228 protein-coding genes, 1 other RNA gene, 3 pseudogenes and 2 riboswitches (1 of these 234 cut by a window edge) are annotated in these 230,686 nt (G+C 38.7%); of the genes and pseudogenes, 24 read left to right on the top strand and 208 right to left on the bottom strand.

The window, feature by feature from the left end:
* From EO127_RS01150 to dapA, 8 genes are all read left to right on the top strand, one after another.
* A protein-coding gene (locus EO127_RS01150; RefSeq protein ID WP_127447662.1) for a TlyA family RNA methyltransferase crosses the window boundary here: on the top strand, positions 1 to 28 show its final stretch. 776 nt of this gene lie to the left of the window's left edge; the window shows 28 of its 804 coding nt (coding positions 777-804); its start codon lies beyond the left edge, outside the window; the stop codon is at positions 26 to 28.
* 8 nt (positions 29 to 36) lie between these two features.
* Positions 37 to 915, top strand: a complete 879-nt coding sequence (locus EO127_RS01145) for an NAD(+)/NADH kinase (RefSeq protein ID WP_127447661.1) — start codon at positions 37 to 39, stop codon at positions 913 to 915.
* Positions 912 to 1,487 (top strand): class I SAM-dependent methyltransferase, encoded by a 576-nt coding sequence (locus EO127_RS01140; RefSeq protein WP_127447660.1) that lies wholly within the window; start codon positions 912 to 914, stop codon positions 1,485 to 1,487. Before EO127_RS01145 ends, EO127_RS01140 begins: the two co-directional genes overlap by 4 nt.
* On the top strand, positions 1,487 to 1,942 hold the full coding sequence (gene argR / locus EO127_RS01135) for an arginine repressor (protein WP_127447659.1): 456 nt from the start codon (positions 1,487 to 1,489) through the stop codon (positions 1,940 to 1,942). Before EO127_RS01140 ends, argR begins: the two co-directional genes overlap by 1 nt.
* Before the next feature lies 1 nt (position 1,943).
* On the top strand, positions 1,944 to 3,620 hold the full coding sequence (gene recN, locus EO127_RS01130) for a DNA repair protein RecN (protein WP_127447658.1): 1,677 nt from the start codon (positions 1,944 to 1,946) through the stop codon (positions 3,618 to 3,620).
* Between the two features lie 8 nt (positions 3,621 to 3,628).
* The gene (gene dapB / locus EO127_RS01125; RefSeq protein WP_127447657.1) at positions 3,629 to 4,423 is read left to right on the top strand and encodes a 4-hydroxy-tetrahydrodipicolinate reductase; all 795 of its coding nucleotides are present in this window, start codon (positions 3,629 to 3,631) and stop codon (positions 4,421 to 4,423) included.
* A 91-nt stretch (positions 4,424 to 4,514) separates the two neighbouring features.
* Entirely contained in the window at positions 4,515 to 5,546 is a 1,032-nt protein-coding gene (locus EO127_RS01120) for an aspartate-semialdehyde dehydrogenase (protein ID WP_127447656.1), read from the top strand.
* Between the two features lie 24 nt (positions 5,547 to 5,570).
* On the top strand, positions 5,571 to 6,452 hold the full coding sequence (dapA, locus tag EO127_RS01115) for a 4-hydroxy-tetrahydrodipicolinate synthase (protein ID WP_127447655.1): 882 nt from the start codon (positions 5,571 to 5,573) through the stop codon (positions 6,450 to 6,452).
* A gap of 65 nt (positions 6,453 to 6,517) precedes the next feature.
* Here the strand turns inward: dapA and lexA are convergent, their stop codons facing one another.
* The gene (gene lexA / locus EO127_RS01110) at positions 6,518 to 7,198 is read right to left on the bottom strand and encodes a transcriptional repressor LexA (protein WP_126940308.1); all 681 of its coding nucleotides are present in this window, start codon (positions 7,196 to 7,198) and stop codon (positions 6,518 to 6,520) included.
* 197 nt (positions 7,199 to 7,395) lie between these two features.
* Between lexA and EO127_RS01105 the strand changes: the two genes are divergently transcribed.
* Positions 7,396 to 7,713, top strand: coding sequence for a LysM peptidoglycan-binding domain-containing protein (locus tag EO127_RS01105; RefSeq protein ID WP_127447654.1), 318 nt, complete (start codon positions 7,396 to 7,398; stop codon positions 7,711 to 7,713).
* 245 nt (positions 7,714 to 7,958) lie between these two features.
* Here EO127_RS01105 and EO127_RS01100 read toward each other — a convergent pair whose 3' ends face one another.
* The 11 genes from EO127_RS01100 to hrcA form a co-directional block, all read right to left on the bottom strand.
* On the bottom strand, positions 7,959 to 8,954 hold the full coding sequence (locus tag EO127_RS01100) for a site-specific integrase (RefSeq protein WP_127447653.1): 996 nt from the start codon (positions 8,952 to 8,954) through the stop codon (positions 7,959 to 7,961).
* A gap of 282 nt (positions 8,955 to 9,236) precedes the next feature.
* Complete coding sequence (gene pepD / locus EO127_RS01095; RefSeq protein ID WP_127447652.1) at positions 9,237 to 10,748, bottom strand: beta-Ala-His dipeptidase; 1,512 nt, start codon at positions 10,746 to 10,748, stop codon at positions 9,237 to 9,239.
* Positions 10,749 to 10,762: 14 nt separating this feature from the next.
* A complete protein-coding gene (locus tag EO127_RS01090; RefSeq protein ID WP_127160120.1) occupies positions 10,763 to 11,113 on the bottom strand; it encodes a histidine triad nucleotide-binding protein in 351 nt (116 codons plus the stop codon).
* A gap of 77 nt (positions 11,114 to 11,190) precedes the next feature.
* A complete protein-coding gene (locus EO127_RS01085; RefSeq protein WP_127069231.1) occupies positions 11,191 to 11,871 on the bottom strand; it encodes a DUF4357 domain-containing protein in 681 nt (226 codons plus the stop codon).
* Between the two features lie 47 nt (positions 11,872 to 11,918).
* Positions 11,919 to 13,226, bottom strand: coding sequence for a tRNA (N(6)-L-threonylcarbamoyladenosine(37)-C(2))-methylthiotransferase MtaB (mtaB, locus tag EO127_RS01080; protein WP_127447651.1), 1,308 nt, complete (start codon positions 13,224 to 13,226; stop codon positions 11,919 to 11,921).
* 7 nt (positions 13,227 to 13,233) lie between these two features.
* Positions 13,234 to 13,974 (bottom strand): 16S rRNA (uracil(1498)-N(3))-methyltransferase, encoded by a 741-nt coding sequence (locus EO127_RS01075; RefSeq protein ID WP_127447650.1) that lies wholly within the window; start codon positions 13,972 to 13,974, stop codon positions 13,234 to 13,236.
* Between the two features lie 12 nt (positions 13,975 to 13,986).
* Positions 13,987 to 14,868, bottom strand: a complete 882-nt coding sequence (locus EO127_RS01070) for a 50S ribosomal protein L11 methyltransferase (RefSeq protein WP_127447649.1) — start codon at positions 14,866 to 14,868, stop codon at positions 13,987 to 13,989.
* A gap of 24 nt (positions 14,869 to 14,892) precedes the next feature.
* Complete coding sequence (gene dnaJ, locus EO127_RS01065) at positions 14,893 to 16,080, bottom strand: molecular chaperone DnaJ (protein WP_127447648.1); 1,188 nt, start codon at positions 16,078 to 16,080, stop codon at positions 14,893 to 14,895.
* A gap of 18 nt (positions 16,081 to 16,098) precedes the next feature.
* Positions 16,099 to 17,925: a molecular chaperone DnaK gene (dnaK, locus tag EO127_RS01060; protein WP_127162384.1), complete on the bottom strand. Its 1,827-nt coding sequence runs from the start codon at positions 17,923 to 17,925 to the stop codon at positions 16,099 to 16,101.
* Positions 17,926 to 17,979: 54 nt separating this feature from the next.
* A complete protein-coding gene (gene grpE, locus EO127_RS01055; RefSeq protein WP_009352775.1) occupies positions 17,980 to 18,483 on the bottom strand; it encodes a nucleotide exchange factor GrpE in 504 nt (167 codons plus the stop codon).
* A gap of 20 nt (positions 18,484 to 18,503) precedes the next feature.
* On the bottom strand, positions 18,504 to 19,508 hold the full coding sequence (gene hrcA, locus EO127_RS01050; RefSeq protein ID WP_127447647.1) for a heat-inducible transcriptional repressor HrcA: 1,005 nt from the start codon (positions 19,506 to 19,508) through the stop codon (positions 18,504 to 18,506).
* Between the two features lie 573 nt (positions 19,509 to 20,081).
* Here hrcA and EO127_RS01045 point away from each other — a divergent pair.
* Positions 20,082 to 20,438: a hypothetical protein gene (locus tag EO127_RS01045; RefSeq protein WP_127447646.1), complete on the top strand. Its 357-nt coding sequence runs from the start codon at positions 20,082 to 20,084 to the stop codon at positions 20,436 to 20,438.
* Positions 20,439 to 20,651: 213 nt separating this feature from the next.
* On the opposite strand, the gene EO127_RS01040 is transcribed toward EO127_RS01045, so the two are convergent.
* From EO127_RS01040 to sigH, 16 genes are all read right to left on the bottom strand, one after another.
* Positions 20,652 to 21,242: a nitrite reductase gene (locus tag EO127_RS01040; protein ID WP_127447645.1), complete on the bottom strand. Its 591-nt coding sequence runs from the start codon at positions 21,240 to 21,242 to the stop codon at positions 20,652 to 20,654.
* 40 nt (positions 21,243 to 21,282) lie between these two features.
* Positions 21,283 to 22,443, bottom strand: coding sequence for a radical SAM family heme chaperone HemW (gene hemW, locus EO127_RS01035; RefSeq protein WP_164742244.1), 1,161 nt, complete (start codon positions 22,441 to 22,443; stop codon positions 21,283 to 21,285).
* Positions 22,443 to 24,242, bottom strand: coding sequence for a translation elongation factor 4 (gene lepA, locus EO127_RS01030; RefSeq protein ID WP_062403449.1), 1,800 nt, complete (start codon positions 24,240 to 24,242; stop codon positions 22,443 to 22,445). The genes hemW and lepA overlap by 1 nt, the downstream gene beginning before the upstream one ends.
* 11 nt (positions 24,243 to 24,253) lie before the next feature.
* The gene (gene mnmA, locus EO127_RS01025) at positions 24,254 to 25,315 is read right to left on the bottom strand and encodes a tRNA 2-thiouridine(34) synthase MnmA (protein ID WP_127447644.1); all 1,062 of its coding nucleotides are present in this window, start codon (positions 25,313 to 25,315) and stop codon (positions 24,254 to 24,256) included.
* A gap of 355 nt (positions 25,316 to 25,670) precedes the next feature.
* The gene (locus EO127_RS01020) at positions 25,671 to 26,912 is read right to left on the bottom strand and encodes a methionine gamma-lyase family protein (RefSeq protein ID WP_127447643.1); all 1,242 of its coding nucleotides are present in this window, start codon (positions 26,910 to 26,912) and stop codon (positions 25,671 to 25,673) included.
* Positions 26,913 to 27,049: 137 nt separating this feature from the next.
* Positions 27,050 to 27,982 (bottom strand): tRNA (adenosine(37)-N6)-dimethylallyltransferase MiaA, encoded by a 933-nt coding sequence (miaA, locus tag EO127_RS01015; protein WP_127447642.1) that lies wholly within the window; start codon positions 27,980 to 27,982, stop codon positions 27,050 to 27,052.
* Position 27,983: 1 nt separating this feature from the next.
* Positions 27,984 to 28,763 (bottom strand): class I SAM-dependent methyltransferase, encoded by a 780-nt coding sequence (locus EO127_RS01010; protein WP_127447641.1) that lies wholly within the window; start codon positions 28,761 to 28,763, stop codon positions 27,984 to 27,986.
* A gap of 1 nt (position 28,764) precedes the next feature.
* Positions 28,765 to 30,783 (bottom strand): DNA mismatch repair endonuclease MutL, encoded by a 2,019-nt coding sequence (mutL, locus tag EO127_RS01005; protein ID WP_127447640.1) that lies wholly within the window; start codon positions 30,781 to 30,783, stop codon positions 28,765 to 28,767.
* Positions 30,783 to 33,383: a DNA mismatch repair protein MutS gene (gene mutS, locus EO127_RS01000; protein WP_127447639.1), complete on the bottom strand. Its 2,601-nt coding sequence runs from the start codon at positions 33,381 to 33,383 to the stop codon at positions 30,783 to 30,785. Before mutS ends, mutL begins: the two co-directional genes overlap by 1 nt.
* A 15-nt stretch (positions 33,384 to 33,398) precedes the next feature.
* Positions 33,399 to 34,709 (bottom strand): tRNA (N6-isopentenyl adenosine(37)-C2)-methylthiotransferase MiaB, encoded by a 1,311-nt coding sequence (gene miaB / locus EO127_RS00995; RefSeq protein ID WP_127447638.1) that lies wholly within the window; start codon positions 34,707 to 34,709, stop codon positions 33,399 to 33,401.
* Position 34,710: 1 nt separating this feature from the next.
* Positions 34,711 to 35,568, bottom strand: a complete 858-nt coding sequence (locus tag EO127_RS00990; RefSeq protein WP_127447637.1) for a hypothetical protein — start codon at positions 35,566 to 35,568, stop codon at positions 34,711 to 34,713.
* A 9-nt stretch (positions 35,569 to 35,577) separates the two neighbouring features.
* Positions 35,578 to 36,405, bottom strand: coding sequence for a PHP domain-containing protein (locus EO127_RS00985; RefSeq protein WP_127447636.1), 828 nt, complete (start codon positions 36,403 to 36,405; stop codon positions 35,578 to 35,580).
* A 13-nt stretch (positions 36,406 to 36,418) separates the two neighbouring features.
* Positions 36,419 to 36,883 (bottom strand): SsrA-binding protein SmpB, encoded by a 465-nt coding sequence (smpB, locus tag EO127_RS00980; protein WP_126939072.1) that lies wholly within the window; start codon positions 36,881 to 36,883, stop codon positions 36,419 to 36,421.
* Positions 36,883 to 39,255, bottom strand: coding sequence for a ribonuclease R (gene rnr / locus EO127_RS00975; RefSeq protein ID WP_127447635.1), 2,373 nt, complete (start codon positions 39,253 to 39,255; stop codon positions 36,883 to 36,885). The genes smpB and rnr overlap by 1 nt, the downstream gene beginning before the upstream one ends.
* Positions 39,256 to 39,311: 56 nt before the next feature.
* Complete coding sequence (gene secG, locus EO127_RS00970; protein WP_127447634.1) at positions 39,312 to 39,548, bottom strand: preprotein translocase subunit SecG; 237 nt, start codon at positions 39,546 to 39,548, stop codon at positions 39,312 to 39,314.
* Positions 39,549 to 39,567: 19 nt separating this feature from the next.
* Positions 39,568 to 40,212: an RNA polymerase sporulation sigma factor SigH gene (sigH, locus tag EO127_RS00965; protein ID WP_127068549.1), complete on the bottom strand. Its 645-nt coding sequence runs from the start codon at positions 40,210 to 40,212 to the stop codon at positions 39,568 to 39,570.
* A gap of 126 nt (positions 40,213 to 40,338) precedes the next feature.
* On the opposite strand from sigH, the gene ssrA reads away from it, so the two are divergent.
* Positions 40,339 to 40,680: a transfer-messenger RNA gene (gene ssrA / locus EO127_RS00960) on the top strand.
* A gap of 147 nt (positions 40,681 to 40,827) precedes the next feature.
* Here ssrA and EO127_RS00955 read toward each other — a convergent pair.
* The 35 genes from EO127_RS00955 to EO127_RS00790 all read right to left on the bottom strand — a co-directional run bounded on the left by EO127_RS00955 (position 40,828) and on the right by EO127_RS00790 (position 82,471).
* Complete coding sequence (locus EO127_RS00955) at positions 40,828 to 42,564, bottom strand: proline--tRNA ligase (protein WP_127447633.1); 1,737 nt, start codon at positions 42,562 to 42,564, stop codon at positions 40,828 to 40,830.
* Positions 42,565 to 42,697: 133 nt separating this feature from the next.
* On the bottom strand, positions 42,698 to 43,774 hold the full coding sequence (ispG, locus tag EO127_RS00950) for a flavodoxin-dependent (E)-4-hydroxy-3-methylbut-2-enyl-diphosphate synthase (RefSeq protein WP_127447632.1): 1,077 nt from the start codon (positions 43,772 to 43,774) through the stop codon (positions 42,698 to 42,700).
* A gap of 9 nt (positions 43,775 to 43,783) precedes the next feature.
* Positions 43,784 to 44,803 (bottom strand): RIP metalloprotease RseP, encoded by a 1,020-nt coding sequence (gene rseP, locus EO127_RS00945; protein WP_127447631.1) that lies wholly within the window; start codon positions 44,801 to 44,803, stop codon positions 43,784 to 43,786.
* The gene (locus EO127_RS00940; RefSeq protein WP_127447630.1) at positions 44,797 to 45,957 is read right to left on the bottom strand and encodes a 1-deoxy-D-xylulose-5-phosphate reductoisomerase; all 1,161 of its coding nucleotides are present in this window, start codon (positions 45,955 to 45,957) and stop codon (positions 44,797 to 44,799) included. Before EO127_RS00940 ends, rseP begins: the two co-directional genes overlap by 7 nt.
* Before the next feature lie 24 nt (positions 45,958 to 45,981).
* Positions 45,982 to 46,800 carry a phosphatidate cytidylyltransferase gene (locus tag EO127_RS00935; RefSeq protein WP_127447629.1) on the bottom strand — a complete coding sequence of 273 codons (819 nt, stop codon included), beginning with the start codon at positions 46,798 to 46,800 and terminating at the stop codon, positions 45,982 to 45,984.
* Between the two features lies 1 nt (position 46,801).
* Entirely contained in the window at positions 46,802 to 47,569 is a 768-nt protein-coding gene (locus EO127_RS00930) for an isoprenyl transferase (RefSeq protein WP_127447628.1), read from the bottom strand.
* Positions 47,541 to 47,798: a hypothetical protein gene (locus EO127_RS00925; RefSeq protein WP_127447627.1), complete on the bottom strand. Its 258-nt coding sequence runs from the start codon at positions 47,796 to 47,798 to the stop codon at positions 47,541 to 47,543. Before EO127_RS00925 ends, EO127_RS00930 begins: the two co-directional genes overlap by 29 nt.
* Positions 47,798 to 48,358 (bottom strand): ribosome recycling factor, encoded by a 561-nt coding sequence (gene frr, locus EO127_RS00920; protein WP_127135241.1) that lies wholly within the window; start codon positions 48,356 to 48,358, stop codon positions 47,798 to 47,800. The genes EO127_RS00925 and frr overlap by 1 nt, the downstream gene beginning before the upstream one ends.
* 12 nt (positions 48,359 to 48,370) lie before the next feature.
* Entirely contained in the window at positions 48,371 to 49,090 is a 720-nt protein-coding gene (gene pyrH / locus EO127_RS00915; protein ID WP_127447626.1) for a UMP kinase, read from the bottom strand.
* A 76-nt stretch (positions 49,091 to 49,166) separates the two neighbouring features.
* The gene (gene tsf, locus EO127_RS00910) at positions 49,167 to 49,850 is read right to left on the bottom strand and encodes a translation elongation factor Ts (protein ID WP_127161392.1); all 684 of its coding nucleotides are present in this window, start codon (positions 49,848 to 49,850) and stop codon (positions 49,167 to 49,169) included.
* Between the two features lie 121 nt (positions 49,851 to 49,971).
* Positions 49,972 to 50,697 carry a 30S ribosomal protein S2 gene (gene rpsB / locus EO127_RS00905; protein WP_127447625.1) on the bottom strand — a complete coding sequence of 242 codons (726 nt, stop codon included), beginning with the start codon at positions 50,695 to 50,697 and terminating at the stop codon, positions 49,972 to 49,974.
* 165 nt (positions 50,698 to 50,862) lie between these two features.
* Positions 50,863 to 51,405, bottom strand: a complete 543-nt coding sequence (locus tag EO127_RS00900; RefSeq protein WP_127447624.1) for a hypothetical protein — start codon at positions 51,403 to 51,405, stop codon at positions 50,863 to 50,865.
* Between the two features lie 240 nt (positions 51,406 to 51,645).
* Positions 51,646 to 52,221, bottom strand: a complete 576-nt coding sequence (locus EO127_RS00895; protein WP_127447623.1) for a hypothetical protein — start codon at positions 52,219 to 52,221, stop codon at positions 51,646 to 51,648.
* Positions 52,222 to 52,342: 121 nt separating this feature from the next.
* Positions 52,343 to 53,035 (bottom strand): hypothetical protein, encoded by a 693-nt coding sequence (locus EO127_RS00890; RefSeq protein ID WP_127447622.1) that lies wholly within the window; start codon positions 53,033 to 53,035, stop codon positions 52,343 to 52,345.
* 4 nt (positions 53,036 to 53,039) lie between these two features.
* Entirely contained in the window at positions 53,040 to 53,750 is a 711-nt protein-coding gene (locus EO127_RS00885; RefSeq protein WP_127447621.1) for a hypothetical protein, read from the bottom strand.
* A 172-nt stretch (positions 53,751 to 53,922) separates the two neighbouring features.
* Positions 53,923 to 55,227, bottom strand: a complete 1,305-nt coding sequence (gene thiC / locus EO127_RS00880) for a phosphomethylpyrimidine synthase ThiC (protein ID WP_127447620.1) — start codon at positions 55,225 to 55,227, stop codon at positions 53,923 to 53,925.
* A 77-nt stretch (positions 55,228 to 55,304) separates the two neighbouring features.
* A riboswitch (TPP riboswitch) is annotated at positions 55,305 to 55,413 on the bottom strand.
* A gap of 51 nt (positions 55,414 to 55,464) precedes the next feature.
* The gene (locus EO127_RS00875) at positions 55,465 to 56,196 is read right to left on the bottom strand and encodes a YebC/PmpR family DNA-binding transcriptional regulator (RefSeq protein ID WP_127447619.1); all 732 of its coding nucleotides are present in this window, start codon (positions 56,194 to 56,196) and stop codon (positions 55,465 to 55,467) included.
* Between the two features lie 9 nt (positions 56,197 to 56,205).
* Positions 56,206 to 56,778 carry an RNA methyltransferase gene (locus tag EO127_RS00870; protein WP_127160908.1) on the bottom strand — a complete coding sequence of 191 codons (573 nt, stop codon included), beginning with the start codon at positions 56,776 to 56,778 and terminating at the stop codon, positions 56,206 to 56,208.
* Entirely contained in the window at positions 56,779 to 57,609 is an 831-nt protein-coding gene (trmD, locus tag EO127_RS00865) for a tRNA (guanosine(37)-N1)-methyltransferase TrmD (RefSeq protein WP_127447618.1), read from the bottom strand.
* A 173-nt stretch (positions 57,610 to 57,782) separates the two neighbouring features.
* Positions 57,783 to 58,211 carry a PaaI family thioesterase gene (locus tag EO127_RS00860; RefSeq protein WP_127447617.1) on the bottom strand — a complete coding sequence of 143 codons (429 nt, stop codon included), beginning with the start codon at positions 58,209 to 58,211 and terminating at the stop codon, positions 57,783 to 57,785.
* 118 nt (positions 58,212 to 58,329) lie between these two features.
* Positions 58,330 to 59,937, bottom strand: coding sequence for an o-succinylbenzoate--CoA ligase (menE, locus tag EO127_RS00855; RefSeq protein WP_127447616.1), 1,608 nt, complete (start codon positions 59,935 to 59,937; stop codon positions 58,330 to 58,332).
* Between the two features lie 11 nt (positions 59,938 to 59,948).
* Positions 59,949 to 60,791: a 1,4-dihydroxy-2-naphthoyl-CoA synthase gene (gene menB / locus EO127_RS00850; RefSeq protein WP_009352753.1), complete on the bottom strand. Its 843-nt coding sequence runs from the start codon at positions 60,789 to 60,791 to the stop codon at positions 59,949 to 59,951.
* Positions 60,792 to 60,872: 81 nt separating this feature from the next.
* Complete coding sequence (locus EO127_RS00845) at positions 60,873 to 61,292, bottom strand: HutP family protein (RefSeq protein WP_127447615.1); 420 nt, start codon at positions 61,290 to 61,292, stop codon at positions 60,873 to 60,875.
* Positions 61,293 to 61,623: 331 nt separating this feature from the next.
* A complete protein-coding gene (trpA, locus tag EO127_RS00840) occupies positions 61,624 to 62,409 on the bottom strand; it encodes a tryptophan synthase subunit alpha (RefSeq protein WP_127447614.1) in 786 nt (261 codons plus the stop codon).
* Positions 62,402 to 63,595, bottom strand: coding sequence for a tryptophan synthase subunit beta (gene trpB, locus EO127_RS00835; protein WP_127447613.1), 1,194 nt, complete (start codon positions 63,593 to 63,595; stop codon positions 62,402 to 62,404). The genes trpA and trpB overlap by 8 nt, the downstream gene beginning before the upstream one ends.
* Positions 63,596 to 63,606: 11 nt before the next feature.
* A complete protein-coding gene (trpC, locus tag EO127_RS00830; RefSeq protein WP_127447612.1) occupies positions 63,607 to 65,169 on the bottom strand; it encodes an indole-3-glycerol phosphate synthase TrpC in 1,563 nt (520 codons plus the stop codon).
* Positions 65,170 to 65,377: 208 nt separating this feature from the next.
* Positions 65,378 to 66,394 carry an anthranilate phosphoribosyltransferase gene (trpD, locus tag EO127_RS00825; protein ID WP_127447611.1) on the bottom strand — a complete coding sequence of 339 codons (1,017 nt, stop codon included), beginning with the start codon at positions 66,392 to 66,394 and terminating at the stop codon, positions 65,378 to 65,380.
* Between the two features lie 14 nt (positions 66,395 to 66,408).
* Positions 66,409 to 66,987: an aminodeoxychorismate/anthranilate synthase component II gene (locus EO127_RS00820; RefSeq protein WP_127447610.1), complete on the bottom strand. Its 579-nt coding sequence runs from the start codon at positions 66,985 to 66,987 to the stop codon at positions 66,409 to 66,411.
* 1 nt (position 66,988) lies between these two features.
* Positions 66,989 to 68,452 carry an anthranilate synthase component I family protein gene (locus EO127_RS00815; protein WP_127447609.1) on the bottom strand — a complete coding sequence of 488 codons (1,464 nt, stop codon included), beginning with the start codon at positions 68,450 to 68,452 and terminating at the stop codon, positions 66,989 to 66,991.
* 550 nt (positions 68,453 to 69,002) lie between these two features.
* Complete coding sequence (gene aroD, locus EO127_RS00810) at positions 69,003 to 69,758, bottom strand: type I 3-dehydroquinate dehydratase (RefSeq protein ID WP_127447608.1); 756 nt, start codon at positions 69,756 to 69,758, stop codon at positions 69,003 to 69,005.
* Between the two features lie 145 nt (positions 69,759 to 69,903).
* Complete coding sequence (locus EO127_RS00805) at positions 69,904 to 70,323, bottom strand: YbaN family protein (protein ID WP_127447607.1); 420 nt, start codon at positions 70,321 to 70,323, stop codon at positions 69,904 to 69,906.
* 171 nt (positions 70,324 to 70,494) lie between these two features.
* Positions 70,495 to 71,046, bottom strand: coding sequence for a hypothetical protein (locus EO127_RS00800; RefSeq protein WP_127447606.1), 552 nt, complete (start codon positions 71,044 to 71,046; stop codon positions 70,495 to 70,497).
* Positions 71,047 to 71,211 carry an iron-containing alcohol dehydrogenase gene (locus EO127_RS08655; protein WP_164742243.1) on the bottom strand — a complete coding sequence of 55 codons (165 nt, stop codon included), beginning with the start codon at positions 71,209 to 71,211 and terminating at the stop codon, positions 71,047 to 71,049.
* A 439-nt stretch (positions 71,212 to 71,650) separates the two neighbouring features.
* Entirely contained in the window at positions 71,651 to 76,891 is a 5,241-nt protein-coding gene (locus tag EO127_RS00795) for a TonB-dependent siderophore receptor (protein WP_127447605.1), read from the bottom strand.
* A 423-nt stretch (positions 76,892 to 77,314) separates the two neighbouring features.
* The gene (locus tag EO127_RS00790) at positions 77,315 to 82,471 is read right to left on the bottom strand and encodes a TonB-dependent receptor domain-containing protein (RefSeq protein ID WP_240645956.1); all 5,157 of its coding nucleotides are present in this window, start codon (positions 82,469 to 82,471) and stop codon (positions 77,315 to 77,317) included.
* Positions 82,472 to 82,812: 341 nt separating this feature from the next.
* On the opposite strand from EO127_RS00790, the gene EO127_RS00785 reads away from it, so the two are divergent.
* Both EO127_RS00785 and EO127_RS00780 read left to right on the top strand, forming a co-directional pair.
* Positions 82,813 to 83,784, top strand: a complete 972-nt coding sequence (locus EO127_RS00785; RefSeq protein ID WP_370466826.1) for a sirohydrochlorin cobaltochelatase — start codon at positions 82,813 to 82,815, stop codon at positions 83,782 to 83,784.
* Between the two features lie 74 nt (positions 83,785 to 83,858).
* The gene (locus tag EO127_RS00780; RefSeq protein ID WP_127447604.1) at positions 83,859 to 84,803 is read left to right on the top strand and encodes an ABC transporter substrate-binding protein; all 945 of its coding nucleotides are present in this window, start codon (positions 83,859 to 83,861) and stop codon (positions 84,801 to 84,803) included.
* A 217-nt stretch (positions 84,804 to 85,020) separates the two neighbouring features.
* Here the strand turns inward: EO127_RS00780 and EO127_RS00775 are convergent, their stop codons facing one another.
* The 15 genes from EO127_RS00775 to EO127_RS00705 all read right to left on the bottom strand — a co-directional run bounded on the left by EO127_RS00775 (position 85,021) and on the right by EO127_RS00705 (position 96,670).
* Entirely contained in the window at positions 85,021 to 85,872 is an 852-nt protein-coding gene (locus EO127_RS00775) for a KilA-N domain-containing protein (protein WP_127447603.1), read from the bottom strand.
* A gap of 246 nt (positions 85,873 to 86,118) precedes the next feature.
* Entirely contained in the window at positions 86,119 to 86,892 is a 774-nt protein-coding gene (locus tag EO127_RS00770; RefSeq protein WP_127447602.1) for an ABC transporter ATP-binding protein, read from the bottom strand.
* A complete protein-coding gene (locus EO127_RS00765) occupies positions 86,892 to 87,854 on the bottom strand; it encodes a FecCD family ABC transporter permease (protein ID WP_370447282.1) in 963 nt (320 codons plus the stop codon). The genes EO127_RS00770 and EO127_RS00765 overlap by 1 nt, the downstream gene beginning before the upstream one ends.
* A 35-nt stretch (positions 87,855 to 87,889) precedes the next feature.
* Positions 87,890 to 88,555 (bottom strand): precorrin-8X methylmutase, encoded by a 666-nt coding sequence (locus EO127_RS00760; RefSeq protein WP_127061037.1) that lies wholly within the window; start codon positions 88,553 to 88,555, stop codon positions 87,890 to 87,892.
* On the bottom strand, positions 88,542 to 89,318 hold the full coding sequence (gene cobK, locus EO127_RS00755; protein ID WP_127447600.1) for a precorrin-6A reductase: 777 nt from the start codon (positions 89,316 to 89,318) through the stop codon (positions 88,542 to 88,544). The genes EO127_RS00760 and cobK overlap by 14 nt, the downstream gene beginning before the upstream one ends.
* On the bottom strand, positions 89,315 to 90,004 hold the full coding sequence (gene cobJ, locus EO127_RS00750) for a precorrin-3B C(17)-methyltransferase (protein ID WP_240645984.1): 690 nt from the start codon (positions 90,002 to 90,004) through the stop codon (positions 89,315 to 89,317). The genes cobK and cobJ overlap by 4 nt, the downstream gene beginning before the upstream one ends.
* Positions 90,001 to 91,101 (bottom strand): cobalt-precorrin 5A hydrolase, encoded by a 1,101-nt coding sequence (locus EO127_RS00745; RefSeq protein ID WP_240645954.1) that lies wholly within the window; start codon positions 91,099 to 91,101, stop codon positions 90,001 to 90,003. The genes cobJ and EO127_RS00745 overlap by 4 nt, the downstream gene beginning before the upstream one ends.
* Positions 91,101 to 91,859: a precorrin-4 C(11)-methyltransferase gene (cobM, locus tag EO127_RS00740; protein ID WP_127447598.1), complete on the bottom strand. Its 759-nt coding sequence runs from the start codon at positions 91,857 to 91,859 to the stop codon at positions 91,101 to 91,103. The genes EO127_RS00745 and cobM overlap by 1 nt, the downstream gene beginning before the upstream one ends.
* A 1-nt stretch (position 91,860) precedes the next feature.
* Complete coding sequence (cbiT, locus tag EO127_RS00735) at positions 91,861 to 92,442, bottom strand: precorrin-6Y C5,15-methyltransferase (decarboxylating) subunit CbiT (protein ID WP_126938775.1); 582 nt, start codon at positions 92,440 to 92,442, stop codon at positions 91,861 to 91,863.
* Positions 92,439 to 93,065 carry a precorrin-6y C5,15-methyltransferase (decarboxylating) subunit CbiE gene (gene cbiE / locus EO127_RS00730; protein ID WP_127447597.1) on the bottom strand — a complete coding sequence of 209 codons (627 nt, stop codon included), beginning with the start codon at positions 93,063 to 93,065 and terminating at the stop codon, positions 92,439 to 92,441. Before cbiE ends, cbiT begins: the two co-directional genes overlap by 4 nt.
* Positions 93,041 to 94,159, bottom strand: coding sequence for a cobalt-precorrin-5B (C(1))-methyltransferase CbiD (cbiD, locus tag EO127_RS00725; protein WP_127447596.1), 1,119 nt, complete (start codon positions 94,157 to 94,159; stop codon positions 93,041 to 93,043). Before cbiD ends, cbiE begins: the two co-directional genes overlap by 25 nt.
* Positions 94,160 to 94,213: 54 nt before the next feature.
* Positions 94,214 to 94,708 (bottom strand): YajQ family cyclic di-GMP-binding protein, encoded by a 495-nt coding sequence (locus tag EO127_RS00720; protein WP_062402554.1) that lies wholly within the window; start codon positions 94,706 to 94,708, stop codon positions 94,214 to 94,216.
* Between the two features lie 180 nt (positions 94,709 to 94,888).
* The gene (gene rpoZ / locus EO127_RS00715) at positions 94,889 to 95,101 is read right to left on the bottom strand and encodes a DNA-directed RNA polymerase subunit omega (protein WP_009354099.1); all 213 of its coding nucleotides are present in this window, start codon (positions 95,099 to 95,101) and stop codon (positions 94,889 to 94,891) included.
* Positions 95,102 to 95,131: 30 nt separating this feature from the next.
* Positions 95,132 to 95,764 (bottom strand): guanylate kinase, encoded by a 633-nt coding sequence (gene gmk / locus EO127_RS00710; protein WP_126938772.1) that lies wholly within the window; start codon positions 95,762 to 95,764, stop codon positions 95,132 to 95,134.
* 24 nt (positions 95,765 to 95,788) lie between these two features.
* Entirely contained in the window at positions 95,789 to 96,670 is an 882-nt protein-coding gene (locus tag EO127_RS00705; protein WP_127447595.1) for a YicC/YloC family endoribonuclease, read from the bottom strand.
* 218 nt (positions 96,671 to 96,888) lie between these two features.
* On the opposite strand from EO127_RS00705, the gene EO127_RS00700 reads away from it, so the two are divergent.
* A complete protein-coding gene (locus tag EO127_RS00700; protein WP_127447594.1) occupies positions 96,889 to 98,625 on the top strand; it encodes an NFACT family protein in 1,737 nt (578 codons plus the stop codon).
* 237 nt (positions 98,626 to 98,862) lie between these two features.
* Here EO127_RS00700 and bioA read toward each other — a convergent pair whose 3' ends face one another.
* The 14 genes from bioA to nth all read right to left on the bottom strand — a co-directional run bounded on the left by bioA (position 98,863) and on the right by nth (position 111,264).
* Positions 98,863 to 100,209, bottom strand: a complete 1,347-nt coding sequence (gene bioA, locus EO127_RS00695; RefSeq protein ID WP_127447593.1) for an adenosylmethionine--8-amino-7-oxononanoate transaminase — start codon at positions 100,207 to 100,209, stop codon at positions 98,863 to 98,865.
* A gap of 235 nt (positions 100,210 to 100,444) precedes the next feature.
* The gene (bioD, locus tag EO127_RS00690; RefSeq protein WP_127447592.1) at positions 100,445 to 101,149 is read right to left on the bottom strand and encodes a dethiobiotin synthase; all 705 of its coding nucleotides are present in this window, start codon (positions 101,147 to 101,149) and stop codon (positions 100,445 to 100,447) included.
* A 109-nt stretch (positions 101,150 to 101,258) separates the two neighbouring features.
* The gene (locus tag EO127_RS00685) at positions 101,259 to 101,825 is read right to left on the bottom strand and encodes a biotin transporter BioY (protein ID WP_127447591.1); all 567 of its coding nucleotides are present in this window, start codon (positions 101,823 to 101,825) and stop codon (positions 101,259 to 101,261) included.
* 265 nt (positions 101,826 to 102,090) lie between these two features.
* Positions 102,091 to 102,852, bottom strand: a complete 762-nt coding sequence (gene surE / locus EO127_RS00680) for a 5'/3'-nucleotidase SurE (protein WP_127447590.1) — start codon at positions 102,850 to 102,852, stop codon at positions 102,091 to 102,093.
* A gap of 172 nt (positions 102,853 to 103,024) precedes the next feature.
* On the bottom strand, positions 103,025 to 103,462 hold the full coding sequence (gene rpiB, locus EO127_RS00675; RefSeq protein ID WP_062402539.1) for a ribose 5-phosphate isomerase B: 438 nt from the start codon (positions 103,460 to 103,462) through the stop codon (positions 103,025 to 103,027).
* A 174-nt stretch (positions 103,463 to 103,636) separates the two neighbouring features.
* Complete coding sequence (locus tag EO127_RS00670; RefSeq protein ID WP_127447589.1) at positions 103,637 to 104,080, bottom strand: low molecular weight protein arginine phosphatase; 444 nt, start codon at positions 104,078 to 104,080, stop codon at positions 103,637 to 103,639.
* Positions 104,081 to 104,164: 84 nt separating this feature from the next.
* Complete coding sequence (locus EO127_RS00665; RefSeq protein ID WP_127447588.1) at positions 104,165 to 105,289, bottom strand: L-threonylcarbamoyladenylate synthase; 1,125 nt, start codon at positions 105,287 to 105,289, stop codon at positions 104,165 to 104,167.
* 251 nt (positions 105,290 to 105,540) lie between these two features.
* Positions 105,541 to 106,497: a peptide chain release factor N(5)-glutamine methyltransferase gene (prmC, locus tag EO127_RS00660; protein WP_127447587.1), complete on the bottom strand. Its 957-nt coding sequence runs from the start codon at positions 106,495 to 106,497 to the stop codon at positions 105,541 to 105,543.
* Positions 106,490 to 107,572 carry a peptide chain release factor 1 gene (prfA, locus tag EO127_RS00655; protein ID WP_062402531.1) on the bottom strand — a complete coding sequence of 361 codons (1,083 nt, stop codon included), beginning with the start codon at positions 107,570 to 107,572 and terminating at the stop codon, positions 106,490 to 106,492. Before prfA ends, prmC begins: the two co-directional genes overlap by 8 nt.
* 12 nt (positions 107,573 to 107,584) lie before the next feature.
* Positions 107,585 to 108,475, bottom strand: a complete 891-nt coding sequence (locus EO127_RS00650) for a DUF1385 domain-containing protein (protein ID WP_127447586.1) — start codon at positions 108,473 to 108,475, stop codon at positions 107,585 to 107,587.
* A 72-nt stretch (positions 108,476 to 108,547) separates the two neighbouring features.
* Positions 108,548 to 108,745, bottom strand: a complete 198-nt coding sequence (gene rpmE, locus EO127_RS00645) for a 50S ribosomal protein L31 (protein ID WP_127068487.1) — start codon at positions 108,743 to 108,745, stop codon at positions 108,548 to 108,550.
* A gap of 86 nt (positions 108,746 to 108,831) precedes the next feature.
* Positions 108,832 to 109,122, bottom strand: a complete 291-nt coding sequence (locus tag EO127_RS00640) for a YdbC family protein (RefSeq protein ID WP_009354108.1) — start codon at positions 109,120 to 109,122, stop codon at positions 108,832 to 108,834.
* A gap of 2 nt (positions 109,123 to 109,124) precedes the next feature.
* Complete coding sequence (locus EO127_RS00635) at positions 109,125 to 110,627, bottom strand: hypothetical protein (RefSeq protein ID WP_127447585.1); 1,503 nt, start codon at positions 110,625 to 110,627, stop codon at positions 109,125 to 109,127.
* Position 110,628: 1 nt separating this feature from the next.
* Positions 110,629 to 111,264, bottom strand: a complete 636-nt coding sequence (gene nth / locus EO127_RS00630; protein WP_127447584.1) for an endonuclease III — start codon at positions 111,262 to 111,264, stop codon at positions 110,629 to 110,631.
* Between the two features lie 152 nt (positions 111,265 to 111,416).
* On the opposite strand from nth, the gene EO127_RS00625 reads away from it, so the two are divergent.
* A complete protein-coding gene (locus EO127_RS00625) occupies positions 111,417 to 111,683 on the top strand; it encodes a DUF896 domain-containing protein (protein ID WP_240645953.1) in 267 nt (88 codons plus the stop codon).
* A gap of 1 nt (position 111,684) precedes the next feature.
* The gene (locus EO127_RS00620; protein ID WP_127447583.1) at positions 111,685 to 113,013 is read left to right on the top strand and encodes a threonine/serine exporter ThrE family protein; all 1,329 of its coding nucleotides are present in this window, start codon (positions 111,685 to 111,687) and stop codon (positions 113,011 to 113,013) included.
* A gap of 185 nt (positions 113,014 to 113,198) precedes the next feature.
* Here EO127_RS00620 and trxA read toward each other — a convergent pair whose 3' ends face one another.
* The 8 genes from trxA to polA form a co-directional block, all read right to left on the bottom strand.
* Positions 113,199 to 113,522 carry a thioredoxin gene (trxA, locus tag EO127_RS00615; protein WP_009354160.1) on the bottom strand — a complete coding sequence of 108 codons (324 nt, stop codon included), beginning with the start codon at positions 113,520 to 113,522 and terminating at the stop codon, positions 113,199 to 113,201.
* A gap of 12 nt (positions 113,523 to 113,534) precedes the next feature.
* Positions 113,535 to 113,906, bottom strand: coding sequence for a CoA-binding protein (locus EO127_RS00610; protein WP_127447582.1), 372 nt, complete (start codon positions 113,904 to 113,906; stop codon positions 113,535 to 113,537).
* A gap of 24 nt (positions 113,907 to 113,930) precedes the next feature.
* Positions 113,931 to 114,857 carry a tRNA glutamyl-Q(34) synthetase GluQRS gene (gluQRS, locus tag EO127_RS00605; RefSeq protein WP_127447581.1) on the bottom strand — a complete coding sequence of 309 codons (927 nt, stop codon included), beginning with the start codon at positions 114,855 to 114,857 and terminating at the stop codon, positions 113,931 to 113,933.
* 9 nt (positions 114,858 to 114,866) lie between these two features.
* On the bottom strand, positions 114,867 to 116,879 hold the full coding sequence (locus EO127_RS00600; protein ID WP_127447580.1) for an ABC-F family ATP-binding cassette domain-containing protein: 2,013 nt from the start codon (positions 116,877 to 116,879) through the stop codon (positions 114,867 to 114,869).
* 101 nt (positions 116,880 to 116,980) lie between these two features.
* On the bottom strand, positions 116,981 to 117,625 hold the full coding sequence (locus EO127_RS00595; protein ID WP_127447579.1) for a hypothetical protein: 645 nt from the start codon (positions 117,623 to 117,625) through the stop codon (positions 116,981 to 116,983).
* 11 nt (positions 117,626 to 117,636) lie between these two features.
* A complete protein-coding gene (locus EO127_RS00590; protein ID WP_127447578.1) occupies positions 117,637 to 118,200 on the bottom strand; it encodes a lytic transglycosylase domain-containing protein in 564 nt (187 codons plus the stop codon).
* A complete protein-coding gene (gene coaE, locus EO127_RS00585; RefSeq protein ID WP_127447577.1) occupies positions 118,197 to 118,811 on the bottom strand; it encodes a dephospho-CoA kinase in 615 nt (204 codons plus the stop codon). The genes EO127_RS00590 and coaE overlap by 4 nt, the downstream gene beginning before the upstream one ends.
* 79 nt (positions 118,812 to 118,890) lie before the next feature.
* On the bottom strand, positions 118,891 to 121,506 hold the full coding sequence (gene polA, locus EO127_RS00580) for a DNA polymerase I (protein WP_127447576.1): 2,616 nt from the start codon (positions 121,504 to 121,506) through the stop codon (positions 118,891 to 118,893).
* Positions 121,507 to 121,716: 210 nt separating this feature from the next.
* Here polA and rpsT point away from each other — a divergent pair, with 210 nt between their 5' ends.
* Positions 121,717 to 121,977, top strand: coding sequence for a 30S ribosomal protein S20 (gene rpsT / locus EO127_RS00575; RefSeq protein ID WP_009354152.1), 261 nt, complete (start codon positions 121,717 to 121,719; stop codon positions 121,975 to 121,977).
* 246 nt (positions 121,978 to 122,223) lie between these two features.
* Here rpsT and EO127_RS00570 read toward each other — a convergent pair whose 3' ends face one another.
* The 48 genes from EO127_RS00570 to EO127_RS00335 form a co-directional block, all read right to left on the bottom strand.
* The gene (locus EO127_RS00570; RefSeq protein ID WP_127068475.1) at positions 122,224 to 122,760 is read right to left on the bottom strand and encodes an NYN domain-containing protein; all 537 of its coding nucleotides are present in this window, start codon (positions 122,758 to 122,760) and stop codon (positions 122,224 to 122,226) included.
* 10 nt (positions 122,761 to 122,770) lie between these two features.
* Positions 122,771 to 123,490 (bottom strand): 23S rRNA (guanosine(2251)-2'-O)-methyltransferase RlmB, encoded by a 720-nt coding sequence (gene rlmB / locus EO127_RS00565; protein ID WP_127447575.1) that lies wholly within the window; start codon positions 123,488 to 123,490, stop codon positions 122,771 to 122,773.
* Between the two features lie 730 nt (positions 123,491 to 124,220).
* Complete coding sequence (locus EO127_RS00560; RefSeq protein ID WP_164742242.1) at positions 124,221 to 124,679, bottom strand: Mini-ribonuclease 3; 459 nt, start codon at positions 124,677 to 124,679, stop codon at positions 124,221 to 124,223.
* The gene (cysS, locus tag EO127_RS00555) at positions 124,669 to 126,117 is read right to left on the bottom strand and encodes a cysteine--tRNA ligase (RefSeq protein ID WP_127447573.1); all 1,449 of its coding nucleotides are present in this window, start codon (positions 126,115 to 126,117) and stop codon (positions 124,669 to 124,671) included. Before cysS ends, EO127_RS00560 begins: the two co-directional genes overlap by 11 nt.
* Before the next feature lie 24 nt (positions 126,118 to 126,141).
* Positions 126,142 to 127,581 (bottom strand): glutamate--tRNA ligase, encoded by a 1,440-nt coding sequence (gene gltX / locus EO127_RS00550; RefSeq protein WP_127447572.1) that lies wholly within the window; start codon positions 127,579 to 127,581, stop codon positions 126,142 to 126,144.
* A 3-nt stretch (positions 127,582 to 127,584) separates the two neighbouring features.
* Entirely contained in the window at positions 127,585 to 128,751 is a 1,167-nt protein-coding gene (gene ispD, locus EO127_RS00545; RefSeq protein WP_127068471.1) for a 2-C-methyl-D-erythritol 4-phosphate cytidylyltransferase, read from the bottom strand.
* 12 nt (positions 128,752 to 128,763) lie between these two features.
* Positions 128,764 to 129,897 carry a PIN/TRAM domain-containing protein gene (locus EO127_RS00540; protein ID WP_127447571.1) on the bottom strand — a complete coding sequence of 378 codons (1,134 nt, stop codon included), beginning with the start codon at positions 129,895 to 129,897 and terminating at the stop codon, positions 128,764 to 128,766.
* 87 nt (positions 129,898 to 129,984) lie between these two features.
* Positions 129,985 to 131,361, bottom strand: a complete 1,377-nt coding sequence (gene radA / locus EO127_RS00535) for a DNA repair protein RadA (protein ID WP_127447570.1) — start codon at positions 131,359 to 131,361, stop codon at positions 129,985 to 129,987.
* A 71-nt stretch (positions 131,362 to 131,432) separates the two neighbouring features.
* On the bottom strand, positions 131,433 to 132,059 hold the full coding sequence (gene upp, locus EO127_RS00530) for a uracil phosphoribosyltransferase (RefSeq protein ID WP_127447569.1): 627 nt from the start codon (positions 132,057 to 132,059) through the stop codon (positions 131,433 to 131,435).
* Between the two features lie 23 nt (positions 132,060 to 132,082).
* Positions 132,083 to 133,318 (bottom strand): serine hydroxymethyltransferase, encoded by a 1,236-nt coding sequence (gene glyA, locus EO127_RS00525; RefSeq protein ID WP_127447568.1) that lies wholly within the window; start codon positions 133,316 to 133,318, stop codon positions 132,083 to 132,085.
* Positions 133,319 to 133,392: 74 nt separating this feature from the next.
* Positions 133,393 to 134,628, bottom strand: coding sequence for a type II secretion system protein GspD (locus EO127_RS00520; protein WP_127447567.1), 1,236 nt, complete (start codon positions 134,626 to 134,628; stop codon positions 133,393 to 133,395).
* A 59-nt stretch (positions 134,629 to 134,687) separates the two neighbouring features.
* Positions 134,688 to 135,425: a hypothetical protein gene (locus EO127_RS00515; protein ID WP_164742241.1), complete on the bottom strand. Its 738-nt coding sequence runs from the start codon at positions 135,423 to 135,425 to the stop codon at positions 134,688 to 134,690.
* Positions 135,426 to 135,444: 19 nt separating this feature from the next.
* Positions 135,445 to 136,425 (bottom strand): UDP-glucose 4-epimerase GalE, encoded by a 981-nt coding sequence (galE, locus tag EO127_RS00510; protein ID WP_127447565.1) that lies wholly within the window; start codon positions 136,423 to 136,425, stop codon positions 135,445 to 135,447.
* An 11-nt stretch (positions 136,426 to 136,436) separates the two neighbouring features.
* The gene (locus EO127_RS00505; protein ID WP_127447564.1) at positions 136,437 to 137,888 is read right to left on the bottom strand and encodes a glucose-6-phosphate isomerase; all 1,452 of its coding nucleotides are present in this window, start codon (positions 137,886 to 137,888) and stop codon (positions 136,437 to 136,439) included.
* A gap of 98 nt (positions 137,889 to 137,986) precedes the next feature.
* Entirely contained in the window at positions 137,987 to 138,691 is a 705-nt protein-coding gene (locus tag EO127_RS00500; RefSeq protein WP_127447563.1) for a viroplasmin family protein, read from the bottom strand.
* A gap of 2 nt (positions 138,692 to 138,693) precedes the next feature.
* Complete coding sequence (gene ybaK, locus EO127_RS00495; RefSeq protein WP_127447562.1) at positions 138,694 to 139,182, bottom strand: Cys-tRNA(Pro) deacylase; 489 nt, start codon at positions 139,180 to 139,182, stop codon at positions 138,694 to 138,696.
* 8 nt (positions 139,183 to 139,190) lie between these two features.
* Positions 139,191 to 140,189 carry a nucleoid-associated protein gene (locus EO127_RS00490; protein ID WP_127447561.1) on the bottom strand — a complete coding sequence of 333 codons (999 nt, stop codon included), beginning with the start codon at positions 140,187 to 140,189 and terminating at the stop codon, positions 139,191 to 139,193.
* A gap of 50 nt (positions 140,190 to 140,239) precedes the next feature.
* Entirely contained in the window at positions 140,240 to 141,157 is a 918-nt protein-coding gene (locus EO127_RS00485) for an NAD-dependent epimerase/dehydratase family protein (RefSeq protein ID WP_127447560.1), read from the bottom strand.
* Between the two features lie 90 nt (positions 141,158 to 141,247).
* On the bottom strand, positions 141,248 to 141,796 hold the full coding sequence (locus EO127_RS00480; RefSeq protein ID WP_127447559.1) for an NAD(P)H-dependent oxidoreductase: 549 nt from the start codon (positions 141,794 to 141,796) through the stop codon (positions 141,248 to 141,250).
* 42 nt (positions 141,797 to 141,838) lie between these two features.
* The gene (locus EO127_RS00475; RefSeq protein ID WP_127447558.1) at positions 141,839 to 142,768 is read right to left on the bottom strand and encodes a ComEC/Rec2 family competence protein; all 930 of its coding nucleotides are present in this window, start codon (positions 142,766 to 142,768) and stop codon (positions 141,839 to 141,841) included.
* 39 nt (positions 142,769 to 142,807) lie between these two features.
* Complete coding sequence (locus EO127_RS00470) at positions 142,808 to 144,397, bottom strand: NAD(P)H-hydrate dehydratase (protein ID WP_127447557.1); 1,590 nt, start codon at positions 144,395 to 144,397, stop codon at positions 142,808 to 142,810.
* A gap of 11 nt (positions 144,398 to 144,408) precedes the next feature.
* Positions 144,409 to 144,771 carry a holo-ACP synthase gene (acpS, locus tag EO127_RS00465; RefSeq protein ID WP_164742272.1) on the bottom strand — a complete coding sequence of 121 codons (363 nt, stop codon included), beginning with the start codon at positions 144,769 to 144,771 and terminating at the stop codon, positions 144,409 to 144,411.
* A 4-nt stretch (positions 144,772 to 144,775) separates the two neighbouring features.
* The gene (gene rpe, locus EO127_RS00460; RefSeq protein WP_127068454.1) at positions 144,776 to 145,423 is read right to left on the bottom strand and encodes a ribulose-phosphate 3-epimerase; all 648 of its coding nucleotides are present in this window, start codon (positions 145,421 to 145,423) and stop codon (positions 144,776 to 144,778) included.
* Between the two features lies 1 nt (position 145,424).
* Positions 145,425 to 146,285 (bottom strand): ribosome small subunit-dependent GTPase A, encoded by an 861-nt coding sequence (rsgA, locus tag EO127_RS00455; RefSeq protein WP_127447555.1) that lies wholly within the window; start codon positions 146,283 to 146,285, stop codon positions 145,425 to 145,427.
* A gap of 8 nt (positions 146,286 to 146,293) precedes the next feature.
* Complete coding sequence (gene pknB, locus EO127_RS00450; protein WP_127447554.1) at positions 146,294 to 148,198, bottom strand: Stk1 family PASTA domain-containing Ser/Thr kinase; 1,905 nt, start codon at positions 148,196 to 148,198, stop codon at positions 146,294 to 146,296.
* Between the two features lie 11 nt (positions 148,199 to 148,209).
* Positions 148,210 to 148,908: a Stp1/IreP family PP2C-type Ser/Thr phosphatase gene (locus tag EO127_RS00445; protein WP_127447553.1), complete on the bottom strand. Its 699-nt coding sequence runs from the start codon at positions 148,906 to 148,908 to the stop codon at positions 148,210 to 148,212.
* A complete protein-coding gene (gene rlmN, locus EO127_RS00440) occupies positions 148,905 to 149,954 on the bottom strand; it encodes a 23S rRNA (adenine(2503)-C(2))-methyltransferase RlmN (RefSeq protein ID WP_127447552.1) in 1,050 nt (349 codons plus the stop codon). Before rlmN ends, EO127_RS00445 begins: the two co-directional genes overlap by 4 nt.
* Positions 149,951 to 151,309 carry a 16S rRNA (cytosine(967)-C(5))-methyltransferase RsmB gene (gene rsmB, locus EO127_RS00435; RefSeq protein WP_127447551.1) on the bottom strand — a complete coding sequence of 453 codons (1,359 nt, stop codon included), beginning with the start codon at positions 151,307 to 151,309 and terminating at the stop codon, positions 149,951 to 149,953. Before rsmB ends, rlmN begins: the two co-directional genes overlap by 4 nt.
* The gene (locus EO127_RS00430) at positions 151,281 to 152,051 is read right to left on the bottom strand and encodes a DUF116 domain-containing protein (protein ID WP_127448050.1); all 771 of its coding nucleotides are present in this window, start codon (positions 152,049 to 152,051) and stop codon (positions 151,281 to 151,283) included. The genes rsmB and EO127_RS00430 overlap by 29 nt, the downstream gene beginning before the upstream one ends.
* Entirely contained in the window at positions 152,044 to 153,021 is a 978-nt protein-coding gene (fmt, locus tag EO127_RS00425; RefSeq protein WP_127447550.1) for a methionyl-tRNA formyltransferase, read from the bottom strand. The genes EO127_RS00430 and fmt overlap by 8 nt, the downstream gene beginning before the upstream one ends.
* Positions 153,021 to 153,497 carry a peptide deformylase gene (gene def / locus EO127_RS00420; protein ID WP_009353453.1) on the bottom strand — a complete coding sequence of 159 codons (477 nt, stop codon included), beginning with the start codon at positions 153,495 to 153,497 and terminating at the stop codon, positions 153,021 to 153,023. The genes fmt and def overlap by 1 nt, the downstream gene beginning before the upstream one ends.
* A gap of 8 nt (positions 153,498 to 153,505) precedes the next feature.
* Positions 153,506 to 155,686: a primosomal protein N' gene (priA, locus tag EO127_RS00415; RefSeq protein WP_127448049.1), complete on the bottom strand. Its 2,181-nt coding sequence runs from the start codon at positions 155,684 to 155,686 to the stop codon at positions 153,506 to 153,508.
* A gap of 295 nt (positions 155,687 to 155,981) precedes the next feature.
* Positions 155,982 to 157,172 carry a methionine adenosyltransferase gene (metK, locus tag EO127_RS00410; protein WP_127447549.1) on the bottom strand — a complete coding sequence of 397 codons (1,191 nt, stop codon included), beginning with the start codon at positions 157,170 to 157,172 and terminating at the stop codon, positions 155,982 to 155,984.
* A gap of 50 nt (positions 157,173 to 157,222) precedes the next feature.
* A riboswitch (SAM riboswitch) is annotated at positions 157,223 to 157,325 on the bottom strand.
* Positions 157,326 to 157,382: 57 nt separating this feature from the next.
* Positions 157,383 to 158,564: a bifunctional phosphopantothenoylcysteine decarboxylase/phosphopantothenate--cysteine ligase CoaBC gene (gene coaBC / locus EO127_RS00405; RefSeq protein ID WP_127447548.1), complete on the bottom strand. Its 1,182-nt coding sequence runs from the start codon at positions 158,562 to 158,564 to the stop codon at positions 157,383 to 157,385.
* A 211-nt stretch (positions 158,565 to 158,775) separates the two neighbouring features.
* On the bottom strand, positions 158,776 to 159,222 hold the full coding sequence (locus EO127_RS00400) for a GNAT family N-acetyltransferase (RefSeq protein WP_127447547.1): 447 nt from the start codon (positions 159,220 to 159,222) through the stop codon (positions 158,776 to 158,778).
* Between the two features lie 246 nt (positions 159,223 to 159,468).
* Positions 159,469 to 159,909 carry an ATPase gene (locus EO127_RS00395; RefSeq protein ID WP_126938712.1) on the bottom strand — a complete coding sequence of 147 codons (441 nt, stop codon included), beginning with the start codon at positions 159,907 to 159,909 and terminating at the stop codon, positions 159,469 to 159,471.
* A gap of 9 nt (positions 159,910 to 159,918) precedes the next feature.
* Entirely contained in the window at positions 159,919 to 160,410 is a 492-nt protein-coding gene (gene coaD, locus EO127_RS00390) for a pantetheine-phosphate adenylyltransferase (protein ID WP_127447546.1), read from the bottom strand.
* A 15-nt stretch (positions 160,411 to 160,425) separates the two neighbouring features.
* Positions 160,426 to 160,971 (bottom strand): 16S rRNA (guanine(966)-N(2))-methyltransferase RsmD, encoded by a 546-nt coding sequence (gene rsmD / locus EO127_RS00385; RefSeq protein ID WP_127447545.1) that lies wholly within the window; start codon positions 160,969 to 160,971, stop codon positions 160,426 to 160,428.
* A gap of 82 nt (positions 160,972 to 161,053) precedes the next feature.
* Positions 161,054 to 162,058 (bottom strand): NAD(P)H-dependent glycerol-3-phosphate dehydrogenase, encoded by a 1,005-nt coding sequence (locus tag EO127_RS00380; RefSeq protein WP_127447544.1) that lies wholly within the window; start codon positions 162,056 to 162,058, stop codon positions 161,054 to 161,056.
* A 2-nt stretch (positions 162,059 to 162,060) separates the two neighbouring features.
* Complete coding sequence (plsY, locus tag EO127_RS00375; RefSeq protein ID WP_127448048.1) at positions 162,061 to 162,651, bottom strand: glycerol-3-phosphate 1-O-acyltransferase PlsY; 591 nt, start codon at positions 162,649 to 162,651, stop codon at positions 162,061 to 162,063.
* Between the two features lie 5 nt (positions 162,652 to 162,656).
* Positions 162,657 to 163,991 (bottom strand): ribosome biogenesis GTPase Der, encoded by a 1,335-nt coding sequence (der, locus tag EO127_RS00370; RefSeq protein WP_127447543.1) that lies wholly within the window; start codon positions 163,989 to 163,991, stop codon positions 162,657 to 162,659.
* A gap of 137 nt (positions 163,992 to 164,128) precedes the next feature.
* Positions 164,129 to 166,036 carry a bifunctional 4-hydroxy-3-methylbut-2-enyl diphosphate reductase/30S ribosomal protein S1 gene (locus EO127_RS00365; protein WP_127447542.1) on the bottom strand — a complete coding sequence of 636 codons (1,908 nt, stop codon included), beginning with the start codon at positions 166,034 to 166,036 and terminating at the stop codon, positions 164,129 to 164,131.
* A 9-nt stretch (positions 166,037 to 166,045) separates the two neighbouring features.
* On the bottom strand, positions 166,046 to 166,651 hold the full coding sequence (locus tag EO127_RS00360) for a 1-acyl-sn-glycerol-3-phosphate acyltransferase (protein WP_127447541.1): 606 nt from the start codon (positions 166,649 to 166,651) through the stop codon (positions 166,046 to 166,048).
* Positions 166,644 to 167,330 (bottom strand): (d)CMP kinase, encoded by a 687-nt coding sequence (gene cmk / locus EO127_RS00355; RefSeq protein ID WP_009353847.1) that lies wholly within the window; start codon positions 167,328 to 167,330, stop codon positions 166,644 to 166,646. The genes EO127_RS00360 and cmk overlap by 8 nt, the downstream gene beginning before the upstream one ends.
* A gap of 1 nt (position 167,331) precedes the next feature.
* On the bottom strand, positions 167,332 to 168,576 hold the full coding sequence (locus EO127_RS00350) for an NAD(P)/FAD-dependent oxidoreductase (protein ID WP_127447540.1): 1,245 nt from the start codon (positions 168,574 to 168,576) through the stop codon (positions 167,332 to 167,334).
* 8 nt (positions 168,577 to 168,584) lie between these two features.
* Positions 168,585 to 169,307, bottom strand: coding sequence for a pseudouridine synthase (locus tag EO127_RS00345; protein WP_127447539.1), 723 nt, complete (start codon positions 169,305 to 169,307; stop codon positions 168,585 to 168,587).
* A 1-nt stretch (position 169,308) separates the two neighbouring features.
* Entirely contained in the window at positions 169,309 to 169,845 is a 537-nt protein-coding gene (scpB, locus tag EO127_RS00340; protein ID WP_127447538.1) for an SMC-Scp complex subunit ScpB, read from the bottom strand.
* Positions 169,842 to 170,573 carry a ScpA family protein gene (locus EO127_RS00335; protein ID WP_127447537.1) on the bottom strand — a complete coding sequence of 244 codons (732 nt, stop codon included), beginning with the start codon at positions 170,571 to 170,573 and terminating at the stop codon, positions 169,842 to 169,844. The genes scpB and EO127_RS00335 overlap by 4 nt, the downstream gene beginning before the upstream one ends.
* A 175-nt stretch (positions 170,574 to 170,748) precedes the next feature.
* On the opposite strand from EO127_RS00335, the gene EO127_RS00330 reads away from it, so the two are divergent.
* A complete protein-coding gene (locus tag EO127_RS00330) occupies positions 170,749 to 172,575 on the top strand; it encodes a phosphoethanolamine transferase (protein WP_127447536.1) in 1,827 nt (608 codons plus the stop codon).
* Between the two features lie 243 nt (positions 172,576 to 172,818).
* Here the strand turns inward: EO127_RS00330 and EO127_RS00325 are convergent, their stop codons facing one another.
* Positions 172,819 to 174,036 carry a tyrosine-type recombinase/integrase gene (locus tag EO127_RS00325; RefSeq protein ID WP_127447535.1) on the bottom strand — a complete coding sequence of 406 codons (1,218 nt, stop codon included), beginning with the start codon at positions 174,034 to 174,036 and terminating at the stop codon, positions 172,819 to 172,821.
* An 81-nt stretch (positions 174,037 to 174,117) separates the two neighbouring features.
* Positions 174,118 to 174,321 carry an excisionase gene (locus tag EO127_RS00320; protein ID WP_000814511.1) on the bottom strand — a complete coding sequence of 68 codons (204 nt, stop codon included), beginning with the start codon at positions 174,319 to 174,321 and terminating at the stop codon, positions 174,118 to 174,120.
* Between EO127_RS00320 and EO127_RS08795 the strand changes: the two genes are divergently transcribed.
* On the top strand, positions 174,305 to 174,556 hold the full coding sequence (locus EO127_RS08795; protein WP_001845478.1) for a hypothetical protein: 252 nt from the start codon (positions 174,305 to 174,307) through the stop codon (positions 174,554 to 174,556). The two genes, EO127_RS00320 and EO127_RS08795, sit on opposite strands and share 17 nt — an antisense overlap.
* A 225-nt stretch (positions 174,557 to 174,781) precedes the next feature.
* Here EO127_RS08795 and EO127_RS00310 read toward each other — a convergent pair whose 3' ends face one another.
* On the bottom strand, positions 174,782 to 175,012 hold the full coding sequence (locus EO127_RS00310; protein WP_000857133.1) for a helix-turn-helix domain-containing protein: 231 nt from the start codon (positions 175,010 to 175,012) through the stop codon (positions 174,782 to 174,784).
* Entirely contained in the window at positions 175,009 to 175,431 is a 423-nt protein-coding gene (locus EO127_RS00305) for a sigma-70 family RNA polymerase sigma factor (RefSeq protein WP_000804885.1), read from the bottom strand. The genes EO127_RS00310 and EO127_RS00305 overlap by 4 nt, the downstream gene beginning before the upstream one ends.
* Positions 175,432 to 175,934: 503 nt before the next feature.
* Between EO127_RS00305 and EO127_RS00295 the strand changes: the two genes are divergently transcribed.
* Positions 175,935 to 176,288 carry a helix-turn-helix transcriptional regulator gene (locus EO127_RS00295; protein WP_001227347.1) on the top strand — a complete coding sequence of 118 codons (354 nt, stop codon included), beginning with the start codon at positions 175,935 to 175,937 and terminating at the stop codon, positions 176,286 to 176,288.
* A gap of 59 nt (positions 176,289 to 176,347) precedes the next feature.
* On the opposite strand, the gene EO127_RS00290 is transcribed toward EO127_RS00295, so the two are convergent.
* The 44 genes and pseudogenes from EO127_RS00290 to recG form a co-directional block, all read right to left on the bottom strand.
* A complete protein-coding gene (locus EO127_RS00290) occupies positions 176,348 to 176,515 on the bottom strand; it encodes a cysteine-rich KTR domain-containing protein (protein WP_000336323.1) in 168 nt (55 codons plus the stop codon).
* Between the two features lie 118 nt (positions 176,516 to 176,633).
* Positions 176,634 to 178,553: a tetracycline resistance ribosomal protection protein Tet(M) gene (tet(M), locus tag EO127_RS00285; protein ID WP_127447534.1), complete on the bottom strand. Its 1,920-nt coding sequence runs from the start codon at positions 178,551 to 178,553 to the stop codon at positions 176,634 to 176,636.
* A gap of 15 nt (positions 178,554 to 178,568) precedes the next feature.
* Positions 178,569 to 178,685 (bottom strand): tetracycline resistance determinant leader peptide, encoded by a 117-nt coding sequence (locus EO127_RS00280; RefSeq protein WP_001814923.1) that lies wholly within the window; start codon positions 178,683 to 178,685, stop codon positions 178,569 to 178,571.
* A gap of 244 nt (positions 178,686 to 178,929) precedes the next feature.
* Positions 178,930 to 179,865 (bottom strand): conjugal transfer protein, encoded by a 936-nt coding sequence (locus EO127_RS00275; RefSeq protein ID WP_001224320.1) that lies wholly within the window; start codon positions 179,863 to 179,865, stop codon positions 178,930 to 178,932.
* The gene (locus EO127_RS00270; RefSeq protein WP_127447533.1) at positions 179,862 to 180,863 is read right to left on the bottom strand and encodes a lysozyme family protein; all 1,002 of its coding nucleotides are present in this window, start codon (positions 180,861 to 180,863) and stop codon (positions 179,862 to 179,864) included. Before EO127_RS00270 ends, EO127_RS00275 begins: the two co-directional genes overlap by 4 nt.
* Entirely contained in the window at positions 180,860 to 183,037 is a 2,178-nt protein-coding gene (locus EO127_RS00265; RefSeq protein WP_000804748.1) for a CD3337/EF1877 family mobilome membrane protein, read from the bottom strand. The genes EO127_RS00270 and EO127_RS00265 overlap by 4 nt, the downstream gene beginning before the upstream one ends.
* 2 nt (positions 183,038 to 183,039) lie before the next feature.
* Positions 183,040 to 185,487 (bottom strand): annotated as a pseudogene (locus EO127_RS00260) (ATP-binding protein).
* Complete coding sequence (locus EO127_RS00255) at positions 185,471 to 185,863, bottom strand: conjugal transfer protein (RefSeq protein ID WP_000723888.1); 393 nt, start codon at positions 185,861 to 185,863, stop codon at positions 185,471 to 185,473. The pseudogene EO127_RS00260 and the gene EO127_RS00255 overlap by 17 nt, the downstream one beginning before the upstream one ends.
* Before the next feature lie 88 nt (positions 185,864 to 185,951).
* A complete protein-coding gene (locus EO127_RS00250; RefSeq protein ID WP_000342539.1) occupies positions 185,952 to 186,449 on the bottom strand; it encodes an antirestriction protein ArdA in 498 nt (165 codons plus the stop codon).
* 116 nt (positions 186,450 to 186,565) lie between these two features.
* Complete coding sequence (locus tag EO127_RS00245) at positions 186,566 to 186,787, bottom strand: hypothetical protein (RefSeq protein ID WP_001009056.1); 222 nt, start codon at positions 186,785 to 186,787, stop codon at positions 186,566 to 186,568.
* A 42-nt stretch (positions 186,788 to 186,829) separates the two neighbouring features.
* Positions 186,830 to 188,035, bottom strand: coding sequence for a MobT family relaxase (gene mobT, locus EO127_RS00240; RefSeq protein ID WP_127447532.1), 1,206 nt, complete (start codon positions 188,033 to 188,035; stop codon positions 186,830 to 186,832).
* Between the two features lie 22 nt (positions 188,036 to 188,057).
* Positions 188,058 to 188,210, bottom strand: coding sequence for a hypothetical protein (locus tag EO127_RS00235; protein ID WP_000879507.1), 153 nt, complete (start codon positions 188,208 to 188,210; stop codon positions 188,058 to 188,060).
* Positions 188,211 to 188,212: 2 nt separating this feature from the next.
* On the bottom strand, positions 188,213 to 189,598 hold the full coding sequence (locus EO127_RS00230; RefSeq protein WP_127447531.1) for an FtsK/SpoIIIE domain-containing protein: 1,386 nt from the start codon (positions 189,596 to 189,598) through the stop codon (positions 188,213 to 188,215).
* Between the two features lie 28 nt (positions 189,599 to 189,626).
* A complete protein-coding gene (locus EO127_RS00225; protein WP_000985015.1) occupies positions 189,627 to 190,013 on the bottom strand; it encodes a YdcP family protein in 387 nt (128 codons plus the stop codon).
* Positions 190,014 to 190,028: 15 nt separating this feature from the next.
* Positions 190,029 to 190,343, bottom strand: a complete 315-nt coding sequence (locus EO127_RS00220) for a YdcP family protein (RefSeq protein ID WP_000420682.1) — start codon at positions 190,341 to 190,343, stop codon at positions 190,029 to 190,031.
* Between the two features lie 498 nt (positions 190,344 to 190,841).
* Positions 190,842 to 192,449, bottom strand: coding sequence for a glycosyltransferase family 39 protein (locus tag EO127_RS00210; protein ID WP_127447530.1), 1,608 nt, complete (start codon positions 192,447 to 192,449; stop codon positions 190,842 to 190,844).
* A 25-nt stretch (positions 192,450 to 192,474) separates the two neighbouring features.
* Entirely contained in the window at positions 192,475 to 192,810 is a 336-nt protein-coding gene (locus EO127_RS00205) for a hypothetical protein (protein WP_127447529.1), read from the bottom strand.
* Between the two features lie 8 nt (positions 192,811 to 192,818).
* Positions 192,819 to 194,264, bottom strand: a complete 1,446-nt coding sequence (gene gatB / locus EO127_RS00200) for an Asp-tRNA(Asn)/Glu-tRNA(Gln) amidotransferase subunit GatB (protein WP_127447528.1) — start codon at positions 194,262 to 194,264, stop codon at positions 192,819 to 192,821.
* Entirely contained in the window at positions 194,261 to 195,718 is a 1,458-nt protein-coding gene (gene gatA / locus EO127_RS00195) for an Asp-tRNA(Asn)/Glu-tRNA(Gln) amidotransferase subunit GatA (RefSeq protein WP_127447527.1), read from the bottom strand. The genes gatB and gatA overlap by 4 nt, the downstream gene beginning before the upstream one ends.
* Positions 195,719 to 195,728: 10 nt before the next feature.
* Positions 195,729 to 196,013 carry an Asp-tRNA(Asn)/Glu-tRNA(Gln) amidotransferase subunit GatC gene (gene gatC / locus EO127_RS00190; protein WP_127068426.1) on the bottom strand — a complete coding sequence of 95 codons (285 nt, stop codon included), beginning with the start codon at positions 196,011 to 196,013 and terminating at the stop codon, positions 195,729 to 195,731.
* Between the two features lie 107 nt (positions 196,014 to 196,120).
* On the bottom strand, positions 196,121 to 197,332 hold the full coding sequence (locus tag EO127_RS00185; RefSeq protein ID WP_127447526.1) for an ABC transporter permease: 1,212 nt from the start codon (positions 197,330 to 197,332) through the stop codon (positions 196,121 to 196,123).
* Positions 197,325 to 198,062 carry an ABC transporter ATP-binding protein gene (locus EO127_RS00180; protein ID WP_127068424.1) on the bottom strand — a complete coding sequence of 246 codons (738 nt, stop codon included), beginning with the start codon at positions 198,060 to 198,062 and terminating at the stop codon, positions 197,325 to 197,327. Before EO127_RS00180 ends, EO127_RS00185 begins: the two co-directional genes overlap by 8 nt.
* The gene (locus tag EO127_RS00175) at positions 198,062 to 199,129 is read right to left on the bottom strand and encodes an efflux RND transporter periplasmic adaptor subunit (protein WP_127447525.1); all 1,068 of its coding nucleotides are present in this window, start codon (positions 199,127 to 199,129) and stop codon (positions 198,062 to 198,064) included. Before EO127_RS00175 ends, EO127_RS00180 begins: the two co-directional genes overlap by 1 nt.
* Before the next feature lie 256 nt (positions 199,130 to 199,385).
* Positions 199,386 to 200,345 (bottom strand): 6-phosphofructokinase, encoded by a 960-nt coding sequence (pfkA, locus tag EO127_RS00170; protein ID WP_127447524.1) that lies wholly within the window; start codon positions 200,343 to 200,345, stop codon positions 199,386 to 199,388.
* A 1-nt stretch (position 200,346) separates the two neighbouring features.
* Positions 200,347 to 200,910, bottom strand: a complete 564-nt coding sequence (locus EO127_RS00165) for a shikimate kinase (RefSeq protein WP_127447523.1) — start codon at positions 200,908 to 200,910, stop codon at positions 200,347 to 200,349.
* An 86-nt stretch (positions 200,911 to 200,996) separates the two neighbouring features.
* Complete coding sequence (locus EO127_RS00160; RefSeq protein ID WP_127447522.1) at positions 200,997 to 201,380, bottom strand: hypothetical protein; 384 nt, start codon at positions 201,378 to 201,380, stop codon at positions 200,997 to 200,999.
* A 34-nt stretch (positions 201,381 to 201,414) separates the two neighbouring features.
* On the bottom strand, positions 201,415 to 201,966 hold the full coding sequence (locus EO127_RS00155) for a hypothetical protein (protein ID WP_127447521.1): 552 nt from the start codon (positions 201,964 to 201,966) through the stop codon (positions 201,415 to 201,417).
* Positions 201,956 to 202,789, bottom strand: coding sequence for a hypothetical protein (locus EO127_RS00150; RefSeq protein ID WP_127447520.1), 834 nt, complete (start codon positions 202,787 to 202,789; stop codon positions 201,956 to 201,958). The genes EO127_RS00155 and EO127_RS00150 overlap by 11 nt, the downstream gene beginning before the upstream one ends.
* Positions 202,790 to 202,799: 10 nt before the next feature.
* Positions 202,800 to 203,195 carry a hypothetical protein gene (locus tag EO127_RS00145; RefSeq protein WP_127447519.1) on the bottom strand — a complete coding sequence of 132 codons (396 nt, stop codon included), beginning with the start codon at positions 203,193 to 203,195 and terminating at the stop codon, positions 202,800 to 202,802.
* A 109-nt stretch (positions 203,196 to 203,304) separates the two neighbouring features.
* Entirely contained in the window at positions 203,305 to 203,916 is a 612-nt protein-coding gene (locus tag EO127_RS00140; RefSeq protein ID WP_127447518.1) for a hypothetical protein, read from the bottom strand.
* 254 nt (positions 203,917 to 204,170) lie between these two features.
* Positions 204,171 to 204,527 (bottom strand): hypothetical protein, encoded by a 357-nt coding sequence (locus EO127_RS00135; protein WP_127447517.1) that lies wholly within the window; start codon positions 204,525 to 204,527, stop codon positions 204,171 to 204,173.
* Complete coding sequence (locus EO127_RS00130) at positions 204,524 to 204,994, bottom strand: hypothetical protein (RefSeq protein WP_127447516.1); 471 nt, start codon at positions 204,992 to 204,994, stop codon at positions 204,524 to 204,526. Before EO127_RS00130 ends, EO127_RS00135 begins: the two co-directional genes overlap by 4 nt.
* Positions 204,991 to 205,602: an A24 family peptidase gene (locus EO127_RS00125; RefSeq protein WP_127447515.1), complete on the bottom strand. Its 612-nt coding sequence runs from the start codon at positions 205,600 to 205,602 to the stop codon at positions 204,991 to 204,993. The genes EO127_RS00130 and EO127_RS00125 overlap by 4 nt, the downstream gene beginning before the upstream one ends.
* Before the next feature lie 22 nt (positions 205,603 to 205,624).
* Positions 205,625 to 206,002: a competence type IV pilus major pilin ComGC gene (locus tag EO127_RS00120; protein ID WP_127447514.1), complete on the bottom strand. Its 378-nt coding sequence runs from the start codon at positions 206,000 to 206,002 to the stop codon at positions 205,625 to 205,627.
* 8 nt (positions 206,003 to 206,010) lie between these two features.
* Complete coding sequence (locus EO127_RS00115) at positions 206,011 to 207,186, bottom strand: type II secretion system F family protein (RefSeq protein WP_127447513.1); 1,176 nt, start codon at positions 207,184 to 207,186, stop codon at positions 206,011 to 206,013.
* A 12-nt stretch (positions 207,187 to 207,198) separates the two neighbouring features.
* Positions 207,199 to 208,191 (bottom strand): type IV pilus twitching motility protein PilT, encoded by a 993-nt coding sequence (locus EO127_RS00110; protein ID WP_127447512.1) that lies wholly within the window; start codon positions 208,189 to 208,191, stop codon positions 207,199 to 207,201.
* Positions 208,188 to 209,201 (bottom strand): GspE/PulE family protein, encoded by a 1,014-nt coding sequence (locus tag EO127_RS00105; protein WP_127448047.1) that lies wholly within the window; start codon positions 209,199 to 209,201, stop codon positions 208,188 to 208,190. The genes EO127_RS00110 and EO127_RS00105 overlap by 4 nt, the downstream gene beginning before the upstream one ends.
* Before the next feature lie 208 nt (positions 209,202 to 209,409).
* Positions 209,410 to 211,296, bottom strand: a complete 1,887-nt coding sequence (locus EO127_RS00100; RefSeq protein ID WP_127447511.1) for an acyltransferase family protein — start codon at positions 211,294 to 211,296, stop codon at positions 209,410 to 209,412.
* 167 nt (positions 211,297 to 211,463) lie between these two features.
* The gene (locus tag EO127_RS00095; protein WP_127447510.1) at positions 211,464 to 212,732 is read right to left on the bottom strand and encodes a glycosyltransferase family 2 protein; all 1,269 of its coding nucleotides are present in this window, start codon (positions 212,730 to 212,732) and stop codon (positions 211,464 to 211,466) included.
* Between the two features lie 12 nt (positions 212,733 to 212,744).
* On the bottom strand, positions 212,745 to 213,416 hold the full coding sequence (gene pssA, locus EO127_RS00090) for a CDP-diacylglycerol--serine O-phosphatidyltransferase (RefSeq protein ID WP_127447509.1): 672 nt from the start codon (positions 213,414 to 213,416) through the stop codon (positions 212,745 to 212,747).
* A complete protein-coding gene (locus EO127_RS00085; protein ID WP_127447508.1) occupies positions 213,409 to 214,044 on the bottom strand; it encodes a phosphatidylserine decarboxylase family protein in 636 nt (211 codons plus the stop codon). The genes pssA and EO127_RS00085 overlap by 8 nt, the downstream gene beginning before the upstream one ends.
* 52 nt (positions 214,045 to 214,096) lie before the next feature.
* A complete protein-coding gene (locus EO127_RS00080) occupies positions 214,097 to 214,822 on the bottom strand; it encodes a WecB/TagA/CpsF family glycosyltransferase (RefSeq protein ID WP_127448046.1) in 726 nt (241 codons plus the stop codon).
* A 102-nt stretch (positions 214,823 to 214,924) separates the two neighbouring features.
* Entirely contained in the window at positions 214,925 to 215,113 is a 189-nt protein-coding gene (locus EO127_RS00075) for a 4-oxalocrotonate tautomerase (protein ID WP_009353866.1), read from the bottom strand.
* Positions 215,114 to 215,221: 108 nt separating this feature from the next.
* Positions 215,222 to 217,258 (bottom strand): ATP-dependent DNA helicase RecG, encoded by a 2,037-nt coding sequence (gene recG, locus EO127_RS00070; protein ID WP_127447507.1) that lies wholly within the window; start codon positions 217,256 to 217,258, stop codon positions 215,222 to 215,224.
* Between the two features lie 606 nt (positions 217,259 to 217,864).
* Here recG and rpmB point away from each other — a divergent pair.
* The gene (rpmB, locus tag EO127_RS00065) at positions 217,865 to 218,053 is read left to right on the top strand and encodes a 50S ribosomal protein L28 (RefSeq protein WP_038144954.1); all 189 of its coding nucleotides are present in this window, start codon (positions 217,865 to 217,867) and stop codon (positions 218,051 to 218,053) included.
* A 171-nt stretch (positions 218,054 to 218,224) separates the two neighbouring features.
* Here rpmB and EO127_RS00060 read toward each other — a convergent pair whose 3' ends face one another.
* The 12 genes and pseudogenes from EO127_RS00060 to EO127_RS08895 form a co-directional block, all read right to left on the bottom strand.
* The gene (locus EO127_RS00060; RefSeq protein WP_127447506.1) at positions 218,225 to 219,505 is read right to left on the bottom strand and encodes a phosphopentomutase; all 1,281 of its coding nucleotides are present in this window, start codon (positions 219,503 to 219,505) and stop codon (positions 218,225 to 218,227) included.
* A gap of 71 nt (positions 219,506 to 219,576) precedes the next feature.
* On the bottom strand, positions 219,577 to 220,101 hold the full coding sequence (locus EO127_RS00055) for an NUDIX hydrolase (RefSeq protein WP_127447505.1): 525 nt from the start codon (positions 220,099 to 220,101) through the stop codon (positions 219,577 to 219,579).
* 9 nt (positions 220,102 to 220,110) lie between these two features.
* The gene (locus tag EO127_RS08645; RefSeq protein WP_164742240.1) at positions 220,111 to 220,287 is read right to left on the bottom strand and encodes a hypothetical protein; all 177 of its coding nucleotides are present in this window, start codon (positions 220,285 to 220,287) and stop codon (positions 220,111 to 220,113) included.
* Positions 220,288 to 220,752 (bottom strand): SWIM zinc finger domain-containing protein, encoded by a 465-nt coding sequence (locus tag EO127_RS00050; protein ID WP_127447504.1) that lies wholly within the window; start codon positions 220,750 to 220,752, stop codon positions 220,288 to 220,290.
* A gap of 6 nt (positions 220,753 to 220,758) precedes the next feature.
* A complete protein-coding gene (locus tag EO127_RS08640; protein WP_164742239.1) occupies positions 220,759 to 220,914 on the bottom strand; it encodes a hypothetical protein in 156 nt (51 codons plus the stop codon).
* A 44-nt stretch (positions 220,915 to 220,958) separates the two neighbouring features.
* Positions 220,959 to 221,822, bottom strand: a complete 864-nt coding sequence (locus EO127_RS00045) for a type II restriction endonuclease (RefSeq protein ID WP_127447503.1) — start codon at positions 221,820 to 221,822, stop codon at positions 220,959 to 220,961.
* Positions 221,813 to 222,589 (bottom strand): site-specific DNA-methyltransferase, encoded by a 777-nt coding sequence (locus EO127_RS00040; protein ID WP_164742238.1) that lies wholly within the window; start codon positions 222,587 to 222,589, stop codon positions 221,813 to 221,815. The genes EO127_RS00045 and EO127_RS00040 overlap by 10 nt, the downstream gene beginning before the upstream one ends.
* 19 nt (positions 222,590 to 222,608) lie before the next feature.
* Positions 222,609 to 223,439: a DNA adenine methylase gene (locus EO127_RS00035; protein WP_127447501.1), complete on the bottom strand. Its 831-nt coding sequence runs from the start codon at positions 223,437 to 223,439 to the stop codon at positions 222,609 to 222,611.
* Between the two features lie 202 nt (positions 223,440 to 223,641).
* Positions 223,642 to 225,336 (bottom strand): hypothetical protein, encoded by a 1,695-nt coding sequence (locus EO127_RS00030; RefSeq protein ID WP_127447500.1) that lies wholly within the window; start codon positions 225,334 to 225,336, stop codon positions 223,642 to 223,644.
* Entirely contained in the window at positions 225,336 to 226,361 is a 1,026-nt protein-coding gene (locus EO127_RS00025; protein WP_127447499.1) for a DUF4297 domain-containing protein, read from the bottom strand. The genes EO127_RS00030 and EO127_RS00025 overlap by 1 nt, the downstream gene beginning before the upstream one ends.
* Before the next feature lie 432 nt (positions 226,362 to 226,793).
* Positions 226,794 to 226,892, bottom strand: a complete 99-nt coding sequence (locus tag EO127_RS08900; RefSeq protein WP_127448045.1) for a transposase — start codon at positions 226,890 to 226,892, stop codon at positions 226,794 to 226,796.
* Between the two features lie 270 nt (positions 226,893 to 227,162).
* Positions 227,163 to 227,600 (bottom strand): annotated as a pseudogene (locus EO127_RS08895) (transposase).
* A 1,150-nt stretch (positions 227,601 to 228,750) separates the two neighbouring features.
* Here EO127_RS08895 and EO127_RS08790 point away from each other — a divergent pair.
* The 3 genes and pseudogenes from EO127_RS08790 to EO127_RS08860 all read left to right on the top strand — a co-directional run bounded on the left by EO127_RS08790 (position 228,751) and on the right by EO127_RS08860 (position 229,980).
* Positions 228,751 to 229,188, top strand: coding sequence for a hypothetical protein (locus tag EO127_RS08790; protein WP_240645947.1), 438 nt, complete (start codon positions 228,751 to 228,753; stop codon positions 229,186 to 229,188).
* Positions 229,189 to 229,274: 86 nt separating this feature from the next.
* Positions 229,275 to 229,712 (top strand): annotated as a pseudogene (locus EO127_RS08865) (transposase).
* Positions 229,696 to 229,980, top strand: a complete 285-nt coding sequence (locus EO127_RS08860; protein ID WP_371412849.1) for a transposase — start codon at positions 229,696 to 229,698, stop codon at positions 229,978 to 229,980. Before EO127_RS08865 ends, EO127_RS08860 begins: the two are co-directional and overlap by 17 nt.
* Positions 229,981 to 230,686 lie beyond the last annotated feature (706 nt).

Genomic DNA, 230,686 nt, shown 5'->3' with positions numbered 1-230,686 from the left:
CACAGTAGAGGAGGCTCATCAATTATAGGAGGATCTATGAGAATCGGTTTCTTTCCTAATATGAAAAAAGAGAATATTCGAGATATTTTATCGCAAGCAATTACCTATTGCCATACATATGGTATAGAAGTCTATATGCCTAAAGAATTAGAACATCATGATGTATGTGCCTTAGGGATAGAAAAATCTCACTTATTACCACGACCAGAAGTATTTGAACATTTGGATATGGCATTTAGCTTTGGTGGTGATGGTACGATTATTCAATTAGCACGTCAAATATATCCATATAATGTACCAATTTGTGGTATTAATTTAGGGGAATTAGGGTTCTTAAATCAAATAGAGCTTGAAAACTTAGAGATGGCTATTGAAAGAATTAGTAAAGGCGATTATTATGTGGAAGATCGCATTCATTTAGTAGGAACTTTGCACACTCCAGAAGGAGAACGTGTGCTACGTCCTGCTATTAATGATATTGTGGTATCCCGTTCAGAACCAGGTAAAATGGCGCGCATCAACTTGTCAATTAATGGTGGACATACACAAATGTATCCAGCTGACGGTTTAATTGTAGCGTGTTCTACAGGATCCACAGGGTATAACTTATCTGCTGGAGGTCCTATTATGGCGCCAGACAATCGGTCTCTTATCGTAACCCCCATAGCTCCTCACTTATTACAAGGTGTTTCTTTGGTGCTAAAAGAAAGTGCAAAAATTGATATTACTATGCCAGAGCGACAAAAAAACTTGCATATTTCTGTGGATGGTACTTTTGATTATGAATTTAGTAATACTGATTCCTTGCATATTGAAGCGCATCCACAATATTGTAAATATGTACGATTTAAAGATCAAAAATTCTTCGCTACTTTGTTTAAAAAGTTGACTGCACGATCTAAGGAGGTCATATGATTCCTCTACACCATAGTGTAGAATTTCAGCATCACTTATGGTTGGATGCCTTAGTAACAGCTAGGACTATTGTAGATATTACTTGTGGCAATGGACATGACACGGTATATTTATTGTCACATTGTCATGAAAGTAGTCATGTATATGCTATAGATATACAAGAAGTAGCCATATCAAGAACGAAAGAAAAGATTGTAAAAGAACTTCCACATGCTATGAATCAAGTGGATTTCATATTGGGTTCACATGATAGTGTACTGGAAACACTTCCTGTATCTTCTATCGATTTAATGGTAGGTAATTTAGGGTATTTACCGAATGCAGGCCATGAAGTTATGACCCAGTCTACATCAACGATTACAGCTTTATCAAAAGGATTAGCAAAACTTTCAGTACATGGGTTATGTACAATCGTAGCCTATCCTGGAACAGAATCTGGTCGCAAAGAAGCAGAAGAGCTAGAAGAATATATAGCTTCTATTAATCAAAAAGAGTTTCACTGTAGTACGTGGCGACCATTAAATCAAGCAAATCACCCGCCTATTTTATATATTATTCGTCGGAGGAAATAATGAAACGTTTTCGTTATAATAAGATAAAAGAAATTATTCAAAGTAAGGCTATTGAAACTCAAGAAGAGTTAGCGCAAGCCTTGGTAGAAGAAGGAATTACTGTTACACAAGCAACAGTATCACGAGATATTAAGGAATTGATGTTAATAAAAGTTCCTACTGGGGATGGACGCTATCGATATGCCTTATCTCCAGAAGAAAATATTATGTTATCTAGAACGCGCATCAACCGTTTGTTCCAAGATTCAATTTTGCGTATTGACCACGTCTTAAATCAAGTTGTGTTACATACATTACCAGGTTCTGCACAATCAGTGGCCTTTGCGATTGACCATGCAAAATGGCATGAAGTGATAGGAACAATTGCTGGAGATGATACAATTTTATTAATATGTAATTCTGTAGAAAGTGTAGAATTGGTATTGGACCGTATTCAAGACTTAATGAGGGATTAATATGCTAGTACGCATGGGGATTAAAAATTTTGCCCTCATCGAACATATGCAGCTAGAGTTTGCGAAGGGCATCACAATATTTACTGGGGAAACAGGTTCTGGTAAATCTATATTGATGGATGCGTTTTCCATTCTATTAGGAGAAAGAGCTAGTAGTGAATTTATTCGCCATGAGAAGGACTCTTTTCTGATTGAAGGCGTATTTGATATTGCAGGGGATACAGCATTACAAGAACTATTAGTCAACAAAAATATTTTAGTAGAAGAAGATACTTTAATTTTATCTAGAACTTTTAATCGAAATGGTAAATCACAAATTTTAGCGAATGACCAAGTAATACCATTGAAGGCATTGCGTGAAATTGGCACCTATTTGGCAGATATTCATGGTCAATATAGTAACCAACAGCTTCTATTACCGGATACACATCATATCTATTTAGATACGTATAATGATGATGCCACGAAGGCTTATGAAAATTACGTAGTAGCCTATACTGACTATGCCAGTGCAAAACGACAATTAGAAACACTGCGTGAAGAGTCGGCACAAAGGATTCGAGAATTAGATATGTTGCGCTTTCAGATTGATGAAATTGAAGAAGCCCAATTGCAGCCAAATGAAGATACAGCGGTATCAGAAGAATTAGAGCGATTAGATAATTTTGAGCATCTTCAATCAACAATTGCTAATTGTTATGATGGTATCTATGGGGGCAGAACACCCCTTATTGATGGCTTGAATAGTGTTACTAATGAAGTGACGGATCTTGTAAAATATGATAAAGATATGGAAGAAGTAGCTGAGTTATTGCGATCTGCCTATTATCAATTAGAAGAAGCTGGACAAGCTTTAGATAGATATCGTGATTCCATTAACTATGACGAAGAGCGCTATTTTTACTTACAAGAAAGAGATACACTTATTTACAATTTAAAGCGTAAATATGGAGATACCATTGAAAGTATTTTAGCCTTTGAAGAAACAGCGCAAACTCGACTGGAGCTACTAGAATCTCATGAAAGTGAAGAATCACAGCTAGTAGAGCGTGTGGAAACACTAAAAACACAAGCATTACAAGCGTTACAGGCTCTTACACAGATTCGTCATGCTCATCATAAAGAAATAACCGATGCCTTACAGAAAAATTTAATTCAATTAGGTATGCCCAAAGCAAAGCTAGAATTTGTAATAGAAGGTACTGAAAGCTTATCTCCATTAGGTGCTAGCCGCATAGAACTATTATTTTCTGCCAATGCAGGGGAGGCTTTATTACCACTACATAAAGTTGCCTCTGGTGGTGAGTTAGCACGTATTGCCTTAGCTTTCAAAACAGTATTTAACAAAGCAACACATAAAACCTTAGTGTTTGATGAAATTGATGTAGGCATTAGCGGTGATATAGCTTTACAAGTAGCTAAACAAATTCTACAGTTAAGTTCTGATAATCAGGTGTTCTGTATTACACATCTACCACAGACAGCTAGTGTGGCAAAACAACACTATCATTTACATAAGGTAGAGGAAGAAGGGCGAACAATTTCTAAAGTGACCATACTTTCAGAAGACGAACATATTACACAAATTGCTCGTATGATGTCAGGACAATCTTTCTCAGATACAGCTATAGAAACAGCAAAAGAAATGATTCAATACTTTCAACAGGAATCATTCTAGGAGGAACAATGAAAGTTTTAGTAAATGGAGCAACTGGTAAAATGGGCCGTGAGGTTCTTAAAGCAGTTCATAATGATACAGAGTTAACCTTAGTGGGCGGTGTGGATCCTAGTCACGGAGGAAAAGATGTTAGTGAATTTATCGGCACTAGCCCTTTAGATTGTAAAATATACAGTCGTTTAGAGGAAGGTATTGAGGCCGTACATCCAGATGTGATTGTGGACTTTACAACACCAGCCATTATTTTTGATAATGCAAAACTTATGCTATCAAAAGGGATTCATGTTGTGATTGGTACAACAGGTCTTACAGAAGCACAACGTAATGAATTAGATGCTATTGGTAGAGCACATGGTGCTAATTGTTTAGTAGCACCTAATTTCTCATTAGGTGCAGTGATGATGATGAAAACTGCCGCAGAACTAGCTCCGTACTTCCCAGATGTGGAGATTATTGAGTTACATCATAATCATAAATACGATGCACCTTCTGGTACAGCTGTATTAACGGCTAAATTAATTAATGATGCAAAACAAGCAGCCAATGTAAAAGCTGCTGAAGATTTAACTCGTGAAAGTCTTCCAGGTGCTCGTGGTGCTAAAGTAGATGATGTAACAATTCACAGCGTTCGTTTACCAGGTTATGTGGCACATCAAGAAGTTATTTTTGGTGGTTATGATGAAACATTGGTGATTCGTCATGATTCATTAAGTCGTTTGTCTTTTATGCCTGGTGTAGTATTAGCTTGTAAAAAAATCAAAGATTTTGCAGGATTAACTTATGGATTAGAACATTATTTATAATTCTATATTCTATATAATTCTTGCTAAAGAAAAACTTAAATAGTATAATACATATAACTATTCAATAAGTTATTAACATTAAGGAGACACTATGAGAAAACCTCATTTAGCTATATTAGGTGCTACTGGTGTAGTAGGACAAGAGTTTATTACATTAATTGAAGAACGTAAATTTCCTTATGAAAGCATTAAACTGTTAGCTTCTGCTCGTTCTGCAGGTAAAGTATTGACAGTAGATGGTAAAGATTATGTGGTAGAAGAAGCAACACCTGAATCTTTTGACGGTGTAGATATTGCATTATTTGCAGGTGGTTCTATTTCTAAAACATTGGCTCCAGAAGCTGCTAAACGCGGAGCTATTGTTATCGACAATTCTAGTGCTTTCCGTATGGATCCAGAAGTTCCATTAGTAGTTCCTGAAGTTAATCCGGAAGATATTGATACACATAAAGGAATCATTGCTAATCCTAACTGTTCTACTATTATCATGGCATTAGGCTTAAAACCATTACATGATTTATCTCCTATTAAACGCGTTGTTGTCAGCACATACCAAGCTGTATCTGGGGCTGGTAAAGAAGGCATTGAAGAATTAGATTCTCAAGTAGCTCAACATGTGGCAGGGGAAGAAATGGTAGCTAACTTATTGCCTACTGGATCTATGGATAAGCATTATCCAATCGCTTTTAATTTGATTCCACAAATTGATGTATTCATGGAAAATGGATACTCTAAAGAAGAGATGAAAATGGTATTGGAAACACAAAAAATATTCCATGATGATTCTATTGCAGTTGTACCAACGACGGTACGTGTACCAGTATATCGTTCTCATTCTGAATCTGTATTAGTAAAAACAGAGTCTCCAGTATCTGTAAAAGAATTTAAAGCTGCATGCGAAAAATTCCCTGGTCTACGTGTGAATGATAACCCAGCAGCACAGGAATATCCAATGCCTTTATACACATCGAATCAAAATGACTGCGAAATCGGTCGTATTCGTAAAGACTTGTTTAATGACCATGCGATGAATTTCTGGATTGTTGGAGACCAAATTCGTAAGGGTGCTGCATTAAATGCATTACAAATTGCAGAATACTTAGTAGAACATCAATCATTCTAATTATATATTACAGGGGGTGCTAAGATGACAACATTCGGAAATATCATAACAGCAATGATCACTCCTTTTACTGACGATGGTCATGTAAATTTTCAAGAAGCATTACGTCTAGCTGGACACCTATTAGACAATGGTTCTGATGGCTTAATTGTATGTGGTACTACTGGTGAAGGTCCAAATATTGAAGATCGCGATAAACTTGAGCTATTTACATTAATCGCTAAAGAGTATGGTCATCGTGCTACCATTATTGCGAATACAGGTAGTAATTCTACTAAAAAGTCGATTGCTTTAACGAAGGCTGCTAGCCATACTGGTGTTCATGCTGTGATGACTGTGGTGCCATATTATAACAAACCGAATCAAGAAGGTTGTTATTTGCACTTTAAGGCTATTGCAGATAGTACTGATTTGCCTGTTATGCTATATAATGTACCTGGACGTACTGGAGGCCGTATAGAGCCGAAAACTGTGGCCAGATTGGCAAAAGAATGTGCTAATATTACATCTATTAAAGAAGCTACGGGAGATATCAAAATCATCCAACAGCTTCATGAACTACTACCAAATAATGATTTTATGATTTATTCTGGTGATGATGCATTAACATTAGATGTGATACAAAATGGTGGAGTAGGTGTTATTTCTGTTTCCTCTCATATTGTAGGTAAAGAAATGCAAAAAATGATAACTTTATTTAAAGAAGGCAAAGTTAAAGAAGCAAGAGCCATTGAACTTTCAATAGTACCTATTCTAAAAGCTATGTTTATTACGACAAATCCGATTCCTGTTAAATATGCGATGAAACAATTAGGTTTCAGTACAGGGCCTTTATTGTTGCCATTGTGTGATCCATCTGTAGAAGAAGCACAAATTATTGATGCAGCTATAGAATCATATAAATAATAAAATTTAAAATAAAAAAGATAGTAGTCCTAGTAAAGACTACTATCTTTTTTTATTATAATAGATTAAATATGGTCACGAATAAGTCCAATTACACGGCCTTCAATTACACAATTTCGTGTAATGATAGGTTCAAACTCTTCATTTTCTGGCATTAAACGAATATGATCAGATTCTTTATAGAAGCGTTTTACTGTGGCTTCATCATCAATTCGAGCTACTACAATATCTCCATTATTAGCGGTGGATTGATTACGTACAATTAGCAAGTCCCCTTCGTACATCCCAATATCACGCATAGACTCACCACGAACACGTAATAGGAAACATTCCGAGCTACCTAATAAAGCAGTAGGTAAAACGAACTCATCTTCGCGATTCTCAATAGCTGTTACAGGAAGACCTGCTTGTACAGTGCCAATTAATGGGACACGACGAAGACCTGCCTCTAGGAAGTTAAACTCAGGACTTGAAGTAACCTCGTGGGTTTCTTCATCCATTTCTAAGGCAGGTACATCAGGCATATTTACAACAGTGATAGAGCGATTTTTATTAGCATCACGAGTAATATAGCCAAATTTTTCTAATGTATTTAAATGGCTCTGAACAGTAGAAGTGGAGCTTAAGCCCATATGATCACCGATTTCACGAACACTTGGGCAGCGATAGCGCTGTTGTAAACTTTCAATAATGAAATCTAAAATTCTTTGTTGCTTGCTATTTATATCAGTTGCTGGACGTCTCAACGGAATAACCTCTCATTCTACAGTATTATTGAACTATGTTTATATAAACCTATTATAATTATAATATCGAAAATTGTCAAATATGCGTTCTAAAAAATTATACTTGACCGAACATTTGTATGTGTGTTAGAATATGCACATAAACAAACAGATGTACTATTTATTTTGTTCGATATTATTAGAGAGAGGTCTATATTATGAATAAATTATTTTCTATTTTAGTAATGGTAGCTATGGTATTTGTAGTAAATGGTATGATTAATACAACAACATTAGAGATGGATACTCAAAATATTAAACCTGTACAAGTAGATGCCGGAGACACCTTATGGAGTATCTCTGAAAAAGCATTGGCTCAGACAGAAGACATTGATATTCGTGAGTATATCGTAGCTATTGAAGAAATTAATCACTTACAACATGGTAAAGCCTTACGTGCTGGTGAAACCTTAATGATTCCTACATTGAAAGAAAAAACTATGTTCGGTTTTATTACAGCTTGGGCAAATAATTAAATTATAGAATTCGTATGTTCGAGAAATTATGTAAGCATACATATTAAAATATAGAATAAAAAGACTGCATATCCTATGTATTATTCATGGAAATATGCAGTCTTCTTTTATTTTGTCTTGTTTTGGTGTAAGAAATAAACCTTTTTAGTTTCTGTATTATATAGTGTATATATTATTATGTAGTTCCCCATATAGGCTCAGTATACATAACGCATTCAAATTGTAGATAGATAATTAATATGGTACTATTTACGATTAAATATAGAAGAGATAGGGTTATCTACGAATTTATTGGCTTCATTAATATAGCGACGAACCATATTGACACTATGATGTCGAGTTTGTTTCATAATATTACGTTCCTCTACGCCATAATGAGCAGCTGTAGTAGCAAAGCCATGACGTAAACTATGGGCCCCATATAAGGATGGATCTTCTCCGATGGCTGCCATATAATATTTTACAATATCAGCGATACTTTTATCACTAATGGCAGTCTTCCGTAGACTCATATTTTTTGTAAATCCCCTAAAAATCGGTCCTGTTGTAATAGGAACATAACGTAACAATGATTTTACAGCTCTTACAGCACATAAGTTTTCATTATCTATATAGGGTATTGCTACTATAGCGCCTTGACCTTCCTGGTCAGCTTTTGAACTAGATACAAAGACTTCTAAGCCTTGTGGTAGAAACTTCAAAGACTCTACTGTTAAAACTGATAATTCACTGCGCCGAAAAGCGCCCATAAAGCCTAATAATAAAATAGCTTTATCACGAAGCTTTTGTATAGGCGCCATATCTGCGGTTTCCATATACTCCATAATATCCATAAGATCATCGAGCAGTACAGGCGTTTTACCTTGCTGATATGTTCCTAAAGATCGACGTATACCTCGCATAGCTTGTTTAACGATAGGAGCGCTACAAGGGTTACTTTCAATACCAGAAGCATTAAAATTTTCCGATAAGGCGCTAATACGACGTGATATGGTATTAGCCTTAGCATAGTCAGCTAAATCATTGATATAATTGACAATAATTTCTGGTGAGCTAGGAAAAAAGGATTCCTGTTTATGTTGACACCAATCGACGAAATCCATCCAATCAGATTCGTAGGCATCTACAGTATTTTCTGCTTTAGATAATAAAATACTAGACTTAGCCTTGTCACTAAGCTTAGAGTTATTCATAATCTCTTTATAATTACGTAAATAGAAGTGTGTATTAGATTGAGTCATAAGCGCCTCGAATGTGCTATATAGAGTATTAGGACCTATATAGCTATTTTTAACCAAAAAATTACTTCCGATAATATATCGTTATCGGAAGTAATTATATCATAAGCCAAAAGATATGGCAAATATGCAGTTTTTACCAATAGCTCATATACTTAGCAATTATCTTATGACTGTACACTATTATCTGACAACATAGAGATTCATTGTTTCTTCTAGTCATTACATGTCATACATGTCATACATGTGTAAAATAAGCAGTATTAACTATGGCACGAAATTGTATTATAAGCTTTTTAAAAATGTTTTTAATACATTCCAAGTAGTAACAAAACTTTCTAACTCCATACGTTCTGTAGGCGCATGTAAGTCATAAATGTTTGGTCCAATGTTAATAGCATCTACAGGACCTTGTAAATTTTCTAACATGTAGCCAACTTCAAGACCTGCATGGATAACATTAAACTGTAAGTCTTTAGTGCCTGTCACAGATTCATAGGCATGTTGATAGGCTTGTTGTAATGGGCTATCAAATGTTGGTAACCAACCTGGATATTGGCTCTCAAGGCTCGTCGTAGCACCATAAGTTTCTGCCAATTGTACTAAGCCTTTATAATGAGCATCTAAATTCTTCGTATCTGTGCTGCGTACTTGCATTTTAAGATACACAGTACTATCCGTCATACCTAAGACACCAATATTATTAGAGAACCAAACTTCATTCGGATTTTCGGGAGAATGCTGTAATACGCCTTGCTCAATACCTTGGATAAGAGCACAAAGCTTTTGTACTGTATCTGCACTAAAAGCACGTTCCATAGTGATGGCTTCTAGGTCTAATTCTACTAAATCTTCACGCTCTACTTTAGGCACAACAGATAGAGAAATTGTCATATTTTCATTAGCCTTTGCATAGTGCGCATTCCACTTGTCTTGTTCTTCTTGTAACAAAACTTGTACATACGGCACATCTTGTAAATGTAGATATACATCCGCATAGGCACGTAATGGAATCGCATTAGGAGCGCTGCCTCCACTTACTTCTGTAATGCGAATGTTGTGCTCCCCAGTGATTCGTTCTAATACCTTAGATAGAATGTAAATTGCATTACCACGACCTAAATGGATATCACAACCAGAGTGACCACCTTGTAAGCCCTCGATAGTAATTCTGCGTTTTGTCATTTCATTATTCACAGATACCTGTGCAATAGGCAATGTTACCGTAGATCCATGGCCACCCGCACTGCCGATTGTCACTTCATTCATGCGCTCACCATCCATATTGATGAGACGTTTACCTTGTAAATGACTGTAATCTAATGTTTTCACTCCATTGAAAGTAGTTTCTTCTTCCACAGTAAACACAACCTCTAATGGTGGATGTGCTATTGTTGTGGATGCTAAGATAGCCATACCATATGCTACTGCAAAACCATCATCAGCTCCTAAGGTAGTTCCATTGGCATGTAGAATACCATTCTCTACATGTAAAGAAATAGGTCTATTAATAAAATCGTGTTCTACAGATTCTAATTTGGTGCACACCATGTCCATATGACCTTGTAAGATCACCGGTTCATGAGACTCATAGCCCTCTGTGCCAGCTTTTTTTATGATTAGATTATACTGTTCATCTTGGAATACATCTAATCCTAAATTGATTGCCCAATCCTTAATATAGTTAGAAATAGCTTGTTCATGTCCAGATTTTCTAGGTATGTTAGCAATTTCTTGAAAGTAATGTAAAATGTTATCCACATTATATTGATTCATAATAGTTTCTTCTATTGACACGTGTTCCTCCTAGATTAGTCAATATTTGGCCAACCTAATTCTTTACCACCCAATAAATGAGCATGTAAATGGAATACAGTTTGACCTGCTTTAGCGCCAGTGTTTAATGTTAAACGATATCCATCAGCAGCAAGACCTAATTCTTTTGCTACCAATTTAGCGAATGGTAAGATACCTTCTACATAGGCTTCATTGCTTTCATTTAAGTGAGCAATGTTAGATACATGGTTTTTAGGAATGATCAACACATGCACTGGAGCTACTGGAGCAATATCATGGAATGCCAAAAATTTGTCATTTTCTAATACAATTTTAGCTGGAATTTCTTTATTAATAATTTTACAAAATAAGCAATCTTCTTTCATGGGAATCCCCTTTCTAATCTGATGTATTGTACTTACATGTATATATTTACTATATCAAATATTTTCTATGTAGTCTATTATTTCTTTCTAAATATATCAAGAGTCTCACCCTCTTCATTTTTCCAAGCAGTCCAACCATTTGTAGACAATCCCCTTACTAAAGTTGCAGCAGCGTATGGAGATTTACACACTATATCCTCTATTAATATACCATTTTTTATCACAGCTGATTTTCTTAGCTCATTAGCATAGGAATAATTAGAAGGAGGACACGAACTACCTTTTAATACAGTAAATGTACCATTATCCACCAACATTTTACCATATATAGATCCAATATCTTTTCTTTTTTGATCGATATGATATAATCCATCAGGAATATTTTGATAACTTTGATTTTCTAAATTATCAGCTCTAGCCTTTGTTGCATTATCAAATACAACATCTTTACCTTGATCTGTAGGATAGACCTGCTTTCCATCAAAGGAAGATAATAATTGGATAACTAACTCTATATCAAGAGCAAATAGTTCTGTATTATGAAGTCGACTTTTACTAAATATATCATCTAATAAAAGTTCTTTTTCATCATAATCATCTACTTCAATTGCAAATTTTCGTTTTAAACCTACTACATTTCGATATCCATTATTCTCTAATGTATTCATTCTAGATTCAAAGTTATCAATACCAGTCTTACCTATTTTTACTAGTCCATCTACGACTGTTGTCATTACATATAAAATTCCTCTTGCCATATATCCTCCTAATATAATAAGTAAGTACTGATATTTTATAAGAAAAATTAGATACTAATTTCCACTAGCACCACATCACTATGTACTTCTGTGACGGTTCCACCTACAATATCCCCTACGTTAAATGCATGGTCTTGTTTAGGTATTTTACTATGTACATATTCATTGGTTAGGCCATAATAGTAAAAGTCATCGCTTTGTTCGATAAGAACTTTAACTGGTTTGTTGAGGAACCGATTGGCATAGGCTTTAAAACCTTCTTTACCAAGTTGGTTTAATAAGGCAACACGAGTCTTTTTGACGGCTTCTGGTACTTGGTCTTCCATCTTGGCAGCTGGTGTACCTTCTCGAATGGAATATGGGAAGGCATGGATATGAGTAAATCCAACTTCTTTTACTGTGCGCATGGTTTCCTCAAACAATTCGTCTGTTTCCCCAGGGAATCCGGCAATAATATCTGTCGTAATTGATAAGTTCGGAATGCGACTGCGTAAATACTTCACCAAGTCTTTGTATTGTTGCAAATTATAGTGACGGTTCATAGATTTCAATACCGGATCAGACCCTGCTTGTAATGGCAAATGTAAGTTAGGGCATACACGAGGGTTGGTTGCCATTAACTCAATTAGCTCTTCCGACACTTCTACAGATTCAATAGAACCAAATCGAATGCGTTCTAAGCCGTCAATGGTCAATAATTCGCGCACAACACGACCTAAGGTTGGTCGTTCAGGTAATTCAATCCCGTAATTACCAAGGTGAATCCCTGTGAGCACTACTTCTTTATACCCATAGGCAACAAGACGTTTTGCTTCTTCCACAATATCTTCAATTTTTCTGGATTTTAACTTTCCTCTTGTATAGGGAATGATACAGAAAGAACAGAAGTTATTACATCCTTCTTGTATCTTCATGAAAGCCCGACATTTTTCGATTTCATTGCCGAATAAAGGCATTTCTTCAAATGTGGACTCTTCCATGACATTGCGAACAATAGAAATTTGTTCTTCTGTAGATGGAATATTTTCCACTAATTCCACAATCTTATTGCGGTTCGCCGTACCGATGACCAGGTTTACCCCATCAATGGCAGAAATCACTTCTGGTGCTAACTGAGCATAACAGCCAGTTACCACGATAAATGCTTCTGGATTACGTCGTTTTGCTTGTCGGATTAATTGGCGTGACTTTTTCTCTCCCATGTTCGTTACAGAACATGTATTAATCACGTAAATGGAGGCTTCTTCGTCAAAGCCTACAGGTGTATACCCTGCTTTTATAAATAAACCTTTCATGGCATCCGTATCATATTGATTCACACGACACCCTAAGGTAGTAAATGCTACTGTCTTCATGAGACTCCTAATCTAGTAATTCATATTGAATCATACTTACAGCACCTAAAGCTGCAGTTTCAGCTCGTAATATAGTAGGTCCTAGGCTAACCTTGTGTCCACCACAAGATTCTAATAGTTCCATTTCATTTGGACTATAGCCACCTTCTGGACCGATACAAATAGCGATAGTATGGTATAAATTGGTATGTAACTGTGTTTGTAAAATATCTTTAATCGTTTTGTCATCTTCTCGCTCATAGGCACCTAACAAGAGCACTCCCTCATCAGATTGTAATGTTTGCAGTACCTCGAAAAGTGACTGTTCTACTGTTAATGTTGGTACATTAGGGCGACCACATTGTTGGCTTGCTTCTATGATAATCTTTTCCCATCTACTTTTCTTGGCGTTTAATTTTTTAGCATCATATTTAGCTACACAATGGACCGAAGATACACCGTAGATGTGATGAACGTTTAATTCCGTAGCCTTTTGCAATAAAAACTCGAACTTATCGCCTTTCAAAAAGGATTGAATTAACACTACTTTCGTAGCTGATGTAGGCACGTCAATGGTACGTAATCGTTTCGCCATATATATATCTGATTCCTCAGATATTAGCACAAATTCACCTGTATGCCCTTCATGATTGCTCACAATAAAAGGGTCCTCTTTGGAATGACGCAATACATGAAAGAGATGATGTGCTGTATCTAATGGTAATTGGATATTTTCATCAATAATGCCATCAATAAATATTTTTTTCATATACTTCCTATCTTATGCCAAGGCAAAGGTATGCCAAGGGCCCTCTACCATTTCTTCGATAATAGTCCAGTGGTTAGTAATATAAGGCATAATTTCATCATACCGATCGTCTACAATACCACTTATTATTAGTATACCATTATCGTGTAGTTTTTCCCTAATCATAGGCAATAAAATTTTTAGAGGATCTACTGTTAAATTCGCTAGTATGAGATGAGCTTTACCGTGAAAGTCATCGCTTAAATTGCCATGAATGATAGTGGCCTCAATACCATTATTTTCACAGTTTTCCTTGGCCTGTATAGCTGCTTCTTCTTCTAGGTCGATGCCCACTAGGTTAGGTATCCCTAAATGATGGGCTGCTAGTAATAAAATACCTGTGCCAGTACCAATATCTAGGCAAACCTGTTGGCTCAAATCTGTGGGAATACGGTGTATATATTTGCCTAATAAAGTGGCACAGTTCCTAGTAGTCTCATGATCTCCCGTACCAAAGGATAGCTTTGTATCCATAGTCATCATTACATCTTGTTCTGTAGCAAGTGGATCCGTAGACGCATCATAGCTTTGCCAAGCAGGGCATATGACTAAATCTGGTAGTAATCTAGTAGGCATAATATATTGCTGCCAACTATGATACCATTGCTCATCATCTACAGTTTTACTGTCCATATTTTCATAAGAAATATTAGCATCTCGTAATGCCTTTTTTAGTATCTGTACCCATTCTATCTCACTATGATCTGTCCCTAAATAGATGGTCACACGACTTAAGTTAGGACTATTTTCAATTGTTTCTTCTATGTATCCATTACTTTCTATATCATTAAAAATGGCAGCCATTTCATCAATGACTGCCACTTCTACAGTAATGGATATTTCTATCCATTTCATAGATGACTCCTTACTGGTCAAGTATTATTCTTGTCCAAATAACTGTTTCACCTTATCACTTAAATTTTCTAATATGCTTTTGTTCACTTTCAATGTATTTACATCTTCTTTGTTTTCCGCAGCAAACTCCACTAATAATTGACGTTGCTTATCTGTCAATTTTTTAGGTGTCTCTACAGTGACAACTACATGTTGATCGCCACGTTGGCTTGGTTGACGTAAATAAGGAACACCTTGTCCTTTGATTCTGAAAGCTGTACCAGTTTGTGTACCTTCTGGGATCTTAAGTTCTACTTTTCCTTCTAATGTAGGAACTTGTATAGTAGCACCTAATGCAGCTTGTGAGAAAGAGATAGTTTGACGAAGTACAACATCGTTACCACTACGTTCAAACTCCTTATCTCTGGCTACAGAAATATACACATACAAATCGCCTTTAGGGCCACCTAATGTACCTGGCTCACCTTCACCAGAGACACGTAAGCGTGCACCATCATCGACACCAGCAGGTATTTTAATTTCAATATCACGGCGTTTAATAGCTTGTCCTTGTCCACGACATACTTTACAAGGTTTTTCAACAATTTTACCTTGTCCACCACAGCGAGAGCATGTACGAACTGTTTGCATACGACCAAATGGCGTATTTTGAATTACAGCTTCTTGTCCGGAACCATGACAGTTTGGACATGTTTCTACTTTAGAACCAGGCTCCCCACCTGTACCATGACAATGATCACACTCTTCATGGCGCTGTACATTGACTTTCATCGTTGTTCCAAATACAGCATCACGGAAGGAAATGCGTACGTCTTGGCGTAAGTCGGCACCGCGTTCTGGGCCACGTTGACCACGGCCACCGCCGCCACCAAACATATCAAAGATATTACCAAAAATATCATCAAAGCCACCAGCACCGCCGAAGCCACCAAAACCACCGCCGCCAAAGCCACCACCAAAACCACCAGCGGAGTTTCCTCCGCCAGCAGTAAAGGCATCATGACCATATTGATCATATTGTGCTTTTTTCGTGTCATCAGACAAGACTTCATAGGCTTCATTCACTTCTTTAAAGTTCTTTTCTGCCTCTTCTGGATTGTCTCGATTTACATCTGGATGGTATTGACGTGCTTTCTTACGAAAGGCTTTCTTAATTTCATCTTGGGATGCATTTTTGTTGACGCCAAGGACGTCATAATAATCACGAGCCATTACCTATGTCCCTTCTTATTATTTTTTGTCTTCGTCAACTACAGTGTAGTCAGCGTCTACTACATTATCATCTTGTTTAGGAGCTTCTTGTCCACCTTGTTCGCCTTGAGCTTGCGCCTGTTCGTACATTTTAGAGGACAATTCATATAAAGGAGCTGTCAATGCTTCGCTATCAGCTTTGATTTTTTCAATGTCCCCAGACTCAATAGATGCTTTTAATGTTTCTGTCGCTTTTTTCACAGCTTCTAATTGCGCTGCATCAGCTTTACCTTCGAAGTCTTTCACTGCTTTTTCAGCTTGGTATACCAAGTTGTCAGCATTGTTTTTCACTTCAACTTCTTCTTTTTTCGCTTTATCTTCAGCTGCATGTGTTTCAGCTTCTTTTACCATGCGGTCGATTTCTTCATCGCTTAAACCGGAAGAAGATGTAATTGTGATTGCTTGTTCTTTACCAGTGCCAAGATCTTTCGCTTTTACATTTACGATACCATTTGCATCGATGTTGAAAGTAACTTCGATTTTAGGTACTCCACGAGGAGCTGCTGGGATACCGGACAATTCGAAACGGCCCAATGTTTTATTAGCTGCCGCCATGTCGCGTTCCCCTTGCAATACATGGATATCAACGGAAGGTTGGTTATCTGCTGCTGTGGAGAATACTTGAGATTTAGAAGTAGGAATTGTTGTGTTGCGGTCGATAATACGAGTGAAAATACCACCCATAGTTTCGATACCTAAAGACAATGGAGTTACGTCAAGTAACAATACGTCTTTTACTTCACCTACTAATACACCACCTTGAATAGCAGCACCGATAGCTACACATTCATCAGGATTGATGTTTTTAGTTGGCTCTTTACCTAATTCTCGTTTAATAGCTTCTTGTACTGCTGGAATACGAGTAGAACCACCAACTAATAATACTTTATCGATGTCGGATGCAGACAAACCAGCATCTTTCATTGCTTTACGAGTAGGCTCGATGGTTGCTTCTACAAGGTCACGAGTCAATTCATCAAATTTAGCACGAGTTAATGTTACGTCTAAATGTTTAGGACCTGTTGCATCAGCTGTGATGAATGGCAAGTTGATTTGTGTACTTGCAACGCCAGACAACTCAATTTTAGCTTTTTCAGCAGCTTCTTTTAAACGTTGGTCAGCTAATTTATCATTGGATAAATCGATACCAGTTTCTTTTTTGAATTCGCTGATTAAGTAATCCATAATGCGTTGGTCAAAGTCGTCACCACCTAAATGGTTGTTACCAGATGTTGCCAATACTTCGAACACACCTTCCCCTAATTCAAGGATAGATACGTCGAATGTACCACCGCCAAGGTCGAATACAAGGATTTTACCATCTTCACCTTTATCTACGCCGTATGCTAAGGCAGCTGCTGTAGGTTCGTTGATAATACGTAATACTTCTAAGCCTGCTACTGTACCAGCGTCTTTTGTCGCTTGACGTTGAGAGTCAGTAAAGTAAGCAGGAACCGTGATAACTGCTTGTTTTACAGGTTCGCCCAAATGAGCTTCTGCATCAGCTTTAATTTTTTGTAGAATCATAGCGGAGATTTCTTGTGGTGTATAGGATTTACCTTCTACATTCACTTTGTAATCTGTACCCATATGACGTTTGATAGAAATGATTGTGTTTTCAGGGTTGGAAACCGCTTGACGTTTAGCCAATTGACCTACTAAACGTTCGCCATTTTTCGCGAAACCTACTACGGAAGGAGTTGTTCTAGCTCCCTCTTGGTTTGTAATAACAGTTGGTTCGCCGCCTTCCATCACTGCGAAACAAGAATTTGTAGTACCTAAGTCAATACCAATTACTTTTGCCATTTAACATGACCTCCTAATACTTCTTCTAACATGTTAATTATAATTATTTATTACTTATCCATTGTGAACTACTTTCACCATCGCTGGACGTACCACACGGCCTTCTACAGTATAACCAGTTTGTAGTACTTCGCATACGGTGTCATCTTCCATATCTTCTGCTGGCACACGCATGATAGCTTGGTGATAATTTGGATCAAATGGTTGTCCCACAGCTTCGATAACTGCTAATCCTTGTTTGGAAAGGCTTGCCATCAAGCTTTGGTGAATCATTACAAATCCATCCATGAAAGCCTTTGTTTCCGGCGTTTCCGGTGCCGAAAGTGCTCTTTCAAAGTTATCTAACACAGGGAGTAAATCTTCAATGACATGAGATTTAACAAAGACCCCTAGTTGTTCTTTTTCTTGGTTTGTACGACGTCTGAAGTTTTCAAAATCTGCTTGCAAACGCATGTATCGTTGCTCCCATTCTTTCGTAGGATCTACTGCTTCAGGAGCTTCTTCTTCCAAAACTTCCACTTCAGGAGTGACCGTTTCTTCTTGTTTATTTTCTTCCATACTTCACCTCTTTACAATATTTATCGTTTTCCTTGTAACTCTTCCATACACTTATTAATATAAGCGAGAATACCCATAATACGTCCATATTCCATTCGTGTAGGACCTACAATGGCGAGGGTACCTACTTGATGAGGAACATTGAAACTTGCTTGGATGACGCTAATATCTTTTACCAGTTCATTAGAATGACCTATTTTTACATCGATAGGACTACTAGAGTTTGGTGTTAATAATTGGGTTAACTCATCTTGTTGTTCTAGTAAAGCTAACAGCGGTTGGGCCCGTTTAATATCGTTAAACTCTGGCTGTTCTAATAGGGATGTAGTTCCTATTGTATAGAATAATTTACGTTTAGCAATGGCTCGATATAATGTGTCGCAAAAAATGACATACGTTGTATCTCGTAAATCTAAGGTTAACCGCATTTTGTCTAAGTTTTCTTGCGTGATGTCCTGGATGGATACATCGTGAAGCACACTATTAAAACGATGTGCATGCATAGCTAATTCTTCTGTATTAATAGGCTCTGTAAAATAGATTGGTTCATTATCCAAAGCACCTGTATTCGTTACCACCACCATGACCGCTCGATGTTCATCAATAGGAAGAACATGGATATAGGTTATAGTAGATGAATCATGGGCGGGAGCTAAAAACATACTCACATTATGACTTATCCGAGAAATGAGCTTTGCTATCTCTACGAAGAAATCATCTAGTTCTTGTTGATGAGCCTGCCATAACTCTCGAATTACAGGAATATCTTCAGCAGCATCGTCTTCAAATCCTTGTAAGGTATCTACATAGTATTGATAGCCTTTAGCGGAAGGTATGCGACCCGCTGATGTATGAGGTTGTTCAAGAAAGCCAAGATCTTCTAAATCAGCCATCTCATTTCGTACCGTCGCAGGACTGATACCTAAATCATAATTCTTTGCGATCGTACGAGAACCAACAGGTTCGGCTGTTTTAATGTAATCTTGAATGATAGCACGCAGAATGCGTTCCTTTCTTTCATCCATAGTATCACCTCGTTATTATTAGCACTCACTAAGGTTGAGTGCTAACTACAAGATATATAGTATCACATTTACGATATATGTCAAGTGAAAAATTGGTGAAAGTTCAGTAAATACCGTATTAGTCAAAAAAACAAACTTTTTGATTGTTTGGTTTGGTGAGGTATGTCATACTAAATAAATCTTTATGGTCTCTTGTATGTCACTATATATACCATCAATTTTATAAAGGAAAAAATGCGACACACTCCTCCACAAACTGATCCTACGGTAGGTTTGCTCCGGAGTATGTCGCATACTTCTAGTAATATCATAATTAATCTAAACCCGTGACATACAAGTTATCAATACACAGTATCCTTTTTGCATGACATACCTCACTAACACATCCACTCGGAATGACGTTTGGGTGGGATGGTGTTATTTGTCCTTTCAAATTGTCTCGGCATAGAAATGATAGTATAATATTATTAAGATTATAAAGATAGAACAATTGAGATATTAAGCTTTTGAAACTAGTAGATCTTAGCTTAGTCTGGTATTATATTAATGATTTCTGTAAAGGAAAGGTAGTATATGAAATTTATTGTATTACAACGTGATGAGATTGAGAATTTTATACATGTCGAGCAAGCACAGGTTCATGGGTTAATAAACGAGGAACATCATAACGAATTAGAACACATATTGGACTATGTAAAACACGGAGACCAATTACAGTTCATCAAAAAAAGTAGTACCCTCTTACCAAATACATTGCGTCTTTTATACATCCCACCGTTGAGTGAACTAGGTATCACAACAGGTGAAACTTCAGTTACACTTGAGTGGACTGGATTAGAAGAAGATACATTATACATTATTAAAGATGATGAGCCATTAAAACTAAGGATCACCAATCCTAAAGCTGGGGTCTATTATAAGACTATTTAGAGACTAACTGAAATTGACTTTGAAGAGGAACGCCATTATGCGTAGCACATCTTGTGGCACCCCTTACTACCTAAATCACATAAACATAAGAAGAGCACGACATGTTCCAGAGCAAACCTAACCACTGTATCAGTTTGCGGAGGAATATGTCGTGCTCTTCCCTTTGCTTAGTTAACCAAAAGCCACAGGATGCATAGCATCACAAGTGACGTTTTACTGGAATGGATTCCCCAATCGTTGTAACACATGCTCGAACTTCTCTTTCGGTTTCGCGTTAGTGCTATACCATTCTAGGAGCTCCGAAATTTTTTGTTCTGCTTCTTCTGGGGACAGCCCTTCTAGCAAGGTAATTGCTTTTCTAGGCAATGCACCGCTTGTGCCACCTGCTACTAAGGTAAAGCCATTTGGTTTTCCCACTAGGCCGATGTCTTTAATCATAGACTCTGCGCAGCATCGTGGGCAACCACTGATGCCGATGCGAATTTTGTTCGGCATATCTTTACCGTAGTGTTTTTGGTCTACCATGGTCGCCATCGGAATGGTTTCCATAAAGGCATGGCTACATCCATCTGTACCTCGGCATGCCACGATAGAGTTCACAGATTTATGTTGGACTTGCACCACCCCATCTGGTAAGTGTTCCAAGATGGATTCTTTTTGTTCTTTTGTAATATCATAAATTTGGATGCCTGTAGGAACGATACGGAACTTTCCATTATGTTCTTTTGCTAGGCCAAAAATCGCCTCCATTTGTTCATATGTGAACTCACTGAATAAGGCGTGTAAAATAACTGCTGTTTTCATAAAACTCTCCTAAATTAACTGTATGGGCGTACATTCCTACTTAGGACGTAAGGAACTGACTAAACACATAATTACCGTGCTTGGCCCCTTCCTTAGTGAGACGATATGCATCATCTTCATAAACAAGCAATTGTTTACGCATTAGATCTGCAATGACAGATCCATATATATTGTGAAAGTCCAGCTTAAATCGACTTTCAAACAAACTAGGTACTAACCCCCACTTCGTGCGTAAAGCAAGAAAGCAAAAATCTTCATAGTCACGAGGACTCGTGATGATTTCTTCCTCAACACATGGACTTTCACCCATTTCAATGTGATGAATGTAAGGCACGACGTAAGGGGTATTTTGAAAGCGCCGATTCCCCACAAAGGAATGGGCACCGGCGCCAAAGCCGATGTAATCTGCGCCATGCCAGTATTTGATATTATGACGACTGAAAGCGCCATCTTTCCCAAAACTAGCAATTTCGTATCTATCGAACATCTGTTTTTCTAACCCTTCTACAAGGTAGTCGTACATCTGTTCGCAACTATCTTCTGAAGGTAATATGACCGAATGGTCCGTGACTTGGCGATGCAATAAGGTACTCGGTTCCACTTGCAGGCCATAGATAGAGATATGATTCATCGGCAAAGACTGAATGACCTCTAGATTATAAGCAATGTCTTCCAATGTTTGCTGAGGCAATCCGTAAATTTGATCAATGCTAATATTGCGGAACCCTACCTCATGTGCATCTAGGACGGCTTGCTGTGCCATCTTTGCCGTATGAGTTCGGTGCAATACACGCAAATGGTCATCACGAAATGTTTGCACACCAAAGCTGATTCGGTTGATGCCAAGCTCATATAAGTGTCGCAAGTATTGTGTATCTACTTCACCAGGGTTAGCCTCAATGGTAATTTCCACATCGCTACTGATCGTATATGTTTTGTACACTGTCTCTAATATACGATTCAACTCCTTAATGGACAACACAGTCGGTGTGCCACCGCCGAAGTAAATCGTATCGAAGGGATCTGTCCCCAACAGGGATTGACTAGATTCAATCTCTTGGCGTAACGCATAGGCGTACACATCAAAATAGTCTTCTAATCCTTGGTACGAAGGAAAATCACAGTAGGTGCACTTTTGACGGCAAAAGGGAATGTGGATATACATTCCCCTGTCACCGACTGGAATACGAGTTGTATCCATTAGTTTTCTACTTTCAAAATCGCCATGAATGCCTCTTGTGGAATCTCTACAGACCCTACGGCTTTCATACGTTTTTTACCTTCTTTTTGTTTTTCTAACAATTTACGTTTACGGGAAATATCACCGCCGTAACATTTTGCCAATACGTCTTTACGCCATGCTTTTACCGTTTCACGAGCCACAATTTTTGTCCCCACTGCCGCCTGGATTGGAATTTCAAAGTTTTGACGTGGAATCAATTCTTTCAACTTCTCAGCTAATGCACGACCACGCAATTGAGCACGATCTTTGTGAACGATAATACTCAACGCATCTACAGGATCTCCGTTTAATAAGATATCCATTTTTACCATTGGGGATTGTTGGTATCCAATTAATTCGTAGTCCAAGGATGCGTAACCTTTTGTAGCGGATTTCAATTTATCGAAATAATCATAAATGATTTCCCCTAATGGCAAATGGTACACGATGGATACACGACTTTCATCGATGTATTCCATACTGATATATTCCCCACGTTTGTCCTGTGAAAGTTCCATAATGGCCCCTACATAGTCTTTTGGTACGATAGTTGTGGCTTTTACATATGGTTCTTCTACATAGTCAATTTCAGTTGGTGGCGGTAATTTAGCAGGGTTGTCCACTTCGATAACTTCCCCATTTGTTTTATATACCTTATAGTTTACGCTTGGAGCCGTCGTAATCAAGGATAGATTATACTCCCGTTCCAAACGTTCTTGGATAACGTCCATGTGTAATAGTCCAAGGAAACCGCAACGGAATCCAAAGCCTAGTGCCAAGGATGTTTCTGCTTCATATTCTAAGGCAGCATCGTTGAGATTTAGTTTTTCTAAGGCATCCCGTAAGTTTTCGTAATCTTTGGAATCTGTTGGGTATAGACCACAATATACCATGGATACAGCTTTACGGTACCCTGGTAATGGTTCTTCCGCTGGGTTATCGGCTTTTGTGATGGTGTCCCCTACACGACAGTCTCGAACGTTTTTAATACTTGCCGCCACACAGCCTACAGAGCCACATGGTAACTCTTGTACAGGTAATAAATGCGGTGTAAATACACCTAATTCAGTAACCTCAAAATCCTTAGAACTGTGCATCATACGAATGGTATCTTTCACTTTCAAAGAGCCTTCTTGTACACGCACATAGGCAATAGCACCTTTATAGGAATCGAAACGAGAGTCGAAAATCAATGCACGAGCTGGTTTATCAGAATGGTCTGGTGGTGCAGGAATTTTCTCTACAATCGCTTCTAAGATATCCTGAATACCAATGCCAGACTTGGCACTCGCCAAGATAGCATCAGATGCATCTAAGCCGATAACATCTTCGATCTCACGTTTCACACGCTCTGGATCAGCACTTGGCAAGTCAATTTTATTAATGACAGGAATGATTTCCAAATCATGTTCTAATGCTAAATAAACGTTGGCCAAGGTTTGCGCCTCTACGCCTTGTGCAGCATCGACCACCAGCAGTGCTCCTTCGCAAGCTGCCAAGGAACGGGATACTTCATAGCTGAAGTCCACATGGCCCGGTGTGTCGATTAAATTTAATGTGTACTCTTGTCCATCCTTTGCGGTATGCAATAAACGAACGGATTGGGCTTTAATCGTAATGCCTCGTTCACGTTCTAAGTCCATGGAGTCTAACACTTGGGCTTGCATTTCTCGTTTCGTCAAAGAACCTGTTTCTTCGATTAAGCGATCCGCCAGCGTAGACTTACCATGGTCAATATGAGCAATGATACAAAAGTTACGAATATGTGATGTACTCATGACTTCCCTTTCTAACAAACAATATCTATTACACCACCACCGAGAACGCGACTTCCTTCGTAGAATACGACGGATTGCCCCGGTGTAATGGCGCGTTGTGGTTCCGTAAATTCAACTTTCATAGTACCATCCTCTGTGAAAGTAACAGTACATGGTGATGGTTTCGCAGCATATCGAATTTTACCTTCCGCTTGCAATGATGTAGGTACAACTCCATCTAGGAAATTATAGTTTTTACACAACATCGTGCGAGAGAATAAACTTTCATTAGGGCCTACGATAACCTCATTCGTTTTGCCATCTAATTTCACAACATAGAGAGGGTATGCATAGGCAATGCCCAAGCCCTTACGTTGTCCAATTGTATAATTGTATAATCCATTATGCGTGCCTAATACTTCACCATTTTCATGGACAATACGCCCTGATTTAGGTTTTGATTTCGATGTTTTTTCAATGAACCCTTGGTAATTGTGATTCGGCAAGAAACAGATATCTAAACTATCTGGCTTGTCCCATACTGGCAATTCTTTTTCATGAGCCATTTCACGAGTTTTCGTTTTTGGTTGATGCCCTAGAGGGAACACAAGATGTTTTAGAATATCTTGTGTCAGCGTGTATAGTACATAACTTTGATCCTTTGTTGGATCTTCCCCTTTATGTAACTCGTAACGCTGCGCTGCTTCGTTGTACATTACTTGCGCATAGTGACCTGTCACCATGTGGGTAGCCCCTAAGGATAATGCACGTTGTAACAACAAATCGAATTTAATATTGCGATTACAGAACACACATGGATTCGGTGTACGACCATTGGAATATTCCGTGATAAAGTAATCTACTACATTATCTTTGAAAATGTCTTTCGCATCCACCACGTGATGTTCAATACCAAGAAAATCGCACATCTTCTTCGCATCAATGACAGCTTGAGGAATCTCGTCTTCCTCTGTGTCACTGACCCATAAACGCAAGGTAATACCAAATACTTTATACCCTTGTTCTAATAACATTGAAGCGGTTAAAGAACTATCTACGCCACCGCTCATAGCTACTGCATATACTTTGTCCATATTATCTCCTACCATCAAATTGATACATCAAAACAGATTGAAAGTCTGAAGATGTATAATTGAACAAAAATTATACTTATACATATCACTATATTATACCGTATTTTAGGGGATAATGACAATAATATAAGCCAATTATTGGCTTATATATGCTTTTCTTGTAATAAGAAAACCACCTACCTAAGTAAGTGGTTTTAATACTTCTCGGTGGGTGTCGCTTACCCCACATCTCAATCCTATTTCTAGTTGTGTAGATGCCACAAATTTTCTACCTCGAGAAGTTCTTATAGCAATAACATCAAAAGTATCATTACTAAGTAAAAACTTCTAATAATCTTCTAGTAAAGCAACCCTTCTACCCTCTATGTTTCAATATTTCCTCAGCTGCCCCCAAGATGCCTAGCATGGAGTGTTCAAATACAAGTCCGCCTTGCATAAAGATCGTATACGGTGGTCGTACTGGTCCATCTGCGCTAAGTTCAATGGAAGAGCCTTGTACGAAGGTACCCCCTGCCATGATGATTTTATCTTCGTAGCCAGGCATATCTCCTGGGATTGGATGCACATGTGCATCCACAGGGCTATAGGCTTGCATGCCACGGCAGAAGTATTCCATTTCTTCTGGTCCATGTAAGTTAATAGCTTGGATCAAGTCAAAACGAGGTGCATCGACTTTTGGGAATACTTCATATCCCAATAAGGTTCCCACTGCCGCTGTATAGACCGCTCCTTTCAAGGCTTGTAATACCACATGAGGTGCCAAGAATAATCCTTGGAAGAATAGGCGATACCCCGGTGCGTAGGATCCCATATGATCCCCCAAACCTGGAGCTGTTAATTGGTATCCCACTTGCTCTACTAATTCATCACGTCCTACTACGTAGCCACCAGTAGGAGCAATACCGCCACCAGCATTTTTAATGAGAGACCCTGCCATAATGTCTGCCCCCACTTCTAGGGGCTCTCTAGTTTCTGTAAATTCACCATAGCAATTATCCACAAAGGTTATGGTCTCAGGATTCACTTCTTTTACAGCTTTCACAATGATACCAATATCTTCCACAGATAAAGGTTCTCGTGTGCTATATCCTCTAGAGCGTTGGATAACCACCACACGAGTATCTTTAGTAACAGCTTTGCGAATGCCTTCTAAGTCGTAGGTGTTATTCATCAAAGGAACTTCTTTGTAGATGAATCCTTGCTCCGTTAACGATCCTGGTACATGACGAGAGGCACCGATAACGGATTGCATCGTATCATATGGTTGCCCTACGGCATAAACAAACTCTTTCCCTTTCGATCCATTGCACAAGATAGCTTGTAATGTGGTTGCTAATGCATGGGTACCGGATACGAAATGAGGGCGCACGATAGCACGCTCTCCTTTGAATACGTGAGCGAACACTTCGTCCAACTTTTCACGGCCCACATCATTGTAACCATAGCCACTGGTTCCATTAAAATGATAATCTGAAAGCTGACACTCTTTAAATGCTTCCAGTACTTTTTTTGTATTATATAACGCAACAGGGTTAAATTTTTTGAACTCTTTTTCAGCTAACTCAAGAGCCTGTTGACGGATTTCTTCTACAGTCATTCTATTCCTTTCTATGTATAGCAAACTAGTTTTGATACATAATCCTCATAAGTTAACTATACCTATCTATGTCATATTTAAAAATCTTAAACTATATTATAGAAGTATAGGGATCAATCAACGCTAGTTTACTCTAGTTATTTTATCTTTAGACTAGCTAGAACTAGCTCCATAGCTTCTTCATAAATGCTGTCTTCACTGCGGTTTGGTGTAATAGATATCCACTGAATATATGGCATTCGCTTATACCACGTAATTTGCCGCTTTGCAAATTGCCGTGTATGTTGTTGGACTAATTCAATAGCCCGTTCTTTTGAGTATATTCCTTGAAAATACGGGATTACCTCTTTATATCCAATACCTTTGAAAGCCTGAGAATCTGGTTGTACACCAGTATCCAAGAGCTGTTCTACTTCCGCAAATAAACCATCTCGAACCATGTACTCTACTCGAAGGTTGATTCGTTCGTATAGCTCTTCTCTGGATCGTTCCAAGCCGATTACAGGCCCATGAAAGACTAAGCCTTCTTTTGATGGTGTTAATAAGGCATGCCCCTCACCAGCTAATACGCACTCGATAGCACGGTATAGTCGATGTTTATCTTGAAATGGTAAGGTGAGGCCTTCTTGTTCAGCTAATTCATTGGCATAGGTTTGCAAGCCTTCTAATCCAGAGGCATCAAAGATTCTATCCAGTTCGAGGCGCAAACTTTCATTGCGAGGTACATCTAAAAAGTCATAGCCCTCTAGCAAGGATTGCACATACAGCCCTGTGCCACCGGATAAGATGGGAATCTTACCTTCTTTGTTAACAGCATCTATGACAATATTAGCTTGTGCATTGAACTCCGCCACACTGTACGAGTCATTTGGCTCATGGGTATTGATGAAATAGTGAGGCACTCTGTTCAATTCTTCTAGGGTAGGTTTGGCGGTGCCAATGGTCAACCCTTTATAAATTTGGTACGCATCCCCAGATAGTACGGGAGATTGTAATGTTTCTGCCATCCGTAAGGTAAGGGCTGTCTTCCCTACTGCGGTAGGTCCCAAAATAGTGATTAACTGATTCATCTTACCTCCTTTCATAGATGCCATAAGCGATAGAACTATATTTACCACCCACCATCTCTATAGGTGGAAGCGCTTTAAATAATCGACTGCCTTTGCGCTCCTTAATGACTAAGCGCTTCGATTTCTCCAAGGCCAGTTCTACTATTTCTGAAGTGATCTTAGACTCTAGTATATGACCACGCCACTGCAAAAATTGTGGACTTTCATAGACGGGATTTTCAAACATAGGGTCTACATAGATAACATCGTATGTATTAGGTACTATTTGATCCAAATAGTCCTGGTAATTGCAAATGACCAATTGAATACGACGCAATGCTTCGGTTACCTTTGGCTGTTTATGCTGAAAGTGTCGAAATCCATAATTGGTGATATAACCTAAAATAGGATGTCCTTCAATGGCCGTATGACGTGTTAATTGTGAACAACCATAGCTGATAACAGCACTATCTGATCCTAAGCCAGCGGTACAATCTAAAACAGATGTGACCGATTCATAGCCGATAGCTCGTAGCAGATGGTCTATATTTCCACGGTCAATTTCTAACAAGCGCAAATGAGCCATAGACAGATGAAATTGATGAGGTACGCCCTCTTTTGTCACAAAAGAAGGACCTTCCTTGGTCACAACTAAGGCACCCGCACAATGATGTGTAGTTAACAAGTCTTCCACAGACTGATGTTTACGAGGCACATAGGGCATCTGCAAGAGTTGACTAACCGTCTTAGCCTGTTCAATAAAATATGCATTTGTCTTTGAACTTGTGCTAATGAGGTACATGTTAACTCCGTAAAAATAATTTCCCTAATTCGTCTGGTGTAAATTTAATAATCGTAGGTCGTCCGTGAGGACACACATAGGGCTTTTCTGTACTGAATAAATCCTGTAATAAAGCATCAATTTGTACCAAGTTCAGATTGTGACCTGCTTTAATGGCACCACGACATGAGGCATATGCCAACATTTCATGGCGTAGCTGAGCAGCACTTGGACTTTGATGATCGTGCATATAAGAAAAGACGTATTGTAAAATTTCCTGCACTTTACTTTCTACAATATCTACAGGATGTCCATCGATACGTAAAGATGTAGGTCCTCCTTGGTCTACTTGGAATCCTAAATCTAACAATGCATCTCTCTGTTCTTCCGCCAATGTTAATTCTTCCTCACTTACATCCATGTGCATAGGCATTAATAATTCTTGCATAGGAATGGACTCGGATGATTTGCATAGTTTGTCATACCGCACACGTTCGTGCGCTGCATGTTGATCGATAATGTATAAATCATCACCTTTTTTAGCCAAAATATAGCAAGAGGCTACTTGTCCCATAGGAAGTAGTCCGTGATTGGCCGCTGTTTTACTGGTATTAGTATTATATGAATCACCACGATTAATATCATAGGAATCATCTACACCAATAGTTCTCTCCGTGTGAGAATTACCTGCTACGCCTTGTGCTGCAGTTAAATCTCCCAATACGGATTCATTTCCAGTCTGCATCATATATGGCTCTACTGAGCTTGGTACTAGGTTAGGCCGTGATTCACGGATAGCTCTGAATCGATCCTTATCTTCCTGTGTATAACTTTTAGGCACAAAGTTTTCATTCACATCTAGTGATTCATTAAAATTACTTTGCTCGTACACAGTACGTTGTGGCGCAGTATATCCCTTTTGACGAATCGTATCCACGAGAGCCTCTGTTTTTTCACGCATTACCGTAAATCCTTGAGAACGTCCAGTGAATACCTTATCGTAGTCGATGGCTGTAGCAATGGTTTCTTCTTGATTGGCTGTTACGTGATGTGTGGGTTTTTCTAAAGCTTGCAAAATACTATTATACACTGCTTTAAAAACCGGTTTATCATCTGAGAATTTCACTTCGCTTTTCCGTGGATGTACATTGATATCTACGGTCCCAGGAGGTACGACAATTTGTAATACTACTAAAGGATAGCCACCTTTTGGCAATAGTGCATGGTACGCTGTGTCAATTGCTTTGTAGATGGCTTTGTCAGAAATAACACGTTGGTTCACAATTGTCGTCTGCCATTGACGGCTACTTTTTAGCACCGTCGGCTTGCTGACTACACCTTCCACGTAGATACCTTCTGCTTCATAGGCGATGGGAAATACGTCTTCACTGACTTTAAATCCATATAGAGCAGCGATGGTATCCACCATCCTATGATTCCCTGGTGTCATGATGGTCACACGGGTATCCACAATGCATTTGAAAGCAATATGAGTGTGGCTCAGTGCCAGTTTGCCAATCATATCCTGTATCTTATTCGCCTCTGTACGAGTTGATTTTAAAAACTTTCTACGAGCCGGGGTGTTATAGAATAAATCTTTCACCTCAATGGTGGTACCCACTGAGGTACCACATGGATCACAGTCCACCATATGACCACCTTCGATGTAAATCCGTGTACCCATATCATCTGTTTCTTGTCGTGTACGCAAGGTAAACTTGGATACGGAGGCGATGCTAGCAATGGCTTCTCCACGGAACCCCAAGGAGGCAATGTCGTATAAATCGTCAGCACTGCGAATTTTACTAGTAGCATGGCGAAGTACAGCTAGGCGTGCATCTACTTCAGACATACCGCACCCATTGTCGGTAATGCGCATGTATTCGATACCACCTTCAGCAATTTCTACTTCAATAGAAGTAGCCCCTGCATCGATAGCGTTTTCTACTAATTCCTTGATGACAGAGGCAGGGCGTTCTACCACTTCACCTGCTGCAATCTGATTGATGGTCGTTTCATCTAAGACATGAATGGTTGGCATTATTTGCCACCTCCTTGTTTCGCCTCTTCTTGTAAACGATATAATTCACTGATGGCCTCGATGGGGGTCATACTCATAATGTCTAGTTTCAGCAACTGATCGAGTACAGGTTGCGTAAATAAATCACCGCTCCCAAATAGAGGTCCTGTAACGCTTGGCTTTTCTTTTTTCTTAGGCGCTGGTTCCGATACTACTGTTCCATCTTCTAGGTGAGCTAAGATAGTATTTGCTCTATCTAGTACAGCTTTTGGTAATCCTGCCAATTTTGCTACATGGATACCATAACTGCGGTCAGCTCCGCCTTTCACAATACGACGCAAGAATATGACATCATTGCCTTTGTCTTTCACAGCCACCGTATAGTTTTTCAACTTACTATATTGCTCTTCAAGTTCAATCAACTCGTGATAGTGAGTAGCGAACAAGCTTTTACAGTGAATGGTTTCACAAATATGTTCCACCACGGCACGAGCTATGCTAAGTCCATCAAATGTAGACGTACCACGGCCAATTTCATCAAGTATGACTAGACTGTTGCACGTGGCATGTTCTAGGATATAGGACACTTCTTTCATTTCCACCATGAAAGTACTTTGACCTGTAGAGATATCATCGCTAGCTCCTACGCGGGTAAAAATTCTGTCCACAGGAGCAATGGTCGCTTCTCTAGCGGGTATGAAAGAACCAATTTGGGCCATAATCATAAGTAAAGCTACCTGACGCATATAGGTAGATTTACCCGCCATGTTAGGACCTGTGATGAGGATAAACTCTTCTTCGGAATGGTTCAACACCACGTCATTAGGAATGAATAATTCCTGTTTTAGCAATGTTTCAATCACCGGATGTCGACCATCTTTAATAGAAATGGAACCATTGGTCACGATAGTTGGGCATACATATTTGTTGGTGAAAGCCACTTCTCCTAAACTCAAAATAACGTCTAGCTGCGCAATGCCACGAGCCGTTTCTTGGATTTCTTTAATATTCTCTTTTGCTATAAGGCGCAAGTCTTGATACAAAGAATATTCCAATTTTTGAATCTGCTCTTTTGCATTGAGCATTTTAATTTCAAATTCTTTGAGCTCTGGAGTAATATATCGCTCCGCATTGGTTAAGGTCTGTTTTCGAATGAAATAATCTGGTACGAGACCTACTTGCCCTTGAGACACTTCAAAATAGTATCCAAATACTTTATTGTACCCTGTTTTAAGGCGAATTCCTGTAGCTTGTTTCGCCTCTTCTTCTAAACGATGTAGCCATTCTTGACTATTGGTGGCTAAGGAACGTAATTCATCAAGTTCCGCACTATATCCATCACGGATGACATGACCATCTTTTAATGCCAACGACGGCTGATCCACGATAGCCCGTGTTAATAGGTCACATAAGTCGTCATTGGTATGAATCATGCTATGACAGTCTTGTAAAATATTAGAGGTACACTCTTGTAATACCTCTTGAATCATCGGCAATACTCGTAAAGATTCCCGCAAGGATGCAAAATCTCTAGGAGACACACTCCCCGTTTCTACACGGCTTAGAATCCGTTCAAAATCATAGACTGAGGTCAATAAAGAACGGAGTTGACTGCGCATGGTCGGGTTGTCGATAGATTCACCTATCCCCATTTGACGGCGCACGATGCGATGAATATCCATTAAAGGATGTTCAATCCATTGTTTTAACATACGTGCACCCATAGGGGTCAATGTTTTATCCAGTACATCTAGAAGCGTTCCCTTTTTAGATCCATCTCGAACATTTCTTGTAATCTCTAAATGGCGCAAGCAAGATGTATCCAAGATCATCCGGTCTCCCACAGATAGTTGGTGCACATAATTGATGTGCGACGTATCTGTTTTAATGACGCCTTCTAAATAAAGAATGACATAGCCTAAGGCTTCTAATACATCTTCTTCAAGCAGTCCGGCATCAGAAAAATGTTCGCGACCTTTCAGACGAATACTGTCCATAGTATCTGCAGGCGCGAACGGAGACAAGGTTATGCCAGACATTTGACGGGTTAAAAAATCTTGTATACTGGCAGGTAATTCACTACTACCAGCTAGGATGAGCTCTTTCGGCTGGTACATGGTGAAAGCATCAAATAAAGAGCTTTCACTAGAACTATCCATACGTTCCCAGATCACTTCACCAGTCGTGATATCTGTGAACAACACAATACGCTGTCCCCCTGTTTCATAGGTCAAAGCTAAAAAGTTATTTTCTCCATCTTTCGTGCCATTTTCACTAAGTACTGTGCCCGGTGTGATCACACGGATCACATCACGTTTTACGATGCCCTTTGCCTCTTTAGGATCTTCTACTTGTTCACAGATAGCTACCTTGTAACCTTTACCGATAAGCCTTTCAATATAGGATTCCGCAGAATGGAAAGGAACGCCACACATTGGAGCTTTATCTTCTTCACCGGCATTGCGACCTGTTAAGGTTATATTTAATTCTCGTGATGCGGTGATAGCGTCGTCGTAAAAAAGCTCGTAAAAGTCACCTAATCGAAAAAATAATAATTCCTTTTCATAGCGAGCTTTAATACTAAAATACTGCTCCATCATAGGCGTTTGTTTTTTGCCCATCCTGCTAACTCCTTTCTATAATACAGTGCCGTATAATACCCACGTTTGTCCTTTGTCAATGCGTACATCAACAGTATCCCCGATGTGTAAGCTATCTTGTTTAGGGAATAAAACCATTTTATTGCCTGATGTACGTCCAAACCACATGTTTTCATCAGTACGGCTAGGACCTTCTACGATAATATCGTATACCTTGCCTTCCATGGCTTGGTTAAGCTCTAAAGAAATCTCATTCTGTACGTCCATCAAGGCTTGCAAACGAACACGTTTCACTTCCTCTGGTACTTGCTCTTCAAATTCCGCCGCTGGCGTACCAGAACGTTTGGAATAAATGAAAGTAAACGCCATGTCATAACGTACATCTTTCAATAATTGTAATGTTTGTTGGAAATCTTCCTCTGTTTCTCCTGGGAAGCCTACGATAATATCTGTTGTGATTGTAACGCCATCAATTTTTTCGCGGCAATATTGTAATAAATCTTTATATTGTTCCACAGAATAATGACGGTTCATGCGTTTCAAAATATTGTCAGATCCAGACTGCACTGGTAAATGTAACTGTGTCACAATATTGGAAGAACGTCCTAAGGCATCTACCATGCCTTTCGTCATATCTTGTGGATGGCTTGTCATATAGCGAATACGCTCGATGCCTGGGATTCCATCTAAGGCATCTACTAAGGTACCAAAGTCTGTACCATCTTTAAAATCCAAGCCATAGGAGTTTACGTTTTGTCCCAACAAAGTGATTTCTTTAAAGCCTTTTTCACCTAATTCACGTACATCTTTTACGATGGCTTCTACAGGACGGCTAATTTCACGGCCCCGCACATGAGGTACGATACAGTATGTACAGAACTTATTACATCCGTTCATGATCGGTACCCACGCAAAGAATGTACCATTTGGTTTTGCCGCCAATTCAGGCAATACTGTATTGTCCATCTCTACATTGACTTGACGTTTTTTCGTTCGTTGTACTTCTTTGACCATTTCATTGATATGTTGAATATTATGGGTACCTAATACGATATCAATATGAGGGGCCCGCTTAAACATATCTGCTTGGTTCTTCTGTGCCATACAACCTGTAATAGCAATGATCAAGTTTTTATTTTTCTCTTTCAAATGCTTTAACTCGCCGATGCGACCATAAATTTTATTTTCTGCCGTTTCACGAACGCAACAAGTATTTAAAATAATTAAATCTGCTTCATTTACCTCTTCTGTAGGCACATATCCAACAGATTCCAATTGATGGGCCAATCGTTCTGAATCACTTTCATTCATTTGGCAACCATATGTATAAATATAGTATGACTTCATATTACTCCTTATGCTTGTATTTTACTTTTGATGGCTCAATGGTGCCACCTACCTTAATAGCAAGTCTCTCGATTGACATGCCTGTAATATATTCGATTTCTTGACGTATCGTTTTTTGCAAGGTATCCATGATTTCCTTGACCACGAATCCGAGCATAACCGTAACGTCAATTTGTAAGATTAACCCATTCGTAACTTCCTTACTCTTTTTGATATCCATACTGCGCACATCTGTCACACCTGGAGACTTTTCAATGCTATTCTTGATGAGCGCTTGAATCACTGCATCTTCAAAAACTAGTTTGCCATAATAGCTGAAAGCTGGGCGAATTACAGATTTTTCCCATCCCTCATCTTGCTTCGTAGACAATCTAGTTCTTCGCCAGAAGGACTTAATAGGGTCGATTAAAAAGCCTTTAAAGTGAGGCTTTAATTCAACAGTTGGAACGGGAATGATATGTTTTCCCTCTTTTAATCTAGCATGTTGTGCTTTTTCAATATCTTTTGGACTAGCTACGTCTTCAATATGAATATAATAGGACGGGGCAGGGATTCCCAAGGCTTTTGTGATTTTTCCAATCATATTTTCTGATGTGCCCAATATCATAAGTCGTTCTGGTTGAATCTCATCCAGTGCTTTTCGCACACTTTCCACCTGTTTTTTATCTTGAAAGATAGCACGACGAACAGCTTTGATGCGATTTTCTTCTTTTTTAGCAGAAAATCCACCCACAATGCGATTATTATGAATTAAAATACCGTCATCGATAATACAAGATGCGTGGTGTTCATGGGCCACCACCAATGCTCTATGACTTTTACCTGTTCCGCTAGGGCCAATAAATGCGATTACATCCATACTACACCTCTATGCGCCTTGTAAGGCTTTCATAAACTCTGATACCCACTCACTTTGTATTTCATATTCTCCAAGACCGATACTTTCAGGAAATCGATCTTGTATGCCGTGAAAGTCAGATCCACCGGAGATTAACAATCCCTTATCAGTGGCAAATTGATGGTATTTAGCACTATCCTCGGCAGAATGGCTAGAATGATAGACCTCTACGCCATCAAAAGGGAGTTCTAGTAATTCATGCACATAATCGTCATTTTCCACTAATTTGGGATGGGCTAGCACGGCGATACCACCGGCACGATGAATCAAATCAATAGCCTGTTGTGGGGCATACTTTTCCTTCGGCACAAAGCAGGGACCATTGGGATTTAACATGGTATCAAAGGCTTCCCCTACAGTTTTCACATAGCCGTGAGCAATGAGTAATTGCGCAATATGACGGCGCCCAAAGGACACAGCATCGGTAAAAGTATTTACCAATTCCTCATAGGAAATATCATAACCTGCCTCAGCACATTTATCCACCATTTTATGGATTCTAGAACGACGCACTTCTTTAAAGTGAGAAATATAATCCTGTAGTTCCGGATGGTCTAAGGAAAATTGATATCCCAATACGTGCACTTCTTTCTCATTGTAATAGGTACTAAACTCACAGCCATGATAGATTTGAATCCCTGTTCTATCCTCATTTGTTAATTGACCGTAAGCACCAACTTCATCATGATCTGTAATAGATATCGCTTGTATTTGTTTCTCTTTTGCTAATGCCACTAAATCTCTTGGCATATACGTACCGTCTGATACATTCGTATGCATGTGGAAATCGACTAACATAGACCCTCCTTTCCTAACGATTTTGTTCTTTCATACGGCGTTGAATATCTCGTTTTGCATCTCGCTCCGCCATATCTTGTCGTTTATCGTAATTTTTCTTGCCCGTCACAAGGCCAATGGTAACTTTTACATACCCATGACTATAGTGAAAGTTCAATGGAATCAAGGAATAGCCTTTTTCTTTCACTTGTCCTAAGAGTTTATGAATTTCTCGTTTATGCATGAGCAATTTACGAGTCCGTTCCGGCTCGTGATTGAACTGATTACCCTGTTCATACTTGCTAATATGCACTTGGTATAAGAAAAGTTCCCCATTTTCAATGCGACAAAAACTATCTTTTAAATTAATGCGCCCAGCCCGAATCGACTTCACTTCCGTTCCTGTAAGGGCAATGCCTGCCTCATAGGTTTCATGAATGTGAAAGTCATGCCGAGCTTTGCGATTATCTACAATTAACGCATTGTTATCTTTCGCCATTACCGTTTCCTCTGTTTCTTTCCTTGTTTACGATGACTCTTTTTATGTATCGTTTCATAAAAGGCTGTTTTCTTTTTTGTATCCAACTTGCGTAGCATTTTCTCTACCGCTTTCGTGGTACCTGTCGTTTCTATTATATCATGAGATTGGCTACCACGGCGTTTTCGTTTCTCTTCTTTTTGCTTCCTATTGGATTTTTTACTTCCTTTTTTAGGTTTTGAAAGTGATCCTTCACGACTTTGACCTCTTCGTAAGTAGCCATCGATGTATTCCACTTCTCCAATAACAAAATCAATTTGACGAAGTTCCGTATCGGCTTTGATTAATGTTACCGTCACTGGTGTACCTAAACGATATTCTTTACCACTTCTTCTACCATAGGCCATATAATGTGGCTCGTCAAAGACATAATGGTCATCATCCATCAAGTTGTATGGCACTAATCCATCCACCCCATTATCCAGCTCAATGAATAAACCAAAAGCAGTTATGGAACTTACATGACCTTCAAAACTTTCACCTACATATTGCGCCATATACTGAACCTTTTTCATGTCCAAGGTTTCTCGTTCGGCTTCTGTGGCAATTTGTTCACGCTCTGAACAATGACTAGCTCCATGTGTTAAGTACGCTTCATCAGCGATAGATGCCATACGTTTTGGCTTACCTCCTAAGACATAACGTAACAATCTATGCACCATCAAATCAGGATAACGACGGATGGGCGATGTAAAATGGGTATATGTATTAGAGGCCAACCCAAAGTGTCCAATATGTTCCGAGCTGTATTTCGCTTGTTGCATGGAACGAAGTACCATGATCTGTACCACAGGTTCAATCTCTGTACCGCTGACGGATTGCAATAATTCTTCAATATGCTTAGGCTCTACCTTGCTTGGTAATTTCACAGGATATCCAGAATGATGTAGAACGGTGATGAGTTGTTCTAATTTTGTATCCTTTGGATCTTCATGGATACGATAGATAGATGTTGCCAATCGTTCACTAAGGAAAGTTGCCACTGTTTCATTAGCCAACAACATGCATTGTTCAATTAATTTTTCTGCGATGGTTCTATCTTTTCGTACGATTCGTTGCGGTATGCCCGTAGCATCTAAGAGAACTTTATATTCTGGGAATTCAAAACTAATGGCCCCTGCTTGTTGGCGCATCTTCATCAATTGGTATGCCAATGTCTCCAAAGTTCGTACCATCTCCATGAGGGGTACCAAATCATCCGGAATGATATTCTCTTCTAAGGCTAAGTAGATTTCCTTATAGCTACAACGGCGTGTAATATGAATAATAGACGGTTTAATGGTGTAGTGCACCACCTTACCATGAGGGTTCACTTCCATGATACAAGACATGGCATAGCGATCTTCCTTAGCTTGCAAGGAACAAATACCATTTGACAACTCCACCGGCAACATCGGAATCACACGGTCCACCAAATACACACTGGTGCCACGGCGATATGCCTCTTGATCAATGATAGAACCAGCTGGCACGTAGTGACTGACGTCTGCAATATGAACCCCTAATTCAATATTGCCATTATCCAACACTTTCGCATGCACAGCATCATCTAAATCCTTCGCATCTTCTCCATCGATGGTGATCATTTCTTGATGTCGCAAATCTAAGCGATCTGCTCCTTCAGTGACTGTGAAAGAAATCTTCCGGGCCTCTTCTTGCACATCTTTTGGAAACTCTTTTGGCAAATCAAAGGTAGCCATCACGGACAATACATCTAAATCCGGTGTAGAACTATCCCCTACAATTTCCACAATTTTGCCTTCTGCTTTACGATGTTCCTCTGGCCAAGCTGTCAATTCAACTACTACGGTGGCACCACTTCGTGCATCCATAGTACATTCTAAAGGAATATAAATATCCTCACCTAATCGTTCATTATGAGGTGTTACAAAGCCACTTTTAGGAAGTCGTTCAAATATGCCCACTACACGTGTTGTATTTCGAGTCACAACACGGCGGATAATACCTTCTGCATTTCGTTCACTCGTACCTTTTCGTTTGATAAAATATTCTACTTCATCATCATGCATAGCTGTCCCTGCACAACCATTGGGAATGAATACATCTGGCAGGTTCCCCTCGGCAGGTATTACAAATCCAAAGCCTTTTTTGCTCGCTTTATAGATACCAATCAATTTCGTGTCTTCTGTTTTTTGATAGGAACCATATTCTCCACCTTTGATACGGATGCATCCTTCTTCTTCTAATTCATGTAATACTGAAAAATATGCCTGAATCTCTTCGCCTTTATAACCCAAGATGAAAGGAACATCTTCGATATGATAGGATTCAGGCCATATATCTCTAAAAAATCCTAATATTTCTTCTCTCATAGTACCTCAGTATTTCTATAAAAAAAACCTACCATAGGGTAGGGTTTTTTTATGTATTAATAAGAACTTAACACTAAATCTAAAGCTAGACTAACTAATACGAACAAAGTAGCAAGAATCACCGTACAGCGTGATAGGAATCCATCTACGCCACGCTCTTTACCACCGAATACGGAATCTGCTGCACCGGAAACGGCACCGCCCATACCTGCGCTCTTACTAGTTTGTGCTACTACTACCACAATTAAAAGAATAGAAATAATAATTTCAACAACCATTAGAAAATCTCTCATGAATCTCTTCCTTTCTGTATCAACGGTTATGACCGAAGTAAACTTCCATTTTTTTCTTTACTCGCTGCAATGCATTATCAATGGACTTTACAGATCGATGATGTTCTTCTGCCATTTCTTGATAGGATTTAGCATCCATATATCCACGTAATACATCCCACTCTAGAGGACTAAGAACAGCCTCCATTACTTCCTTAATCAGAGCATATTGCTCTCTATTGATGACTACTTCTTGAGGATCTAGATTTTTTTCTGTCTCTAACACTTCAATGAGCGTTCGTTCTGAGTCATCATAGGCTGGCTTATTTAAAGAGATATACGAGTTCAAAGGGATGTGTTTTTGACGGCTCGCCCCTTTAATGGCAGAAATGATTTGACGTGTAATACATAATTCAGCAAATGCTTTGAAGCTAACCTCATGGTCTTGATTAAAATCTCGCGTTGCTTTATATAAACCAATCATACCTTCTTGTATAATATCTTCTTTATCAGCGCCCATTAAAAAATAGGACCTAGCTTTAGATCGAACAAAATTTTTATATCGTTGCACAATATAATCAGTAGCAAAATGATTGTTCTCACGTTGATAGATGGTAACAATTTCTTCATCCGTTAATGAAGAAAAACGCTCAAACTCAGCTACTGTTTCTGTTTCATATGACATAGGATTCCTCCTGTGACTCTGTACTAGGAATGATACTTAATAGTATACACTATCTATATAAAAAAGTACATATTTACATTTGACTTTCATAACATATATCTATATAATTATAAGACAATAATATATGGGGACGTAAAGGTTTCGACAGGTATGGATGTATCTTAGAAAGCGAGCTGGTGTCTCACTCGACCATAAATCAGTGAACCTTAAATTAAACGCAGAAGAAAATTTTGCATTAGCTGCATAAGCTACGTCACACCTTCTCTCGCCCGTGGAGAAGGATGTGGCGTCAAACTACGGGCTAGCTAGTTCTATCCGCTCAATTAGATCTAGTTAAATCTTATGAGCTAGGATAGCTTAGGTTGTTGGTGTCCAAACACTATCCGAAGTTAAAAACATCAACTGCGCTCGGAGAGGTCTAGGGGGCAACATGTTTGGACAGGGGTTCGACTCCCCTCGTCTCCACCACAATACCAAATGAAATAACCGCTTATTCATAAGTGTTCGTAAGTGTTCACGAATACGATGAATAAGCGGTTTTTGTTATTAAAACGACTCATCAAGGAATCCTCAATGAGTCGGTTTTTCTATCTCTATGCAATTAAATTTGAGTCATTACATAGTGTATCCATCTTTTAATAGACGAAGTAATCCCTGTACAGATGTAGTCACTTCATCGATTTTTACTGTGCTTGTAGAACCATCTTTGCGCACACGCAATTCTACTTCACCAGATTCGATGGTATTTTTACTTACTGTAATACGAACAGGATAGCCGATTAGGTCAGCATCTTTAAATTTCACACCAGCACGGTCTTTTCGATCATCCAATAACACATCTACACCAGCATGCTGCATTTCTTTGTACAAGCGCTCACTTACTTCCATTAAAGCTTCATCCTTCGCATTGATAGGAACAATGACAACTTCAAATGGAGCAATGGCTACTGGCCAAATGATACCATTTTCATCATAACTTTGTTCAATCGCAGCTGCTAATGTACGGCCTACACCGATACCATAGCAACCCATTTGGAATGGAGTTGGACGACCACCTTGGTTCAATACGGTAGCATTCATAGATTCGGAGTATTTCGTACCCAATTTGAATACTTGACCTACTTCGATACCTTTATCGATACGAAGTTGACCACCGCATTTAGGGCATGGATCGTCTAAAGTAATTAAGCGAATTGGTGCTACGATGATGTCGTCTACATTGAAATCACGGTTAGGATTGATATTAATATAATGTGCATCTGCTGTATTAGCACCACCACATACATTGTGTAAATTCATCACTGTTTCATCCACTACAATGGCGAACTCTTCTGATTGTGAAAGTCCCACTGGGCTAATGAAACCTGCTGTTAATCCCACACGAGCTAAATCTTCTGGAGTAGCCATTTCTGGTTCAATACCACCTTCTACAGCACGTTGTACAGCAATTTCATTTACTTCATGGTCACCGCGAACAATAGCTAAAATAACTTTACCTTCAATGTTGTATACTACGGCTTTAATTGTTTTTTCTAATGGTAATTTCAACATATCTGCTACGGCTTGAATTGTTTTCGCCTCTGGTGTAGATACTGTTTCCAACGCTTTAGCGTCTTCTGCTTCCGATTCCAAAGCTTTTGGTTGGCCAATTTCAATATTCGCTGCATAATCACATTTCGTACAGTGGATGACATCTGCTTCTCCAGATTCCGCCAATGCCATGAACTCAAAACTACCAGAACCGCCAATAGCGCCATTATCTGCTTCTACTGGTTTACATGTTAAGCCACAACGTTTGAAGATCTTGCTATATGCTTCATACATATCCCAAAAAGATTTGCTCATACCCTCTTCGTCGATGTCAAAGGAATAGGCATCTTTCATAATGAACTCACGGCTACGCATTAATCCGTAGCGTGGACGACGTTCATCGCGATATTTATTTTGAATTTGATATAAACTCAATGGCAATTGACGATAGGAATTTACTTCTCCTCGCACTAAATTAGTTACCATTTCTTCATGAGTTGGTCCTAAGCAATATTCACGGCCATGACGGTCAGAAATACGCATCATTTCTGCACCGTACGCAGCCCAACGACCAGATTCTTCCCATAATTCACTAGGTTGAAGAATAGGCATCATAATTTCTTGGCTGTGAATGGCTTCCATTTCTTCACGGATAATAGCATTAATTTTATGGATACTGCGCCACGCTAATGGTAAATAGGTGTATAAACCACCAGCTACTTTGCGAACAAAGCCAGCGCGCAACATTAATTGTTGGCTAATTACATCAGCATCGGATGGCATTTCCCGTAATGTTGGTGCATATAAGCGACTTGCTAACATAACTTACTCCTTTATATTCTATATGATTCATACGTATTTAAAATATCTTAACTATATACTATGGATTTACTATACTAGGTATTCTAATAGTAAGGGATAGTATTTCATTTTAGAAAACAAAATTTTCTTATCCTTATTTATCTTCTAGTGTCAACAGATATTGATCGATTTCAGCAAATAAGGTATCTACTAATTCTTGTTCTGGTACAGTTTTTAACACTTTTCCTTTGCGGAAAATAATACCCTGTCCCTTACCTCCTGCAATACCAAAATCAGCTTCTCGTGCTTCTCCAGGTCCGTTTACTACACATCCCATAACTGCTACCCGAATTGGCGCTTTTATAGATTTTAATCGTTCCTCTACAATATCTGCCATATTGAATAAATTAACTTGGCATCTTCCACATGTAGGGCAAGAAATCATAGTTGCTCCAAACGTACGAAGCTCCAAAGAGCTCAAAATAGTCTTTGCTACTTCTACCTCATGGATAGGGTCGCCTGTTAAAGACACACGTATTGTATCACCGATACCATCTGCCAAGAGTGTTCCAATACCGATAGCCGATTTAATCGTTCCTTGTTTGATAGTGCCAGCTTCTGTTACACCTAAATGCAATGGATATGGTATTTTGCTGGATAATTTGCGGTAAGCTTCAATCATTAAAGGTACATCTGTAGCTTTAATAGAAACTTTCATTTGATCATATTCTAAAGATTCTAAGATACGAATATGTTCTAAAGCGGTTTCCACCATACCATCAGCGGTAGGGTGTCCACCATGAGCGTCTAATACATGTTGTGGTAAGGATCCAGCATTGACACCTATACGAATAGGAATCAACTTCGGCTTAGCTTTTTCCACAACTTTTACCACATTATCGATACTACCGATATTTCCTGGATTAATGCGAAGCCCATCGATCCCACTATCAATAGCTTGTAGTGCTAAGCGGTAGTCAAAATGAATATCCGCAATTAATGGAATCATGGCACGTTCTTTAATATCTTTGATGGCTTTTGCGGCTGCCATATCAGGAACAGCTAAACGAACTAGTTCACAACCAGCGGTAGCCAAGCGATTAATTTCTTCAATAGATTGCTCAACTTTTACAGGATTTGTAGTAATCATTGATTGGATGCTGACAGGTGCGTGATTCCCAATATGGACGGTACCCACTTGAATACCCTTTGTCGGTTTACGTTCTATCATAGTATACCTCTAAAATAGTCTTAGAATATCTTGGAATGTAGAATATACAAATACTAACAATAATAGGCCTACTCCAGTCATTTGAATGTATTGCAATGCCTTTTCTGGCAGTTTACGACCCGTAATACCTTCCAGAATCAACAACACCAAATGTCCACCATCTAGTACAGGAATTGGCAATAAATTGATTACGCCAAGATTTAAACTCAATAAGGCAGTGAATAACAGCAAACTGATAAAACCATGTTGTGCTACTTGCCCCGCCATTTGTGCTACACCGATAGGTCCAGCTACATCGCCTTTACTGTGCCCTGTTACAATATTCCATAAACCTTGTACCATATCAGCAAGAGTAGATCCAGTATGTGTTAATGCTTGCACTGCAGATTCACCAATACCGTACTCTTTTACTTCTAATACTGGATTGATCCCGATGACGGCTCTATCACCCGATTCACGAGGAATGACAGTGGTAGATATACTCTCACCATTTCTATCTAATGTAACAGATACTACATGATTACTATGGCCTTTCAGAGACTCTGTAATATCCTTCCATTCTTTAATGGATTGACCATTGATAGATACAATTTTATCTCCTTTTTGTATACCAGCTGTAGCTGCTGGATTTCCTGCTAAGGTATCTCCGATAATTGGTTCATGAGATGGAATTGTAGTGCCATGAAAGGCGAATACAAAAAAGTATATCACAATAGCCAACAAAAAATTAAATGTAGCACCCGCAGCGATCACGATAAATCGTTGCCATACAGGTTTGCTGTTGAACCCACGGTCACCTGCATCTTCAGAAGGATCCATACCAGCAATTTTGTTGAATCCACCTAATGGCAAAAGACGTAAAGAGTAAAGTGTTTCTCCTTTTTGTTTTTGTATAACATTAGGGCCAATGCCGATAGCAAATTCATCAACACGCATGCCGCAGGCTTTCGCCGTTAGAAAATGTCCTAATTCGTGAATCATAACAATCACACCGAATACAAAGACAGCTCCTAAAATTGTAATTAACATGCACTTCTCCTTTGTATTTCTTTCGTAGCTTCTTGTCTTGCCCACGCATCCATGCTCAGTACATCATCAATAGATGTAGGTACACCATTATTCATGCGTCCAAGAACGGTTGAAACTACTTCATATATATGTCCATAAGTAATTCGTTCATCCAGTAAGGCATAGACCGCCATTTCATTGGCTGCATTATATACAGCAGGTGCATAACCACCTTCTTTTCCCACTGTGAAAGCCAGCCGTAAGGCAGGAAAATCTTCCCACCTAGGTACCATGAACTGAAGATCTAATCCCTTAGTAAAATCTAAATGTTCCATTTGTAATGGATATCGTTTTGGATAGGTCATCGCATATTGAATAGGCTCACGCATATCTGGATTCCCTAATTGTGCTAAAATAGCTCCATCTTTCATTTGAATCATAGAGTGTACAATACTTTGGGGATGTACTACTACATCAATATGATCGTAATCGAAATCAAACAACCAATGAGCTTCAATGACTTCTAATCCTTTATTGAATAAAGTCGCTGAGTCAATGGTAATTTTATTTCCCATATTCCATGTGGGATGTGCCAAACAATCCTTTGCGGTCGCCGTATATAAATCTTCTGATTTCCAATGACGTAAGGCACCGCCTGAAGCTGTAATAATTAACTTCTCAACATTACTTTTATCTTGCCCTTCCAAACACTGAAAAATTGCACTATGTTCACTATCAATGGGTAAAATTGACACACCATAGTCTTGTGCTGCCTTTGTAATCAAAGAACCACAAGCCACTAGGGTTTCTTTATTAGCAAGTCCAATCGTTTTTTTGGCCTGAATCGCAGCCATAGTTGGTTCAATTCCAGCTGCTCCTACTACGGCAGTGACCACCATTGTCGCTTCTGGCAAGGTAGCTGCCAGAATCAAGGCTTCTTTGCCTCCTACAATCTCTGTAGGCCCTTGATAACGATCTTTCAGTATAGAATAAGCCCGCTCATCTACAACACCCACCATAATGGGATTAAATTCTGTAATTTGTTGTTCTAGCAAATCAATGTTGCTATGTGTAACTAATGCCACTGCTTGAAATTGATCTGGATGTTGACGAATGACATCTAACGTTTGTGTTCCTATAGACCCCGTGGAGCCTAAAATACTTATAGCTTTCATAAAGGTCTCCTTAAGATTAAATCATTACAGCATAAGAATATATGCCAATACCAATGGTGCCGCAAATAGTAGACTATCAAAACGATCTAATACACCACCATGGCCAGGCAATAATGTACCGGAATCTTTTTTATTTGCTTCACGTTTTAATTTTGATTCAAATAAATCTCCTAGCGGTGCTAATATCCCAACAATGACACCTATACCAACACCAAAATTCAGTGGTAATCCTAAGCAAATAGAGCCAATCCATCCTGTCAAAAAACAGCCAATGAAACCACCAATGAAGCCTTCTAAGGTTTTATTAGGGCTAATGCTAGGTACGATGTTTCGTTTACCAATGGAGCGACCTACAAAATAGGCAAATGTATCACTGGCCCAAATAGAGATTAGCACAAGCCAAATAACAGCCATACCGAACCCATCTTGATCTGCGTAATAGCTCGTATTTTCATAGATTTTATTATCACGTAACACCATCAGTGCTATAAAGCCACTTGTGACATACAACAAGCTACTGATGGTAGATTGTACTGCTGAAAGCGTTATTTTTCCGTTGCAGAAGGTATATTCAATGACCATAGCCAACATCACCAAAACACCTAGAAATATTGCTAATGGATAGTTACCAAACACTAAGGAACCGCATACAAGAACAATATAAATTAGTCCCCATAATGGTAACAAACGGCGTTTCATATGGCGAAATAAGCTGACACACTCTACCCAACCAATGAAAGCCAACACGGACATCACAAGATTAAAAAATAGGCCCCCATAGGTGATGGCAACCGCCAACAAGACAACGCCAATCAAAGCTGTGATGAGACGGGTTTTTAACATATTATTTCTCCTCTTTTAAACCACCAAATCTACGTTCACGTTGCTGGTATGCCAAAATGGCTTCTTCCAACACTTGTGGTGTAAAATCTGGCCAATGTAAAGGGGTAAACCAGAACTCTGCATAGGCAATTTGCCATAGTAAAAAATTGCTGATACGTGCATCATTGCTTGGTCGAATCAGTAAATCTACACGGTCAAATTCTTGTGTATCTAAATAGGAAGAAATCAATGTTTCTGTAATATCCTCCTCAGAGATGATACCGCTTGCCACATCCTGGACAATCCGCTTTGTAGCTCGAGTGAGTTCGTCACGTCCCCCATAGTTAATTGCTAATTGCAAAGTAATTCCTGTATTTTCTTGTGTCAAATCCTCAGATTCTTTAATGATGTTTTGTAACTCTTCAGATAGCTTAGTAATATCTCCCACAAAACGAATACGCACGCCTTCCGCATGCATTCGCTTTACATTTGAAAGTAAATACTCCTTAATAAGACCCATTAATAGGCTGACTTCTTCTTCTGGACGTTTCCAATTTTCTGTGGAAAAACCATATACAGTCAATGCTTTCACACCAAATCCTTGGGCAGCTTTCACAATGTCCTTTAATACTTCCGCTCCTGCGCGATGCCCCATACTTCGTGGCATGCCTCTCCGCTTTGCCCATCTTCCATTACCATCCATGATAATGGCAATATGTTCTGGAATATTAGTAGGATCTACAGTCGGTCTCTCTTGTTGTTTACTTTTCTTCCATAAGTTTTTTAGCATATTGTACCTCATTCGACACTGTCACATGACTGGATACCATAGGGTGAAAGAGAACTATCTCCCATGTACCTTCCGTTACTTTGACACGGCCTACATAACATTCTTCGGAAGAAATGGAAAAGAAGCGATTATAGTTCTTTTCTATTTTCGTAGTAAAAGGGATAGAGGCAGCCTGCAAAAGAGACTGTGCAAGCTGCCATGGAAATCCCAAAATAGATGTATGTTCCATTAGACAGACATAACATCCTTTTCTTTTGTATCGCGAAGTTCATCAATTAATTTGATTTTTTTGTCGGTCAACTTTTGAACTTGATCTTGTCCATCTTTTGACACGTCTTCAGTAATAGTTTTCGCTTTTTCTTCTTTTTTGATTGCATCATTAGCATCACGACGAATGTTACGAATCGCAACTTTAGCGTCTTCTGCTTTTTTGCTTACAACTTTTACCAATTCTTTACGGCGGTCTTCCGTCAATTGAGGAATCGCCAAACGAATAGAATCACCATCATTATTAGGATTTAATCCTAAGTCAGATGTTAAGATTGCTTTTTCAATAGCACCAATCATTGTTTTATCCCATGGAGCGATTAAAATCATGCGTGGATCTGGAGCAGATACGTTCGCTACTTGATTAACAGGTGTTGGTGCACCATAGTAATCAACCATTACAGAATCTAATAGAGATGTATGAGCACGACCTGTGCGTACAGAGGCAAATTCGTGTTTCAAAGATTCAATTGTTTTGTCCATGCGCGCTTCTTCGCGGCTAATAATTTCTTTAATTTCCATAGTGTTCACCTTTTATTTTACGATAGTACCGATGGCTTCTCCTTTGGCAGCTCTAGTGATGTTGCCAGGAATATCCATGCTGAATACAACGATAGGAATATGATTATCTTTACACAAAGTAGTAGATGTTGCATCCATAACTTTTAATTCTTTGCTGATAACATCCATATATGTTAATTCATCAAATTTTACAGCATCAGGATTTGTTTTAGGATCAGAATCATAAACACCATCAGCAAATTTTTTCGCCATTAAAATAGCATCTGCTTCGATTTCAGCAGCACGCAAAGCGGCTGTTGTATCTGTAGAGAAGTACGGATTACCAGTACCTGCTGCAAAGATAACAATACGACCTTTTTCTAAGTGACGAATAGCACGACGACGAATGTATGGTTCTGCTACTTCTTGCATTTCGATAGCAGTTTGAACACGAGTTGCTACGCCTGCATTTTCAAGAGCATCTTGTAATGCAATAGCATTCATTACTGTTGCAATCATACCCATATAATCAGCAGATGCACGATCCATACCTTTAGCACTACCTGATAAACCACGCCAGATATTTCCACCACCTACAACGATAGCAATTTCAATACCACTTTCTTTGGAAAGTTGCGCAATTTCTTGTGCTAATGGCTCTACCACTTGTGGATTAATACCAAATCCTTGATCACCTGCTAGGGCCTCACCGCTAAGTTTTAATACGATACGTTTAAATTTACGTTCACTCATGTCCTTCTCCTTATGACGTTTCTAACAAATAATTCAAAAATAAGAGAACACTTGCGGTGTTCTCTTATCTCCGTACTTATTTACCTACAGTAGCCATAACTTCTGCAACGAAATCGTCTTGTTTCTTTTCGATACCTTCGCCTAATGCATAGCGAACATAACGACGTACGTTAATGTTTTCACCGATTTTAGCGATTGCTTCATTGATCATAGCTTGTACAGTTTTTTCACCGTCTTTAATGAAAACTTGTTCTAATAGGCAGTTTTCTTTATAGAATTTTTCAACGCGGCCAGCTACCATTTTTTCAAGAACTGCTTCTGGTTTTGGTTTACGGCCAGCTTTAACGTCTTCTTCAGCTTCTACTTTAGCTTGCTCCATCAATACAGCTTTTTCATGTTCGATTACATCAGCTGGAACGTCTTCACGTTTTAAGTATGTAGGGTTAGCTGCAGCGATTTGCATTGCTACGTCTTTGCAAAGAGCTTGGAAATCATCAGTTTTAGCAACGAAGTCTGTTTCACAGTTGATTTCTACTAATACACCAATACGTCCGCCACCATGAATGTAAGATGCTACTACACCTTCAGCTGCAATACGACCAGCTTTTTTAGCTGCTGCTGCTAAGCCTTTTTCACGAAGGAAGTCAACTGCTTTTTGGATATCGCCATCAACTTCTACCAATGCTTTTTTAGCATCCATCATACCTGCGCCAGTCATGTCGCGTAATTCTTTTACTAAAGCTGCTGTAATTTGAGCCATGATTTTTCCTCCTATAAATAATTAAGGTAAGACCTTAGCCTTACCTTAATTTTACATCGTTATTACTTATTTATCAATTAAGACTATGTCTGTATATATTGTTAAATAATCTTACAGATTCTTACGCTTCTTCGGAAGCAGATTCTGTACCGAATGCGTCTTGTTCACCTTGACGACCTTCTAAAATAGCATCAGCCATTTTACCAGCTAACAATTTAACTGCACGAATAGCGTCATCATTTGCTGGGATTGGGAAATCAACTTCGTCTGGATCACAGTTAGTGTCTACAGTTGCTACAACAGGAATACCTAATTTTTTAGCTTCTGCAATAGCGATTTTTTCTTTTTTAGGGTCGATTACGAAAAGTGCACCTGGCATTTCTGGCATATCTTTGATACCGCCAAGGTATTTTTCCAATTTTTCCCATTCATGACGAAGACGAATCACTTCTTTTTTAGGAAGAACTTCGAATGTTCCATCTTCAGCCATTTTTTCTAATTGTTTTAAACGTTTAATACGAGCTTCGATAGTTTTGAAGTTAGTCAACATACCGCCCAACCAACGTTCGTTAACGAAGTACATATTAGCACGAAGAGCTTCTTCTTTAACAGCTTCTTGAGCTTGTTTTTTAGTACCTACGAAAAGGATTGTTTTACCTTCTTGAGCTACTTCACGTAAGAAATCATACGCTTCTTCTACTTTTTTTACAGTTTTTTGAAGGTCAATGATATAGATACCATTACGTTCAGTGAAGATGAATTTAGCCATTTTAGGATTCCATCTTCTTGTTTGATGTCCAAAGTGAACACCAGCTTCTAATAATTGTTTAAGTGATACTACTGCCATGTTGGCACCTCCTGTTAAAAAACCTCCGCAACTCTCATCCCTCAGCAAACGCGAAATTGCGCACAGAACTGATAGTCTAGTTGCGTGTGTATTCATACTTGGCTAGTATAGCACAAAATGTGGGTTGAAAGCAAGAGGAAATATGCTCATTAACACCTTTACGATCTATTTACTATTCCTAAATCTTCCCTCCCACTTTGCTTGATTGGCTTCATCTGCGGCTTCTTTCGCTGCTCGGATCGCCTGAAGCGTCATAAGTTGGCTAACAATCATGTCTGCTCTTAACTCATCAATTCCTGTCAAGATAGAGTCTAACATTGTCTCCTGCTTAAATAGATTCATTGCTTCTTTTAAACTATCTGCTCTATAATCATTAACCAAGTCAATCATTCCAGTAACAGCTACATAGCTTTTAAAAGGATCTGGCAAAAAATTATTAGGAATGGCATCTACTAGTTTCTTAATGTCTCTTATATTATCATTAATTTCAAGAGATATTGCTCTAGCTTTTGCACTTTTTTTATTATCAAAATACGCTGAAATCATAAATCGAATGATTCCCAAACTAATAAAAAGCCCAACACTAAACTTCCAGAATCCTACATAATTAGCAAATGCTGTTAACCATTTGGGTACAAACCACCCCATATATATCCATGGGCCTAAAAAAACAAGGTATAATAAACACCCACATCCAACAGACTTCATTTCCGTTTCACCTGATTAACCCTGGGCCTTCAATTTTTCTTCCTCATAATATTTTAGTTCTTTATCTAATTCTGCAACTTTCATTAGATAAGGAATGGTTACGCGATATTCAATTTCTAATCGAGTCAACTCTCTTAATAACTCATCTCTATCCCTCGGGATACTTTCATAACTCAATTAAGTATATTCCTTTCAAAATAAATTCATCAAAGACACATAAAATAATAAATTTAAAGTCTTTTAGTAATCCCAACCGAACATATGGAAGAGTCGGTCTTTGATGTGTTCTTCTTCAGTGTCTGGAATATAGTTACCATAGTGTTTACGCTCTATGATTCCCTTATAAATTAAATTGCCATGAACATCATAATATGAAGTAGGAATTGCATACATACCATAGTTATCATACACGCCATTTACTCCATATGAAATAGAATAATACTCCACTGTTACTACATCTGGTTTAACATCTCCAAATCCACCTAACCATTGTGAACCAAGTGGCGTAAATTCGCGCTTAAAAACACCCGTTACCCAACGATCCTGAGCTTCACCTCTTGCGTATACTTTAGAACGATCTACATACGTTTTATAATATTTATTTTCCGAAATCAGAACCCATCGTTCTCCTGCTTGTGGTAATCGTAAATTTCCATCAGATTGTTGTGTCACTTGTGTATTACTATCAGGAACCCCCAAAGCATTATCTAATTTCTTTAACGTTTTACTTAACCAACTAGCTTCTACTGTAGCAGTACCTGCATTCATTGCAAATACGCTAGCTAATACAAGAGCTATTGCTGTTCTTTTTCTCATAGCACACCTCACACTTATAAAAAATAACTATAATGACATCTCTATCATACTCTATAAATATATGCACTATCAAGCATTGTTTGACCGTTGAGCATACAGAATTAGCATACTGATTGTATGCCTAATTAGAATGAGCATACACTTTTTTATCGCTTTCTTTCACAGTGAACGTGATATTACGTATTTGATATGCTTCATTGGGCTGTTTAGCGTTATCGATATCCACTTTCTTTTTGATATTAGCTGCTTCTTGTTCGTTAGCAACTGTAAAGAAGGAATCATCCGTTTTATACATAATAGAGTTACTATCTTTATCACTAACAAGCATCAACTTACCATTTTCCTTTTTAATCGTGTGGGTAGCACCAAATACCCCATCATAAGCCTTGCCATCTCTAACTGTCAACAAGGCCTCCTCTTTTATTTCATCGTAGTAAGGCACCCATTCATAAGCATCATCATAGATTGGTAGTACTCCGTTTTTATTTGGTCCTTTCGCAATATCTAATGCCGTTATTCTAGCGTGATCAGTGCCATATTCCTTTTCGTTTATCAACTGATGTTTCGCATATACATTACGCATATAAAACTTGGACTCCGTCATTTTATACACATGGTCACTTACCTTTTCAAAGGTTATTTTATAAACAACCCCACTATTATAGCCGTTGTCTTCATAGGGAGGATTATAATGATACCACGTGCCCGATAAATCGAGATTATCACCGACTGATGTATCAGATGTGCATCCTGTGAAAGCCAGCCCCATCATAATTACGCCTAGTATAATTAGCATATATTTCTTCATATTCATACTACTAACCTCGTTTTCTCCACAGAATATAGGCGACTACTAACACGCCAAATATTACTACACCAATCATTACATTTCTAATAGTATGTGATGCTTTCAGAAAAACAAATCGGATATTTTTATCTTTTTCAAAAGTTATGGTGTTACCATTCACTACACCATCTGTTTTAAAATCGGTTTTAATGTCTCCATCTAATGTGATAGTTGTTGTTCCATATGAACGTCCCATATTGAACATATATGCATTACTTTCTTCACCATAAGGATAGATAATATGTAATGCCTCAGGTCTATCTATAGCACCATAAAGAATTCTGTAACTGTTAGTCAATTCACTTTCATCTGAAAAAGAAGCGGTAATCTTCCAATGCTCAGATCTCGCCTCCACTTGATTAGGAAGTACCGTGCCATTTGAATCAATTGCCTCAAGTTTAATATGTTTTGCACTAAATTGTTTTAAGGACTCTTTCTCTTTATTTTGTTTTTCTTCGAAAGAATCATCATCTATATGCTTATGGTCATTAATAATTTTGCTTACACTACCATCAAATCCAGATTCTATATCCGATTTACTCAACGATTCTGGAATATGTAATTGTGCTTCCCATTTGCCACTAAAATCACTATCTACTTGTATCGTAGAGTCCATACTTGCACAACCAGTTAGCGCTAATAGTGCGCATCCCAGTGCTAACAGTTTCCATTGTTTCATCATTGCACCTCTAAAACCCAATTTTCTCAAAAGATTCTCTTATATAATTGCACCTCTTACATTACATAAAAACATACTCATTATCTATATAATACATCAATCACATGGCTATAATCAATTTATTTATATAACAAAACAACCAACTCCCTACAGAGTTGGCTGTTTCGTTTCTCTTTTATAATATATCGATTTTCTCTCCCTCTAAGGCTTTGTTGATGCTCCGTACGGCGCAGAATTTTCCGCACATACTGCATGCTTCTTTATGTCCTTCTTCTGGAGCACGGCTTTCACGGATACGACGTGCTTTTTCAGGATCTAATGCCACTGCATATTGCGCTTCCCAATCGAGTTTTTGTCGCGCTTCTGCCATGCGGTCATCACGGTCTCGTGCATTTGGTATACCTTTTGCAATGTCTGCGGCGTGCGCTGCGATTTTGAAAGCCATAATACCTTCTTTAACATCGTTTTCATCCGGTAATGCTAAATGTTCTGCTGGTGTTACATAGCAAAGGAACGCTGCCCCATGCATAGCTGCCACAGCACCACCGATAGCTGCTGTAATATGGTCGTAGCCTGGTGCAATGTCTGTCACCAATGGTCCCAATACATAGAATGGTGCTCCGTCGCAGATTGTTTGTTGAACTTCCATGTTGGCTTGGACTTGATTCAATGGCACATGACCTGGACCTTCCACCAACACTTGCACACCACGTTCACGAGCTCGTTTTGTTAACTCACCCAGACGAACAAGTTCTTCGATTTGACAGATATCAGTAGCATCCGCCAAGCAACCTGGACGGCATGCATCACCAAGAGAAATGGTCATATCATATTCTGCACATATATCTAAAATCTCATCATAGTATTCATAGAAAGGATTTTCTTGACCAGTCATGGACATCCATGCAAAGACTAAACTACCTCCACGGCTCACGATGTTTAGTTTTCGTTTATGACGTTTAATTTGCTCCACTGTGTGTTGTGTAATCCCACAGTGTAAAGTAACAAAGTCTACACCATCTTCTGCATGAAGACGGATAGTAGAAATAAAGTCCTCTGCAGTCAATTCACCTAAATCCTTCTGATGATGGATAACGCTATCATAGATTGGCACGGTGCCAATCATAACAGGACATTCCTTTGTCAACAACCGACGGAACACTTTTGTATCCCCATGTGTAGACAAGTCCATAATAGATTCAGCACCTAATGCCACTGCATGATGGACTTTTTTCATCTCTTCTTCGTAGTCTGTACAATCTTTAGATGTTCCTAAGTTCACATTAATTTTTGTGCGCAACTTCTGCCCGATTCCTTCTGGTTGTAAAGAGGTATGATGCTTGTTACAAGGAATCGTTACATGCCCTTTTGCCACTAGGTCTCGTAATACTTCAACATCCATGTTTTCTTTTTCTGCTACCACTTTCATCGCGTCGGTAACAATGCCTTTTTGGGCTGCTTGCATTTGTGTGTAAAACATAAAAAGCTCCTTTCATTACAAAGGAGCCTATTTTGGGTACTCTATACACAAAAAGGTATCGACATTACATCGATACCCACATATGTCAGCGTGCTTCCTACGCGGGCATGATCCCGATCAGGTCAAAAGGTCAGGTACTTCATAGTCCTTTCTCAGCCTATTACATAGGCTCCCTTGCAAATCTAAAATATTTACTTACTTATAGTATAGCATGAAATGATGAAATTTTACAGAAAATTATTCTTCCACGTCCATGATAGCATTGTGGTACACATCTTGTACATCATCCAAGTCTTCCAACATATCCAATATACGTTGCATATTCACTGCATCATCACCTGTTAATTCCATATTTGTATCTGGAACCATTGTGATTTGTGCCATATCTGTTGCAATGGATGCTTCTGCTAAGGCAGCTTCTACGGCATCGTAATCATCAGGTAATGTATAAATAACGAATACATCATCTTCTACTTTGATGTCTTCTGCACCAGCATCAAGAGCCAATAATGTTAATGTTTCTTCATCGTTGCCCTCTTGTGGAATAACGAATACACCTTTGCGTTTGAACATCCAGTTAACGGATCCACTTTCACCTAGGTTGCCACCACGTTTAGAGAAAGCATGACGAACGTCAGCTGCCGCACGGTTACGGTTATCTGTCATTACGTCTACAAGGATAGCAGCGCCACCTGGGCCATATCCTTCATAGGTAATTTCTTCATAGTTGTTCGCATCACCTGCACCGGCACCTTTGTCGATAGCACGTTGAATATTGTCCTTAGGAATGTTATTTTCACGAGCTTTTTGTAACGCCAATTTCAAGCGCATATTGCCTGTTGGATCGGTACCACCAGCTTTTACAGCTACTGTGATTTCACGGCTAATTTTTGTGGTAATTTTTGCTTTTAATGCATCATTTTTACCTTTTCTATGTTTAATATTTGACCATTTAGAATGTCCTGACATTGTGTCCTCCTATTTATTCCACCACGCTTCGCCTCGTAAGCGGTCTAATATAATTGATACAGCACTACGAACAGACAGATGATTGTAGTCTCCATGTCCATAGATTGGTTCAAGGATATAGTCGAAATCTTCCATTGTTTCCTTCGTCATACCATACCCCGTTCCAAATAATACTACCACAGGACGGCTCTCACTTTCAAGTGATTTACGGAGCGAGGCGTAGGTAATCGTATTATCATAGGTTCGTGCATCCGTGGTACACACGATCGGTGTCTGCCCTTCTAGTTCCGTCACCATATCGATAGCTTGTCGAATAGAATTGACTAGTTCCACGTGTTTGAAAGCATCCTTTCTATCTGGGTTGTAGGTACTGCCAAATCCTGTTTTCCAATGACTCATGACAGTTTCTGCCAATTCACGCTGGCTAGGTACATTGTGAATAATGAAATACCGTTCTACATCATAAGTTGTGGATGCTCTGGCAATATCGTGGATATCGTAGTTCGTGATAGCCGTCGTAATCACCTCACCATGCTTATTCATAATGGGATAATGAACGAGGCCAATATATAAATTCGCCATTTAATTCCTCTTTTCCTCTGTGAAAGTAGACTGACCTAAGATTCTTTCTAATAACGCTTGCTCTTCTTGAGATGTGGATTTTTCTAGCAATCGTTGCAATGCTTTTACTTCTTCTGCTGTAAAGTCTCGTACTAATAAATCACTTCGCAAATATGCGGTCCGTCGTAACGATTCTTCCAATCGCCACTGCTCAATATTTTTATGATGACCGCTCAGCAATATATCTGGCACTACCATACCTCTATATTCCTGCGGTTTTGTATATTGTGGACACTCAAGTACAGGATGATAAAATGAATCTTCTATAGCCCCTGAGGTTGCTCCTAAAACGCCGGGAATCATGCGAGCCACAGCATCGGCTACCACCATAGCTGGTAATTCACCGCCAGTTAACACATAGTCACCGATAGATATAGTTTCGTCCACCAAATGTTCTTCCACTCGATAATCTACCCCTTCGTAGTGTCCACAGACGATAACAAGCTGATCATAGGTGGCTAATTCTATCGCTTTTTCTTGTGTAAATGGCGCCCCAGTGGGCCCCATAAACACAACATGACGTTTATGATTCGCCTTTGTACTACGATGTTCTTCGATAGGCATTTGCAAGACATGCTCTACTGCCTCAAAGAGAGGAGGTGCTTTCATAAGCATACCAGCGCCACCACCATAAGGAGTATCGTCCACTTGACCATGCTTGCTATGAGAAAACTCCCTCGGATTTGTCACTTTCATCTCTAATCGATTCGCTTGTAAGGCACGTTTGATGATGGAATGTGTAAAAAAGGCATCAAAAAACTCTGGGAATAACGATATAATATCTATTTTCATGGGGCAGTACACCTCCTTTCTTTAGAAAATTATCTTAATCATTAAACAACCGATGCAATTATTTTAGTTATGATATAATATGCAGATTTGCAAAAAGGATGTTCTATTAATCGATTTACACCAAAATATATACAACAATTTATAACTATGAGTCCACTTATCGGACAATATATCTATAAATTGACGATACTATTTGTCACCGTTAGATGAGACAACAATTGATCTTCTTCATCAAAAATATTGATTGTCCACACATGGTTTCGACCACCCTTATGCAATAATTGACCTCGTGCTATTACATAACCATTACATCGTTTCGCTCTTACATGGTTAGCCGTTATCGATTGACCTACAGCTACTTTTTCTTCAGCTAAACCTAAGTCTGTGTTATCTTTACTAGATGTAAATTCTTGTGCCAAGATAGCATTTGATGCCATGCCAGCTAATGCTTCTCCATAAGCAAGGTACACGCCGCCGTTGACGAACCCAAAGGGTTGTGCATGAAAGGATGACAGTCTCATAGTGCTTTGAAAGGCCCGTCCAGCACAGTGGAATGTCTCTATTTGTAATTGTTCTAATAAAGAGGCTGTTCTTTCTTTCATACTATGTCCTTTCACATCTTTATATGTAGCATCAAAATGTCTTATATAGATAACACACAAGTAAATCCATTATTTCATAATAGAATAGATGAAATTCCTACCTACTATCAATATTACCTTATCCATGTTTGAGACAAGAATTGATTAACTCTTGTCTTAGGATTTTTCCCATACTATTTTTCGGTAACATGTCATAATACACGATTCGCTTTGGCACTTTGTACTTTGCTAAACGACATTGCAAATACTCAATGATTTCTTGTTTTGTGCGACTTGTCACCACACATAGGATAGGTACTTGTCCCCACTTAGAATCAGGGACAGGAATAACTGCACATTCTTTAATCCCATTCATCTCGTATAAGACATCTTCGATTTCCTTAGGGTAAATATTTTCGCCCCCAGAAATGATGATATCTTTTCTACGGTTTAATAGATATAAAAATCCATCATCGTCTACATAGCCAATGTCATCTGTATTAAAAGCACCTGCAATAGGCTCTTTATTAAGGTATCCTTTCATCAGCATCGGTGATGAAATCCACACTTCTCCTACCCCTTCTTCATCTGGGTTTCGAATCTCAATGGTAACACCATCCAGCGGATGCCCTACCGATGCTAGTTTAGAAGGATGTTCTCGAACACTGAATGTCGTACTTTGTGCAAAGGTTTCTGACATACCATACGTCTTATACACAGGTAAGTTTCGCCCTACGCATTCTTGTAACAGTGGCATAGGAATAAACTCACCACCTAAAAGTATGGCCCTTAACTTCGGCGCTGTGATTTGGTCCACTATACGTTGTAATACTGTAGGTACCAAGGATACCATAGTAACTTCTTCTTTTTCTAATGCCTCTAGTACAATTTGCTCCGAGAACTTTTCACGAATCGTCGCTCTCGTACCATTATATAAAGTACGCAAAATAATAGATAAGCCGCTCACATGAAACATAGGGAGTACTACAAGCCAATTGTCATCTTCCTCCACGCCTAGCACTTTAGCAGAAGCTTTTACATGGGCCTCAATCTGCGACCATCGTACAGGCACTGATTTGAATTTGCCCGTTGTAGCACTGGTATTGATAATACAAAATACTGTATCATTCGCTGAATTCCACGTTAGATTACCATCACAATCTGTAGAACCTTCAACACCTCTCTGACGCCCATAATTACCTATAAAAGAGTCCATGCCATCAATTTCTTCGTTATTTATTTGAGTAGATGTATGTTTTACATTATTAGATTTCTCTTCCTTGACATTTTCACCGCTATATATAGGCAAAATAGGCTTGAAATCAGTATCTATGCATGGTGAAAAACACAAATACTGCAAATCCCCTTGACTATGACTGTATTCAGAACTAGAAACATCTCTAATCTCTATGTCACATGCTTCCATCTGTGTTCGCAATACTTGCGCCATTTTTTCCGACACTAACAAGGTGCGAACGTCAGTACTTTTCATTTGTTCTGTTACTTCTCGTTCTGTTAGGTTAGTATTCAGCAACACGATTTCTATGCGCAATACAGATAAAGCAAATAGGTGTATCGCCATGGATACAGAATTTTCTGCCCATAAAGCAATACGACTCTCTCCTCGAAGATGAGGAGCGAGTCGTTTTGCTGTAGCTATTGTTAGAATATACACATCTCCATAGGTAAGTTCATTTAAGAAACACTTATCTCTATGTGTGTGTGCTCGATCATATAACCACTTCATAACCTAAGCCATTAAGGGAATTTAGGGAATTGTTTAAAGTTAGGTTTACGTTTTTCTTTAAATGCATCACGACCTTCTTTACCTTCATCAGTTGTGTAGAACAGTAAAGTCGCATCCCCTGCAAATTGTTGTAAACCAGCCAAACCATCTGTATCCGCATTGAAAGAAGCTTTCAAGAAACGAAGTGCCATTGGAGATAATTGAAGAATTTCTTCACACCATTTCACTGTTTCTGCCTCTAATTGATCAAATGGAACCACTGTATTCACAAGACCCATATCTAATGCTTCTTTTGCAGAATATTGACGGCATAAGAACCAAATTTCACGAGCTTTTTTATGGCCCACTAAACGAGCTAAGTAACCAGCACCGTAACCAGCGTCGAAGGAACCTACGCGAGGGCCTGTTTGACCAAATTTTGCATTTTCAGATGCGATGGAAAGGTCACACACGATGTGCAACACGTGACCACCACCGATTGCAAAACCATTCACCATAGCGATAACAGGTTTTGGAGTGATGCGTATCAAATGTTGCAAATCCAACACATTTAAACGAGGAATTTTGTCATCCCCTACATAACCGCCATCACCACGAACACGTTGGTCACCACCGGAGCAGAACGCTTCTTTATCTTCTCCTTGACCGTGGTTAGCACCAGTTAAAATGATAACGCCTACTTCTGCGTCTTCACGAGCAATCGTGAAAGCATCGATTAATTCCATTACTGTTTTAGGGCGGAATGCATTGCGCACTTCTGGACGATTAATTGTAATTTTTGCAATTCCATTATATGTTTCATAAATTACATCTTCGTAATTACGATCTAATACTTTCCAATCGAATTGACTCATAGTTACCTCCAAAATGATTAGCTATTGTCTAAATACTCTACAAAATATTATATCAAAACTATAGAAAAATTTATAGCACTTCTACATACTTGGTACAGCTCGATGTGCCATGGCTACCGCAATTTCATCTAAATGCAATACGCCGACCCCTAAATAGATAGCTACACTTAGATGTTCTTGACTACGTGCAATGCCTACCTTGCCACCTACATTGAGACCGACACATTTATTTTTTAATTGCTCTAAGGCTTGAGCCGTAGCCCCTACGACAGCACCTTTGCTAACATGGTTGTCATGAATTAACTCTTGTCGTTCCGCTGCTACAACGGCCCGTTCAATAATTTTAGGAATAATCTCTGTGAAAGCCCCTCCAAAATCTACGGCACAGCTACGAATCCCAATATCTTCAAACTCTTTTCGTAGCGCCATCTCTTCTGCACGACTTTCAGAAATAGCCACATGCAATGCAGCTCGCCCAACGCCAATACTTGTTTTTTCCATACCCTATATCTCCTGTTAAGAATTATTCATATTCTTAAGTATACAGTATATTAAAGTATGTTACCATCAATTTTTTATAGACTGCAGTATCTCTACTTTAACTATGCTCTTCTGTGGATGTAATGTTCTTTTCAACGAAAAAATAGCTGCACAAACATTTTGCACAGCTATTTTATAGGTATTGCAAATATTCAAAAACAATGTAAAGTATGCTGCAACTTATTAATTTGTAATATTAAGCTATGACATTGATTTCATATAAGAAAACGCTCGAAAAACGCTATAACCTGGTAAATTTATAATACATATACATACCTTATAAGTTTCGATGTCACTTACCTACTGCTTCTACCATAGAACGAACGTAGTTATATAATTCTTCTTCCCCAGTTGCTCCCCACTCACCAATTTGTTTCACAATAGCACTACCTACAATAGCACCATCAGATAGTGATGCCATTGTCTTTGCTTGTTCCGGTGTGGAAATGCCAAAACCTACGGCTACTGGAATATCTGTGTATTGTCGAATCTGTTGTACGATGCTAGCAATGTCTGTTTTGATGTCACTGCGCATACCTGTTACACCAAGAGAAGACACACAGTACACAAACCCTTCTGCTTGACTAGCTATCTCCTCAATCCGTTGCTCTGAGGTAGGTGCAATTAAAGAAATGACAGAAACTCCATGGGCCTTCGCTTGATGGCTTAGTTCTTGTTTTTCTTCCAATGGGCAGTCTGGCACAATGACACCTTGTATGCCCACTTCTTCACAGCGTGTCATGAAACTTTCAACACCATACACATAGATAGGGTTCAAATAGGTCATGAACACAAGAGGGATGGTCAACGCATCATCACCGGTACGCAATCGTTGAACCATCTCAAAAATATCATCTGTAGTAACCCCTGTGGATAGTGCACGCTCACTAGCTGCTTGAATGACTGGACCTTCTGCAACAGGATCAGAAAAAGGAATGCCAATTTCAATTAAACTTGCTCCTGCTTTTGCCATAATACGAATGTATTTCTCTGTTGTAGTAATTCCTTGGTCACCGGCTGTAATGAAAGGGATAAATGCTTTCTTTGTGAAAGCCTGTGCGATTGTTATTTTATTCATGTAAGTTCACCCCTCTATATCTCGCCATAGCTGCTACGTCCTTATCACCACGTCCAGATAAGCAAATGATGATACTTTCATCAGGACTTAGAGTAGGTGCCAATCGCATAGCATGTGCCACGGCATGAGCACTTTCAATGGCTGGAATAATTCCCTCCATACGAGAGAGATATTCGAAGGCATCCACTGCTTCATCGTCTGTAATCGGCACATATTGAGCTCGGCCACTGTCATGTAAATAAGCATGCTCTGGACCTATGCCTGGATAATCTAATCCAGCGGAAATAGAAAATACTGGTGCAATTTGCCCATAAGAGTTTTGACAGAAGTAGGATTTCATTCCATGGAAAATACCTATCGTACCTTTAGTCATGGTCGCCGCATGTTCTTCTGTATCGATTCCTTTGCCAGCCGCTTCACAACCGATAAGTTGCACACCCGCATCTGGAATAAAATGATAGAACATACCAATCGCATTGCTACCACCGCCAACACAAGCTAATACAACGGCTGGTAATTTACCTTCTTTTTCTAAAATTTGTTCTCTTGCCTCACGACTGATGATGGACTGAAAGTCACGTACCATCATAGGAAATGGATGAGCGCCCATAACAGATCCTAATACATAATGCGTGTCTGCCATACGGTTAGTCCATTCTCGCATCGTTTCAGATACAGCATCTTTTAATGTACCAGTACCAGATGTAACAGGATGTACCTTGGCACCTAATAGCTCCATACGATATACGTTTAAAGCTTGTCGTTCACAGTCTTCTTGGCCCATGAAAATTTCACATTCCATCCCCATTAACGCTGCTACTGTGGCAGTGGCTACACCATGTTGACCGGCACCCGTTTCTGCAATCACTCTCGTTTTACCCATTCGCTTAGCCAGTAACATTTGGCCTAGCACATTATTTAATTTGTGGGACCCTGTATGATTTAAGTCTTCCCGTTTTAGATAAATTTTAGCGCCACCCAAATCTTTTGTCATTTGTGCTGCAAAATATAGCAAGGACGGACGCCCTGTGTAGGACACATGTAAATCTTCTAATTCCTTTATAAAATCCGGATCGTTTTTATAGGTTTCATAGGCTTCTTCAAGTTCAATTATGGCATTCATTAATGTTTCAGGCATAAATTGTCCACCAAATTCACCAAAATAGCCATGGCGATGTGTTGTCATTCTGTATCTCCTCATCTATGTGTTACTGTCTTAATTAATTGTGACATAGTTCTAATTGTATTGGCATCTTTTTGGCCATTTCTTTCTAAGCTACTACTCATGTCGAGCCCGTACGGTTGTAATCGTCGAATGGCACGAGCTACATTGTGTAATCCTATACCTCCTGCTAGATAGTATGGGACATGCACATCATCTAATAATGACCAATCGATGGTCTTGCCTGTGCCTCCACGCTCGTCCCTAGAATAGGCATCTACTACCAATCCATCGATGGGCGCTTGCTCCCATGGCAAAATATCTTCTTTACCTTGCAGTTGGATGGCTTTCCAAATTTGAATGGATCCTAATTGTTCTTCCTCTAGGTGGTTTCGTAACGAGTCAATGTAGGCTATATCTTCATCTCCATGTAATTGGACCACTGAAAGTGGTACCGTCTTAGCAACCTCTACTACATTCGATAGCGTTTCATTCACAAATACGCCTACACATGAACTGCATGTGTCACAACTTGTAGTTTGTAAACTACCTTGCAAAGTTCTTGCAATGGAATGAGCTTGTTCTATACTCACTTGTCTCTTACTAAGAGCAAAGACGAAACCAACATGATCTGGTCGTGTCTCCCCTAAAACTGGAACTGTATCTTCTTGGGATATGCCACAAAATTTAACCTTCACCGCATAACTAGGTTGAGTAACTTCTTCTATTGCTGGTGCACTGGGTGCCTCTAAGTTGAATATTTCTTCTGTTCCTAACACACCTCGTTCTGTACTAGTATGTATAGAACGTTTCGGTCTAATCGGCCCATATAACTCAGCCAATTTCGCCACTTTATCTGTAGAGCGCATAAAGCTTTCGCCCATAAGGGCAGCTTGAATCTTGTTATCTCGTAAACATTGGATATCTTCTGCCGTGTCTAGGCCACTTTCAGAGACAAAAATTACGGAATCATCCACTAAATTACGTAAGCGAATGCTGTTGTTTACATCCACTGTGAAATCTTTTAAATTACGGTTATTCACACCAATAATGCGTGCTCCCATCTTAGCAGCTCGCAACACTTCCCTTTCATCGTGAGCCTCTACTAAACACGATAGTCCTAGGCTATCTGCCAGCTTATGAAAGCGTGCCATTGTTTCATCATCCAAGATAGCGGCTATGAGTAATATTGCTGAGGCGCCCCATAATTTTGCTTCATAGATTTGGTATTCATCGATGATGAAGTCCTTCCGAAGTACAGGAATATGTACAGTTGCTGCAATTTCTTGTAAATACTGAGGGCTACCTAGGAAAAAATCTGGTTCTGTCAAGACAGAAATCGCTGCTGCCCCAGCCATTTCATAGTCTTTAGCAATGTCTAGATAGGGAAAATCTTCTGCAATAATTCCTTTTGAGGGAGACGCTTTCTTCACTTCACATATAAAATTAAAATCTAATTCTTGTAATGCCTGTTCAAAAGGGAAGTCCTTCGTGATTGGCATTCTTTCTACTCGCTGTTGCAACTTTGATAAGGGCAGCTTGACTTTTGCTTCCTTAACACGTTTTTCAGTAGCAGCAACTATTCTATCTAATATCATAACTATCTCTATTTCTATCCAAATATTTTTCAATAACCTTATTAATAGTATGTATATGCCAAATTGATATCTGTAGCATCCATATAGCTAAATGATATCCATATAATTCCTAAATCTACACTATGTATCTACAAAGATAACTAAACAAGGTTTAGAATATCTTATTCCTATAGGATAGCTCCAACTATATAAATACAACTACACTCTATTATGCATTTTTCGATGCTTTCACAAATTTTGAAAGCGCCTCTGCACCCGCACCGGAATACAACAGTTCTTCTACTGTTTTGAAAGCACTTTCTAAGGTTACCTCTCCATCTTTAGCTAAGTAGTATGCCATGCCCGCATTTAAAATCACAGCGGTAGCACGACCGCTTTTATCTTTACCTTCTAATAAAGTGCGTGTAATCTCTGCATTTACCTGTGCATCTCCGCCTACAAGTTCATCCGCTGTGGCATAAGTAAAGCCGTAATCCTTAGGATCCAATTCATAGGTCTTGAACGCTCCATGATTGATTTCACACACTGTCGTTGTCCCTGTGGCGGTAATTTCATCTAGTCCATCACTACCATATACAACAGCACCACGATGAACGCCTAAGTTAGACAAAACATGTGCCAAAGGTTCTACTAAGGACCGATCGTACACACCCATGAGCTCTACTGTAGCTCCCGCAGGATTTGCCAAGGGTCCTAAAATATTAAATACTGTTCTAACCCCCATAGCTTTTCGTACAGGACCTGCATATTTCATCGCTTCATGATATACCGGAGCAAACATGAAGCAAATATTGGCTTCTTCTAAAACCTTTTTATTCTGCTCTCCATTGAGTTCTAGTTTCACTCCCAATGCTTCTAGCACATCTGCGGCACCACATTTACTAGATACACTACGATTCCCATGCTTAGCGATAGGAACTCCTGCGGCCGCTAGTAAAATCGCCGATGTTGTAGAAATATTAAATGTACTACTGCCGTCTCCTCCAGTACCTACGATTTCTACCACTGTATTATCATGTGGCACAGATCCGGCTTTTTCTCGCATGACTTCTGCAAAGGCGGTAATCTCTGTAACGCTAGCTCCCTTTGCTTGTAAACCGCCTAAGAAAGCTGCCATAGGCACTTCTTGTACATCGCCGCTCATAATAGCGTTCATCGTAGCTTTTGCCACTTCATATGGCATATCTTGTCCCTCTGTGACGAGGCGTATTGCTTGTTGAATCATACTCTATCTCTCCCTTATATAATCTTATGATGTTCCAAGAAATTCTTAACCATTTGCGTTCCTTGCGGTGTCAAAATAGACTCTGGATGGAATTGTACTCCGTAAATCGGATGCGTTCTATGTTCCATAGCCATAATTTCTCCGTCTTCCGTACGAGCCGTTACCACTAGTTCATCTCCTAGGGTATCTTCTAGAACTGCTAAGGAATGATACCGTGCTACGGGGAACTCTTGAGGAATATCTTTCCATAATATGGATGGATAACATTGGGTAGCTACGCTTTGTTTGCCGTGCATGACTTCTTTCGCATATCCTACAGTGGCTCCGAACACTTCGCCCATGGCCTGATGGCCCAAACAAATGCCCAAAATAGGAAACTCACCTTGGCATGTTTCAAGCAATTCTTCATACACACCTGCATCCTTTGGTCGACCCGTTCCTGGTGAAAGGATGACACAGTCAGGTGAAAGCTCTTGAATTTCTTTCACTGTCATTTCATCACTGCGGATGACCTTAATATCTTTTACTAGCGAGCCAATTAATTGATAAATATTGAAAGAAAAACTATCGTAATGATCGATAAGTAATACCATATTACACCTCCTGTGCCAATGTGATGGCTGTTACCATAGATTGTGCTTTGTGGATAGTTTCATTGTATTCATTTACTGGAACACTATCTCGTACAATGCCACCACCGGAACGAACAAAGACCCGTCCTTCTTTCGCCATGGCCATGCGGATGCCAATACATACATCCATATTGCCGGAGAAATCTAAGTATCCTACAGCACCACCGTAGACACCACGAGGACTTTTCTCTAATTCTTGTAGAATCTGAATGGCACGAATTTTAGGAGCCCCCGATAAAGTGCCTGCCGGTAAAGTAGCACCGATAGCATCTAAAGCATCAAACTCTTCTCGCAATGTTCCTTTCACAGTACTCGTTAAATGAATCACGTGAGAGAACCGTTGTAATTGATGTAACGCTTCTACTTGGACGGACCCGAACTCACAGACTTTACCAATGTCGTTACGTCCTAAATCGACGAGCATATTATGTTCTGCTAATTCTTTTTCATCTTTGCTTAACTTAGCCTCTTGCGATCTATCTTCCTCTTCATTCTTGCCCCGTGGCAGTGTACCCGCAATTGGGAATGTATAGACGCTTCTATCTTGCAATTTCACCAATGTTTCCGGTGAAGCTCCCGTTAATTCTACAGACTTACCACTCATATAGAACATATACGGAGATGGATTCATCGTTCTTAGTACACGATAAGCATTGAGTAAACTTCCTTTGAATTTTGCTTCTCTACGATTGGATACGACGGCTTGAAAGATATCTCCTTCCGTGATGTAATGTTGTGTTTTTCGTACTACTTCTTGGTATTCTTCGGAAGTAAACTCCGAGGTGAATTCACTTTCTAATACACCTCGCTCGATTTGAGCCTCTTCGCCTTCTTTCACTAGGTCTGCTAAGGCTTGCAATTCCAATTGGGTACGCTCGTAATTACGTTCAATATCGTCTGTACGTACATGACCGATGATATAGATTTTATTTTTATAATGGTCGAACGCAATGACTTTATCAAAGAGCATAAGGTCCACATCGTTAACCATGCTCGTGTCTGTATCACTGATGTGTTGCTCCAAGGTAGGTTCTAAGTATCGAATGTATTCATAGGCAAAGTATCCTACAAACCCACCTGTAAAAGTTGGCAATTCTTCTACCCTAGGGCTTTTATATTGACCCAATATATTTCGAATCTCTTCCGCAGGGTTATGGCATGTGAAAGTACGTGTCATATCGCCCTTGATCGTCATAGTATGATTTTTGCATGTTACTTCCAACAATGGATTATATCCTAAGAAGGAATATCGCCCCCAGTGATGGGTGTTATCTGCACTTTCCAATAAGAATGTATGAGCGCTCACCTTTTTTAAAGCTTTCAGTACAGAAATAGGTGTGCGTATATCCGATAATAATTCTACATAGACCGGTACGATATCATAGCCTTGTCCTAATTGCTTTACCGTTTCTAATGATGGTTTCATAAGTCCTCCTGCAATAAAAAAACTCGCCCTAGACGTAACTGTCAAGGACGAGTTCATATGCCAAATAACTGCACTACTGAGCAGAAAGATTCATATAAATCGCGGTACCACCTTGTTTGAATGCATGCATTCCCCTTTGCAGGATACTATCATATCCCTCACGATTAACGCTCATGACACGTTATGCTATACTAAGACGTATTGTCCGTTCCCCATACCCTCGGTGGTCCATTTAATAGACTGCGTTCTGCGGGGCTCTCAGCTACCCCCACTCTCTGGAAGTGCACGTTCTATTTTTACCTCCACCTCATCGGTTTATTAGGCGAGTATTAAATTATGTAACTATACTACCACAACAAAAAACATTTGTCTATTATAAATTGACAATATACTTGTATTTATATAGGAAATAGTGTTTCTACCCAAACTATTTCTATACATGTACTGTAACCTACCATGCCCTGTCCCTATCTACCGATGAAGTAATATACACTTTTATTTGCATTAATACATTATATAATAGAATACTAACGTGCAATGGACATATAGGTTACAATAATTGTTGTAATAAATTAACGTCTACCTGACCCGGTGCCGATGCTTGCCCTAGTGTGCCAAAGGTCAAACAATTACCAAATACATTGCCACAGGTCCGTGTCATCTGTCCTAATTGTCCCATAGACATGGTAATCCGTGGCAACTGTGGATACCGTTCCGTTAATTCTCTTGTAAATTGTAATACTGAAAGTACATCATCACTCGTTGTTGGCATCAAAGCAAACTTAATTACTGAGGCTCCTGCAGATATCATACGTTCTGCATAGCCATGCAGTATTTCTAGTTTCGGTGTACTTTGAAAGTTATGATAACTCATCACTGTTTGTATGTTTTGATGATGAGCTTCTTTGATAATTTGACCGATTCTATCTGTATAGGCAAATAATTCCACATCCACAGCATGTACTACATTTTGATCCACAATTGCTTGTAATAGGTTAGAGTAATTCTTGTCACTTAAGGACGTTTCTCCACCCTCAGCTAATGTGCGCCATGTAAACAATATCGGCATTTTTTCATATTTGGCATGCACTTCTTTTACTAAGTTAAGTATTGTTGGTATGTACTCTTCTTCAGGTAGATGAGAACCCTTCATCCACATATCTGCGCGCAACTCAATAAGGTCCACCTTTGCTTGCACCGCCTCTTGTACCTGTGAAAGTATATCTTCTACCGTCGGTCCTACAATAGGAACGCAAATGGCACAGGTATTAATTTGTATTGGATTATATGTTAGTTTTTTAGTCATCTATATCTCCTTATGAATGCAGTATTTTGACAACACTATACCACATGTTGCCCCTATAATAAAAGCCAAATTATGAAGTCTTTCACTTCATAATCTGGCTCTTTTATATTTCAATTGATTAATGCTATGTATATCAATCAGATTTCTATTTAGCTTCTGCTGGTGCTGTTTTCACAATAAACGCAAGGGCAATGACATGACCTATCCATACTGCGCCCATAACATATAAGGCTATTTGCATATTGCGCATGCTATAAGCACCAATACCCAATAAAATAGACACAGACACTAAAATATTAATCTTAGTACGAAGTGGCACGCCACTTTTATTTTTAAACGGTTCCACATAGTTTGCATACAGCTTAGAATTTACAAACTTCTCATGGAATCGTTTAGAACCTCTAGCAAAACAAAATACGGCAAATAAATAGAATGGTACCGTTGGCAATAATGGCAATACAATTCCCAACGATCCTAAACCAAAGCTTATAGCACCTAATGCAATCCAAACATAACGAATCACACCCGTTGATTCTTGTACTTCTTTTGTTGTTTCTTCTTTCACTTGTCACCCCTATATTTAATATATACTAACAAACTAACTTATTGTTAATTGTATCTTAAGATGTGCATTTTTCCAATTCACTCAGTATATTGTTATTCTCCCTTTCAAACTTAACTATAAAAAATGATGATATACAAATCAGTCTGTATATCATCATATATATGATGCTTCTTAAATGGATATAAAATACCTAAGCAAGTCTTCATTTAAACTTTTATTCACTAGTTTAAATCCACATTCTTCATAGAAATTACGTAAAGCACTGCAATCTTTGCATTCTACCAATAACGTTCTTCCACCAATTTTATATTGAATATCCCTTATAATTTTTTGAGCTATACCTAATAATTGTTTTCCCGTTATCAGCTTTTTTCGATGAACATCATCTTTATGATTTTTTCCTAACTGTCCTAGTAATAAGGCTACGCACTGTTTTTTTCCCTCGTTACCAGAAATCTTTCTAATAATACTACGAGAAACATTAGACGACACATCTATAGTAATTAGAGCTAATGAAAAGTACCCCACTAATATATGTGTATCACCATCATCATAGAAAACAAAATATGTACGAGACAAATTTTTTCTTTCATATTCAGCAGCTTTATCTTTCAAAAAATTTTCCACATCAGCATTAATCGGACACGAGAATCTATTAACCAAATTCTCGCATACATTTTTATCAGATATAATATCACATAATTGTAGAAGCTTATATTTCATTTATTCCTCCATATTCAAAAATTTTGGAATATCCTCTTTACTTATACTTTCAACCTCAAAATCTGAAGGAATATTCAATTTTTTATTTTCATCAAATATTTTAGAAATTTTATTCGTTGCTATTTCATCAAACTTAAATTCTGTTAAAAAACTTGATGTCGCCATAAATACCTCCTTCTGATAAACTACAATCTACATGTATATTATCTCACTTTATTATTGTTTCATCAACAAAAATATATTAAAAAATACATATTCCCACATCCATTACAGCACATTTTTTCAATTGCCTCATACAAGGTATTGTTATTTCAAAAAATACATTAGGATGCAAACTTCTCTATATTTTGACATAAGATTGCATTCCAATGCAATCTTTTATCTTAATGTAATGTTGAATGAGCAAAGAATAATCCTTACCAATAGATAGGCACAGTCTTATATTCCCATACTATCGCACAGAGCATGTCAATAGAGGATAGCTAACTTGCACTGTTAACTATCCTCTATAGTATATTCTTATGTTCTTAATGCTAGTCTAGTGTCATGTGTTATAAGACATGTATATAGCGACAAAGCCTATAAAAACTTGTATTCTTATGTATTAGAACTTGTAAGTACCTTGAATGCGAGTGTAGTTACCTAATTTAAAGTTTTCTCCACCGTATAAAGTATCACGTTGTCCAATACCTTTTGCATCGAATGTGTAGAATGCTTCTACCAAGAAGTCTTTGCGAGGAACATAGCCACCACCCAATGTAAAGCTACGGATACCATCTAAGTAGCGATCTGGTACTGCACCAGTGCCATTACCACCGAAGAAGGAACCGTGAGCGAAGTATTTGTAATCCACAAAGGCATTCCAGCTACCAGGTCTTGTGAAATCAGATTGTCCAAGATCAAGACGAGCTGTCCAGAAGTGTGGAGTGCCGCCCATGGAGTGACCTTTTAATCTGAAATCAGCAGTACCTGGTGTGTGTTCGTAATTTGTATGACCATTCATGTAACGACCAAAGTCAGTGCGGTTTTGACCGTAGTCTACGGATAACAATGCAGAATTACCTAATTGATACTGTAGACCAACAGCGAATACATTTGCTAATTTGTTAGACGTATAAGTATGATTGATAGGATTTGTAACTTCAATAGTTTTATCTTCATAAATAGGATCGCCTGGTATTTCAAATCCATCTTCATCATACTTTACTGGTCCAGTACCAGTTTGTACTCGGATTGTTTTTTTCTCCGCTTCCATAAAGCCTGATTTAAAATCAACATTTTTATCATTTAAGGAATGTAAAAACCATGCTTGAACTCCTAATTTATTATTAAGTTTTGTTTTGTATTGTGCAAAAATTGCTTTATCAATAGCTGGAATTGTATCTCGTTGCAACGTTAATCCAGTTACTTGAATTGGTTTTCCAATTACTTTTTCTAAGGCTTCTCTCGGTAAAGTGTTTCCAGTTTCTGAGTCTTGCACTGCAGATTTTAAATCCACCAGATATTGTTTAGCAATTTTAGGTAATCTTCCTTCAGCGTAATCTGCATCCTCAGTTGTATTAAAGTTCGCTTCTTTCAACACTCCAATAATATCTACATCTTTCATTACTGATTTATAAAGCGTTCTATCATATTCTTCCTTGAAGATTTTTTTCATACCATTAAATTTATATTTTGGTATCGGTGTCGTTAATGCATCTTGTTCAGCTTCAGAAAGTTGTTTATACTCGCCATTTTCTAGCTTATACACCTCATAGTCAAAATTTCCATACTCGCCTTTTGCATTTAGCTGTTTATTTTTGGCTTCTTTATCATAAACATATAAATCATACCAATTATTTTTAGCAACCCAATTGGCAGCCGCAATATATCCTTCTTCCAATTCTTTTCTATGTGCATCAATATAATTAGCGTCTAACAAAGCTAAATCAGATAATGGCTTAGCAAATTTTTTATTTACCTCTGTTTTTTCTCTAACATTAATGTCAATCATTTCTTTTTTCATTAATGCAGGATTTCCAATATATGGACTGTATGTATCTAATGGAGTTTTTAAATATACTTTATTTCCAGATTCATCTTCTAATTCATAAATTACTTTTACACTATCTGGTTCTTTTGCAAGACTGTAGGCAATGTTCCTATTATTTAGTAAATCTGGATATGCTTTACCAAGAATTTCACCCATATGTCGAATAATTTCAATCTTTTTAGCATTTCTTTCTTCTTCGGATGCAGTTGCCATATCTCTATCTACTTCACTTAATTGTTCCATAAAGTAAATATTATTATTCTTCCCTTTATAAAGCTTACGATATATATCCATAGCAGAACCTTCACTCGGAACTTTTTGTCCATCTACCTCTTTAATAGGTGTTCCATCCGCATCCTTTCCACTCTTGTACATTGCACCGGATGTGTTATTAAATAAAGAAGTGTATAAACCAATAAACTCTTCCATAGTAGGAGCTCTAAAGAATGTATCATATTCGCTATGATTATAAGCGGAGTCCGTAATACCAGTACTAGATTTAAAAGAACCTACTCCTGCACGGAATTGATTCCGTTGATCTGTCCAAACTGCACGCAAACCATCAAATGTTTTATTAAACCAATATCCAGTTGTACCCATTTTTTCTGATAATCGACCTACTGAAAAGTCCCAACGTCCACCAGAACTTGTAACATCTAAAGCATCTAGTCGTTGTTTGTTTAAACCTTTAGAATGTACAGTCGTACTAGCTGTATCAACTGAATGATTTCCGCTTGCACTAGCAAGAACTTTCACATTAGTATGATCATTAATTTTAGCATCCACACCAAAACGAATGCGTTGTTCAAGACCATGTTCAGCATTATCTTTAAAGTTATATGCTCCAGTATCTACATAAGCTGAACTTGTATATAAAGATTGTGCATGCTCAGAACCATCATGTGCCATTAAACGTGCTCGATAGTCACCAATAAATTCAATTCCTTTTTCTTTCTTAGCATCAAATGGTCTTTCTAAGAATTGATGCTCACGTCCCATATCATCGCCATTCACAGTAGCTATAGCTTTATCTACATGAACTTTTGTAATAGGAGTTGTACCATTTATACCATTTGTTAATACAGGATTTTGCACCTTCGCATCTTGAGCTTTACTATCTCCACCTGCACCAAATTTGAGGTTTACACCAAAACGATATACGCGAGCTTGTGTCGCTCTATCATCATCACGATGATTAAATATATTATTGACACCAAAATATACGATAGAGTCTTTGTCGAATTTACGTTGAACCATAGCATTCCAAATGCCATAAGATTTTTCTTCGTAGATATTAGTTTTGTTGAAAATTCTACTATCAGAGTCAATAGATCCATTCCAATAATTAGATTTACCTTCTAAGGTATTACTATCTAACATTTTATGATAATAATCGGCCCAAACCTGAGCATTCCACTTATTTGTTTCAAATGTTACACCAAAATCAATTTTATTTGTAGGTCGATCTAGCAAGTGTCTAGGCATAGTTGGATCAGATTTATTTAAAGCCTGTAAACGAGTGAGCCCAAACCGTGAGCTCCATTTAGAACCAAATTTATGTTTCCATTCTAATTGAAGCCCCGTAATCTGTGCTTTGCCTATATTTTTAAAGCTATATACTAAATCTGGAGCTCGCATCCATTTATCATCTTTTGATAATCGTGGCGCCCAGTCAAGTAGACTACCTGTAAAATAAACGCTCATGTAATTATGAATGCGGTTTTGGAATAGACCTATTCGTGCATAGTCATTTTTTCCTTCACCTTCAAAACTTAAATCTATATTTCTAGAAGTTTCTGGTTTTAGGTTCGGGTTACCGATCCAATACCAACCCATTTTTGAATAACCAACACCTAAAGGCGTAGAGTCAAACATCTGCCAACTATACCACAATTCACCCATACCTGGCTCAGCGTAACCCGTACCAATATTAGCTTTTAATCTACGATGTGCGTTAGAATTCACATTATATGTGGCACCTAAATTCCAAGATACATGTGACCCAAATAAACTACTCTTATCAAAACGAATAGTTGGTTGTACTAATAAATCTTTATTCACTTGCCATGAATCAGATAAATAAAAGTTTTGTTTTCTAATACTGCCTTCACCTTCAGTAACACGTTGATCTCTTTCTCTATATTTATCTAAAAATTTAACGCCATTAAATGTAGGTGCTTTTTCATGAATTTTTGGATCTAAACTTTCACCTTTTTGGAAATAACTTCGATATAAATAGTAGTCCCTACTGAATTCATCGCCGGTATTTTCCTTTTTTAGCTTTCTTGTGAAAGATACAATTCTGTCAAAAACATCTTTGGTAACACCATTTTTCGCATATCTTTCATTAAACTCTGGATTTTCATCTGGATCTATAAACGAATATTTATCAAGATCATATTTTAAATAATCTTCATAGGTAATATCTGGTTCCTCATCAGAATTTTTAGATCCATAATATTCATAATTTTGGTCATAAAATGGCTTATTATTTTTATCAAAGGAAATTTTAAAATCATGAACATGAGACCAAACACGTAGACTATTATCACCGGCTTTTCTCTGTAATCGATCTACACCTGCAACTAACAAATCTTTAGAATAATTAAATGGATCGATATATTTTGTACGTGTAATAGGAGAGTTCTTTAGGCGACTTCCCGATCCAGTTTCCTTTGTATTTGCAAAACCCCAACTAAGTGTATGCTTATCCCCAATAGCAGAGTTTGCATTGAAACGAATATCAGTTTGACGATGATCAATATCATCTATATATTTTAATTCATTTTTACCTTCGTATTTGGACCGACCAGAATAATCAACTAAAGATACATCATTTTCATTAATGCGAGAATGATTTAACTCTAATTTCCAGTCACTAACTCCACTTCTTCCATTCCAAATTGCATTCATCGTATTACGATTACTGTCTCGTTTAAAATGACGTTGTGGCTCCATTGGTGAAGTTGTATTCTTAACATCCCGTACTAAATCTTCTGTAAAACGATCTAAACGCAGTTGAATGTTATGATTTTGATTAATATCATAAGTAGCATTAAACCCTATATCATCAGTAGTTCCATAATAACGAAGTGCATTAGGCTTAAAATCGCCTTCCAATGTATCTCCAGTGTCTCTACGAGCTTTCGTACCAAGTACAGGCATTACATCTCGTTTACTACCGGAGATGGCTACACGAACTTTGCCCATTTGTCCAGAATCGGCACGCAAGAAGAAATTAGTATTACCATAGCCAGTTTCTCCACCTTTTGCACGAGATCCTTCACCATTGATTTGGATAGTTGGTTTTTTAGCCGCTTTTTTAGTGATGATATTAACTACACCACCAATAGCATCAGAACCATATTTCGCACTGGCAGATCCTTGAACAATTTCAATACGTTCTACATTTTCCGTACCAAGGCGCATTACTTCATCCGCTGCGCCACTAAATTTAGCCAAGTCGCCTAGTACGGCTTGACCATCCACTAAGATCAAAGTATGACGTGCTTCTGCACCACGAATGGACACTCCTACACGACCCATGGAGTCCACAGTTTTTGATACACCGCTTTCAGTGAAAATGATATCTTCTACTGATTTAGCTTGTTTTTGTTCAATATCCTTTTTAGTAATAATGCTCACTTGTTGTGAGTTATATTTAGCCTCTTCATGAGCTCTATCAGCTGTAACATATACAGCCCCCTCAGCTTGTACTGAGTTAGAATACATTAAACCTGGTAGCGCTATCCATGTAGCAATCGCACATGATATCATGAAGTATTTCTGTTGCTTTCTACGATTTGTCGTCATTGCAATCTACTCCTACATACAAAAAACTTAACACAAATAATAACACAAATGACAAAAAATATCATTTTGCTTTAATTTTATACTAATTTATCTATCAAATCCACTCCGAAATGTTTTCAATTAGCCCATTTAGTTATATTTTTTGTAAATATTTCTCATTTTGATAATGTGATACGTATATAAATTAGGTTTATTAATATATATTTCTATCGCTCAAAAAAGGGTACATGTAAGTATGCCTATATACGTATAACCATTACACACTCTTTTAAGGTGATCCATTAAAGAGTATTATAGTCTTTCCTATTTTAAGATCACATGAGTGTCAATACATAAAATGCCTAATGAGAACTAAATACGCACTCATTAGGCATTAAAAATAATCTTTTACATTACATCATGGATGTATAGAATAAGATAATATTAGAATTTATACGTTCCTTGGATTCTTGTATAATTTCCTAATTTAAAGTTTTCTCCACCATATAATGTATCACGTTGTCCAGTCGCTTTTGCATCAAATGTGTAGAATGCTTCTAATAATAAGTCTTTACGTGGAACATAGCCGCCACCAACAGTAAAGCTACTAATACCATCTAAGTAACGATCTAGTACAGAACCGCTACCATTGCCACCAAAGAAGGAACCATGATCAAATCGTTTATAATCGATGAAACCATTCCAACTACCTGCACGTTTATAATCAGATTTACCAATATCAAAACGTACTACCCAGAAGCTTGGATTTCCACCCATAGCACGGCCAGTTGGTGTGAAGTTGATACTACCTGGAACATAGTTATACACGGTGCGTCCATTCATATACCGTCCAAAATCAGTTCTATTTTGACCGTAATCAATGGATACGGATGCATTACCTGTACTATATTTTGCTCCAATACCGACTACATTAGCGACACCTTTGAAAGTTGTACTTGATGTACCTAAGCCACTAGCAAATTGTACTGTGTTTGTATCATTACCCATGGAACGCAAGTACCAAGCAGTCAAGCCTAATTGTTGACCTACCATATGGCGTAACTGTACATAGCCCGCTCGTTTAATCGGTGGAATGACATCACGTTGTAATACAATACCTTCTGCTGGAATGATAGCTCCAGTGTATGGAATGAAAGCTTCTCGTGGTAACTTACTATGTCCATCTGTCTCTTCTAAGGCACTTACGATTTCATTGAAATATTGCGCTACAAGATATGGATACATACCTGATTCATATGTTTTAGCAATGGCTGATTCACCAGGAGTACCGATAGCAAGATAATTCATTTCATAAAGTTTATCACCTATGTTATCTAACAAGCTACTCTCTGCCTCAACTTTTACTACCCCTGCATTAAATGAGTTTTTAGCAATAGCTTCTGCTTGTTCTTGATAACCTTTTAGGATTGCTTCTTTATTCGTTTTAAACCATTCTTTTAAAAATTCTTTTTTATTATTTCCCAGAACTTTCATATCAGTTAATTTTAATTTAAAGATAGGGTTACGTAGGTTTGCACCACTCGGACTGATTGCTTTAGTAAAGGAACTTTCCTTATCTGGCCCATCCACTACAGGTTGATCATCAGGTCCATATACTAGTTCTCCATCATCATCATACTTATAGCTTTTTTCTTTACCAGTTAGTCTATAAGTTATTTCTGGCATCTTAATTGGAATCGTGATTTCTTCTTCTGCTTTTTTAGCTACATTATATTTTTTAAATCCTTTATCATGTCCATAGGCTTTAAGTGCAATCTCTTGCATACGAGATACTACACCATATTGAGCATCGATATTGGCGTCTAGTTTCGTAGTAACTTCTTCAAGTTCTTTTGTTTTTGCCTCGATATCTTTTCTGTATTGCTCTTTCTTTTCTGGAGTATCGGCAATATATTCGTTGTCCATGTCTTCTTTTAATGTAGCTATATCGCTAGTAAATGTTTCTTTTTTCTCGCTTAAGGTTTTGTAATCTCCTTGTAAAGCTTTCAGCTGTTGATAGAAGTTAATCGTATTTGGTGCATCTTTCACTACTTTTTCAACTTTCGCACCACCTACTAATTTTTTCTCTTCTTCAGAAAGACCCGTGTAATCAAAAGTTGTTCCTACGAATTCATCAACAGTTGGAGGACGTTTGAATTTAGTAAAAATTGCATGGGTGTATGCAGAATCTTCAATGCCTGTACTATGACGGAAATCACCATAACCAATACGCACTTGATCTTTATCGCTAGTCCAAACACTGCGTAGTCCATCAAATTCCTTATTAAACCAATAGCCGGTCATACCAAATTTCTCAGTCAATCGACCGACACTGAAATCCCATTTAGCATGATGGTTTGTGACATCTATTGTTTCTAAACGGCTATGAGAAAGTCCTTTAGACCCTGTTGTGACATGCGATGCATCGACGCCTTCTTGACCTTGTGCTGTAGCTACTACTTTTACATTCGTATGATCGCCCACACGAGCATCCACACCTAAGCGTAAGTGACTATGGAAGCCATGTTCATTTTTATCTTGTAAGTTTTTCAATGCTCCATCACTAATTGAACTTACTGCTGTCACACGGTTTGCTGGTCTATCACTGCCTAAGTGACTGTCACCACCAAAGCGGATATCTCCTACCACAGTAGCCCCTTTTTCTCGATTTTGGTCAAATTGAGATTCTAATACTGACGGCGTTAGAGCTTCTTGAGCTTTAGATACACCATGTTCTGTGATTGGAGTTGTTCCATTCATTGCTACAGCCTTCGCATCAGTATGTTTAGAAGTACTAGAACCATCGGAACCAAATTTTAAGTTCATACCAAATCGGAACTGACGTCCTTGTAGAGCACGATCATCATCACGATGGTTGAATAGGTTGTTCATGCCAAAGTAAACAAGGGAATCTTTATCGATTTTTTTCTGTACAATCATATTCCAAATACCATAGGTTTTCTTCTTGTACATATCCGCTGTTTTTTTCGTATTGAACTCGTAGGTGATAATAGACTTATCGTTATTTTCTGGATTTACTTGTGATGTAATATAGTTACCACCGCCAGCAACAGAGTTACTATCTAACATACCATAATAGTAATCAGTCCAAATATTGCCACTCCAGCCACTTACTTTATCTTCTAACTCCAATCCTAAATCGAGTTTATGCATTGGTTTGTCCAACAATCGTTTTGGCATATCTGGATTCGTTTTATTCACTGCATCTAAATATGTATAACCTACTTTCAATTTCGCATGGTCATTCAACCGTTGTTTCACTTCTAGTTCAATACCATTGACACGAGCTTTTCCGATATTGCGGAATGTATAAAGCATATCTGGTGCATGCGCATATTTTGTAGCTCCGAAATAAGTGCTTTCATCAAGATATGGATAGAAATCCATTAAATGTCCAGTATTAGCAATGGTCATATAGTTGCGAATTTGATTGCGGAAAGCCGTCAATTTCATATAGGTATTTTTATTTTCTCCTTCAAAGGAAATATCTATATTTTTCGACTTTTCAGGTTTTAATGTTGGGTTGCCAATCCAATACCAACCTAAACGAGCACGTCCACCAGACAATGGAGCCACATTCGTTACCGTAGGTCCAAACATTTCCCAGTTATAGTATAATTCACCCATACCTGGCTCTGTATAACTAGTACCAACATTGGCTTTCAACCGACGATGTGCATTCCCATTGACATTGTGTGTAACACCCATATTGAAAGTCATATGAGACCCAAATAAATCACTATGATCTAAACGTACAATTGGTTGTAACAAAGTATCTTTGTTGATTTGCCATGTGTCTTGCAAGAAGAAGTGCTGTTTCCGTAATCTTGCACTACCCATGGTTTGTTGGTTAATGCGTTTATTGTATTCATCTTTGAAATGACCGCCATTAAATTGAGGTCGTACAATTTTGAAAGACGGATCTTCCATGTAATAGAATAAAGCTAAATAATCTTTATTTATTACAGGTGGTTTGACCCCATCAATGGTTTCAGTACCTTGATGACCTGGTCCATATTTAGCAATCAGTTCTTTATTGTACGGAATTTCATTTAATTTATCATTAAATGCCTTGAATCGTTTCAATGCTTCTGGGTTACGGGATTCCATATTGTTTGGTGTATATCCAGAGTTATACACAAGTCCATGGAATGCAGCTGGATCTAATCCTGCTTCTGGGTCAAGATAGTTTTTGAAATCTTCATAGGTAAATTCTGGTATACTTGTTTTATCTGTATGATCATAACCATACCACTCTTTTTCTTTATCCCAACGTAATACGCCTTCTTCATTTTCTTTGAAAGAATGACGATAGATTGTACTCTCTGGTTTACCATGTTTTACAGCTAAACTTTTATCATAGTCCCATGGATCAATGTTTCTAACCCATGTATGAGGTGCACTTTTTAGACGGCTACCTTCGCCACTTTCAGTAGTATATCCAAAACCATAAGAAAGCAAGTGATTATCGTTGGCTTGAGTGTCTCCAGTGATATTAAAGCTCCATTGTTTATGGTCCACATTGTCCACATAGTTCAATGTGTTTTTACCTTCATAATTACTACGACCATACTCACTTGTTAAGGTTACATCATCTTCTTTTGTACGAGTATAGTTTAATTCAACCTTCCAATTGCTTTTTTCATCTTGTCCTGCATAGGAAAGGTTACTTTTATTTCTATCTAAATCACGTTTGTAATGAACTTGTGGTTCATCTTCGGAGTTTGTACGTTTTACAAAACGTTCTAAATCTTCGTTATAACGGTCTGTTGTAAAGGTAAACGAATTATTTTGATTCACATCATAAATTGCAGACAATCCTAAATTGGAGTTTGTCCCATAATATCTTAGGGAGTTTTTAGGAAACTGTTCATTGACAGTAGAATTTCCAAATGGAACTTCTTTTCTTTCCCTCGCAGCATATACAGGAACGATATCACGTTTACTACCATGAATATTGACACGTAATTTACCTTGTTGACCAGAGTCAGCACGCATAAAGAAGTTACTATATGGGAACAAACCTTGATCGCCACGGGAACGAATGCTTTCACCATTGATACGGATATTTGCATTTTTATTTGGTTTATTCGTAATTACATTGATAACACCACCAATAGCATCGGATCCATATTTTGCACTCGCAGCGCCTTGGATAATTTCTATACGTTCTACATTTTCTGTACCTAGTCGTTGTAATTCATCACCTTGACCTTGGTATTTTGCAAATTCACCCATCACTGGCTGCCCATCTACAAGAATTAATGTATGACGAGGTTCAGCACCACGAATCGATACACCGACACGACCCATGCTGTCCACTGTACGACTTACACCAGCTTGTGTAAATACAATATCTTCCACAGATTTAGCCTGTTTTTGTTCAATATCTTTTTTAGTAATGATTTGCACTTGTTGAGAGTTATATTTTGCTTCTTCTTGTGCACGGTCTGCTGTAACAAACACAGATCCTTCTGCCTGTACAGGTGCTAATCCACCAAGTAGATACCAAGAACAAGCCATCCAACTCATGACTGCACCAGTAAGTAAACGTTTCTGATACGGCTTAGAATAATGCATAGCATTCCACCATCTTCCTATAAATACAAATAAATTTGATAATATTAATCATTTGTATTATAGACCTAATCAAATATCACATCTACTCCATATGGATTTCAAATGCTCCATTTGATTCACGAATTGTAAAATTATATTTATATTTTAGACGATGAGTTCATGATAATATACTTTAATTATATCTAACTTTCATGATTATATGTTTATATTTCATTGACACTTATCACAGCTAGGAATATAATAATAAATGAGTATGAATAGGGAAATAAAGATTCATGCTTTTGGGTATATTCTAGTTTTAGGTAAGGAGAATTATTATGAAATTCTTTTCTAAAAGCGCTATGATTGCGGCATTAGCAGTAACTGCAGCTTTCGGCGTTTCTCAATCTACTGATGCGGCGTACATGTTAAACTCTGAAGTAAAAGATGCAACTCCAGCATTACAAGAAGCTGCTTCCATTGGTGTTCGCACATATGAAAATCCAATGATGAAAAACGCAATGAATAAAGATGCTATCGTAGTTATGTCCTTTGGCACTACTTTCAAAGATACTCGTGCAAAAACAATTGATGCTACTATCAATGAAATCAAAGCACAACATCCAAATGTTAAAGTTGTAACTGCTTTTACATCCCATATTATTATTGATCGCATTAAAGCCCATGAAGGTATTACATACCCTACTCCAGAAGAAGCATTAGACCAATTAAAAGCTGATGGATACACTCGTGTTGCTTTAACAACATTAAATATGATTCCAGGCATGGAATATAACTATGCTGGTGCTGTATTCAACCATCATAAACAAGATTTCAAAAAAATGACATTAGGTTTACCTTTAATGTACTGGATGGGCCAAGAAGAACAACGCGATGATATTGAACAAGCATTAAAAGCATACTCTTCCCAATTCCCTATGATCCAAACAAAAGATTCTGCTGTATTGATCATGGCTCATGGTACTCCAGATCCATCTAATGCGTACTATGCAGTAATCCAAGATCGTATCGATTCCATGGGATTCCAAAATACATACCTTTACACAGTTGAAGGATGGCCAAACCTTGAAACAGTAATCCCTCAATTGAAAGAAAAAGGTATCAAACACGTTACATTAATGCCATTAATGATGGTGGCTGGTGACCATGCAAACAACGACATGGCTGGTGACGAACCTGATTCACACAAAAGCATCCTTATGAAAGAAGGCTTCACTGTAGATACTTACATCCATGGTGCTGGTGAAAACCAACTAATCCGTGATATCTTTGCTGAACGTGCTTCCGAAGCATATGATGCATTAGTAAAATAATTGCAATCACAATAGTATAGTATTAAAATTTAGGGGGATACGTTTCGTATCCCCTTATTTGAAAGAAATAAACAATGAAAACATATTTAAAAATTTGTAGTGCTGTTCTACTCTCCACTTCTTTGTTACTAGGTGGATGCGCAAAAACAGGTCCTACTACAACAGAAACAACTCGCACAGTCTCTTATCAAGATCAGTCCTATACAATACCTGCTAACCCATCTAAAGTTGTAGCATTATCTAATTCCATCTCTAAAATGATCTATGCTGTAGGTGGCAAAGCCATCGCTCGTGTTGAAAGTAACGAAAAATTACCTAGTGAAATTGAATCATTACCAAGCATAGGCCATACAGCCAATCCTAATATGGAACAATTAGTAGGATTACATCCTGATTTAGTATTTGGTTTACCTAGCCAACATGAAAAATTTAAAGGGCAGCTAGATAGCAACAATATTCCATCTATTCTAATTAATTACGATGGCATCAATGATAACATTCCACTATTAACATTATTGGGCAATATTTTCCATACAGAAGACAAGGCCAAATCTGTCATCGAAGATTACAATAAAAAAATCGATACAGTGAAAGCCTCGATTCCAAAAGACAAACCAGTCAAAGTTGCTGTATTACGAGCTACTGGTAAATCGGTAACAGCAGAAACTCCACTAGCAATCACGGCATCTATGGTTCGTGAATTAGGCATCACCAATGTAGTAGAACAACATTTGAAAGACAATGTAACATCTAAAACAGTACCATATTCCTTAGAAACATTAACCGTAGACAACCCTGATATCATTCTTGTGGTTACCATGGGTAAAAAGGATGAAATCAATGCAACCTTTGCCAAAGAAATGACTAGCAATCCAGCTTGGAATCAATTACAAGCTGTGAAAAATGACAAAGTTGTTTTCTTACCATCCCAATGGTTTCTATTGAATCCAGGACTAGAAACACCAGAAGCTATGGCTGAATTAGTTAATATTATCTATGGTGTGAAAGTACAATTATAAGCGATAAAATGCATGCTAACGTATATAGCAACCTATATACTATATAGCATGCATTTTAATTTGCAACTCTATCTTCTCAACAGTTATTTCCTCATACAGTACCAATCCAACCATATCCTTGCACTGCCATATCTACAAAGTGATTCATGAGCAATGTTCCAAAGAACGAATCGACCCTAGAAGCAAATCTCTAATGCCTACCTCACAATATACATCTCTACTTCTTTGACTTATCTCCTAATCTTTTTATTCCTGTATTATTTAATTTTTCAAGTGATAACATTTGATTTCTTGCAAGCTTTCTTAGTTCTATCATTCTTTCTTTTTGTTCTAAACCTTTCTCAATGAGAATTGCATTGTAGCTTTCCATATTGGCTAAAACTAATAATTCATTTAAACTTGCATAATCTCTCATATTACCTTTTAAGTTTTTATTTTCATCTCGCCACTGTTTAGCCGTTTTATCAAATAAGGAAACATTTAACATATCTGCTTCACTTGCATATTTATAACCTAACTGACTGTCCGTTAAATCATTTAGTAAATATATTTGAATAGCATCAGTATGAATTTTATAGTTTATTTTTGATATTTCACGATGTAAATTCCAAGTGAGTGATAATTTTGAAGTTTCATCTTCTTTTAGTCTTTGGTAATCTTTAATGATATAAAGTTCAAATTCAGCTGAGATCCAAGAAGCGAATTTAAAAGCAATATCTTTATGTGCGAACGTACCACCACCTCTACCAACTTTTACAAATAAGCCTTTGGCATTTGTAGTCGTTGCCCATTTCTGTGGAGATAATGTAAAGGCATTACTACCTGCTTCTTTTAAAAACCCCTCGAATTCGAGGGGGTTAAATTCTGGATTATTTAACTTCTCCCAAATTCCTAAATATTCGATGGTATTAAAATTTCTCATCCAATTTGCAACAACAACATTAGGTTCTTCCTTGTTTTTATATCTTGCGATATCTGTAAGACTAATATAATCATTTTTAAAATCTTCTGTGTAAATTTGTATTTCAAATCCTTTTACTTCAATCATTTCTTTTTTAATCTTTGACAAAACTTATTTCTCCTTTCTAGTTCCATGTGGTGTTTTCAATCATCTAAGTATTAGATAACTCTAAACAACACATAGATTATTTATTTTAAGAGTTTTAATTTATAACGTTATTGTATCATACAATTATTGATTTATATACTAACACCATCAGTACATATCCCAACTCAAAAAAATCGGCATAGCCCATGGTTATGACTATGCCAATATAAAGGAGTTATAGATCTCTTGTTAAGTTTTGCTCAAGTACTACAATAGCCCCTGTATCCGTATATAAGGAAACTCCCCTACTTCTACATCTGTTTTGACAGCAAACACTGTTTCTAGTAAGTCTTCTGTCATTACCTCTTTAGGAGATCCATCTGCTAAGATATTTCCTTTGTACAAGACTCCAATGCGATGGGAATACTGCGCAGCCTGATTCAATTCATGAAGAACCATGACAACGGTTAACCCTTCACGGCGATTTAAGTCTTGTAATAATTCCATAATCTCCAATTGGTGGTTTATATCTAAATATGTAGTAGGTTCATCTAAAATCAATACTTTCGGCTCTTGTGCTAGCGCCATGGCAATCCATACACGTTGCCGTTCCCCACCGGATAAGGAAGATACTAGTTGATTGCGCAAATGGCTAACTTGTGTGGCCTCTAAGGCAGCATCTACCACTTCTTTATCATGGGCTCCTTGTTGCTTCCACCACGATTGATAAGGAAAACGTCCGCAGTTGACAAGTTCTTCGACCAACATATCTTTTGGGATAGATGGTACTTGTGGTAAGAATGCCATATAGCGAGCTAATTCTTTATTAGAATAGTCTGTTGCTGCTTTCCCTGCAATCTGGATAGTTCCTGTACTTTTAATAGCGCTGGTAATAGCATGTAACAAAGTACTTTTACCGCAACCATTCGGACCAATTAAGGTAGCAATTTCTCCTTCGTACACTGTCCAATCTATGCCCTTCAAGACTTCTTTTTCACCAAAAGAGACACGACAATCTTTCACAGAAATTACTGATTTCATTAGTCATCCCTCCTCAATAAATATAAGAAGAATGGAGCCCCAAAGAAGGCCATAATAATGCCCACGGGAATTTCAATAGGACTAAACAGTGTGCGTCCCACCGTATCGCTAATGACTAGTACAAAAGCCCCCAAGAAGGCAGATCCTGGTAACAGGAATCGATAATCTGTACCCAACATCATGCGAGCGATATGAGGAATGATAAGTCCTACGAAACCAATCAAGCCCGCTACTGATACGGCACTCGCTGCTAGGAGTGCTGCCACAGCAGTCATCATAAATCGTGTTTTTTCAACGGCTAAGCCTAAACTACGAGCTGTTTCATCACCTAGGCTGAGTATGGTCAATCGTTTTGCCCCTAAGAATGCAAATACTAACCCCCCTATCGTATAAGGAATTAACACATACACTTGTGGCCAACTGCGGGCGGCAAGACCACCTACCATCCATAATAAAGCCCCTTGTACGCGATCACCATAGAACACGAGAAGAGCAGATATCATGGAGCCTAAGAATGCAGCCACTGCCACACCTGCCAAGATAATACGACTGGGACGTATGCCCTGTTTCCAGGCTAAGGCATACACCAGAATAGCCGCTGTCAAAGCCCCAATAAAGGCGATAAACGGCACTGCATATTCTAGGTAGGGAAATAAAATTAATACTATAACACCAGCTAATCCTGCACCCGAAGAAACACCTACAATTTGCGGATCTGCTAATGGATTTTTCATTACTGCCTGTAAGATAGCACCTGCTACGGCTAGATTTGAGCCTACTAAAGCGGCTACTATATTCCTCGGAAAGCGAATGTTCCATATGACTAGTGAGTTCGTATCAGATAAAGTGGGAGACCACAATGTATGCCAAATTTGAGCTAATGTAGTCTGGGCGGACCCAAATACTAATGATAAGATTAGGGCAGCAATCGCTGCTGCCCCAAACACTAGAACGAGAAACATACGCCATGCATTGCGTGTTTGACTCGTTTTATTCATTATTTCTTTTCTTTTCCTTCTACAAATAACATGTCATTACGTTTTACATCTGTGTAGAACAATGCATTAACAACGGATGCAGCAATGGAGCTACCACCTTTGTTACCTTGGATTGTAATATAAGGAACTGGAGATACTTCTGCTAAATAATCTTTAGATTCTGCAGCGCCTACGAAGCCTACTGGAATACCAATAATTAAAGCCGGACGAATACCTTCTTCTAAGGCAAGGCGCAATACTTCGTATAAAGCAGTCGGTGCATTACCGATCGCCACGATTTGGCCTTCTAATTGTTTACCGAATGTACGCATAGCAGCAATCGAGCGTGTTACGCCTAATTCTTTTGCCATTTCTGCTACTTTTTCATCACGAATTAAGCAATGTGCTTCACTGTTATGAAGTTTCAATGCTGGTTTAGAAATACCTGTGCGCACCATTTCCACGTCAGTGTACACATGAGCGCCATTGTTAACAGCTGCAATACCTGCCGCTACAGCACCTTCACTAGTACGGAATAATTTCGCATATTCTACGTCACCAGACGCATGAATCGTACGAGATACCACTCGAATTTCATCGTCAGTAAATCCCATATCTTTCACATAAGGATAGATAATTTCCATACTTTTATCTTCAATTGCTTTCGGGTTTTTAATGTAATCCATCGTAATCCTCCCATAGAGTTTTAAATTCTTCTACTGTTGAAATTGTCAATGCCCCTTTCGCCGGTGTTGGGCGATCGATGACGATGACATGTACATCTAAATCGATAGCAGCTTGTAACTTTGTGTCTGAACCTCCTACAAGGCCAGAGTTTTTCATCACAACTACCTCTGCTTTAGTATCTTGGAACATTACCTTATTCATTTCATAAGAAAATGGTCCTTGCATAGCAATGGTATGCTTAGGAGATACACCTAAGTCTTCCATCATTTGTAGAACTTCTGCCGTCGGTAAGACACGGGTCCATACTTCTTTATCTTGTAGAGCCTCTGACTTGGCAAAGACATGCATAGTCTTACTACCTGTTGTAAGATATACTACCTTACCTAGCTTACCTGCTAAAGTAGCCGCCTCTTCCTCATTGCTCACATGATGTAATTTATCATATGCTGGTAATGGCACTTCTTTACGTTCAAAGCGAATGAAAGGAATCTCCATGTCTGCTGCGGCCTCACGCGCTGTAGCTGTCACAATCGCTGCATAAGGATGACTCGCATCGACAAGCATCGTAATACCTTTATTTTTTATGAGAGCTTTCATCTCTTCTAGGTTCAATCGCCCTTCATGCACCTCAATGCCCGGATGGGATGCTAATTGTGCCCCATACTGGCTCACTACAGACACCAACACAGGTAATCCTGTATATTCTTGCACAGCTACTGCTAGGTTACGACCGTCTAATGTGCCCGCTATGACCCAGATCACAGTTTATATCCTCGTGGTGTAATGATTTGACCATTTTCCACATATGTTTGGCTATTACCAATGATAACTAATGTTTGCATATCGATTTCTTCTTTGTGGAAATGTTCTAAATCAGAAATGATGATATGTTGACCTGCACGGCCTGCTTTTTGTACGATCCCCACTGGTGTTTTAGGGTCACGATGTTTCAATACCAATTCACGTACTTCATCTAAATGGGTGATACGTTTTTTACTGCGTGGATTATATAAAGCGATAACCATATCACCTTCTGCACACAGTGCGGCACGTTTTTTAATTAAATCCCATGGTGTCATCAAATCGCTCAAGCTAATCACGGCGAAGTCATGCATCAATGGCGCACCCAACACAGCTGCTGCCATGTTCACTGCGCTTAAACCTGGTACGATATGTACAGGAGGACGTTTTTCTTCTGCCACTTTATTAGCCAATTCGATGACAAGACCCGCCATGCCATATACTCCAGGGTCACCACTGGATACCACAACCACTTTATGACCTTCTACAGCTAAGTCTACAGCTTGTTGACATCGATCCACTTCTTGCATCATGCCTGTACCTACAGTTACTTTGTCTGCTACCAGGTCTTTAATCAAATCTAAATAGGTAATGTAACCTACTACACGGTCTGCTTGTAAAATCGCTTCACGTGCTTCTGGTGTCATGAATTCTGGGTTACCAGGTCCGATTCCGATGACTTGTAATGTACCCGTGCAATGGCTACGGTTGTTCTCGGAAATATTGTTTTGTGTTGCAGTAGCTCCTGCCCCTGCGCTAGTAATAGTGCTGTCGTTTCGCATACGTTTCCTACTCCTATTGTTTGTTTAACAAAATTTGATTCTATAATTTGTGCCTCTTCAATACAAGGGGCCATTTCTTCTTGTGTATAAAATTGGATAGGCCATTTTAGTGCTTCCATGGCTTCCAATAATCCTATTTCATCAGCTTTTACGATAACTGAGGCCGCTCCTTTGACACTTAATGGGGATCGTCCTACATTTTGCAATGATTCTGCTACCGCTGAAAGTATCAATTCTTTCGGTGTATCACGGCGACATCCGATGCCTACCGTCATAGTCGGTGGTCGTAACACCAGTGTGACACCTATACAATCAATGGTTCTATCTGTAATCACAACCTTTGGCTCATCCCCCCATGGGAATGCTTCCTCTGGGTGAAAAAGAGCATAGTCCACTTGATGTGCTTGCACAGCTTGTTCAAAGTCATCTGCCAAGGTACTATCCAAATAATATTTGACAGTTTCTCCATTGACGATAGCAGCATTCACCTTAATAAGCATAGAGAAGTCTTCTACCTTAGCGCCAATTTTTCGGGCCAATACATCTGGCGCAGGCAACTGATTTACGTCTGTAGCTGTTGTAATCACTGGTGTAGCCCCCGTAATCATTGCTACCTCACTAGTCCATTCATTAGCACCACCTAAGTGACCCGATAAAAGACTAATCACAAAGTGACCACCTTCATCCATGACTAATATGGCTGGATCCTCTGATTTATGCTTGATAAAAGGGGCAATCATGCGCACTACAATACCTGTGGCCATGATGAATAAGATGCGGTCGTAGTCTTTCCACAACTGTTCTATATGTAGTTTCAAGGAAGAAAAAGAAATCGCTGTGTCTCCACTTTCACGATCTTCCTTTTCATAACAATCTACCACATGTTCTTGCACGTAAGCCCTGCGTACTTGTTGTCCAAGGGTCGCGCCCCGTTTTGTAACAGATACAATAGCAATCTTCATTACTTCGCATCTCGATACATATGGGCAAAGCCTTTGTCATAGAGTTTAGATAATTCATAATCTGTATCCAGTACACGGCTTACTACAATCATAGCTTGGCGAATAACGCCTTCTTCTGCCACCACATCAGCAATCGTTTCTAAAGTGCCACGAATGATGCGTTGGTCTGGCCAAGATGCTTTCACAACGATAGCCACTGGTGTCGTTTTATCGTAGCCACCTTCAATTAATTCTGCTGCCACTTTATCAATCATTTGTACAGACAAGAAAATGCACATAGTAGCGCCATGGCTAGCCAACATAGATAATTTTTCTTTTTCTGGCATAGGCGTTCTGCCTTCCATGCGAGTGATGATGACAGTTTGGGTTACATTAGGCAATGTGTACTCTTGTTGCAAGGCTGCTGCCGTTGCCAAGAAAGAACTTACCCCAGGTGTTACATCATAGGTAATACCCATTTCTTTTAAGGCATCCATTTGTTCTTGGATGGCTCCATAGATGGCAGGGTCACCTGTGTGCAAGCGCACTACTGTTTTACCTTCTGCAACGCTAGCTTTTGTTACTGCTAACACATTATCTAAACTCATAGACGCAGAATTGTGGATCTCACAACCCTCTTTACAAGCTTCTAAAATCGCTGGATTTACCAAGGAACCAGCATAGATGACTACATCTGCTTCTTGTACCAATCGATACCCCTTACGGGTAATTAATTCTGGATCTCCAGGGCCTGCGCCCACGATATGTACTTGTGCCATATTATGCCTCCTGTTTCACTGCAGTTACGATAAAAATAGGGCTCAATGGATTTAATAAATGGTACGGGCCAGCCTTTCTGAAACGGCTCACTTGCATTTGAAATCCTTCATACGTGTATGGTCTACCTTTTAACTCTTTCAAAATAGTATAGCCAGTTTCCATAGTAACAGCTGTTACCACAAGACGACCACCCACTTTTAACAATCGTGTGGCTTCGTCCATAATGGTACCCATACCACCAGCACTACCGCCAATGATAACAGCGTCTAATTCTGGTAAATCTTCCATACCTTCTGGCGCTTTTGCCTCAATAATCGTTAAGTTTTTCACGCCAAATTTTTCTTGATTTTGACGAATTAAATCTGTCGCTTTTTCAAAGCGTTCTATGGCATATACATGTCCTTTCGGAGCCCCTAAAGCAGCTTCAATAGAAATAGAACCTGTACCAGCTCCTACATCAAGGACAACGCTATCTTCTTCAATTCGAGCTTCATTCATAACAACCATGCGAATTTCTTTTTTCGTCATGGGCACGTCGCCACGAATAAATTCCTCGTCTTCAATTCCAAAAAAATGTCTCATCCTAATACCACCATTACGGAGTGCCCAAAGCCCTCCAATGTCTGTAATTCTTCTAATGTACCGCGTTCAATACGCTCATCTTCATAACTCAATCGTTCACAGGCAGCCGCCTTTGTATCCTTCGGCCAACCATGCTCTTCGATTAAATATGTTGCAATATAGGCAGGATTTTGTTCAGGATCTGTTAAAAATCCTAACTTACGCCCTTCTGCATAATACAAATCTTTCTCTTCTGGTCGACGACCGTGAAAGCTCATTAAATCTGCATTGTGCCACACTTCACCTAGTCTGGCAAAAGCAAATGTCATAGAACTAATCCCCGGCGTCACATCGATTGGATTGTTGGGGAATTTAGTTTTTAAGTATGGCAACAAGGAATAATATCCTGTATCACCACTGACTAACACTACAATATCATTGGATTGTAGTTGCTGTCCCATCCATTCAGCCATAGGTGCTAATTTCGCTATGGGAAAGGTTAATTGACCAGGCTGAGCAAAATCTTCTAATGCCCGTTCACTTCCTACCAAAACCTTAGCCTGCTGAATGAGATGTAATCCTCTAGGTACTACATACTCTGGGTTCCCAGGGCCAATACCTACGACATACAAGGTATGTGCCATGATTCTTCTTCTCCTATTTGTTTCGCTACCTCATCGACAGCCAGTATAGTGCCATCCAAGGTAGATATGATAATACCAACCTTTGCATCTTGTGCAATATATCGCATGGAACGCATAGACGCTCGATCCGCTACACGCTGATAAATGCCCTCCAAGTGTTCTCGTTCTATAATTGGCATAGCCGCCTCTGTGGTGCGACATTCCATCAATTCTTCACAAACCTGTTGGGATGCCCCTTCTAAGGCTGCATAGGCAACGATCGTTTCCATACGACCATCACTCATACGATTATGGGTATGAAAGCTACCGCTAGCGAGCTTAATAATTTTACCAATATGACCAATGATGAGAATATTTTTAAAGCCAATTTTGACACATTGTTCTAGCATAAAGCCGATAAAATTACTAGTTTCCGCCATTTGATTGATAGAAATACCTAGTTGTTCCTTAGCAATTTCTTGACCAATGCGTCCCGGTACAAGGATAGCCGTTGTATAACCTGCTTCTTTCATGACTCGCAATTGCGGTACTAAGGAGTTTTTGAATCCTTCTTCACTCATAGGTTTTACAATACCTGTAGTGCCAATGATAGAAATACCACCTTCAATACCAAGGGTGCCATTCAAAGTTTTTCTAGCTAAGCTTTCTCCTGCTGGGACAGAGACTTTCACATGGATTCCCATACCCTTTGGTACTAGTTCATCGAACACATAGGAAATCATTGTTCTAGGACCTGGATTGATGGCAGGCTCTCCTACAGGTAATGCTAGTCCTGGTTTCGTTACTGTACCAACCCCGAATCCCGCCTCGTAAGTAATGGCGCCCGATTGATTGACTGTTACCGTAGTCACAATGTCCGTGCCATGTGTAACATCTGGGTCATCACCGCCGTCTTTCACAACTGTTACCATTGCCTCTGTTGGGGATACTACTTCTACCTTGGCAATAGGTACATCGATGAAAGCATCTTGCGGGTTTCGTATAGAAACTTGGTCAACAATTTCTTCTTCGATTAGGGCTAAGAGTCCAGCTTTCACCCCTGCTGTTGCACAGGAACCAGTGGTGTAACCACCACGCATATCTTCTACGTTCATAGTCCCTCACATGATAAAATAGGAGCATCCATTGGGTGATGCTCCTTTATTTGATTAAGAACGGAAATTCACAAATTGTAATTCCACAGGTAAATCTTGTTCACGAAGCATGGTAATCACTGCTTGCAATTGATCTTTATCTTTTCCTGCTACACGTACTTGGTCTTCCATAATTTGAGCTGTCACTTTTAATTTCATGTTTTTGATTAATTTAACAACATCCTTAGCCACCTCTTTAGAGATACCATTTTTGATAGTCACAACTTGGCGTACAGTACCGCCAGATGCTGGTTCAATTTTACCATACTCTAAATTTTTAATGGCCACATTACGTTTTACCATTTTACCTTTTAATACATCAATAATTGCACCTAATTTATATTCATCATCGCAATGAATTTTAATCGTGTCACCATCATGTTCTATATCTGCTTTGCTATTACGGAAATCGTACCGTGTACCGATTTCTTTCTTCGCTTGATTTACTGCATTATCTACTTCTTGCATATCCACTTCGGATACTACATCAAATGAACAATCTTTAGCCATATAAACCTCCAATAAATATTTACATGAACAGTTTAATTATACCCTACTTCCCTTATATTTTCTACCTTTGTAGTGCCTTTTATTATAGCTTTTAGGAATGTAGTATACGTAAAAAAAATACCTAATGAATACAGTTTTGATTCCTCTATTCATTAGGCATCTTATAATCATAATGTAAACTTATTTCACACCATCTTTAGTACGTTCGAAACCTACTTGTTCTGCTGCGATTTCATACAAAGCAATGGATACAGGGTTTTCTGTTCCTACTTCTCCTACCAAGGACGGGTCTCCGTCTGTCAATTCACGAGCACGCTTAGCAGCTAATGTGACCAATGTGTACTTGCTGTCCACTTGTTTTTCCAAATCTTTTAAATGCGGTTCTACCATCATAATGAAAGTCTCCTTTATCTACTTACTATATTATTGTTGTTCTTGTTCATTGCTATATCGTTTGTAAATGTATTGAATCTTTTCTTTGTTGCGACTGATTTTACACGTTTCAGCACGCAAGATAGATGCAGTTCTTTCAATGGCATCCTCTAAATCATCATTGACGACAATATAATCATAACGATGTGCCAAAGCCAGTTCAGAACAAGCCAACGATAAACGTTTATGAATTACTTCTTTATCATCTGTACCACGACCATGCAGACGAGATGTCAGCACATCTAATGACGGCGGTACAACGTAGATAAAGACCGCATCACTGTAGGATTCTTTTACCTTCATAGCACCTTGAATATCAATCTCCAAAATCACACTTTTGCCTTCTTCTAATAAATTCATCACGTGCTCTTTCGGTGTACCATAATAATTATCGTACACTTTTGCATATTCTAAGAATGCATCTTCTTTGATTAATTTTTCAAACGTATCTACATCTCGGAAGAAATAGCTAATGCCCTCTTCTTCACCCACTCGTGGTTGACGTGTAGTCATCGATACAGAATAGACCAAGTTTGGCATTTGTTTGCGGAGTTCTGCACAAATCGTGCCTTTTCCTGCCCCAGATGGTCCTGAAATGACGATTAATATTCCTTTATCAGACATGATAACTCCAGTACTACTTACATATTATTCTATATTCTGAATTTGCTCTCTTACTTTTTCTAACTCTACTTTCAATTGTACAACTGTATCTACAATTGTAATTTCATTCCCCTTAGATCCCATCGTATTGACCTCACGATTCATTTCTTGTAACAAGAAATCTAATTTGCGTCCAATAGGTCCTTCTTCCTCAAGGATTTCTTTTAATTGTACCACATGTGAGGCAAATCGAGCAATCTCTTCTGATATATCTACTTTATCTGAAAGTATCGCCACTTCTTGCATAAATCGTTCTTCTTGAAAGTCTACGCCCACTTTATCTAGCATCGTTTGAATTCGTTGCAATAATCGTTCTTCATGATGCGCTAGGGCCACATCTCTTCTACTTTCCATATAAGCGAACAATGTTTCAATACCTTGCAATCGTAAAGAAATATCTTCTTTCATGGCAATGCCTTCTTTAGCACGCATAGCAAGAACACCGTCTATAGCTAACTTTGTAGCCTCTTCTAAGGCACGACCTATTGCCTCTTCGTCAGTAGGTGGTTCTTCTACAGTGATCCAGTCCGAGGAAATGGACATAATCGCCGATAAAGGGACCTCTTTCACATCCGTATAGAATCCTTCATCCACTAAAAATTGTTTAATCTGTCCACATAAAGCACGATTCATACTCAAGTCTTTTTCTTGCTCACCAGATTCTTTATAGAGAATAGCAACTTCTACCTTACCTCGTTGGAAAGCATTTTGGATCAATCGTCTCACTTTATCTTCGAATACATTAAATTGTTTAGGGCTTTTAATAGTAATGTCACAATATCGTGTATTTACTGTTTTAATTTCTACTTGGAAACTTCCTGTTTCTGTAGTCACTATGCCGCGACCAAAGCCTGTCATACTGTTCATGGATTTACCTCGCGCTTCCGTTCTATTTCTTATCTTTCAGTATAGCACGGTAGGCGCAAAAATAATACTATCATTTATAGAACTTAGTGATATATGTTATAAAATATAATTCCTTAAATGTGAACTAATACTTCCTATATCTCCTATTAGTAGATTAGTGTATACTATTAGAGTAATAGCATTTAAAAATACGATATACCTATAACGAAAGGATTTTCATGAATTTAGATGGTTTAACATTATCTGTATTAATACGTGAACTGAACGACCAAGTCGGTAATGGTCAGATTCAACGCATTCAGCAGATAGATAAAACAAGTATACTCTTAAAAATTAATACGCCTACCACAAGTCCCTACTTAGTAATTACTGTAGGTAGCGCTCCGTCTATCTATGTCACGGACAAAATTGTGGATGCTCCCAAGGAGCCTACATCTCTCATTATGTATTTACGTAAACATATTGAAGGAGCTCGCATCACAAATATCGAGCAATTACATGGGGACCGTATTATCCGGATTACAGCCGACAAATTAGGCTTAGATGGTTCCATCGTTGTGAATGAAATTTATGTAGAACTAATGGGCAAATATTCGAACTGTATCTTCGTGCAAGATGGGATGATTTTAGAATCTCTTGTTCATGTTACACCACTGATGAACCGTGTTCGTTCTGTAGCACCTAAATTACCTTATGAATTGCCACCCAATACATCTCGTGTAGACCTCATGCAATTCTCTGGTCCAGAGATTACGCAATTACTACAATCCTTCTCCCAAGATACAGTGGGCAATACGATTCGTCACATCTTCAACGGCTTCGGTCCCGTTCTATTAGATGACCTATGTTGTCGCATGGATTTAACACCAACTACACCGATGACAGAGGACCTCATTAGCAGTATCACCGATGGACTTACTAATTTGCAGACTCAACTACTCAGCGCACAAGGATTATTACAATATACCACGGCTACTGGCAAACGTTTATTAACGCCCATACCTATCTCTGAAAGTTTCCCTCACACCATTGTTGATACCATACAATACGCTACGATTTCCGAGGCTCTTTCACAAGATGTGGCAAAACTAGGCGCTATCCACACAGCAGGAAAAGAGCTAGAAAAAATTATCTCTGCAGCCATCAAAAAAGAAGAAGGCCGTCACGAAAAGATTAAGGCTGAACTCGATGATACATCAAAAGCAGATACCTACAAAGCATATGGAGATCTACTCATGATTTATAGCTACTTGCCTCATCACTATGAATCGGAAGTAACAGTACAAAACGTCTTATCTGATAATACTGAAAATATCACGATTCCTTTAGATCCTCCATTGTCAATCACAGAAAATGCGCAAGCCTATTATAAGCTATATCGCAAGATGAAAAATCGTACGAAGAATGGTCAATACCAACTAGAACAAAGTTCTATGCGCCTTTCCTATTTGGAATCCATTCAATACAGTTTATCCTTAGCTACGACAAAACAATCTGTTCAAGAAATTCGTAGCGAATGTGAAAGTGCAGGCATCTTACGACAATCCAAAAAGCCGATTCCTTTCAAGATTAAAAAAGATAATTTCTTGCACTTTACCATTCCTAATGGGGATGTATATGTGGGGCAAAATAACCAGCAAAACGAATACCTGACCAATCGTTGGGCTAAACCAAATGACCTATGGTTGCATACACAACATATACAAGGATCCCACGTTATCTTGCGGTCTGACGTTGAGCCTGATATTAAAATGATTGAGGCTGCTGCGCAAATTGCTGCATACTTTAGCAAAGGAAAAGATACTTCTAAAGTAACCGTAGACTACACCCTAGTGAAACACATTAAAAAGCCACCTGGATCACCGTTGGGCTATGTCATCTTTACCACCCATAACGACATTGTAGTAGAACCTAAAGCACCTGAGGGGTATATGGAAAATACTCAAAACAATTGATTATTTGTATATGATCTCAACATGTTATATTTTGATTCATTCAGATATACAATATATTTAACGATTACATAAAAGTTTATACACATTACAGAAAAAGGCTGTAAGCATTCGTATTGTTTGCTTACAGCCTTTTTATTATTCTAATTCATTATGCATAGCATTATTATAACAATGCATTCATTTTGCCAATTTCAGTAATTTGCCATACTTGTAATATGATATTTTGATAACCACAAATTACCCCAACACATCTGCCATGGCTTGTACTGTTCGTTCAATGGCAATATCGATGGTCTCTTTATCAATTGTTAATGGTGGGTTAAAGTAAATGACATTCCCTAATGGTCTAAGTAGTAATCCTCTATCCAACGCTTTTTTATAGATTTGATAGCCCATGCGCAAGGAGCCATCAAAGCCTTCTTTTGTTTCTTTGTTGGTAACAAGCTCGATGGCATTAATTAATCCCATGCGACGAATTTCACCTACATTCGGATGATCCCCCAAGGCTTTCACTAATGCATCATGTAAATAGTTACCCATTTCTTCAGCTTGTTCTAAAATATGCTCATCTCGCAAGGTATCTAACACCGCTAATGCTGCGGCACATCCCAATGGGTTACCACTATAGGTATGGCTATGCATGAACGCTTTCATTGTATGGTAATCATCGTAGAAAGCTTGGTAAATTTTTTCAGCTACTACGGTGATAGACATCGGCATATATCCACCAGTCAACGCTTTAGAAACAGTCATAATATCTGGAGATACTCCTGCATGGTCAAAGGCAAATAATTTACCCGTACGACCAAAGCCTGTAGCAATTTCATCAGCGATTAGTAATACTCCGTAACGATCGCAAAGTTCACGTAATTTACGTAAATACTCTGGAGGATACATTTTCATCCCTGCACAACCTTGAATCAAAGGCTCCACAATAACCGCTGCCAAAGTGGAACCATGTTCAGCAAAATCTTTTTCCATGTGCTCAAAACATTCACAGGAGCAGGTTTCTCGAGTCTTACCATAATTACAACGGTAACAGTCTGGTCCTTGTGTGTGGATTGTTTGATCCATCAACATTGGTTTGTAAATTTCGGCAAATAGATCCATACTACCTACAGATAAAGCACCAATAGTTTCACCATGGTAACTTTCACTGAGACATAAGAATTTTTGACGTTCTGGATGACCTGTTTGGTAATGATATTGGAACGCCATTTTCAAGGCACATTCAACTGCACCAGACCCATTATCACTGAAATGAAAGCGAGTTAAACCTTCTGGCATCACTTCTTTCAATCGTTCCGCCAAAGTGATGGCAGGTCGATGGCTAAAGTTCGCAAAAATAACATGTTCCAATGTATCTAATTGGTGTTTAATCGACTCGTTTACCTTTGGATGACAATGACCCAGTAAATTACACCACCAAGAACTGATGATGTCTATGTATTCTTTTCCCTCTACATCATATAAATAACAACCTTTTGCATGGTCGATCACAATCGGTGGTAATGTTTCATAATCTTTCATTTGAGAACATGGATGCCAAATTAATTCTAAATCCTTTTTTGCCCAATCTTTCATGTGTATACCTATACCTCTCGTACATTTATAATATAATTTTTAATCGATGTTTCAGATATGTATATCTCATATATAGCACTATCAGTAGTTGTATTAACTATACATTTCAATAATATATCTTCTATATGTATCTATATGTATCTATATGTATCTATCCGTAATTATGTAAACTTCTATAATAAAGTTTCACACTAACATTACATTACTTTAAAAAATATATCTCCTACATAACTACTTACGCATGTGGATTCGCAATATCTTCGTAGCAAGCTAACATCTTGTCCACATCCATATGTAATGATGTTTCACCCGGTCCTACTCGATCTAACACAGGAACTCCTGTCAATCGTTCCATCATCACACAATTGTCAAATTCCATAGGGTTTCCTATATATTGGTTTACAATAATCCCTTTCACAGAGATACCTTTAGATTGTAAATAATGAATTGTCAACACCGTGCTATTGATCGTGCCAAGTGCTGCTATGGCTACCACTATGGTTGGCAGCTGTAAATCCTTTACCACATCTTCTAGCATGTACAATTCTGTATCTGTCACATGCAATGGGCAAATAATTCCACCGCTACCTTCAACAGTTGTGTATGCATGTGTGTTAGCGACGTGACAGAAATTTCGATTCACTACAGTCCTATCGATAAATTTTCCTTCATGACGAGCCGCCAAATGGGGAGATACGGCCTCATCAAATACATAGGATAATAAAGTCTCATCTGCTTGTGAAAGTCCTGCCACTTGTTTCACATACCCTGCATCACTTTCAGAAATGCTAGGAGCACCACTAACAGCTGCTTTATAATACGCCACATCATGTCCTGATTCACGAAGTTTTTTGAGCCATAAGGCAGTGATATATGTTTTGCCTACATCTGTTCCTGTGCCTAATATATATAAGCCTTTTGGGCTTTGAGTTGTTGTCATGATTTTGTCCTTTCCTACGTTCTTCATCACCTGCGGTGAATTTCACAAATATCAACATAAGGTGCATACCAACGTGTATATGCACCTTATATCAAATCTGTTATGTTCACTATCGTTTTAAAATCGGAAGTAATCGTTTTGCAATGAAAGCTGCCAAGATGCAAAGAAAAATATCTGGAATCACTGGCAATGCAAAGCAATAGATAAATAATGTTTCTAGACCAATTGGTTTTGCTAGATATAAATCCATGATTTCATACAAGTAAACCATACCTAGAGCATACACGATAAGTAAGTTCACAAAAGATGCGGTTAACAATTTTTTGAAAGTAACCACCCCTGCATTTTCTATCATGCGACCTGCCACAAAGGCACCAATAGCAAAGCCTACAAGATAGCCAAATGTAGGTTTGAAGATGTACATGAACCCGCCACCTTCTGTAAATACCGGCACCCCTACAAGGCCAAGAATAATGTACATCGCTACGCTCATGCCACCTAAACGACTTCCTAAGATGAGACCAGCTAATGTAGTAAAGAGCAATTGCAAGGTAAATGGCAAATTCGGGATGGGAATCTTAATAAACGCCCCTACTGCTACCAATGCCACAAATAATGCAGTCATCGTAATCTGTCTTGCACTCATCGTACCTATTACATTTGTTTCTTCTTTCATGATAGGACCCTCCCTTGAGCCACAACATAAGATGATAAAAAATGTCTTTCAAGTAGTATTAAAACACTATTACTTTTTATTGTCAACTCCAATATAATTACTAGGAGTTGACAATAAAAAGAAACGACCTATCCTATCATATATCATGATAGATAGATCGTTTGTATATTATTAGATACATCAAAGATTTATAATTATACTATAGTCAATATATCCAAAAGTTAATACTCCCTCCACGGAGTTGTAAAACTTTAATGACTGCACGCTATTTATTTGCAATTAACTGTTCTACCACAGAAATTTGCTCCGTATCTTCTTGTTTCCACGTCAAAGGCACCACAGAGATATATCCTTCTTTGATATGTCCCACATCGGTAGGTTTATCTTCCTTCTGAAACCCTTGGTCTCCTACAATCCAATAGTACTCTCTGCCCTTGGCATCTTTCCGTACATCGATGACGTTAGTATACTCTTGAAAGCCTTGATGGAATACTTTTACTTGTTCCCAGCCAATAGGACCTTCTTTTAGGAAGTTAACATTCAATAACCCTTGATATTGCCCTTCTTCATACATGACTTTGATAAAATCAGTAATGAAAGGCAGTATTTCCTCCATCCGTTTAACGCTATATTTTTCTAAAGATAGCGCCAAAGATGGAATGCCGTACATCAATCCTTCCAATGCGGCACCCACAGTACCTGAATACACTGCATCAGATCCCAAATTAAATCCATGGTTGATACCAGATACAACTAGATCAGGACGATCATTTTTTAATAAATAAGATATAGAAAACTTCACGCAGTCCACTGGTGTCCCTTCTACAAAGATCATTCTTGGGTTTTCACCGTCTTCGCTCATCTCTTTTGCTCTGATTGGTACCTGCACTGTTAACGAGCTGGATTTAGCACTTTGCTCCACCTTAGGTGCTACCATCGTAACTCGATGGTGCTTCGCTAATTCCTGTGCTAATCCTTGTATCCCTGGGGCCCATAAGCCGTCGTCATTTGTTAATAAAATATGCATAGTGTCTCCTATCTACATAGTAATAATATATCTACTATTGTATAGGAAAATAAGTAATATTTCTACATTTGTAAGATACCGAATATTATTATTCAAAAAATACATCGAACATAAAAACGGCTACCCCCATTTTAGGACTAGCCGTTACTTTGTTCGATATTATTATTTTATATTATTCTTCAATAGCGGAGATTTTATCCACACGTTTAGCATGACGACCACCTTCAAATTCGGTGTGTAACCAAATGTCGACGATATCTAATGCCAACCCTTGACCAATAACACGTTCACCCATAGTGAGCACATTTGCATTGTTATGCTCACGGCTAGCATGAGCAGAGAATGTATCATGACATAATGCAGCACGAATGCCTTTTACTTTGTTCGCTGCAATTCCGATACCAATACCTGTACCACATGTCAAAATACCACGGTCAAATTCACCAGCTGCTACTGCCTCTGCCAATGGTTTTGCCACATCTGGATAATCCATAGAATCTGTAGAGTATGTACCAAAATCTTTGTACTCAATACCTTGTTTTTCTAGTAAGCCTTTAATAGCCTCTTTCAAATGAAATCCACCATGATCACAACCAACTGCTACTTTCATTTTGTCCTCCTTTATGTAATACCAAGTTCATAAAACAGTATCTTATCAATATATATCTGTGTACACCTATATTGTGGATACATATCCACATCGTTAATGTATAGATACAAGCAATTATAGTATTCTTTATATGCTATGGTACCCAATCTTTTTGATAAAACAATTGGAACATTCTTATTTATGTAATGCAAGCCCTTGTTGTACATACCGTACAATCTGTTCCGCTGTTTTCGTATATACTTCTTGAGATTGCCCAAATGGGTCATCTACATCGCCTATTTCGCCAGCAAATTCAGCAAGAGTCATAATTTTTTTACTATCGAAAGGAAATTGGCGAAGTAATATTTTTTTATGATCTTCTGTCATAGCCAATACATAATCTGCGGCTTTCACAAAATCTACTTTTAATGGTCGAGAACTGTGTTCGCTAATATCTTCGCCTACTAATTCTCGAACTGCCACCACAGCTTCGTCGCTCACCTTAGCCCCTGGCACGCAAAATAAACCTGTGGATAGGGTTGCCACCTCTATACCAAGGTCACGTCCAACAGCACGGGCAATTCCTTCACCCATGGGACTGCGACAGGTATTCCCTGTACAAACAAATAATAAATTCATTTACTACCTCTATTATGATGATATATAAAGTTCTTATACTCCTTTAAATAGCACTGGATTTTTAATTGAAACGCAACTCAAAACTTATTCAGTGATATATACTTGACCGCCACTAGCTTTTTCCAAGCGATTCATAACAGCCACTCCTAGACCTTCTTTTTTACAACCTTCTACAATGAGTAGATCCACATCTTTTTCGTTGAAATCTAGCAACCCCTCATACAATTGATTTGCCAAAGATACAGGCTCCGCTATTTCACCATAAATAATCGCAACAATATCTTGAGTGTCAGCACCTACCCCGAATGAAGCTAGGTACCTCGCATGTGTATCTTCAGATATAGTGGTTAATTTTGCACCTAATGTCTCTACTAGCAAATCCCAAGTTTGTTGAGATAGGAATAGTCCAATACGTTTACATACATTCGAATTAGTACTAAATTCTATGGATTTCACCACAGCCTCTAAGGAACCTACCACAACTTGTACAGGCATGTCCGGTGCATAATGGCGATATTTCATCCCTGGTGCTTTCGGTGCTTCTGTAGGGTCATGCAAGGCTGTATCATACACCACATGGTCCGCCACCATTTCTAACATCTCTTTTGTCACACCGCCGGGGCGTAGGATAATTACCGTATCATCTTCTACTTGTACTACTGTAGATTCTACACCAATTTCACAGGGGCCTGCATCTAGTACAGCATGAATGCGTCCTTTCATATCGTGTAGGACAGCTTCTGCCGTAGTCGGACTTGGTCGTCCTGAGCGATTGGCACTTGGTGCTGCAATAGGTACACCAGCAATGCGTATCATCTCACGACATACTTCGTGGGCTGGACATCGTAGTGCCACCCGTGAAAGTCCACCAGTCGCTCGTTCTGGCACTAGCGCAGACTTTTCAAAGGTGATCGTCAATGGCCCTGGCCAAAAGGTATCCATTAAGGTTTGCTCTAAAGGAGTGATATGTCGTACTAAACGATGTACCATAGACTGGTCGCATACATGTAAGATTAATGGATTGTCAGAAGGCCTTCCCTTGGCTGCATAAATTCGATCCATCGCATCCGCTGCCAGCCCATTAGCTCCTAAGCCATACACCGTCTCCGTAGGTATGGCCACCAAATCTCCTACTCGGAGCAAAGTACCCGCTAGTTCCACATCATCAGGAGTCAATACCTGTGTCTCAATAGAGTCTAATGCTTCCATATCGTGCCTCCTTTCTTAAATAATATTATATCACTAAATACCGAATTTATTTTTAAAATATATGAGCTACTACTTTTGAATCTTTGCCTTTCTCACCAAAGCAAGCACTATATAAACTTGTATTTATACATACTGCTGTTGATTGCCTAAGATAGAGCGTCATATACTTCGGAGCAAATCTTAGTGGAACGTAAATTTGTGGAGAAGTATATGGCATTCTATCTCCATTAGCAGATTCAATACATAAATGTTTATATAGAAGAGCGTCGTACTTCCCAACGTACTTCACGAATGATACCAGCGATATCTCGTTGGTATACAGGTTCTCCATATTGTCCTGTTTCTCTAGCTAGTTTAGATACTGACTCTTCTTGACCCTGTCCAATTTCGATAGCAAGGTAACCACCATCTTTTACAAAACGCCAACCTTCACGAATAATAGGAACATAAAACTCTAATCCCGTATCTCCTCCATGAAGTGCAATGTGAGGTTCGTGTAATACCTCTTGAGATAATGCTTTCATCTCTGCTGTTGTGATATACGGTGGATTCGACACAAGTACATCAAACAGACCATCTAAGGATGTGATTTGTTCTCCAACTAGAGATGTACAAGCCTCCATTAGCACATTATATTCAGTACCTTTTCCCATTGCCACCTGTTCTAACAATTGTTTTACATCACTTTCACAGAACCTTGAAACATCGGCTAATTCCAAAGATCTGCAATTCTCCTCAGCCACTGCTAATGCTTTATCGGAAATATCTAGGCCTACACCAGTGGCATTCGGCAAATAATGTAATAGACTTAACAAAATAGTGCCGGGACCTGTGCATAAGTCTAAGATGCGTGGAGATGCATCCACATCATAGAGTTCTAAGATATCTTCAATCAATGTTTCTGTATCGGGACGGGGAATCAACACGTGCTCGTTCACATGAAAATCTAACCCCATAAATTCTTTATGACCTGTAATAGCTGCTACACTATAACCTTTGGCACGTTGTACCACTAGAGGTCGATAGGCATCTAATTCAGCCTTGTCCAACGGACGGTCAAAATTGACATATAAGTACATACGGTCACAGCCCAAACTATGAGAAAGCAGTACTTCCCCATCCAAGCGGCTTGATTCTATGCCTTTGGAGCGAAAATACTGCTCTGTCCATTGGAGCATGCGACTAATAGTCCATAACTCATTATCCATGTTGATTTGCCTCTTGCATTTTAGCGGCTTGTTCTGCTGTGATCAAGGCTTGGATTAATTCATCCATATCCCCATTTAATACAGCATTTAATTTGTATAAAGTTAAATTAATACGATGGTCCGTCACACGACCTTGTGGATAGTTGTACGTACGGATTCGCTCGGAGCGATCCCCTGTACCCACTTGGCTTTTACGGTCTGCTGCCATAGCGGATGTAGCTTCTTGCTCTGCTTTATCTTGTAATTTAGCACGCAATACGCGCATGGCTTTTTCACGGTTTTTAAGCTGGGAACGCTCATCCTGACACGCTACTACAATGCCAGATGGTTTGTGAGTAATACGAACGGCAGACTCTGTTTTATTGATGTGCTGTCCGCCCGCACCAGAGGCACGGTACGTATCGATTTCTAAATCTTTTTCATTGATTTCGATGTCGATATCTTCTGCTTCAGGCAATACCGCAACAGTTACCGTAGACGTATGAATACGTCCAGAAGATTCTGTATCTGGCACACGTTGTACACGGTGTACACCACTTTCAAATTTTAACTTAGAATATACACTGTCACCTTCGATAGAGAATACTACCTCTTTAAAGCCTCCCAATTCAGGCTCATTGGCATCGATGATAGTACATCTCCAGCCTTGTGTTTCTGCATATTTTGTAAACATACGGAATAAATCGCCTGCAAACAAAGCTGCTTCATCACCACCGGCACCGCCACGAATTTCGACGATAATATTTTTATCATCATTCGGATCTTTTGGTAATAGCAAAATATGCAATTCTGCTTCTAATTCATCACGGCGAACTTTTAATTCATTCAATTCTTCTTGTGCCATGGCACGGAAGTCCTCATCTAGGCTTTTATCGCCCAATACTTCCAATGCTTCTTCGATACCGGCTAAGACTTGTTTATATTGGCGGAATGTGTTCACTGTATCCGTTAATGACGCATGTTGACGAGTCAATTTACGCCATTCTTCTTGACGAGCAATCACGTCTGGGTCAGAAATGCGCTGTTCCAAGTCTAAAAATTTATCTTCAATCACTTGCAGTTTATCTACTAACACGGTGACTCCTTTCTATTCTTCTTCGTAAGCATCTTCTTCACTAGGTCGCACCGATGTTAAGGCACGAATGGCCACTTCAATTTGATCGTCATCTGGCTCACGTGTTGTCATGTATTGTAACACAAGACCTGGGGCGATCATGGCTTTCACTAGTGGGTTTTGGGAGCGTCCAGCAAAACGGATAAGCTCATAAGAAATGCCCGCTACTACAGGCATAAGGGCTAATCTAGAAACGATACGTTCCACTAAATTTGGCCATCCTAGAAAAGCGAATACAAATATACTCACAACCATCACAAATAACAAAAAGTTTGTCCCGCACCGAGCATGTAATCTCGAATGGTTTCGCACTTCTTCTACCGTTAATGGTCTATCATTTTCATAAGTGTGAATGGTTTTATGCTCCGCCCCATGATACTGAAAGACACGCTTAATATCTGGGGTTAATCCGATAGCAAAAATATATAGTAAAAAAAGAACTAATCGAATGGTTCCTTCATATAGATTCAATATCATATGATCTGAGCCAGCACCAGGCATAAATTTTGCTAGCCACGTTGGCAAGGCAATAAATAATGCTGCTGCAATGAGCACAGATACAGCCATAGTGATGGCGATTTCCTTATTTGTGACCTCTTCCTCTTCTTCTCCAGAGGCTTGTGCCGAAAACGATAATGCTTTCATACCAATCACTAAGGATTCAAACAAAGCTACAGTTCCACGTAAGAAAGGCAGTTTTAAAACGGGATATTTGTCTTGGATAGATTTCGTTGGTTCTTCCTTCACCGTTATGGTTCCATCCGGTTTACGACAAGCTGTGGCCATAATTTTAGGACCACGCATCATAACCCCTTCAATCACTGCTTGACCACCGACAAATTTCTTTATTCGTTGTTGAGTCATAGGTTCTCCTGTAAAACAAATATAGGCAGAGCCTTAGCTCTGCCATTTAATTTGTATAGTTTGTGTACGCAATTATTTGCCGTAACGTTTGTTAAATTGTTCGATACGACCGCGAGCTTTAGCCGCACGTTGTTGGCCTGTGAAGAATGGATGGCAGTTGGAGCAAACGTCCACGCGAAGATCACCTTTAACAGAGCCAGTTTTGAATGTGTTACCACAACCGCAAGTTACAGTTGCTTCCACATAATTTGGATGAATTCCTTCTTTCATGTATATACACCTCTTTTCAACGTCTAAACTATTCCTAAAGATTATAACACGAATCCCATTATCTATGCAATACTAGGGACTATGACTTATTCAGATTTTTCTGCTTCTAATTTTTTAGCCTCAGCCCGTTCTTGTTTTGCTTCTTCTAAGGCTTCTTCTAAATCTACAGAGTTTAAGATTTCTTTTAATTCTAAAATTTCTTCTAATGTTAAGGTTACACCTTTCGTCATTTGCGAGTAATCTTCATCCCATGCACGGATATCGAATTTAGGATTGTAACGTCCCCAGCTTGTGCATGTTAATTGTTTTTTCATACCATCTTTATTTTCTGAAAGCGTGCCTAATACTTTATAAATTGAATAATTCACAACAGCCATGATTAGTCCTCCCCTACTTCTGTATTTGTTTCTGTTGGTACTGGTACAATCTCAGTAGCTAATGTAGCTAATGCATTGGCCCAGTTTGTTTCAGCTTGCGTTTTTTCTGTTTCATATTGTTGTAATGAATTGGTAAAGCTTGTAGTAAATGTAGCTAGCGCCTCTTCTTTCACTACTTGACGACGACAACTACCCATTAATTGCAATAAGGCTGGTGTAGTAGTTACCATGGATGCTAATGTACGTACTACTTGTTTTCCTTCTTCACTGTTGAAATAGGTATACCACAAGAATGGTGCACTTGGATGATTAAAATACCAATGATATGCTACTGTATCATCTTGTAAAATTGATTGTTCCATTACTTCTTGTACAGTTGCATCTTCTGGAGAAGCACCTAATGGAATACCCTGTTTGTGTTCCAATGTAACCGATACATCGATACCTTTCATAGACACTTGTAAATAGTATCCTTCCAAGGCTTCAAACATGCGTTGCATATAGGTTGGAATCCGATAATCGCCATGCATGTATCCATCCTCACCCATAGTTGGATGCTTCGGATTCATACTTACTTGCACTCCATATAATGAAAGTCCATAATGAGCTAAGCTAAATGTTTCCATAGAGGCTAATACTTCATGCGGTAGTGGAATAAAGTTTGTTTGTTTGTATCCATCTTCAACAATTTCACAAATAGAAAGATCTACTTTTTTCACAGGACCTACTCCATAACGGAATTCATACGTTTGCAATGGAGCCCATTCTCGAACTACTTCTAAATGATTTTGAAGAATCATGAACTGCAAGGCTACTCGATTCATATTCAATTGGTCTTGTACAGCAGACACTGGAATGAAGTAACGTACCGTACCTCTTTCGCTCACATTATTCACACGAGCTGCCATTTGTTCCATCGTAGTGACCGGTGCTGTAAACATACCAGATGTAGCCGCTACAATATGATCAAAAATGACATCTTCTGGCCATTCATTAATGACTGGTGCTAGCGGATATAAACTACGGAAGAGGTTATAGCAACTTTCAGAGGCTGTATAGAAGAGCAAACGATCGGTTGGAAGGGTTTGCATAATCTCTTCTGCAATAGCTGCATATTCCTCGAAATAGGCAAAGAGGATAATCCCTTCTGTATTCTTATGAAAGTCAATCACTTCTTGCATCGGTACAGACCACTGACGACCTGCTGACACACCTTCATAATATCCTGTGGCACTGATGAAATCCATTAACTCAACACTAAAGGAAATTCCATAAATTTCCTTGAATCCTGCTTCATCATATGGCAAGGGTCCAAACATATCTACTGTAGATGTTTGCGCAAGCTCAAATAATTCTTTTGGTGTAATGCCCCACTCACGAACTTCACCACTTTGGGTGATGATTTGATCTAACACTCGAAATCTTGCGATTTCTTGTACGATAGCAGGTCCTGTAACACCTACCTTGGTAAAAGCCTCAATGAGACGTCTCATTTGTTCTGTCATACTATACCTTCCCTGCCGATTGGCATACATCATATAAAGGACATTCGTCACATAATGGTTTTCGTGCTTTACAAATTTTTCGACCATGCCAGATCATCCAATGATGTGCGGCACTCCAGTGTTCCATAGGAATTGCTTTTTTCAGTTTCTTTTCTACTTCGTCAGGTGTTTTCCCCTTAGCAATCCCTAACCGATTAGATACGCGGAACACATGAGTATCTACTGCAATAGCTGGCGTATCAAATAAGATGGATACCAATACATTGGCGGTTTTACGACCAACTCCTGGCAGTGTCACCAAGATATCAAAATCTCGCGGCACTTCACTATTGTATTGTTCTACTAAAATCTTGCATGTTTCATGGATATGTTTCGCTTTGGAGCGATATAATCCACAATCTTTAATCAATGCCTCTAATCCTGGAATCCCTAATTCATACATATCTTTGGGATCGCTATATTTTGGAAAGAGTCGTTTGGTTACAATGTTGACCCGTTCATCCGTACACTGTGCAGATAATGCTACCGCTACTAGCAATTCAAAAGGCGTAGTAAACTCTAGTGCCGGTTTTGCATCGTGGTAGACTTCTCCCAATATTCGTATTTGCTCTGCCTTGATGGCTTTTGTGATTCGCATCGGAGCCTTCTCCTCTAAGATGAAAAAACTATATACTTTGTGTTATAATATAAATCTACAATTATGACTATAGGTTAGATACTTTTATCTAACACTAATATATAGTGTATCATACCATAAAGGGTGTGTGCTAACAAATAAGGAGTTTATATATGACAGAACAAGAAAAAAAAGATATGACTATGGAAGAAGCCTTAACTCGCATTAATGCATTGGCTGCGAAAAAAAAATCTGGTCAAGCTCTAACAGAAGAAGAATTAGCAGAAAAAAAAGATCTATATGAAGTCTACTTGGGGTTCATCCGTGCTCAAGTAGTACAACATTTAGAATCTATTGAGTTTGTAGATGCTGAACCTGAAGCAGATACTGTGGAAGTTGATGTAGATTTAAATACGGAATACTTACGGAAGAAGCATTAATATGTCTCAATATACAGAAAAGGATTTGCATATTTTAGAAGAACCCTTTGTGGAAATCAGAAAAAAGGTAAAAATTCTACTTCGTATGGGCTGTTTATTATCTGAAAATGGAGCCAATGCGAACCAAATTGTTCGAGATATGCGTCGCGCAGCCGCATATATGGGAATTCCAGCAGATCATCTTCATATCCATATTGCCTACTCTAATATTTTAATTAATATTCATAGTCCAGAAGATTGCTTTACATCCTTTAGAAATGTCCAATATTTAGGAGCGAATATGGATATTATTTCCTCCATTAGTGTCTTAACTTGGACTGCATTACGTAAAGAGTATACTCTTGATGAATTTTCCCAAAAGCTCGAAGAGATTGCTAAAAAAGATCCTCCCCATTCAGATTCCACATCTGCCATCTTTGCAGGATTTGCCTGTGGTGCTTTTCCTATCTTATTTGGGGGTACTATTATCTCTGCATGGATTACAACATTCTGCGCCCTCCTTGGATTTATTATACAATTGATATTAAAACGTTTTCAAATTAACGGTTATATCAGTATCGCCTGTGCTGCTGCGGTATCTTCTGGATTAGCCTTTTTATCCGGATGTATTTTTGACTCTACCGATGTGATCTATGCTATGATTGCTTGTACATTGTTTATGGTTCCTGGCATTCCTCTCATTAATACCGTCGATGATTTGCTAAACAACTACATTTTGGCAGGAATATCTCGAGCTGTACATACGTTACTCATTGTGGGCAGTATGACTGTAGGGATTAGCATGGCTCAATACTTCAATCATTCTTATGATTTCACCCATTTAAGTATTGTTCCAGACAGCATTTCCATTGTTTTATTAGGTGCTGCCGTTGTGGGTGCTGCGGGCTATGCTGTGATGTTTTATACTCCAAAACGTCTACTTCCACTCATAGGTATTGGTGGCCTCATTGCTATTTTGGTAAAAAATACGCTCATATTATACTTAGGGTTTTCTGTGTTTGGCGCTACTTTTATCGCTGCCGCTATGGTCAGTTTATTTTCTCTGAAAGCAGCTCGTTATTCCCATACATCCTCTAAGGTATTAGCGATTCCATCAGCGATTCCTCTTGTACCTGGCGTATTTATCTATCGATTTTTATACGCCATGTTACACATCAACTCACTGACTTCTACTACACTCGTAGAAGCTATTCAAAGTGGTGTTACGGCAATTCTTATCATTATCTCCATTGGTGTGGGCGTAGCAATACCATCCATTTTGGCAGGCAAAGTATTAGATGCTCGAAAAGAGAAAAAACTAGAAAGTTTATTAGATAAACGATATACATAAAAAAACATGTATCTTTTGACGCACTGTCAATGAGATACATGCTTTTTGCATAACACACACCAAATAGTAGTTTAACTATTCTTTCTAATACATGTTGTTACTTGTTACATACCTATTATGCCGATAGAAATACAAACTCAAATAGAGTAGACAAAAAGGACTGAATGCATCAGTCCTTTTATGTATTATAGATGAGCTTCTACAGCTGCTTTTAATTCTTCTAATGGAATAAAACCGATTTTGCGATCTACGATTTCACCATTTTTGAAGATAGCAAATGTAGGAAGAATTTCAATTTTGAAGAATTGTGCCAATTCAGGTTGTTCGTCAGTGTTTACTTTTGTTAATGTCACTTTGTCGCCTAAGGCAGCTGCCAATTCATCATATACTGGCATCATGCGAACACAGTATCCACACCATGGTGCCCAGAAATCTACAACAGTTACTTTATCATTTGTTGCTACCACTTCTTTAAAATTTGCAGATGTTACATCAATAATTGCGCTCATGTAAGCCTCCTATTAAATTTGAATCAATACACAATCTTGAATCACTTCAAGACCTAATTCATTTGCCTTTTTCACTACTGCCGGTTTATCCGCACCTGGTTGTAGCCAAACGGTCTTAACTCCTAACTCTTTACAACTATCTAGAGCTTCTAACCCAACTTTTTCAGGCACCACAAAGTCGACTACAGTAGGTACTACTGGCAACTCATGCAAGCTTGGATAGCATTGTACGCCATCGATAGACGTAATATTAGGATTCACTGGATACACTGTATATCCTTTATTGACAAGATGTTTGAAAATCTTATATCCGAACTTATCGGTTCTTGTTGTGGCACCTAACACGGCCCACGTTTTTTCTTGGATCGCTGTTTCCATTGGCATACGTATCACCTCATTACTGTACTATCATACCACAACATCGAAATTTGTCAATTTAATTATATCTTGTTCTAATAGTTTCTTTGGAATGGTAATCTCTAATAATTCTGAAAGCCCTATTTTGCCGTTAAGAGGTAAGTCCCCCTTTGTGAGCAATCCTGTTTCTAGTGCGAACCATGCCCACAGCGTTTCTGGTATAGCCCCTTGGTTCTGTAAATCACGTATGGTTATACTTTGTTGCCGTTTAGACAAACGATACCCTTCTGTATCCACAAGCATAGGAACATGACCATATTCTAGTTCAAGAAAACCTAAACTCTGCCCTAAAACAATTTGATGCCCTGTGACAGGTAACAAATCATTGCCACGAATGACCTCAGTGACACCCATTTCATAATCATCGATGACCACTGCCAGATGATAAGCAATCATGCCATCCCACCGCTTTAATACAATATCATCACTACAAGACTGTATTTCATAGTCTACCGCACCTCGATACAGATCCTGAAAAGATCCCTTGGTATCCTCCATATGAAACCGCCAAGATGGAGGCCTTTCACTGATGTTTGGTGTATGTGTTAAACAATATCCATCGTACACATGATGTGCTTCCCCTTGATGTGGGGCACTGCTGATTTCCTGTAAACGAGCTCGATTACAATAACATGGATATAGCCGTTTTTTAGCACGTAAGTCTTGTAAATATCTTTCATATATATCCAAACGTTGAGATTGATACGTAGGTGCCTCGTCCCAAGTAAATCCTAACCAAGATAAATCTTCTAATATATGATCTGCATAGATCTGTTTAGAACGTTGTATATCCACATCTTCGATGCGGACAATATACTCTCCATTTTGGCTTCGTGCAGACCAATAGGACAAAAATGCTACCCATAAATTTCCTACATGCATATGTCCTGTAGGACTAGGTGCAAAACGACCTTTCATAGAAACCTCCTAAGCCTCTTCACTAAGGTCTTCCCACCGCTCATAGAGGGCCTCTAGTTGTGATATTGTATTGGCTAACTCTTGAGATAATCGTTCATATTCTGATATATCTCCCTGTATAGATGGGTCCTGTAGCTGTACCGTATACATTTTAACTGTCGCTTCATACCGTGCAATGTCTGATTCTACTTTTGCCAGTTCTTTTTCAAGCATAAAAGAATTTGTTTTCTTTTTAGGAATTGATATTGGTTCTGAATGACCAATTTCTTGTTCCGTAGTCATAGTCATCTCTAATGTACCTTGAAGTACATCAACATCAGAATCAGCATTTCCTGCTGTATCTTTAGGAGTGTCGCCCTTGACTGCTGTATTACTAGACATATTATTTTGGTTCGTCTGTTCCGCTTCTAATTGTTGTGCAGCTAACACAGATCGTTCCAACATTTTTTCTTTATAATACGAATAATTGCCATGGAACTCTTCGATACCACCATTATCTAAGACCACAATGCGTTTTGCTACTGCATCTAGCAAATACCGGTCATGGGAGATGATTAATAAAGTTCCTTCAAACTGCTGTAATGCTTGCTCCACCGTTTCCCGTGTAGGAATATCTAAATGGTTTGTCGGTTCGTCAAGGATCAAAAAGTTACGACCTTCTAAAAATAGCTGTAATAAGGCTACCCTCGCACGTTCTCCACCTGATAAATCTCCTACCAACTTGAATACATCATCCCCTCTGAATTGAAAGGCTCCTAATACGCTGCGAGCAGACTCTTCTGACATATCGTAAGGAGCCATAATCTCTTGTAAGACAGACCAAGAAGGATGCAACTCTTCATGTTCTTGCGAAAAATAGCCCGTCTGCACTCGATTACCAGTGGTAATCGTTCCATCTAGGGTATTGAGTTCTCCCATAATTGTTTTAACGAAAGTAGATTTTCCAGCTCCATTGGCACCAATTAAACCTACTACGTCTCCTCGACGTAATGTTGTGGTAATATGTGTAGCTACAGGATGTTCTGCATCATATCCAATAGATACATCTTCCACCATCAATACTCGATCTGCACTCATTTCTGGCTTAGGAAAGGTAAAGGTAAACTCTCTATCCTGGTCTGGTGCCTCTAATCGCTCTAGTCTATCTAACTGTGATTGACGACCACGGGCCATTTTAGATTTTATGCCTGCTCTATATTTGTCAATATATTCTTCAGTTTTACGAATGTGCTCCTGTTGCTTTTCGTAAGCACGTTGATACGCCACACGTTGCTGTTCCCGTTGTTTCAAGAACTGACTATAATTACCTTTATAGGTATGTACCTTATGATGAGCCAATTCTACCACTTCTGTAGCCACTTGATCTAAGAAGTATCGATCATGACTGATGATGACAATGCCACCTTTATAGGACTTTAAATACCCTTCCAACCACTCTAACATTGGCATATCTAAATGGTTAGTAGGCTCGTCAAGAAATAGAAAGTCCGGACGACGCACTAAGGCTTTAGCCAAATTAATACGCGTTTTTTGTCCCCCAGAAAATTCACTCGCTTTCTTCTTTAAATCTTCGTCACTAAATCCTAAACCATAAGCAATACGTTGGCTTTGTTTTTCATAATCATACCCACCAAGCCATTCCAATCTCTCTTGTAAGTAAGATAATCGACGCATGTCCTGCTCTGTGGCATCTCGATGTTCTAATTCTGTTGTTAACGCTTGTAATTGGGATTCTAGATGCTGTACATCAGCCCAAGCAGTTTGAATTTCTTCTTCTAAACTAGCATCACCTAAATTCACATCTTGCTGTAAATAGCCAATGGTGATACTACTGTCTTTCACAATGATCCCCGCATCATGTTCTTCTATGCCTAGTATGCATTTCATCAATGTCGATTTACCAGCCCCATTAGGGCCCACTAACGCGAGACGTTCTCCTTGTCGTATGGTAAAGGATACATTGGAAAAGATTTCTCGTATCCCAAAGGATTTTCCTAGTTTTTCTATTCGGATCTGTTCCAAAATACTACTCCTATCCTAATTGTATTTACAATACAAGAGTATCACCATTACCTGCTACCTAGAGTATGGCAACATTTATTTAAATGAATGCCATAGGTAAGTTATAAACTCAGTAATACATCTTGTAAATGATTCGTCAAAGCTTGCTCAAATTTATCTATCGTGGTCGCATCCAAGTCATGTGTAATTCCTGGATAGCCTTGTTGCCTAGTTTCGCCAAAAAATTCATCTCGGAATGTGTTATAAAATAAAACCACTCCCGTTTCCTCATTATCTTTGATATAGGTGCCAATAATATAAGAACCATTAATCATATCTAATGCTGTATGCGGTGTCACATCTAAATGATATCCTTCAATTGTTTGTGGTAATACCTCTTCATAATTCCACTGAGGTATGCCCTTCTTCTTGTATTCATAGACAAACCCTTCTTGAGGCTCCATAAAACGTGTTATGATAGATGCTTTATAGTTGGCTTTTAAATTCTCCATAAATGGCGTTAACGACTCTCGTATGAAAGCAATATCTACAAACTCTACTAAAGGTACTGAAATACGCACCATATAATCCCCTACTTCTGTATCATAGAGGACGGACCACCGCCAATTTTTTTCATTTGTATAGTAAAAGAGACTATATATAGTGGACGATATGGCTTGTTGTTCCACTACTAAGTGAAAGTCTCCAATGATAGGTTCTAACCAAGCTAAATCGAGATCTTCACATTCTTTTATAATTGCATCCATGGATTTGTTCCTTATCGTAATTGACTATACAATGACTGATACTGTGCTTCATGAGCCATCACCCGTTTCACGTAATCTTTTGTTTCTGGAAATGGAATTTTATCTATATCGTCAAAATTATCATCCCAACCATAAGTTTGCATCCATTCCTCCACGTGACCACGCCCTGCATTATAGGCTGCTAAGGCTAAGATTTCATTGCCTTTGAACTCATCTAATAAATGCGCTAAATACCAAGTCCCTAATTGTATATTCGTGTGTGGCTCCTTAATATCTTGGTCAGATAGGCTCGGTTGATTCAATTGTTCTCCAATCCAGTGCGCAGTTTCTGGCATTAACTGCATCAATCCTAAAGCGCCTGGTAAAGATTTTGCATTTGTATCAAATTTACTTTCCGTGTAGATCACAGCCGCCACCATAGATGGTCTTACATGATAGGTGGATGCATTTTTCATTACCGTACTTTCATATGCTAACGGATACGCATATTGTCTGGCTAAATAGGGTTGTCCGTATTGTACATAATAGACCGTTAGGACAACGATTAACCAAGCAAATGCTGTGGATACCCTCATACTTCCTCCTTCTGAAAGTGAATTTTCGCTGTTTTCCACAATTTACGTAATTGTTTTTCTAATTGTTGCATAGTTCCAGAATTATCTATCACAACAGCACTTAATTTTCGCTTTTCATCTAAACTCATTTGACTATGAATACGATCAAGTGCCTCTTGTTCAGAATAAGAATTTCGTTTCATCAAACGTTCTAGCTGTGTCACAGGGTTGACATAGACAAGCCAAATCTCATCCATCTGCTTATGCCAATCTGTTTCAAACAACAATGGTATATCATAGATGATAGCCCGTTTTCCCTTAGCTTCCCATTCTTCTGTCAATTCCTGTATACGCCGTCTAATATGAGGTTGCAATATAGAATTAATAGTCTCTAAGGCTTTAGAATCAGAAAATACAAGACTACCAATATACGCACGATGTAACGTGCCATCTTCTAGCACTGTATTAGGTCCAAAAGCCTGTACCAATTCCTGTAATCCTGGTGTTCCTGGCTCAACAACTTCTCTAGCCACTACATCTGCATCAATATAGGGAACACCTTTTTTTTGTAACCATCGTAACACTGTACTTTTACCAGAGGCAATGCCTCCTGTGAGTCCGATTTTGTACATATTTTCACCCCACATTTGATTCTATTCATATAAACTATTATTATACACAATCATATTGGATAGAAATTCTATGAACCTACTATTTTACATCTGCCCAGTTATTTGCACTGTGCACATCTACCTGCAATGGCACTCGTAATGTCACTACTTGTTCCATACAATTGCGCAACAATGTTTCTACTTGTTCTTGTTCTGATTCTATCACTTCTAGCACTAGTTCATCATGTACCTGTAACAGAATACGAGATTGTAAGCCTAGCTCTTCTAGCGCTTCTTCTACATGATTCATAGCTAATTTAATGATATCTGCAGCCGTCCCTTGAATTGGAGTATTCATAGCTGTACGCTCCGCAAAGGATCGACGATTAAAGTTACGACTATTAATATCAGGTAATGGACGAACACGACCAAACATAGTTCGTACGGAACCTGCTTCATGTGCTTCTTGCACCATACGATCCATGTACCCTTTAATTTGTGGATATCGACTGAAATATAGCTCAATATATTCTTTTGCTTCTGCTCTCGTAATACCCAGGTCACGAGACAAGCCAAAGTCACTAATACCATAAATAATACCGAAGTTGATAGCCTTTGCATGAGACCGTTCTAGTGGTGTTACTTCTTCTAGGGATTTACCCAACACTTCTGCTGCTGTAAAACGATGAATATCTTCACCATTTTGGAACGCTTGAATCAACGCTGGATCCTCAGACAAATGCGCTAAAATGCGCAATTCAATTTGAGAATAATCGGCGCTGACGAACATATCATATCCATCATGAGGTTTAAATAAAGCTCGAATTTCTCGGCCTTTTTCACTGCGTACAGGAATATTTTGCAAATTCGGATCGGAACTACTTAAACGACCAGTAGCTGTTACCATTTGATTAAAAGAAGTATGAATCCGGTTAGTATGAGGATTCACAAGTCCTTCAAACCCTTCTAAGTAGGTAGATACCAATTTTACCACTGACCGATAGGCCAGAATTTGTTCTACAATTTCATGGTCATTTCTAAGCATATCTAGGACTTCCGCATCCGTAGAATAACCTGTTTTTGTTTTCTTAATCACTGGCAATTGTAATTTTTCAAACAAGATAACACCCAATTGTTTTGGCGAATTAATGTTGAAAGTTTCTCCAGCCATTGTAAATATCTTTTCTTGTAGTTCACTAACTTCTACTTTGAAGCGTTCCAATGTAGTGTGTAATTGGTCTACATCCATGTAAATACCATTTTTTTCTAATACACAGAGTGTACGTAATAATGGCAATTCAATAGTTTTATATAAGTCCCATACACCAGCCGTCTTCATCTCTTCCGTAGCGATGTCATTCATTCGATATAAACTTTGCGCTTGTAGAGCCCATTCCATTTCATTTTCTGTAGCTGGAATAGATGGTTGACTGAAACGCTCACATAAATAGGTCATACCATAATTTGCTCGTGTAGGATCTAATAAGTAAGCCATTAATGTAACGTCTTTAATATGAACAGTATCTTCTTTCATAATAGAAATATTACCAGTTGTTTCAGTCCCTAACACTTCAAATAACAATTTTGCATTATCTGTAACAACTTCCTTAGCCTCTTCAAAGACTGTTTCCACATGTGCTACATCTACAAATCCATTCACAACTAATTGAGTATCCCCATTATATAGATATAAAGCTTCTATGGTTCTGAATGGATGTGTTCCAGCCTCTTTTAGAATGACACTGATGATTTTATCTTCATAAAATTCTCGTGGCACTTCTGTGACATGAGTTAATTCAATTTCTTTTGCTGGTGGAGCTAAAAATTGATCGAATAAAGTTCCTTCTTCTGCCACTCCCATCGCTTTTAGTAATCTTGGTGTTACTGCGTGAAAGCCTAATTTTTCAAATAATGGAGTCACTTCACTACGATGTACTACAGGAACAAATTGCTCTAGTTCATAAGGCATATCCATATCTGTTTTGATGGTAGCTAGTTGATGAGAAATGAACGCTAAGTCTTTATTGTCTACTAATCGTTCTTTCAGTTTTCCCTTTTGTTCCTCAATGTGCTCATACACGCCCTCTAACGTACCATATTGTGTCAATAGTTTAAGGGCAGTTTTTTCACCAACACCAGGCACTCCTGGGATATTATCTGAAGAGTCGCCCATGAGAGACTTCATTTCGATGACCATTTGCGGACCATATCCATAGAGTTCTTCCATATTCTCCATAGTTACATGAAGCATGTCAGTGATGCCCTTTTTCGTTAAGAACACACTAGTATACTCATCTACCAATTGCAAATTATCTCTATCTCCAGTAATAATGTGGACTTGTAAGTCAGTAGACCCCCATTTTTTACTTAAAGAACCAATGATATCGTCGCCTTCAAAGCCTTCTTCTTCAATCACAATAATCCCCAAAGATTCTAATACTTCACGAATCAAGCTAAATTGTGGGCGCAATTCATCTGGTGCACTTTGACGAGTTCCTTTATAGTCTTCGTAAATATCCATACGGAACGTCTGCTTTCCTTTATCAAATGCTACTGCAATATAGTCAGGATTGATTTCTTCATAGAGCTTTGTTAACATAGTTAAAAAACCATATACTGCATTTGTAGGAACCCCTAATGCATTTTGTAGTGGTGGTAGTGCAAAGAATGCACGATATAATAAGCTACTGCCATCTATAACCATTAATTTTTTCATAGTTTACTCTCCTATTGACTGATCTACGTATCCTTAATTATACCATATTTCCTACTCTTATGAGTGATGAAAATAGAGGGTATTCCTGTGTAAACCCTTGCTGTATAAGCCAATATTCCTTAGGATATATATAAAAATAGTTGCAAAACTGTACGCCCTATGATATACTACTTTAGTAATAATACAGTAAATCACAAGGAGGTGACTCAATTGCCAAATATTAAATCCAGTATTAGAAGCGTAAAAACGGATGCTGAACGTCGTGCGAAAAACTCTGCTGTAAAATCTCAAATTCGTACAGCTACTCGTAAGACTGTAGAAGCTGCTCAAGCAGGCGCTGTAGAAGAAGCTAAAAAAGCACTAGTTCATGCTACAAGCGTAATTGATAAAGCAGCCTCCAAAGGCGTTCTTCATAAAAATACTGCAGCTCGCAAAAAATCCAACTTAGCAGCTAAAGTAAATGCTCTATAATGAACTCTAAAAGAGGGTTAACAAGGAGAAATATTATTTCTCTTAGTTAACCCTCTTTTTTATATGTCAGCTCTTATATTTTGGATTCTCCATAGATACTATGGCTCTATAATAAATATTAGCGACTACCCTTATATGACTAGCCCTCATATTTGACAAATAGCTGACACCATTATACAAATATCTACTTCTTTTAGTATTCCCATATAAGGGATATCCTGAATACCATAACAAAAGGAGCTACTCTCATAGCTCCCCTCGTCTCATACGTTCTAATTTTTCAGCCACATCTCCATCAATATGCGCGCCCAATTCATTACGTTGTAATGTCATAGCATCTCGTCTATGATGTCCTGTATAGCGTTTACGCTCTTCCTGTTTTGCCAACTCAATTTGATGGCGCAATTCACGAGCAGATATACGAAGACCGCCAAACCCTAAAATTTGATTTTGCTCTTCTCCATCACTTGTGACAACATAAATCGTCTTATATTGACCTTTCTTGCTAAAGACTTCTCGTTCAATATAAGCATCTGCTGTTTCATGGGTTCCTGTGAATACTTCAATAAAGTCAGATGATATACGTTGTTCATCCGCTGTAAAGGGGGCATGCTTACCATCAAACACTAAAATAATCTTATATCCCTTATAACTACCATAATTGAGTAAACGATGACGTAGTTCTAATCTAGCATGTTCTAAAGACTCCTTGCTAAGAGACTTTAAATCAGCCCAGTCAAAAATAACATTATATCCATCTACAATTAAAATATCTTTTTTCATAGTATACCTACTATCGTTGACGTCTCGCTTCGTATAAAAGAATCGCCGCTGCTACCGATGCATTTAATGAGTTAATCGTTCCAAACATCGGAATCGTTACCAATACATCACATAACTCCTTTGTTAAACGGCTTAAGCCTTTCCCTTCATTCCCTATGACCAATACAATGGGTCCTGTCATATTCACATCGTACATTACAGTCCCATCCATATGGGCACCCATCACCCAGAATCCTTGGCTTTTTAATTGCTCAATAGTCTGCGCTACATTACCAATTTGCACCAGTGGAATCGATTCCACAGCTCCTGCAGACGTTTTACTTACCGTCGCGTTAATTGGCGCATTATGACGTTTTGGAATGAGCACCGCCGTAGCTCCCACACACTCCGCCGTACGAATGATGGCTCCCATATTATGAGGGTCTTCCACACCATCCGTTAAAATTAACAATGGATGTTCTTCCGTACATTGCAGCAATACATCTTGCATTTCTTGAAACTTTACAGCATTTACTAATGCAACCACACCTTGATTAGGCACATCACTAGGATATTTTTGTAACTCCCGTTCCTTAACACGACGAATTTCTACACCCTTAGACTTTGCCAAACCCAATATCTCTGAAAGAGAGCCCCCTTGCTTACCTTCCGCCACTAAAATACGATGAATCCCACGATCTGATTTTAGTGCCTCACGCACAGCATTACGACCCACAATAAACGTATCCATGAAAACCTCAAACTTTCCTAAAAGCAAACCTAACAATACGTAGTAACATCTTACTAAACATATTGCGGTATATATTCTAACCATATCAATACTACAAGCATTAATATTACAAAATATCTTCTTATATTATTAAGATTAAAATCAAGACCAAAGCCTAGAAATAACTAAGCTACCACTTCATTATACCATTAAAAGAGGACAACCCCAAAATAAGAGCACGATGCCCCCGAACAAACATGATTAAATACTGTTTGAAGGGGTATGCCGTGGTCTTCCCTTTCCACCTGAGTACCATCCGCTAAAACGTTGTCACCCTATATAGGTATAGAGAAATATGTCATAGGCTTCAATAAAGATATATTTATATCTGCTATAAGAAGTATGTGGCTTTTTGATGATTAGCCAAAAAGCTAGAAGAACGCCACATGTTCCGGAGCAAACCTACCGTAGGATCAGTTTGCGGAGGAATGTGTGGCGGTCTTCCCTCTCCTATGAGCACCATCCGCTGTAACGTTGTCACTCGCACTAGCACATACCGAAAAAGTGCGACATATTCTAGGGATGCCACGTTCAATTTTCTCTAATTTAGAAAATACAAGAAGAGCACGGTATGCCCCCGAACAAACATTATGAAATACCGTTTGAGAGGGGGTATGCCGTGCTCTTCCTTAATTCTAAATGCCGGTTATGAACGTGACAAAGCAAACCTGAATATATCGTGATTTTTTCTTTACATACGTGACAACGTTTCAGAAAAAGCGAATTGCATGAGAGTTTGCAACCTCTTTTCATCCCCTTTTCGATAGGTATACCCCAATAACGCCTCAAAGGCTGTACTCATACGGTATTCCTGCACACTAGCGCTTTTAGGTACATGCACATTACTATTGCGAGCACGTTTTGCTACAAGCAATTCTTCTTCTGTTAATGAAGGCTCTAATGCTAACAACACCTTAGCTTGTGCTTTTGCATTAATAAATGATGTCACCACATCATGAAGTATTTGTGTTTTTGTAATGCCCGTTTCTACTACACGATTTCTGATAAATAAAGTGTACACACCGTCGCCAATGTAAGCAAGCATAAGAGAGTCCTCTAAAGGACCCTCTCCATTTGCTTCTACTTTCACTGAAGATTTTAATTTATCAATCGCCATAGATCGTAGCTGTTTGTATCGATTAAAGTTCACGTTTTTTCCACCGTGCCCCTTGTGGGGAGTCTTCGATGACAATGCCAATATTTGCCAATTCATCACGAATGGAGTCTGCAATGCCCCATTGTTTTTGCTCACGCGCACATTGGCGAATATTTAAGATGACCTCCATCAATTGATTATATTCTTCTGTGCTACTTTCTTGACCTTTCCAGCCATCTTCTAGTAAGCCTAAGATATCTAACATCAATTTAAAGATTTCTTTCACTTCTCCAATTGTACTATGGCATACAGTGCCATCACAACTTTGAACAGATTGGTAGTAAATGTTAATTTCTTTCGCCAATCCGTAGATAGGAGCTGTAGCAAGGGCGGTATTGAAATCATCGCTCATAGCGGCTTCAAATTCTTCCAAATAGTTGCGAGCATTCGTCAACAATTCAGAAGCTTCTGTTTCACAACTACCTGCTGGGCGACTTTCCAAGTACAACAAATTGTTGATGACAGTTTGGAAACGCTCAATTGCTTTTGTTGCTTCGTCCAAACGTTCATCACTAAAGTCCAATGGACTACGATAATGTGTGCTCAGCAAGAAGAAACGCAATGCATCCGCACTATATTGTTCTAGGATATCTTTCACCAAGAAGAAGTTGTTCAAGGATTTACTCATTTTTTCTTGGTTGATCGTAATAAATCCATTGTGTACCCAATAACGCACCGCTGGATGATGTTCAGAGCACCCTTCGGATTGAGCAATTTCATTTTCATGGTGAGGGAAAATTAAATCAGATCCACCACCGTGGAAGTCAAACTCTTCGCCCAAATATTTTTGACTCATAGCAGAACATTCAATGTGCCAACCTGGACGACCCTGTCCCCAAGGGCTCTCCCAGAATGGTTCCCCTGGTTTTGCCGCTTTCCACAAAGCAAAGTCCATAGGATTTTCTTTACGGTCATCGACATCCACACGAGCACCGGCTTCCATATCGTCCAAGGTACGACCAGATAGTTTGCCATAATGTTCAAATTTTTCTACACGATAGTATACATCGCCATCCACAGCATAGGCATAGCCATTATCAATTAATGTACTAATCATAGCAATGATTTCATCCATATGTGTAGATACACGAGGATACACATCAGCACGTCGTACATGCAATGCATCCATCACATCATAGTAGGCATCAATATAGCGATCGGAAATCACATTCCATGCCACACCTTCACCATTGGATGTATTGATGATTTTGTCATCTACATCTGTGAAGTTTTGGATATATGTCACTTTGTATCCCACATGACTCAAATAACGACGTATGGTATCCCAAGTTACGAAAGGACGTGCATTACCAATATGAGGATGATTATATGGTGTTACACCGCATACGTAGATGCTAACTTCCCCTTCTTTCACAGGTCGGAACACTGATTTTTCTCGGGTCATCGTATTGAAAACTGTCAGTTCTCTCATTAGAAATAGCCTCCTTGTATGCACTTAGCCTAAACGGCGAAGTACCTTTTCTTTGCCAAATAAGGTAATAATATAATTCAAATCTGGGCCATGCATTTGACCTGTCGTAGCGATACGAATCGGCATAAATACAAACTTGCCTTTCAATCCAGTTTCTTTCATAATCGCTTTGATAGCTGCTTTTACAGCCTCTGGAGTAATTTCATTCATGGCTTCAATTTTATCTTTGAAAGCCCCAATAACAGTTGGATAAGACTCTTCTGCTTTCACAGCTGCAATATCCTCAGCATGTTCTGCATCTTCTAGGATATCATCTTGGAAGAACATACCTACTTCATCTACAATTTGAGCGCCATAGCTAATATGATCTTTCACACAAGTGCAAAGCATCGTCAACCATGCTTGTTCCTCTGCAGATGGATTTTCACTAGCGTAGCCAGCTTTCACCAAATGAGGCAAGCATAATTCATACAATGCTTCTGGTGTCAATTGTTTCATATAGTTAAAGTTGATGTAATTCAATTTATCGATATCGAAGACTGCAGGATTTTTTGCCACTCGATCCATAGAGAATTGTTTTGTTAACTCATCCATAGTGAATAGCTCTTTTTCTCCTTCAGGAGCCCAGCCCAATAGAGCCAAGAAGTTCACAATCGCTTCTGGCAAATAACCTAATTCACGGTATTGTTCTACAGAGGTAGCACCATGACGTTTACTCATTTTTTTGCCATCTTTGCCCATGATTAAGGAAATATGACCAAATGTTGGCACATCCCAACCTAAGGCTTTGTAGATTACGATTTGGCGTGGTGTGTTCGATAAATGTTCTTCTGCACGGATAACATGAGAAATTCCCATTGTGTGATCGTCCACTACTACAGCATAGTTATAGACAGGAATTCCATCGGATTTTACGATAACGAAATCGCCAATTCCATTAGATTCAAAGGATACATGACCACGAACCATGTCATCAAACGCTACTGTTTCATGCAAAGGAACACGCAAACGAATAGTCGGTTTGCGACCTTCAGCTTTGTACGCAGCCTTTTGTTCTTCCGTTAAATGATGACAATGACCATTATATTTAGGTGTTTCACCACGGCCTAATTGCTCTTCACGAACAGCATCTAATTCTTCTTGGGAACAATAACATTCGTAAGCATGACCAGATTCTAACAATTGTTGTGTTACTTTTTCGTAAATATCTAAACGTTCTGTTTGACGATATGGGCCATGTTCGCCCCCTACGTCAACACCTTCATCCCAATCCATACCAAGCCATTTAAGAGCAGCTTTGATATTTTCTTCACTTTCACGTGTGGAACGTGCTTGGTCTGTATCCTCTACGCGCAATAAGAATGTACCTTGCTCTTTACGAGCTAATAAATAGTTAAATAATGCGGAGCGAGCTCCACCAATATGAAATGGACCGGTTGGACTCGGTGCAAAACGAACTTTCATGAGTTATAACTCCTCTCTTTCATACATTGAAACAACAGCTTGTGCGGCTATACCTTCTGTTCTTCCCAAGGCACCTAACCCTTCATTTGTCGTTGCTTTAATACTAATTCTACTAAGTGGAATACCTAAATCCTCACTTAGATTTTTTTTCATCTCTTCAATATGAGGCTTCAATTTAGGAGCTTCTGCAATGACCATGATATCTGCATTGTAGATTCCAAAATTTGAGTCCTTTAATAATTGTACCACTTTTTCTAATAATAGCCTACTAGAAATCCCTTTGAAAGCATCATCTTCTGGTGGAAAATAATACCCAATGTCTCGCATTCCTGCTGCCCCCAACATGGCATCCATAAGGGCATGAATCAACACATCCGCATCAGAATGCCCATCAGGACCAATAGGGCTATCGATAGAGACACCACCTAATACACAAGGTCGCCCCTCTTTAAAACGGTGAACATCATAACCATAACCAATTCGCATCATCGGTTCCACTCCTAAATATTTCTTAGCAATCGCTACATCTTCAGGGACTGTTAATTTAATATTTTTTCTATCCCCTTCCACAATGTGCACTGGCTTTCCTTGAAACTCTACTAAGGATACATCATCAGTTCCTTTGTATCTGTGTTCTTCCGCATATACATAGGCATCTAATAAAACCGCTGTTTGAAACCCTTGTGGTGTTTGCATTCCATATAGTTCAGAACGTAGTAAGGTTTCTTCTACATATCCCTCTGCATTCACTCGTTTTATCGTATCAACCACAGGAATGGCTGGCACCGCTGCTCCATATGCTTTAGCCCCCTCAACCACTCGACGAGCTAACTCTTGATTCGCCAATGGTCTTGCTCCATCATGAACCAGAATGATATCTGCTCCACTCGCCACCTGTGAAAGTCCTGCTGCTACAGAATCTTGTCGTTCTGCTCCACCAATAACATATTGTATCACCCACGGTACCTGCATGGCTTCTACTTGTTCTTGAATAGACAATTGATCGCCTTCCGATACAACCACTATGACTTCTTCTAAGCCTTCCCATTGCTTCATATGATGTAAATTCCATTGTAACACTGTATACTGTCCCAATGGCATACATACTTTATTCTCTGTATAGCCCATTCGGCGTCCTGCACCTGCAGCTAATAAGATACAACTGATCATGGTACTCCCTTTCTAGGAATTTGGTTCCTCTACACGGGCAAAAATCATTCGTCCCGCACTAGTTTGTAATACAGAAGTAACTACTACATTCACTGTTTGATCCACATAGTCCACACCATTTTCTACAACAATCATAGTACCGTCATCTAAGTAAGCAACTCCCTGATGTGGTTCTTTACCAGCTTTCATAATGCGTACTTGTAAGGTTTCACCGCTCATCATTTTCGGCTTAATCGCATTTGCTAAATCATTTAGATTCAACACCTCAACACCTTGCAAGGTAGCTATTTTATTAAGATTAAAATCATTAGTTATCAGTTTCCAATGGTTATCCATACTAAGGCGAATCAATTTCAAATCTACTTCTGACAGATCTTCATAGTCAACATCAATGATTTCCATAGATTCTTTTAATTTTTCACGCATTGTTTGTAGTAAGTCTAGCCCTCGTCTACCTCTATTCCGTTTCATAGTATCCGCAGAATCAGACAGTTTTTGCAATTCTTCTAGAACAAATACAGGTACTATGAAAGGGCCTTCTAAAAATCCCGTATTTACAATATCTAAAATTCGACCATCAATGACAACCGATGTATCTAAGACCTTAGCAGAAGCAGTTCGGATTTCTTTTACCTTTGATTCCTTAGGTTTTCTCCCCTTATTAAGTAATCCTCTAAACGTATAGGATACCGTAGCTTTATATAAATCTGGTCCTTTATCCATCCCTAAACGAATCCCAATATAACCTAATACGGCACTAAGCACGATAGGTAAGTATGAGCCAATAATTGGTACCCGCTCAAAAGCCACACCAATTAAATTAGCAATAATGAGTCCAAATAATAATCCTATCGTGCCCGCCACTAATTGTTGACTAGGAACTCGACTTAAAATACGTTCAATTTGTTTTGCTACGCTTAAGCCTATACGTAAAATATACTGGGACACTAAATAACCAATAATCGCCGCTACTAAGATACTTATGGTATAGTACAATATCATAATTGCAGATATCCCAAATACGCCCATCTGTAGCATCTTTTCATCCCATACAGATACCATAAGCGTTGATAGAGCATCCGCACCGACGTATCCCATACTACCAAATAAGATAGCAATAACATAGCGCAATAATTTATAGATCATATGGTCACCTCCTCCTTTTTATAAAAGTATACTATACCTATCTGTGATTCTCATGAATGAATCATAATAAAAACTCAGCAAATAGGTTTAGAATATACTTTTCATTACTTCTTGAATACTGGTAACGCCTTGTATGGAGATACCGTCTTGTATTCCTTTTAATTGTTTTACATTTCCAGCAGGGATAATAAATTGTTTAAATCCAAGTTTTTTGGCTTCACCTATCCGTTGTTCTATGCGTGGAATACTACGAATATTGCCGGTCAATCCTACTTCACCTAAGATCACCATATCTGGAGGTACTGGCTTGTTTTTTAAATTAGAGATAATCGCCACTGCCATCGCTAAATCACATGCCGGTTCATTAACTTTTAAGCCACCAATGATAGTGACATACACATCTTTATTTCCCAAGGTAAAGCCACAGCGTTTTTCTAATACTGCTAGAAGCAAAATCAGCTTATTTAAATCATAACCAATCGCAGTTCGACGTGGCATGCCAAATGCTGTAGAGACCACTAAACTTTGTACTTCTACTAAGATAGGTCGTACTCCTTCTAGGTATGCCATGATGGCGGATCCTGTTTCCTCTTCTGACCGTTCTGCTAATAAAGTTGCTGATGGATTAAGCAGTTCTCCTAAGCCTTCTTCTTCCATAGTAAATAACCCTGATTCAGAAGTAGAGCCAAATCGATTTTTAATGCCTCGTAAAATACGGAATTGATAGGACCGTTCCCCTTCAAAATATAGTACTACGTCTACCATATGCTCCAGCATACGAGGTCCTGCAATGGTACCATCTTTTGTTACATGACCAATGATAATCACGGGAATATCTTGATCTTTTGCAAAGCGCAACAATCTAGCCGTACATTCACGAACTTGACTGACACTACCCGGTGCAGATTCTACAGAGCCTACATACATAGTTTGGATAGAGTCAATCACAAGCAGCATTGGTTGACTTCGTTTAGCTTCATTCAATATGGTATCTAAATTAGTTTCTGCCTGCACTAACAGATTGGAAGAATTGATACCTAGTCGATGAGCTCTCAACTTTAACTGCATATCTGATTCTTCTCCAGATGCATATAGTACCTTACCAGACTCTTCTGCAATACGACCAGATACTTGCAATAGTAAGGTAGACTTACCAATACCTGGGTCCCCACCTAGCAAAATCAATGCACCTGGTACGATACCACCACCTAGAACACGGTCAATTTCCCCATATCCAGAAGTAATACGGGCAATAGCTCCTACCTCAATTTCTGTCAAAGCTTTTGGCTTATTGTCCTCGTCTTGTACCGGTCGATAAGATGCTACATGCTTCGTTTTCACTTCTGGTTGAAGTTCTTCTTCTACTGCCGTATTCCAAGCGCCACAAGAGGTACAACGACCAAACCATTTCGATGACTCATTTCCACATTCAGAGCAGAAAAAAACTGTTTTCTTTTTAGCCATAGATACCCTTTCTTATAAAAATAATGCGCGTCACTGAAAAGAAACGCGCACTACTCTTCGGGCAACACCGTTTATTTCGTACCGAAAATACGATCTCCCGCATCACCAAGACCAGGCAAAATATATCCATGGTCATTTAATTTTTCATCTAATGCAGCTGCATAGATGCGTACGTCAGGATGCGCTTTATTCACAACTTCTACACCTTCTGGGGCTGCCACTAAACACATTAATTGAATGTCTTTAGCACCTTTTTCTTTTAACAAAGAAATCGCTGCTGCTGCACTACCACCTGTGGCCAACATTGGATCTGTTACGATAATACGACGTTCTGCTAAGTCAGATGGTAATTTGCAATAGTATTCCACTGGTTGCAATGTTTCAGGGTCACGATACATACCTACATGACCTACTTTTGCCATTGGCATTAATTCTAGCAAACCATTCACCATGCCTAGACCAGCGCGAAGAATTGGAACAATACCCAATTTTTTACCTGCGATTTGTTTGCCAATAGCTTCTACTAATGGAGTTTGCACTTTCACATCTTCTAATGGTAAATCACGTGTAATTTCATAGCCCATTAATAAAGCAATTTCTTCTAATAATTGGCGGAAATCTTTTGTACCAGTTTCTACAGATCGAATCAACGTTACTTTGTGTTGAATCAAAGGATGTGTCATTACATTTACGTTCATCTTATTTACTTCCTTTTTATTAATTAAGCATACATTGGATATGTTTCACAAAGTGTTGCTACACGTTGTTTTGCCTCTGCCAATACAGCAGCATCTTCTGGTTGTTTCAATACTAAAGAAATGATGCTTGCAATTTCTTTCATATCTTCTGCGTTCAAACCACGAGTTGTTAATGCTGGTGTACCTAAACGGATGCCAGATGTAACAAATGGACTTTCTGGATCAAATGGGATTGTATTTTTGTTACATGTAATACCCACTTCATCCAATACATGTTCAGCTACTTTACCAGTTAAGCCAACCGTACGTAGGTCTACTAATAATACATGCGTATCAGTACCACCAGATACAATAGTAAAGCCTTCTTGTTGTAGCTCTTCTGCTAATGTTTGAGCATTCACAATCACTTGTTTAGCATACTCTTTAAACTCTGGTTGTAAAGCTTCACCAAATGCTACTGCCTTAGCAGCGATGACATGCATTAAAGGACCACCTTGAATACCTGGGAAGATAGATTTATCAATCGCTTTAGCATATTCTTCTTTACACATAATCATGCCACCACGTGGTCCACGCAATGTTTTATGTGTAGTAGTAGTTACAATATCAGCATACTCCACAGGGTTTGGATGCAATCCTGCTGCCACTAATCCAGCAAAATGTGCCATATCTACCATGAAAATAGCTCCTACTTCATGAGCAATCTCCGCCATTGTTTTGAAATCGATTTGACGAGAGTAGGCGCTGCCACCACCAATGATCATTTTAGGCTTATGCTCTTGTGCAATTTTACGCATTTCATCATAATCAATGCGACCTGTTTCTGCATCTACACCGTAAGGAATAATATTAAAATACTTACCAGATACATTCACCGGAGATCCATGTGTTAAATGTCCACCATGGGATAAATTCATACCCATAATAGTGTCACCTGGCTCTAATAATGCAAAGTATACGCCAAAGTTCGCTTGAGAGCCAGAATGAGGTTGTACATTCACATGTTCTGCGCCGAACAGTTGTTTTGCTCTTTCAATAGCCAACTCTTCTACCATGTCGACATATTCACATCCACCGTAATAACGTTTATGTGGATATCCTTCTGCGTATTTATTTGTCAATACGCTACCTTGTGCTTCCATCACAGCTTGAGACACAAAGTTTTCCGATGCAATCATTTCTAATTTGTTGCGTTGACGACCCAACTCTAATTCAATCATTTCTTGAACTTTAGGGTCTTGCTGTTTTACATAGCTCATGGTAACCTCCTGTGAAAGAAACATTTCAATCTATCCTTTATTATAGTAATAATCCCCACCTTTTGCAAGGCAAATTAGGGAATTTCCGGAATTACCCTGGCAGTAACTAAAATATATAATTCTACTTCATCTTTTGTTTTACGACTATGTTGAAATAGTTTCCCAATAAGAGGAATATCTCCCAAAATCGGCACCTTTTGCCATTGGCGCATGGTACGTCGATCCATCAATCCACCAATAACCAATGTTTCTCCATTAGGTATGCGTACTCTCGTCTTTGCTTGTCGCGTGGTAATACGATAGGCTTTCATTTCAGGTACTAACGTAGGGTTGCTCACTTCCGCTTCTACAATGGTATCAATGTGATTTCCCTGTAACACATAGGGTTTGCATCGTAGTCGTATACCTGCCTCTTCATAGCGAATACTGGTTCTCGTCACACCATTTTGAATGGATTCTACTGTAACCGGCACACGTTCACCAATTAAAATAGCCGCTTCCTCTCCATTAACAGCCACAATACTAGGCCTTGCAATCAATGCCATATGGCTACTTCCTTCTTTAGCAGACAATTCCGGATGGGCTAAAAAAGAGTACGATGTCCCTTTGGGAACATGGCCGATATGCACATTTCCTTCTATACCAGACTCAGATTTTCCATGCATAGAAAGTCCTGAACTTTGTAACCCCGGAAATGACCATTGTATTCCAAGTTCTTTAGCATAGCCTTTTTCCATAGCCAATACTGCCACATCTAACTGAACCTGTTTCGGGGTGGTATGCCAAGATCCAAGTACTTTTTCAACTTCTAAAATTTCATGAACGGTTCCGTAATAGATGACTTCGTTGGTACTTCGTATCACTTGTATATGTTCCTTGGGAACTACGGTCTGAATAAGATTATTCAATTCTTCAGGAGTGGCCGTCTCTGCTACGATTCTCCGCACATGTCGTCGTTCTTTTTCTTCATGACGTCCTTCTACAATAAATGTTCCACCTTCTTCATAGACTAAAAAACCTAACTGTGAGCCCAATTTGTTAATGGCCTCTTTCCCAGAATTTTCTCGTACTTCTAAGGTAACCTTCCCCTCTAATGTATCTAATCCAACCACTGAAAGTTTTTCCGTTCTAGCTATGGTTTGCACCAATGTTCGTAACGGCATATCTTTGGCCATAATATGTACTGCCTCTACTGGAATGATTCCTAAGAGTACCATTATTAATGTATATGCTATCCCCCATCGATACATAGGTTGATAGATAGAAATTTCTACCTTCCTTCTAAGATATTTTAATGTTCTAATCAGCATAAGTATCTCCTTTCTTTATATTTCTACCTTGTATTCTACTTAGTATTTTCACCCCTCATTTACTCTATCCACTGCACAGAACCATTCACTTGAATCTGTACCTTTGTATCATGAATCATATACACCTGCACACCATCAACTACATCTCCTTCATACACAGTATGAGTACTTCCATTAATATCTAACACAGCTACAGGTACCTCTCCTTGTATAATCCCCAACAATTGTACTTGCACCGCTTTTACAGGCTTTACTGCATGTCTCTCATACATGTTTCTATCTGTATTATCGCCATAGGTATGGGCGGAATATCCTTCCATACTGTTTTTATTACCGTTTCCTTTCCTTTTCATGTTGCCCATGTTATTAGTATCTGCACCTACTACAGCTTTTGGACTAGCACCTGTTAACTCCTGTGCAAATGTATCTAATAATGAATAAGGCCGTACTACATTCCGTATAGGAAAAACAAGTTTCCCCTTAGCTGACTCTTCCTCTAGAGGAGAATTTTTTTCTTGTTGACGCCCTTTATATTTTTTATCACCATTTACTAATTTAATTTTGGTATCTTCTACCCCCTTATTAGCTTTTACATTTTTATTTTGTCCTATTACATCCTTTTCACGATGGACCTGCATAGGACTTTCTAAATGTTCTACTTCTGACCAAGCAGACTCTCTCCAACCTAGATAACAAATGAGGCACAATAAAACGGTCGCCCCGAAAACGAGACGACCGTGTGTACGTATATACTTCATTATGTAATTGTAGAGGTCTTGCGTAGATGAAACTTTCATCATGCCCTCCTATATACGATTAATATCCTTTAGGATGTAATTGATGCCAATTCCAAGCATCCCGAATCACTTCTTGTACTGTGCTATGAACAGGTTTCCAACCTAATTTTGCATGGATTTTTTCAGAAGATGCAATCAGCGTGCCTGGATCACCAGCACGACGTTCACCATAATCAACACGGAAATCTACACCTGTCACTTCTTTAGTAGCCGCTACAATTTCATTTACACTGAAACCATTACCTGAACCTAAGTTAAATACGTCTGATTCTCCACCATTGTAAAGATATTCCATAGCTAAAATATGAGCTGATGCCAAATCATTTACATGTACATAGTCACGTACGCATGTACCATCTGCTGTATCATAATCTGTACCAAATACAGTGATGGATTCACGCTTACCTAGGGCTGCATCGATGATAAGCGGAATTAGATGTGTTTCTGGTGTATGATCTTCACCAATTTCACCAGATGGATCAGCACCGGCTGCATTGAAATAACGCAGTGCTACAAATTGAAATCCATAGATATTACTATAATCACGAAGCATATCTTCAATCATCAATTTGGTACGACCATACACATTCGTTGGATTCCATTTTGCATCTTCTGTAATAGGCACGACTTCTGGTTCACCATATACAGCTGCCGTAGAAGAGAATACCAAACGATTCACTCCATGTTTACGAGCTGTTTCTACCAAACGGTAGGAACCTACTACGTTATTTTCATAATAGATTGATGGATTTACCATGGATTCGCCCACTTGAGAGTGTGCTGCAAAGTGCATAATACCATCAATGTGATGTGTTTCAAGAACCTCACCTAATGCAGGGTCTGTAATATCCATTTCATAGAATGGTACCCCTGCCGGAATAGACTCCTTATGACCTCTGGATAAGTTATCCACAATCACCACTGTATGACCTGCTCCCAATAGAGCACGTACTGTATGGCTACCAATATATCCTGCGCCACCTGTCACTAAAATATTCATTCTTACTTCTCCTATGCTTTTGAAAGTTTAGGTCCTAACAATTTTTTATACACTTCTACGCCTGGTTGGTTAAAAGCATCCACACCGGCTAATTGACCTTCAAAATAGATAGCCCAACACATCGTAAACATAAGCTCTCCCAAGTGGAAAGCATTCATCGTTGGCACTTGGTAGGTTCCATTAAATCGTCCATCACTGGCTAGGGACTCTGCATTTGATGCCAAGGCAGCACGATTGATAAACCCTAAATCAAGACCTGCTAGAGCTTCCAATTTACTATATTGGTCATACATATGTGGCACTGTTAAAGAGACATGCCAATCTTCTACATCGATAAAAGACACAACTTTATCATAGCGTCCTTCTTGATGTTCCTGTGTTTGTGCATGCATGTCGGTAGTACCTACCGCTACAATTGGAGTACGACCATAATGACCAGTTTTGTCGGTCTTTTCCTTACCCAATGACTCCGCTAACAATTGTACATACCATTCAGACAAGGACTTCAAACGATCCGCATAAGGCATAAATACTTCAATATGACGACCATATTGTTCAGAACCAATATATTTTAATACAGCACTTAACAAGGCTGGATTTTTCCACACATCTTGCTCTTGAGCTGCTATATCTGCGGCTTTAGCACCTTCTAAATAGGCATGAATATCAAAACCTAACAAGGCTCCAATAACTAATCCTACTTCAGAGAATACAGAGAATCTGCCACCGATACCATCTGGTACTGCGAAAATAGAATCTCCCCAACCTTCTGCAACCGCTAATTTATGAAGTAAAGTTTCTTTTTCATCCTCTCTAGGATCCGTCACAACCAATACTTCATAATCAATCATAGCTACTTCTAAGGCTTCTTTAACAATCATAAAGTTTGTCATTGGTTCAATGGTAGAACCAGACTTAGAAATCAGTACCAACAGCACTTTATACTCATTAGGTACATGAGCATGGTCTTCTAAAAATTGCTGTTCTTTCCATTCTCTTTGTAATTGCTTGATTAATTCTTGGGTACGTACAGGGTCAACATTATTGCCACTAAAATACATGCGTGGGCGATAATTACGCTCTTCATCACTCATGGAGTTCCAAAACTCCCCACAATGTACATCAAATAGTACTTTCCCACCTAAGAAAGAGCCACCAATACCAAAGCTTACCACAGTGCTTACTTTCTTGTTTCTTAAATCATCTAATCTAGCCATCACTGTTGGGTTATTAATATGACCTTCCACTACATATGGTAATTGCGGGAATAACACCAATTCAGGGTCTCCATCTTTAGATAAATGACCTTTCACAACACCATGATGACGTGTTTCTTCCGCTGCTGATAAAGCATCAGAAATAACAGTGCTTAAGTTTGTTACATCTGCTTCGGTCACACCGCCAGGCAACATCATATTTGTATAATCATAAACAAAACCAGAGTCTAATTGAATCCGTTTCATAGTTTCCTCCTATGTACAGTATGATTGTAATTGTACTTTTATTGTACATCAAATCATGGAGAGATTAAAGGAATTTTACAAGAAATTTCCTACCAGTGTTATTTTAGTAAAGTACCCTTTTTTGCCAAGGCATCTGCACGATCGTTATAAGTAATACCCGAGTGAGCTTTTACCTTATGAAAATCGATACGAAGTTGTTTGCTGGCTTCTTTCATTCGCTTCGCATAATTAGTTGTTAATGGATTATTTGTCTTCCATCTACCTGTGGCCCACATTTCAATGCCCATATAATCATAATAGAGGGAACATGAAGTATATCCATGGTTTAATGCATAGTCCACTACATGAAGGGCCGCTAATAATTCCCCAGACACATTCCAATATGCCACATGATTTGGATCTGTACTGGAAAGAGAAAACTCTACTTCTTCTGTATCAAGAAGGATAACCCCTCCAGAGCCAACCACACCTTTTCGCTTATCAAAACTCCCGTCGATAAAAGCGCGAACTTCACAAGGATCTGACTCCACTATTTGGCTTATGTCATCCGTCTGTGTCTTAAGATATTCCCCTACGCTCATTTTTTTGGAAGTACCACCCGATGTTTTCCTTGTTCCCCGTTGTTTGACAATCGAACTATTAGCTACACTTACGGTACCCATATAGGCTTTTGCTTCTGCTTCTGTAGGGAATGACTTATACTGCGCACCAGGAAAGCCTTTGACTTGCACTTCACAGTCAGACCAAGTCACGTAGATTCCTGGATTGTGTCCTACTCGAACAGCATAATATTTCTTTGCCATATTTACCCCATTGTCAGTGGTGCCACAGTGCCACCTACCACGTCTACTAATGATTGTGGATTGACTTTCACTTGCATTCCTCTAAGGCCTGCACTGACATAAACCATAGGAATGGAGCTAATACTATCATCAAAAAAAGTAGGAAATGCTTTTTTCATCCCCAATGGAGAGCAACCGCCACGTAAGTATCCTGTTAACGGTAATAAATCTTTTACCGCTATGAGTTCTACCGATTTATTACCACTCACTCGTGCCGCTTGTTTCATATCTAATTCCCCTTCTACAGGAATACAGAATACTACATGACCTGTTACATTACCTTTTCCTACAAGTGTTTTAAATACTTGTTCTGGTGGAATATGCAAAGACTCAGCCACATGTACACCTGCACCACGTTCTTCTGACCATTCGTAGGTGAACACTTCATAGTCAATATGGTGGGTATCTAGAATGCGTAATGCATTTGTTTTTTTATGTCCTTTTTTACTCATAGGAACTCCTATTTATTGGTAATCTTTGAAATATTTTTTAATTCAATACGCAAGGTACCATTTTCATTCGTTGAAATTTCTATAAATTCACGATCATTCATATACTCTACAGGAAATGAAAGTTCAATACCCGTATCCGTTTTAATTTTATGTTGCTTCCCCACTTTAGTAGCATAGGTCCGACTCACTGGTAATGGCTCAAGTAAATCTTCCTCCGCGAGTTCTTTCATAGCTGCTTCTCGCTGAATGGGGTTCGTGCTAAATACTTGTTCAATAATATGTCGTGCTTCTAATGTGTCAGATACTTCTGCATTCTTCGCTAGCAACTCCTTTGTTTTAGCCATAGCTGCCACACCATCTTGCTCATGAGCTTTAGAAATTCGATCCACTACAGTACGCACTTTTTTCACTGTATCTTTAGAAGATGGATTGGTAGTAACTTGAAAGATTCGTTTTTCCAAAAAGTGCATTTTCTCTCCATCATATTCGCCTTTCGGTTCAAAGAGGCGTATGGACATATCAGAGAGTTTAATACTCACAAAAGCATATAATTTTTGTGTTACTGTAGGTAATACTACACGATGTTCTACCAATTTTGTTGCTAACGAACCATCTTCTTCTGAGTAAAGTTGATGTGTATACCCATCATGAGCTTTGCAAAGTAAGATGCAAAGATAATCTTGTTCTCCTTGAGCTTCACAGACAATCATATCCAGTACACAAGGGTCCATCGCTTGTGCCATGTATGTAAACAAGGTATCTCCTAAGTCTTTCCCAAACTCTACCAAAGACACTTCTTTATTCTCCAATTGTTTTACTTTTCTCCCCCATGGTGTTTGATCAGATATATATCCGGTTCGTGCACCAGGGTCCTGCAATGCTTTCATCACATGCATTTCAAGATAGCTCTGTATTTCTGGTTCTTCAATATTCATCAAATGATCCGAATAGGCAGACATAGACGACGTAAAGTCGAATACTTCCAATACAGCTGCATTAATTTGCATAGTTCCTCCTCAATAACAAAGAGCTTTGCCTGCGCAAAGCTCTTATGATGTTATCTATTATCTTTCACATAGTGATAGGTATTTTCCAGTCCTTTTTGTAATGTCCATTTCGGCATATACCCTAAACATTGTTTTGCTTTCGCAGTGCTCAATAAAGAATGTTTAATATCACCAATGCGCGGTTCTTCATAATGACGTTCTACAGTAGTGCCAGCAATATCTTCTAATGTATTGATTAAATCATTTACAGAAATCCCAGTTTCTGTACTCACATTGATAACCCCTGTTACATCATTGTCTAATCCCAATATATTGGCTTCCACTACGTCATCTACATAGACAAAGTCACGTGTTTGCTCACCATCGCCAAAAATTTTGATGGATTCACCATTTGCCACATGTTCGCAGAAAATGCTAACAACACCACCTTCACCGCCATTGCCTTGACGTGGTCCATATACATTAGAATAGCGATAGCAAATATATGGTAATCCAAAGGATTCTTGGTAAATCCGCAAATACCCTTCCGTAGTTAATTTTGTCAATCCATAGCAAGAACGAGGGACTCCTGCCAATTCTTCTGTCAAAGGTAATACCTCTAAATCACCATATACCGCAGCAGAGGAGGGCATAAGGAATTTTTTTACACCCACTTTAACAGAGGCTTGTAATAAATTCAACAGTCCCATTAGATTGATATCACAATCTTCTGTTGGATGTACCATGGATTCTGCTACTACTGTTTGCGCTGCCTCATGAAATACATAGTCTGGTTGAAATTTTGTAAACACATCATGTATCTTTGTATCTCGTATATCTAGTTCTAAAAATTCAGCTTGTTCATTCACAAATGTCCGCAATCCACTGCTTAAATTGTCAATGACAAGTACACGATGTCCCTCTTGAATCAATCGATCTACTAGATGTGATCCAATGAAACCGGCACCGCCTGTTACAATTATATTCATATTCCTCATTCCTGTATCAATGACTGTCTTAATAATGTAAATTATACACCGTATTTAATCTAGTGCAATAGTATGTAACCTATACCTTCCTTAAGCTTCTATATACTGAACTAATTGTTCATAGTGCTCTTTTGCTTGTGTATGAATCACTTGTAGCTGTGCATCTTCACCTGTATACAGCATATTACCAGTGAAGACACCACCTTTAAAATTCATTTTGCAGAACTTACAAGTGGCTTCACAAGTTTTAAATATTTCATCAATGGTAATGCCTTTATCACCATGCAACGCATATTCATCATTTCCACAAGCAGCTGTAAGACCAACGACCATATCCTTACCGGCTACTGCATAAGTATCTGCTCCATAAGCCCAACCATAAGCAAATACTTCTTCAAACCATCTCATAATAAGTGATGTCAAAGAGTACCAAAATAGAGGAGACTGGATCACAATCGTATCCGCCCATAACAGTTTTTCACGTTCTGCTTCTACATTGATCTTGTAATCTCCATAAAGCATTTCCAAACGATCAAACTCAGCATTAGGATATCTTTCTTTAAGCAACGCCAGAATCTCTTTGTTTGCCACAGAACTTTCTTCATGGGTATGACCTGTTACAATTAAAATGTTTTTCATTTCTATACCTCCCCTAATTTAGATACTTATAAGTACACTCTATTATCGTTCTCGTTGGATATCATAATCTGTCCCATTTGTACGAATGGTAATAGTTCCCATCGTATCTGTACGATAGATATCTACATGTTCTTCCAATAAACGTGCCATAGCTTTCTCCCCTGGATGTCCATAAGAATTATGTAATCCAGCAGAAATAACAGCGGCTTCTGGTCGAACAGAACGAATAAAATCTTTTTGACTAGAACCATTACTACCATGGTGTCCAACTTTTAAGATTTTACTAGACATTTTCGTATTTTGCTCTTTGATAAGGCGTGCTTCTTCTTCTTTTTCAGCATCACCAGTCATAAGCATAGAAAATTTACCAAATGTCAGCTTACCTACAATGGAGTTATTATTTTGATGAACTTCACCTTTTTTATCAGTCATCACCTCCCCTTTCCATGGGGCATAAACCTCAAAATACGCTCCATTCCCTAAATCTAAACGATCACCTGTATGGAGTGTTTCACGATGAATCTGTTTTGTATCTATTGTTTTTAGATAGGTTCTATAGGTTCCACTATCGATTTCGATACCATTATCATAGACATGTTTAATAGGGATTGCTTTGGCTATGGCATAGAAACCGCCAATATGATCCGCATGAGGATGTGTCAAAATGACATTTTCTAATTCTTTCACACCATATTTTTTTAATAAGGCTACCACCTGTGGTCTATGTTCAATATCACCAGTATCGATCATAGAAAATTTATCCCCAATTTGGAGTAAAATTGCATCTCCTTGTCCGATATCCAATACATGAACCTTCATGGTTCCCGTTGGTGCTTGCGTAGATTGACTAACTTCTGCCTTTGCAGAGTTTGCATTCACCTGTGAAAGTTCTTTTCCACAACCTACTAGACTTAGTAGTGCTACCACCAACACACCTAACAAAAGTAGATATTTATATATTGTTTTTTTCATATGTAAATACTTTCTAACCTCTATATATTACAACAGTTATTACAGTGGTAAAACTGGCTTGTATCCATCGATTGTTCGTAGTACACGACCAATTCGTTGTGCAACCTCTGTAGGAGTAAAGCCTGGACCACAATCCTCTAGTGCTAGATCTCCAGCACGACTATGTGCATATATAGCAACATTTATAGCATGTATCGGGTTTTGTTCTTGATTTAACATAGAACCAACAACACCAGCCAATACATCACCCATGCCCCCAGTTCCCATATAGGGGTTACCTGTTGTCGTTATGTATACTCTACCAAATGGAGTCGCAAAAATCGTTGGTTGTCCTTTTAGGACAACATACACACTATGCTCTTTCGCAAAGGTACTAGCATATCCAATGAGATTTTTGTTAAGCTCTCCTATACTTTTTCCTGTAAGAGCTGAAAATTCACCTAAATGTGGTGTTAGGACAGCCACCCGCTCTTCTTTACCTAATGAGCATGAAATCTGTTTTAACACTGATAGATGACTAGCAACCTCCATGAGTCCGTCTGCATCAATTACCATGTGGCTTTCTGTAACAGATTGCATCCATTGAAGTAAATGTTTCTTATCACTATTGCTTCTGCCTCCACCAGGGCCAATGACTACTGTACTATTCCCATCTAGTTGTTCTACATCACTACTACATATCATCATTTCAGGGCGACTCAAGGACCGCAATGCATCTAACTCATTTGTACCAGACAGTATAGTGACTTTTCCAGCTCCACTGCGTAAAGCTCCTTCAGCACTTAATATAGGTGCCCCATAAATCCCTGGAGATCCCCCCACAATATAGACGTGACCATTAGTTCCTTTATGAGCAATTGGAGAACGGGAATCTACATGCAAGGACTCTGCGTTATTCCAATAGATTTCTGTCCAATTATGATCCGATTTCCACAATGCATGATGCGGAAAAGGATATCCGATACTGCCGATACTCATATGTCCTACATGTTCTCTTCCCGGATAGAAAAGCATTCCCACTTTGGGAGCTAACAACGTAATTGTTTCATCTGCTATGAATGAAGAGATGTCAGCATTTCCTGTTAAGCCATTTACACCACTAGGAATATCAATGGCAATACATTTTCTTGTCTCGCTATTAGATCGCCATTCCTTACATTGTTCAAAAATAGATGCTATTTGTTCTGGTAATACACCGTGAAAGCCTGTGCCAAACACACCATCTACCACAATGCTTACATCTCGTAATATATGGGAGGGTATTAGACTCCCATTAGACTGCATCATCTCATCAGTCACAATCGTAATAGTATCTTTTAAGGTATTTACTACTTTCCATTGTTGTTGAAACAATGAAGAGCCGTCTTTGGGCTTACCTAACACAACAACATAAGGAGTCACTTCAGGCACTTCTGTGAGAAAACGTGCTGCCACTAAGGCATCACCACCGTTATTGCCAATGCCACAAAGAAATAAAACTCCCTTAGGCCCCTTTATTTCTTGTATATATCTATGTACGATCTCAAACACAGATCGTCCTGCTTGTTCCATCAAATGAGATACTGGAAGCCCTAAACTTTCAATATATTGATCTACTATGTTAACTTGCTTTGGTGTTAATAGTCGCATAGGTCTATCCTCTAATATACAATGACAGTACTCGTAGCATATTCACGACAATGGCTAATAGAAACTTGCATCGTTTCATATCCTAAGGCTTTCATTTGTTGTCCAAAATAGCCTATACAGGTAAGAACTGGTGCCCCCCATGCATCGTGAGTAATCTCGATATCCTGCCAAGAACCGTGGCGAAATCCTGTCCCCAAGGCTTTTACACAAGCTTCTTTAGCTGCAAAGATGCCCGCAAAGGATGCTGCTGCCTGTTTGTTACGTCCCCATGCATAGTTTCGTTCATAGTCCGTAAATACTCGCTGTAAAAAATTATCTCGTCCAATAGCTTGTTCCATACGATGAATTTCGATAATATCTGTACCTACTCGAATCATATTAGCCTCGTAATTTGGCAATCATCATCGCTCTATCTTCTGCTCCGAATACAGCAGAGCCAGCCACTAGTAAAGTAGCTCCTGCTTCACGCACTAGTGGAGCAGTTTCCAAGTTAATACCACCATCTACTTCTACAACAGCTTTTGTATTTCCTACGGAATCCAATAATTCTCGAGCTTGTTTTACTTTTTTCACTGCATTATGAATGAACGATTGACCTCCAAATCCTGGGTTGACACTCATAATTAGAATTAAATCGAGATCTTCTGCAATATCTTCCAATAAAGATACTGGCGTAGATGGATTTAGAGAAACACCGGCTTTCATACCAGTAGCTTTGATAGCTTGAATCAAGCGATGTGCATGTGGTACCGCCTCCCAATGAAAGGTAAAATACTCAACGCCTATCTTGGCATATTCTTCTACATAATCCCCTGGATTTTCTACCATTAAATGTACATCAAAAGGCAACTTCGTATGTGGGCGCAACGCTTTTACCACAGGAGCGCCAAATGTAAGGTTTGGCACAAAATGTCCATCCATCACATCAATATGTAATAAGTCCGCACCACCTTCTTCAATGGTACGAATATCTTCTCGTAAATTAGAAAAATCTGCCGATAACATAGATGGGGCAATTTGAATCATTTTATCGTCTCCTTTGATCTTCAAGTTCTGATTTTATGGTCAAATAGGACTGGTATCTCTGTTCACTAATCTGACCATTAGCTAAGGCATCTTTTACAGAACAAATTGGTTCATGGCTATGGGAACAAGGACTAAATTTACATCCTCCATCATGGTCACCAAACTCGGGGAACGTGTGCACTAACTCTTCCACATCCATCCCAGTATGATCCAGAGCTGAAAAGCCTGGTGTATCCATAATAAATGAACTTTCATCTAAACTGTATAAAGAGGCATGGCGCGTTGTATGGCGTCCACGTTTAATCTTATCGCTAACCGCTCCTGTTTGAAAGGCAAAGTTCGGATCCACTGCATTGAGCAAACTACTTTTACCTACCCCGGAAGGGCCGGCAAAGGCGCTGATTTTACCATGTAATACATGGCGTAACTCATCAATACCTTCACCAGTATACGTCGATGTACAGAGTACAGTGTAACCGATGTTTTCATAGATAGATTTCAGTTTCACTGTGTCTTCTGTATGTAAATCATATTTATTAATCACTAGTATGGGATGTATATGACTATGATGAATCATCACTAATAGACGATCCAATAATAAAGGATGAATATCTGGCTCTCGTGCGGCCACTACTACAATGACTTGATCAATATTGGCAATAGCTGGTCTACGTAATGAGTTTCTTCTCTCTTCAATAGAGTCAATCCAACCATCGTCTGTAATGCTCACCGTATCCCCTACTAAAAGAGAATATCGTTCTTTCTTTAACCGTCCTCGAACCTTACATTCATGTACGTCTCCACTTGGAGTTTGCACATAAAAGTAGCCATTCATATTCTTAATTACAACACCTTGTTTCATAGTCTCTCCTATAAGGATTGCTCTTGTACTAATGCATTATTTAAGTAGATTTGAACTCGTACATTACCAGAGCCAGATACACTTTTCACAATGCGGTCTCCTGGCGCATTAGTGCCATCATAGACAACATGTCCACCATCATCATCGATGACTACTAATTTCACATGTTGAGAAGCACGTCCATTCGGTACCGTCACATCTACAACACCTTTAGTAGTACCACTTTGTTTCGCATTAGCTTCATCTTTTTTGCCATCTTTTGGTTGTCCCACCAATGTAATGCTTTCATCCCGTTTCACCGAAGAACCTGGCGCAGGACTGATAGCTGTAACAACGGCAGAATCTTCATTGGATCCAGAAATCTTACTAATACTTAAACCTAAATTTCCTAAGGCTTCTTTTGCTTCTTTAATGGTCATCCCCACAACATTCGGAATCTCTACGGTAGTCGACTTAGTTTGATTAATCGTAATATCTACAGTAGCCCCTTTGGAGGCTTTACCTCCTGCTTGCAAGCCTTGGCTAATGACTACGCCATCGTCTTTACTAGAATCACTTTCATAAGATATTTTACCAATCGATAAGCCTAAGGCTTTTAATTTTTCTCTAGCCTGATCAAAGCTCATACCTTGCAAGTCCGGTATCGTAATATCTCCAGCACCTTTGCTGACAACTAAATGTACCATACGTTGTTCTTTTACAGATTCCCCTGGTTCAGGGCTTTGTGAAATGACCTGTCCTGCTGGCACATCCGAATTAGTTACTTCTGAACTAGAGACTCGAAGATGTCGCTCTTCCAATAATCTCGTAGCTACACTTAACTGTTTACCTACCACATTCGGCACGTCCACAGTAGAGTTACTCCAGAAGTTACCAAAGCTCAAAAATGCCCATAAAAAGGCTAATAAGAAGGCAAACACGGCACCACCGATCACATATTTTTGTGGTAAACTACCTAATTTTGCCAATATACCTTCTTGTGGTTCATCCTCTTCTTCCATAACGTCTGCTTCCATAGGTGGCAACACTTGTGTCGCAAAATCATGCTGCATTGGTCGTGCTGAAGTACCACCACGATAGCCTAATGACATACGTAAGGCTTGAATCATTTCAGAAATGGATCCAAAACGTTTGCCTGGTTCTTTTTCTAGAGCCATCAATACTACTTGCTCTAATTGTGGTGGAATCATAGGATTCTTGATTCGCGGTGCCACCACACGATCTTTCACATGTTGTAAGGCTACACTAACAGGTGTTTCCCCTCTGAAAGGAACTTCTCCCGTTAATAATTCATAAAGGACAACCCCTAATGAATAAATATCTGTGCTCACATTGATGCTCTTACCGCTAGCTTGTTCTGGGGAAATATAATGAGCTGACCCCATGACAGAGTTGGTATACATCATAGTGGTAGCAGAGTTAATAGCTCTAGCAATACCAAAATCCGTCACTTTCACACGTCCAGAATCAGTAATCAATATATTATGTGGCTTTACATCACAGTGGACAATACCCATCATGTGGGCGTGCTCTAGACCCTCTGCAATAGCTACTGTAATTTTTACCGCTTCTTGCACTGTCACCTGATCACCATGATGCTGAATATATTCTTTCAACGTACATCCAGATACATATTCCATAATAATGTAATGAAAGCCTTGATCAAATCCAACATCGTACATGCTCACTACATTCGGATGATTTAGTTTCCCTGCTGCTTGCGCTTCACGTTTAAAACGAGCTACAAAATCTTGATCACTACCAAAATTTTGATGCAGAATTTTAATAGCCACAGGTCGTCCCAATAGTGTATCTTTCCCACGATATACATCGGCCATACCACCAACGCCTATCTTCTGTTGTACCTCATAGCGATGGTCAAAGACCAATCCTACTAATGTATGTCTATCCATAAGTCACCTCTTTATATACGTCCAAGTACGATTGTTACATTATCTCGTGCTCCCGCATCATACACAAGGTGCACTAAATCTTCCAAAGCTCTACTTTCATTATTCTCTTCTGAAAGTACTTGTTCAATCTTAGACTCTTCAATATAACCAGATAAACCGTCACTACATAATAGGATACGGTCATTCTGATGCACTTCAACTACGCCTGTATCTACTTCTACAGTTTCATACACTCCGATGGCTCGAGTCAACATATTTCGTTTCGGATGATGAATCACTTCATCTTCAGTAATCGTACCTGCTTCCACTAATTGCTGCACCATAGAATGATCTTTTGTCATCCGATGTAAACCTTCTTGTCCATACAGATACAAGCGGCTATCTCCTACATGAGCCCAATACAGGGTATCTTCTTGAACATACGCAACAACCGCTGTGGTCCCCATACCTTCCAACTCCTTATAGGATTGGCTCTTTTCATAGACCATGCGATTTGCTTTTAAAATAGCATTCTCTAATACTTCGGTAGATATTTCAGTAGACTCATTGACTACTTCTACAATAGTATCGACTACCATGGTACTAGCATATTCTCCACCGGTATAGCCGCCCATACCATCTGCTACAATGAGTAGTGGCCCTTGGGCATAAAAACGGTCTTCATTACGTTGGCGAACTAATCCAGTTTTACTGATTCCTAAACTAATCATAACATCCCTTCTTTCAAAGATTGTTGATGTTGTATTTTCAACTGTCCACAAGCTGCTTGAATTTCATCACCCATTTCTTTACGAATCGTCACAGACACGTCGTAGGATTCGACAATAGACTTAAATTCTTGCATAGCTTTTAATGACGGTTTATATAAATTAATATGTTCATTTCCATTGACAGGAATTAAGTTGACATTACAATGTGGAAACTCTTTTGCAATCATACCGAGTTCATGAGCTTCCTTTTCAGAGGCATTCACATCTTTAATCAAAATATATTCAAAGGTCACACGTCGATCCGTCCGTCGATAATACTCCGCCACAGCATCTAACACGTCTTGTAACGCATAGGTGGCGCCTATAGGCATAATTTTCTTTCGACTTTCATCTGTCGTAGCATGCAAGGATAATGCCAATGTGATAGGCAAGCCCAGTTCCGCAAAACGATAAATATTCGGTACTAATCCACAAGTGGACACCGTCATACGACGATAACCTATATTAAAGCTTTCTTTTTCATGAATAAATTGCAATGCTTCCATGGTATGGTCGAAGTTTTGTAATGGCTCTCCTGATCCCATGACAACGATAGAGTGCACTTCTTCTTTGATGATGCTTTCAAAGAGTAATAACTGACCTACAATTTCAGCTACTGTTAGATTCCGGAACAAACCTTCTGTAGTAGATGCACAAAAGATACATCCCATCGCACATCCCACTTGGGAAGATAAACACACAGAGTTGCCATAATGTTGCTTCATCAGTACTGTTTCTACTTGATGCCCATCAGAATATCTGAGCAATAACTTTTTTGTATTTCCATCAGAACTAGTAGATTCTCGCACCACCGTAGGTAATGTAATCGTACAGTGTGTGGTAAGCCATTCACGCATTGTCTGTGGAAGCTGTAACATATCTTCCATAGAGAATACGTGACGTTGATAGATATAATCCATAATCTGTTTCGCTCTGAATTTGGGAAACCCTCCATCTGTTACAACTTTACTTAAAGCTGGCAATGAAAGTCCAATTAATTCTATCATGCTCTCTCCTTACGTAAACGGGCTATAAAAAATCCGTCCATATCATATACGTGTGGCAATAAAGTAACCATAGGGCCTTTTGCTGCAAACGGCAACAGTGGAGCCACATCTTCTAAGACGAAATTAGGGTTTTCTTGTAAAAATCTTTCCACAACCCCTTCATTTTCCAAAGTATTTATAGTGCATGTGGAATACACCAAGTGTCCCCCTACTTTTACATAGGAACTTGCATTTTGCAATATTTGTTGCTGTAACTTTGGCAATTCTTGTAATTGGGATTCCTCTTTTCGCCAACGCATATCTAGTTTCTTCTGTAAAATTCCTAGGCCTGAACATGGTGCATCTACAAGTACGGCATCAAAAGAATCTTTCCATTGTGCCTCTTTTACTGTAGCATCACCTTGTTGAGTCTGTACATTAGACATCCCCATGCGTTTGGCATTTGCCTGTAACAGTTCTACCTTATGCTCATGAATATCCGTAGCTACGATGGTTCCTGTATTGTTCATTAGGGTTGCCATATGCAATGTTTTACCTCCCGGTGCTGCACAGGTATCTAAAATCTGCATATGTTGTTGAGGTTGTACTGCGTAAGCCACAGCCATAGATGCTTCGTCCATAAATGTCATCAATCCCTCTTGCACCCATTTTGCTTCCTGCAATTGACCTTTATGAGCTTTAATGATAATTGCATCTGGAATCATATGACTTGGCTCTACCACCCAGTTTGCCTGTGAAAGCTCTTCTAATAAATCTTGACGACTGATTCGTAATGTATTCACTCGTGCCGTTAATAAAGGTGTTTCATTGAACCACTCACAGAGATCCATCGTTTCTTCTATCCCTCGTTGGTCCATCCATAAACGGACTAGCCAAAGAGGTTGATTATAAATATAGGAAATCCGTTCCTCTTCTGAAGTAGCTAGGGTATCTACACCAATATCTTCGCGTTGTCTGTCTACATTACGAAGTACTGCATTGACAAAACGGTCTGTACCAGGTGCTACTTTTTTCGCCAGTTTTACACTTTCATTCACAGCAGCACTAGATGGTACCTTATCCATATAGAGTAATTGGTATACACCAAGTCTAAGAATCTCTAAAACAAACGGAGATAGTTTTTTTACTGGTTTCTTTGTGAAGTGAACAATAACCGCATCTAAATAGTTTTGGCGACGTACCACACCATATACCAACTCTGTAAAGAATCTACGATCTAGATCCTCTAGTCTTTCTTGTATCATATACTGAGGCAATACAATATTGGCATACTTCTTATCTCTATGTATATCTACCAAGGCTTTCATAGCTAGGCGCCGAATATTTTTATGTTCTTTCTTTTGTTTCGTTTCCATATAGTAACCTTTCTATGACAAGTCTAATGTCTTCTGTATTGACTCTCGTATTACAACAAGGACCACAAGGTCGTTCATTTAAGACACCTATTACGGGAATGGGAAACACATCTGCCATACCACTGACTAAATCTCTTTCACAGGCAATTGCTACAATGGCTTGAGGACGAATTTCTTTGATTTTCAAACGTGCTAATGTACCACCTGTAACGACCACAAAGTGACATCCATAGGTATCTGCAATATCTAGCAAGGTTCCTACTTGGCACCCACCACAACGCTTACAATTATGCACATCTGTAGTCACTTTATGTACGCAACTAGATAATTGTATGCAATGCGGCGTGAGTAGTAATAATCGCTCTGGTTCCACCCGATATACTTGAGTGCTCACAAGATGATTGATTAACGCAATCAAGGATTGACTCACTTCATCCTTGGTATATCCAAAGCATCTAGCTAAGACTGTTACCAACGGAAATAAAAGATATAACCCACGATTAGACAGTCGCAGTAGAATCGGATGTTGTATAGGGTACATTGTAACTAATGCCATATATATCCACATGGACCACCCTATCAATATGGGTAGTAGCAGTCCACTCTCTCCGATAAGCCCTGCAACAGGTCCCCATTGAGACAAGCTAGGATGCATCATCCACACAATCCAACCCCATACCATTGATATCAATAGCATGGCTACAGCTGTCACCGTTAAATACAGACGATAGGATTTATTCATCGCCAAAGCAAGCTCCTACTGCTAACTGATGACCACGAGCAAAATCACCAGCATTCATTCGCTTTTTATTATTTGGCTGCACTTCAGTGACACGTAAGACACCATGACCAGTGAAAATACTGAAAGATTCTTTATCTACATTCACTATAGTACCCTCTTTAGGATAGCCACAAGTTCCTTGTAAATGCTCAGGAGCATAATTAGAGGTAGGGTCAACTTTTGCATGCCAGAACTTAATCCGTTTTCCCGCTAAGAATGTATAACATCCCGGGCTTGGATTGAAAGCTCTAATTTTCGCAGCTAATGTATGTGCTGGTTCTGTAAAATTGAGATGCCCCATCTCTTTCGTAATTTTTCCTGTTTCAATGGCTTCTTCATGATTTTGAGTGATTCTAGTTAATGTACCTGCTTGTAAAGCATCTACGGCTGGTACAATCATTTGTGCCCCTAATTGTGCTAAGGCGGTAAAAATGGTACCAGATGTATCTTCTTCTGTCACTGGAATGCGTTCCATTAGCAAAATATCACCTGTATCTAATCCTTCATCCATATGCATAATCGTCATACCAGTTTCTGACTCTTCATGAAGAATCGCATATTGGATAGGCGCTGCACCTCTAAATTTAGGTAGTAAAGAGGCGTGTAAATTAATGCATCCCAATGGAGGCTGATGAATGAGCCAAGAAGGTAAAATCTTACCATACGCAATAACTACGACAATATCAGGAGCCAAAGTTTGCAACAATTCCTCTGCTTCCTCATTGCGTAAGGATTTCGGTTGATACACAGGAATATCATGCTGTAACGCCAATTCCTTCGTCGGTGGCATTTGCAATTTATTGCCTCGACCTTTCGGCTTATCGGGTTGGCAAAAAACACCTACTACGGAGTGGGAACTGTCGATTAAAGCCTGTAATGTAGGAACTGCTATATCTGGAGTTCCCATGAAAACTATACGTAATGGATTCATTATTGTTGTTCCTTTTTATGGATAAAAATCTCATTGGGATTCACTAACTTTTCCACAAATAAAATGCCATTCAAATGGTCAATTTCATGTTGAAAAATACGCGCTAAAAATCCTTCTGCTTTAATTTTAATCTTTTTATTATTTCGATTGATACCATGTACTTCAATTTTATCGTATCGCTCTACATCGCCAAATAGTTCAGGTACGCTCAAACAACCTTCTAAGCCTACTTGAGAACCTTCTTTTTTCACGATTTCTGGGTTGATGACTTCAATTAAACCATTTCCATCATCTAAGACAATGATTCGTTTGGATACGTTGACTTGTGGTGCCGCCAAGCCTACACCATCTGTTTTATACATCGTTTCTGCCATATCATCTAATAATTGACGAATCTTTTTATTGACAAACTCTACTGGTTCCGCTATTTGTTTTAACACAGGATGCCCTGTTTTCATTACTTCTAAAACTGCCATATTCCCTCCTATACTGGATCCACATCTATATAGATATGGGGCAATGTAAATATATCTGAATGATACATGTATGATTTTATTTTTGATAAATCAATCCCACGGATCATAATACAAAGTCGATACATATCTCGTATCTTTGCGGCACCATTTTCATAGGGCCCTAGTATATCTATGCGCTGACCTACACAAGTCTGGCGCAACGTATTGACTAATTCTGTCGCTCTTGTTCGCACTACTGAAAGCTTTTCATCCAACAAGGTTATTTGTATCATTTCACCGATGGGTGGATACAACAAGGCTTTTCGAGCTTCTATTTCTTTTTGATAAAAGCTAACATAATCATGATGCATACTATGCTGAATAGCATAATGTTCAGGACTATATGTTTGTACTATAACATTTCCTGGTTTATCACCACGACCAGCACGGCCAGCTGCTTGCGTTAGTAAATTAAACGTTCTTTCAGAGGCCGTATACACAGGAATGTGCAAAACAGAGTCAGCTGTAATAATTCCTACTGCGGTAACATTTGAAAAATCATGTCCTTTTGCCACCATTTGCGTGCCCAATAAAATATCATATTGGCCTGCACCAAAGGCTTCCAAAATACGCTGTGATTCACCCTTTTTAGATGTCGTATCTTGATCTAGACGAGCAATTCTAGCTTGGGGAAATCGTTTCGCTAATTCTTCTTCAACCTTTTGTGTACCTGTACCGAAAAATTTAATTTTACGGCTACCACAATGAGGACAGATTTGAGGTATCCTTTCATGATGGTCACAATAATGGCAACGCAAGTCTTGTCCCGCTTGATGATACACCATAGAGATATCACAGTGAGGGCATTGGATAGGTTTACCACAATCTCGACACATCACAAAGGTACTATGTCCTCGACGATTCAACAAGAGAATCATTTGCTCCCGTTTCTGTAGTGTTTCTTGGATTAACGTATCTAGCGCCATAGAAAATACTGAGTAATTCCCATAGAACATTTCTTCTTTCATATCCACAACATTTACCTTAGGCATTGGTTGATGAAAAATTCGATGTTCCAAAGATAGTAACTGATACATACCTTGGTTAGCTAAATAATAGGCTTCTATAGACGGTGTGGCGGAGCCAAATATAATTGGGCATTGATGACTTTCACTGCGCCATCTAGCAACCATACGTGCATCGTAACGAGTCATATCCTGTTGCTTATAGGATGGATCATGTTCCTCATCGACTACAATGAGACCAATATCTTCTGTGGGGGCAAACACGGCAGAACGGGCACCTATGATAATATGGCTATCTTTCCGGCGTAATCGCTCCCAATTATTGTAACGTTCTGATTTTGTTAACTGACTATGGAAGACCACAACTTCTTGGCCAAACTTTTCTACAAATCGTCTTACAATTTGCGTCGTTAAAGCAATTTCTGGAACTAAAATAATAGCAATCTTATCTTGTCGAATCGTTTCTTGCGCAGCTTTTAGATACACTTGCGTTTTTCCGCTACCTGTTACACCATGTAGCAAAAAGGATTTATTTGTATGATTAGCAATGCATTCCTGAATAGGATCATATACAGACTGCTGAGCTTCTGTCAAAGGAATGTCTATACTATCCACAACTTCTTCATACCGTGTTTTCGTCATTGCATAGCGCCATTCTACATCGATATGAGAAGATTCTTTTACTTGCTTAATGACAGGCAAACTAAATCCTGCCAGTCGCAAGGCACTCACCGAAGTTGCTCCATGCTCTACTAAATATTTCGCCAACAAACGCTGCTTTTGTTTCCTCACTCCGAATAGTTCTATGTGAAAGGAATCCTTAGGCACAAGCCATTCCATTTTGGGTCTGTCATAAGATTTTAATTTACTTTTATCGACAGTAAATAAGCTTAATGCCTCTGCAAAGGTGCATAGGTAATACTCACTTAGCTTACGAGCTGTACTCAGCATTTCCGATGAAAACCAAGGCGTTGGATCTAACACGGCTAATATGGGTTTAATCACAAATGGCGGATTTTCTATGTCACAATAACCTACAAGGATTCCCTCTTCTTTGGAGGCTCCTAAGGGAACTGCCACACGAGTTCCAATAGGTACGTCCCCGAATGAGTCAGGTATTTCATAGGTTAAAGGTTTATTCAATTGTTTCGCAGGACGATTGATAATAATTTCACCTAAACGCATCATAACCTCCTGACTAAACACTCTTCATTATACCACGTTTATACCTATGATTCATACTATTTCATACCCTAGTCCTACACATTTTCACGTCATGGCATTTCTTTTAAGGCGAATATATATGAGGGTACAGAAGCAAATGAGTTGGCACACTAATCCCATCCTCTATATGAAATGTCTACAAGATAACCTAAACTCTTATAATTAATACTGGAATAACAAAAATAGAGGATAAAGACATGCGTCTCTATCCTCTATATATGTATCATTCAAAAGCGAATGACAATTCTTTTACCGATTATAAACCAGCTTCTTTACGAAGTGCTTCTGCTTTATCTGTACGTTCCCATGGAAGGTCTACATCTGTACGACCGAAATGACCATAGGCAGCAGTTTTTTTATAATGTGGTTTCAACAAGTCTAACATTTCGATGATGCCTGCTGGACGAAGATCAAAATGTTTGCTTACTAATGCAGAGATTTTTTCTTCTTCGATTTTTGCAGTACCGAATGTTTCCACCATGATAGATACAGGTTTCGCTACACCAATTGCGTAAGCTACTTGTACTTCACATTTATCAGCAAGACCAGCTGCCACGATATTTTTAGCTACATAACGAGCTGCATATGCTGCAGAACGGTCAACTTTTGTAGGATCTTTACCGGAGAAAGCTCCACCACCATGACGAGCCATACCGCCATACGTATCTACGATGATTTTACGACCAGTCAAACCAGCATCACCTTGTGGACCACCGATTACGAAACGACCAGTTGGGTTGATGAAATATTTAGTATTTTCATCAATGAATCCTTCTGGAAGCACTGGATCAATCACGTATTTTTTAATATCTGCTTGGATTTGTTCCAAGGATACTTCTGGACCATGTTGTGTAGAAATAACGATAGTCTCAATACGTTTTGGCTTGCCATCAACATATTCTACTGTTACTTGTGTTTTACCATCTGGACGAAGGTAAGGCAATGTACCATCTTTACGAACTTTTGTTAATTGACGAGATAAACGATGCGCTAAGCTAATAGGCATAGGCATTAACTCTTCAGTTTCATTAGATGCGAAACCAAACATCATACCTTGGTCACCAGCACCGATTTTATCGAACGCATCACTGCCGCCTTCGCGAGATTCCAATGCTTCATCTACGCCCATTGCGATATCCGCAGATTGTTCATCAATCGCTACATTAACGCCACAAGTATCCGCATCAAAGCCAAATTTTGCACGTGTATATCCGATTTCACGAATTGTATCACGAACAATATGAGGAATATCTACATACGTTTTTGTAGTAATTTCGCCTACTACATGAACTTGGCCTGTAGTTACTAATGTTTCACAGGCAACGTGTGCTGTTGGATCTTTTTCTAAAATAGCATCCAATACAGCATCTGAAATTTGGTCAGCAATTTTGTCTGGATGACCTTCTGTTACAGATTCAGAAGTGAAAAATACATGTTTTTCTGCCATGAATAAAACCTCCAATAAAAAAATTCCTCATCACAAGATGAGGAATCATATCCCCATCTTCCGATCAAAGATCGTTGGATTTAGCACCTTCTCCCCTAAGGAATGGTTGCTGTAGCTTCAAAGGGCCTCTCCCTCCACTACTCTTGATGAGACTTGTATCATACATATAATACTTAGTTTAAAACCACTACATGTCATTATAGCACACATTTATAGGTCTGCCAAGGCTTGAATAATACGTTCTGCCACATCAAGTTTTGACATATTCGGTAAATTTACAATTTGATCTCCAGGATAAATAAAGGTCACTTCATTGGTATCCACATCAAATCCAGCGTTGGATTTACTCACATCATTAGCCACTAACATATCCAAATTCTTTTTGCGCACTTTTTCTTTTCCATAGGTAATGACATCTTGCGTTTCCGCAGCAAAACCAATTAATTTTTGATGCTCTTTGCGGTCCCCTAAGCTTGCTAATATGTCCGGATTTTTTACCAACTCTAATGTCATAGTTTCTTGTTTTTTTATTTTATTATCCGCTACTTCAGCTACACGATAATCTGCCACAGCTGCGGCCATAATCACAGCATCTGCAGAGTCATAGTGACTATCGATAGCCTCTTTCATCTCCGTAGCAGAACGAACTATAATACATTCTACCCCAATCGGTACAGCAAGATCTGTGGGAGCGGAAACCAAAATTGTCTTAGCTCCCGCTTGGGCCGCTTTTAGAGCCACTGCATATCCCATCTTTCCACTGGAACGATTCGTAATGTACCGAACTGGATCAATAGCTTCTTGCGTACCACCAGCGCTGACAATCACGGTTTTACCTTCTAATAATTCTGTTTTCCCTAAATGAAAGTCTACCCAATCCATAATCTTTTGTGGATCAGGTAAACGACCTTTTCCTTCTACCCCACATGCGAGAAGTCCGCTATCTGGTTCTAACACGTGGACACCTCTACCACGTAAGGTGCTTAAATTTTCTTGCACAGTTGGATGGGAATACATGTTACTATTCATAGCTGGACATACAAATACTGGAGCCGTTGTGGCCAACAATTGCGTCGATAACATATCATCTGCAATACCATGAGCCATCTTCGCAAGCATATTAGCCGTAGCTGGCGCTACTACATAAGCATCTGCCCAAGTTGCATAGGCAATATGCTCTACATTCCAATCCTGTACATTTTCAAACATTTCCACAGCCACTTTATGCTTACTAATTTCACCAAACACAAGAGGACTCACAAATTTAGTGGCATTTCTAGTCATTACCACTTTTACTTCTGCTCCTGCTTTATATAAACGACTTACTAAATCCACCGCTTTGTAGGCTGCAATACCTGCTGTTACACCTACTACAATATGCTTACCCTTCAAAGGTCTCACCTTCCTATAGAACTAATTCAATTAATAGACTTTCTATGCTTACCCTATTATACAGTATCTTGCTCAGTAATACATCTCTATTTTTCTCTATGAAAGTTCAAGATATGTATATCCACAAAAAAGCTGTAAACAAATTATAACGTGCATAATTGATTACAGCTTTTTTTATATGATGGATAGCAATTCCAACAATGATTAACCTTTACAATGGTAAAGACAAATGAACAACAGTTTTCACTGGTTTCTTCGTGCCATCTATTTTTTTAAAACCTAAACTAGTATATAATTCTTTTGCGTTTTCCATGCTAGGCAAACTATCTAAAAGCAGTGTTTTATACCCAAATTCACGAGCATCTTCCACTACCAGTTTTGCCATATTTGTACCTAATGAACTGTGTCTAAAAGCAGGCCGAACATACAAACGCTTCATAGCCGCTGTGTTACTATCTACATAGCGTAATGCTACACAACCAGCTGGCTTGTTATCAATGAAAGCAATATACAAAGCTTCACCTTCACCTTTGTACTTATCTTCCAGCCCATGAAACTCTCTTACACTTGCAGATACACCTAAGGATCGTACATACTCTACAAATAAATCTTTTACTTCATCAATATAATCGTGGCCATTACGAATTTCAAAATTCATAGTATACCTCCTCCTAGTATTATATGAAACTGATATTGTTAGTATTCGACGAAGTTATAAAAAGTCCTTTTAATTTCTTTCAAAATTTTAATTATGAATTATCCCTTACTGACATAGGTACATTATACTTTAAATCGATGGCATCTAACATAGGACTTCCAATACAGTAAAAACCACAAGTACATAGTATCTGTTGTATATACAAAAAAGACTGCAAGAAATATATTCCTTACAGTCTTAATGTACTTATTTATATAATGTTTGACGATTTTCTTGCAATGCTTCTAACGTACGTTCTAAATTAGATTCTACATATTTGAACACATCGCTTGCATATTGAATCGAACTATTTTTAAGTTCCTCAGAAGATTTATTAGCTTCTGCAATAATATGATTAGCATGCTCTTGTGCTTGTTTCACTAATTCACTTTCTTCTGTTAATTTTTGAATATATTCTTTTGCTTGTTCAATCAATGCATCCGCTTGTTTTTGGCCTTCTGCTACAATGCGGTCACGTTCTGCCACAATACGACGAGATTCTTCTAATTCAAGAGGCAAAGATTCTGTCAACGCATCTACAATGCGCATGATCTCTTCTTCTTCAATTAACTTTTTATTTGTCATAATCATATTGTTACTAGTAACAATCAAATTTTCTAATTCTTCTAATAATTTTTCTGTTCTCATGGCGTCCTCCTATTTTTCTAGTACTGTATTAAATTTATCTTCTAATGCTTGTTTCACAACAGGCGGTACTAAACCTTCTAATTTACCACCGAATTTAGCTAGTTCTCGTATTCCTGTAGAGCTAACAAAGGCATATTTATTATTGGTCATAATAAATACAGTTTCAATCTCATCATCTAAATATTTTGAGAATAAAGCTCGTTGAAATTCATATTCAAAGTCGCTCAGCGCACGGAGACCACGAATGATAATATGACTATCTCTTGATTTTACATAATCATTCAATAATCCCGCTCCAAAGTCCACTTCAACATTAGGAATATGTGACACAGATTGACGAATTAACTCAGCCCGTTCATCCAAGGTAAACAAGTACTTCTTATTCGGATTTTCTAAAATCACTACGATTAGCTTGTCCACTAATTTACTAGCACGCTCAAATATATCTATATGTCCATTTGTAACAGGATCAAAACTACCTGGACAAACTCCAATTCTCACGATATAAGCCCCTTTCTACGGTTCTCGACACAGAATGTCAACGCGAGTATACCCAAAGGATAAAGCTTTCACAAGCACCCACTTGGGTAATAATTCTAATGTTTCATTCTTATGGCGTTCTAAAATCAAAAAGCCATCTTCGGTAAGTAATTGTAACTCTTCCACTAAATCCAATGTTTTTTGGATATACCCTTTCTCATAAGGGGGATCTGAAAATATCAACTGAAACTGCTTTTCTTGTAACCGTGAAAGTGCCGATTCCATAGTGCATTTCATAATTTCCAATCGGTCTTCTACCTTACAATGTTGTGCATTCTTCTTAATACACGTATCAGTACGCGTATCTACAGCAATAGCATGGCTAGCCCCACGACTCAAAGATTCGATGGCTAGCGCACCTGTCCCCGAAAATAAATCTAGCACCTGGGTCTCAAAAAATCCTCTTCGACTTTGTATCACATTACAAATGCTCTCACGCACACGATCTTGTGTCGGTCTTGTATCCATACCTTTCGGAGCTTGTATGGTATGCCCTTTAGCTGTCCCTGAAATAATTCTCATACGATTTACTACCTATACCTGTATATTCTACATGATTTTACTATGGGGTACAATAGATTTTTTATGAAATCTTCCTCATAGTCTATGACTCATTACAAACTTCTTGCTTTACATCACGCATCATCAACTGCATTAGTACTTCTGCAGGAGGAACTTGATGATATAGTACCTCATACAAAGCATTGGTGATAGGCATATCGATTCCCTTTGCTTTGGCTACGTCATAAATGATACGAACTGCAAAAAAACCTTCTACCACCATCTGAGAATGGTTGATGATATCTTCCATCGTCTCTCCATCGGCTAACTTTTGACCTGCTCGACGATTTCGACTATGAGGACTCATACAGGTAGCGATTAAATCACCCATTCCTGAAAGTCCTGCATAGGTTTCAGCTTTTGCTCCCATAGCAACACCAAACTTCGTCATTTCATGAAGTCCACGAGTCAGTAAGGCTGCCAATAAATTATCACCTAGCTTCATACCATGAGCAATCCCTGCTGCTAAGGCGATAATGTTTTTTGTGGCTCCCCCTAGTTCTACGCCGATTACATCTGTATTACCGTATACTCGGAAGCTCGGTCCACCCAAGGCTTTTTGTAATGTGCCAATCGCCCCTTTATGTTGGCTTGCTACCACCGTAGCAGCTGGCAGATTACGTCCTACTTCTTCTGCATGATTAGGACCAGATAAAATAGCCGTCGCTTTCACTAAACCTTGAACTTCTTCTTCAATAACCAAGGACAATCGTTTTTCGCTATCTTTTTCCAACCCTTTAGAGCATCCTACGATAATCATAGATGGTTGTAAATATTGTTTCAACTCCTGTAGAGTACTTCGCACATAACTAGATGGTGTTACCAGTAACACCACCTCTGCATCCTCTAAGGTAGCCTCATAAGAATGTTGAAACTCTAGTGAACTTGGTAATACAACTTCTGGCAAATAAGGATTTATACGATATTCACGCAAGTAATTTGCTTTTTCTTCCGTACGGCAATACATAGTCACTTGGTGACCTGCCTCTATCCCTTTCAGAGCTAGTGCAGTCCCCCAACTACCAGATCCAATAACTGCAATTTTCATACTTACTCATCCTTTGTAATACGTTTCACAGCTAACTCTTTTCCTTGTAAAAGACGCATAATATTTTCTCTATGACGGAATACAACGAACAACGCCGCTATAGCACCAAAGATAATATATGGTAAAGGTTCAGATAAACAGTACATCACGATAGGCACTAGTGTAGCCGCTACAATGGAGCCTAGGGATACATAAGAAGTAAACTTAACAATAATAGCCCATACAGCAAAGCAAATGAACGCTGCTATTGGTGATAATGCAATGAGCACGCCCAACCCTGTAGCCACTCCTCTGCCGCCAGAAAAACCAAGAAAAATAGACCAATTATGACCAATCATAGCACATAATCCACCTACAATCATCCATTCTGGATTCGGTGAAAACAAGAGTACACCAATAGCTCCTTTCCCTGCATCACCTAAAAACACAGGTAAGGCAGCTTTCATACCTAATACGCGATAGGTATTAGTAGCACCAATATTTTTACTACCATATTGTCGCACATCAGTATGGAAAAATAGCTTTCCAATAATTAACCCTGTTGGAATAGAACCTATTACGTAGGCAAGCAAAACTAATACAGCAATTTCCATCGTTATCATTCTTCATCAGTTCCCTTCTTACCACGAAGTACTAATCGAATTGGAGTCCCTTCAAAGCCAAATGATTCACGAAGGCGATTCTCTAAGAAACGCATATAGGAGAAATGAATTAATTCTGGTTCATTCACAAATAAAATGAAGGTAGGCGGTTTTACGCTTGCCTGTGTCATATAGTAAATTTTAGGAATACGTCCACCACGAGATGGCACTGGGTTTACGGTTTGTGCATCTGATAATAGTTGGTTCAACACACTCGTAGAAATACGCATATGTTGTTGCTCAGATACATACTTAATAAGTTCTGCTAAACGATGAACGCGTTGTTTCGTCAAAGCAGAAGCAAACAAGATTGGGGCATATCGTAGGAATGCCATTTCGTCATAAATATCTTCTGTAAATCGTAGTGTAGTTTTGTCATCTTTTTCAATCAAATCCCATTTGTTGACAACGATGACTAAACCTTTACCAGATTCGTGAGCATAGCCAACAATTTTTTTATCTTGTTCAGTCACTCCATCAGTAGCATCTAATACTAAAACCACGATATCAGACCGATCAATCGCACGAAGTGACCGAACAATACTATACCGCTCTACAGGTGCATCAATACGAGATTTACGACGCATACCCGCTGTATCGATTAACACAAAATCCTGCCCATCATGACTCCAGTGGGTGTCGATAGAATCTCGTGTTGTACCAGCCACATCACTGACGATAACACGCTCTTGACCTAACAAAGCATTTGTTAAAGATGATTTACCTACATTAGGACGACCAATCAAAGCTACATGAATTGTATCTTCATCTTCCTCACTAGTACTTTGTGGAGGGAAATGTTTCACCACATCATCTAGCAAATCACCTAAGTTCATTAAATTTTTTGCAGAAATACCGATTGGATCCCCTATGCCTAAATTATAGAACTCATAAATATTGGCTTCTTGGTTCACACTATCGATTTTATTAACTACAAGAATCACAGGCTTACCGCTGGCACGCAGTAAATTAGCCACTTCTTCATCGGCAATCGTAATACCTTGTTTACCATCTACAACAAAAAGGATCACATCCGCTTCTTCAATAGCTAATTGGGCTTGAAAGCGCATCATTTTAGGAATTTCATGGCTTTCTGCAGTGATGAACTCAATCCCACCTGTGTCAATCATAGTAAATTCACGTTGTAGCCACTCCGCGTCGAAATAAATCCTATCTCGAGTTACACCTGGTATATCTTCTACAATAGAAATTCGTTTATTCACAATGGCATTAAATAATGTAGACTTCCCTACATTTGGTCTCCCTACGACCGCAACTAATGGTTTTGACATACTTTCACCTCATATTTCAACTTCCCCAAAGGAAGAGTAAAAACACATAGTTTATCAACTTATATTGTATCACATAAACGAAAGCAAAAAAAGAACAGTAAGTCCATTGGACCTACTGTTCTTCTATTATGTAGAAATTATTCAGCTTCTTCTTCAGTTGCTACTGGTTCCATTAACTCAGTTAATTTTAAACCTAATTTCTTTTCATCTTTGTTGAAAGAAATTACTTCTACTTCTACTTCTTGACCACGGCTCAAGTAGTCTTCTACTTTTGCATTGCGTTGTTTAGTCACTTGAGAAATGTGAAGTAAACCTTGGATGTCATCGTTGATAGCAACGAATGCACCATATTGAACTGTGCGAACTACTTTACCAGTTACCACGTCACCTACATGGATTGTTTCTTCTGCAACGTCCCATGGGCTTTTGGATAATGCTTTTAAAGATAAAGAGATTTTGCTGTTTTCTTCATCAAAGGATTGTAATTTAACGTCGATTTCTTGACCAACTGCTAACACGTCTTCAACGCGTTTAATTTTTTGCCAAGAGATGTCGGAAATATGAAGTAAACCTTCGATTCCTCCGATATCAACGAATGCGCCATAAGGCATGATTTTACGAACAGTACCTTTGTAAGTACCGCCAACTTCTACATTTGCTAACGCTTCTTTTAATTTAGCTTGGCGTTCCACTTCAAGTACTTCACGACGGGAAAGAACCAAACGGTTTTTCTTTTCTTCAACTTCAAGTACTTTAGCTTCGAATTCTGTACCTACTAAGTTATCAAGGGATTTCACGAAGTGAATGTCACCTTGGGAAAGTGGAATGAAACCACGTAAAGACTTAACAGTTACGACTAAACCTGCAGGAATTGCATCCACACCTTTACAGATGATTGGTTCATCTTTTTCTTGTGCTTCAATAACATATTGCCAATCTTCATCTTTAGCCAAACGAGTGATAGAAAGATAGATAGGGCTATCTTCTTTGATGTGGTTAAGGATAACAGCTTTGATTTTATCGCCTTCCTTTAACACATCTTTAGCAGAAGCTGGTGTAGGGTATGCCATTTCTTTTCTTTCTAATTGTGCTTCTGTTTTGTAGCCAAAGGATACATATGCACGTTCGTCATCGATTTGTACAACTTCCCCTTCAATCACATTACCTTTCTTAAATTCTTCTGCTTGCGCTTCTGATGCTGCAAATAATTCTGCAAAATTTTCCATCGTCTGAATGACCTCCTTAATTATCCAGTCTGGTGTCGATGCACCAGCCGTGACTCCTACTGTTGTGACGTCCTTCAACCACGTCATTTGTATTTCAGTAGCAGTTTCGATGTGGTATGTAGTACAACCTACATCACGACATACTTCTGCTAATCTAGTCGTGTTGCCAGAGTTTTTTCCACCTACCACGATCATAAGATCCACTTCCTTCGCCAATGCTACTGCAGAGTTTTGACGTTCTTCTGTAGCCTGACAAATGGTTTTGAAGATCTTTTGATCCTTAGATTTTTGTTCTAATATTTTTATTATACTTTGAAACTTAAATTGTGAAAAGGTAGTTTGTACAACAACGCCAATTTTTTCCACGAATTGAATATTTCTAGCATCTTCTTCTGTTTCTACGATAATGCCTTTATTACCTGCCCACAGATTAATACTCTTTACCTCTGGATGTTTCTTCTCCCCCAGAATGACTAAGGTTAATCCTTCATCCACTACAGACTTTGCATCTCGTTGTGCCTTCTGTACATGGGGGCAAGTAGCATCAATCACCGGTAATCCCCGTGTTTCTGCTTCTTCATATACTTCTGGACCAACCCCATGAGAGCGAATGATAATCGTACCATCTTCTACATCACTTAATTCATTAATGGCATATACACCATTATCCTCTAATCGACCAACTACTTGAGGGTTATGAATAATAGGTCCCAATGTATAACTCAAATCTTGTGAGTCTGCTGCTTTTTCTGCCATAGTAACAGCACGCTTTACGCCGTAGCAAAAGCCACAATTTTCTGCTAATCGTATTGTAAACATAGTATTCCCCTATTTATACTTACCTGCTTTATACTCATCAATCATAGTTTGGATGGCTGTTTTTACCACATCATTTACCTTTGCAATCGCTTCTACTGTTGCTTTTGCTTTTTCTACGGCAATGGGCTTTCCAATAATAACAGCTACTTCTCCACGAATCATTTTATCACTACCCACAATCGCCACCGGTACTACTGGTACGCCTGTGCGCAATGCCATCGAAGCCACTCCATCGTGAAAGCGCCCTAGGGTGTCACCCTTTTGTCGTGTCCCTTCTGGAAAAATACCAAGCATTAAATTATCCTTCAATAAATTCATAGCATGACGAATAGCTAATTTATCAACTCCACCTCGTCGCACCGGAAAGGCTCCTAGCCAAGTACAAACTAATTTAGAAATTGGATTTCTAAATAGCTCTTCTTTTGCCATGAAGTTCACATGACGTGGTAATGCAAAGCCACATAAAGGAGGGTCATTATTACTCTTATGGTTTGGAGAAATGATGACCGGCCCTTCTTTAGGTACATTTTCTTTCCCATATACCTTTGTGCCATACCACCATCCATAAACGATGGTAAACGCAGATCTCCATAAGCATTCAGAAAATTTATCCATGATGCCCTCCTAGTTCCGCTTTACGAATTAAGTCAACAAGAGTTTGAACAGTTTCTTCTATACTAAGATGATCCGTTTCTACAACCACTGCATCATCTACGCATACAAGAGGAGATTCCTTTCGATTCATATCCATGGCATCTCGCTCTGCTACAGTACGACATACTTCTTCCAAAGAGATATTCTCGGAATCTTTCAACTCCAACCAACGTCGATGCCCACGAGTCTCCACAGATGCTGTTAGATAGACTTTTAATTCCGCATTAGGTAACACAACAGAACCAATATCCCTACCATCAAGAATCACACCGCCCGCTGATGCCATGTGACGTTGCATTTCTACCAACTTAGTGCGCACTGCTTTTTGTGCAGCCACTTGAGACACGTGACTTGTCACATATTGCGTACGGATATCTTGGGATACATCTGTTCCATTTACCCATACAGATAAACCCGTTTCTTCTACACGTAGTTCTAATTGAATCTTAGACAAAGCAGCTTCTACTGCATCTACATCATCAATAGATATACCCGCATTCAGTAGTGCCCAGGTAATGCCACGATACATAGCTCCTGTATCAATATATAAATACCCTAATTTCTTGGCTACTACTTTAGAAATACTACTTTTACCTGCACCAGCAGGACCATCAATGGCTACGGAAATTCGTCGATTCATATTAGACTCCTCCTTCTGCTGCATGAGTAGCAGCTACGTAGGCTGTGGAAAAAGCAACTTGCAGATTATAGCCACCTGTGAAAGCATCAACATCCAAGACTTCTCCTGCCATATATAAACCATGCACCAATTTAGATTGCATCGTTTTGGGATCTACTTCTTTTACAGAAATGCCACCAGCTGTCACAATAGCCTCTGCTATAGGACGAGGTTTATGTACGGTAAGTCGCATATGTTGAATTGTGTCCACTAGTCGTAAGCGCTCCTCCTTTGTAATATCGTGAATAGCCTTGGTTCCTTCCAACTCTGCTAATTGACATATAACTGGAATTAATTTGGATGGCAATAAACCTTTCAATACATTTACTAATTGCTTATTTTGAGACTCACTGAAATCACGTTGTACGCGCTTATCTAGTACTTCTCGAGATAAGGCTGGTTTTAAATTGATTTCAATGATAATAGGCTCTACTTGTTTCTTGAGTAACTTTGTCACTGTATGAGAAGCAGACAAAATAATCGGTCCCGTCACTCCAAAATGGGCAAATAGCATTTCTCCAAATTGTTTTGTTTGCACTTTGTTTTTTGCAATAATAGAGACTTCTACATTTTTTAGACTCAGCCCCATTAAATCTTTCACCCAATGTTCTTTTGTTTCCAAAGGAATTAAGGATGGCCTAAGTTCCACTATGGAATGTCCCACCGAAGATGCTAATTCATAGCCATCTCCAGTGGAGCCAGTCAATGGATAGGACATCCCACCCGTAGCGATGATGGCTGCATCGCACTCATAGGTTCTTTTATCTGTTATAACACCTGTAATAGCGCCATCTCGTACGATTAAATCCTTAACACTTTCTTCTAAATGAAGTTGCCCACCTAATTTACGATACGTGTCTATAAAGGCATTGCGTACATCCGTTGCTTTATCAGACTCTGGAAATACACGGCCACCTCGCTCAACCTTAGTGGGGACACCCCAACTATTGAGCAAATGAACCATATCTTCATTCGTCCATTGTTGGTACGCACTATATAGAAATTTACCATTTCCAGGCGTTTGCTTAATAAAATCTTCTATAGGAGCCGCATTCGTCACATTACAGCGTCCCTTACCTGTAATCCCCATTTTAAGGCCCACCATCTTCATTTTTTCAATGATGCGCACAGAGGCACCTAATTGTGCAGCTCGAACGCCAGCCATAAGACCTGCAGCGCCGCCACCGATGACAATAATTTTTTTCATATGTATCCTTATTTTATCGCTTGTAATTGTTTCACTTCTTCACGAGTTAATTTACGAAAAGCCCCACGTTTCAACCCTTTCAAATTCAATCCTGCATAGTTGATGCGTTTCAAATTATGAATAGAGTACCCAAAGTGTTCAAACATACGACGGACTTGACGATTACGCCCTTCATGGATGGTAATTTCTATAGTGGTAAGACCTGTTTTTCCATTGAATCCGTAGTCTGTAATTTCACAAGGCGCCGTCATACCGTCTTCTAATTTGACACCTACTGCTAACTGTTCCAAATGTTCATCAAGCACACGATCTTTTACTTTTACTTCGTAGGTTTTCGTCACACCTTTTGATGGATGGGCTAAATTTTGCGCCATAGTTCCATCATTCGTCAATAGTAATAATCCTTCTGTATGGTAGTCTAATCGGCCTACAGGATAAATACGAACTTTTACAGAGTTAATATAATCCATAACAGTTTTGCGTCCTTCAGGATCTGTAATGGATGTAATCACCCCTTTTGGCTTGTTAAAAATATAATATTCCAATGCCTCTGGCTCCAATAGTTGTCCATCCACTTTAACGCGGTCCCGTGTAGGATTTACCTTTGCACCCAGTTCTTTTACATATTTACCATTCACAAGTACTTTGCCAGAAGTAATCAATTCTTCTGCTTTTCGTCGTGATGCCACACCACAACGGGCAATATATTTTTGCAAACGTTCTAGTTCCATATTAATCTCCTTCTATATCTATGGATAACCCCGCTGAAAGAGGCATAGACTGTTGCAATTCTTCAATAGAATTGGCACCTACAGTCCTTAAAAAGTTATCCGATGTTCCGTAAATCACAGGACGTCCGATAGTTTCCTTTCGTCCTAACTCTACAATCATGTCACGGGCCAATAATTGTTTTAATACTTTTTCACAGTTCACACCACGAAATTCTTCTACTTCACCTTTTGTGATAGGCTGTTTGAAAGCAATTACAGCCAACGTTTCCATAGCCGCTCCAGATAGTTTTTCATCTCTATGGCGAATTTTAGTAACAAATTCACTGCATTCTTGGGCGCTCACTAGTTCTATGCCCGATGCACTTTTACGAATCCTAATTCCTCGCCGTTCCTGTACTAACCTTTCTTCGTAACCTTTGATAGCTCTTTCAACTTCTGGTACATAGACTTCAAAAATATCTGCTAATGTATCTACCGTTAAAGGGGTAGCCGCTGCAAATAAAACAGCTTCTAACTGCTGAAATTCAATGCTACTCACAGGGCCTCTCCTTCTTCTATACCTTCTACAATCACGCTATATACATCGTGATTGCCCACTATAATCCGCAACAGTTGACGTTTCATCAACTCTAATAGCGCCAAAAATGTAACCACGCTTTCTTCCTTCGTCTGTGCCTTCGCAAACAAATTGACACAAGGCACTTGTTGCTGTCTCGTCGCTAGTAATACATCCTCAATTCCTCGGTCTAATGTATATTCTTCTCGTTCCATCATGACTTTAGGAGCTTCTACTTCAGGACGCTGATACCTTTCTTGTACTTTCTGAAAACACGCCACAAGCGCATCCCACTCCACAGTACACACAAGATCTAATCCCACTTGGCTAAGTTCTTCTGGTCTATTAAATACATAGGAACCATCAGATACACGTTCTTCTAAGAGACCCGTCAATTCTTTGATACGTTTGAACTCCACCAATCGATTCACCAATTCATCTCTTGGATCTTCTGTATCACTTTCATCCTTATGGTTAACTTTAGGCAACAAAAGGCGTGACTTAATCTGCAATAAAGTAGCCGCCATGACTAAAAACTCACTACTATAAGCAATATCGAATTGATTCCAAGTTTTCAATATGTCCATATATTGTGAGGTAATATGCACAATGGGAATATCGTATATATCAATCTGATTCTTTTCAATCAAATGCAACAAAAGATCCAAAGGGCCTTCAAAAATATCCAGTTTGAAATCGTAGGTATTCATGAAAACTCCTTTCTACCAAAAATAAAGGTATGGCTTTCACCACACCTTGTATGAAAAAATTGCATTTCCTATTAGAAACAGTTAGAATAATACATAGACATACCAACGTATGTATCTATATGTATTATAAATGAAATGGGCAAAAATTGCTACACCCAGAAAGAGAGGCGACACTATGCATCGTCAAAGATGGAAACAGCTAGGACTGTATACCATCGTGTCCACTATCATCGCAGTGGCACTATTTTATATCTACGAACCCATAACCTTAGGCTTTGACATAGAAGATGTACTTACCTTATTCGTTCCTACTATTGTAGGTCTAACCGTCTTACAATCGATTATTCGTAGTTCCTTTACAAAAAGGTATCTCATCGGTCATGGTATCGTGGGTATCAGTTGGGCATTAACATTCCCCCTCTTATTCCATTGGTCCTATGAAAAACCATTTTACTTCTACGAATTTGCCAACGACTATCTCTTCGGTCTCGTTCTCTTCTGTGGCCTTAGTGTTACACACTATTGGTTACTACAATGGGGAAAAGCAAAACGAATTTGGGCTAGTCTATATAGCCTTCTTGATGTAGTATTACTTCTCATTCCAGCAGGTCAAATCGGATACTATCTATCCACTTGGCATTGCATTACGCCTGCAACTATGATGGCTTTATACCAAACAAACCCTGAGGAAGCCTTAGGCTTTGTCAAAAACATCATCGGCGTAGGTGGCATTGGAGGAGCTATCCTTGGCATCGCTATCATTCTTGGTCTTTTCTACTTCGCCAATGTGAAAGCTCAAATAAATGATGAGCCTACTACATTTATTTCCTCTTTCTTTCAGCGCTATCAAAATGATATGAAATGGATAGTGTCCATTGCACTCATTGTATATGGTGGATATTATTTGTTCCCTCGTACCGATATCGTCAGCAACTGGTTAGAAGTAAGAGCTTATATGAAAGAGTTGCAATCTTATAACGATAAGCATGTGAGTGTCTTCAACAATTTACAATTAAGCACTACAGAAACAGCGGCACAAAAAACACCGGGTACTGTCATCTTAGTCATCGGAGAATCTTCTTCTAGAGATTACATGAAAATGTACACACCAGACTTCCCTTATGATGATACTCCATGGCAAGGATCCTTGTATCAAAACCCAAACTTCAATGTCTTTAAGCACGCTTACTCTTCCTATGTACAAACAGTACCAACTTTAGAAAGGGCCTTAACAGAGCGTAATCAATATGATGATAAACCGTTCTTTGATGCTACGACTATTATCGATGTAGCAAAAAAAGCTGGATATCACACCTCTTGGTTGTCTAACCAAGGTGTATATGGCGAGTATGATACTGCTATTTCCCTTATCGCTAAAGCTAGTGATACCCCTCGATGGGCGCATGAATCCTACGCCTTCTCCGATCAATATGATGGCGCTTTGTTGCCACTTTTAAAAGACGTACCAAAGAACCAAAATAATTTCATCGTCATTCATATTATGGGTAGCCATATCTATTACAATGATAGATATCCACACGAGTTTAGCAAATGGAAACAAGGTCCAAATCCAGAAGGCATTGAGGCCTATGCCAACAGCCAACTATATACTGATTGGCTGTTACAAGAAATTTACACCTATGCTAAGGATAACTTAAACTTACAAGCCATGGTATACTTCTCTGACCATGGAGAAAATATTAAAACATCTCACAATCCAGATATCTTCAATTTTGGAATGACACGGATACCAATGTGGATTTACTTATCTCCTACATATCGTACAGCATATCCAGAAACAGCAATTACCCTACGCAATCATGAACAACAATATTTCACCAATGACTTATTGTATGATATGCTCGTAGGCATCATACATGCTCCATCTGGTAACTACGATGTCACACGAGATTTTTCTAACAAAGCCTATCGCTTTAATGTCAATAACTTAACCACAATGTTAGGTACACAACCGTTGTCCTTAGATCCTGAGGCGAAATAAACTACTACAAGCACAAAACAGGCACCAGCTATTGCGTTGGTGCCTGTTTCATATCTATTTTTTGTATATAAACAAAGTATAAATTTCTAATTATCTTTTTATATTTTCTTAAATGCTCGTAAAGCCTTATTCTATGTGCTTTCGAGTATTTTTACTGTAGGAAGATACTTCACGTTTCTTTGCATATTTCCTCATGTCTTAGCTGTCAGAAGTGGTAAATAAGTAGTAAATTCATTTGTACTACTAAGCAACAAGACGCTCCTGTTGCTTCTCTTTATTCAAGCGTTTTATTTCTGCCATTGCAGAATCGAATGTTGCATGTGCGTAATAGTTCAGCGTCATGGCTATATTAGCATGTCCCATAATGTACTGTAATGCCTTTGGATTCATTCCTGCATTTGCATAGTTGGTACAGAATGTATGTCGCAAACTATGTGGAGTGATGTGTGGCAATTTATCCTCGTTATACTTATTGTATTTCTTAACAAGACCTTTCATCATGCCGTTGTAATCACTTGCCACTTTTGGATAGTTCTTTCTATTAAGAAAGAGGAAATCACTATATCCATCAATCTCAACACGCTTATCATTCTTTCGATTCGCTAACACTCGCTTAAATGCTTGATAGGCTTCTTCAACCATAGGAACTTGACGTTCGCCACTTTTGGTCTTTGGTGTTTCAATGTAGTACCCAATTTCAGTATCTCTCAATAGCTGATGGTCTATATTGACAAGACGATTCTCAAAATCTAAATCTGGAAGTGTCAAACCACCAAACTCTGAAATACGAAGACCTGTTTTTAAGAGTATCAGAATTTCATCATAATTTTTGCTGTAGGTTTTATCAGCTTTTGCAAAGGCTAACAGTTTTTCTTCCTGTTCTTCTGTTAGTACGGTCTTAGGGACAGTATCATCATCAAGAACTGCTTTCAGTTGAAAGTCAAATGGATTCTTCCGAACACAATCATCTTGTATAGCAATATAGAATGAAGCCTTTAAAGAACGTTTGTAGTTATTGATGGTTTGATAAGCATAACCATTTTCACTCATTCTAATAGCCCATTCTTTAGCGTCTGATGGCTTAATACTGTCAATACTTCTTACACCTAACTTGTCTTTCTTCAAAATATCCATAAGATATTTGCGTCCAGTTTCAGTGTTTTTTCTAACCTTTGGTCTTTGAGCGTTCTGTTTTGCGTAAAGCTGGCAGAGTGTCATTTTCTTTCCTACAACATCAATACCATCATGAATGTCTTTCTGTAACTCTGCGATTTTCTCTCTAAGTGAGATACAATCACGCTTTCCTGCTGGTACTCGGTCTGTAGCCACAAGTTTCCACGAGTAAACAAATTGCGGTTCTCCAAATGAATCTATATATTTGTATAAGTATCTTCCGTCTTTTCGTTGGCTCTCTCCAGTCTTTAAGCTTCGACCTTTATTGTCACGTCTTTTTTCTGACATGGCATTTGCTCCTTTCCTTTATGGAAAGAGCCTTGATACGACTTAATACTATTTTATCATATACAAGACCCTTTGGCGACGCTAGATTGCGTCCAATGTATCTATAATTTTTTCAAATTGTTTTCGTTTAATCTGAATACGATTGCCATTCATAATCAGCCAATTTGCATTTTTATTTTCCTCTGCCAAGCGTCGTAGCTTGTTTTCGCCAATACGAAAATATTTTGACGCTTCTTCAATGGTTAGGGTATAACGTTCCCAAATAGGAATGTCAGTCTGCTTCATAAAATCCTCCTTTCCAAATCACTTATTTGGATTTCATAAAAGTTGTTTTACCAGCAATCGAACAGCTTTAGCAAAGCTCACGGGAGTTCCACCCCTGCATGGTTCTCATGTAGCCATACTCATTGCCTGCGACGGTTTTATCACGCTCGGACTATTGACTGTATGGGAGTATCATTATCACGATAAGAATGTCGTTGCAGGCAATCCTGCTAAAGATTGCTTCTCGGATCACTAACATGAATCGCTCGCTATCTTTATAAGATAGGTCATGGCGGTTAGTTCCGTTGGCTCTTTTCTTATCGAAACGTATTCGATTACTTTTATTCAGTTTTCAAAGAACAATGGCTCGTTAGCCTATCAAAACACATTGAAAGCTCAATATGCTTTGGTGGAATAACAAACCTCCCTGTTCGGGAAGCGTGGAATGGTTTAGCACGCTTCCACGAAAGGAGAGAGGATATTACTTAATTTCAAATGACAAAATCTTTGTAATCAGTCTGGTTTCCATTCTTCCACGTAAGACTTCATCAACGACCATACTTTGATTGCCATATTCATCTTTCATAAGTCGTAGGGAACGCTTCGTTATGTACCCTCTGTAATGATGTAGAATCTGGTTAATCGCTTCGGTATCGCCATCTGTTGCCTTTACAATGAGAGGAAAGGGAATCATAGGATATTGTGTTTTCATTCTTCAAATTCCTCCATAAACTTTTTAATTAAGGCTAGTCCACTGGTTCTATGCCGATAGACAGTAGAACGGTTCAATTTCAACAGGTCTGCAATTTCTGAATCGCTCATGTCCATAAAGTAAAACAGCAGTAGAATTTCACGTTTCTTGTCTGGCAACTCACGTAATGCTTCACTCAACAAATCATTTTCAACGCCTACTGATAACCCATTGAGTGTAAAAATCTGAAAGTCAGTTGAATAGTTATCTGTTGTCGCAAACTGGCTAACAAGATAATCGCCAACATCCGAAAAGGACACCTCACGCTTTGCAATCCTTGAAAGATAAAGCATATAATTCTTTCGCTCGTCTTCCATAGCACGTTTACAGATATAGTCAAACTGATTTTCTATTGTGGTCTGAAAAGAAGATGGTTTCATGTTTCTCACCCCCTTTCTGTCTAGGAAAGGAAGTGAGCCTTGCTCGTTTATCTCCTTTCACTCTTAGTCCCAATGTGAAAGGGGGATTTGTTGCATTACTGATAAATAAACTTTGTAAAAAAGTTCTGAATAGCCAAAAAAGCATATAAACAGATTTATTTCTCTGTTTACATGCTTCTGTTATTCTATCTATATGATTTATAAAACCATATTGGTGGACGTACTTATCTATTGCAGATAGACGACTTTTTTTGACAAGAACCCAATGTAAGGAAATTTATTGTATATGATGTACTTCATGGCGACGTTGACCTCCAACAAACCGCCATTTGGAAGTAATATACAATATTTTAACAGCGTAAATAGCACTACCATATAACGGTTTTTTTATTGGCGTTTAGTAGTGCTTTTTATTAAATATAAACCTATAAACCATATAACACGTTTTTCTATACCTGTTTTTAATTCAGTAGGAACAATAAAATGTATAGAGGTGGTCTACTATGCGTAAAAAAGAAGATAAATATGATTTTAGAGCCTTTGGTTTAGCCATTAAAGAAGCTCGATTGAAACGAGGTTTAACTCGTGAACAAGTGGGAGCATTGATTGAAATTGACCCACGGTACTTAACTAATATTGAAAATAAAGGGCAACACCCCAGCATACAAGTTCTTTATGACCTTGTATCGTTACTTCATGTTTCCGTTGATGAATTTTTCTTACCTGCTAATAACTTGGTAAAAAGCACCCGACGATTACAGATAGAGAAATACATGGATAGCTTTACAGACAAAGAACTATCCTTAATGGAATCTTTAGCCAGCGGTATCAACGAAGCAAGAAACATCGAAGACTAATTAAAAGAATCCATACATAACGGAAAGAGCCGATAAAATGAGATTGTATTAATCTCATTTTATCGGCTCTGCGTCTTTGCGTCTGGCTCTGTAATCACAGTTACTTTGAACTGCTTTATTTCAATTAAATTTTCTTGTCTGCATTTCGGACAATAGAGGGGGAATTTTTTTAATTCAGTATCTTCCCTTATCTTTAATCGTGTTTTATTTCCACATACAGGACACAATATCCACTTGTAGTTTATAATAACTATCTCCTCCTTTACACTTTAATTCAAATCTTTATTAAAAAATATTTCATCTTATTTAACAAGAAACCATATTTATATAACAACATAAAATACACTAAGTTATTTTATTGAACATATATCGTACTTTATCTATCCGACTATTTGGACGACGGGGCTGGCAAACAGGTTCACCGGTAGTAACATGGTACCCTTTTAACTCTGTTAAACAAACACTACGTCCATTTGTAAAGAAAGTTAAATCACTACGATATTCTTGAATACACCGAGCAGGGATTTCTCCACTAAGAATGACCTCATTATTTTTCAATTGAGTGTCTACGATGTTCGCACAATATTTAGGAGCATCGTTGTATGCTCGTGAAAGATATTCCTGTGGCGCATAAATTTTAAAACTAAGATATGGCTCTAACAATTCTGTTCCAGCTTTTTTTAAGACTTGTTCCAATACAATAGGAGCAAGCATCCGAAAATCTGCTGGGGTACTAACAGGGCTATAGTATAAGCCATACTTAAAACAGATTTTACAGTCCGTCACATTCCAACCATACAATCCTTGTTCACAGCCATAGCGTATCCCCTCCATAACTGCATTTTGAAACGATTGATTTAAGTATCCAAGAGAAACCGAGCTCTCATACTGTACTCCGCTCCCTAATGGAAGCGGTGCTACAGATAGACCAATGGAAGCCCAGAAAGGATTCGGTGGAACTTCGATGTGAATGGTATACTCTGCTTTTTTTAACGGTCTTTCCATATAAATGACTGTAGGCTCTTTTATTTCTATCTCCACATGATACTTTTCTTGCAGCAGAGCACAAGTCACTTCCATTTGTACTTTCCCTAAGAAAGAAAGTATGATTTCATGTGTCGCAGAATCCACATAATATCGCAGAAGCGGGTCACTGTCGGAGATTTCTAAAAGTGCATCAAGTAACATTTCCCTTTGTTGAGGTTTGCTCGGTTCAACAGTCGTTTGTAGTAGAGGGTGCGGATTTTCAATTCTCTCTCTCTGTGGCAATAGCTTTGTATCTCCAAGAACACTATTTAACTTCAAAAACTCATTCTGCAAAATAACAATTTCCCCGGAATAAGCCTTATCGATTTTACATAATTCACCATTTATTGAAGTATACATTTCTGTAATTTTTATTTTTTCATTTTCCGATATTCTAACCGAATCTCGCAAATGCAGTACGCCACTATAAAGACGTATATATGCAAGACGCTGTCTTTTTTCCGAATACTCAATTTTGAAAACTTTTCCGCAAAGTTCAGACTGACCTCGATGTGTTGATGAATAAAATTTATTCGTAATCACTTCTATAAGGTTATCAATCCCTATATTGTTTTTTGCACTTCCGTGATAAACAGGGAACAGGGAACAATTATGAAATCTTATGCTTTCCTCTTGTTCGAGTTCTAATGCTTCCAATAATTTCCCAGACGTATATTTCTCCAAAAGGTAATCATTTCCTTCTATTACCATATCCCATTGTTCAGATTCGGTAAAGTTCATTACACGCATAATAGGATGCAGTTCTACCTTCTGTTTGATTACAATTTCCGCAGAAAGTTTCTCTTTAATATCCTGATAAACCGTTGATAAATCAATTCCATTTTGGTCAATCTTATTGATAAAAAAGATTGTGGGAATACCTATTTTCCTAAGTGCATGAAACAATATACGAGTTTGTGCTTGTACGCCATCTTTTGCAGAAATCAGTAGAATTGCCCCATCTAATACTGATAATGAACGATATACTTCTGCTAAAAAATCCATATGTCCTGGCGTGTCTATGATGTTTATCTTAGTATTTTTCCACTGAAAAGAGGTTATCGCCGTCTGAATTGTAATTCCTCTCTGACGTTCTAAAAGCGTATTATCCGTTTTCGTTGTACCTCTGTCCACGCTTCCTAATTCTGTAATCGCTCCACTGTTATATAATAAGCTTTCTGTTAAGGTAGTTTTTCCCGCATCAACATGAGCTAAAACTCCAATATTAATAATTTTCATGTGATTTTCCTCCATTCAAAAGCCCAAAAGGGCATAAAAATCCCAGTGATAAATACTCTTATCACTGGGATTTTTATGCATAACCATAGGCATACAAAGCATACAGATATTCTCCGGATACTTTAGAATCACATGATAAAGGTATTCTTAAACTGGGTACAAAAAACTAAGCCCTCCTAAAAAAGGACATCCAATTATTTGTTCCCACTATCAATTTGACAGTTTATTTAAGAATACCTTGCCGCATATTTATTAACTCCTTTTAAATAGATACTTAAATAATAGCACGTAAGAGCATATTTGTAAAGGAATCTCCAATTTTTTATCAAAGAGAGTACGTGATTACAAAATAGCTGTAATAATGTACCAATATTTGTTATTCTATAATCTTCCAATTACTCCCGTTCTTTTCAAGTACCAAATCAAATTGAGATACCTGCGTTGCTTTGGTCTGCTGGTCGATATACTCCACTGTCAGCGATACCGTGACTTGATTATCCTTACGATTGTGAATAGGATTTACCAGTTCTTGAAAGATGTACTCTTTTCCGATTGGTTTTAATATCCCGTCATTCACATAGTAGGAAAGTTCACTGGCTGTCGCTGTAGGATAGAGCTTGAAGAACGTCGTTAAAAACTCATTGATTTCATTGGTTGTAATGGAATCAACCGTCCCCTCACTTTCAATGGCTTTTGGTTTATAACTTGATTTCTTAGGTATGTTGGTAATGGTCGGATTCTTAACCAGTACCATATTTCCAGAACCATCTACATAGACACTCACTATATAAGCAGAGTGGACGGTCTTTGTATTTTCTCCCTCTGTAATGAGCTGGTCTACACTGTAGGTTACATTAAACTCATTGTCGCCAGTTGGCTCTACCGTCCATATCTGAAATCCTCTTACAGAAGACGATACAGGAATATCTTTGCGTACTGTATCAACATTGAGAGCTTGAAGTTCATCTGTCAGATAGCCTTTTAGACTTTCCATTCGATTATCAATGGACTTATCGGATTGCTCCCATGAATAGTAGACTTTCGCAAAGTTCTCTACAAAATTTTCTACATGATGAGTATCAACGTATTCCTTTTCTATGATAGTTGTTTCGTGAATAGTATGAGTATCTATAGCTGTAAAGTGCTTGAATATCGCAAAGCTGAAACTAAGCCCTAAAAGTACCCACAAGGCAATCACAACCTTTTTATGAGGATTGACCTTATAGTAGACACGAGGTTTCTTTTCCTTTGGTATCTGTTTTTCTTTATTCTGATTTTTTCTAAATTTCATCATTAAATCTTCCTTTCTCATTGTTTGATTCGTCCTGCTCCCACTAAATGCTGTTGCCAGTAGGGGCTTGTTAAGTCGGCATAACCGATTGGGTCGCCTGCATGAAACATACGGTTATTGCCAAGGTATATCCCAACATGAGTAATATAAGAGCCAGCGTTATAGGTAGAATGAAAGAAAACCAAATCGCCAGCTTGTGCTTCCGATAGTGGGATATGCTGGGTCACATCATATTGCTGTTGTGCGGTTCGTGGTAAGTTAATTCCAGCTTTTCCATACGTCCATTGTGTCAGTCCGCTACAATCAAAAGAAGTAGTCGGGGAAGCTCCACCGTAAACGTATCGCCAGCCCTCATATTTCAGTGCTTCGTCCATGATGGCTTGTACCGTATCATCATCAAACTCTGTTGTGACAAGATACTGCGTTACCAGTTGCACATAAAACATATTGCCATAGTTGTATCGCCAGCCCCCATTGATAGGTATGGCTATGGGATTGGGGTAAGACACTTTTTCGCCACCTGAATACTCTTTTGAGAAACTTTGAGCCAGTTCAAAGGTATATTTATTTCCACGATTAGCCACATACCCTAAGAAACCACCACCATAATTGTAGGACTGGATAACCGATTCTAAATCTACACTGAGCCTTTCGCTACTGGCTAATAATTCACTGAAATACTTCACACCTTGCTTAATGGATTCTTCTGTACTCAATGAATTAGGTGGAAGACCGAGGGATTCCGAGGACTGCATAACATCTTCCGCAGTACCGCCCGATTCCACCAGTATAATCGCAAGAAGTATGTTGACATATTCTTCAACGCCATATTCTTTGGCATATTTTTCTACCATAGGCTTATGAGCCAGCACTTCTGCGGAAACATTCACACCTCCATAATGAATATTGGAAATTCCGCTGTCCTGTTCATCTGAAAATAAAATGGCAACAAACAGAAGCAGTGAGAAGACCATCAAGAATAATCCAGAACCACCAATCACTAAAGTTTTCAACTTCATGGTTTCTTACCGACTTTCTTAATGGTGGCGGTTTTGATTGGTGGTCTACTTCTTGTATTTTGTAGTGGTACTCTTTGAACAGTAGACGGACGTTCTTTTGTGATTGGACGTTGTGAAGTTCTATCTGCTGTAGTGGTTGAAGTTGCTGGCTTTTGAACGGTTTTTTCTTGAACGGTATTGCCTTGGCGTTCCACTTTTGGACTTGAAAAATCGGACTTAACTGCTGGACGCTCTTGTTTGGCTTGTTGAGATTCCTTATATGAAGTCTGAATATTAGACTGTTTTGAGGTCTGTTCATCATGATATTGTTCTTGTCTTGTAGTCGGTCTTTCATGAACAGAAGAAGCAGGCTGTTTTTTCTGTTTGACCTGTTCCATTTCAGAGCGACGCTTCGCAATGGTTTTTCGCCTTTGTTCCTGCTGTTCCTTGCGTCCACTGGCTCTGTCCGCTTTGGTTTGAGAAATACTACTGGTTAAATCACGGACATTCTCTTTTACTTTGGATTTTCCTTGATATACTGCATATCTTGCATTGGTCGGCAAATCTTTAACCTGTTCTTTCAAACCACTAGCAGTGTCTACCATTCTGTCTTTGGTATCAGCTACTGTACCGATGGTTTGACCGATACGTTTTCCAAGTGTTGATTTTTCCTTTCCGTCTGGTCGGGAGTGATCTGCTTGTGTCCTTGCAGAACTCCCCGAACCCGACTGTCCTTTTTTACCTGTAACAATGGCAGACCCAGCCCCTAGAGTAGTCATGGAACGTCCAAGTTTCCGCTGTAGACGGTGCATGTGAGCGTGCATAAGCATACGAGGTTTTCTCATCACACGACTTCCCACACTTTGAGAATCGTTACTCTGTAGAGAAAACATACTCATTAAATCGCCCAGCTTGAAGTAGATTCCTGCAAAGGTCACAATCTGTAGAAAAGCAATCAAAAAGAACGGATAACCAGCCGATAAGGTATAGAGCATGGTTGAAATACTAAATGCTGTCGTAATAATCAATGTGATTCCAGCTCGTGTCAAAATGGTATTAAAGAGCTTTGTTATGGCTCGTTTTGACATACCATCAAATGATGGAATCATGCTTAAAATAAAGCTCACAGGCAGAAACATAGCATAGATGATAAAAAGTACCTGCGAGAAAATCATGATTCCTGTTAATAGGAATACAAATATGGAAATCCCAATATTGAAGACAAATAGGAAGAAGACTGTACCTAAACGGTTAATGGTCTTTGTAATGGTTAGATTGGTATTGCTTCTGTCTTCAATTTCTTCCGCAACAATTTTTTCTCTGTCTTCGCCATTGTTGGAATCTGGGCTGGTGGAGAGCAGGCTTTCCACACGGTCAATACCGATACTTTCAATGTCTGAACTGTTGTATTGAAGCAGTAGCCACGGTTGCTGAACCTGTATGGAAAACAGGCTATCTCTGATTAAGTCCACGCTGTCCTTGCCTTGACTATCGGAATGGGGCATGACAATCTTCGTGCCAAGTGATAAACTGGCATTACTGATGTCTGATGAAAAGTCATTGATTTTTTTAATGTAGTCGGGAGCGTAGGCAATAAAGGAAGCCGATAGGATAAACACCAGCACAAAATTCATAATGGCATGAATTGCCTTTGTGGTTTCTCTCTTTATCAGTCCCGTATAGGCAACATAAACCCCAAGAACCAAAATCAAGAGTAAGAGGAATCCAACATAGAAACCCTCTGTTGAAAATCCGTTTGCACTCACACCAGCTAAGGTCTGCATATTCTTACCAATGGAATCTGCTGTAGCGGAAATGAAGTCTAAGGAATAGGCTTCCTGTACTAAGTAACCTGTCGCATTGGAAACATACAAACTGATTGTCCAAATAAAATTGGTAATGGCATATAGTCCATACATGACCTGTTTTCCAATCCCGTCCGACCAGTTCCACGGAAGCCAGCCCCAGCTATTATCCACATAAAAATCCAGTTGATAGTTTTCAAGTGGGTATCGGCTGTATTCATTTGCCACATTGACCGTATCATCTACCAAGCCCGCAGCTTGAACCACCGTTCCCAGCATGGCTAAAAGAAAAATGGCAATCACAAGTGTGAAAGCCACTGTCATTGCCACTTTACCTAGACGTTTCAGCGTCCAGTTTGATTTTATTCTGTTTACTATTGATGGTTTCACATTTACACCTCTTTTCGCACAGGTGGTCTGGTATCAAAGGCATGGAGCAGTTCTTCAAATACAGGGTGGAACTGTATCACACCGACACGACCATATAAATCACTGATAAGGCATTGCCCGTTTTCCAAATCACGCAATCGCTTCTGATTGTTTTCGTCCTCTGGGTCTACACCAAAAAAGGCTAAGGTCTTTTTAATCTCGTTAAGGTCAGTGGAACGAAATGCAAATTTTAAGCCGAGGTTATTTTTCAGTTTTTCATCTAAGAGGTCGTCTGTATTTTGGGTCACGAAATATACCCCAGCGTTCATAGCACGACCAGCCCGAACCAGCTTCATAGATAGTGTTTTTCCTTGTGCTACCTGTAAAAAGCTCCATGCTTCGTCTAAATCTACAATCTTGAAAATGCTTCGGTCTGTATGGATAAAGTCTAAAGCAAAGGTACTAATGACAATCAGCATAGCAACGGATAAAAGCTCCATAGTGGTATATTCCTCAAAGGAAGTTTCCTTGTCGGGAAGTACCAAGTCCGCAACCTGTATAATGTTCAGTTGTTTTTCTAAGCTGATAGACTGCTCCACATAACCATTACTGAATAATAAATGTGCAAAGTCATAGTCTGTAAAACTTTCGATATGGTCGGCTATACTGGTACTTAGTGGCGTATTCTCAACCCGTAATTCCTCAATCACTTTCATCAACCCTCGTACTTCACTATTGGTTACTGCACGAATGGCTTTTCTAAGGATTGGGAAGCGTTCCCCATCACGAGAGGAAATCCCCGTAAGGAATGTCAGAATATCAATAGCCAGTGATTCAGAATCTTTGGGATTTTTCATAATCACATAAGGGTCAAGTAAGCCTTTGTTTTTCTCATCAGAAGTCAGAGTGACGATATTGATTTCATGGGAAATCTCTGGCAAGGTTTCTTTCCATCTGCCACGTTCTGCTTTTGGGTCTACAATCACTGCTTGTGCCCCATAAAGCACCGCATAATAGACGATAAGGTTATTCGCAAAGGATTTACCACCACCCAGCGAACCAACAAAAGCCGACGCTAACGCATTGGTTACTGAACCCTTAACCCCTTGACTGGCAAGAGCAGGTTTCAGATAGACATTGCGTCCAGTATCTAAGCTGTAGCCAACATAAATCCCCTCATTTTCCCCCAGCATTTGAGTAGCACCAAAACCTAAACCAGCGAGGAAATCAGAGGTCACGTATTGAATATAATCATTCATATAACGCTTGCTGGCAGGTAAAAATTCTTCATGTAAGCCGAGCATATCCCCAAATGGTCGTACCAGTTTTACGCTTAAATCGTCATAAAAATCTTTCACTTCATTACAACGACGTTTGAGTTCGTCAAGATCATTTGCTGATACCCTTACCACATAAGACAGCTTGTACATAGATTCCTTGCTTTGGTCTAAATTGGTTTCCAGCTCATTCACACTTTCCAGAGCTTCCGCCACATTGGAGCTGGTTTCATTATCACTTTGCCAAGCGTGGTTATCCAAGTCTTTCAGTTCTTTCTTTTTATTGCGGACAGTAGATAGGGCTTTACGATTCGCTACAATTTCCACATTCATTGACGTATCAATCGGGAATGTAAATTGCTGTTGCTGGTAGTAGAAGATTTCAGAGGACGGGAAGTCCAGTTCTCCGACAATGCTGTTAATGGTAAAGTAAGCTACATAGACGGTTTCATCTTCCTGCTGGATTTTCAAATATCGCTGTTTTTCTTCCACCAAACAGCGAGTAGGCTTAATCAAGTCATAGTATTTAATCAGCGTTTCATTATCCAGCTTTTTCTTTGATAGATGGTACTCATACTCTTCATAGGCAGTGCCTGTCTGTCCGTAAAGGTGTTCAATCAGATAGCCGAAGTCGTCCTTATCTAACCTGCGGATTTTGAAACGACGAGAGATTTTATTTTCTAAGAGCTTTTCCATCTTCTGAAAACGCAGGATTTCATCATTACTCATACTAACAAAATCGCCCATCAGCTTATGGTTCACATCATAGACAAAATCAGACAAAGCATTTTTTGCTTCAACGGTAAGACTTTTCATAGAAAACTCCTGATCGTTGAGAAGCAACTTAAAGCCGATAAAGAAACGGTAGTTCACTTGATTTTCGCCAATCATGGATATTAAAGCGTCTGTCTGTTGGTCGATTTTGTCATAGGCAACCGCTTTGAGCTTGCCAGTGACTTCATTTTTGGAACGCTCTTGTGCAGAACGTATGCTGGATTCTGTACTGATTTATAAAGCATGAATTTTGCCATCACGATTTTGTGCGATAAGCTGTCTGAAAGAATCATGCACTTGTATTTTCTGTTCTGGACTTAGAAATGAGTAATTGTAAGGAACAAGCTCATAGTAAGCATAACATTCCCCGTCTTTATTCCAGACGAGATTGTTTTCAATGTATTTAATTGGATATGCCATAAAATTCACTCCTAACTGCTGTAATGGCTTCTTGTGGCTGGTTTCTGCCAAGCGTTACTTTTTTTCCTGCATAGGTCAGCTTTGGTCGCAGTGCATAAGCAATGACAGACTTCAAAAATCCATAAGGCTTTTTACCATCAAAAGTTTTTGTAGACATAAACCATGTGAAAGCCACAGGAATCCCAAAGTATTTGAGAAATGCTCCCTCTATCATGGAAAGAGGGGGCAAGTTGCCAAGTATCATCACTGCAAAGAGTGACACGACAAACCATGTCATTTGCGTAAAGGTTATGGGAAACGGAAGTCTAAAATCATTGATAGAATACAGTACCTTTTCCACAGACCAGATACTGGTATAGCTTCGTATTTTCTTCATGTAATCAATCCTTTCATAAAAAATAGGGGTAGCTGATTGAGCCACCCCGTAAAATAGAAAATCTGCCAGTAGTAATGTACCGACAGATTTAATAGACGATTTCAAAAATCCCATGATTGGTTGAGATAAACGTTCCTGAAAGGTCTAAATCCCGACCATAGGCTTGATAATCAATATAGTTTTGAAGACTAGCTGGTACTTCGCCTAAAGCACCCGTTTCTTCAATGTAGTAGCGTGCCACGTCATACATATCATCACAATCGGAATGAATGATAATATCCTCTTGATGTTCGCTTAGTTCTTCAATGCTTGAAAAATGAGTGAGCAGAGCAGATAGCTCCGATTGTAATTCTTCGGGTAATTCCGATACCATTTCCCATAGTCGATTGAGTTCGCCAATGGAAGTGTATTCGTCAACCGTAAAGGGTAACTCGTAGTCATGAATGGCGTATTCCTCATATTCATCATTCAAGCCGATTTTCTCTTTGACTTCCTCAAAGTCAATGGGAAAGGTAAACCACGCACCGACCAATTCGCCCTCATTGTATTTGCCTAAATTCGCAATATAGACTTGCATATCGTCCATATATTCACGTCCTTTCTTTGTAGAGATTCAAAAATCCCTACCGCACTTCGTTTGGTGTACCATTCCTTTGCGGAACATAAGAAAACCACTTATATTCCACAAAAGAACGGTTTTATTTAAGCACCAATAATGCGATTGAATAGCTCTAGTAAAATGTCTTTTACTCCAGCAGCGTTGAAGACTAAGCCAACCGCAATAATCGCAATAATTAAAAAGCCAATCAGTTTGCTAAACTCACGCTTGAAGCCAAGATACAAGCCAATCACAACGATTGCTAAAAGCACCAGTGATTGAGCGTTTGATAGAAACCAGTTATAAAGGTTTTGTCCAAAATTCATAAAAATGTTCTCCTCTCTATATTCAATGAATTTGTATTTGAGTTATTTTTTTGTTGTTATCACGTCCTGTTCTTTTACTGACTGTTGCTTCAAAATCTGCTTGTGTCGGTCTGTCAGTTTCGCATGGTCGAGAATGTCTTTTACAACCTGCGTCTGGTTGATTTCATCAAGTTTAATCGCAACCTTTAAGGTCGGGGCAACTTGATGAGATAGCCAGTTCAGCGTCCTTTGGAAGGAGTAAGGCTCTGGTTTTGTGGTTAGTTTTAATCGTTCACGATTGTTCCCAATAAACCAAGCCCATTCTTCATTCAGTTTCCAATCAGAACGAGGTTTGGAATCGTCTTTATCTACAAAACGGATATACCGATTGATAATTTTAAAGACGGTATGCTCTGGATTGTCATAGACGAGTAAATCACGGACTGCATAATAGGCACGCTCATTTTTCAATCGAATCTCAAAACGGTTTTTTACTTCTGCGTCTTCAATGGGAATATCATTTTTCTTGTACTGCTCGTAGTCCTTTTCATAGATACAGAAATAAACTTCACTTTGTAATGAACCGATATAGAGGGTGTTTCCCATACATTCCTTTTCCTCTTTGCGTACCAGTTCGCCACTGCGATAGCTTTTAAAACTGCGGAAGACGGAGATACATTCTTCCTGTTGGCACTTTTCAGTGAGTACAGGGATATTCAAAATCCCTGTCTTATCGTTAATGGCAAGGTCAAGGCGTTTCATCACACCGCCAGCCACCAAAACGTCCATAAAGAACTCATACCAGCTTCTTTGTTGTGCCAGAAGATAGCTTTCAAATTGTCTGCACCCACGACCTTTCAATTCCACCAGAACTCCTTTGTCCAGTTCATGGGAGCAAAGGACGAATATGTCGCCTAAAGCATAATGCTCTGAATAAGAATAGAAACCATAGTCCTCATGAAGAAAATAGGACAGTTTCAGTTGTAAGATGTTTTCGACCACCTGCTGTACGTCTGTTGTCGGAAAGCGAATCCTTACATAATCAAACAGCATTTCAAGGGGAGCGTCGGGATTGAAGCGTTCCAGAGCTTCCCAAAGGGACTGCTGTAAATCCTCTGATGGCTTGACTTTTCCTGTTTCAATATCGCTTAGATACTGCCTTGTAATACCAGTCGCAACAGCTAAACGGTTTTGAGATAGTCCATAAGCCAAGCGTTTTTCTTTTAAATGCTGTAACCAAGTTTGTTCATTCAGTAAAAATCCCTCCAATCAAAAAGGCGTATGTCAACTTTTAAAGCCCATTTGACATACGCTGAAATTTTGTAAATCCCTTGTAACCAAAGGATTTTCTAATGTTTTTTTGACTGTTTCCTGTCGATTTGTACCCCCCTGTTAGATACGGGGGGTTAAGTGCTGGCGTGGCTATTGCCACACCAGCCAGCAAGATCAGTCCACACCTGCGACTTCCGCTTCGCACGTCGCCTGCGTGGACTGTCTGCTGTTGGATAACTTTTTAATTTCCTCCAAGAAATCATATCCTTTTGGTACAAGGGGAGTATAAAACTCTGATATGACACTTGTTCCTACATCAACATAGCCACGACCTTTGATTCGCTTTAAGAAGAAATCCTTTTGTACGTCACTGCCAAACATCATGCCATAGCCCATTTCAGACATACGACCTAAAGCCACTCTGAAATTAAACTGATCACGGATTCCGTCGCCTAAATATTTTGCGTCTGGACGTTGACAAGCCAGTATTAGAAAGAAGCCAGCTTGACGACCTAACATGACAATCTGTTTCAGCTTATTCATAACTGCGGTGTTTTCTTTTGTTCCCAGCATTTCCATGAAAGCGACGTATTCATCAAAGATTAAGAAGTGTGCCGGGAGACCTAAGTAAGCATAATTTTTGCCAGTCTTATAGTTCTTCATCTGCTTCATTTCCTCACTACGTTTCATCATTTCTTCATAGAATGTTTCAATGCAAGAAAGCAAGTCTTCTTTTCTATAGTAGACATTTGCCATCACAGAACCTAAGTCCGCAAGGTCAGCATTTTTCGGGTCAAGAATATACAGTTTTGAATCTGTATGAAACAAGGCTTCAATCAGTGTCAGTATAAAGTAAGTTTTACCGCCACCTGTACCACCAGCAATCAACATATGAGGGAGCTTATCATATTCCCACCATACGTTTTTCATTAAGCGAAGTTTACCATCTTTAGCTTCTACTTCATCAATAGAAATACGACTGGCTATGGTGTCATAGAGCAAAGTATATTCCACATAGGAATCCTTTAACTCTTTATCCGTCAGCTCACAGTACAAGCCACTCTCTAATTTCTTTTCCAAGTGTAAGAGTTGGTCTTGATATTTTCCCAGCGTGATTTCCACCCGTATCTGTATCAAGCCATTTTTAAGTCGATAATACATTTTAGGGAAGTAGGTTATCTTTTCCTTTGTACGACCAGCACTATCTTTAAAGAAACCCTCTGTTTTGACCTGTTCAGATTCATACCACTTGTTTTCAAGTATCATCTTTGCCAGTTTTTGACGGTGGTAAAGTTGTTTAACCGTATCATAGCGAACCCGTTTGAATACAAACGCTACCAGCAAGCAGATAAGAATTGCGACACTGAAACTGATAATTAAATAGGGAATGTCAATCTTATCTGCTTGTGATAGGTTAAAATCCTGCCAGTTGATCTGCTGGATTGTCTTCACATGAAACAGTCCGACAACCAGCAGGAAAACAGGCAGGAGTGACGCTATCGTAAAATGAAAGACTAAATCTTTACCAGATGGGCGAATCCTTTTACCACGCTGTTTCATGCGAAAAAGTCTCCTTTCTACCTAGCGACTATTTGTCTTGTGTCGGTTCTTTCTTTGCTTGTGGTTGAGCTTTGAATGAACTAGAATCCTTTGTCAGCACAATATCGTCTGCCTTGATATACCAGTCAACATCTGCTCCTTGATAGGTGGCAGTAGCAACGGTGTCCGCAATGGGATTGATAAGTTCCACCCGTGCGTTATAATCAAACTCTTTCAAAGGCACGCTGGCAGGAATACTTACTTGAATCATGCGTCCTTGTCCTTTGGATTTTAAGTCATAGGTACGTTCCTTGATTTCATCTGAAACCGACCCGTCTTCATTTTGGATTCTCACTTCACGACGTAGAGCAGAGAATTTCAATTCTCCAAAAGTCGTGTCTTTATCTAATACAATGCCATTTGCTAATCTCATCATTTTTCCTCTCTTTCTTTATTCTTTTATCATGTCGTCAGCATGTAAAAGGTAATTTGTAAAACCACGAGTGCCGATTTTGTAGCCCTCTGCGGTAATACGTGGATTGACTAACTTCACACGTTCCTCAAAGCCGAAATGTTTTTCGCCAGCTTCAGCAGGAAGCACCACCACAATATCATCTGCTCTTTGAACATCAGAATAGAGATTATAGCTTCTTGATAAGACAGTTAGCCGTCCGTTGATTCTTCGCTGAACGACTTTATCCTCGCCAGCAAATTCTAAATTGCCGAATGTTTTTTCCATGTTGGGAATCACAAATTTAAGTTCCATATTTTTACCTATCCTTTCTTTTTTATTGGCTGAATGAATGTTTGATGGTCTTAAAGAGTGGGGAACGACCTTTTGATTCTTGATTTTTTGTTTTCATAAGTTCACTTCCTTTCAAAATCGGGTAAAAAAATAGACACCTCATTTTTTGAAGTGTCTACCTATTAAATATTCAAATTTTATTGGAAGTATCTTTATATCTTCACTTTTCAAGGATAAATCGTCGTATCAAAGCTCATTCATAAGTAGTAAATTAGTAGTAAATTGAGTGGTTTTGACCTTGATAAAGTGTGATAAGTCCAGTTTTTATGCGGATAACTAGATTTTTATGCTATTTTTATACTTAAACATAAGCCTTTTAGAATCGCTTTCTCTGTCCTCCTTCATTTATTATCGAGTCATACAATATTCCTTGAATGTAGGTCTCATGCCGCCTGTCCTATAGTAACAGAAATATATTGGGGACACTCCCTAGGAGCATCCCCAATACTATGGTTACCATTATTTCGCTTTGTAAAAGACCCCTCTAGAATCTTTTTCTACAGGCTGAACCTGGTTATAAATACTTGTTTCTTTAAAATACGTTGTGTATTTATTGGGCACATAAATTAAAGCCCGAGATAGTTTCTCTCTATCTTTTGCCAATTCAGTAGGTTTTACCATAGGCATAATATTCTTCCCATCTTCCCAAACACTTTCATGTTCTTTGTAATGAATATAGGAAGTCGTCCGCCCTAAATAATAGGACAAAGACGTGCGATAATTGCCATATTGATACACATCTAGTGGCGTAGCCCCCTCCAATGCCATCACTTCATTAGCTAATACTTTTCCAGATTGGTCTTCCATAATTGGTACTAAATTAGGAACTAACGCTAAATAGAATACGATAGCACTAGTTGCCATACTACACACTAAGACATGCCCTGTTCGTTTACTAGCGGCATAGATACAACTCACCACTGTTACCGCTAAACTTATCCAAAGATACGCACTATGTGACAAAGACATGCTCAATCCCGCTATGACTAATCCTAGTAAAAATGGAACTCCACCCAACGCATATAGGATAAACACCTTCCACGTCATCTTACGTTCTTTGTATCCTTCTATACAAACATGAATGCCCATGCCTGCCCATAATGCCAACGGAATCAGCATAATGAATGTGTACGTAATATATTTAGTGGCCATACACGTATAGAACAGAACGGTGCCTACAAGCCAGAAAATAGACCAATACCAAATATAGGCATGTTTCTGTTCATTAATACCACGAACCACAAAACTAGTCCATGGCATTATGCAGATTGGTAACAAAGCAAAATACAAATACCACCAATTATGTTCCGGATGCTCTGGTACTGTGGCTCTCGTCACATTATGGAGCCCTAAAAAACCATGTATAAAAGCATCACCATGAACATGGTACATATAGCCATACCAAGGTGCTACGACTAAAATAAAGGCAAGGATACCTTTCCAAGAAAAAACATATTTGAACCAATCCATACGGCGATTCAAGGCCACGTAAAGAATTAAAATAATCCCTGGCAACACAATTCCTACAGGACCTTTGGTAAGCACCGCTAATCCAGCAAAAATATACGCATAGATCATATGGCGATGACTTTCACCAGTGATACCTCGGTAAACATAATAAAAAATACCCATGGAAAAGAGAAATAAATATCCATCCGTTACGACAGCGTGACCGATGTACCAAAATTCTAACGCCGTTCCTAGGGCAATGGCACTCCACATGGCAACCCGTTCTACTTGATATATACTGAAAGCCATCCGATACATCGCTAATACTGCACAAGTAGAAACGACAATGGATGGCAATCGAGCAGCCAAATCAGAGATACCAAACAAAGAGTAGGACAGTATAAGCCCCCAATATGCCATAATTGGTTTATCATACCAATACATGTCATAAATCATAGGAGACAAAAACTCTCCATGTTTCATCATGGTCACGGCAGACAAAGCGTAGTTTGATTCCACTGTATCCGTCACAGGCAACGCCCATGCCATAAACAGGTAGAACAAGAACGTTCCCATCCCTAGCCATGCAAACCGTTTCCATGAAAATGTTTGTTCCATAGCAATACAACCTCTGTATTCAGATTTAAAAAAATAGTTTTCCCAACAAGCGCATCAATAACCACGCTAGGATAATCACAAAAGCACCAGCAATGATAAATTTGGCTAATACAAATAGCGCTACAATCACCACTGCTGCAGCTACTGCTAAGCCTGCTTTCCACTTCCAGTTAAGGGCATTCCACAAGAATACCTTCATATTAGGAATAGTTTGAAAACCCTGTTGTTCCTGTTGAGAAGATTGGTGATGAGGAGCGTCATATGTACGCCCCTCTTCATCAATAGTTGTTCCGTCAAAATCACGTACTTCTTCTTCTGAAAGAACGCGTGTTCCTTCTTCATACTTTTGTTCTTGACTCATAGTCACTCCTATAGAGCTTGTAAATGTTTTTCCAACAATTCATTCACGACGCCAGGATTTGCTTTACCCTTGGAGGCACGCATCACTTGGCCTACCAAGAATCCGATAGCTTTACCTTTACCAGATTTGAAATCTTCCACAGATTTAGGATTATCTGCAATGACTTGTTTTACAATTTCTTCAATAGCTCCTGTATCGGTAATTTGAACTAACCCTTCTTCTTCTACGATTTTGTCTGGATTTTTACCAGTTTCAAACATTTTTACAATGACTTGTTTAGCAATTTTACCAGAAATTGTACCTTTTTCAATTAAGCCAATCATTGCAGCTAATTGTTCTGGCTGTACCTTGCTGTCTGCATAGGAAATACCAGCATCATTCACAAGTTTTGCTAAATCACCAATGATCCAGTTAGATGCTGTTTTTGCATCAGCTCCAGCCTCTACGACAGCATCGAAATAGTCCGCTGTAGCACGTTGACTTGTCAATGTGCGAGCATCTTCACTGGACAATCCGTAGGATTCCATAAAGCGTTGTTGTTTCGCTTCTGGCAATTCTGGTAAGGATTGACGAATCTCTTCTACATAGTTAGGATCTACTACGATAGGTACCAAATCTGGCTCTGGGAAGAAACGATAGTCATTTTCCTTCTCTTTCTTACGCATGGAAAGAGTAATCCCTTTGCTATCGTCCCAAGTACGAGTTTCTTGTACGATGGCTTCTCCATCTTCCAATGCTTCCGCTTGACGAAGTGCTTCGTATTCGATACCTTTTTGGATCCCTGTTAAGGAGTTCATATTTTTGATTTCAGTTTTTGTACCTAACTTCGTTTCCCCTACAGGGCGGATAGAAATGTTCGCATCACAACGCAAGCTACCTTCTTCCATACGTCCATCAGAAACACCTAAGTATTGTACAATGGCACGGATTTTATCCACATATTGACGCGCTTCTTCCCCAGAACGAAGATCTGGTTCAGATACGATTTCCAACAATGGTACACCAGTACGATTGTAGTCGACATTGGAGCTATCCGAGCTAGAAATTGTAGCACCGCTGTGAACTAATTTACCAGCATCTTCTTCCATATGGATACGATTGATGCGAATACGACGAGTTTCTCCATTCACTTCTACATCAAGATGACCATTTACGCAGATAGGCAAATCAAATTGAGAGGTTTGCCAGTTTTTAGGCAAATCTGGATAATAATAGTTTTTACGGTCAAATTTATTGAATAATACAATTTCACAATTCAATGCCAAACCGACTTTAATAGCATATTCCAATACTTTTTGGTTAAACACAGGCATAGTTCCTGGCAAACCTAAGCAAGTTGGGCATACATGTGTATTGTGGTCGCCCCCAAAGGCCGTTGTACAGGAGCAGAATATTTTTGAATTTGTTTTCAGTTCAGTATGAACTTCAAGGCCTACGACTGTTTCATATTTCATAGTTTCAATTCTCCCATAGTTGGCAATTTTGTAAATTCAGGACATTCTTGTTCAAAGCTATAAGCAGCTTGTAACAATGTACTTTCACCCATAGCTGGCGCCAACAATTGCATACCGATAGGCATACCATTAGAGCCAAATCCAGCAGGAATACTGATACCTGGGATACCAGCCAAGTTAACTGGCACTGTACATACGTCTTCCAAATACATTGTCAGTGGATCGTTGATTTTTTCACCAAATTTAAAAGCTGTATTCGGAGCAGTTGGTGTTAATAATACATCACATTCTTGGAAGGCAGCATCAAACTCATTTTTAATCAAACGACGAGCTTTTAAGGCTTTTAAATAGTACGCATCATAATAGCCAGAGCTCAATACATAGGTACCTAACAAGATCCGACGTTGCACTTCCTCGCCAAAGCCTTGGGTACGAGTTTTTGTAGACATTTCTACTAAATTGTCAGCTGGCACTCGAAGACCATAGCTAACTCCATCATAGCGAGCTAAGTTAGAACTAGCTTCTGCCAAGGCGATGATATAGTATGCAGATAAGGCATATTTTGTAGTTGGCAAGGAAATATCCACAATAGTGGCGCCCATATTGCGATAGGTTTCGATAGCTTTCTCCAAAGCTGCACGCACTTCAGGATGTAAGCCTTCACCAAAATATTCTTTCGGAACACCAATACGTAATCCTTTTACATCTTTCACAAGAGCTTTTGTATAATCTACACGCTCCCCTGGGATGGATGTAGAATCGTGGAAATCATGACCAGTAATGGCATTTAGCACGATGGCTGCATCACGTACATCTCTCGTTACAGGTCCAATTTGGTCCAAAGAAGATGCATAGGCAATCAAGCCATAGCGAGATACATTACCGTAAGTTGGTTTCAAACCAACCACGCCACAATAGGATGCTGGTTGACGAATGGATCCACCTGTATCGGAACCCAATGCCCAAATAGCGCTACCGCTGGCAACAGCTGCTGCACTACCACCGGAAGAACCGCCTGGTACGTAGTCTGGATTCCATGGATTTGTGGTTTTGCCTAAAGCAGAGTTCTCTGTGGAGCTACCCATAGCAAACTCATCCATGTTTAATTTACCCAAAATAACAGCATCTTGAGATTCTAATTTTTCGATAACAGTAGCATTGTACGGAGGCACAAAGTTTTCCAACATGTGGGATCCACAAGTAGTGGCCACACCTTTCGTGCAAATATTATCTTTAATCGCTCCAGGAATCCCTGCTAATGGAGAAATAGTTTCTCCTTTTGCAATTTTAGCATCCACAGCCTCAGCTTGTGCTAATGCCGCTTCGTGAGAGTCTGATAAGTACGCATGTACTGTAGGCTCTACATTGTCTTTATGTGCCAATACAGCTTTCGTAAGCTCTACGGCAGAAATTTCTTTATTTACTAATTTTTGATGTAATTCAAAAAGAGTCATGTATCTTCTCCTAGTTTTGTACAACACGAGGTACTCTGAAATACCCATTCTCTTCTTCTGGTGCATTTTGCAATGCTTCTTCTCGTGGCAATGATGGTTTCATTTCATCAGGACGATATACATTTTGTAATGGCACCGCATGAGCCATTGGCTCTACATCTGTTAAATCTAATTCTTCTAATTCCTCAACATAAGTAAGGATATTACTTAAGGCTTTTTCAGCAGCCTCTAAATCTTTAATTTCTAATCGGGATAATAAGGCAATATTCTTAATTTCCTCTTGACTAATTTTCATAGACACACATCCTTTCAATTTATATATTATACCATACTCTCCTGGGAAAAAGAAAAATACCAATATACAAAAGTCCTGCTTTCCTATGCATATTGGTATTTAATCATCTATTCATAATGTAAAGCATCAATAGGATTTAACTTAGCCGCTTTTCTAGCTGGATACAAACCAAATACAAGACCTATAGACATAGAGAATCCAAAAGATAATAAAATAGGACCTGTGGTCACTACAGTTTTTAACTTAGCAACAGTAGCAATCAGCTGTGAAGCACCAATTCCCACTACAATACCAATAGCACCGCCTACGAGAGAAATAACGATGGCTTCAATTAAAAACTGTGTAATAATCGTTCGATACGTAGCTCCTAAAGCTTTGCGAACACCAATTTCTCGAGTCCGTTCCGTTACAGATACGAGCATAATGTTCATAATACCAATACCACCAACTAATAAGGAAATCGCTGCCACAGCTCCTAGGAATAAAGTCATTGTGGCTGTATTTTCTTCTACCGCCTTCATAATGGACGCCATATTATTCACATTAAAATCATCGAGGTCTGGATTTTTGATACCATGACGGACACGTAAAATATTTTCTATATCTGCTTGGACACGCTCTAAATCCTGACCTTCTTTCGCTTGAATGTAGATCATACGCAAATAATCAACACCCATCACTCGTTCCATCATGGTCGTATAAGGTACTACAATGACATCATCTTGATCATTGCCCATAGCACCAGAACCTTTTTCATCAAGAACGCCTACAATTTTAAAGGAATTTTTATGAATCCGAATGTCCTTGCCAATAGGATCTTCATTACCAAATAAATTTTTTGCCACTGTGGCACCTATAACCGCTACCCGTTCACGGCGTTCAATTTGACTATCTGTAATAAAACGACCTGATTTCATAGTCCAATTATTCACATACTGAAAGTCTGCATTGGCACCATTCACCGTTGTGGTCCAATTCTTGCTCATATACACTGTCAAATACGAGTTAGCTGCTACTGGTGAAGCTGCTTGCACACTATCCATCTTAGAAATAGCTTCATAATCACTCAATTTTATCGTTTTATTAGCACCTGCCACAGGACGTACCCCTGGTGTTCTCGGAGCTCCTGGATAGACCATTAACAGATTACTACCCAAACTTGAAATAGATTCTGTTATTTGTTGACGTACTCCATATCCAATTGATACCAGAGCAATCACAGCTGCGACACCAATGATGATACCTAGCATCGTCAATAATGATCGCATCTTATTGGCAATTAGAGAGGACCAAGCCATTAAAAAGCCTTCTTTATACATGGCTTTCACCTCCTAGCTGCAATCCTTTCATATGTAGATTTATTCTATCTTCCACAATGAGTCCATCTTTTAAGACCACATTGCGACCTGCATATTCAGCAATGTCTGGCTCATGAGTAACCAAAATGATGGTCCGTCCTTCTTGATATAATTCTGTGAAGATATGCATCACATCTAAACTCGCTTTTGAATCAAGGTTACCAGTAGGCTCATCGGCCATGATGATAGCTGGGTCATTGGCCAAGGCCCTGGCAATGGCTACCCGTTGTCGTTGCCCTCCGGATAGTTCTGCTGGCATATGATCCAACCGAGTGCCGAGCCCCAACTCTGTCAATAATTGACTCGCCCTAGCTGTGCGCTCTGCTTTGGATACACCTGCATAGACCATAGGTAATGCTACATTATCTAAAGCTGTTAGCTTCGGCAATAAATTAAAACTTTGGAACACGAACCCAATTCGTTTATTCCGAACATAGGCTAATTCATCGTCACCAAGGTGAGCTACTTCTTCCCCATCTAATCGATAGGAACCACTGGTAGGTCTATCCAAACATCCTAAGATATTCATAAACGTAGATTTACCAGAACCAGACGGTCCCATGATAGAAGTAAACTCCCCTTCATAAATGGACAAATCAATACCATGTAAGACAGGTACCGTCAACTTTCCATTCACATAGGTTTTCGTAATCCCCTCCAAGGTGATAACCGCTTTTTTAGAAGTTTCCATTAGAATGGCCCTCTCTGTTGTTGTTTTTTCGCCGCATTGACATCACCACTGATAATGATTTCATCGCCTTCTTCTACACCAGATATAATTTCAATCGTAGAATCCCCTGTCATTCCTGTTTTTACACTAGTTCTAACAGGTTTTCCATCTTTGATGACATACACAAATTCTCCCACTTTATCAGAACGCACTGCTGCCAATGGCACTACCAACACATTTTGTCGTTCTTCGCCATGAATCGTAGCACGCGCTGTCATAGATGGGAAGAAATGACTTACATCACTTGCTGGAATTGCTACACGCACTGTATAGTACACTACGGACGAACTGGTTGTTCCCATACTACCTTTTGTGCCTAAAGAAATACTTTTAACAGTACCTGTAAAAGTCTGACCAGGATGCGCATCCACTGTGAAATCTACTTTGGCACCTTCTTTTACATTCCCAATATCTGTTTCGTCAACTGTTAGATAGATTTCCAAGTCAGATAAATCCGCAATGGTGGCAATAATCATTTGTGTAGAAATACCTGTAGCAATGGTTTGACCTGCTTTTAAAGGCTCTCCAATAATCGTCCCATCCATAGGGGCTGTAATCGTACTATCGGTCAAATTAGCTGCCACTTGGTCGTAGGTAGCTCTTGCTTTTTCATAGGCTGCCAAGGCATTGTCGTAAGTTTGCTGTGAAATGGCACCTTGTGACACTAGCGTACGATAGCGATCCAAATCTGTAGCTGTTTGATTCAATGTTGCTCTTGCATTATCTACGGAAGCCTGTAGTTGACGAGAATCAATGGTAGCAATCACTTGACCTGCAGTTACATGCTGATTGGCTTTCACCAACACAGATTCTAATTTACCAGGAACATTCGTAGACACATCTACATAACGAACAGGATTAATCGTTCCTGTAGCACTTATGGTAGATGAAATGCTACCTTTTCCTACTTTCCCAGTTGTATAAGTAGGTGCCTCTTTTGTTTGAGCACTACTGTACCATTGCCATCCACCAATAGCTACCACTAATATAGCTACAATAGCAATCCATAATTTTTTATTTTTCCACATGAAATATCTCCTTTCCTGTATCGACTGCATATAAAATACCACAGCATAGTGTTCCCTTACTCTAATAATCATAAGCTCCAATATGTAATATAAAATTTCATCTCCATAAACTAGTTTACATCTGCTGATGATAAGCTCTTTATATAAATAGGCTCTAAAAATAGTATAAAGTGCAATATACCGAGGATAAAAAGAAAAGAAAACTAAGGTTAGTTTTCTTTATCTTATACAATACGATGATGAAACTACTATGAAATTATTGCCCTAATACACGTATTAATTGATATAAAGACGTATCTAACGGATACTCACACGTTGCAGCTTCCTCATAGGCTATGGCATCAATATGATTACAATGAACCCCTATCAAATGATGGGCATGCCCCTCTAATAAAGCACGCACCCCTGCCTCTCCTAAGCGAGCAGCCATGAGTGCATCATAGGCAGACGGTGAGCCACCACGTTGTAAATACCCTAAGACAGTCACAGAAGGTGCATAGGATGTATGCTCTTTAATATATTGTGCTACTTCAAAAGCGCTGTACGCACCTTCCGCCACGATGATAATACTATTCTTTTTACCATTACGAGTCGTATTTTCTAATGAATCTTTTACCTCTTCCAATGTCATTGGTACCTCTGGTGTCAGTACCACCTCAGCACCGCATGCGACGCCAGCGTACACAGCAATATGACCTGCATGTCGTCCCATTACTTCTACAATGGCTACACGGTCATGAGCCGTAGAGGTATCACGAATTTTACTCACCCCATCAATGATGGTATTAAGCGCTGTATCAAAACCAATTGTATAATCGGTACCATTCATATCTTTATCAATAGTGCCTGGAATTGTCACCGTAGGTAAGCCTAACTCAGACAACACTTTCGCACCACACATGGAACCATCTCCACCAACAACGACGAGTCCGTCAATACCATGACGACGTAAATTGTCATAGCCTCTCTGTTGATGCTCAGGTTCTTTAAACTCAAGACAACGGGAAGATTTTAGAATCGTCCCTCCCTTGTTCACAATATTCCCTACACTGCGTCGAGTCAAAGGAATAAAGTCTTCTTCTAAAACGCCCAAAAAGCCTCGTTGTATTCCTACTACATCGAGGCCTTCATATATTGCACTTCTTGTGACGGAACGAATGACTGCATTCATTCCTGGTGCATCTCCACCACTTGTTAAAATAGCTATACGTTTCATATTATTCACCTTGGTGTACTTTTCGCCGTTTAAAATATATGCCCTTAGACTTTATGGATCCGTCAATACTTGTCACCAATTCATCAGTATGACTGTGTGTGGTATCTAACACATGGTCACATTTCCGATACAATGGTTTCCACCGTCGCATCATCCATGCCACATAACCAGATACATCATCGTAATTCATAGTTGGTCGCTTACCAATCCAACGATTCACACGATTGACAATCCGATAGTGTGAGGCACGTATGCCCACAATAAAGGAATACTTTTGCATATATCGTAGTGTACGCATATCCACTGGGAAATTTCCACCTACGGAAATCACAGCTTCATGATACATGGCCACCTTTTTAATCACTTCAAATTCTGCACGACGAAATGCCTTTTCACCAATTGTTTTAAAAATATCAGCAATAGGCATATTATATCGTTTCTCTAAGATTCGATCCGTGTCAACAAATTGCCAGCCTTTGGCATCCGCTAAATTTCGACCTAAGTGACTTTTTCCGCTCCCCATAGAACCAATGAGGATAATGTTTCTCTTGATAGTCGTTTTCATGTTGTATAATATCTCATTCTTCCATCTAGTAGTAAATTTTAACTTTATTTTACTATACTCGACTATACTTTGACAAACCATTAGGGCTATTTTTTAGTATTTTCATGAATCTTGCATTGCAATGTAGTCACCCCTTGTGCGTGAGTTATTTTTTCTATTCTAAATTGCAAGGTAGGATGTACCTTTTGCATCCCCTCCAACCACTGCACCATATCTAGGGTAGATCCTTGCACTACCACATCTAGTGCTTCCTCTTCTTTGTGTGTACTGACCATTATCAATGGCGTATCTTCTATGGAGGACAACACCAAATGATACAAACCTTCTAGGTCTAACATATTATCATCTAATTGTTTGATAAATTGATAACTTTCACTGTTTAAAAATGTTGTTTCTGCCTCCTGTGATAGTATCTCTTCATCAATCTCTGCAGAGATTCGTTTCGTCTCTCCTTGAAAGTACACCATCATACTAATACCCGTAACCACTACACAACAGTAGACACTAACGACTAGAAGCAGACTTCTTTTGGGAATTGGTAAGGCTTTCCATAGTGGCTGTAATACGACTACGGTATAGTGCAGTTCCGGATTCTTTTTCCACCACTTCATCATAATGACGGTGACCTCCTAATCGACTCAACATTGAACTAAACTGATGCAATTCAGTTTCACTGCTTCCTTTAGCTTCTATATACCATTGGTTCATAGTAGACCACTCGACCAATTGAATGTGATATGTATTCGATGCATCTAATACATATATACATTCCTTCAACGTCCCCTGTGGCAATGATTCTTCTTTTGTATTCTCATGAACCATGGCTTCATACACACTATGAGCCTCCTTAGTATCAATATGGTGTGATGTTACCTCTGTTTGTTTTTCTATTATATCCTGATACTGTATATATGCTTTGGTACCCATCGTCACAGAACCTACTAAAAGAACAACCATTAGAGCCAAAAGGATCCACCATACTTTTTGATACCGAATATACCAACACATCCACTGTATATCTGGTCCTATAAAATTAACATTCTCTTTATTTTCCATCGACAAGTAACCTAATCGCTAAACCCCATGCCATTTCATGATTTATATTCTGCGGATTGTAACCTTCTCCTTTATCCACTATATGGAGAGGGACCTGATCAATGGTGCCATAAGTTTCTAAAATAGGCTCAAACTCTTTAGTTCTCGTTTCATCAAAACCAACTACAATCGCTCCCTTTGGATAGGGCACATTATATTGTTTGCTATCTTCATAGACTTTCTTACAAGCAGTCAATACAGCTTCTATCTCAGAAGACACTAAAACATGAGCAGTGCAGAATTTATAATTCCACAAGGATACTCGTACCTTATCTCCTTCTGGAGTAATACAAAGCATAGATGATTCTCGACCACGGCTGAATGCAAGCGGTGCTGGCCAGTAATCGATAACACGAAGATCGCCTCCACCTTGTTGAATTCCTCGCGCCACCTGTTTAACTTGTTTTCGCTCTAAGGCTACGATAAGAATGAACATCAACTCCTCTGTCGTACCCGGTCTAGAGGCAAAGTCGATAGCATTAGGAAACTCTTCATTCTGAAAGATTCTTTTTCCCTCGCGTTGGGCAAATAAGTATTGATCTATTTTATGCATCATCGGTGTCTCCATGTACACAGATTGTAATGGTGATTCAAAAACACAACCTATGGATATGCCTGTTTCTCCATAATAGTCAAAAAACTCTTTCATATCTGTTCCCATATCACTATGTCGTTTCTGAACGATTATATCTTCTAGCACATTGGTACCTTCAATTTTATAGGCTTTCACCCCCACAATTTCATCCTGTCCAATGGCAATAGACATCACTGAATTTGTTTTCATAATTACCTCCTTATTCCTGTACCCCTTCTACATGTATATCCTCTAATACCGTATCCTTATAGACCGTTCTAAAGTATACATCTTGCTTCACATTTGTTTCTGTGCTTACATCTATACATATGAGCCGTAAACAATACCGTTGCGGATCTCGCTCTTTATATATAATGGCTTCAATTCGTTCCGTACCCGTTTCTTCCAGTACATACTTCGGTGAACCACTACCAGTTACTTCCTTTTGATGCGCTAAAAATAATTCTTTCCTTGTGCCCAAGACGATACCTCTCTCTATGCCATATTGACAACGAACAAAACGATATTCATCCATCATGCTTTGATAAGTAATCTGCATCGTATGTTGCCAAGCAACCCAAGTACCAATGGTCATCATGGCTATCAGCAGAATCATGTACGATACAAAACCATTTTTCTTTCTCCTTTTCCTTCGGAACATAATAGTTAACCTTTCATGCATTCCCCAATATAACCGTTCTACAATATCTATTTTTAACTACTATCTACTTTCCTGTATGTTGTAATCGCTGAAGATAGGTAGCATACGGCAAAATGCCAGTCTGTACTTGATAACGATTCTGTCCACCTTCCATAAGTTGAATATGATCTCGCCGCCAATAGGGTCGCACCTCTGAGTACCAATGCAAATCAACTAACCCATCTGACCGTTCCTGAAAAAATGTAGACCCTTGGGGAAATACATGTATTTTTCCTATTTTAGGGCTGATTTCACTTTCTGTAATATCCTGCAATTGTCCATCCGATAGCATAGTCACAAAGGCATCTTGATACACCCGTATACGCCAATTTGAAGGAGATAATAACCATGAACCATCTTCACTGATTCGTGGTTTTTTCTCACTATAACGAAGTCGATTCATAATCTGTATACGACTAAACCTAGCATCTAACAATAATTCATGACGATGATGCAACATATGTAGCCATTTCACGCTATGTGATGTGATTAGGAAAAATCCTGTTACGATAGTCACTAATAATAGGCTACCTAGTAAGGCCTCTACCAGTAGAAAACCTGCTGTTTTCTGCTCACCTTTACTCCCTCTCGAAAAAAACTCACTTTTTCCAAACTTAACATCATACATTTCACCCATATGTATTTAACCTGTATCTTACCTCTCTATAACACCTCATACATTTCACTTATTTTGTTCCATTATGCTGTAATCTTATCTAATTTCATTGTCACTCTGTTAGCTGACTATCCTCAATCTCTATCAAACAAACTCTTCATCCAAAGTTTTATATAAATATATCGGAATTATAGTAGGCTATTTTGTTCAAAATCTATATTATGTAACTGCACTATATTGTTAGTCTGTACTCTTCGTCATTTTGATGATATTACTCATTGACTACGTTCCAACAAATAGGTAGTAAACCGATGTATCTCCTCTCCATGCCGATAGGCTATGACAGTCAATACATGTACTCCTTCTGGACTTATTTCTACTCTTCGCTGAAAGCTCGTCATTCCCACATTGGGCGGTTCATCAGACTCTGAACTAGTTCCACTCGCCCAACTCGCTTTCCCCTCTTCCATATATAAAATCATAGATTGTAAGGTTCTATCTTCTTCCATCATTTTTCCATATTGTTGGATACTACTCATCATTAGTACAAATAAAGTGGAACATAATAGACTCATCACAAACAGCGAGGCTAATACATCCATATAGAGAAATCCCTCTTGTTGTACTTTCAATATTTTGATTCCTCCCAACGTATACGCCCTGATTGTCGAGCAAATATAAAGGTTCGTTTATAGCGAATTAATTCATCTACTAATGTAACAGTAAACACTTTCCCCACTCCTTTATGAGCCGTAAATCGTATACTAGGATAAGTTCCAGTAAATTCGATATGCATAGACTCTGGTAACTCACGATAGACCATAGCACTGGACTCATTAATATATCCATATCTAGTTCTGTCTAATACTATACGATTACCACCACTAACATGCTGTAAATTCCCATATAAAGTAGCCATCTGCATACGCTTGATATGAGCAAATAAAATGCGCCCTTCTCGATCAAATTGGTAGTACTCTCGTTGCTCTCCATTATTTAAGAGCAATACCATGCCGATGATAAGCGAGCAAATCGCCATATATAGCAAGACTTCCACTAACAAAGAGCCCTCTTCTGGGTTCCGAGGAACTTTCATCATAGCCACCTCTCAACCGGATAGATGAATAGCAGCATCGTTGCTATACTGAAAGAAGGACCAAAGGGAATATAGGTATGATTCGGAGATACAATACGCCACACACAACTGTATAGAATGCCAATGACCGAGGAAAGTCCGCATAATGCCAAGCATTCCGCCGATGTGAGCCAGCAACTAATGGCCATCAACCATTTGATGTCACCTAGCCCCACACCACCACGGCTAAACCACCGCAATGACCACCACATTCCGCCCATACAAATAGCATTGACTACTATCATTAGTACATCACCATTACCTATCCACTGGTAAACAAATCCACATATGCAAATTAGAATAGCTCCCTCATCGGGAAGAATATAATATAGCTTATCGATGGTTGATCCCCAAAAGAGCGTTACTTCCAGCATATAAAGAAGCCCCAGTGCATAGATATTTGTAATACATCCAACTTGATAGGCATAGACAAGCCCTGCTGTCCCTATGATATGAGCAAAGATAGACATAAGGCACCACATACTATGTGTTTTCATATAGGTCCAAGAAACAATGAGATAGAGGCTTGCAACTCCTGTGATACCCGCAATACCTCCTAATACATACTCCATATTTCCCTCTTCCTTCTACTAATTAATTGTCCGCATCAGGTGCTGTGACAGCAATATGTTTACCTTTACCGCCTTCATTTTGTACACTGGTGACTGTATATTCTCCACCTTTAGGCGTTTTTACATGTTCAGTCAAATAGCCTTCTTTGTACAATGTATCTACAGTAGGTACTGCATCAGTAGATTGTTCCATCATATACAACTGGGCTGCATTGGAAATGGTTGTCACATCCGATTTAATTTTTGCTTCCTTCGCCTTGTTTGAGGCATTTAAAAATTGTGGCATTGCCAAGGATGCTAAAATGGCGATGACTGCCACCACAACCATTAATTCCACTAAGGTAAATCCATCTTGTTGCTTCCGTTGTCGTAAGGACAAACGTTGTCGAAGTGCTTCCATACTTCCTCCTATTGAATAGCTGAAATTGAATTAAACATCGGTAGCATCACTGCTACCACAAGTAAAGCGATCATACCGCCCATAATACTGAGCATAATAGGTTCTAATAATTGTTCTCCTCGTTTCACGGTCCGTTCCAAAATCCCCTTATAATACACATGCCCTTGGTCTAACATACTTTCTAGGTCACCCGTTTCTTCTCCAATACGAAGTAAATCCCATACAAAAGGAGTTCCTAAATGCACTTGTTCTAATGAATCCGTGAATCCATGGCCTTTAGAAATACGTGTTTTCACCTCTTGTTGTAAGGTGCTTGCCCAACGGTTGCCCCACAGCGATTCTGTCATATCTAGCATTTGTAACAAAGGTATTCCACTTTGTAAAAGTAGTTTCCAAATCTGACACATGCGAACCATCGTATAAGCCATAAGCCATTCTCTTCGTGCCATATATAGCCAAACCCTACGATGTACGCTGAACTTCACAGAGTCTAGTTGGTATGATTTCCACAAACCCACCCCTAATACTAGTACGCCAACCAGAAGATACACACCTTTTTGTTGTAACCAAGTGCCCCCAGTAAAAAGGGCTGCAGTAAGCGGTGGTAACTCAATTTGCATGCTCTCGAAAACAGATTTAAATTGGGGTAGAATAAAGCCCACTGCCACGCCTACAAATACCATCATCAATACCACCAAAAAGGATGGATACGTAATAGCTGATACTAATTGTTGGCGCAATCGATGCTCCTCTTCATACATACTTTGAATCATACCTAAGGATTCCACTAAGGTTCCTGATGCTTCCCCCGCTTCCAGTATCGTCATAACAATGACAGGACACTGATACTTTGTTAAACTTTTCGACAGTGCCATACCACGCCCTACATCTTCACGAATGTCTTCATAGGGAATAGTGGAACCTTTCGTATTAACCATCATATCTAAGGCTTTTCGTAAGGATATACCTGCTCCCAACAACATATGTAATCGATAGGCAAAGTGAATCATATGCGCTGTTTTCCATTGTTTCTTTTTTTTCTTAACAACCATACATTCCAAGTGAATCGGCGTTATGGATTGATACGCTAGCTTTGCCTGCACTTCCTCTTCTGAATCACCCCATACTTTGCCTGACACTATTTTTTTGTCCGTCGAAAATCCTTCATAGGTATACCAACTCATACATATTCTCCACTAATTTACCTGTAATACAGACTCCAACACTGGCAATGAGCCATAGATAGACTTTAACTCGGCTACTGCCATTTCCAGTGTTTTCATCGGTCTCTGTGTTTCTTGTAAAGATACAATTTGAGGTTCCTTTCGTTGCCGTATCAAATTTGCCACTGCTGGGGTGTTAATCAAAATATCTCGCACTGGAATAAATCTATCGTCGATGACAACCAATCGTTGGCAGATGACGGCGCGCAATATCTGTGAAAGTTGTGTCCGTACTTCTTCTTGTTGGTGTGCTGGAAACATGGAAATCATCCGATTGATGGACATGGTAGCACGCTGTGTGTGCAAGGTAGCAAATACAAGGTGCCCCGTTTCCGCCGCATGTAATGCCGCTTCCAACGTCTCCTTATCCCGTACCTCACCGATTAAAATCACATCTGGATCTTCTCGCAATGCATCTCGAATACCGTCCGCCATATGATGAAAGTGTGTATGCAATTCCCGTTGGTGTATCAAGGACTGCTGATGGTCCAATACATATTCAATGGGATCCTCTAACGTAATAATATGACGACGCATACTTTCATTAATGTGCATTAAACAAGACGTAAGAGTATAGGACTTTCCTGAACCAGTAGCACCAGCGATGATGACCAGTCCCTCTTTGAAAGAAGATATACGGCGCAATAAATTTCCCTCTTCCGAATTATCTAGTCCCGTTTTAGGTGGATATAAAATGCGCAAAGTGCCGCCCCATCCAGAACGCCAACGGAATAGATGAACCCGTATGCGTAAGCCTTCAAAGGTCATAGCTCCATCATAGGACATCATAGTATCCGATATAGCCTGCACTTGGTCCATCAGAAAGCTTAGCATATCTTCATCAGATAGTTCGTATTCCGTAGGCACTACATCCATACCTAATCGCCAAAAGACCGTACCACTTTGTACATGAATATCTGTAGCTCTGTGCTCTATAGCTTCATGCAATAGGTGTGACCAAATCATAATACTACCCCCACACGACGAACTTCCTCTTCCGTAGTCAACCCTTGCTCGATAGCTCGACGTGCGGACTCTTCCAAAGAACAAAGCAAGTATGAATTTAACTCTTCCCAATGACAATCATGACTAGGAATGGATAGTAACTCATACAATCCACATCGACCACGATACGCTCCATCTACTAGAGTTCGCACCAATCGTTGCGAAATAACACCTGTCAAAGTAGCACGTACGAGATAGTCTTCTACCCCCATATCCACCAATCGTTCCACTACACCTATGGCATGGTTCGTATGAATCGTAGATAGCACACGGTGCCCCGTTAACGCCGCCTGTACCGCTAGTTGCGCCGTTTCTTGGTCACGAATTTCACCGACCACGATGGTATCTGGGTCATGTCGTAAAATCGCACGTAATCCCTTACTGAAAGTCATACCAATCTGTGGCTGTACACCAATTTGAACGGCTTTTTCTACGATACGTTCCACTGGATGCTCCAAGGTAATAATTTGTTCCTCTTCTCCATTGAGTTCTTGCAATAATGCATACAAGGTAGAACTTTTACCAGAACCTGTAGGCCCACACACAAGCAGTAATCCATGTGGGCGTGCCAATAACCTGCGCACCTCTACACTGATATCCATGGGCATTCCCAGCTCTTCTAAGGATTTTATCTGCTCATCATGCCAAAAGAGACGACATACAAGACTTTCACCATACACAGATGGCAAGGAAGACATACGTATCGTTCCTGAGTTATTTTCATGAGTCCACACATAACGCCCATCTTGAGGCAATCTTTTCTCACTAATATCCAAAGACCCTAACACTTTCAAACGATTCATGACTTGCTCCCCTTCTGGCATAGGAATCCGTGCTATCTCCTGCAGACGACCATCCAAGCGAAATCGAACCTGCACCTCATTTTCTAAGGTATCAAAATGCATATCACTGGCTCCACTTTCATAAGCACGCTGAAAGAAATGATCCAGCTCAATCTCCACATGGTACATCATTTCACCTCCTTTACTTGCGTACTTAGGATTTCTCTATAGATCCTCTAAAATCCTAGAAAACACTCCTACCAGTCAACCTTGACTGGTAGTGCTATTTTAGGAGGAATAAATCAAAAAAGGGCTGTAACAAAATGTAAATCTACATTTCGTTACAGCCCTTGTATATTGGCATGTTTAGCTAATCTCCTTATCTCAAGATAAGTTCCTAGCGTTTTTTCTGTTTTTTATTAGCTTCTCCTTGTTGAAGCAATACTTTTTTCACTTCATCATGGATGAATTTAGAGTATTCTTTTACTCCGATATCATTCGGATGGATACCATCATCTCCGAGCCAATCTCGATGCTTCGATGCTAAACTAGCCCAGTCGATGATATGCACATTCGGATGTTCTTTGGCAAGCTTAGTTAAGTACTCATTATTGGCTTCAATCCACTGGATGCCTGGCGCATAATTGTTGATCCAGAAAATCTGACGATTTGATCCTAAATACTGCACCAATGCTTTTGTTTCATCTTCATAATAACCTGTAATAGGTCCATTAGTACCAAGACCAATGAGGACCGCATTACCTAATTGTTGATTCGCATCCATTTGTTTTGCAATCCCTAAGCCTGCCCCTACATAGCGTGATACTTTGGCATCAATTTGAATGCCTGCAAAGTCTTGTCGCAATGCGTGAGCAGAACCAAGCATGACGGAGTCACCAATGGCTGCCATGTGTACCATCTCTTGTGGATCACTGACAGTAGAAAGATCTATGACCTTAGCATTTTCTGCAGCTTGAGATTCTGCATTCTTTGCCAATCGCACTTGTAACTCTGTCACATCTTGTTGCTTCTCTGCCGGTGATGTGGCGAAAGCATACACACCTAAGACAATACAAATAGCACCCACGATGGATACGACTTTCATATAGTAGGAACGAACTACGTCCACAATAGCACAGAAACTATCTTGACGGACACACCAATTCGTAACCGCTTCAGACCAAAGTGTAAGGCCGATGATAACTGCTACTAAGACCAAGTAGTAGGCAATAGGCGATACAAAATAGTCCATAAGCCCCATATGTTCAAAGAGGTAAATCATGGGATATTGCCATAAAAATAATCCATAACTATGTTTACCAAACCAGGCAAGGAGTGGCATATCTACTATCTTTCCAAGTGGCGTATTAGGACGTTCTACTAACCACACCATGAAACCAAATAAGCAGGTAAATGTCACCATACCGTAGGTGTAAAGAGAAGGACTCTGCCCATCTACATAGATGTATCCTAATACTGTTGCAATGACTCCTGCCAATAAGAATACACTGCTAAGGATATTTCCTTTCATAGTGCCCAAAGGATATAGTTTTTGTTCACTACGGTGCAGTCCCAAAAAGGCACCCAATAGCAAAGCGAATATTCGTGTGTCTGTACCGTAATAGAAACGAGATACGTCCATGCCTTCTGTATATAGTAATGGCATAATGACAGAGGATCCTAACGCCAATGCTAGCACCCATACTAGACCAACGGTATAACTCCATTGTCTTTTCAGTGCTGTATAGATCCAATATAGAATTGGCCAAATGACAATGTATTGAATTTCTACCCCTAAGAACCACATATGGGTGAATGGCGATGTGTTTACTAAACGGGTAAAATAGTCCGCATTTTGTGCGATTTGCCACCAGTTATTATAGCCCAGCAAAATGGAAATCACTTCTGGGCGTATGCCCGCTAGTTTTTCAGGTAATAGCAAATGCCATAGCCCTAATATGACCGTCACCGTCAACACTAAGGGGATAAGAATCCGCTCTGCTCTACGCTGAAAAAATTTGGAAATACTATAATTTCCCACCTTCCATTGTTGATTTGTGGTGAAAGCTAATAAATACCCCGATAATACAAAGAAAAGGGAAACCCCCATGAACCCGCCACTGGCTGCATGGGGAAATAAATGAAAGATCGTGACACCTAGAATGGCTAACCCTTTTAGCCCGTCAAGGCCTTTCACAAATTGACCTGGTTTGACTCCTATAATACGTTTTTTCTGTCTTGAACCGAGCCCTTGATGCGGTTCTTCTAACTCTGGTGGCATCATTTGTCTTCCCTTCCATTATGAATAATATATACTACATTATTTGATACGTAATATACATTATAGCATAGAGAATGGGCACTGCGTAGAGTAAATTTTAAGAATAGTAAGCACTTTCTTATTACAAAAAAAGCAACAGAATTTTCACATCCTGTTGCTCTTATCATATCTTATTCTTTTGTTTTTCGACTGGTATCGCCCATACGGGTTAGTTTCACTTCCCCTAGTTCTACCCCACGAGTATGTTGTGTATGAGACCATACTTTATCGTGGCGATTCAAATATCCTAAGAAGGTAACGGGTACCCAAGAATAGATGAATAGTGGATACAATAGATAATAGATCCAAACTTTTGGTGGCACTTTAATTTGTGCTAACACAATAAGTGGAAATAAATATTGCCCAATACCAATAATCTGCCACACTTGTACTGGCAATATTTGGTAAATGATATTCGTATACAATGGTACAATACCATTGATATAGGTCATAATAATGTAAAATGCTGACAGTAACAAGAAATAAGGTTGTGTAATCTGCACAATCCCATCTAGGATCGTCCATTTCCCTTTCTTAATACCTTGCACAAAGAGTTTCGGTATATACCGCTCCCCTGTATCAAAATGACCTTGGGCCCAGCGTTTTCGCTGATTCCAAGACTGCATAAAGGTCAAAGGCTTTTCATCATATACAATAGCATTGTGAGCCCACGTGGTTTTTACACCATGGATTAACAGTTTCAAAGAAAATTCCATATCTTCTGTCAAGCTATTACAAGACCAACCATAATCACGGATAATATCTGTACGAATACACATACCTGTACCGCCCAAGGCTGTGGAAAGTCCCAAGTTATATTTCGCCAAATGCCACATGTGATTCACCATCCAAAAGGCAATGGCAAAGGTACCAGCCACCCATGTATCTGTTGGATTCTTCGCATTCAAGTATCCTTGGATTACAGGTTCCCCTTTTTCCAAGTGACGATTCATTTCATAGAGGAAATGAGGATGCACTAAATTATCCGCATCAAAAATGACGAAGGCATCATACTTGCGTTCCATGTCGAATACTTTATCAAACATCCAGCCCATGGCATAGCCTTTACCCACTTCCTCAGTATTAAAGCGTTCATACACTTCAGCACCAGCTTCGCGAGCAATCTTAGCGGTGTCATCTTTACAATTATCTGCTACAACAAAGATGTCATATAAGTGGCGAGGATAATCTAAGACTTGTAGATTATTTACCAATTGACCTATCACAGCACTTTCATTATGAGCACATACTATGATGGCAAAGGAATGTTTGGGTGGGCATTCCGTTTTATCATTTTTATGCCACATACCACAGACCATCAACACAAAGTAATACAAGGTATAAAATACGATGATTACTTGTATGGGAATCATAATTAGGTCAAACCAAACGTAATTCATCCTAGATCCTTCCTATTTACGAATATTGTTGATGATAGTATTACTAATACCATATACAGCATATAACACAAAAATCAATACCGGCCAAGAACGATAGTCCATCAACAGGCAAAATACGCCACAACCTACCGTAATGCCAACAGCGATTGGTTGCACTGGATCGCTACCTTTCCCTTTGAAATCTGGATGATGCACATTGCTGACCATCAAATAGCCTACCAATATCATAGCTAACATTAACGCCACATCAGGAATGCGGACACCACTTAACACATAGGTAGCTGCCATACAACCTGCTGCTGGAATCGGTAACCCTTGAAAGTAACCGTGTACTTCTTCTGTCATAATGTTAAATCGTGCCAATCTGAAAGCCCCCAATACAGAGAATACCAACAATGGCACATAACCTAACCAACCATAGTGATCTAAGCTCATCATATACAGCATAAAAGCTGGGGATACACCAAAGCCAACTACATCGGCTAACGAATCTAATTCACGGCCGAAATCTCCAGATACACCCAAAGCACGAGCAATCCGTCCATCTAAACCATCGGCTAATAAGGACAAAAGCACACATATGGCTGCCCCTGTGAAATTACCAGTCGAAGATAAACTAATACCGATGACACCAAATGCTAAATTTGCTGCTGTGCAAAGATTGGGAAATATAGACTTATTCATCTTTCACCCTCCCAATAATCGTCTCTCCACCAACTACGTGTTGCCCTTTTGTAACGCAAATCTCTACGTCCAAAGGCACAAATAGTTCTGTGCAAGAGCCAAACTTAATCATACCATACAAGGTACCTTGCTCTAAGGTATCTCCTACATCTGTCCAGGACACGATACGTCTAGCCAATAAACCAGCTATCTGTGTGACCACAATTTCCATTCTATCATTTTTAACGCTGATCGTGTGACGTTCATTTTCATAGCCTACAGAATCCTTATAAGCTGGTAAAAAACGTCCTTCTGTATATTGACGGAATGTAATTTCACCTGCCATTGGCGCCCGATTCACATGGACATCAAAAACAGATAAAAAAATCGTTACTTTTTTACATTGTTGATGTAAATATGTGTCCTCAAAGACCTCTACAACTTCCATCACTTTCCCATCCGCAGGTGATACTAGCACCTTTGGATCATGGGGAATACGGCGATTAGGATTTCTGAAAAAATAAGTAAAGAATAATGCCAGTACAAATGGTATAATTCCTAACCACCATGATAGAAAGTAGCCTACCAGTGCTGTCACAACTAGACAAGCACCGATTAAAGGATATCCTTCTTTAACAATCAAACCCATACTAAACCTCTCTTAACTAGTGATAGCTCCAACAAGATACGACTGTAGCGTATCAATGTTTATGGCGCCATACAGTCCACATAAATTTAGGCAGTGCTAACATACGAATGATACGTTTTGGTTGCAATGCCAGTCGATATAACCACTCTAAGCGGTTTTCTTGCATCCATAGAGGAGCTCGTTTCAACATACCCGCTAATACATCGAAAGAACCACCCACTCCCATGGCTACTACACCATCTAAATGGGCTAACTTTTCTTGGATCCAAAACTCTTGTTTCGGCACCCCAAAGGCAACAAATACTAATTGAGCACCACTACGTTGAATCTCATCAAGAATTTCTACCTCTTCTTCCTCTGTGAAATATCCAGAATGATAGCCTACTACTGGCAATTCTCCAAGTTCTGCTGTCATATTTTCTAAGGCTTGTTTAACAACTCCCTCGGCTCCGCCTAAGCAGTATATCTTAATATTATGTTCTTTACCTGCTTTCAATAACTCTTGTAATAGGTCACAACCTGTAACCCGCTCTGGAAAACGCTGTCCCTGTTGCTCAGCTGCCCATAAAGCGCCTGCTCCATCAGGTACAACGAGATCAGCTTGTTGCAGAACCTCTAACAATCTTTGATTATCCTGTGCCATCATAATCATTTCTGCATTGGCCGTTGCCACCATATGTAATTTGGGTTGTCCCACTAATGAAAGCACTCTATCTACGGCTTCCGTCATCGTTACCACATCAATTGGGACGGATAGCACATGTATTTGATTCTGCACCATTCACCTCATCTACTCTAGTATGTAAACAAGAAGGACAGGACATATGAAAGAGCTTATACCCTATCATAGACCTATCCTTCTGGTAGGTAATTTTCCTAATTATTTCTTTTCGCAGCGCATAACGCCAGCTTCCATATAGTTGTCAGCTTTCATATCCACGAAAATTACTTTTACCGCTTCTGCAGGCACTTTTACAGTTTCTACAGTTGCTTTTGTAATCGCTTCGCCAAGAGCTTTCTTTTGTTCAAAAGTACGACCTTCCACAAGTTCTACATGAATAATAGGCATGAGTCTTTCCTCCCTCATCACTACGAATCTATAGCACTGTGCTACAGATAAAATCTCACCTTATTGTATCATAGATGACCCTTATTAAACAACATATAGTAGATAAGATTAACTATATAAAATACGCATATACTGTGGTCCAAAGCGTGCTTCCATTTGATGGCACAAAGTAGATTGTACCGCATCAAATCCATGAGATTGTAAATACGCTTTCGCATCTTCTCTCGCTTCCACAAGAATAGGAATATCTTTGATGATGTTGGCAACTTTTAAATCTGGTAATCCTGACTGCGCTAACCCAAATAATTCCCCTGTGCCACGGATGAGCAAGTCTTGTTCTGCCAGTTCAAATCCATCTTGCGTTTGTTCCATTAATGAAAGTCGGGTTTTACTATCAGGGTTTTTACTATCACTAATTAGGATACAATAGGCCTGCGCCGATCCACGACCTACACGACCACGCAATTGATGCAACTGGGATAAACCAAAGCGCTCCGCATTATGAATACACATAATGGTCGCATTCGGTACATTCACACCGACCTCAATTACCGTCGTTGACACAAGGAGATGGATTTCCCTACGATAAAAGGCATCCATAATTTCTTCTTTTTCCTTTGGTCGCATGCGACCATGCACTAGACCTACACGATAATGTGGTTCAAAATATTCTTTATATTCGTAATAAATTTGTTCTGCTGCTTGTAAATCCATTTTTTCAGACTCTTCTACTAATGGGCACACCGCATAGACCTGACGCCCTGCTTGCATTTCTTTTTCAAAAAAATGTAACAATCGTTCTTTATAGGACGAATCCACAGCGTAGGTTTTCACTGGTTTACGACCTGGTGGCATTTCCTTAATCAAGGAAACTTCTAAGTCTCCATAAATGGACAAGGTCATAGTACGTGGTATAGGTGTGGCAGTCATAATTAGCACATGAGGATGGTCTCCTTTTCGTTGCAATTTTGCCCGTTGCTCTACACCAAATCGATGCCGTTCATCTACTACAATCAGCCCTAATTGGTGAAATACCACCTTGTCTTGGATCAATGCATGGGTACCTACTAAGACATCGATATCTCCTTGTTCTAAAGCATCATAGAGATCTTGCTTTTTCTTCGTAGAGCCCGTCAGCAATGCCATTCGTATCGGTGCATCTTGAAAGAGTTCCTGGAAGCTTTCAAAATGTTGGGTGGCCAAAATTTCTGTCGGTGCCATGATAGCCCCTTGAAACCCATTTTCTACTGCTTTCGCTAGAGCCAATGCAGCTACTACCGTTTTACCAGAACCAACATCACCTTGTACTAACCGCTGCATAGCTCGGGGCTGTTCCATATCGTGAGCAATCTCCCCTAAGGCTTTCTCTTGATCACCAGTCAATGTAAATGGCAAGCCTTGCCTAATTCGTTCCACCAACGATCCATTTTCGGTCATGGGGAATCCCCCTTGGTCCTGTTCATGAGAACGAAGGAGTAATAGTCCCATTTGCATAATCCATAGTTCTTCATAGGCTAATTGCTTACGTGCCTCTTGATACCGTTCCCAAGATGTAGGAAAATGCATCTCTCGAAAGGCATCATAGCGACTCATATTGAACTTATCGCCCATCACATCTTGAGGGACCACATCTTCTAACGTACCATTATGTTCAAACCAGTTTTTTATGGCCAGTCTGATACCCCATTGTTTCATACCTTCCGTCAAACCATAAACAGGTACAATACCACGCTCTATGACTTGCCCTTCCTCTATCATTTCCACTTGAGGTGTATTCATTTGGTACGCACCATAGGCATGTTCTATCTTCCCATAAGCATATATATGTTGACCAGGTTTATAAAAGTTTTTCTTATAAGCTTGGTTAAAAAATGTCAAATTCAATTGACGTATTCCATCAGATAGAGTAACTGTTAAAATATGCATGCGTGGTCTTGGTCGCTTTTCACTAACCCGTATTACCTGTCCCGTCACACCTACCATTTCTCCCATAGGAGCTTCGCATATCGTATACACTTGCCGTCTATCTTCAAAAGTACGCGGAAAATAATGCAATAAACCTGTTACCGTATAGATGCCTAATTTATTCAATTGTTTCACTCGTTGCGGTCCCACGCTCTTTATCGATTGCAATTGTTCATTCATATTCTATCCGCACTCTTTCCTATCCACGCCGTTTTAGTAACAATTTTTATTCTATCAATTCTGAAAGTTCACTACATGACGCATTCATATTAGCTAGTTAATACATAACGAATGCTATCCTGTAACTATGTAAGATGACGAATTTATATCGACTGATCAAAAGATAAGAAACGCCATACTGCCAGCACGTACTAATACACTGTCATAATAAATATCACTGGATCTATCTGTGTATCTATGTATTATGACACGCTACTATGTGTCGTAGAAACTTGATGCTTTATATTATACCATAGAAAGACGATCTAATATGAATCCCACCTAAAAATGGACACAAAAAAGAAGGACACTTTTTTAAGAGTCACGTGTGTTAGGCGTTGTATCAAAGTGTCCTTCTTATATTTAATTATATTTAAATTATACATCTTGTTAAAATTAAACGCAAGCTGTTTTTTGTAAAATTTGACAGATTTTAGCATTTTAGTATATAGTTAATAGGCTAGTATAATCTTATCTAAAAGAGAGAAATACACTTGCATTGATCTGCCCTTTTATGATAAAATACATATGTTATATTAGTAGTAAACACTTTGGAGGTGGAAACAAATGGCAAACCTTTGCGAAGTATGTGGTAAATCCACTACTACGGGTATGAATGTTTCTCATTCCCATATCCGTTCCAAACGAACTTGGAAACCAAACATCCAAAGAGTACGAGCAATTGTAGACGGCGAAACTAAACGAGTTAACGTTTGCACACGCTGCCTTCGTTCTGATAAAATTACACGCGCGTAAGATTTTGAAGGTACATGTACTCAAAAAAAGAGGCTATCAGTCAGGAAGAATATTCTTCAATACTGATAGCCTCTTTTGCTATGTATAACTTTATTAGAGCACTGTATACTTAGACCCATAAAACACAGGGTTCACGATACGCCTATCTCTACAAAAAAGTAAGTTTGTTCTTTATTTCCCTAATGCTTGCAAGAAACTTTCTCCCACAAATGATTCGGTAATCCCAAAGTTTTCCAATACAGTTTGTCCAATGTCCGCAAAGCTCCGTCTATCACCTAGCTCAATAGGTCCTGTGAAAGATGGTGAGTACGCCAAGATTGGCACTAATTCTCGTGTATGGTCTGTACCTTTCCAAGTCGGATCGTTACCATGGTCCGCCGTAATGAGCAGCAAGTCATCTTCCGTCAATAGTTCCAGCAATCCCCCTAGTTGATAGTCAAACATTTCTAGCTCTCGACCGTAACCTTGTACATCACGACGATGTCCATACAAGCTATCGAACTCTACTAGGTTCACCATTAGATACCCATACGTAAATCTACCTTCCGCCGCAGTATTAGGTATAGTATCCGTATCAAGTGTACTATGAGTACTATGTATATTATGCGTACTATCTGTATTATGTACACTATCTACACCATTCGCGCTATGTCCCAACAAAGCAGCCACTACATTCATCCCATGGGAATTAGATTTCGTTGGATAGGACTGATCTAAACCGATATGAGCGTAAATATCACCAATCTTTCCTACTCCGATGGTTGGTACTTTCGCATCTTGTAAAGCTTGCAATACGAATCGCCCTTCTGGTAATCGACTATAGTCATGACGATTTGAAGTGCGTGCAAAATGGCCTGGCTCTCCCACAAAAGGACGAGCAATAATACGCCCTACATAATACTCCCCAATACACACACGGTCTCGGGTAATTTGACACATCTTATATAGGTCATCTAAAGGGATGACACTTTCATGGGCGGCAATTTGAAACACCGAATCAGCAGACGTATACACAATGGGTTTCCCCGTTTTCATATGTTCTTCCCCTAGGCGCTCAATGATTTCCGTTCCTGATGCTGCTTCATTACCTAAGAACCCATAGCCAGTTTCCTTCGTAAAAGTATCCATCAACTCCTGTGGAAACCCGTCATAAAACGTTGGGAAAGGAACTTTCACAGGGTGTCCCATCATCTCCCAATGACCGCTGGTAGTATCTTTCCCTGTACTTTGTTCATGCATACGACCAAAAGCACCTATCACCGTATCTTGTTGCGGGGTTATATCTGCTATCTTACCGATACCCAATTTCCGTAAATTTGGAATCCGTAAAGGCCCCACAGCCTCTTCAATATGGCCCAATGTATTGGCACCCATGTCCCCAAAGCGTTCTGTATCTGAACTATGACCAATGCCTACACTATCTGTCACAATAGTTATGATTCGTTTAAACATAGAGACCTCCTCTCTATCGCCGTTCATATACAAGCTATGCATAGGAAGTTACACTCCTAGGCATTCTTTCACTATTTCAAATACGGCATAGCTAATAATAACGCAGATAATGTTTTGCTATCTTTAATTTTTTCTTCACTAATGCGTTGTAACAATTCATCGAAAGTATAGCGCTCTACTTCCACATATTCATCTTCATCCCAATGAATTTCCCCCTTTGAAAGTCCTTTTGCTACATACAAATAGATGACTTCATTGCAAAATCCAGGGGACGTTGCAATCGTACCAAGACTAATCCATTCCGAGGCGATAATTCCTGTTTCTTCTTCTAGCTCACGTTTGGCACATACTAACGGATCTTCACCAGCATCTAATTTACCAGCTGGAATTTCTAGCAAATAATCGTTCAAAGCATAGCGGAACTGTTTTTCCATAATAATGCGATTGTCTTCATCAATAGCTACAATAGCACTCGCACCTGGATGATGAACTACTTCACGCCACGCTTCCTTGCCATTAACCTCAGCAATATCGTACGTTACTTTAATTAATTTACCATCGAATTTCATCTCCGATGAAAGTTTACGTTCTTTCATAGAACCTCCTTATTCATCATATATAACGAATCCCTCATAAGATTCTTCTGTTAACTTAATAACTTTCCCGTATTTACGGCTTATACTCATATTCCAAGCCACTGTTTTATCGATGGCTGCCATATATTCGCTTTCACCGTAGTTTGTATTATAATCCAGCAGCCAATGACCGATGACGTCCTGCAACTATAGCAACACAGCATATTCATGCTTGCAGTGACCCTCACAATAACAATTGCAGAGTATGTCGTGAATTGTATCATCTATATAGGTGAACGTAACCTCATAATACTCAGACCCTTGTACAATAGCATAGCCCTTGCCCTTATCTAAGCAAATATAGACCACACGATGTTCTTCGTAGTAACTTTCACCACGCTGCGCACGAATGTCTGAAATTGGGAAACTGTCTAGATTATGCAAAGCAAATGGAGTAAACCCATTAGAGCTCACGCATTCCCCATCTGATAGTGGCGATAAGAACCAAGGGCGCATTCTATCCTTGTCCATAGATTGCCTGTCAAAAGTAACCCACAAATGTTCCAGAGGAATAAATTCGCCAAATAAATCGGTGTCAATCTTTGCCACTACACGGTCATATTTAGAAGGGCGAATTTTGCAATGATAGGTCACATCGATGACGCTCCCCACCTTCTCCTACATAGGCCCCGTTACATACACCAAATCGCCTTCATAGAGCTCCATGTGCTCAGCAATGAAAGTCTCGGTCTCTCTAGTGTTATCGAAATGGACCTCGGCTAAATACATATCTGGGATAGGGAGACAGATTGCATCAGTTTGAATTGATTGCATGGGAGTCCTTTCTGGCAGGTAGTAAAATAAACTCACGATCTATATTAAATAATATTTTTTAATACACCATTCGAAAGATCATTAATATTATATAAGTTAGGTAATACCTCAAATGTTTCCCTTAAATTATTTTTTGCTTTATGCCAACCTATTCCATCTGTGAACCACATAAATTCTACATTTGGAATTTTCCTAGTTTCTTCTGTAATCATTTTATAGGATCTTGCTGTTTCATTCAGCTTAGAACCACCTGTGGCGTAAAAATTTACCTCAATTAAGTATAATGTTTTATCACATTTAATTACATAATCAAATCGTTTCTGAGTTGTTCCTTCATTAGTAATAACGGATAAGTCCACGTTAAATCGTTCTTCAATTTCATTTTGATAGATTTCTTTAAACATTGTTTCTCCCATGACATAACCTTCTTGCTCAAGGTATTGTTGAACAATAGCTTCCATGGAATGACCAGTTCTGTTTTTACGTCCATTCGTATCCATACCAACTTCTACACCAGTTACATAATCCAATAAACTTGCAACTAGATGATTTTCTAACAAATCATATATACCTGTCTTCTCCATAAATAAAGAATACTCTTCAGGTGTATAGTCATGTTTTCTGAAATCAAAATAGAAATCTTTTTCTGGATCTTTTACAACAACGATATCTTTAAGTCTCTTGGCAATAATAATAGGAATAGCACGTAATACTTCTGGATACTCTTCATATAGTTTTAAGAAATCCTGTTTAATATTCTTACTTCCTATTAAACTATTTAAAAGGCATAATGGAATTTTAATATCATTGACATTTTCATACACTTTTTCAAAGTCCGTATAATATGTCCAGCTTGCTACTGAATCCGTCATGGTATTTAACCATTCATCAAAGTTTCTTAAGACCACGTTTTCTCTCCTTCATGCTCAATTCTTCTTATTGCTATATCTAAATACTCTTTTTCTGCATCGATTCCAATGAAACGACGACCTAAACGCTTTGCTACTACTCCAGTAGTACCACTACCCACGAAGGGATCTAAAATATAATCCCCCTCTTTTGTGCTCGCCAAAATGATTCTTTCCAATAAATACTCTGGTTTTTGTGTTGGATGTTTTCCAGCCCATTTTTCTGCTAATTTAGTCAATGGCCCTGTCCACACATCTTTCATCTGTTTACCTGAATTAATTGATTTCATCAACTCATAATTATAATAATGTCTTGCTCTTTTATCATTTTTACGCGCCCACAATAAAGTTTCAGTAGAATGTGTAAAATATCGACAGGATAAGTTAGGTGCTGGATTTGTTTTTTGCCAAGTAATATTATTTAAAATTTTGTACCCTTCTTGTTCTAAAGCCATACCTACAGAATAAATATTATGATAGGTTCCAGAAATCCATATTGTACCATTTGGTTTTAGGATTCTTTTACACATTCTAATCCAAGTGCGATTAAAGTGATGCTTATCTTCTAAAGAATTTATTTTATCCCAATCACCTTTATTTACAGATACAACATGTCCACCTGAATTTGAAATACCGTCATTACTTAAAAAATATGGTGGATCCGCAAAAATCATATCGATACTACTATCTTTCATTTTTTCTAAAAAAGAAAATGTGTTTTCACAAATTAAAATAGAACTTTCTTTATGATAATACGGTGTTATCATATTTTCCTCCTTGAATATATCATGGTTCATAATTTGTTACTAAAATCTCCTTTATCTTTCCTCGGCTCTTTTGTGTGGCTCCATTAGTTCTCACTACATCGATTAAGTGTACATTAAAATCACAATATAAGTCTTGAGTTAGCTCACTTGCGGAATTTGAAAGCATAACATAAGCGCCTCTATCTGTTAACTCTTTTACAGTATCCCTTAACCTAACTTGATCTTCAAAAGAAAAACCTTCATGTGTATACGATGTAAATGAACTTGTTTCATTTAATGGAATATATGGAGGGTCAAAATACACAAAATCGCCTTCTTTTACTAATTCTACAGCCTTATAAAAATCTCCTTCAAGAATCGTAATATTATTATTATTTAAATAAGAGCTTATATCACAAATTAAATCCTCATCAACAATTTTAGGATTCTTATAACTTCCATAAGGCACATTAAATTGATTTTTGCTATTAACTCGGTACAATCCATTAAAATCAACTCGTAGCATATACATAATCCTTGCAGCACATTCTACATCACTTAGGTTGGCATATGTACTATCTCTATCCCAAGATCTTACTTCTAAATAGTAATCTTTGCTATTATTATCCCTATGTTTTGATAATAATGCAATTAACTCTTTAGGGTTATTTTTAATTACGCTATAGCAGTTAATTAGTTCAGTATTAAAGTCATTAATAACAGCTATATTAGGCTGTAGTTCGAATAAAACAGCTCCTCCTCCAATAAATGGTTCAAAATAAGTATTAAATTGTTTTGGTTTTTTGTCTAATATAACTGGCAGAAGCTGACGCTTACCACCAGTCCATTTAGTAAAGGGTTTTAAATTCATAATATAATCATTTATCCTATAAACAAGATTTATATCAAAGTTAACCGTAAAAAGATAATATCAAGTTTTTGTTTAAAATAATAAGAAAAAATCAAATGATATGTGCAATCCTAATCTTCTAATTCTTTCACCAAGTACTGAATACTCTTTATTTTGTTTGTTAGCATACATATATAAAAGCGTATATAGATGAATCTTAAATCTATTCAATTAATTGTGCATTTAAAACATAATCTAATATATTTTCATATTTTGTGAAGCTTTCAGGATTAAGTAACTGATATTTATCATTTTTTAACTCAATAATTTTTATTTTCCTTTCAAACTCAAATTTTCTACTCTCAAATCCAATTGACGAAAAAATAAACTGTGTATAATTTAATGATTTATTTAATATATATTTAATTAAAGTTTGTTCTTTATCATAATCCATCTCTGCATTCTTAGGACTATCCAATATCATTGGCAACCTCAAAGAGTTTTTATTAAACAAAATTTTAATATCATTAAGAACAAAATACCATATAACCGTTGAAATGGGTTTATTACTTCCACTAGCACAAAAAACTCGATTAATCGATTTATATTCATTTTCCTCTAATTCATTTAATCCAAACTTTAAAATTTGTCTATCTATCATCTCATAATATTTTCTATTAATATCCGCTTTTATATCAGTAACTTTCTTTAAATTTTCCTCAATAATTTCTACTTCTTCTTTAATTTTATCTTGCAACAGAGTTTCATTAAATAATTCTAGATTTAAACTATTGTAGAGTTCATTTAGCCCCATATAACTGCTAAAGTTTTTAAATTCTTTCTGATCAATACCAATATTCTTCTTATATAATTCTAACTTTTCTGAAGACTCTTTATAGTAGCTCTCTACTTGAGAAATAGCTTTTGAAACTTTCTTTATATCTTCGTATATGTTGTCCTGTATATATGATGAATCCTCTATTGCGTTATATCTCAGGCTTCTAAGAACAGTAGTGTCCTTTAATACTGAATGGCATTCTGGGCACTTATCCGTTTCTAAAATTGAATCTATTTCTTTTTCTTTATTTTTTTTGAACTTTTTAATTTGGCTTAATGCAATCTCAAGTTCATACTTTTCATTTCGTAAATTAGTAAGCTTATACCGCAATTCATTCATAGAATTCAATATACTATTATATTCATTTGTACTAATAGAAATCTCTCTTTCAAGTTCTTGTAGGTTTTCAGGGACAACTAGATTACCTAATAATATAGATATTTTATCTTTCATTTGATTAACATTATTATATGCTTTTTCAGAATCTTTTATACGTTCTAGTAAATTTTGTTTACTTTTAAGACTATTAAAAAAATTTTTGTCATATACGCCCAATTGTGCATATATAACATCAGATTTAAAGTTTTTATATTGTTTTAATCCCTTAAAAGAATTAAAGTTAGTTCCATCATAATAATCTTGATCAATAAAATTCATCACATATGTATATGCTGGTGGAGCAATTTCTAACTGATCAGTTTCTCTATTAGGTAAAAAAATTGCAAAATCCCAAATCTCACTTAAAAACTCAGATAATTCTACTCTTGATGATGTTTGGAATAAAATCTGAATAGTTTCATCAAAGACCTTGAACACAGTTTTATGTCGATATATAAGATACTTTTTATGATCAAGTGAAACTTCTAAAATATATACTTTGTTTTTATTTTTCCATTTTTTATCGAAGTGAGCATCAGCTCCTAGAGTATGATATAAGCTACGTAGCAACACTGACTTGCCTCGATCTGTTCCATCGATATTACTAGAAGTGATAATATTTAACCCTTCTTCGAAATCTGTAACAAAAGCATGCTTAGTTAAAATATCAAAGATATATATTTTGTTAAAAATCAAATTCATTAAATATCTCCCCCTTCTGTATATATGTAGAACACTATTAGGTATAATATGTTTTTCATAATTTTAGTAAATTCTAAAGAAAATTCATTATCGAAAAAATTACTCAATAGTCGTAAAACTTCATCTTCATTTTTAATCATGTTTATGTGTTCTTCAACATATATAAAAATCGATTTCTTTAGTTTAATTAAATCATGGCTATGATCAATATCTAGCAAGCTAGTTAATGCTTGATTATATAATCTTCTTTCCCCTGGAGGTAGCATTTTTATATAATCCCTAACTTGTTCAATTCCAGTTATAGATTTTTTTCTATGAGCTTCAAGTATTTTATCGAACTCATCTTTAGAAATACCTTTTAACTGTAGAACATTATTATAATTAGTGATTACCTTCTCATAAGAAGCTTTTTTCTGCACAGTATCAAATACTAATCTATATAACGCATTTGGATTATTAGGCTCTTCATTTTTTATAGCTTGAAATGATTCAACTAACTTTCCAATTAAAGCATGTTGTGGATTATTAAGATCTATACATTCACAAATATAAAACATATTATCTAGAGCTATTTCTGTCAATTTTAGTTCATCTCTCAACTTTTCTTGAATAAAATTAACTATATCAATATCCAGCGACCCAAAACAAATTTCTTCGTTTGTCACTTCTTGTCCATCAATATACAAATATTTATTACATACTACAGCTAACTTCACATTTTGGTTAGGATTGTATAAAGCATATAATGTTCCCAAAATAGACTTGCTATTTTCTTTTTTATTAGTAAGTGTTTTATAGTTATAGTTCCTGCCTTTTTTTGTTTTAATCTGATAAAAATCAATACCATTTTGGTGATGCAGTTCGACGTCGCATTTAAAATCAAATACAACAGTATAGTCATCATATATAGTATATGCATCTATTAATTTACCAATCCCCCACAACAATTCAACTCTAAACCTATTCTTTGTTCTACTACCTGCTAAATCTAATGGTAAATTCATATAATATTCTGAATATTCCATTATAATTACCTCTCTTTCTCCTTTATCTAATTTTTTATAGCAAAATCTTGATAATACTTGATTATATTTAAGTACTCTTTCTATGATACTTCATAATTTTCTGTTATAGAATCTACTATTTCAACAATATCACTCACTATACATTACAACTAATAAGGAATTTAATTTATTTAAAATTTACTACAAATTATAAGTATATTTTTGCTAACCTTTCCTGTTCAATCATTATAAGTCGTATATATCAATCAGCTTTCAAGGTACTGTCAATAATTTTGTGTAAATTCTTTAAGAAATAAATGCTCTAAGGAATTAAATGGATGAAATTAAGTGAGCAAATCCTTTATCTATTCGTTCAATATGTCGATTGTTATACTAACTTACTCGTGCATAGACAAATCGCTCAAGAGAATCTTCTGTAGGGAATTGTTCTTTTCAGTTTGTATAACACTTTAAATGCTTATTAAAATTTTCAATGATATTGGTGCTGTAAAGACTACGTTGGATGCTTTCAGGAAACTGCAAATAGTAAATAAGTTTATTACATCAGACAATATCCCTTGTAATCAAGGATATTTTCACACCCAGGTTTTTAAGAAGAACACTGATGCATTGGTAACAGCTTCTTTGGTTGTACTAGAATAAATAGGTTTTAAATCATCCAAAATAGGCTTAATATTCTGCTTTCTAACGCACCTTTTGACATTACGAGAGTATGCATCCAACACCCATGGTAAAGGCTAGTAGAAAAAATATTTTGATATATTTCACCTAAACCTTTAAAGCCATCAGAAAGAAAGAGGTTTACTTTTTTACCCCGCTCTCTTTTATTGACGTTAATAGAGATTTGTAGGCAGATATACTTTCAATTGGCAACAAATTATAATCGATAACTTCTTTTTTACCAGCTTTAGTAATCCCTATTAATATATGTAATGCTTCTTTTTGAACTGTATCTCTACGTACTGAAAGATAGGTGGCATCACAATAAACAACAAGATACTCTTCTTTTAGTTAGCGTTGATGAAAGGCTTCCACTTGCTCTTGTAGCTTAGATGTTATGTTAGATATAATTAGGCGGGTATAATAGCAACCATACATTTTCTCGATTAAATAATCAATGTCTTACGTTGCAATTCTTTTTCTGTACAGGTAAATGATCATATCTTCTAGATCACTATGGATGCGATTATAAGGCTCAAGAATCCTATTTTTAAACTCACCGTTACGAACACGAGGGATTTTAACTATAATAGGTCATTGCGTAGCGTTTACGCTCCTTTCATAGTATCCATTACGAGAATTATCGGTATTATATCCTTCAAGCGATTTCTTATCTTAACATAAGAAATCTGTTAGGTCTTCTTGAAGAAGTAAATTAATAGTTTTTTCAACTTCAATACAGATTGCTTCATTAATAAGATCATTTACTGATAGTGCCTTTAATAAATTTGTGTTAGTATTGGCCATGAGAAATAAACCTTCTTTCTGTGATTTTTATTAGCACTTAAATTTTAAAGAAGTTCAGTTCTTTTTTCAATACTAACTAAACATGTTTAAACAAAATATTTTACACTGTCGCGTTCAATAACTATTTTTAATTAAGAATATATAATATTATCTATCTATATAGAAATATATTTTTAATGTATTATATCATAAAATAATTTTTTTGAGTTATTTATATAATGGATTTAAGAATAGAATATAGAATCTATAGTAACTTCTTGCTATGATTATAATCTTCGCTCATTAGATATCACAAGGTAATCATGATAAAGTATATTAATCATAATATAGAAATATGAATAAATAAACATCTTTACTTAGCAGAGATGTATTTTGTTCAAAACCATGTACAATTAAATTTAGCAATATCTTCTATTAATACAGTCCTCAAAAAATTACGGGCCGAACTTTCCGATTCACACACTTTCAGATATCGCTTTACTCCTTTGAAAATATTTCACTAAGAATCCTTTCGTAGATATTATTTTTACTATGTTGGTTGGAAACAGATCTACTTATACATCGTCATCTGCAACTTCCTATGTGTTCCTGACTGTGGATTTTTTTACGCCCTTTTAGGGCTTTAAAAGTTACGTTAGGAACTGAACAATACTATAAGCTTTGTGCGTCGCTTCGCTCCTTCAAATCTTGAGTTCTCCTTATGTATGTTATTTCGTTCTTTCAAAGATAGTTCACTGGGGATTCCAGGGCAATCTGCTAATATGTAAACTTAGAAATTAATAAAAAAGAGGCTCTATAATAAATGTTGGGGCTACTCATATAAGAGTAGTTGCCAACATTTTTTGTTGCAATAAAATAGACATATACAAGCTTATGCCGTATCATAAAAGTAACCACACAGTTAAGAAAGGATAAGTCATATATGTCTACAGTTAATTATACAGAAATTATCTTTAAAATTAAAGAGGAATATATCAAACATACAAGAGTAAATGAGGATGGTTCTGTTCACTTTACTCTTGAGATGCCGGTAGTTGAGCAAGTATATCCTCATTGTGGTGCGATCACTAGAAAGTCTAAAGGTAAACGACCTAGAGACGTTAAATTTGGTGCTATACAGCATCATACAGTAACTGCAACCTACTTAGAAAGACGTTACAAATGTCAAAAATGTAATCATACTTTCATAGAAAAGAACCCTTTTGTTAGTCGTTATTTGAGATTCCGCAAAACTAATATGAAGTATCTATTTAGACAGCTTCGTGAAAAGGGAGCCTTCGCTGAAATAGCTAAACGTAGTGATATTTCTCTATCTACAGTCAGTAGGTATTGCTCTAAATTAGGTATTACTCTAAATTAGCTATTCCAAAGCCTGCGAAATTACCTACTATAATAGGTATTGACGAATATAAAGGAAATGCTGAGGGGCAAATATACCAAGTCATCATGACCGATTTGAGGTATCATTCTATCGTGGATATTTTACCTAAACGAGATACACGCACTCTTATCCAATACTTTAAATCCTTTTCTAAGAAAGCTAGAGAGCAGGTTAAATAGATTGTCATGGATATGTCTCCACTATTTAACTTAGTGATGCGGACTATGTTCCCTCAAGCACATATTCTGGCAGATCGTTACCATGTGTGTCGCTTGGTAGATTGGGCTCTCGATCGAGTACGCAAGAGTGAGTAAAAGCAATTAATAGCACACTCTAGGATGCTCAAATATAACCGCAGGATCCTTATAAAGAATCCGGATACATTAACTGAAAGCGATCGAATAAAGTTGCTAAAAATATTGCGTATATCCGACGACTTACGGTGGGCGTATGGGCTTAGATTAGCCTTTAGAAAGATATTTAAAAATATACAGCATACCTAACATAGAAAGGTACATAAAATTATGGTTAAAAACAATTAAAAGCAGTCATCTACCAGAGTTTAGTAATTTTAAAAGCTCCTTTATTAGTTGGTTCCCTCAAATTGTTAACACCTTTGTATTCCCCTATTCTAATGGGTTTACAGAAGGATATAATAGTATTATTAAAGTATTAAAGAGAATAAGTTATGAGATGCGTCATTTTGAACGCTTCAGAGTTCGTATACTTCTATTAAGCAAAAAGAATTGCACTAGCTATTTGAATAGCTAGTGCTAAGAACTTTTTATATGAGTAGCTCCCATATTTGACAAAGAGTCCAAAAAGACACCCTAGTGGGTGTCTTTTTTATTAATCAGCAACTTCCTATTTGTTCCTGGCTGTGGATTTTGTGATCCCCTTTGGAGCTTCAAAATCTTACGCCAGAAACTAAGCGATGCTATATGATTTGCTCGTCGCTTCTTCTATGTTTATCTTTTAATACTTTCCTTTTCCTACTTTGTTCCTGACTGTGGGTTTTATGCGCCCTTCAGGCTTTAAAACCTTACGTCAGGAACTCCCCGATTCACACATTTTCATGCGTCGCTTCGCTCCTATGAAAGTGGTTCACTGGGGATCCCAGGTCTTATCATTTACTCCATAGATATTACTTGTTGCATGTTGGCTGGAAACAGCTTAGGCAAATATAACCTTGTCATTGGCGACTCCCTGTTCCTAGCTGTGGATTTTGTGCGCCCTTTGGGCTTCAAAATCTTACGCCAGGAACTAAGCGATGCTCTATGATTTGTGCGTCGTTTCACTCCTACAAATCATGAGCCCTGCTTATCCCAGGGCGACCTGCTCGTATGTAAACTCACCAAGTAATAAAAAAAGAGCACCCTTTTGGGTGCTCTTTCTTTATTAATCAGCGACTTCCTATCCTCCCAGGCCGTTTCCAGCCAAGTACTTTCGGCGTTTACGAGCTTAACTACTGTGTTCG

Origin of the sequence: Veillonella sp. 3310 (assembly GCF_003999875.1) — a bacterium.
Classification (GTDB): Bacteria; Bacillota; Negativicutes; order Veillonellales; family Veillonellaceae; genus F0422.
The sequence above is the reverse complement of the archived record's forward strand: the minus strand, read 5'-3'. Positions and strand labels throughout refer to the sequence as shown.

Bases quoted from the DNA above. Each gene is read 5' to 3' on its own strand.
- EO127_RS01145 (WP_127447661.1), top strand. From the start codon at position 37: ATGAGAATCGGTTTCTTTCCTAATATGAAAAAAGAGAATATTCGAGAT.
- EO127_RS01140 (WP_127447660.1), top strand. From the start codon at position 912: ATGATTCCTCTACACCATAGTGTAGAATTTCAGCATCACTTATGGTTG.
- argR (WP_127447659.1), top strand. From the start codon at position 1,487: ATGAAACGTTTTCGTTATAATAAGATAAAAGAAATTATTCAAAGTAAG.
- recN (WP_127447658.1), top strand. From the start codon at position 1,944: ATGCTAGTACGCATGGGGATTAAAAATTTTGCCCTCATCGAACATATG.
- dapB (WP_127447657.1), top strand. From the start codon at position 3,629: ATGAAAGTTTTAGTAAATGGAGCAACTGGTAAAATGGGCCGTGAGGTT.
- EO127_RS01120 (WP_127447656.1), top strand. From the start codon at position 4,515: ATGAGAAAACCTCATTTAGCTATATTAGGTGCTACTGGTGTAGTAGGA.
- dapA (WP_127447655.1), top strand. From the start codon at position 5,571: ATGACAACATTCGGAAATATCATAACAGCAATGATCACTCCTTTTACT.
- EO127_RS01105 (WP_127447654.1), top strand. From the start codon at position 7,396: ATGAATAAATTATTTTCTATTTTAGTAATGGTAGCTATGGTATTTGTA.
- EO127_RS01100 (WP_127447653.1), bottom strand. From the start codon at position 8,954: ATGACTCAATCTAATACACACTTCTATTTACGTAATTATAAAGAGATT.
- EO127_RS01090 (WP_127160120.1), bottom strand. From the start codon at position 11,113: ATGAAAGAAGATTGCTTATTTTGTAAAATTATTAATAAAGAAATTCCA.
- EO127_RS01085 (WP_127069231.1), bottom strand. From the start codon at position 11,871: ATGGCAAGAGGAATTTTATATGTAATGACAACAGTCGTAGATGGACTA.
- mtaB (WP_127447651.1), bottom strand. From the start codon at position 13,226: ATGAAGACAGTAGCATTTACTACCTTAGGGTGTCGTGTGAATCAATAT.
- EO127_RS01075 (WP_127447650.1), bottom strand. From the start codon at position 13,974: ATGAAAAAAATATTTATTGATGGCATTATTGATGAAAATATCCAATTA.
- EO127_RS01070 (WP_127447649.1), bottom strand. From the start codon at position 14,868: ATGAAATGGATAGAAATATCCATTACTGTAGAAGTGGCAGTCATTGAT.
- dnaJ (WP_127447648.1), bottom strand. From the start codon at position 16,080: ATGGCTCGTGATTATTATGACGTCCTTGGCGTCAACAAAAATGCATCC.
- dnaK (WP_127162384.1), bottom strand. From the start codon at position 17,925: ATGGCAAAAGTAATTGGTATTGACTTAGGTACTACAAATTCTTGTTTC.
- grpE (WP_009352775.1), bottom strand. From the start codon at position 18,483: ATGGAAGAAAATAAACAAGAAGAAACGGTCACTCCTGAAGTGGAAGTT.
- hrcA (WP_127447647.1), bottom strand. From the start codon at position 19,508: ATGGATGAAAGAAAGGAACGCATTCTGCGTGCTATCATTCAAGATTAC.
- EO127_RS01045 (WP_127447646.1), top strand. From the start codon at position 20,082: ATGAAATTTATTGTATTACAACGTGATGAGATTGAGAATTTTATACAT.
- EO127_RS01040 (WP_127447645.1), bottom strand. From the start codon at position 21,242: ATGAAAACAGCAGTTATTTTACACGCCTTATTCAGTGAGTTCACATAT.
- hemW (WP_164742244.1), bottom strand. From the start codon at position 22,443: ATGGATACAACTCGTATTCCAGTCGGTGACAGGGGAATGTATATCCAC.
- lepA (WP_062403449.1), bottom strand. From the start codon at position 24,242: ATGAGTACATCACATATTCGTAACTTTTGTATCATTGCTCATATTGAC.
- mnmA (WP_127447644.1), bottom strand. From the start codon at position 25,315: ATGGACAAAGTATATGCAGTAGCTATGAGCGGTGGCGTAGATAGTTCT.
- EO127_RS01020 (WP_127447643.1), bottom strand. From the start codon at position 26,912: ATGACTGTAGAAGAAATCCGTCAACAGGCTCTTGAGTTAGCTGAAAAA.
- miaA (WP_127447642.1), bottom strand. From the start codon at position 27,982: ATGAATCAGTTAATCACTATTTTGGGACCTACCGCAGTAGGGAAGACA.
- EO127_RS01010 (WP_127447641.1), bottom strand. From the start codon at position 28,763: ATGTACCTCATTAGCACAAGTTCAAAGACAAATGCATATTTTATTGAA.
- mutL (WP_127447640.1), bottom strand. From the start codon at position 30,783: ATGCCAACCATTCATGTCTTAGATGAAACGACCATCAATCAGATTGCA.
- mutS (WP_127447639.1), bottom strand. From the start codon at position 33,383: ATGGGCAAAAAACAAACGCCTATGATGGAGCAGTATTTTAGTATTAAA.
- miaB (WP_127447638.1), bottom strand. From the start codon at position 34,709: ATGAAGTCATACTATATTTATACATATGGTTGCCAAATGAATGAAAGT.
- EO127_RS00990 (WP_127447637.1), bottom strand. From the start codon at position 35,568: ATGGATGTAATCGCATTTATTGGCCCTAGCGGAACAGGTAAAAGTCAT.
- EO127_RS00985 (WP_127447636.1), bottom strand. From the start codon at position 36,405: ATGTTAGTCGATTTCCACATGCATACGAATGTATCAGACGGTACGTAT.
- smpB (WP_126939072.1), bottom strand. From the start codon at position 36,883: ATGGCGAAAGATAACAATGCGTTAATTGTAGATAATCGCAAAGCTCGG.
- rnr (WP_127447635.1), bottom strand. From the start codon at position 39,255: ATGAGAGAAGAAATATTAGGATTTTTTAGAGATATATGGCCTGAATCC.
- secG (WP_127447634.1), bottom strand. From the start codon at position 39,548: ATGAGAGATTTTCTAATGGTTGTTGAAATTATTATTTCTATTCTTTTA.
- sigH (WP_127068549.1), bottom strand. From the start codon at position 40,212: ATGTCATATGAAACAGAAACAGTAGCTGAGTTTGAGCGTTTTTCTTCA.
- EO127_RS00955 (WP_127447633.1), bottom strand. From the start codon at position 42,564: ATGTTAGCAAGTCGCTTATATGCACCAACATTACGGGAAATGCCATCC.
- ispG (WP_127447632.1), bottom strand. From the start codon at position 43,774: ATGATAGAACGTAAACCGACAAAGGGTATTCAAGTGGGTACCGTCCAT.
- rseP (WP_127447631.1), bottom strand. From the start codon at position 44,803: ATGTTAATTACAATTTTAGGAGCTGTCTTTGTATTCGGTGTGATTGTT.
- EO127_RS00940 (WP_127447630.1), bottom strand. From the start codon at position 45,957: ATGAAAGCTATAAGTATTTTAGGCTCCACGGGGTCTATAGGAACACAA.
- EO127_RS00935 (WP_127447629.1), bottom strand. From the start codon at position 46,800: ATGTTAAAAACCCGTCTCATCACAGCTTTGATTGGCGTTGTCTTGTTG.
- EO127_RS00930 (WP_127447628.1), bottom strand. From the start codon at position 47,569: ATGCTAAAAAACTTATGGAAGAAAAGTAAACAACAAGAGAGACCGACT.
- EO127_RS00925 (WP_127447627.1), bottom strand. From the start codon at position 47,798: ATGGAACATACATCTATTTTGGGATTTCCATGGCAGCTTGCACAGTCT.
- frr (WP_127135241.1), bottom strand. From the start codon at position 48,358: ATGGAAATTAAAGAAATTATTAGCCGCGAAGAAGCGCGCATGGACAAA.
- pyrH (WP_127447626.1), bottom strand. From the start codon at position 49,090: ATGAGTGAACGTAAATTTAAACGTATCGTATTAAAACTTAGCGGTGAG.
- tsf (WP_127161392.1), bottom strand. From the start codon at position 49,850: ATGGCTCAAATTACAGCAGCTTTAGTAAAAGAATTACGCGACATGACT.
- rpsB (WP_127447625.1), bottom strand. From the start codon at position 50,697: ATGGCAGTAGTATCACTTAAACAATTATTAGAAGCTGGTGTTCACTTT.
- EO127_RS00900 (WP_127447624.1), bottom strand. From the start codon at position 51,405: ATGAAGTCTGTTGGATGTGGGTGTTTATTATACCTTGTTTTTTTAGGC.
- EO127_RS00895 (WP_127447623.1), bottom strand. From the start codon at position 52,221: ATGAGAAAAAGAACAGCAATAGCTCTTGTATTAGCTAGCGTATTTGCA.
- EO127_RS00890 (WP_127447622.1), bottom strand. From the start codon at position 53,035: ATGAATATGAAGAAATATATGCTAATTATACTAGGCGTAATTATGATG.
- EO127_RS00885 (WP_127447621.1), bottom strand. From the start codon at position 53,750: ATGATGAAACAATGGAAACTGTTAGCACTGGGATGCGCACTATTAGCG.
- thiC (WP_127447620.1), bottom strand. From the start codon at position 55,227: ATGTTTTACACACAAATGCAAGCAGCCCAAAAAGGCATTGTTACCGAC.
- EO127_RS00875 (WP_127447619.1), bottom strand. From the start codon at position 56,196: ATGTCAGGACATTCTAAATGGTCAAATATTAAACATAGAAAAGGTAAA.
- EO127_RS00870 (WP_127160908.1), bottom strand. From the start codon at position 56,778: ATGGCGAATTTATATATTGGCCTCGTTCATTATCCCATTATGAATAAG.
- trmD (WP_127447618.1), bottom strand. From the start codon at position 57,609: ATGAAAATAGATATTATATCGTTATTCCCAGAGTTTTTTGATGCCTTT.
- EO127_RS00860 (WP_127447617.1), bottom strand. From the start codon at position 58,211: ATGAAAGAAAGAACAGCCTCTTTATTAGAACAATTACAAATAGAGACA.
- menE (WP_127447616.1), bottom strand. From the start codon at position 59,937: ATGAAGTGGTTATATGATCGAGCACACACACATAGAGATAAGTGTTTC.
- menB (WP_009352753.1), bottom strand. From the start codon at position 60,791: ATGAGTCAATTCGATTGGAAAGTATTAGATCGTAATTACGAAGATGTA.
- EO127_RS00845 (WP_127447615.1), bottom strand. From the start codon at position 61,292: ATGGAAAAAACAAGTATTGGCGTTGGGCGAGCTGCATTGCATGTGGCT.
- trpA (WP_127447614.1), bottom strand. From the start codon at position 62,409: ATGAATAAAATAACAATCGCACAGGCTTTCACAAAGAAAGCATTTATC.
- trpB (WP_127447613.1), bottom strand. From the start codon at position 63,595: ATGACAACACATCGCCATGGCTATTTTGGTGAATTTGGTGGACAATTT.
- trpC (WP_127447612.1), bottom strand. From the start codon at position 65,169: ATGATATTAGATAGAATAGTTGCTGCTACTGAAAAACGTGTTAAGGAA.
- trpD (WP_127447611.1), bottom strand. From the start codon at position 66,394: ATGATTCAACAAGCAATACGCCTCGTCACAGAGGGACAAGATATGCCA.
- EO127_RS00820 (WP_127447610.1), bottom strand. From the start codon at position 66,987: ATGGTATTACTTATCGATCATTACGATAGTTTTTCTTTCAATATTTAT.
- EO127_RS00815 (WP_127447609.1), bottom strand. From the start codon at position 68,452: ATGAAACCATCATTAGAAACGGTAAAGCAATTAGGACAAGGCTATGAT.
- aroD (WP_127447608.1), bottom strand. From the start codon at position 69,758: ATGACTAAAAAACTAACATATAATCCAATACAAATTAATACCTGTGCC.
- EO127_RS00800 (WP_127447606.1), bottom strand. From the start codon at position 71,046: ATGAAATATAAGCTTCTACAATTATGTGATATTATATCTGATAAAAAT.
- EO127_RS08655 (WP_164742243.1), bottom strand. From the start codon at position 71,211: ATGGCGACATCAAGTTTTTTAACAGAATTTAAGTTTGATGAAATAGCA.
- EO127_RS00795 (WP_127447605.1), bottom strand. From the start codon at position 76,891: ATGACGACAAATCGTAGAAAGCAACAGAAATACTTCATGATATCATGT.
- EO127_RS00790 (WP_240645956.1), bottom strand. From the start codon at position 82,471: ATGCATTATTCTAAGCCGTATCAGAAACGTTTACTTACTGGTGCAGTC.
- EO127_RS00785 (WP_370466826.1), top strand. From the start codon at position 82,813: ATGATTGCGGCATTAGCAGTAACTGCAGCTTTCGGCGTTTCTCAATCT.
- EO127_RS00780 (WP_127447604.1), top strand. From the start codon at position 83,859: ATGAAAACATATTTAAAAATTTGTAGTGCTGTTCTACTCTCCACTTCT.
- EO127_RS00770 (WP_127447602.1), bottom strand. From the start codon at position 86,892: ATGAAATCAGTAATTTCTGTGAAAGATTGTCGTGTCTCTTTTGGTGAA.
- EO127_RS00765 (WP_370447282.1), bottom strand. From the start codon at position 87,854: ATGTTTCTCGTTCTAGTGTTTGGGGCAGCAGCGATTGCTGCCCTAATC.
- EO127_RS00760 (WP_127061037.1), bottom strand. From the start codon at position 88,555: ATGGATTACATTAAAAACCCGAAAGCAATTGAAGATAAAAGTATGGAA.
- cobJ (WP_240645984.1), bottom strand. From the start codon at position 90,004: ATGACACCAGAAGCACGTGAAGCGATTTTACAAGCAGACCGTGTAGTA.
- EO127_RS00745 (WP_240645954.1), bottom strand. From the start codon at position 91,101: ATGAAGATTGCTATTGTATCTGTTACAAAACGGGGCGCGACCCTTGGA.
- cobM (WP_127447598.1), bottom strand. From the start codon at position 91,859: ATGGCACAAGTACATATCGTGGGCGCAGGCCCTGGAGATCCAGAATTA.
- cbiT (WP_126938775.1), bottom strand. From the start codon at position 92,442: ATGAGACATTTTTTTGGAATTGAAGACGAGGAATTTATTCGTGGCGAC.
- cbiE (WP_127447597.1), bottom strand. From the start codon at position 93,065: ATGGCACATACCTTGTATGTCGTAGGTATTGGCCCTGGGAACCCAGAG.
- cbiD (WP_127447596.1), bottom strand. From the start codon at position 94,159: ATGAACGTAGAAGATATGCGTGGTGGTTACACCACTGGTTCCTGTGCA.
- EO127_RS00720 (WP_062402554.1), bottom strand. From the start codon at position 94,708: ATGGCTAAAGATTGTTCATTTGATGTAGTATCCGAAGTGGATATGCAA.
- rpoZ (WP_009354099.1), bottom strand. From the start codon at position 95,101: ATGATGGTAGAACCGCATTTAAAAGATTTGGAAAAACAAGTGGACAGC.
- gmk (WP_126938772.1), bottom strand. From the start codon at position 95,764: ATGTCTGATAAAGGAATATTAATCGTCATTTCAGGACCATCTGGGGCA.
- EO127_RS00705 (WP_127447595.1), bottom strand. From the start codon at position 96,670: ATGAACAGTATGACAGGCTTTGGTCGCGGCATAGTGACTACAGAAACA.
- EO127_RS00700 (WP_127447594.1), top strand. From the start codon at position 96,889: ATGAATTTAGATGGTTTAACATTATCTGTATTAATACGTGAACTGAAC.
- bioA (WP_127447593.1), bottom strand. From the start codon at position 100,209: ATGAAAGATTGGGCAAAAAAGGATTTAGAATTAATTTGGCATCCATGT.
- bioD (WP_127447592.1), bottom strand. From the start codon at position 101,149: ATGACAACAACTCAAAGCCCAAAAGGCTTATATATATTAGGCACAGGA.
- EO127_RS00685 (WP_127447591.1), bottom strand. From the start codon at position 101,825: ATGAAAGAAGAAACAAATGTAATAGGTACGATGAGTGCAAGACAGATT.
- surE (WP_127447590.1), bottom strand. From the start codon at position 102,852: ATGCATATTTTATTAACAAATGACGACGGCTTATGGGCCCCAGGGATA.
- rpiB (WP_062402539.1), bottom strand. From the start codon at position 103,462: ATGAAAGTAGCAGTTGGTTGTGATCATGGTGGATTTCATTTGAAAGAG.
- EO127_RS00670 (WP_127447589.1), bottom strand. From the start codon at position 104,080: ATGAATTTATTATTTGTTTGTACAGGGAATACCTGTCGCAGTCCCATG.
- EO127_RS00665 (WP_127447588.1), bottom strand. From the start codon at position 105,289: ATGGAAGCATTAGACTCTATTGAGACACAGGTATTGACTCCTGATGAT.
- prmC (WP_127447587.1), bottom strand. From the start codon at position 106,497: ATGGATAATGAGTTATGGACTATTAGTCGCATGCTCCAATGGACAGAG.
- EO127_RS00650 (WP_127447586.1), bottom strand. From the start codon at position 108,475: ATGACTCAACAACGAATAAAGAAATTTGTCGGTGGTCAAGCAGTGATT.
- rpmE (WP_127068487.1), bottom strand. From the start codon at position 108,745: ATGAAAGAAGGAATTCATCCAAATTATGTGGAAGCAACTGTAACTTGC.
- EO127_RS00640 (WP_009354108.1), bottom strand. From the start codon at position 109,122: ATGGCTGTTGTGAATTATTCAATTTATAAAGTATTAGGCACGCTTTCA.
- EO127_RS00635 (WP_127447585.1), bottom strand. From the start codon at position 110,627: ATGACAGAACAAATGAGACGTCTCATTGAGGCTTTTACCAAGGTAGGT.
- nth (WP_127447584.1), bottom strand. From the start codon at position 111,264: ATGCGAATCACAAAAGCCATCAAGGCAGAGCAAATACGAATATTGGGA.
- EO127_RS00625 (WP_240645953.1), top strand. From the start codon at position 111,417: ATGACAGAACAAGAAAAAAAAGATATGACTATGGAAGAAGCCTTAACT.
- EO127_RS00620 (WP_127447583.1), top strand. From the start codon at position 111,685: ATGTCTCAATATACAGAAAAGGATTTGCATATTTTAGAAGAACCCTTT.
- trxA (WP_009354160.1), bottom strand. From the start codon at position 113,522: ATGAGCGCAATTATTGATGTAACATCTGCAAATTTTAAAGAAGTGGTA.
- EO127_RS00610 (WP_127447582.1), bottom strand. From the start codon at position 113,906: ATGCCAATGGAAACAGCGATCCAAGAAAAAACGTGGGCCGTGTTAGGT.
- gluQRS (WP_127447581.1), bottom strand. From the start codon at position 114,857: ATGAAAGGTCGTTTTGCACCTAGTCCTACAGGACATATGCATGTAGGA.
- EO127_RS00595 (WP_127447579.1), bottom strand. From the start codon at position 117,625: ATGGATGCAATTATAAAAGAATGTGAAGATCTCGATTTAGCTTGGTTA.
- EO127_RS00590 (WP_127447578.1), bottom strand. From the start codon at position 118,200: ATGAGGGTATCCACAGCATTTGCTTGGTTAATCGTTGTCCTAACGGTC.
- coaE (WP_127447577.1), bottom strand. From the start codon at position 118,811: ATGTACAAAATCGGACTCACAGGAGGCATTGCCTCTGGTAAAAGTACA.
- polA (WP_127447576.1), bottom strand. From the start codon at position 121,506: ATGAAAAAATTAATGGTTATAGATGGCAGTAGCTTATTATATCGTGCA.
- EO127_RS00570 (WP_127068475.1), bottom strand. From the start codon at position 122,760: ATGAAAAAAGATATTTTAATTGTAGATGGATATAATGTTATTTTTGAC.
- rlmB (WP_127447575.1), bottom strand. From the start codon at position 123,490: ATGGATACGTTTATTGTGGGTCGTAATGCTGTGCGTGAGGCACTAAAA.
- cysS (WP_127447573.1), bottom strand. From the start codon at position 126,117: ATGAGAGAACTGACAGTTTTCAATACGATGACCCGAGAAAAATCAGTG.
- gltX (WP_127447572.1), bottom strand. From the start codon at position 127,581: ATGAAAGTTCGTTTTGCACCGAGTCCAACCGGTCCATTTCATATTGGT.
- ispD (WP_127068471.1), bottom strand. From the start codon at position 128,751: ATGATCAGTTGTATCTTATTAGCTGCAGGTGCAGGACGCCGAATGGGC.
- EO127_RS00540 (WP_127447571.1), bottom strand. From the start codon at position 129,897: ATGATCTATAAATTATTGCGCTATGTTATTGCTATCTTATTTGGTAGT.
- radA (WP_127447570.1), bottom strand. From the start codon at position 131,361: ATGGCTAAAAAGAAAACAGTTTTTTTCTGCTCTGAATGTGGAAATGAG.
- upp (WP_127447569.1), bottom strand. From the start codon at position 132,059: ATGAACGTAAATGTAATGACACATCCTTTGATTCAACACAAAGTAACG.
- glyA (WP_127447568.1), bottom strand. From the start codon at position 133,318: ATGAGCTATGTAAAACAGCAAGACCCTAAAGTTCAAGAAATGATTGAA.
- EO127_RS00520 (WP_127447567.1), bottom strand. From the start codon at position 134,628: ATGCTGATTAGAACATTAAAATATCTTAGAAGGAAGGTAGAAATTTCT.
- EO127_RS00515 (WP_164742241.1), bottom strand. From the start codon at position 135,425: ATGAAAGTTTCATCTACGCAAGACCTCTACAATTACATAATGAAGTAT.
- galE (WP_127447565.1), bottom strand. From the start codon at position 136,425: ATGAATATTTTAGTGACAGGTGGCGCAGGATATATTGGTAGCCATACA.
- EO127_RS00505 (WP_127447564.1), bottom strand. From the start codon at position 137,888: ATGAAACGGATTCAATTAGACTCTGGTTTTGTTTATGATTATACAAAT.
- EO127_RS00500 (WP_127447563.1), bottom strand. From the start codon at position 138,691: ATGGCAAAGAAATATTATGCTGTTCGAGTAGGACACAATCCAGGAATC.
- ybaK (WP_127447562.1), bottom strand. From the start codon at position 139,182: ATGAGTAAAAAAGGACATAAAAAAACAAATGCATTACGCATTCTAGAT.
- EO127_RS00490 (WP_127447561.1), bottom strand. From the start codon at position 140,189: ATGCAAATTAATGCAGCTGTATTGGAAGTATTCGACTTTACGTCGTCT.
- EO127_RS00485 (WP_127447560.1), bottom strand. From the start codon at position 141,157: ATGAATATAATTGTAACAGGCGGTGCCGGTTTCATTGGATCACATCTA.
- EO127_RS00480 (WP_127447559.1), bottom strand. From the start codon at position 141,796: ATGAAAAACATTTTAATTGTAACAGGTCATACCCATGAAGAAAGTTCT.
- EO127_RS00475 (WP_127447558.1), bottom strand. From the start codon at position 142,768: ATGAAAAAAACAATATATAAATATCTACTTTTGTTAGGTGTGTTGGTG.
- EO127_RS00470 (WP_127447557.1), bottom strand. From the start codon at position 144,397: ATGCGACTATTAACACCAAAGCAAGTTAACATAGTAGATCAATATATT.
- rpe (WP_127068454.1), bottom strand. From the start codon at position 145,423: ATGATTCAAATTGCCCCATCTATGTTATCGGCAGATTTTTCTAATTTA.
- rsgA (WP_127447555.1), bottom strand. From the start codon at position 146,285: ATGAAACAAGGTGTTGTAATTAAGAATATGAATGGCTACTTTTATGTG.
- pknB (WP_127447554.1), bottom strand. From the start codon at position 148,198: ATGGATAGACATACATTAGTAGGATTGGTCTTTGACCATCGCTATGAG.
- EO127_RS00445 (WP_127447553.1), bottom strand. From the start codon at position 148,908: ATGATTAGTTTAGGAATCAGTAAAACTGGATTAGTTCGCCAACGTAAT.
- rlmN (WP_127447552.1), bottom strand. From the start codon at position 149,954: ATGATAGAATTAATTGGACTTTCATTGCCAGCTTTAAGTAAAGTTGTA.
- rsmB (WP_127447551.1), bottom strand. From the start codon at position 151,309: ATGGAAACGAAACAAAAGAAAGAACATAAAAATATTCGGCGCCTAGCT.
- EO127_RS00430 (WP_127448050.1), bottom strand. From the start codon at position 152,051: ATGAATAAATCCTATCGTCTGTATTTAACGGTGACAGCTGTAGCCATG.
- fmt (WP_127447550.1), bottom strand. From the start codon at position 153,021: ATGAATCCATTACGTATAGTTTTCATGGGAACTCCAGATATAGCAGTT.
- def (WP_009353453.1), bottom strand. From the start codon at position 153,497: ATGGCAGTTTTAGAAGTAATGAAAACAGGGCATCCTGTGTTAAAACAA.
- priA (WP_127448049.1), bottom strand. From the start codon at position 155,686: ATGCGTTTAGGTGAAATTATTATCAATCGTCCTGCGAAACAATTGAAT.
- metK (WP_127447549.1), bottom strand. From the start codon at position 157,172: ATGGCAGAAAAACATGTATTTTTCACTTCTGAATCTGTAACAGAAGGT.
- EO127_RS00400 (WP_127447547.1), bottom strand. From the start codon at position 159,222: ATGAATTTTGAAATTCGTAATGGCCACGATTATATTGATGAAGTAAAA.
- EO127_RS00395 (WP_126938712.1), bottom strand. From the start codon at position 159,909: ATGAGAACAGAAAAATTATTAGAAGAATTAGAAAATTTGATTGTTACT.
- rsmD (WP_127447545.1), bottom strand. From the start codon at position 160,971: ATGAGAATTATTTCAGGGACAGCTAAAGGGCATACCATACAAGCTCCG.
- EO127_RS00380 (WP_127447544.1), bottom strand. From the start codon at position 162,058: ATGAAAATTGCAGTTATTGGATCTGGTAGTTGGGGGACTGCACTAGCT.
- plsY (WP_127448048.1), bottom strand. From the start codon at position 162,651: ATGGAAATTGCTGTATTAGTTTTGCTTGCCTACGTAATAGGTTCTATT.
- der (WP_127447543.1), bottom strand. From the start codon at position 163,991: ATGTCAAAACCATTAGTTGCGGTCGTAGGGAGACCAAATGTAGGGAAG.
- EO127_RS00365 (WP_127447542.1), bottom strand. From the start codon at position 166,036: ATGTTTACAATACGATTAGCAGAAAATTGTGGCTTTTGCTACGGCGTA.
- EO127_RS00360 (WP_127447541.1), bottom strand. From the start codon at position 166,651: ATGGATAAATTTTCTGAATGCTTATGGAGATCTGCGTTTACCATCGTT.
- cmk (WP_009353847.1), bottom strand. From the start codon at position 167,330: ATGAATCGACGAATTTCCGTAGCCATTGATGGTCCTGCTGGTGCAGGT.
- EO127_RS00350 (WP_127447540.1), bottom strand. From the start codon at position 168,576: ATGAAAAAAATTATTGTCATCGGTGGCGGCGCTGCAGGTCTTATGGCT.
- EO127_RS00345 (WP_127447539.1), bottom strand. From the start codon at position 169,307: ATGGAACTAGAACGTTTGCAAAAATATATTGCCCGTTGTGGTGTGGCA.
- EO127_RS00335 (WP_127447537.1), bottom strand. From the start codon at position 170,573: ATGAATACCTACGATTTCAAACTGGATATTTTTGAAGGCCCTTTGGAT.
- EO127_RS00330 (WP_127447536.1), top strand. From the start codon at position 170,749: ATGCATCGTCAAAGATGGAAACAGCTAGGACTGTATACCATCGTGTCC.
- EO127_RS00325 (WP_127447535.1), bottom strand. From the start codon at position 174,036: ATGTCAGAAAAAAGACGTGACAATAAAGGTCGAAGCTTAAAGACTGGA.
- EO127_RS08795 (WP_001845478.1), top strand. From the start codon at position 174,305: ATGTCAGTCTGCTTCATAAAATCCTCCTTTCCAAATCACTTATTTGGA.
- EO127_RS00320 (WP_000814511.1), bottom strand. From the start codon at position 174,321: ATGAAGCAGACTGACATTCCTATTTGGGAACGTTATACCCTAACCATT.
- EO127_RS00310 (WP_000857133.1), bottom strand. From the start codon at position 175,012: ATGAAAACACAATATCCTATGATTCCCTTTCCTCTCATTGTAAAGGCA.
- EO127_RS00305 (WP_000804885.1), bottom strand. From the start codon at position 175,431: ATGAAACCATCTTCTTTTCAGACCACAATAGAAAATCAGTTTGACTAT.
- EO127_RS00295 (WP_001227347.1), top strand. From the start codon at position 175,935: ATGCGTAAAAAAGAAGATAAATATGATTTTAGAGCCTTTGGTTTAGCC.
- EO127_RS00275 (WP_001224320.1), bottom strand. From the start codon at position 179,865: ATGAGAAAGGAAGATTTAATGATGAAATTTAGAAAAAATCAGAATAAA.
- EO127_RS00270 (WP_127447533.1), bottom strand. From the start codon at position 180,863: ATGAAGTTGAAAACTTTAGTGATTGGTGGTTCTGGATTATTCTTGATG.
- EO127_RS00255 (WP_000723888.1), bottom strand. From the start codon at position 185,863: ATGAAGAAAATACGAAGCTATACCAGTATCTGGTCTGTGGAAAAGGTA.
- EO127_RS00250 (WP_000342539.1), bottom strand. From the start codon at position 186,449: ATGGACGATATGCAAGTCTATATTGCGAATTTAGGCAAATACAATGAG.
- EO127_RS00245 (WP_001009056.1), bottom strand. From the start codon at position 186,787: ATGAATTTTGGACAAAACCTTTATAACTGGTTTCTATCAAACGCTCAA.
- EO127_RS00230 (WP_127447531.1), bottom strand. From the start codon at position 189,598: ATGAAACAGCGTGGTAAAAGGATTCGCCCATCTGGTAAAGATTTAGTC.
- EO127_RS00225 (WP_000985015.1), bottom strand. From the start codon at position 190,013: ATGATGAGATTAGCAAATGGCATTGTATTAGATAAAGACACGACTTTT.
- EO127_RS00220 (WP_000420682.1), bottom strand. From the start codon at position 190,343: ATGGAACTTAAATTTGTGATTCCCAACATGGAAAAAACATTCGGCAAT.
- EO127_RS00210 (WP_127447530.1), bottom strand. From the start codon at position 192,449: ATGGAACAAACATTTTCATGGAAACGGTTTGCATGGCTAGGGATGGGA.
- EO127_RS00205 (WP_127447529.1), bottom strand. From the start codon at position 192,810: ATGAGTCAAGAACAAAAGTATGAAGAAGGAACACGCGTTCTTTCAGAA.
- gatB (WP_127447528.1), bottom strand. From the start codon at position 194,264: ATGAAATATGAAACAGTCGTAGGCCTTGAAGTTCATACTGAACTGAAA.
- gatA (WP_127447527.1), bottom strand. From the start codon at position 195,718: ATGACTCTTTTTGAATTACATCAAAAATTAGTAAATAAAGAAATTTCT.
- gatC (WP_127068426.1), bottom strand. From the start codon at position 196,013: ATGAAAATTAGTCAAGAGGAAATTAAGAATATTGCCTTATTATCCCGA.
- EO127_RS00185 (WP_127447526.1), bottom strand. From the start codon at position 197,332: ATGTATAAAGAAGGCTTTTTAATGGCTTGGTCCTCTCTAATTGCCAAT.
- EO127_RS00180 (WP_127068424.1), bottom strand. From the start codon at position 198,062: ATGGAAACTTCTAAAAAAGCGGTTATCACCTTGGAGGGGATTACGAAA.
- EO127_RS00175 (WP_127447525.1), bottom strand. From the start codon at position 199,129: ATGTGGAAAAATAAAAAATTATGGATTGCTATTGTAGCTATATTAGTG.
- pfkA (WP_127447524.1), bottom strand. From the start codon at position 200,345: ATGAAACGTATAGCTATTTTAACAAGTGGTGGAGATGCACCAGGAATG.
- EO127_RS00165 (WP_127447523.1), bottom strand. From the start codon at position 200,910: ATGAAAACGACTATCAAGAGAAACATTATCCTCATTGGTTCTATGGGG.
- EO127_RS00160 (WP_127447522.1), bottom strand. From the start codon at position 201,380: ATGATGGTGTACTTTCAAGGAGAGACGAAACGAATCTCTGCAGAGATT.
- EO127_RS00155 (WP_127447521.1), bottom strand. From the start codon at position 201,966: ATGGAAAATAAAGAGAATGTTAATTTTATAGGACCAGATATACAGTGG.
- EO127_RS00150 (WP_127447520.1), bottom strand. From the start codon at position 202,789: ATGAAAACAAATTCAGTGATGTCTATTGCCATTGGACAGGATGAAATT.
- EO127_RS00145 (WP_127447519.1), bottom strand. From the start codon at position 203,195: ATGATTCTGCTGATAGCCATGATGACCATTGGTACTTGGGTTGCTTGG.
- EO127_RS00140 (WP_127447518.1), bottom strand. From the start codon at position 203,916: ATGGGTGAAATGTATGATGTTAAGTTTGGAAAAAGTGAGTTTTTTTCG.
- EO127_RS00130 (WP_127447516.1), bottom strand. From the start codon at position 204,994: ATGATGAAAGTTCCTCGGAACCCAGAAGAGGGCTCTTTGTTAGTGGAA.
- EO127_RS00125 (WP_127447515.1), bottom strand. From the start codon at position 205,602: ATGGAGTATGTATTAGGAGGTATTGCGGGTATCACAGGAGTTGCAAGC.
- EO127_RS00120 (WP_127447514.1), bottom strand. From the start codon at position 206,002: ATGGAAGCACTTCGACAACGTTTGTCCTTACGACAACGGAAGCAACAA.
- EO127_RS00115 (WP_127447513.1), bottom strand. From the start codon at position 207,186: ATGAGTTGGTATACCTATGAAGGATTTTCGACGGACAAAAAAATAGTG.
- EO127_RS00110 (WP_127447512.1), bottom strand. From the start codon at position 208,191: ATGATTTGGTCACACCTATTGCATGAAGCTATAGAGCACAGAGCTACA.
- EO127_RS00105 (WP_127448047.1), bottom strand. From the start codon at position 209,201: ATGTACCATGTGGAGATTGAGCTGGATCATTTCTTTCAGCGTGCTTAT.
- EO127_RS00100 (WP_127447511.1), bottom strand. From the start codon at position 211,296: ATGATGCCACCAGAGTTAGAAGAACCGCATCAAGGGCTCGGTTCAAGA.
- EO127_RS00095 (WP_127447510.1), bottom strand. From the start codon at position 212,732: ATGAATTACGTTTGGTTTGACCTAATTATGATTCCCATACAAGTAATC.
- pssA (WP_127447509.1), bottom strand. From the start codon at position 213,416: ATGAATAAGTCTATATTTCCCAATCTTTGCACAGCAGCAAATTTAGCA.
- EO127_RS00085 (WP_127447508.1), bottom strand. From the start codon at position 214,044: ATGGGTTTGATTGTTAAAGAAGGATATCCTTTAATCGGTGCTTGTCTA.
- EO127_RS00075 (WP_009353866.1), bottom strand. From the start codon at position 215,113: ATGCCTATTATTCATGTAGAACTTGTGGAAGGTCGTACTTTTGAACAA.
- recG (WP_127447507.1), bottom strand. From the start codon at position 217,258: ATGAATGAACAATTGCAATCGATAAAGAGCGTGGGACCGCAACGAGTG.
- rpmB (WP_038144954.1), top strand. From the start codon at position 217,865: ATGGCAAACCTTTGCGAAGTATGTGGTAAATCCACTACTACGGGTATG.
- EO127_RS00060 (WP_127447506.1), bottom strand. From the start codon at position 219,505: ATGTTTAAACGAATCATAACTATTGTGACAGATAGTGTAGGCATTGGT.
- EO127_RS00055 (WP_127447505.1), bottom strand. From the start codon at position 220,101: ATGAAAGAACGTAAACTTTCATCGGAGATGAAATTCGATGGTAAATTA.
- EO127_RS08640 (WP_164742239.1), bottom strand. From the start codon at position 220,914: ATGCAATCAATTCAAACTGATGCAATCTGTCTCCCTATCCCAGATATG.
- EO127_RS00040 (WP_164742238.1), bottom strand. From the start codon at position 222,589: ATGATAACACCGTATTATCATAAAGAAAGTTCTATTTTAATTTGTGAA.
- EO127_RS00035 (WP_127447501.1), bottom strand. From the start codon at position 223,439: ATGAATTTAAAACCCTTTACTAAATGGACTGGTGGTAAGCGTCAGCTT.
- EO127_RS00030 (WP_127447500.1), bottom strand. From the start codon at position 225,336: ATGAATTTGATTTTTAACAAAATATATATCTTTGATATTTTAACTAAG.
- EO127_RS00025 (WP_127447499.1), bottom strand. From the start codon at position 226,361: ATGGAATATTCAGAATATTATATGAATTTACCATTAGATTTAGCAGGT.
- EO127_RS08790 (WP_240645947.1), top strand. From the start codon at position 228,751: ATGTCTACAGTTAATTATACAGAAATTATCTTTAAAATTAAAGAGGAA.